At 60.8% G+C, this 218,279-nt stretch carries 216 protein-coding genes; 117 read left to right on the top strand and 99 right to left on the bottom strand.

Annotated elements, in window-relative coordinates:
• A partial coding sequence (locus tag AC8GFZ_RS13035; protein WP_506645332.1) for a hypothetical protein occupies positions 1–677 on the top strand: 677 nt, incomplete at its 5' end.
• Positions 678–872: 195 nt separating this feature from the next.
• Here AC8GFZ_RS13035 and AC8GFZ_RS13030 read toward each other — a convergent pair.
• Positions 873–3,827, bottom strand: a complete 2,955-nt coding sequence (locus AC8GFZ_RS13030) for a DNA topoisomerase III (protein WP_506645331.1) — start codon at positions 3,825–3,827, stop codon at positions 873–875.
• 130 nt (positions 3,828–3,957) lie between these two features.
• Between AC8GFZ_RS13030 and AC8GFZ_RS13025 the strand changes: the two genes are divergently transcribed.
• Genes AC8GFZ_RS13025 through AC8GFZ_RS13015 form a run of 3 tightly spaced genes read left to right on the top strand, consistent with a single transcriptional unit; the run spans position 3,958 to position 5,597 of the window.
• Positions 3,958–4,542 carry an SET domain-containing protein gene (locus AC8GFZ_RS13025; RefSeq protein ID WP_506645330.1) on the top strand — a complete coding sequence of 195 codons (585 nt, stop codon included), beginning with the start codon at positions 3,958–3,960 and terminating at the stop codon, positions 4,540–4,542.
• 4 nt (positions 4,543–4,546) lie between these two features.
• Positions 4,547–5,386, top strand: coding sequence for a biotin--[acetyl-CoA-carboxylase] ligase (locus AC8GFZ_RS13020; protein ID WP_506645329.1), 840 nt, complete (start codon positions 4,547–4,549; stop codon positions 5,384–5,386).
• A complete protein-coding gene (locus AC8GFZ_RS13015) occupies positions 5,379–5,597 on the top strand; it encodes a hypothetical protein (protein ID WP_506645328.1) in 219 nt (72 codons plus the stop codon). The genes AC8GFZ_RS13020 and AC8GFZ_RS13015 overlap by 8 nt, the downstream gene beginning before the upstream one ends.
• Before the next feature lie 29 nt (positions 5,598–5,626).
• Here the strand turns inward: AC8GFZ_RS13015 and AC8GFZ_RS13010 are convergent, their stop codons facing one another.
• Complete coding sequence (locus AC8GFZ_RS13010; protein WP_506645327.1) at positions 5,627–7,264, bottom strand: ABC transporter permease; 1,638 nt, start codon at positions 7,262–7,264, stop codon at positions 5,627–5,629.
• A 59-nt stretch (positions 7,265–7,323) separates the two neighbouring features.
• Here AC8GFZ_RS13010 and AC8GFZ_RS13005 point away from each other — a divergent pair, with 59 nt between their 5' ends.
• Both AC8GFZ_RS13005 and AC8GFZ_RS13000 read left to right on the top strand, forming a co-directional pair.
• Positions 7,324–8,484: an ABC transporter ATP-binding protein gene (locus tag AC8GFZ_RS13005; RefSeq protein ID WP_506645326.1), complete on the top strand. Its 1,161-nt coding sequence runs from the start codon at positions 7,324–7,326 to the stop codon at positions 8,482–8,484.
• Positions 8,481–9,131 (top strand): glutathione S-transferase family protein, encoded by a 651-nt coding sequence (locus AC8GFZ_RS13000; protein ID WP_506645325.1) that lies wholly within the window; start codon positions 8,481–8,483, stop codon positions 9,129–9,131. Before AC8GFZ_RS13005 ends, AC8GFZ_RS13000 begins: the two co-directional genes overlap by 4 nt.
• A gap of 37 nt (positions 9,132–9,168) precedes the next feature.
• Here AC8GFZ_RS13000 and AC8GFZ_RS12995 read toward each other — a convergent pair whose 3' ends face one another.
• The 3 genes from AC8GFZ_RS12995 to AC8GFZ_RS12985 all read right to left on the bottom strand — a co-directional run bounded on the left by AC8GFZ_RS12995 (position 9,169) and on the right by AC8GFZ_RS12985 (position 11,862).
• A complete protein-coding gene (locus AC8GFZ_RS12995; RefSeq protein ID WP_506645324.1) occupies positions 9,169–10,611 on the bottom strand; it encodes a sensor histidine kinase in 1,443 nt (480 codons plus the stop codon).
• A 17-nt stretch (positions 10,612–10,628) separates the two neighbouring features.
• A complete protein-coding gene (locus AC8GFZ_RS12990; protein WP_506645323.1) occupies positions 10,629–11,303 on the bottom strand; it encodes a response regulator in 675 nt (224 codons plus the stop codon).
• A gap of 79 nt (positions 11,304–11,382) precedes the next feature.
• Complete coding sequence (locus tag AC8GFZ_RS12985) at positions 11,383–11,862, bottom strand: MarR family winged helix-turn-helix transcriptional regulator (protein WP_506645322.1); 480 nt, start codon at positions 11,860–11,862, stop codon at positions 11,383–11,385.
• Between the two features lie 211 nt (positions 11,863–12,073).
• Here AC8GFZ_RS12985 and AC8GFZ_RS12980 point away from each other — a divergent pair, with 211 nt between their 5' ends.
• The 4 genes from AC8GFZ_RS12980 to AC8GFZ_RS12965 are packed head-to-tail and all read left to right on the top strand — an operon-like array spanning position 12,074 to position 16,766.
• Positions 12,074–13,384 carry an amidase gene (locus AC8GFZ_RS12980; protein ID WP_506645321.1) on the top strand — a complete coding sequence of 437 codons (1,311 nt, stop codon included), beginning with the start codon at positions 12,074–12,076 and terminating at the stop codon, positions 13,382–13,384.
• 48 nt (positions 13,385–13,432) lie between these two features.
• Positions 13,433–14,395, top strand: a complete 963-nt coding sequence (locus AC8GFZ_RS12975) for a Bug family tripartite tricarboxylate transporter substrate binding protein (RefSeq protein ID WP_506645320.1) — start codon at positions 13,433–13,435, stop codon at positions 14,393–14,395.
• Positions 14,396–14,444: 49 nt separating this feature from the next.
• Entirely contained in the window at positions 14,445–15,788 is a 1,344-nt protein-coding gene (locus tag AC8GFZ_RS12970; protein ID WP_506645319.1) for an MmgE/PrpD family protein, read from the top strand.
• Positions 15,789–15,806: 18 nt separating this feature from the next.
• Positions 15,807–16,766 (top strand): Bug family tripartite tricarboxylate transporter substrate binding protein, encoded by a 960-nt coding sequence (locus tag AC8GFZ_RS12965; protein WP_506645318.1) that lies wholly within the window; start codon positions 15,807–15,809, stop codon positions 16,764–16,766.
• Positions 16,767–16,856: 90 nt separating this feature from the next.
• Here AC8GFZ_RS12965 and AC8GFZ_RS12960 read toward each other — a convergent pair whose 3' ends face one another.
• Entirely contained in the window at positions 16,857–17,690 is an 834-nt protein-coding gene (locus tag AC8GFZ_RS12960) for an alpha/beta fold hydrolase (RefSeq protein WP_506645317.1), read from the bottom strand.
• Between the two features lie 45 nt (positions 17,691–17,735).
• Positions 17,736–18,701, bottom strand: coding sequence for a Bug family tripartite tricarboxylate transporter substrate binding protein (locus AC8GFZ_RS12955; RefSeq protein ID WP_506645316.1), 966 nt, complete (start codon positions 18,699–18,701; stop codon positions 17,736–17,738).
• 136 nt (positions 18,702–18,837) lie between these two features.
• On the opposite strand from AC8GFZ_RS12955, the gene AC8GFZ_RS12950 reads away from it, so the two are divergent.
• From AC8GFZ_RS12950 to AC8GFZ_RS12940, 3 genes are all read left to right on the top strand, one after another.
• Entirely contained in the window at positions 18,838–19,947 is a 1,110-nt protein-coding gene (locus AC8GFZ_RS12950; RefSeq protein ID WP_506645315.1) for an S-(hydroxymethyl)glutathione dehydrogenase/class III alcohol dehydrogenase, read from the top strand.
• Positions 19,948–19,961: 14 nt separating this feature from the next.
• Positions 19,962–20,807 carry an S-formylglutathione hydrolase gene (gene fghA, locus AC8GFZ_RS12945; protein ID WP_506645314.1) on the top strand — a complete coding sequence of 282 codons (846 nt, stop codon included), beginning with the start codon at positions 19,962–19,964 and terminating at the stop codon, positions 20,805–20,807.
• 97 nt (positions 20,808–20,904) lie between these two features.
• The gene (locus AC8GFZ_RS12940; RefSeq protein ID WP_506645313.1) at positions 20,905–21,285 is read left to right on the top strand and encodes a hypothetical protein; all 381 of its coding nucleotides are present in this window, start codon (positions 20,905–20,907) and stop codon (positions 21,283–21,285) included.
• A 59-nt stretch (positions 21,286–21,344) separates the two neighbouring features.
• Here AC8GFZ_RS12940 and AC8GFZ_RS12935 read toward each other — a convergent pair whose 3' ends face one another.
• From AC8GFZ_RS12935 to AC8GFZ_RS12925, 3 genes are read right to left on the bottom strand one after another with little or no spacing between them, the layout of a single operon-like run.
• Entirely contained in the window at positions 21,345–22,223 is an 879-nt protein-coding gene (locus AC8GFZ_RS12935; RefSeq protein WP_506645312.1) for an isocitrate lyase/PEP mutase family protein, read from the bottom strand.
• A complete protein-coding gene (locus AC8GFZ_RS12930; protein WP_506645311.1) occupies positions 22,220–22,738 on the bottom strand; it encodes a 3-isopropylmalate dehydratase small subunit in 519 nt (172 codons plus the stop codon). Before AC8GFZ_RS12930 ends, AC8GFZ_RS12935 begins: the two co-directional genes overlap by 4 nt.
• Positions 22,739–22,742: 4 nt before the next feature.
• Entirely contained in the window at positions 22,743–24,002 is a 1,260-nt protein-coding gene (locus AC8GFZ_RS12925; RefSeq protein ID WP_506645310.1) for a 3-isopropylmalate dehydratase large subunit, read from the bottom strand.
• 198 nt (positions 24,003–24,200) lie between these two features.
• On the opposite strand from AC8GFZ_RS12925, the gene AC8GFZ_RS12920 reads away from it, so the two are divergent.
• Entirely contained in the window at positions 24,201–25,190 is a 990-nt protein-coding gene (locus AC8GFZ_RS12920) for a Bug family tripartite tricarboxylate transporter substrate binding protein (RefSeq protein WP_506645309.1), read from the top strand.
• A gap of 63 nt (positions 25,191–25,253) precedes the next feature.
• Here the strand turns inward: AC8GFZ_RS12920 and AC8GFZ_RS12915 are convergent, their stop codons facing one another.
• Both AC8GFZ_RS12915 and AC8GFZ_RS12910 read right to left on the bottom strand, forming a co-directional pair.
• Positions 25,254–25,973 carry an isochorismatase family protein gene (locus tag AC8GFZ_RS12915; protein WP_506645308.1) on the bottom strand — a complete coding sequence of 240 codons (720 nt, stop codon included), beginning with the start codon at positions 25,971–25,973 and terminating at the stop codon, positions 25,254–25,256.
• A gap of 207 nt (positions 25,974–26,180) precedes the next feature.
• On the bottom strand, positions 26,181–27,107 hold the full coding sequence (locus tag AC8GFZ_RS12910; RefSeq protein WP_506645338.1) for a DMT family transporter: 927 nt from the start codon (positions 27,105–27,107) through the stop codon (positions 26,181–26,183).
• A gap of 269 nt (positions 27,108–27,376) precedes the next feature.
• Here AC8GFZ_RS12910 and AC8GFZ_RS12905 point away from each other — a divergent pair, with 269 nt between their 5' ends.
• The 3 genes from AC8GFZ_RS12905 (at position 27,377) to AC8GFZ_RS12895 (ending at position 29,781) form a co-directional block, all read left to right on the top strand.
• Positions 27,377–28,513 (top strand): Bug family tripartite tricarboxylate transporter substrate binding protein, encoded by a 1,137-nt coding sequence (locus AC8GFZ_RS12905; protein WP_506645307.1) that lies wholly within the window; start codon positions 27,377–27,379, stop codon positions 28,511–28,513.
• A gap of 53 nt (positions 28,514–28,566) precedes the next feature.
• On the top strand, positions 28,567–29,298 hold the full coding sequence (locus AC8GFZ_RS12900) for an iron-containing redox enzyme family protein (RefSeq protein WP_506645306.1): 732 nt from the start codon (positions 28,567–28,569) through the stop codon (positions 29,296–29,298).
• Between the two features lie 66 nt (positions 29,299–29,364).
• Complete coding sequence (locus AC8GFZ_RS12895) at positions 29,365–29,781, top strand: GFA family protein (RefSeq protein WP_506645305.1); 417 nt, start codon at positions 29,365–29,367, stop codon at positions 29,779–29,781.
• Positions 29,782–29,908: 127 nt separating this feature from the next.
• Here AC8GFZ_RS12895 and AC8GFZ_RS12890 read toward each other — a convergent pair whose 3' ends face one another.
• The 4 genes from AC8GFZ_RS12890 to AC8GFZ_RS12875 all read right to left on the bottom strand — a co-directional run bounded on the left by AC8GFZ_RS12890 (position 29,909) and on the right by AC8GFZ_RS12875 (position 33,917).
• The gene (locus AC8GFZ_RS12890) at positions 29,909–30,328 is read right to left on the bottom strand and encodes a DUF2076 family protein (RefSeq protein WP_506645304.1); all 420 of its coding nucleotides are present in this window, start codon (positions 30,326–30,328) and stop codon (positions 29,909–29,911) included.
• A gap of 24 nt (positions 30,329–30,352) precedes the next feature.
• Entirely contained in the window at positions 30,353–31,273 is a 921-nt protein-coding gene (locus AC8GFZ_RS12885) for an SPFH domain-containing protein (RefSeq protein ID WP_506645303.1), read from the bottom strand.
• Between the two features lie 34 nt (positions 31,274–31,307).
• Entirely contained in the window at positions 31,308–31,727 is a 420-nt protein-coding gene (locus tag AC8GFZ_RS12880) for an NfeD family protein (RefSeq protein WP_506645302.1), read from the bottom strand.
• 276 nt (positions 31,728–32,003) lie between these two features.
• A complete protein-coding gene (locus AC8GFZ_RS12875; RefSeq protein WP_506645301.1) occupies positions 32,004–33,917 on the bottom strand; it encodes a flavin-containing monooxygenase in 1,914 nt (637 codons plus the stop codon).
• A gap of 491 nt (positions 33,918–34,408) precedes the next feature.
• Here AC8GFZ_RS12875 and AC8GFZ_RS12870 point away from each other — a divergent pair, with 491 nt between their 5' ends.
• From AC8GFZ_RS12870 to recX, 10 genes are all read left to right on the top strand, one after another.
• Positions 34,409–35,029, top strand: a complete 621-nt coding sequence (locus AC8GFZ_RS12870; protein WP_506645300.1) for a CIA30 family protein — start codon at positions 34,409–34,411, stop codon at positions 35,027–35,029.
• Positions 35,030–35,240: 211 nt separating this feature from the next.
• Positions 35,241–36,182 carry a Bug family tripartite tricarboxylate transporter substrate binding protein gene (locus AC8GFZ_RS12865; RefSeq protein WP_506645299.1) on the top strand — a complete coding sequence of 314 codons (942 nt, stop codon included), beginning with the start codon at positions 35,241–35,243 and terminating at the stop codon, positions 36,180–36,182.
• Between the two features lie 13 nt (positions 36,183–36,195).
• Complete coding sequence (locus tag AC8GFZ_RS12860; protein ID WP_506645298.1) at positions 36,196–37,161, top strand: carbon-nitrogen hydrolase family protein; 966 nt, start codon at positions 36,196–36,198, stop codon at positions 37,159–37,161.
• 347 nt (positions 37,162–37,508) lie between these two features.
• Complete coding sequence (locus AC8GFZ_RS12855; RefSeq protein WP_506645297.1) at positions 37,509–37,640, top strand: hypothetical protein; 132 nt, start codon at positions 37,509–37,511, stop codon at positions 37,638–37,640.
• 78 nt (positions 37,641–37,718) lie between these two features.
• On the top strand, positions 37,719–37,940 hold the full coding sequence (locus AC8GFZ_RS12850; protein WP_506645296.1) for a DUF433 domain-containing protein: 222 nt from the start codon (positions 37,719–37,721) through the stop codon (positions 37,938–37,940).
• A gap of 2 nt (positions 37,941–37,942) precedes the next feature.
• Positions 37,943–38,263 (top strand): hypothetical protein, encoded by a 321-nt coding sequence (locus AC8GFZ_RS12845; protein WP_506645295.1) that lies wholly within the window; start codon positions 37,943–37,945, stop codon positions 38,261–38,263.
• A 286-nt stretch (positions 38,264–38,549) separates the two neighbouring features.
• Positions 38,550–39,494, top strand: coding sequence for a tripartite tricarboxylate transporter substrate binding protein (locus tag AC8GFZ_RS12840; protein ID WP_506645294.1), 945 nt, complete (start codon positions 38,550–38,552; stop codon positions 39,492–39,494).
• Positions 39,495–39,499: 5 nt separating this feature from the next.
• The gene (locus AC8GFZ_RS12835) at positions 39,500–40,177 is read left to right on the top strand and encodes a Sua5/YciO/YrdC/YwlC family protein (RefSeq protein ID WP_506645293.1); all 678 of its coding nucleotides are present in this window, start codon (positions 39,500–39,502) and stop codon (positions 40,175–40,177) included.
• A 269-nt stretch (positions 40,178–40,446) separates the two neighbouring features.
• Positions 40,447–41,511 (top strand): recombinase RecA, encoded by a 1,065-nt coding sequence (recA, locus tag AC8GFZ_RS12830; RefSeq protein WP_506645292.1) that lies wholly within the window; start codon positions 40,447–40,449, stop codon positions 41,509–41,511.
• Complete coding sequence (gene recX / locus AC8GFZ_RS12825) at positions 41,508–41,990, top strand: recombination regulator RecX (protein ID WP_506645291.1); 483 nt, start codon at positions 41,508–41,510, stop codon at positions 41,988–41,990. The genes recA and recX overlap by 4 nt, the downstream gene beginning before the upstream one ends.
• On the opposite strand, the gene argC is transcribed toward recX, so the two are convergent.
• Positions 41,987–42,913: an N-acetyl-gamma-glutamyl-phosphate reductase gene (argC, locus tag AC8GFZ_RS12820; protein WP_506645290.1), complete on the bottom strand. Its 927-nt coding sequence runs from the start codon at positions 42,911–42,913 to the stop codon at positions 41,987–41,989. The genes recX and argC overlap by 4 nt on opposite strands.
• 203 nt (positions 42,914–43,116) lie before the next feature.
• Between argC and sucC the strand changes: the two genes are divergently transcribed.
• From sucC to AC8GFZ_RS12800, 4 genes are all read left to right on the top strand, one after another.
• Entirely contained in the window at positions 43,117–44,280 is a 1,164-nt protein-coding gene (gene sucC, locus AC8GFZ_RS12815) for an ADP-forming succinate--CoA ligase subunit beta (protein ID WP_506645289.1), read from the top strand.
• A 3-nt stretch (positions 44,281–44,283) separates the two neighbouring features.
• Positions 44,284–45,177, top strand: coding sequence for a succinate--CoA ligase subunit alpha (gene sucD, locus AC8GFZ_RS12810; protein WP_506645288.1), 894 nt, complete (start codon positions 44,284–44,286; stop codon positions 45,175–45,177).
• A gap of 116 nt (positions 45,178–45,293) precedes the next feature.
• Entirely contained in the window at positions 45,294–45,983 is a 690-nt protein-coding gene (locus AC8GFZ_RS12805) for a TerC family protein (RefSeq protein ID WP_506645287.1), read from the top strand.
• Between the two features lie 79 nt (positions 45,984–46,062).
• Entirely contained in the window at positions 46,063–46,584 is a 522-nt protein-coding gene (locus AC8GFZ_RS12800; RefSeq protein WP_506645286.1) for a pilin, read from the top strand.
• A gap of 17 nt (positions 46,585–46,601) precedes the next feature.
• On the opposite strand, the gene AC8GFZ_RS12795 is transcribed toward AC8GFZ_RS12800, so the two are convergent.
• From AC8GFZ_RS12795 to AC8GFZ_RS12785, 3 genes are all read right to left on the bottom strand, one after another.
• Positions 46,602–47,510 (bottom strand): polysaccharide deacetylase family protein, encoded by a 909-nt coding sequence (locus tag AC8GFZ_RS12795; RefSeq protein ID WP_506645285.1) that lies wholly within the window; start codon positions 47,508–47,510, stop codon positions 46,602–46,604.
• Positions 47,507–48,199, bottom strand: a complete 693-nt coding sequence (locus tag AC8GFZ_RS12790) for an isochorismatase family protein (protein ID WP_506645284.1) — start codon at positions 48,197–48,199, stop codon at positions 47,507–47,509. Before AC8GFZ_RS12790 ends, AC8GFZ_RS12795 begins: the two co-directional genes overlap by 4 nt.
• 75 nt (positions 48,200–48,274) lie before the next feature.
• Positions 48,275–48,982 carry a PA4824 family protein gene (locus AC8GFZ_RS12785; protein ID WP_506645283.1) on the bottom strand — a complete coding sequence of 236 codons (708 nt, stop codon included), beginning with the start codon at positions 48,980–48,982 and terminating at the stop codon, positions 48,275–48,277.
• Between the two features lie 215 nt (positions 48,983–49,197).
• On the opposite strand from AC8GFZ_RS12785, the gene AC8GFZ_RS12780 reads away from it, so the two are divergent.
• The 4 genes from AC8GFZ_RS12780 to AC8GFZ_RS12765 all read left to right on the top strand — a co-directional run bounded on the left by AC8GFZ_RS12780 (position 49,198) and on the right by AC8GFZ_RS12765 (position 51,185).
• Positions 49,198–49,410: a hypothetical protein gene (locus tag AC8GFZ_RS12780; protein WP_506645282.1), complete on the top strand. Its 213-nt coding sequence runs from the start codon at positions 49,198–49,200 to the stop codon at positions 49,408–49,410.
• Positions 49,411–49,561: 151 nt separating this feature from the next.
• A complete protein-coding gene (locus tag AC8GFZ_RS12775; RefSeq protein WP_506645281.1) occupies positions 49,562–50,503 on the top strand; it encodes a dihydrodipicolinate synthase family protein in 942 nt (313 codons plus the stop codon).
• A 26-nt stretch (positions 50,504–50,529) separates the two neighbouring features.
• On the top strand, positions 50,530–50,748 hold the full coding sequence (locus AC8GFZ_RS12770) for a hypothetical protein (protein WP_506645279.1): 219 nt from the start codon (positions 50,530–50,532) through the stop codon (positions 50,746–50,748).
• A gap of 167 nt (positions 50,749–50,915) precedes the next feature.
• A complete protein-coding gene (locus tag AC8GFZ_RS12765; protein WP_506645278.1) occupies positions 50,916–51,185 on the top strand; it encodes a hypothetical protein in 270 nt (89 codons plus the stop codon).
• Between the two features lie 122 nt (positions 51,186–51,307).
• On the opposite strand, the gene moaC is transcribed toward AC8GFZ_RS12765, so the two are convergent.
• Positions 51,308–51,784: a cyclic pyranopterin monophosphate synthase MoaC gene (gene moaC, locus AC8GFZ_RS12760; protein ID WP_506645277.1), complete on the bottom strand. Its 477-nt coding sequence runs from the start codon at positions 51,782–51,784 to the stop codon at positions 51,308–51,310.
• 73 nt (positions 51,785–51,857) lie between these two features.
• Here moaC and AC8GFZ_RS12755 point away from each other — a divergent pair, with 73 nt between their 5' ends.
• On the top strand, positions 51,858–53,432 hold the full coding sequence (locus tag AC8GFZ_RS12755; protein ID WP_506645276.1) for a M48 family metalloprotease: 1,575 nt from the start codon (positions 51,858–51,860) through the stop codon (positions 53,430–53,432).
• Here the strand turns inward: AC8GFZ_RS12755 and AC8GFZ_RS12750 are convergent.
• The gene (locus tag AC8GFZ_RS12750; protein WP_506645275.1) at positions 53,400–53,753 is read right to left on the bottom strand and encodes a phage holin family protein; all 354 of its coding nucleotides are present in this window, start codon (positions 53,751–53,753) and stop codon (positions 53,400–53,402) included. The genes AC8GFZ_RS12755 and AC8GFZ_RS12750 overlap by 33 nt on opposite strands.
• 101 nt (positions 53,754–53,854) lie before the next feature.
• Between AC8GFZ_RS12750 and AC8GFZ_RS12745 the strand changes: the two genes are divergently transcribed.
• A complete protein-coding gene (locus AC8GFZ_RS12745; RefSeq protein ID WP_506645274.1) occupies positions 53,855–54,313 on the top strand; it encodes a DUF3717 domain-containing protein in 459 nt (152 codons plus the stop codon).
• Between the two features lie 17 nt (positions 54,314–54,330).
• On the opposite strand, the gene AC8GFZ_RS12740 is transcribed toward AC8GFZ_RS12745, so the two are convergent.
• On the bottom strand, positions 54,331–54,891 hold the full coding sequence (locus AC8GFZ_RS12740) for a YaeQ family protein (RefSeq protein ID WP_506645273.1): 561 nt from the start codon (positions 54,889–54,891) through the stop codon (positions 54,331–54,333).
• A 1-nt stretch (position 54,892) separates the two neighbouring features.
• The gene (purB, locus tag AC8GFZ_RS12735) at positions 54,893–56,314 is read right to left on the bottom strand and encodes an adenylosuccinate lyase (protein WP_506645272.1); all 1,422 of its coding nucleotides are present in this window, start codon (positions 56,312–56,314) and stop codon (positions 54,893–54,895) included.
• A gap of 103 nt (positions 56,315–56,417) precedes the next feature.
• Between purB and AC8GFZ_RS12730 the strand changes: the two genes are divergently transcribed.
• Complete coding sequence (locus AC8GFZ_RS12730) at positions 56,418–57,038, top strand: glutathione S-transferase N-terminal domain-containing protein (protein WP_506645271.1); 621 nt, start codon at positions 56,418–56,420, stop codon at positions 57,036–57,038.
• Here AC8GFZ_RS12730 and AC8GFZ_RS12725 read toward each other — a convergent pair whose 3' ends face one another.
• The 10 genes from AC8GFZ_RS12725 to AC8GFZ_RS12680 all read right to left on the bottom strand — a co-directional run bounded on the left by AC8GFZ_RS12725 (position 57,039) and on the right by AC8GFZ_RS12680 (position 64,999).
• Positions 57,039–57,518: a nuclear transport factor 2 family protein gene (locus AC8GFZ_RS12725; RefSeq protein ID WP_506645270.1), complete on the bottom strand. Its 480-nt coding sequence runs from the start codon at positions 57,516–57,518 to the stop codon at positions 57,039–57,041.
• On the bottom strand, positions 57,515–58,291 hold the full coding sequence (locus tag AC8GFZ_RS12720) for an SDR family NAD(P)-dependent oxidoreductase (protein WP_506645269.1): 777 nt from the start codon (positions 58,289–58,291) through the stop codon (positions 57,515–57,517). Before AC8GFZ_RS12720 ends, AC8GFZ_RS12725 begins: the two co-directional genes overlap by 4 nt.
• Entirely contained in the window at positions 58,282–58,431 is a 150-nt protein-coding gene (locus tag AC8GFZ_RS12715) for a hypothetical protein (RefSeq protein ID WP_506645268.1), read from the bottom strand. Before AC8GFZ_RS12715 ends, AC8GFZ_RS12720 begins: the two co-directional genes overlap by 10 nt.
• Positions 58,428–58,973 (bottom strand): DUF3833 domain-containing protein, encoded by a 546-nt coding sequence (locus AC8GFZ_RS12710; protein WP_506645267.1) that lies wholly within the window; start codon positions 58,971–58,973, stop codon positions 58,428–58,430. Before AC8GFZ_RS12710 ends, AC8GFZ_RS12715 begins: the two co-directional genes overlap by 4 nt.
• On the bottom strand, positions 58,970–60,313 hold the full coding sequence (locus AC8GFZ_RS12705) for an MFS transporter (RefSeq protein ID WP_506645266.1): 1,344 nt from the start codon (positions 60,311–60,313) through the stop codon (positions 58,970–58,972). Before AC8GFZ_RS12705 ends, AC8GFZ_RS12710 begins: the two co-directional genes overlap by 4 nt.
• Positions 60,310–60,945 (bottom strand): chalcone isomerase family protein, encoded by a 636-nt coding sequence (locus AC8GFZ_RS12700; protein WP_506645265.1) that lies wholly within the window; start codon positions 60,943–60,945, stop codon positions 60,310–60,312. Before AC8GFZ_RS12700 ends, AC8GFZ_RS12705 begins: the two co-directional genes overlap by 4 nt.
• On the bottom strand, positions 60,942–62,165 hold the full coding sequence (locus AC8GFZ_RS12695; protein ID WP_506645264.1) for a class I SAM-dependent methyltransferase: 1,224 nt from the start codon (positions 62,163–62,165) through the stop codon (positions 60,942–60,944). The genes AC8GFZ_RS12700 and AC8GFZ_RS12695 overlap by 4 nt, the downstream gene beginning before the upstream one ends.
• A gap of 14 nt (positions 62,166–62,179) precedes the next feature.
• On the bottom strand, positions 62,180–62,974 hold the full coding sequence (locus tag AC8GFZ_RS12690; RefSeq protein ID WP_506645263.1) for a DUF1365 domain-containing protein: 795 nt from the start codon (positions 62,972–62,974) through the stop codon (positions 62,180–62,182).
• The gene (locus tag AC8GFZ_RS12685; protein WP_506645262.1) at positions 62,971–64,269 is read right to left on the bottom strand and encodes an NAD(P)/FAD-dependent oxidoreductase; all 1,299 of its coding nucleotides are present in this window, start codon (positions 64,267–64,269) and stop codon (positions 62,971–62,973) included. The genes AC8GFZ_RS12690 and AC8GFZ_RS12685 overlap by 4 nt, the downstream gene beginning before the upstream one ends.
• 67 nt (positions 64,270–64,336) lie before the next feature.
• Positions 64,337–64,999, bottom strand: a complete 663-nt coding sequence (locus tag AC8GFZ_RS12680) for a glutathione peroxidase (RefSeq protein ID WP_506645261.1) — start codon at positions 64,997–64,999, stop codon at positions 64,337–64,339.
• 203 nt (positions 65,000–65,202) lie between these two features.
• Between AC8GFZ_RS12680 and AC8GFZ_RS12675 the strand changes: the two genes are divergently transcribed.
• Positions 65,203–66,168 carry a MerR family transcriptional regulator gene (locus tag AC8GFZ_RS12675; RefSeq protein WP_506645260.1) on the top strand — a complete coding sequence of 322 codons (966 nt, stop codon included), beginning with the start codon at positions 65,203–65,205 and terminating at the stop codon, positions 66,166–66,168.
• A 182-nt stretch (positions 66,169–66,350) separates the two neighbouring features.
• The gene (gene rfaE2 / locus AC8GFZ_RS12670) at positions 66,351–66,842 is read left to right on the top strand and encodes a D-glycero-beta-D-manno-heptose 1-phosphate adenylyltransferase (protein ID WP_506645259.1); all 492 of its coding nucleotides are present in this window, start codon (positions 66,351–66,353) and stop codon (positions 66,840–66,842) included.
• Between the two features lie 7 nt (positions 66,843–66,849).
• On the opposite strand, the gene glnE is transcribed toward rfaE2, so the two are convergent.
• Positions 66,850–69,612, bottom strand: a complete 2,763-nt coding sequence (gene glnE, locus AC8GFZ_RS12665) for a bifunctional [glutamate--ammonia ligase]-adenylyl-L-tyrosine phosphorylase/[glutamate--ammonia-ligase] adenylyltransferase (protein WP_506645258.1) — start codon at positions 69,610–69,612, stop codon at positions 66,850–66,852.
• Between the two features lie 33 nt (positions 69,613–69,645).
• Between glnE and AC8GFZ_RS12660 the strand changes: the two genes are divergently transcribed.
• From AC8GFZ_RS12660 to AC8GFZ_RS12645, 4 genes are read left to right on the top strand one after another with little or no spacing between them, the layout of a single operon-like run.
• On the top strand, positions 69,646–73,713 hold the full coding sequence (locus AC8GFZ_RS12660) for a YhdP family protein (RefSeq protein WP_506645257.1): 4,068 nt from the start codon (positions 69,646–69,648) through the stop codon (positions 73,711–73,713).
• On the top strand, positions 73,710–74,528 hold the full coding sequence (locus tag AC8GFZ_RS12655) for a carbon-nitrogen hydrolase family protein (RefSeq protein ID WP_506645256.1): 819 nt from the start codon (positions 73,710–73,712) through the stop codon (positions 74,526–74,528). The genes AC8GFZ_RS12660 and AC8GFZ_RS12655 overlap by 4 nt, the downstream gene beginning before the upstream one ends.
• Positions 74,525–76,570, top strand: coding sequence for a two-component system sensor histidine kinase NtrB (locus AC8GFZ_RS12650; protein ID WP_506645255.1), 2,046 nt, complete (start codon positions 74,525–74,527; stop codon positions 76,568–76,570). The genes AC8GFZ_RS12655 and AC8GFZ_RS12650 overlap by 4 nt, the downstream gene beginning before the upstream one ends.
• Positions 76,571–76,572: 2 nt before the next feature.
• The gene (locus AC8GFZ_RS12645; RefSeq protein ID WP_506645254.1) at positions 76,573–77,211 is read left to right on the top strand and encodes a response regulator transcription factor; all 639 of its coding nucleotides are present in this window, start codon (positions 76,573–76,575) and stop codon (positions 77,209–77,211) included.
• A gap of 7 nt (positions 77,212–77,218) precedes the next feature.
• Here AC8GFZ_RS12645 and AC8GFZ_RS12640 read toward each other — a convergent pair whose 3' ends face one another.
• Complete coding sequence (locus AC8GFZ_RS12640; protein WP_506645253.1) at positions 77,219–77,422, bottom strand: hypothetical protein; 204 nt, start codon at positions 77,420–77,422, stop codon at positions 77,219–77,221.
• Here AC8GFZ_RS12640 and mltA point away from each other — a divergent pair.
• From mltA to secF, 6 genes are all read left to right on the top strand, one after another.
• Positions 77,355–78,641, top strand: a complete 1,287-nt coding sequence (gene mltA / locus AC8GFZ_RS12635) for a murein transglycosylase A (protein WP_506645337.1) — start codon at positions 77,355–77,357, stop codon at positions 78,639–78,641. The two genes, AC8GFZ_RS12640 and mltA, sit on opposite strands and share 68 nt — an antisense overlap.
• A 55-nt stretch (positions 78,642–78,696) precedes the next feature.
• Positions 78,697–82,290 carry an indolepyruvate ferredoxin oxidoreductase family protein gene (locus AC8GFZ_RS12630; protein ID WP_506645252.1) on the top strand — a complete coding sequence of 1,198 codons (3,594 nt, stop codon included), beginning with the start codon at positions 78,697–78,699 and terminating at the stop codon, positions 82,288–82,290.
• Positions 82,291–82,394: 104 nt separating this feature from the next.
• Positions 82,395–82,916, top strand: a complete 522-nt coding sequence (locus AC8GFZ_RS12625; RefSeq protein WP_506645251.1) for an outer membrane beta-barrel protein — start codon at positions 82,395–82,397, stop codon at positions 82,914–82,916.
• Between the two features lie 185 nt (positions 82,917–83,101).
• Positions 83,102–83,434 (top strand): preprotein translocase subunit YajC, encoded by a 333-nt coding sequence (yajC, locus tag AC8GFZ_RS12620; RefSeq protein ID WP_506645250.1) that lies wholly within the window; start codon positions 83,102–83,104, stop codon positions 83,432–83,434.
• 66 nt (positions 83,435–83,500) lie between these two features.
• Complete coding sequence (gene secD / locus AC8GFZ_RS12615) at positions 83,501–85,381, top strand: protein translocase subunit SecD (protein WP_506645249.1); 1,881 nt, start codon at positions 83,501–83,503, stop codon at positions 85,379–85,381.
• 32 nt (positions 85,382–85,413) lie between these two features.
• Entirely contained in the window at positions 85,414–86,376 is a 963-nt protein-coding gene (gene secF / locus AC8GFZ_RS12610) for a protein translocase subunit SecF (protein WP_506645248.1), read from the top strand.
• A gap of 58 nt (positions 86,377–86,434) precedes the next feature.
• On the opposite strand, the gene AC8GFZ_RS12605 is transcribed toward secF, so the two are convergent.
• Together AC8GFZ_RS12605 and dprA are read right to left on the bottom strand one after the other, a co-directional pair.
• A complete protein-coding gene (locus AC8GFZ_RS12605) occupies positions 86,435–86,932 on the bottom strand; it encodes a Smg family protein (RefSeq protein ID WP_506645247.1) in 498 nt (165 codons plus the stop codon).
• Between the two features lie 27 nt (positions 86,933–86,959).
• Positions 86,960–88,174: a DNA-processing protein DprA gene (gene dprA, locus AC8GFZ_RS12600; RefSeq protein ID WP_506645246.1), complete on the bottom strand. Its 1,215-nt coding sequence runs from the start codon at positions 88,172–88,174 to the stop codon at positions 86,960–86,962.
• A 134-nt stretch (positions 88,175–88,308) separates the two neighbouring features.
• Here dprA and def point away from each other — a divergent pair, with 134 nt between their 5' ends.
• From def to AC8GFZ_RS12580, 4 genes are read left to right on the top strand one after another with little or no spacing between them, the layout of a single operon-like run.
• Complete coding sequence (gene def, locus AC8GFZ_RS12595) at positions 88,309–88,818, top strand: peptide deformylase (protein WP_506645245.1); 510 nt, start codon at positions 88,309–88,311, stop codon at positions 88,816–88,818.
• Positions 88,819–88,822: 4 nt separating this feature from the next.
• Complete coding sequence (gene fmt, locus AC8GFZ_RS12590; RefSeq protein WP_506645244.1) at positions 88,823–89,857, top strand: methionyl-tRNA formyltransferase; 1,035 nt, start codon at positions 88,823–88,825, stop codon at positions 89,855–89,857.
• Between the two features lie 24 nt (positions 89,858–89,881).
• Positions 89,882–90,613, top strand: a complete 732-nt coding sequence (locus AC8GFZ_RS12585; RefSeq protein WP_506645243.1) for an AzlC family ABC transporter permease — start codon at positions 89,882–89,884, stop codon at positions 90,611–90,613.
• Positions 90,613–90,951, top strand: coding sequence for an AzlD domain-containing protein (locus AC8GFZ_RS12580; protein ID WP_506645242.1), 339 nt, complete (start codon positions 90,613–90,615; stop codon positions 90,949–90,951). The genes AC8GFZ_RS12585 and AC8GFZ_RS12580 overlap by 1 nt, the downstream gene beginning before the upstream one ends.
• Positions 90,952–90,972: 21 nt before the next feature.
• Here AC8GFZ_RS12580 and AC8GFZ_RS12575 read toward each other — a convergent pair whose 3' ends face one another.
• A complete protein-coding gene (locus AC8GFZ_RS12575) occupies positions 90,973–92,145 on the bottom strand; it encodes an ATP-binding protein (protein WP_506645241.1) in 1,173 nt (390 codons plus the stop codon).
• Positions 92,142–92,291: a hypothetical protein gene (locus tag AC8GFZ_RS12570; RefSeq protein WP_506645240.1), complete on the bottom strand. Its 150-nt coding sequence runs from the start codon at positions 92,289–92,291 to the stop codon at positions 92,142–92,144. The genes AC8GFZ_RS12575 and AC8GFZ_RS12570 overlap by 4 nt, the downstream gene beginning before the upstream one ends.
• 61 nt (positions 92,292–92,352) lie before the next feature.
• Here AC8GFZ_RS12570 and AC8GFZ_RS12565 point away from each other — a divergent pair, with 61 nt between their 5' ends.
• Positions 92,353–93,567, top strand: coding sequence for a phosphoglycerate kinase (locus AC8GFZ_RS12565; RefSeq protein ID WP_506645239.1), 1,215 nt, complete (start codon positions 92,353–92,355; stop codon positions 93,565–93,567).
• A gap of 231 nt (positions 93,568–93,798) precedes the next feature.
• Positions 93,799–94,308 (top strand): hypothetical protein, encoded by a 510-nt coding sequence (locus AC8GFZ_RS12560; protein WP_506645238.1) that lies wholly within the window; start codon positions 93,799–93,801, stop codon positions 94,306–94,308.
• A gap of 48 nt (positions 94,309–94,356) precedes the next feature.
• Here the strand turns inward: AC8GFZ_RS12560 and istB (AC8GFZ_RS12555) are convergent, their stop codons facing one another.
• Positions 94,357–95,166, bottom strand: a complete 810-nt coding sequence (istB, locus tag AC8GFZ_RS12555) for an IS21-like element helper ATPase IstB (RefSeq protein WP_506645207.1) — start codon at positions 95,164–95,166, stop codon at positions 94,357–94,359.
• Positions 95,156–96,667, bottom strand: coding sequence for an IS21 family transposase (gene istA / locus AC8GFZ_RS12550; RefSeq protein WP_506645206.1), 1,512 nt, complete (start codon positions 96,665–96,667; stop codon positions 95,156–95,158). Before istA (AC8GFZ_RS12550) ends, istB (AC8GFZ_RS12555) begins: the two co-directional genes overlap by 11 nt.
• Positions 96,668–96,814: 147 nt before the next feature.
• Here istA (AC8GFZ_RS12550) and AC8GFZ_RS12545 point away from each other — a divergent pair, with 147 nt between their 5' ends.
• Together AC8GFZ_RS12545 and AC8GFZ_RS12540 are read left to right on the top strand one after the other, a co-directional pair.
• A complete protein-coding gene (locus AC8GFZ_RS12545; protein WP_506645237.1) occupies positions 96,815–98,587 on the top strand; it encodes an SPM autocatalytic domain-containing protein in 1,773 nt (590 codons plus the stop codon).
• Positions 98,588–98,690: 103 nt separating this feature from the next.
• Entirely contained in the window at positions 98,691–99,695 is a 1,005-nt protein-coding gene (locus tag AC8GFZ_RS12540) for a hypothetical protein (RefSeq protein WP_506645236.1), read from the top strand.
• 28 nt (positions 99,696–99,723) lie between these two features.
• On the opposite strand, the gene AC8GFZ_RS12535 is transcribed toward AC8GFZ_RS12540, so the two are convergent.
• Complete coding sequence (locus tag AC8GFZ_RS12535) at positions 99,724–100,587, bottom strand: hypothetical protein (protein WP_506645235.1); 864 nt, start codon at positions 100,585–100,587, stop codon at positions 99,724–99,726.
• A gap of 168 nt (positions 100,588–100,755) precedes the next feature.
• Between AC8GFZ_RS12535 and AC8GFZ_RS12530 the strand changes: the two genes are divergently transcribed.
• The 3 genes from AC8GFZ_RS12530 to AC8GFZ_RS12520 are packed head-to-tail and all read left to right on the top strand — an operon-like array spanning position 100,756 to position 103,691.
• On the top strand, positions 100,756–101,643 hold the full coding sequence (locus tag AC8GFZ_RS12530) for an NAD-dependent epimerase/dehydratase family protein (protein WP_506645234.1): 888 nt from the start codon (positions 100,756–100,758) through the stop codon (positions 101,641–101,643).
• Complete coding sequence (locus tag AC8GFZ_RS12525; protein ID WP_506645233.1) at positions 101,595–102,920, top strand: class I SAM-dependent methyltransferase; 1,326 nt, start codon at positions 101,595–101,597, stop codon at positions 102,918–102,920. Before AC8GFZ_RS12530 ends, AC8GFZ_RS12525 begins: the two co-directional genes overlap by 49 nt.
• Before the next feature lie 3 nt (positions 102,921–102,923).
• The gene (locus tag AC8GFZ_RS12520; RefSeq protein ID WP_506645232.1) at positions 102,924–103,691 is read left to right on the top strand and encodes a glycosyltransferase family 2 protein; all 768 of its coding nucleotides are present in this window, start codon (positions 102,924–102,926) and stop codon (positions 103,689–103,691) included.
• Positions 103,692–103,722: 31 nt separating this feature from the next.
• Here the strand turns inward: AC8GFZ_RS12520 and AC8GFZ_RS12515 are convergent, their stop codons facing one another.
• Entirely contained in the window at positions 103,723–104,613 is an 891-nt protein-coding gene (locus tag AC8GFZ_RS12515; RefSeq protein WP_506645231.1) for a LysR family transcriptional regulator, read from the bottom strand.
• 93 nt (positions 104,614–104,706) lie between these two features.
• Here AC8GFZ_RS12515 and AC8GFZ_RS12510 point away from each other — a divergent pair, with 93 nt between their 5' ends.
• Together AC8GFZ_RS12510 and AC8GFZ_RS12505 are read left to right on the top strand one after the other, a co-directional pair.
• Complete coding sequence (locus AC8GFZ_RS12510; protein ID WP_506645230.1) at positions 104,707–105,720, top strand: sodium-dependent bicarbonate transport family permease; 1,014 nt, start codon at positions 104,707–104,709, stop codon at positions 105,718–105,720.
• Positions 105,721–105,725: 5 nt separating this feature from the next.
• Complete coding sequence (locus AC8GFZ_RS12505) at positions 105,726–106,565, top strand: DUF6671 family protein (protein WP_506645229.1); 840 nt, start codon at positions 105,726–105,728, stop codon at positions 106,563–106,565.
• A 63-nt stretch (positions 106,566–106,628) separates the two neighbouring features.
• Here the strand turns inward: AC8GFZ_RS12505 and AC8GFZ_RS12500 are convergent, their stop codons facing one another.
• The 9 genes from AC8GFZ_RS12500 to AC8GFZ_RS12460 form a co-directional block, all read right to left on the bottom strand.
• Positions 106,629–107,567: a fumarylacetoacetate hydrolase family protein gene (locus AC8GFZ_RS12500; RefSeq protein WP_506645228.1), complete on the bottom strand. Its 939-nt coding sequence runs from the start codon at positions 107,565–107,567 to the stop codon at positions 106,629–106,631.
• Positions 107,568–107,583: 16 nt separating this feature from the next.
• Complete coding sequence (locus AC8GFZ_RS12495; protein WP_506645227.1) at positions 107,584–108,576, bottom strand: ABC transporter substrate-binding protein; 993 nt, start codon at positions 108,574–108,576, stop codon at positions 107,584–107,586.
• Positions 108,577–108,647: 71 nt separating this feature from the next.
• On the bottom strand, positions 108,648–109,862 hold the full coding sequence (locus tag AC8GFZ_RS12490; protein ID WP_506645226.1) for an amino acid ABC transporter substrate-binding protein: 1,215 nt from the start codon (positions 109,860–109,862) through the stop codon (positions 108,648–108,650).
• A 46-nt stretch (positions 109,863–109,908) separates the two neighbouring features.
• A complete protein-coding gene (locus AC8GFZ_RS12485) occupies positions 109,909–110,424 on the bottom strand; it encodes a VOC family protein (protein WP_506645225.1) in 516 nt (171 codons plus the stop codon).
• A gap of 98 nt (positions 110,425–110,522) precedes the next feature.
• A complete protein-coding gene (locus AC8GFZ_RS12480) occupies positions 110,523–111,563 on the bottom strand; it encodes a CDP-6-deoxy-delta-3,4-glucoseen reductase (protein ID WP_506645336.1) in 1,041 nt (346 codons plus the stop codon).
• A 114-nt stretch (positions 111,564–111,677) separates the two neighbouring features.
• On the bottom strand, positions 111,678–112,577 hold the full coding sequence (locus AC8GFZ_RS12475; RefSeq protein WP_506645224.1) for a uracil-DNA glycosylase: 900 nt from the start codon (positions 112,575–112,577) through the stop codon (positions 111,678–111,680).
• Positions 112,574–113,056, bottom strand: coding sequence for a ribosomal protein S18-alanine N-acetyltransferase (rimI, locus tag AC8GFZ_RS12470; RefSeq protein WP_506645223.1), 483 nt, complete (start codon positions 113,054–113,056; stop codon positions 112,574–112,576). The genes AC8GFZ_RS12475 and rimI overlap by 4 nt, the downstream gene beginning before the upstream one ends.
• A 39-nt stretch (positions 113,057–113,095) precedes the next feature.
• Positions 113,096–113,842, bottom strand: coding sequence for a tRNA (adenosine(37)-N6)-threonylcarbamoyltransferase complex dimerization subunit type 1 TsaB (gene tsaB, locus AC8GFZ_RS12465; protein WP_506645222.1), 747 nt, complete (start codon positions 113,840–113,842; stop codon positions 113,096–113,098).
• A complete protein-coding gene (locus AC8GFZ_RS12460; RefSeq protein ID WP_506645221.1) occupies positions 113,839–114,822 on the bottom strand; it encodes a DMT family transporter in 984 nt (327 codons plus the stop codon). The genes tsaB and AC8GFZ_RS12460 overlap by 4 nt, the downstream gene beginning before the upstream one ends.
• A gap of 129 nt (positions 114,823–114,951) precedes the next feature.
• Between AC8GFZ_RS12460 and dacB the strand changes: the two genes are divergently transcribed.
• Positions 114,952–116,439, top strand: a complete 1,488-nt coding sequence (gene dacB, locus AC8GFZ_RS12455) for a D-alanyl-D-alanine carboxypeptidase/D-alanyl-D-alanine endopeptidase (RefSeq protein ID WP_506645220.1) — start codon at positions 114,952–114,954, stop codon at positions 116,437–116,439.
• Positions 116,440–116,559: 120 nt separating this feature from the next.
• Here the strand turns inward: dacB and AC8GFZ_RS12450 are convergent, their stop codons facing one another.
• The 4 genes from AC8GFZ_RS12450 to purE are packed head-to-tail and all read right to left on the bottom strand — an operon-like array spanning position 116,560 to position 120,774.
• Positions 116,560–117,843, bottom strand: a complete 1,284-nt coding sequence (locus AC8GFZ_RS12450; RefSeq protein ID WP_506645219.1) for a hypothetical protein — start codon at positions 117,841–117,843, stop codon at positions 116,560–116,562.
• Between the two features lie 33 nt (positions 117,844–117,876).
• Complete coding sequence (locus tag AC8GFZ_RS12445; protein WP_506645218.1) at positions 117,877–119,001, bottom strand: L-threonylcarbamoyladenylate synthase; 1,125 nt, start codon at positions 118,999–119,001, stop codon at positions 117,877–117,879.
• A 7-nt stretch (positions 119,002–119,008) separates the two neighbouring features.
• Positions 119,009–120,241: a 5-(carboxyamino)imidazole ribonucleotide synthase gene (locus AC8GFZ_RS12440; RefSeq protein WP_506645335.1), complete on the bottom strand. Its 1,233-nt coding sequence runs from the start codon at positions 120,239–120,241 to the stop codon at positions 119,009–119,011.
• 38 nt (positions 120,242–120,279) lie between these two features.
• Positions 120,280–120,774 (bottom strand): 5-(carboxyamino)imidazole ribonucleotide mutase, encoded by a 495-nt coding sequence (gene purE, locus AC8GFZ_RS12435; protein WP_506645217.1) that lies wholly within the window; start codon positions 120,772–120,774, stop codon positions 120,280–120,282.
• A gap of 65 nt (positions 120,775–120,839) precedes the next feature.
• On the opposite strand from purE, the gene trxA reads away from it, so the two are divergent.
• Positions 120,840–121,796, top strand: a complete 957-nt coding sequence (gene trxA, locus AC8GFZ_RS12430; protein ID WP_506645216.1) for a thioredoxin — start codon at positions 120,840–120,842, stop codon at positions 121,794–121,796.
• A gap of 68 nt (positions 121,797–121,864) precedes the next feature.
• A complete protein-coding gene (locus AC8GFZ_RS12425) occupies positions 121,865–122,083 on the top strand; it encodes a DUF433 domain-containing protein (RefSeq protein ID WP_506645215.1) in 219 nt (72 codons plus the stop codon).
• 235 nt (positions 122,084–122,318) lie between these two features.
• On the opposite strand, the gene AC8GFZ_RS12420 is transcribed toward AC8GFZ_RS12425, so the two are convergent.
• The 6 genes from AC8GFZ_RS12420 to pyk form a co-directional block, all read right to left on the bottom strand.
• A complete protein-coding gene (locus tag AC8GFZ_RS12420) occupies positions 122,319–122,519 on the bottom strand; it encodes a type II toxin-antitoxin system VapB family antitoxin (RefSeq protein ID WP_506645214.1) in 201 nt (66 codons plus the stop codon).
• Positions 122,520–122,609: 90 nt separating this feature from the next.
• On the bottom strand, positions 122,610–123,506 hold the full coding sequence (locus AC8GFZ_RS12415) for a phosphoribosylaminoimidazolesuccinocarboxamide synthase (RefSeq protein ID WP_506645213.1): 897 nt from the start codon (positions 123,504–123,506) through the stop codon (positions 122,610–122,612).
• A 27-nt stretch (positions 123,507–123,533) separates the two neighbouring features.
• Positions 123,534–123,941 (bottom strand): type II toxin-antitoxin system VapC family toxin, encoded by a 408-nt coding sequence (gene vapC, locus AC8GFZ_RS12410; protein WP_506645212.1) that lies wholly within the window; start codon positions 123,939–123,941, stop codon positions 123,534–123,536.
• Complete coding sequence (locus AC8GFZ_RS12405; protein WP_506645211.1) at positions 123,938–124,204, bottom strand: type II toxin-antitoxin system VapB family antitoxin; 267 nt, start codon at positions 124,202–124,204, stop codon at positions 123,938–123,940. Before AC8GFZ_RS12405 ends, vapC begins: the two co-directional genes overlap by 4 nt.
• Before the next feature lie 68 nt (positions 124,205–124,272).
• Positions 124,273–125,337 (bottom strand): class II fructose-bisphosphate aldolase, encoded by a 1,065-nt coding sequence (gene fba, locus AC8GFZ_RS12400; RefSeq protein WP_506645210.1) that lies wholly within the window; start codon positions 125,335–125,337, stop codon positions 124,273–124,275.
• A gap of 131 nt (positions 125,338–125,468) precedes the next feature.
• Complete coding sequence (gene pyk, locus AC8GFZ_RS12395) at positions 125,469–126,902, bottom strand: pyruvate kinase (RefSeq protein ID WP_506645209.1); 1,434 nt, start codon at positions 126,900–126,902, stop codon at positions 125,469–125,471.
• Between the two features lie 203 nt (positions 126,903–127,105).
• On the opposite strand from pyk, the gene AC8GFZ_RS12390 reads away from it, so the two are divergent.
• Complete coding sequence (locus AC8GFZ_RS12390) at positions 127,106–128,191, top strand: fatty acid desaturase (RefSeq protein WP_506645208.1); 1,086 nt, start codon at positions 127,106–127,108, stop codon at positions 128,189–128,191.
• A gap of 486 nt (positions 128,192–128,677) precedes the next feature.
• On the opposite strand, the gene istB (AC8GFZ_RS12385) is transcribed toward AC8GFZ_RS12390, so the two are convergent.
• From istB (AC8GFZ_RS12385) to AC8GFZ_RS12375, 3 genes are all read right to left on the bottom strand, one after another.
• Positions 128,678–129,487, bottom strand: coding sequence for an IS21-like element helper ATPase IstB (gene istB, locus AC8GFZ_RS12385; protein ID WP_506645207.1), 810 nt, complete (start codon positions 129,485–129,487; stop codon positions 128,678–128,680).
• Positions 129,477–130,988, bottom strand: coding sequence for an IS21 family transposase (gene istA, locus AC8GFZ_RS12380; RefSeq protein ID WP_506645206.1), 1,512 nt, complete (start codon positions 130,986–130,988; stop codon positions 129,477–129,479). The genes istB (AC8GFZ_RS12385) and istA (AC8GFZ_RS12380) overlap by 11 nt, the downstream gene beginning before the upstream one ends.
• A 154-nt stretch (positions 130,989–131,142) precedes the next feature.
• Positions 131,143–131,367 carry a DUF433 domain-containing protein gene (locus AC8GFZ_RS12375; RefSeq protein ID WP_506645205.1) on the bottom strand — a complete coding sequence of 75 codons (225 nt, stop codon included), beginning with the start codon at positions 131,365–131,367 and terminating at the stop codon, positions 131,143–131,145.
• Positions 131,368–131,636: 269 nt separating this feature from the next.
• Here AC8GFZ_RS12375 and AC8GFZ_RS12370 point away from each other — a divergent pair, with 269 nt between their 5' ends.
• A complete protein-coding gene (locus tag AC8GFZ_RS12370; protein ID WP_506645204.1) occupies positions 131,637–131,834 on the top strand; it encodes a DUF2283 domain-containing protein in 198 nt (65 codons plus the stop codon).
• 226 nt (positions 131,835–132,060) lie between these two features.
• A complete protein-coding gene (locus AC8GFZ_RS12365; RefSeq protein WP_506645203.1) occupies positions 132,061–134,271 on the top strand; it encodes a tetratricopeptide repeat protein in 2,211 nt (736 codons plus the stop codon).
• Positions 134,272–134,289: 18 nt separating this feature from the next.
• Here AC8GFZ_RS12365 and AC8GFZ_RS12360 read toward each other — a convergent pair whose 3' ends face one another.
• Positions 134,290–135,162: a DMT family transporter gene (locus AC8GFZ_RS12360; RefSeq protein ID WP_506645202.1), complete on the bottom strand. Its 873-nt coding sequence runs from the start codon at positions 135,160–135,162 to the stop codon at positions 134,290–134,292.
• A gap of 84 nt (positions 135,163–135,246) precedes the next feature.
• On the opposite strand from AC8GFZ_RS12360, the gene AC8GFZ_RS12355 reads away from it, so the two are divergent.
• A complete protein-coding gene (locus AC8GFZ_RS12355) occupies positions 135,247–136,665 on the top strand; it encodes an amidase (protein WP_506645201.1) in 1,419 nt (472 codons plus the stop codon).
• Entirely contained in the window at positions 136,662–137,534 is an 873-nt protein-coding gene (locus AC8GFZ_RS12350) for a polysaccharide deacetylase family protein (RefSeq protein WP_506645200.1), read from the top strand. The genes AC8GFZ_RS12355 and AC8GFZ_RS12350 overlap by 4 nt, the downstream gene beginning before the upstream one ends.
• Here the strand turns inward: AC8GFZ_RS12350 and AC8GFZ_RS12345 are convergent.
• The gene (locus AC8GFZ_RS12345) at positions 137,517–138,158 is read right to left on the bottom strand and encodes a GAF domain-containing protein (protein ID WP_506645199.1); all 642 of its coding nucleotides are present in this window, start codon (positions 138,156–138,158) and stop codon (positions 137,517–137,519) included. The two genes, AC8GFZ_RS12350 and AC8GFZ_RS12345, sit on opposite strands and share 18 nt — an antisense overlap.
• A gap of 76 nt (positions 138,159–138,234) precedes the next feature.
• On the opposite strand from AC8GFZ_RS12345, the gene AC8GFZ_RS12340 reads away from it, so the two are divergent.
• The 8 genes from AC8GFZ_RS12340 to AC8GFZ_RS12305 all read left to right on the top strand — a co-directional run bounded on the left by AC8GFZ_RS12340 (position 138,235) and on the right by AC8GFZ_RS12305 (position 145,586).
• The gene (locus AC8GFZ_RS12340; protein ID WP_506645198.1) at positions 138,235–139,068 is read left to right on the top strand and encodes an enoyl-CoA hydratase/isomerase family protein; all 834 of its coding nucleotides are present in this window, start codon (positions 138,235–138,237) and stop codon (positions 139,066–139,068) included.
• A 139-nt stretch (positions 139,069–139,207) separates the two neighbouring features.
• Positions 139,208–139,996: a putative hydro-lyase gene (locus tag AC8GFZ_RS12335; RefSeq protein WP_506645197.1), complete on the top strand. Its 789-nt coding sequence runs from the start codon at positions 139,208–139,210 to the stop codon at positions 139,994–139,996.
• A gap of 22 nt (positions 139,997–140,018) precedes the next feature.
• Positions 140,019–141,080 (top strand): TRAP transporter substrate-binding protein, encoded by a 1,062-nt coding sequence (locus AC8GFZ_RS12330; RefSeq protein ID WP_506645196.1) that lies wholly within the window; start codon positions 140,019–140,021, stop codon positions 141,078–141,080.
• 1 nt (position 141,081) lies between these two features.
• Positions 141,082–141,678 (top strand): TRAP transporter small permease subunit, encoded by a 597-nt coding sequence (locus tag AC8GFZ_RS12325; protein ID WP_506645195.1) that lies wholly within the window; start codon positions 141,082–141,084, stop codon positions 141,676–141,678.
• A complete protein-coding gene (locus AC8GFZ_RS12320; RefSeq protein ID WP_506645194.1) occupies positions 141,675–143,066 on the top strand; it encodes a TRAP transporter large permease in 1,392 nt (463 codons plus the stop codon). Before AC8GFZ_RS12325 ends, AC8GFZ_RS12320 begins: the two co-directional genes overlap by 4 nt.
• Positions 143,067–143,081: 15 nt before the next feature.
• Positions 143,082–143,801, top strand: a complete 720-nt coding sequence (locus AC8GFZ_RS12315) for a DUF2848 domain-containing protein (protein WP_506645193.1) — start codon at positions 143,082–143,084, stop codon at positions 143,799–143,801.
• Between the two features lie 43 nt (positions 143,802–143,844).
• Positions 143,845–145,116, top strand: coding sequence for an acetyl-CoA hydrolase/transferase family protein (locus tag AC8GFZ_RS12310; protein WP_506645192.1), 1,272 nt, complete (start codon positions 143,845–143,847; stop codon positions 145,114–145,116).
• Between the two features lie 74 nt (positions 145,117–145,190).
• Complete coding sequence (locus AC8GFZ_RS12305) at positions 145,191–145,586, top strand: cupin domain-containing protein (protein ID WP_506645191.1); 396 nt, start codon at positions 145,191–145,193, stop codon at positions 145,584–145,586.
• A gap of 10 nt (positions 145,587–145,596) precedes the next feature.
• Here AC8GFZ_RS12305 and AC8GFZ_RS12300 read toward each other — a convergent pair whose 3' ends face one another.
• From AC8GFZ_RS12300 to AC8GFZ_RS12280, 5 genes are all read right to left on the bottom strand, one after another.
• Complete coding sequence (locus tag AC8GFZ_RS12300) at positions 145,597–146,994, bottom strand: MmgE/PrpD family protein (RefSeq protein ID WP_506645190.1); 1,398 nt, start codon at positions 146,992–146,994, stop codon at positions 145,597–145,599.
• A 21-nt stretch (positions 146,995–147,015) separates the two neighbouring features.
• Positions 147,016–147,945, bottom strand: coding sequence for a hypothetical protein (locus AC8GFZ_RS12295; RefSeq protein ID WP_506645189.1), 930 nt, complete (start codon positions 147,943–147,945; stop codon positions 147,016–147,018).
• Between the two features lie 61 nt (positions 147,946–148,006).
• Positions 148,007–149,302, bottom strand: a complete 1,296-nt coding sequence (locus tag AC8GFZ_RS12290; protein WP_506645188.1) for a TRAP transporter large permease — start codon at positions 149,300–149,302, stop codon at positions 148,007–148,009.
• Positions 149,299–149,838 (bottom strand): TRAP transporter small permease, encoded by a 540-nt coding sequence (locus tag AC8GFZ_RS12285; RefSeq protein WP_506645187.1) that lies wholly within the window; start codon positions 149,836–149,838, stop codon positions 149,299–149,301. Before AC8GFZ_RS12285 ends, AC8GFZ_RS12290 begins: the two co-directional genes overlap by 4 nt.
• Positions 149,839–149,904: 66 nt before the next feature.
• On the bottom strand, positions 149,905–150,891 hold the full coding sequence (locus tag AC8GFZ_RS12280) for a TRAP transporter substrate-binding protein (protein ID WP_506645186.1): 987 nt from the start codon (positions 150,889–150,891) through the stop codon (positions 149,905–149,907).
• Between the two features lie 307 nt (positions 150,892–151,198).
• On the opposite strand from AC8GFZ_RS12280, the gene AC8GFZ_RS12275 reads away from it, so the two are divergent.
• The 7 genes from AC8GFZ_RS12275 (at position 151,199) to AC8GFZ_RS12245 (ending at position 157,609) form a co-directional block, all read left to right on the top strand.
• Positions 151,199–152,332, top strand: a complete 1,134-nt coding sequence (locus tag AC8GFZ_RS12275) for a CaiB/BaiF CoA transferase family protein (protein ID WP_506645185.1) — start codon at positions 151,199–151,201, stop codon at positions 152,330–152,332.
• On the top strand, positions 152,329–153,669 hold the full coding sequence (locus AC8GFZ_RS12270) for an MmgE/PrpD family protein (protein WP_506645184.1): 1,341 nt from the start codon (positions 152,329–152,331) through the stop codon (positions 153,667–153,669). The genes AC8GFZ_RS12275 and AC8GFZ_RS12270 overlap by 4 nt, the downstream gene beginning before the upstream one ends.
• 41 nt (positions 153,670–153,710) lie before the next feature.
• Positions 153,711–155,099 carry a phenylacetate--CoA ligase family protein gene (locus AC8GFZ_RS12265; protein WP_506645183.1) on the top strand — a complete coding sequence of 463 codons (1,389 nt, stop codon included), beginning with the start codon at positions 153,711–153,713 and terminating at the stop codon, positions 155,097–155,099.
• A gap of 95 nt (positions 155,100–155,194) precedes the next feature.
• On the top strand, positions 155,195–156,040 hold the full coding sequence (pyrF, locus tag AC8GFZ_RS12260; RefSeq protein WP_506645182.1) for an orotidine-5'-phosphate decarboxylase: 846 nt from the start codon (positions 155,195–155,197) through the stop codon (positions 156,038–156,040).
• Positions 156,027–156,890 (top strand): hypothetical protein, encoded by an 864-nt coding sequence (locus AC8GFZ_RS12255; RefSeq protein ID WP_506645181.1) that lies wholly within the window; start codon positions 156,027–156,029, stop codon positions 156,888–156,890. The genes pyrF and AC8GFZ_RS12255 overlap by 14 nt, the downstream gene beginning before the upstream one ends.
• A gap of 99 nt (positions 156,891–156,989) precedes the next feature.
• Positions 156,990–157,292: a CopG family ribbon-helix-helix protein gene (locus AC8GFZ_RS12250; protein WP_506645180.1), complete on the top strand. Its 303-nt coding sequence runs from the start codon at positions 156,990–156,992 to the stop codon at positions 157,290–157,292.
• The gene (locus tag AC8GFZ_RS12245) at positions 157,280–157,609 is read left to right on the top strand and encodes a type II toxin-antitoxin system RelE/ParE family toxin (protein ID WP_506645179.1); all 330 of its coding nucleotides are present in this window, start codon (positions 157,280–157,282) and stop codon (positions 157,607–157,609) included. Before AC8GFZ_RS12250 ends, AC8GFZ_RS12245 begins: the two co-directional genes overlap by 13 nt.
• 34 nt (positions 157,610–157,643) lie before the next feature.
• On the opposite strand, the gene uvrA is transcribed toward AC8GFZ_RS12245, so the two are convergent.
• Positions 157,644–160,634: an excinuclease ABC subunit UvrA gene (uvrA, locus tag AC8GFZ_RS12240; RefSeq protein ID WP_506645178.1), complete on the bottom strand. Its 2,991-nt coding sequence runs from the start codon at positions 160,632–160,634 to the stop codon at positions 157,644–157,646.
• Positions 160,635–160,736: 102 nt separating this feature from the next.
• Here uvrA and AC8GFZ_RS12235 point away from each other — a divergent pair, with 102 nt between their 5' ends.
• The 3 genes from AC8GFZ_RS12235 to AC8GFZ_RS12225 all read left to right on the top strand — a co-directional run bounded on the left by AC8GFZ_RS12235 (position 160,737) and on the right by AC8GFZ_RS12225 (position 163,272).
• On the top strand, positions 160,737–161,945 hold the full coding sequence (locus tag AC8GFZ_RS12235) for an MFS transporter (RefSeq protein WP_506645334.1): 1,209 nt from the start codon (positions 160,737–160,739) through the stop codon (positions 161,943–161,945).
• Between the two features lie 25 nt (positions 161,946–161,970).
• A complete protein-coding gene (gene ssb / locus AC8GFZ_RS12230; protein ID WP_506645177.1) occupies positions 161,971–162,438 on the top strand; it encodes a single-stranded DNA-binding protein in 468 nt (155 codons plus the stop codon).
• Between the two features lie 210 nt (positions 162,439–162,648).
• Positions 162,649–163,272 carry a lytic transglycosylase domain-containing protein gene (locus AC8GFZ_RS12225; protein WP_506645176.1) on the top strand — a complete coding sequence of 208 codons (624 nt, stop codon included), beginning with the start codon at positions 162,649–162,651 and terminating at the stop codon, positions 163,270–163,272.
• Between the two features lie 216 nt (positions 163,273–163,488).
• Here the strand turns inward: AC8GFZ_RS12225 and AC8GFZ_RS12220 are convergent, their stop codons facing one another.
• The 5 genes from AC8GFZ_RS12220 to AC8GFZ_RS12200 all read right to left on the bottom strand — a co-directional run bounded on the left by AC8GFZ_RS12220 (position 163,489) and on the right by AC8GFZ_RS12200 (position 167,333).
• Positions 163,489–164,862, bottom strand: coding sequence for a PucC family protein (locus AC8GFZ_RS12220; RefSeq protein WP_506645175.1), 1,374 nt, complete (start codon positions 164,860–164,862; stop codon positions 163,489–163,491).
• A gap of 79 nt (positions 164,863–164,941) precedes the next feature.
• A complete protein-coding gene (locus tag AC8GFZ_RS12215) occupies positions 164,942–165,133 on the bottom strand; it encodes a light-harvesting protein (RefSeq protein WP_506645174.1) in 192 nt (63 codons plus the stop codon).
• A gap of 12 nt (positions 165,134–165,145) precedes the next feature.
• Positions 165,146–165,292, bottom strand: coding sequence for a light-harvesting antenna LH1, beta subunit (gene pufB, locus AC8GFZ_RS12210; protein WP_506645173.1), 147 nt, complete (start codon positions 165,290–165,292; stop codon positions 165,146–165,148).
• Between the two features lie 341 nt (positions 165,293–165,633).
• On the bottom strand, positions 165,634–166,815 hold the full coding sequence (mnmA, locus tag AC8GFZ_RS12205; RefSeq protein ID WP_506645172.1) for a tRNA 2-thiouridine(34) synthase MnmA: 1,182 nt from the start codon (positions 166,813–166,815) through the stop codon (positions 165,634–165,636).
• An 8-nt stretch (positions 166,816–166,823) separates the two neighbouring features.
• Positions 166,824–167,333, bottom strand: a complete 510-nt coding sequence (locus tag AC8GFZ_RS12200) for an NUDIX hydrolase (protein WP_506645171.1) — start codon at positions 167,331–167,333, stop codon at positions 166,824–166,826.
• Positions 167,334–167,495: 162 nt separating this feature from the next.
• Here AC8GFZ_RS12200 and AC8GFZ_RS12195 point away from each other — a divergent pair, with 162 nt between their 5' ends.
• The 17 genes from AC8GFZ_RS12195 (at position 167,496) to AC8GFZ_RS12115 (ending at position 182,009) form a co-directional block, all read left to right on the top strand.
• Positions 167,496–168,404, top strand: a complete 909-nt coding sequence (locus AC8GFZ_RS12195) for a polyprenyl synthetase family protein (protein WP_506645170.1) — start codon at positions 167,496–167,498, stop codon at positions 168,402–168,404.
• Positions 168,405–168,427: 23 nt separating this feature from the next.
• A complete protein-coding gene (locus AC8GFZ_RS12190; protein ID WP_506645169.1) occupies positions 168,428–169,609 on the top strand; it encodes a methyltransferase in 1,182 nt (393 codons plus the stop codon).
• Between the two features lie 62 nt (positions 169,610–169,671).
• Positions 169,672–170,625, top strand: coding sequence for a chlorophyll synthesis pathway protein BchC (gene bchC, locus AC8GFZ_RS12185; RefSeq protein WP_506645168.1), 954 nt, complete (start codon positions 169,672–169,674; stop codon positions 170,623–170,625).
• On the top strand, positions 170,622–171,635 hold the full coding sequence (locus AC8GFZ_RS12180; protein WP_506645167.1) for a chlorophyllide a reductase iron protein subunit X: 1,014 nt from the start codon (positions 170,622–170,624) through the stop codon (positions 171,633–171,635). The genes bchC and AC8GFZ_RS12180 overlap by 4 nt, the downstream gene beginning before the upstream one ends.
• Before the next feature lie 7 nt (positions 171,636–171,642).
• Positions 171,643–173,193 carry a chlorophyllide a reductase subunit Y gene (gene bchY / locus AC8GFZ_RS12175; RefSeq protein ID WP_506645166.1) on the top strand — a complete coding sequence of 517 codons (1,551 nt, stop codon included), beginning with the start codon at positions 171,643–171,645 and terminating at the stop codon, positions 173,191–173,193.
• Complete coding sequence (bchZ, locus tag AC8GFZ_RS12170; protein ID WP_506645165.1) at positions 173,193–174,782, top strand: chlorophyllide a reductase subunit Z; 1,590 nt, start codon at positions 173,193–173,195, stop codon at positions 174,780–174,782. The genes bchY and bchZ overlap by 1 nt, the downstream gene beginning before the upstream one ends.
• Positions 174,779–174,913 carry a hypothetical protein gene (locus AC8GFZ_RS12165; protein WP_506645164.1) on the top strand — a complete coding sequence of 45 codons (135 nt, stop codon included), beginning with the start codon at positions 174,779–174,781 and terminating at the stop codon, positions 174,911–174,913. Before bchZ ends, AC8GFZ_RS12165 begins: the two co-directional genes overlap by 4 nt.
• A gap of 11 nt (positions 174,914–174,924) precedes the next feature.
• Positions 174,925–175,068, top strand: coding sequence for a light-harvesting antenna LH1, beta subunit (pufB, locus tag AC8GFZ_RS12160; RefSeq protein WP_506645163.1), 144 nt, complete (start codon positions 174,925–174,927; stop codon positions 175,066–175,068).
• A gap of 31 nt (positions 175,069–175,099) precedes the next feature.
• Positions 175,100–175,324, top strand: a complete 225-nt coding sequence (locus AC8GFZ_RS12155) for a hypothetical protein (RefSeq protein ID WP_506645162.1) — start codon at positions 175,100–175,102, stop codon at positions 175,322–175,324.
• An 11-nt stretch (positions 175,325–175,335) separates the two neighbouring features.
• The gene (pufA, locus tag AC8GFZ_RS12150) at positions 175,336–175,536 is read left to right on the top strand and encodes a light-harvesting antenna LH1, alpha subunit (RefSeq protein ID WP_506645161.1); all 201 of its coding nucleotides are present in this window, start codon (positions 175,336–175,338) and stop codon (positions 175,534–175,536) included.
• A gap of 115 nt (positions 175,537–175,651) precedes the next feature.
• The gene (gene pufL / locus AC8GFZ_RS12145) at positions 175,652–176,476 is read left to right on the top strand and encodes a photosynthetic reaction center subunit L (RefSeq protein ID WP_506645160.1); all 825 of its coding nucleotides are present in this window, start codon (positions 175,652–175,654) and stop codon (positions 176,474–176,476) included.
• A 15-nt stretch (positions 176,477–176,491) separates the two neighbouring features.
• A complete protein-coding gene (gene pufM / locus AC8GFZ_RS12140; protein ID WP_506645159.1) occupies positions 176,492–177,469 on the top strand; it encodes a photosynthetic reaction center subunit M in 978 nt (325 codons plus the stop codon).
• Positions 177,466–178,500, top strand: a complete 1,035-nt coding sequence (gene pufC / locus AC8GFZ_RS12135; RefSeq protein ID WP_506645158.1) for a photosynthetic reaction center cytochrome PufC — start codon at positions 177,466–177,468, stop codon at positions 178,498–178,500. Before pufM ends, pufC begins: the two co-directional genes overlap by 4 nt.
• 40 nt (positions 178,501–178,540) lie before the next feature.
• Positions 178,541–179,332, top strand: a complete 792-nt coding sequence (locus AC8GFZ_RS12130; RefSeq protein WP_506645157.1) for a hypothetical protein — start codon at positions 178,541–178,543, stop codon at positions 179,330–179,332.
• Positions 179,325–180,860 (top strand): 1-hydroxycarotenoid 3,4-desaturase CrtD, encoded by a 1,536-nt coding sequence (gene crtD, locus AC8GFZ_RS12125; RefSeq protein WP_506645156.1) that lies wholly within the window; start codon positions 179,325–179,327, stop codon positions 180,858–180,860. Before AC8GFZ_RS12130 ends, crtD begins: the two co-directional genes overlap by 8 nt.
• Entirely contained in the window at positions 180,857–181,723 is an 867-nt protein-coding gene (locus AC8GFZ_RS12120; RefSeq protein ID WP_506645333.1) for a carotenoid 1,2-hydratase family protein, read from the top strand. Before crtD ends, AC8GFZ_RS12120 begins: the two co-directional genes overlap by 4 nt.
• 7 nt (positions 181,724–181,730) lie before the next feature.
• Entirely contained in the window at positions 181,731–182,009 is a 279-nt protein-coding gene (locus tag AC8GFZ_RS12115) for a hypothetical protein (RefSeq protein ID WP_506645155.1), read from the top strand.
• Between the two features lie 15 nt (positions 182,010–182,024).
• Here AC8GFZ_RS12115 and AC8GFZ_RS12110 read toward each other — a convergent pair whose 3' ends face one another.
• The 17 genes from AC8GFZ_RS12110 to bchF form a co-directional block, all read right to left on the bottom strand.
• Positions 182,025–183,530, bottom strand: a complete 1,506-nt coding sequence (locus AC8GFZ_RS12110) for an amidohydrolase family protein (RefSeq protein WP_506645154.1) — start codon at positions 183,528–183,530, stop codon at positions 182,025–182,027.
• 30 nt (positions 183,531–183,560) lie between these two features.
• Positions 183,561–184,178: a nitrile hydratase subunit beta gene (gene nthB, locus AC8GFZ_RS12105; protein ID WP_506645153.1), complete on the bottom strand. Its 618-nt coding sequence runs from the start codon at positions 184,176–184,178 to the stop codon at positions 183,561–183,563.
• Between the two features lie 4 nt (positions 184,179–184,182).
• Positions 184,183–184,770, bottom strand: coding sequence for a nitrile hydratase subunit alpha (locus AC8GFZ_RS12100; RefSeq protein ID WP_506645152.1), 588 nt, complete (start codon positions 184,768–184,770; stop codon positions 184,183–184,185).
• Positions 184,771–184,893: 123 nt separating this feature from the next.
• The gene (locus AC8GFZ_RS12095) at positions 184,894–185,979 is read right to left on the bottom strand and encodes a phytoene/squalene synthase family protein (protein ID WP_506645151.1); all 1,086 of its coding nucleotides are present in this window, start codon (positions 185,977–185,979) and stop codon (positions 184,894–184,896) included.
• A complete protein-coding gene (gene crtI, locus AC8GFZ_RS12090; protein WP_506645150.1) occupies positions 185,960–187,504 on the bottom strand; it encodes a phytoene desaturase family protein in 1,545 nt (514 codons plus the stop codon). The genes AC8GFZ_RS12095 and crtI overlap by 20 nt, the downstream gene beginning before the upstream one ends.
• On the bottom strand, positions 187,501–188,355 hold the full coding sequence (puhE, locus tag AC8GFZ_RS12085; RefSeq protein ID WP_506645149.1) for a putative photosynthetic complex assembly protein PuhE: 855 nt from the start codon (positions 188,353–188,355) through the stop codon (positions 187,501–187,503). Before puhE ends, crtI begins: the two co-directional genes overlap by 4 nt.
• A 31-nt stretch (positions 188,356–188,386) precedes the next feature.
• Entirely contained in the window at positions 188,387–189,502 is a 1,116-nt protein-coding gene (gene acsF, locus AC8GFZ_RS12080; protein ID WP_506645148.1) for a magnesium-protoporphyrin IX monomethyl ester (oxidative) cyclase, read from the bottom strand.
• A gap of 8 nt (positions 189,503–189,510) precedes the next feature.
• Positions 189,511–189,990 (bottom strand): photosynthetic complex assembly protein PuhC, encoded by a 480-nt coding sequence (gene puhC, locus AC8GFZ_RS12075; protein ID WP_506645147.1) that lies wholly within the window; start codon positions 189,988–189,990, stop codon positions 189,511–189,513.
• A 2-nt stretch (positions 189,991–189,992) separates the two neighbouring features.
• Positions 189,993–190,673, bottom strand: coding sequence for a photosynthetic complex putative assembly protein PuhB (gene puhB / locus AC8GFZ_RS12070; protein ID WP_506645146.1), 681 nt, complete (start codon positions 190,671–190,673; stop codon positions 189,993–189,995).
• Positions 190,670–191,431 carry a photosynthetic reaction center subunit H gene (gene puhA / locus AC8GFZ_RS12065; RefSeq protein ID WP_506645145.1) on the bottom strand — a complete coding sequence of 254 codons (762 nt, stop codon included), beginning with the start codon at positions 191,429–191,431 and terminating at the stop codon, positions 190,670–190,672. The genes puhB and puhA overlap by 4 nt, the downstream gene beginning before the upstream one ends.
• A 28-nt stretch (positions 191,432–191,459) precedes the next feature.
• A complete protein-coding gene (locus AC8GFZ_RS12060) occupies positions 191,460–192,896 on the bottom strand; it encodes a BCD family MFS transporter (RefSeq protein ID WP_506645144.1) in 1,437 nt (478 codons plus the stop codon).
• Complete coding sequence (gene bchM / locus AC8GFZ_RS12055) at positions 192,893–193,618, bottom strand: magnesium protoporphyrin IX methyltransferase (protein ID WP_506645143.1); 726 nt, start codon at positions 193,616–193,618, stop codon at positions 192,893–192,895. The genes AC8GFZ_RS12060 and bchM overlap by 4 nt, the downstream gene beginning before the upstream one ends.
• A 1-nt stretch (position 193,619) precedes the next feature.
• Positions 193,620–194,531, bottom strand: a complete 912-nt coding sequence (gene bchL, locus AC8GFZ_RS12050) for a ferredoxin:protochlorophyllide reductase (ATP-dependent) iron-sulfur ATP-binding protein (protein ID WP_506645142.1) — start codon at positions 194,529–194,531, stop codon at positions 193,620–193,622.
• Complete coding sequence (locus AC8GFZ_RS12045; protein ID WP_506645141.1) at positions 194,528–198,319, bottom strand: magnesium chelatase subunit H; 3,792 nt, start codon at positions 198,317–198,319, stop codon at positions 194,528–194,530. The genes bchL and AC8GFZ_RS12045 overlap by 4 nt, the downstream gene beginning before the upstream one ends.
• Positions 198,294–199,886 (bottom strand): ferredoxin:protochlorophyllide reductase (ATP-dependent) subunit B, encoded by a 1,593-nt coding sequence (gene bchB / locus AC8GFZ_RS12040; protein ID WP_506645140.1) that lies wholly within the window; start codon positions 199,884–199,886, stop codon positions 198,294–198,296. Before bchB ends, AC8GFZ_RS12045 begins: the two co-directional genes overlap by 26 nt.
• 11 nt (positions 199,887–199,897) lie before the next feature.
• Complete coding sequence (locus tag AC8GFZ_RS12035; RefSeq protein WP_506645139.1) at positions 199,898–201,181, bottom strand: ferredoxin:protochlorophyllide reductase (ATP-dependent) subunit N; 1,284 nt, start codon at positions 201,179–201,181, stop codon at positions 199,898–199,900.
• Positions 201,178–201,714, bottom strand: a complete 537-nt coding sequence (gene bchF, locus AC8GFZ_RS12030; protein ID WP_506645138.1) for a 2-vinyl bacteriochlorophyllide hydratase — start codon at positions 201,712–201,714, stop codon at positions 201,178–201,180. The genes AC8GFZ_RS12035 and bchF overlap by 4 nt, the downstream gene beginning before the upstream one ends.
• 263 nt (positions 201,715–201,977) lie before the next feature.
• Here bchF and AC8GFZ_RS12025 point away from each other — a divergent pair, with 263 nt between their 5' ends.
• The 7 genes from AC8GFZ_RS12025 to AC8GFZ_RS11995 all read left to right on the top strand — a co-directional run bounded on the left by AC8GFZ_RS12025 (position 201,978) and on the right by AC8GFZ_RS11995 (position 209,099).
• The gene (locus AC8GFZ_RS12025; RefSeq protein ID WP_506645137.1) at positions 201,978–202,784 is read left to right on the top strand and encodes a cobalamin B12-binding domain-containing protein; all 807 of its coding nucleotides are present in this window, start codon (positions 201,978–201,980) and stop codon (positions 202,782–202,784) included.
• A gap of 128 nt (positions 202,785–202,912) precedes the next feature.
• On the top strand, positions 202,913–204,298 hold the full coding sequence (ppsR, locus tag AC8GFZ_RS12020; protein WP_506645136.1) for a transcriptional regulator PpsR: 1,386 nt from the start codon (positions 202,913–202,915) through the stop codon (positions 204,296–204,298).
• Positions 204,299–204,543: 245 nt separating this feature from the next.
• Positions 204,544–205,431: a chlorophyll synthase ChlG gene (gene chlG / locus AC8GFZ_RS12015; RefSeq protein ID WP_506645135.1), complete on the top strand. Its 888-nt coding sequence runs from the start codon at positions 204,544–204,546 to the stop codon at positions 205,429–205,431.
• The gene (locus AC8GFZ_RS12010) at positions 205,428–206,843 is read left to right on the top strand and encodes a BCD family MFS transporter (RefSeq protein WP_506645134.1); all 1,416 of its coding nucleotides are present in this window, start codon (positions 205,428–205,430) and stop codon (positions 206,841–206,843) included. The genes chlG and AC8GFZ_RS12010 overlap by 4 nt, the downstream gene beginning before the upstream one ends.
• Positions 206,840–208,036, top strand: coding sequence for a geranylgeranyl diphosphate reductase (locus AC8GFZ_RS12005; protein WP_506645133.1), 1,197 nt, complete (start codon positions 206,840–206,842; stop codon positions 208,034–208,036). The genes AC8GFZ_RS12010 and AC8GFZ_RS12005 overlap by 4 nt, the downstream gene beginning before the upstream one ends.
• Positions 208,033–208,647 carry a TspO/MBR family protein gene (locus AC8GFZ_RS12000; protein WP_506645132.1) on the top strand — a complete coding sequence of 205 codons (615 nt, stop codon included), beginning with the start codon at positions 208,033–208,035 and terminating at the stop codon, positions 208,645–208,647. Before AC8GFZ_RS12005 ends, AC8GFZ_RS12000 begins: the two co-directional genes overlap by 4 nt.
• A gap of 146 nt (positions 208,648–208,793) precedes the next feature.
• A complete protein-coding gene (locus AC8GFZ_RS11995; protein WP_506645131.1) occupies positions 208,794–209,099 on the top strand; it encodes a high-potential iron-sulfur protein in 306 nt (101 codons plus the stop codon).
• Positions 209,100–209,258: 159 nt separating this feature from the next.
• On the opposite strand, the gene bchO is transcribed toward AC8GFZ_RS11995, so the two are convergent.
• The 3 genes from bchO to bchI are packed head-to-tail and all read right to left on the bottom strand — an operon-like array spanning position 209,259 to position 213,173.
• A complete protein-coding gene (gene bchO / locus AC8GFZ_RS11990) occupies positions 209,259–210,161 on the bottom strand; it encodes an alpha/beta fold hydrolase BchO (RefSeq protein ID WP_506645130.1) in 903 nt (300 codons plus the stop codon).
• A 16-nt stretch (positions 210,162–210,177) separates the two neighbouring features.
• Positions 210,178–212,151, bottom strand: a complete 1,974-nt coding sequence (locus AC8GFZ_RS11985; protein WP_506645129.1) for a magnesium chelatase subunit D — start codon at positions 212,149–212,151, stop codon at positions 210,178–210,180.
• Positions 212,148–213,173 carry a magnesium chelatase ATPase subunit I gene (gene bchI, locus AC8GFZ_RS11980; protein WP_506645128.1) on the bottom strand — a complete coding sequence of 342 codons (1,026 nt, stop codon included), beginning with the start codon at positions 213,171–213,173 and terminating at the stop codon, positions 212,148–212,150. The genes AC8GFZ_RS11985 and bchI overlap by 4 nt, the downstream gene beginning before the upstream one ends.
• Positions 213,174–213,408: 235 nt before the next feature.
• On the opposite strand from bchI, the gene AC8GFZ_RS11975 reads away from it, so the two are divergent.
• The 4 genes from AC8GFZ_RS11975 to AC8GFZ_RS11960 all read left to right on the top strand — a co-directional run bounded on the left by AC8GFZ_RS11975 (position 213,409) and on the right by AC8GFZ_RS11960 (position 218,049).
• Positions 213,409–214,539, top strand: a complete 1,131-nt coding sequence (locus AC8GFZ_RS11975; RefSeq protein WP_506645127.1) for a Re/Si-specific NAD(P)(+) transhydrogenase subunit alpha — start codon at positions 213,409–213,411, stop codon at positions 214,537–214,539.
• Positions 214,540–214,541: 2 nt separating this feature from the next.
• Positions 214,542–214,844 (top strand): NAD(P) transhydrogenase subunit alpha part 2, encoded by a 303-nt coding sequence (locus AC8GFZ_RS11970; RefSeq protein ID WP_506645126.1) that lies wholly within the window; start codon positions 214,542–214,544, stop codon positions 214,842–214,844.
• Positions 214,841–216,289 (top strand): NAD(P)(+) transhydrogenase (Re/Si-specific) subunit beta, encoded by a 1,449-nt coding sequence (locus AC8GFZ_RS11965; protein WP_506645125.1) that lies wholly within the window; start codon positions 214,841–214,843, stop codon positions 216,287–216,289. The genes AC8GFZ_RS11970 and AC8GFZ_RS11965 overlap by 4 nt, the downstream gene beginning before the upstream one ends.
• 947 nt (positions 216,290–217,236) lie before the next feature.
• Positions 217,237–218,049, top strand: coding sequence for an FkbM family methyltransferase (locus AC8GFZ_RS11960; RefSeq protein ID WP_506645124.1), 813 nt, complete (start codon positions 217,237–217,239; stop codon positions 218,047–218,049).
• Positions 218,050–218,279 lie beyond the last annotated feature (230 nt).

The raw sequence follows: 218,279 nt of genomic DNA, 5'->3' as shown, positions 1-218,279 counted from the left end.
CAAATACCTCGTCTAAATTTGCAAGAAATCTACATCCATTAACGCAACAACTTGCAAATTTGCCGACAGGATTTACACCATATCTTCAATTAATTCATATGCTTATGAATTGTTCAGGGCGGACTAAAGAGTCAAGTGAAATTAATGTGCCATTGCCCAAAGAATGTATAGAGGCAAAGAACCGGATTTTTGAACAACTTCAACGTGACCAATGTGTAGTTGGGTTTAGGCTGGGAGACTTTCCAGTCATACCAAGAGTGAATTTCCATTTGTATATAGAAAGGGTAGTAGATGAAAAGCCCATTTACCGCGGACAAACCAAAATAATTGTTTCAAGCCCTGACTGGCTTAAAAAAAGATCTTGGCGCGGAAGGATTGAAATAATTGACACACAAGAAAGATCATTTGACTTTGAACTGAGCCTTACCCGTAACTTTTGGCAAGGAGTTCAAGATAATCTATTTCCATTGCAAACTGCAGATGCTATGCAAGTTCAACTTATCGAATATCCCTCTCGGAAAATCAAGTACTCTGTCGCCAGAGTTTTAAGTTACAACAATATTGAAATTGATCAACCCATTCCAGAAGATCTAGTTAACAGTTTGTTTGTCGAGTCTGGCCCAATAAACTCTGCTGATTTACAAGCCCAAAAAAACTTATTTGATTTGGACCATTGAAAAATAAGCAGGCATCAACATCGAAAGAGATCGGTCTCTTACAATAAATGGCGCATGAGGCAGGTCGGCCGTAGCCGACGTTGTGCAAGCATGGAGGCGAGGCCGAGCCTGCTCAGGCGCCGTGGTGAGATTGCTTCGGGGCTAAAGCCCCTCGCAATGACGACAGATTGCTTCGCTGCGCTCGCAATGACGGCGTCAGCTCAAATGCGCCCCAATCAACCCCGCCAACTCAAACATCCCAACTGAGTCTTTGCCAAACACGGTTTTGAGTTTGGCGTCGCATTGGATGGTGCGCTTGTCTTTGGGGTCTTGCAAGCCGTTGGCCTTGATGTAGTCCCACAGCTTTTTCATCACCTCGGTGCGGGCCACGGCCTCGGGGCCAATCACCGCGGCTAAAGCTTCGCTGGGCGCTTTGCCCGCAGCGGTTTTGCGCGGGGCTTTGGGCTTGGCGTCTTTGGCCGTCTTTGCCGCAGCTTTCTTCGCCGCAGGGGTCTTTTTGCCGGGCATGGTTTTGCCCGCCGCTTTGACCAAGGCGCGGGTGGTGGGTGCACCACCTTTTTTCGGGTACTTGCTGGGCTCGAAGGCAAAGCTCACTTTGCCAGCCTCGGCGTCGTAAGTCAGATAGGCCTTGAACGCTCGTCGGGTGCGCATGGAGACAAACTTCTCCAGCAAATCGGTTTTGCCCTCGGAGAGCAGCTTTTTGATTTGGTCGTGTTCAATCACCTGTTGCAAAATGACGCGGCCGGTTTTGAAGTCGCAACTCGGCGTGGGCTGGGCGTTGGTGGGCACGGATTTGCTGCACACATAGTTAGAGCCATGCTCATGCACCGCAGAGCCGCACTTGGGGCAAGCGCCCAAATTCTCGGCCTCGCCAAACTCCACGATCTCGCCGCTCTCGGCGTTTTTGTCGTCGCCGAAGTCAAACTCCAGCTTCCAGTTTTTCTCTTCTTCGTTGAATTTGAGCGCAATTTCGGCGGTGAAAGGCCAACCCGCTTTGGAGCGGAAACCTTCCAAGGGGCCGATCTTTTTGTCGTGCAAAAACTGCTCCACCTCGGCGGGCTCAAAGGTGCGCCCAGCCGGTGTTTTGCCAAACGAGAAGCCGCAGCCTGGGCCCTCTATCTCGCCGTCGGCATTGGTGGTGGCCACCGCGCCTGGTTTGCCGATGCAGGTGTAGCGGCGGTAGTTTTCTTTCACCACGCCGCCGCAGGTGGGGCAAGGCGTGGTGAGGGTGGCGTAGTCGCCGGGGATGGTGTCGCGGTCGTATTCCTTGGCCTTTTTCACCATGCGACCGGTCATCTCGGCGATGTCTTTCATGAAGTCTTCGCGCGATAACTGGCCTTTTTCCATTTGCGACAGCTTGAACTCCCAGTCGCCGGTGAGGTCGGCGCGTGAGAGTTCCTCGACCCCCAAGCCACGCAAGAGCGTCATCAGCTGGAACGCTTTGGCGGTGGGAATGAGTTCTCGCCCTTCGCGCAGCATGTATTTTTCGTTCAGCAAACCCTCGATGATGGATGAGCGCGTGGCGGGTGTGCCCAAGCCTTTTTCTTGCATGGCTTCGCGCAGCTCGTCGTCTTCCACGGTTTTGCCCGCACCTTCCATCGCGCCCAACAAAGTGGCCTCGGTGTAGCGTGCGGGTGGGCGGGTTTTCAGGCCCTTGGGGTCGGCCTCGCTCACCTTGGGCTTTTCGCCCGCTGCGAGCTTGACCAAAATCTTGCCGGACTCTTTGTCTTCTTCCTCGTCCACTTCTTTGCCATATATGGCCTGCCAGCCCGGCTCGACCAGCACACGGCCAGTGGTTTTGAAGTGGTGGGTCTTGCCGGCAGCGGCCACTTGGCTGATGCGGGTGGTGTCCATGAACTGGGCGGCGGGGTAGAACACCGCGATGAAGCGGCGCACCACAAAGTCGTAGAGTTTTTGCTCGGCATCCGACAAGCCGCTGGGCGCTTCCAAGGTGGGGATGATGGCAAAGTGGTCGCTGACCTTCGCGTTGTCAAACACCTTTTTGCTGGGCTTGATGTAGCCCTGCGCGATGGCGGTTTTGGCAAACGGTGCGAGGTGGCCCATGCCGCTGTTGGCCAGCATTTGCATGGTGTCTTTGACCGTGGGCAGGTAGTCCTCGGGCAGGTGGCGCGAGTCGGTACGCGGGTAGGTCAGCGCCTTGTGGCGCTCGTACAGGCTTTGCGCCAGCGACAGCGTGGTTTTGGCCGAGAAGCCAAAGCGGCCATTGGCTTCGCGCTGCAAGGTGGTCAAGTCAAACAGGCCCGGGCTGCCCTTGCTGCTGGGCTTGCTTTCTTCAGTGACGGTGGCGGTTTGGTGTCGCACCGCGTCGGCAATGGCTTGCGCTTCGCTCAAGGACCACACACGGTCTTCTTTGATTTCCTTGTCGTCGGCGTTGGCCTTGTGCGTGGGGTTGAACCATTTGCCCGCATAAGCGCCGGCCGTGGCGGCAAAGCTGGCGTGAATTTCCCAGTAGTCGCGGCTGATGAATTTGCGGATCAGCTCTTCGCGCTCGACCACCACCGACAGCGTGGGCGTTTGCACCCGACCGACCGTGGTGAGGAAGAAGCCGCCATCGCGCGAGTTGAAGGCGGTGAAGGCGCGGGTGCCGTTGATGCCCACCAGCCAGTCGGCCTCGGAGCGGCTGCGGGCCGCGTCGGCCAAGCCTTGCATTTGCGCGGCGCTTCTCAAGCTGCCAAAGCCGTCGCGGATGGCTTGCGGCGTCATCGATTGCAGCCACAGGCGCTGAACCGGTTTGTCCAAAGGCTTTTTGCCGCCGGCGTATTGCTCGATCAAGCGGAAGATCAGTTCGCCCTCGCGCCCCGCGTCACAGGCGTTGATGATGGCGCTCACATCTTTGCGCTTGGCTTGTTTGACCACGGCGGCCAGGCGGGATTTGGTTTTATCGACGGGCTTTAAGTCGAAGTAAGGCGGGATGACCGGCAGGTGCGCAAAGCTCCACTTGCCGCGCTTGACGTCAAACTCTTCGGGCGCTTGGATTTCCACCAAATGGCCCACCGCGCTGGTGACCACAAAGGTGTCGTTCTCGAAATGATCGTCGTGTTTTTCAAACTTGCCCGCGCTCGGCGTCAAGGCGCGAACGATGTCTTGTGCCACAGAGGGCTTCTCGGCGATGACCAGTGTTTTGCTCATGAAAAATAACTTCCTTGTGTTGCCTTGTGTCTGGGGCTTTGCGGGTCATGGCATGACCCTACAATGCGCCTCTCGCACGCGCACGCGCGCGCACGCATGTGCATGTATATAAATTAACAGAGTTTTGACCTTGTCCAAAAACCCCTCCGTTTTGCCCCCATCGGGTCGTCGCATTCAAACCCGTCGTTCGGGCGTGCATGGCAAGGGCGTGTTCGCCGTTCAGCCCATCGCACAAGGCGAGAAGGTGATCGAATATGTGGGCGAGGTCATCACCTGGAAAGAGGCCGATCGGCGCCACCCGCACAACCCCAAAGACCCCAACCACACCTTTTACTTTCACCTCGACGACAAACATGTCCTCGACGCCCTGTATGGTGGCAACTCATCGCGCTGGATCAACCACGCCTGCGAGCCCAATTGCGAAGCCGATGTGGAAGACAAGCGGGTGTTCATCAAAGCGCTGCGCGACATCCAACCGGGTGAAGAACTCAATTACGACTATGGCTTGGTCATCGACAGCCCACTGACGCCTGAGCTCAAGGCCGAATACGCCTGCTGGTGCGGAGCCCCCAGTTGCCGCGGCACCATGCTGGCCAGCAGCGACGACGAGAAAAAATCCAAAAAGAAGTCCAAGAAAAAGGACAAAAAGCGCCAGAAGTCCAAAGACAAACGCCGCGAACAACGGCGCAAGGCTAAATCGGCTGATCGGGACTGACCCGATGTCGGTGTTGCCCCCTTGGAATGACCAGGCGGTGCAAGCCCTCACCAGCCACGTGCGACGGCTATGCCCGGATGCTGGCGTAGAGGTGGTGGCGCACATCGATTCCACCAACAGCGAGTTGATGCGTCGCGGCCACGGGCGCGACAACCCGCCCACCTTGTTGGTGGCCTTGTCGCAAACCGCAGGTCGGGGGCGCATGGGCCGGGCTTGGCAGTCCCAGCCGGGCGATGGATTGACTTTTTCTTGGGGCATGCACTTGGCACCTACCGATTGGTCGGGCTTGTCCTTGGCCGTGGGCCTGGCCTTGGTGGATGCCTTGGACCCAGATGGGCAATGGGGCTTGCAGCTGAAGTGGCCCAACGACCTGTGTTGGCAAAGCGCCGGCGCGGTGCGCAAGCTGGGTGGCATCTTGATCGAAACCCAAATGGCAGCCGCCAGCGCTGAAACACCGGCGCGGCGCTGGTGTGTGGTGGGTGTGGGCTTGAACTTGCAAACGCCCGCTATCGATGGGGCAGGTCTGGCGCCAGTGGGTTGGCGTGAGATCACCGGTGAGACAACGTCCCATGGCCCCGACATCTTGCAAGCCTGCATGACCACCTTGGTGCCCGCCATGCAAGCCTTTGAGCGGCACGGATTTGGGCCGTTGGCCGAGCGTTTTGCCCAGCGCGATGCCTTGCGCGGTCAAACGGTGGTTCTCAGTGATGGTCGCTCTGGCACCGCGCAGGGGGTGGATGCCCAAGGCGCGTTGCGGGTGCAAACGGCCCAAGGGCTGCAGTCGGTGCACAGCGCCGAGGTGAGCGTGCGCCCCATCGCTGCGCAGGGTGTGAGCCATGTTTGACCGCCGCGCTGTGGTGTTGCTGTTGTTGTGGGCCAACTTGATTTTTTGGGGTTGGTCCAATGGCTGGTTCAGCGCTGTGGGTTGGGCGCCTGCCACCGAATCGGAGCCGCAGCGGATCGACCAACAGGTCACGCCCTATAAGCTGCAATTGCTCAAAGACAAATCCCCCGTCGACACCACAACCCCAGGCCCCAACGACAGCAAATCCTGAGGGCTAGCGCTGGGGGCGCTAACGGTCGCTCACGATGGCTGTGGGCGTTGGCGCAAGCTGCGGCTGAGCAGCATCACCGGCACCAAGCCCACCAGCACCAGGGCCAGCGAGGGCAGGGCGGCTTCGGCCAAGCGTTCGTCGCGGGCCAATTGGTAGGCCATCACGGCCAAGGTGTCGGTGTCAAAAGGGCGCAGCATCAAGGTGGCGGGCAACTCCTTCATCACATCCACCAGCACGAGCAAGAAGGCGGCCACCAGTGAGCGTTGTAGCAAGGGCATGTGCACCTTTTGTACCAGGGTGCGCGCCGAGGTGCCCAGCATGCGTGCGCTTTCGTCCAGGCTGACAGGGATGCGGGCGTAGCCGCTTTGCACCGACTGCAAGGCCACCGCCACAAATCGCACCAAATATGCCCACACCAAGCCCAAAACAGTCGCGGTGATCCAGATGCCCGCTTGGCTGTTGGGCCAGGTTTGTTGCAACCAGCCCAAGGGCAGCAACAGCCCGACCACAATCACCACGCCGGGCACGGCATAACCCAGCCCCGCCCATTGCACCGCCCAGCGGCTGAGCCGGTGTTGACCCAGACGGGCTTGGTAAGCCAGAGCCAAGGCCAAGCCCACGGCCAATACCGCGGTCATCGCGCCCAGGCGCAGGCTGTTCCAGGTCCAGTCGACAAAACGCATCCACGGCAAACCGGTGTCGCCCGCTTGGGCCAGGGCCGTGAGCAGCAGCAGCACCGGCACACCAAACCCCAGCAGCACGGGCATGCTGCACAAGGCCCAGGCCAGTGCGGCTTGGGCGCCGTGCAAGCGCAGGGCTTGGGCCTCACTGCCGTGGGTGCCGCCGCTGGTGCTGGCAAAGCGCAAACGCGATTGGGCTGATTGCTCGAGCTTGAGCATCAAGGCCACCAGCAGCAGCAAGCTGGTGGCCAGTTGGGCTGCGGCCACCCGGTTGTCCATCACCAACCAAGCTTTGTAAATGCCAGCGGTGAAGGTTTGCACGCCAAAGTAACTCGCCACCCCAAAGTCGGCCAAGGTTTCCATCAGCGCCAGTGCGGTACCCGCTGCAATGGCCGGTCGGGCCAAGGGCAGGGCCAGTTGCCAAATGCGCCGCCACAAGGGCGCGCCCAGCAAACGGGCCGCCTCCATCAGCGGGGTGGCGCGCTCGGTCAAGGCGGTGCGTGCCAGCAAATACACATAGGGGTACAGGCTCAGGCTGAGCACCAAGGCGGCGCCCCACAGGCTGCGGATGTCGGGCCACAAGGCGCCTTGCAGCCCGCTGGCTTGGCGCAGCCACATTTGCAGGGGGCCGCTGTACTGCAAAAAGTCGGTATAGGCATAGGCCACCACATAGGCGGGCATGGCCAGGGGCAGTAGCAAAGCCCATTCCAGGGTTTTGCGGCCCGGAAAATCAAACAAGCTCACGGCCAAGGCCGTGCCACTGCCCAGCACCACCACGCCAACGCCCACCAGCAAGCACAGCAATACGCTCGTCAAGGCGTAATCGGGCAACACGGTGTGGACCATCTCGCGCAAGATGGCAGCGCTGCCGCTGCTCCATTGGAGCCAAGACGCCAACACCATGAGCACGGGCAAAAGCAGCAATGCCGTGAGCACAGCCAGGCTGGCGCTGGACAGTGGCAGCGAAGAAAGCGAGGGGCGACGCATGAGGGAGCCGATTGTAGGGACGCGCCTGGGCGCCAAAGGGCCTGCCTACAATGCCTTGCATGGCCGTTGACGTCACACAATTACAGGTGCATTACCCCGGGCGCGAGCAACCGGCGGTGGCGGGTGTGAACTTGCGCCTGGCCGCTGGCGAGATGGGCGTGCTGATTGGCCCCTCGGGCTGCGGCAAAACCACTTTGTTGCGCGCCATTGCCGGTTTGGAGCCGGTGAGTGAGGGCACCATCCGCATTGAACATGAGGTGGTCAGCAGCGCCACGGTGCAGATCGCGCCGGAAAAGCGTCGTGTGGGCATGGTGTTCCAAGACTATGCCCTGTTCCCCCACATGGACGTGGCCACCAATGTGGGCTTTGGCTTGCATGGCTGGGCCCGTGACAAACGCCAAGCCCGGGTGCAAGCCGTGTTGGACTTGGTCGGGCTGTCATCGTCGGCCCAGCGCTTGCCGCACCAGCTCAGCGGCGGCCAGCGGCAACGCGTGGCACTGGCGCGGGCGTTGGCGCCCCAACCCCAGTTGTTGTTGCTCGATGAGCCGTTTTCCAACCTCGATGTGGACTTGCGCGAACGCTTGGCCCAAGAGGTGCGCGCCATTCTTAAAGAGGCCCAGACCACGGCCTTGTTTGTTACCCATGACCAAATGGAGGCGTTTGCCCTGGGCGACGTGATTGGCGTGATGTCCGAAGGGCGCTTGCACCAGTGGGGCGATGCTTACAGCCTGTACCACCGCCCGGCCACCCGTTTTGTGGCCGAATTCATTGGCCACGGCGTGTTCACCCACGCCACGCTGCGCCAAGACGGCAACCAGGTGGTGGTGCAAACCCCCTTGGGCGAGCTCACCGATGTGGCCGAGTTGCCCCTGCCTTGTGCCCTGGCCAGTGGCGAGTGTGATGTGCTGCTGCGCGCCGATGACATCGTGCACGATGACGACGCACCGGTGAAGGCCGAGATCATGCGCAAGTCGTTTCGCGGCTCAGAGTTTTTGTACACCTTGCGTTTGCACACCGGCGAGACGGTGTTGGCCCATGTGCCCAGCCACCATGACCACAAAGTGGGCGAGTGGATTGGCATTCGCGCGCAGGTCGACCATGTGGTGACCTTCAACCGCGCTTGCCACATGGGCGGGCGCGAGCTGTGTCAGATGCCGTGCAATGTGCCCATGCCCCCATCCATACATGTACCCCTTCAAGCCCAGGAGCAAAAAACATGAGTATTCAGCTGTACTTTTCACCCGGCGCGTGTTCGTTTGTGCCCCACCTCATGCTGGAAAAAGCCGGAGTGCCCTTTGAGCCCATCATGGTCAAGCTGCACAAAGGCGAGCAACTCACACCGGAATTCAAAGCCATCAATCCCAATGGCCAGGTGCCGGTGTTGGTCGATGGTGGCGAGGTGCTGACGCAAATCTTGGCCATGGTGGGGTATTTGGACAAACGCTTTCCCCAGGCCCACCTCCTGCCAGATGCGCCCATGGCGCGGGCGCGGGCCATCGAAACCCTGTCTTGGCTCAACAACACGGTGCACCCGACCTTCACCCATGTGTTCATGCCGCACAAATACAGCGACCAACCTGCGGTGCAAGCCGAGATCCGCAACCATGCGCTGCCGCAGTACCGCGCGTTGATACACGCCTTGCAAGCGCGGGTGATGGCGCTGCCAGAGGGCGAATGGCTGGCTGGGGTGCACTTGGGCCCCGTGGACGCTTATGCCCTGACCGCCACCCGATGGGCCACCATGGCCGGCATTGCCCCGACCGAGATGCCCGATTTATGGGCGTATGTGCAGCGGGTGGCTGCCGATGACGTGGTGCAACGGGTGATCGAGCGAGAGCGCTTGAACCTCAATATGCACAAGCCCTGAGCCACTGGGCGCGATCAGCACATCGCTGCTGTGCAGTTCAGGGGCGGGCGCTGCTGAAGCAGACCGTGAACAAAGCCCCCGGTGAGGTCTGGTTGGGGTGGGCGTATTCAATCGTCACCTTTGCGCCGTGTTTGGCGGCGATTTCCATCACGATGGGCAGGCCCAGCCCAGAGCCGTCTGCTTCATTGCCCAAGGCGCGGTAAAACGGTTGGAACACCAATTCGCGCTCACCCGGTGCGATGCCAGGGCCAGAGTCTTCTACTTGCAGCCACACCGATTGACCGTCGGCTTGGGGCAACACCCGGGCCGTGACCACGCCCGGCTTGGCGGTGCTTGACGGGGTGTAGTTGATGGCGTTGTCCACCAAGTTGCGGATCAACTCTTTGAGCAAGGTGGGGTGGCCAATGGTCCAAGCCGAGCGGGTGTCCACATCCGGCCCTTCGTAACCCAGGTCGATGGCGCGGTCCATGGCGCGCGGCAGCGAGTCTTGCACCACCTCCAAGGTTAACGCCACCAAGTCACACGCCTGGGTGGGGATGACGGCACCGGTGCTCTCGGCACGCGCCAGTGACAGCAGTTGGTTGACGGTGTGGGTGGCGCGCATGCTCGAGCGGCCAATTTGCACCAGTGACTTCTTGAGTTCTTCGGCGCTGGCGCCGGCGCGCTGCGCCAAGTCGGCTTGCATGCGCAAGCCTGCCAGGGGGGTTTTGAGCTGGTGCGCCGCATCGGCCAAAAAGCGCTTTTGGGTGGCGATCGAATCTTTCAGCCGGGTCAGCAAGTCATTGATGGACGACACCAGCGGCGCCACCTCCAGGGGCACCACCCGGTCGTCCAGAGGGCTTAAGTCGTCGGGCTTGCGCAACCGGATGCGCTCTTCGAGTTGGCTCAGCGGCTTGATGCCCCGCGCCAAGGCCAGCCACACCAGCAGCACGGCCAAGGGCAAGATGACAAACTGCGGCAGCATCACGCCCTTAATGATTTCTGTGGCCAACACCGAGCGTTTGCCCAAGGTCTCGCCCACTTGCACCAGGGCCGCCGGGCTGTCCATGCTTTGGGGGTAGACCCACATATAAGCCACCCGAATGGCGACCCCGCGCATGGCATCGTCGCGAAACTGTGTCACCCCTTCGCCCGCCCCAGGTGGGATGTCGGGTGGGGGGAAGTCGCGGTCACCACTGAGCAGTTCGCCATCGGGGCCGAGCACTTGAAAGTACACCTCGTCCACCTCATCGGCGCGCAAAATGTCACGCGCTGCGCCGGGCAAATTGAATTGGGTTTTGCGTTGCGGATCGGTGCGCACCAATTGCGCCAAGGCCTGTGCGTTGTATTCCAGGCCGCGGTCAAAAGGCTGACTGGCAATGCCTTGGGCCACCAGCCACGTCAGCGCCAAGCTGACGGGCCACAGCAGCAGCAGCGGGGTGAGCATCCAATCCAGAATTTCGCCAAACAGCGAGCGCTGTTCGCGTTGAAAAATCTTCATGGCATGGGGTCAGGCCCTCAGGCCGGTATTTTTTCCAGGCAATAGCCCAAGCCGCGCACGGTGGCAATGCGAATCGGGCCTTTTTCAATCTTTTTGCGCAAGCGGTGGATGTACACCTCAATGGCGTTGTTGCTCACCTCTTCGCCCCATTCGCACAGGTGCTCCACCAGTTGGTCTTTGCTGACCAAGCGGCCCGAGCGTTGCAGCAGCACTTCCAGCAAGCCCAATTCGCGCGCCGACAGCTCGACCATCTTGCCGTCGATGGTGGCCACCCGACCCGTCTGGTCATACACCAGTGGTCCGTGCTTGATGGTGGAGGTGGCCCCACCCATGCCGCGCCGGGTCAGGGCGCGCACCCGCGCTTCCAGCTCTTGCAGAGAAAACGGTTTGGCCATGTAGTCGTCAGCCCCATAGTCCAAGCCCTTGACACGTTCCTCGACGCTGTCGGCTGCAGTGAGGATGAGCACCGGCATCGAAGAGCCGCGTGAGCGCATGCGTTTGAGCACTTCCAGGCCATGCATTTTGGGCAAGCCCAGGTCCAGGATGAGCAAATCAAACTCGTCGGTCGTCATCAAGGCGGCATCGGCTTCGCTGCCGCTGGCCACATGGTCCACGGCTGCGCCAGAAGCGCGCAGCGTGCGCAACAAACCGTCGGCCAATACCTGATCGTCTTCGGCGATGAGTATGCGCATGGTCTATCTCCTCGTTGTAGCCCTTGTTTGGTTCATTCTAGGGGGCAGCAGCGCGCGCCAAATGGGTATTAGCCATAGGTCAGCGCCATCCCTGGGCATAGGCCTCCAGGCCCAAGGCCACCACCGTGGCCACCTCAGGCCCCACTTCTCGGCGGAACTCGGTTTGGGCCTGCGCCACGGCTTGTTTGAACGCTTCCAGCCAAGCCAAGCCATCGGGCGTGAAGGTGATCCGCTTGGCCCGGGCGTCGGTGCCGTCGGGTAAGCGCTGCACCAAGCCCCAGGCCTCGCATTGATCCACCAGGGTACCCATGGCCTGCTTGCTCATGCCCGCCAAATCGGCCAATTCGCTCAGGCGCGAGCCCTCCAGCGCCAAGTGGCGCGTGATGTGGATGTGGGCCGCGCTGATTTGGTCGCGCGCGGCCAAGTTGGACAAGGCCAGCGGCACATCTACGTTGTGCGCCATCAGGTACAAGACCCGCGCGTCAAAGCGGCGCATGGCGTGGCCCAGCAAGCGGCCCAGGTGTAGCTGGCGCCAGTCAGGCTGTAAATGCTTGCTCAACGTAGCGCCTCTTGGCGGCCCGAAATCTTCACTTCTAAGGGCCTGGGTGTGTATTGGGACATGTCACTTCTTGCTGGAGGGTCAATGAAGCAGGCATTTTCGAGCTTTTGCGGCGCTCGCCGTGTTTCATGAGCGGGGCGGATGTCAGACTCGGCGCATACCTGTAAAGTCGATGGTGCCATCATTGGCACAGATGCAAGAAAAGAATTGAATGAACAAGCCCCCATGGGTAGAGCAGCCAGCCGTTGTGGTGGCCCAAGCTCTGCAAAGCAGAACCTTATCGGCGCAAACCTATGTCCAAGCCTGTTTGGATCAAATAGAGGAACATGAACCTCAGGTTCATGCCTTTGCCCACATCGCCCGCGAGTCCGCCTTGAAACAAGCCCATTGGTTGGATGGCCAAGCCATCCAAGGGTCCATGCACGGCTTGACGGTGGGCATCAAAGACGTGTTTGATACCCACGACATGCCCACACAAGGGGGCTCTCAAGTTTTTGCAGGGCATCAGCCGGTGCAAGATGCGGCCTGTATTGCCACCTTGCGCAAATCGGGTGGCGTGATGCTGGGCAAAACCATCACCACTGAATTGGCCACATTCCCCACCAATGGCACGCGCAACCCGCGCAAGCTTGACCACACCCCTGGTGGGTCGTCCTCCGGTTCGGCGGCGGCCATCGCCGCCAACATGGTCAGCTTTGCGACCGGCACACAAACCATGGGCTCGACCATTCGCCCCTGCGGCTACTGTGGGGTGACGGGCTACAAACCCACCTACAACCTGGTACCCAAGCGCGGGGTCTGGCCCAATGCCGATTCCTGTGACACGGTTGGCTTGGTGGCCCGAAATGTCCGCGACGTGGCTTTCTTTGGCGCCGAAATGGCGCGCTATCCGGAACTGCTGATCCCAGACGAATCCATTGCCATGGATCAGCGACCCACGGTGGGCCTGTGCAAAACCTTTGAGTGGGATTTGGCAGACCCGCACATCCAAAAAGCGTTTCATGAATCCGCCCAAGCTTTGGAAAAAGCGGGGGCCAAGGTTATTGAAATTCAGCTGCCGCCAGCCTTTTCTCAAATGCTCAAGGCGCACACCACGGTGGTTCATTTTGAAATGAGCGGCGGCTTCATGGACATTTTGAGCCGCCACTCCGAAAAAATGCGCCCCGCCTTGCTCAAGCGCAGCCTAGAGGGCTTGTCGGTAACCGCGCGCGAATACCAAGCTGCGCAAGCATTGGCACACCAATGCCGAGCGATGTTTGATCAGGTGTTGGGCGCTTGCGATGTGTTGTTTGTGCCTGCTGCCACCGGCGAGGCGCCAATGGGGCAGGAATACTCTGGGGACACGCGGATGAACCAAGTGTGGACCTTGATGCATGGCCCCTGTGTTTCCGTCACCGGTGGTTATGGGCCGCATGGGTTGCCGCTGGCCATGCAAGTGGTTGGGCGCATCCATGACGACCAGCGCACTTTATTGGCGGCGCATTGGATCCACACCCAACTCGCCAATGCGCGCGACGCCTGATACATTCATTTTTCATTCCATCAACGTGGTCATTTCGAAAGGGTACTCATGAAACTTCACAAGGCACTGGGCTTATTGGCTTTCCTTTTTGGCGCACTCAGTGCGGGCGCGCAAACCTATCCCAGTCAGCCTATAAAGCTGATCATGCCTTTCGCACCTGGAACAGCATCTGAAAATGCCATGCGCCTGGTGCTGGACAAGCTCAGCGAAAACTTGAAGCAGCCGGTGGTTTTGGAAAACCGCCCGGGTGCGGGGTCCACCCTGGGCACCGACCAAGCGGCCAAGGCCGTACCCGATGGACACACCTTGCTGGCCTCCTACAACAGCGCTATTGCACCGGGTGCCTTGCTCTACAACAAACTGGGTTATGACCCGCTCAAGGACTTCAAGCACATTGCCTTGATCGGTGTGTTTCCCCAGTTCATGGTGGTCAGAAGCGACCACCCCGCCAAAACCGTGCAAGACTTTTTGGCCATGGTCAGGGCCAAGCCTGGGGCGGTCAACTACTCCTCAGCGGGGGTCGGCACCTCGGGGTTCTTGGCAGCTGAAATGCTCAAGCAAGCGCTGAAGTTGGACATGACCCATGTGCCCTACAAAGGGCCTGCACCAGCGATGGCCGACTTGTTGGGGGGACGCTTGGACATGGTGTTCACCTCCAGCGCGGCATCCTTGGTGGCTTCAGGCAAGCTGCGCATACTGGCTGTGACCAGCGAAAAACGACTTTCCTTGTACCCAGATGTGCCCGCTTTGAACGAGGTTTCACCCAAAGTACAAGCCGTGTCGTGGGTTGGCATTTCTGCCCCAGCGCAAACCCCTTTGGCCATCACGCAGCGCCTAGAGAAAGAAATATTGGGCATTTTGCAAGCCCCTGAAATGCGTCAGCGCTTGAGCGACCCGGTGTTTGGCATGACGCTCACGCCCCTGGGGTCTGAGCGGTTCGTGGAATTCATTCAGTCCGAATTGAACACCTGGTCCCCGGTGATCAAGGCGGCCAATATCGTGATGAATTGATCCCCGCCTCAACCTCACCCAATACCTGCGTGCCTGATGTGATTCAAAGATGGACTATCTAGAGCGTCTGTGTCGTTTTGTCGCCAATACCCAATGGGAAGACATTCCCCAGGCGGTTCGGGATCGCACCTGCGCCATCGTGTTGGATACATTGCCGGTCATGGCCTGGGGCATGAGAACGCCTCAATTGCAAGCGCTCGCCGCACAGCAAATGGCCTTTGGCAGCCCAGGCCCTTGTTGGGTGGTGGGCCTAGAAAAAACCACCAATCGCATCGATGCCGCCATGCTCAATGGCATTGCCGGGGCTTGGTTGGATTTTGATGAAGGCAATTTTTTGGCCAATGGCCACCCAGGAATCCAAGTGATCCCTGCGGCCCTGGCGGTGGCCCAAGAGCGGGGCTTGAGTGGGCGCGAATTTCTCACGGCGGTCGCTCTGAGCTATGAGGTGGTGGCGCGCATCGGCATGGCCACCCAAATCAAACTCATCATCAACCCGCACGGCACTTTTGGTGTGGTGGGTGCGGCATTGGCCACGGCCCGGTTGATGGGCGTGGCAGCCAGCGAATACCGCAATTTGGCCAGCTTGGCCGCGTCCAGTTGCGTGGCCACCAACCGGCACACCATGCTCGATGGTGCAACGGTGCGCAATTGGTATGCCGGGCACAGCGGGTATATGGGCCAAATGGCGGTGCGTTTGGTTCAGTCTGGCTTCACTGGCCCCAGCGACGGTGTCAACACCACGTTCAGCCTGGTGTTGGGTGATGGGTTTCAAGGCGAGGTTGCGGTTCAAGACCTGGGCCAACGGTGGCTGCTGACCGAGGGCTACCTCAAGCTGTACCCAACGGCCCGCTATGTGCACTCAGCCATTGATGCGCTGCATGACCTGCAAGCCAAAGCCCCACGCACCATTGCCATCGATGAGGTCGCCGACATGGAAGTGCGTGCCTACCGCTTGGCGGCCTATTTGTCCACACAGCGCCCCAAGGACTGGTTTGGCGCACGCTTTTCCATCCCCTTCGCCCTGGCCACGTTGATGGTGGGCGAAAGGTCGGGCTTAGACGCCTTTGGTGATGAGGCCGTGAATGACCCACGCATTGTGAACTTGGCCAGCAAAATTCGGGTGATCGAAGAGCCGAGTTTTTCTGCTGTTTACCCGGCACAACAAAGGGTCGATCTCAGCCTCACCACCGTGGGCGGTGCGCGTTTTCTCGGCCAGTGCACCACCACCAGCGGTGAGCCGGACCGACCCCACAGCGACGAAGCGTTGCTGCGCAAATTCAATGACCTGGCCATACCCTTGTGGGGCGAATCAGCGGCCAGCGAATTGAGAACCGCCGTGTTGAACATGCATGCTTGCCCTGACGTCTCCAAGCTGCTCCACTTCCTTCCCTGACCTGTTTGAAAGCAACCCATGAAGTACTTTTTGACCCTGTTGTTGTGCATCACCTCCAGCTTGGCCACAGCGCAAACCGCCCCTTGGCCCAGTCAGTCGGTCAGGTTGATCGTGTCGCAGTCGGCCGGCGGCAGCATTGATATCGCCGCACGCTTGATTGGCCAAAAACTCTCCGACGCCCTGGGCAAGCCGGTGGTCATTGACAACCGAGCTGGTGCCAACGGCATGATTGCGGCCGAAGCGGTCATGCGCGCCACCGATGGGCATACTTTTTTGATGACCTCGCCCAGCGCCTTGACCATCAACCAGCACGTCTACAAAAAGGTTCCCTACGAGACCCTGAAAGATTTTGTGCCGGTGACACAAACCACATCGATTGCCTTTTTACTGGTGGTGCCAGCCAACGCGCCGCACAAAACCGCCGCTGAATTGGTGGCCGCGGCCAAGGCCAACCCTGGCGCCATCAAGTTTGCATCGGCAGGCATTGGCAACCAGTCGCAATTGGCAGCTGAATTGCTGGCCGGTGCGGGTGGCGTCAACATGTTGCATGTGCCCTACAAGGGTGAGGCACCGGCCTTGACAGACTTGATTGGCGGACAGGTGGACTTTATTTTCGGCACCATGCCCGCGCTGTTGCCGCAGATCAAGGCCGGCAAATTGAAAGCTTTGATGGTGGGCCAACCCCGGCGCTCCCCCGCCGTATCGGATGTGCCAACCGCCAATGAGGCCGGGTACCCCAGTGTGCATGTGAGCGGTTGGACGGGCATCGTCGCCCCTGCCAACACCTCACCTGCAGTGGTCAAGCGGCTGAGTGAAGAAATTCAGAAAATCTTGGCCATGCCAGATATCCGCGAAACACTTTCCGCTGCGGGGGCCGAGCCGGTTGGCAGCACGCCTGAACAGTTTGGCGAATTCATTCGCGCAGAGATCGTGAAGTGGGGCCTGGCGGTCAAGCGCGCGGGCATCACACCCGATTGATGATGGCGGCTTGAAGGTCACTACGCGCACCCTCAGCCTCCCCTGGCACAAGCGAAAAACGGCGCAGCCAACAAACAGCGCGCCCTTTAATCACACCACCCTGGTTTGTGTGGTGCACAAGGGCAAAAAACCATCCAGCAGTTGGGCAAATCCAATCGGGTTGTCCTGACACAGTCGGTGATTGGCATGGGCCAGGGTGTCTGACGTCGACTGGGGCAAATGGCGCGCCACACGCGCAAACATCTCTACCGGCAGAACCGTTGATTGGGCACCGCCAAACACCAGCGCTGGGCCCGCATAGTGAACACTTGGCAAGATGTCGCGCATCAACTGGGCCTCGGTTTCGCACACGCCTTCAGCGTGAAAGTTCCATTGCCACCCGCCCTGGGGATGCGGGCGCAGGATGTGGTCGAGGTAATGCTCGGTCACCTGATCGCTCCAGCGTTCACAAAATGGCAGGGCCATGCGCGCCTGATCGCGGTTTTCAAATTGGGGCGTGGCCCGCACTTGTTGCTGCACCAGATCGTTGACATGGCTGCCAATGGCGACCGCAGGCTGAGCCAGCACCAGGGCCAGAACCCTTTTTTGCAGTTGCGTGGCCAGCATCAAGGCCAAGGCGGCCCCAGTGGCTTGGCCAACAATGACCATCTCCTCCCAGCCTTGAGCTTCAATCAGCGCGAGCAAGTCGTCACGGTGGTCCTCCAGCGTGTAACCGGCCTGGGGCCAATCTGATTGCGCGTGCCCGCGCAGGGCTGGCGCAAAAAACGGCATAGGGCATTGAAGCGCCGCGAGCATGAAGTCCCAAACCCGATGGCTGGTGCGGTTGGGGTGTATCAGCAAAACGGGCGTGCCCTGGCCATGCCAAACAGCCATGTCGTGGCGCATCCGCGAGGTTTGGATGCTTGTCAATTCAGGTGAGCGCACAGATTCACCTCTTCAAAACATGGGTTGGACTTGGCAAGTGGTTTTTCAGTCCACCTTGGCGCCAGAAACTTTGATGATCTTTGCCCACTTGCTGATTTCTGCTTGGGTGAAACGGGAAAATTCCTCCGGCGTATCGCCAACAGGCTCAGCACCTTGGGCCAGGAGCTGCTCGCGCACGCTTTGCTGCTTGAGAATCTTGACCACTTCCGCATTCAGGCGGTTGATGATGTCCGCGGGTGTTCCTGCAGGGGCGTAAAGCCCAGACCATGCAGAAGTCTCAAAACCTTTGACACCAGCTTGGTCAACGGTCGGCACATCCGGCAGTTGTGAAATCCGCTTGATGCTGCTCACCGCCAAAATTTTGGCCTTGCCCGAGCGCACATGCGTGATGCCAGTGGGCATGTTGATGAACATCATGTTCACCTGCCCGCTGATCAAGTCGGCAATCGCTGGTGGGCCGCCTTTGTAGGGCACGTGCAGCATGTCCACATTGGCCATCAGCTTGAAAAGTTCAGACGACAAATGGGTGGATGTGCCTTGGCCCGTGGAAGCAAAAGAAATCTTCCCCGGCGTTTTTTTCGCCAAGGCGATCAACTCATTGACCGAGTTGACCGGCAAACCCGGATGAACAATCAAAATGTTCGGAACCGTGCCCACCAAGGTGATGGGCGCCAAGTCTTTGACGGGGTCATAGCCCAGTTTGCTGTACAAGGACGTGTTGATGGCGATGATTTCCGATCCCATCAACAGCGTATAGCCATCTGGCGTGGCCTTTGCCACGGCTTCAGCTGCAATGTTGCCGCCTGCGCCCGCACGGTTTTCAACCAGCACCGATTGACCCAAGGCGTCCGACAGCTTGGTGCTGATGACGCGCGCAAAAAAATCAACCGTTCCACCCGCTGGAAACGGAACGATGATCTTGATGGGCTTCACGGGAAAGGTTTGTGCGTGCGTCGCGGCAGCGAACACCAGCGCGAATGTGGTCAGGGTGTGTTTGAGGAAATTTTTCATGGCTTGATCCTAACGTGCCGTGGTCACACTGCAGGCCTGATGGGTCTTGTGGCCGTACACTGATCCACGTGTGTGTTTTTTATCACGCCGCCGTGGCCTGACCCAGCGGTTGTTCTGCGTTTTGAGGAGTTTTCCCATGAAATCCCGTGCCGCCGTGGCCTTCGAAGCTGGCAAGCCCTTGCAGATGGTCGAGATCGATGTCGCTCCCCCCCAAAAAGGTGAGGTGCTGGTCAAGATCACCCACACCGGCGTCTGCCATACCGATGCCTTCACCCTGTCGGGCGATGACCCGGAGGGCATCTTTCCTGCGGTGCTCGGCCATGAGGGCGCAGGCATCGTGGTCGAAGTGGGCGAAGGCGTCACCAGCGTCAAGCCCGGGGACCATGTGATTCCCCTCTACACCGCCGAGTGCGGCGAATGCCTCTTTTGCAAGTCGGGCAAGACCAACCTGTGCGTGGCGGTGCGCGCCACCCAGGGCAAGGGCGTGATGCCCGATGGCACGACGCGGTTTTCCTACCAAGGTCAGCCGGTCTATCACTACATGGGTTGCTCAACCTTCAGCGAATACACCGTGGTGGCCGAGGTCTCACTGGCCAAAATCCGACCCGACGCCAACCCTGAGCAGGTGTGCCTGCTCGGCTGTGGTGTGACCACTGGCCTGGGCGCTGTCAAGAACACCGCCAAGGTGCAGCCGGGTGACACCGTGGCCGTCTTCGGTTTGGGGGGCATCGGTCTGGCCGTGGCTCAAGGCGCCCAATTGGCCAAGGCCAGTCGCATCATCGCCATTGACACCAACCCGTCCAAGTTCGATCTGGCGCGCACCTTTGGCGCCACCGATTGCGTCAACCCGAAAGACCACGACAAACCCATCCAACAGGTGATTGTGGAAATGACGGGCTGGGGCGTGGACCACAGCTTCGAGTGCATCGGCAACACCCAGGTCATGCGCGCTGCACTGGAGTGCGCTCACCGCGGTTGGGGTCAGTCGGTCATCATTGGCGTGGCTGGCGCGGGGCAAGAAATTTCAACCCGCCCTTTCCAGTTGGTCACCGGCCGGCGCTGGCTGGGCACGGCTTTTGGTGGCGTCAAGGGGCGCAGCGAATTGCCCGGCATGGTGGACGACGCGATGGCCGGTCGCATTCAGCTCGCGCCATTCGTCACCCACACCATGCCGCTGACGGACATCAACCATGCGTTTGACCTGATGCACGAAGGAAAGTCCATCCGCTCGGTGGTTCATTATTGAAAACGGAGCCCCGCATGGAACGCATCGAGCAACACGCCAGCTTTGGCGGCCGCCAAGAAGTGTGGAAGCACGCGTCAACAAAGCTCGGTTGCGAGATGAAGCTGGCGGTGTATTTGCCCGAACCCGCAACGCGCGGCCAAGCATGCCCGGTGCTTTACTGGCTGTCCGGGCTGACCTGCTCCGAGCAAAACTTCATCACCAAGGCCGGCGCTCAGGCGCATGCGGCGCGCCATGGTGTCATCGTGGTTGCACCGGACACCAGCCCACGCGGCGATGCGGTGGCCAACGACCCGGCCTACGACCTGGGCCAGGGTGCAGGTTTTTATGTCAACGCCACGCAGGCCCCCTGGGCCGCGCACTACCGCATGCAAGACTATGTGGCCCTGGAGCTGCCCGCGCTGGTCGAGCAGCACTTTGCGGCCAACCCCCTGCGCGGCATCTTTGGCCACTCCATGGGCGGCCATGGCGCTTTGGTCACGGCCCTGCGCCATCCCGGGCGCTACCAAAGCGTTTCTGCGTTTTCGCCCATCGTGGCGCCATCGCAAGTGCCTTGGGGCCAAAAGGCATTGGGCGCGTATTTGGGCGCCGACCGCGAAGCCTGGAAGGCCTGGGATACCGTTGAACTGATCAAGATGGCCCGTCAGGAGCGCTTGCCTTTGCTGGTGGATCAAGGCGAAGCGGACGAATTTTTAGCCCCCCAACTGCAGCCTGAACGCCTGCAGGCCGCGTGCGAGGCCGCCGGACACCCTCTAACCTTGCGCATGCAGGCCGGGCACGACCACAGCTACTACTTCATCGCCACCTTTCTGGGGGATCACTTCGACCACCACGGTGCCGCTTTGGCAGCTGGCCCCAACTAGCCCGGCGCACCAGCGAGGGGGGCTCCAGGCCGTTGCACAAGGGCCAACACCCCCCAAACCAGCCCAAAAACCGGAGATTTTTGAATCGCTAAAGAAAATGCCATTCCGAGCCGATTCTGTTGGTATGAACGCTGAACAATTTATTGAATTTGCCAACGACTTCGCAAAGGCCAGTGCCAAGACGTCCAGTCTGGAAATACAGCAGGCCTATGAGGACAACTTAGATTTCCTGGCTCGCCCAGGGGACCGGGTGCTTGTGATCCAAAGGCCTTGGCCCGTTGGTCGCTGGGGCACGGTCATTGCCTTTCGTGAATTCAGCCCCTGCTATTTCCGGGTGGAAGTAGAGCTGGAGGGCAAACAAATGCAAATCCCCGCGCATGCTCTGGCGCGTCGCTTGGGTGCGCCCAACTGTGAAAAGGCAGAACTTCAATACATTTACTTGCTGATGAAGATCAATGGCCTGACCGTTGCGCAGTGATCAAGGCCGGCCCGACCCGCGGCATCAAGCGTCGGGGCGAGGGCAAAACGGATGGCTGATTATTTTTTCGGCAAGTTGCCCAGCAAAAACATGGACTGCAAGGCTTCGACTTCACTGAAGCCAATCATTTTCTTGAAGTCGGCCATGTTGGTCATGGGTTGCGGCAAGCCATGTACCGATTTGGATTTCCACAACTGGGCATAGTTTTGCTTCAATGTTTCCGTCACGGTGAACAAACCCACCAATGGGTAAACAGCCAAGCCAGCCACCTCTTGAATTTGTTCGGTGGTCAAGTCGTTTTCAAGCCAGCCCAGCAGTTGCAGTGACAAGGGCACACCACAAGCCTGGCGCAATCGACGCAGCCCGTCAATGGATGTGAAGCAACGGCTGATGGGCTGAATCAAATCTGCGCCGGCCTCCACATAAATCTTTGCGCGCTCGATGGCATCGGCTTCGGTCAGGGCATCGGTGCGTGCCACGATGATGAGGTTGGGGTCTTGTCGTGCACGAACCGCCGCACGAATTTTCGCAGCGCTCTCCATCACGGGCAATATTTCAATCACCGCTGCCGCTGCTGGGCAGCGCTTGGGCACTTCTTGGTCTTCAAAAATCAATGCATTGAGCCCGGCTTGCTCAAACTCACGCACCGTGCGCATCACATTGATGGCATTCCCGTAACCCGTGTCGGTGTCGGCCACCACGGGGATGTTGACGGCATTGGAGACATTGCGGGCGACAGACAGGTTTTCGGTCATGGTGTAGACCTCCACGTCGGGCTGCCCCAGCAAACTCGCTGATACTGCAAAGCCCGAAGTCATCAAAGCAGGAAATCCAGCCGCCTCAGCCAATTTGGCAGAGAGCGCGTCATAAACACCGGCGGCCCACACCGTTTTCCCCTGGCGCAACGAATGCGCAAATTCAGCTCTGTTTTTGTTCATGTGGATTCCTCTTGTCTGATGTGTTTCAAATACCCCAGTACGCCGCCTGACTCGATCATCAGCCGGTCGCTTTCAGACCAGACTTCAAAGTCAATGCGGTCTTTGCGTGTGTGGTTGATGACTTGGTGCGCCGTCCAATCCACCTCAATCTCGTCCCAACGGCTCACAAAATTCAAAATGCCCAGGCATGCAATTTGGGGAAAGCCCATGGCCACCTCACCGCGCCAATAGCCGGGCGAAAAACTCTCGGCGATGACCGCGCTGATGCCCAGATGGCGCATGCCAATCATGGGCGGGTAATGCGGATGGCCGTAGCCAAAATTCATGGCCCCCACCAACACATCGCCCTTTTTCACCTGCGTTGCAAATGCTGGGTCATAAGACTGCATGGCAACAGCGGCCAACTCTGCGGGGTCTCTCAGCTTGATGTTTTTCACACCAATGATCTGGTCCACATCAAAGTCGATTTCTTCAAATACAAAGGCCACCCGGCCATGGATCACCGGTAAGCTCATGGCGTCACCTCAGGTAGGGGCGAGGGTCGGCAATTTGACCTTCGATGGCAGCGGCCGCGACGGCAGCAGCGTTGACAATGAAAATTTCTGAGTCCGTGCTGCCCATGCGTCCGCGCACATTGAGCGTGCCTGTGGACACGGCCCGCTGGCCCGCACTCATCACCCCCAAGCGCCCAAAACAGTAATCGCAAGAAGGCGAAGAAATAAACGCGCCTGCGGCAATCAAGTCGGTGAGCAGACCTTCTTGGGCCGCTTGTCGCATGATCTCTTGGCTGGTTGGCACGACATGCAGCTGAAACCCAGGCTTGACATGGCGCCCACGCAGAACATGTGCAGCGGCGCGCAAATCTTCCAAGCGACCCGAAGCACAAGATCCCAAATAGCCCACCTGCACCGGCAAACCCAAATGGTCCACCAAGTTTCGTGTGTTGGCCGGGCTTGGCGGGATGACCACAACAGGCTCTAGTTTCGATATGTCAATCGTGTGGCGAGCGGCGTAAGTGGCATCGCGGTCAGAATACAGCGGCTCGATGGTCAGCCGAGCGCGCTCTTGCGCATAGGGCAGTGTGACTTGATCGGGGTTGATGATGGCGGTGACCGCACCCGTGAACATGGCCAAACAGGTCAGCGTTTGGCGTGCATCGATGCCCATGTCTGCAATGGCTTCGCCGCCAAACTCCAGCACCTGAAACCGACAACTGGCCGGGCCCAACACACGCACCACATGGTGAAAAACGTCTCGCGCCATCACACCAGCTTGCAGCTGCCCCACCAAGTCGACCCGTGTCGTGGCGGGCACAGCCATGCGAATTTTTTCATTCACAAACGACTCAATCAAATGCCTGCGCACGCCCATGGCCAGGGTGCCAAATGTCCCCAGCTGCGATATGTGACCGTCAAAGTGAACCACGAATGCCCCAGGGGTTGCATACCCAAGCTCAGAGGCCACTTGATGGCCAATGCCTTTTCGCTCATACACAGGAACGTGATTGAGTGCGCCCCAATCGCGCGTGTTTTGATGCAGCTCTTCTTCTTGCGGCGTCACCGCCGGGACCATGTGGTCAATGAACAAAGCGTACCGGCTCGGGTCTTTCACGCCTGTGAGCCCAAACTCATCTTTCATTTGCTTGAAGATGACATCGGTGTAGCCGGGAAAGTCGTAGGCCACCACAAAATCGGGCTTGGCCTGTATGTTGTCGCCCGCATTGACGCGGACTTGGCCACTGGCACGGGCCAATATTTTTTCTGCGATGGTCGAACCCAAAATAACGCCCTTCAAGCAATGGCCACCGATGCTAGTGCGCGAGGCGCCAGGCCATTTAAGTGTTTACCCCAGTCTTCGCATGGCGTGGAACGGCTTTGGTTGGTGCAACACGGTCCGGTTTTGCAATGAAATCAGATAGACTCAAAACTCGCACTGAGATTGAACCACCACAAACAGCACTTCCATAGGAGATCTTCCATGCGCATCAATCGCCGAGTTGCCAGTTCCGTCCTGTTCGGATCTTCGCTCTTTGCTGCTTGGCCTGCTTTGGCTCAACCCGCTTTTCCCAATAAACCAATCCGCATCATTGTTCCCTACCCGGCGGGTGGGGCAACCGACGTGTCTGCCCGCTTGGTGGGCCAACGGCTGCAAGAGGAACTCAAGCAAACGGTGATTGTTGATAACCGGCCTGGTGCCAGCGGCAATTTGGGCATGGCTGCCCTGCTGCAAAGCCCGGCCGATGGCCACACCCTGGCGATGAGTCTGACAGGCATGCTGTCCATCAACCCTGCGACCTACTCCAAGGCAGGCTTCACAGCATCTGATGTGGCGCCCATTGCACGCGTCATGCTCGCCCCGTTGGTATTGGTGGTTCCGCTGAACTCGCCGTGGCGATCGATTCAAGACCTGATCGCCGCCGGTAAAACGGCTGGCAAGGACGGCTTGCCTTACGGCTCCACAGGTGCTGGTGGCATCTCTCACGTGGCCTCTGAGTTGGTGAACGCTGCCGCCGATGGCAACTACACCCACGTGCCCTATAAAGGCGGCGCGCCATTGGTGCAGGCCCTCCTCACCAGCGAAGTTCGTTGGGGCCTTTTGGGGACAGCGGATGCCCGCGCTCAAATCCAAGGCGGCAAACTCAAAGCTTTGGGCCAGTTGCGCTCCACCCGCTCTGAGTTGTGGCCTGATTTGCCGACACTGACAGAGCAAGGCCTGCGTGGCGGCGTTGACTTCGACATGTGGTTTGGTCTGGTGGCACCCGCCAAAACCCCAACCGCTGTCACTGCCATGTTGAATCAAAAAATATCGCAAATCGTGGCAGAGCCAGAGTTTCGCCGACGCCTCAGCGAGCTTGGCGGCGTGTCACCCACCACGGGCAACACCATCGAAGCCTTTAATGAGGTGATCCAGAAAGAGCTGGCCGTTCTGCCGAAAAAAGCACTGGAGTTGGGCCTCAAGCTGGACTGATGGTGGCGCTCATTCGCCATCGGCGTTGAATGGAATGGCTGGCGAATGCACTGAGGCTCTTTGTTAGGCTGGACCCAATGGCAAGCTTGGGCCCAGTCGTTCGACCACATCTTTCCATGACATGACGTCGCCAAACTGTTGGATAAAAGTTTCCAGCGTTGCAAGGTGTTCATCGTCTGATAGCGCGGCACAGCAGTCAGACACCATCACGACCTTGAAGTCCAACATCATGGCGTCTCGGCCAGTTGACTCGCAACAGACGTTGGTCTTGGTGCCGGCAATCAGAATCGTATCGATGCCATAGTTGCGCAGCATGGGCTCCAGCGACGAAGAGCCCGAAATGAATGCGCTGTAGCGATTCTTCAACAAGACCACATCTTTTGGGCTGGTCACAAGCCCCGACCACACGCTTTGCTTTCCGGGCAGCAAGCTCTCCATGGTTCGGCTGCGGACATCGTCAGCCACCACGTTGTTGAAGAACATCTCCCAGTCACTGCGCTCGCCGAGGTGGGTATTGGCATGCAGCACCCAAAAAATGGGAACACCCGCTGCGCGAAGCCGTGCACTTAGTGCATTGATGTTGGGAACAATGCTGCGAGCGGTCGGCACCTCCGCAGGTGCCCCCGCCTCGCAGAAAGTGCTTTGCATGTCGATGACCACCAGCGCCGTGCGCTGGCTATCAAATGATTCAAACCAATGTGATTTGCCTCTGCGAGCGGTCACACGCTCGATGATATGAGGCCGAATATGGACACTGTGCATCGCTGGCATTTCCTTTTTCATTCATGACAGACAGCTCTGAGAAAACGCTCAGGTGCCGTCAAACGTTAAAACGGTCTTGGCCTGTGAATCATCTCATTAATACAAGCTCACGCTTCATTCAAGCTGCGTTGTCTGGCGATGTGGTCAAACGCATCAGTTAAAACGGTCTCGCCAATCTGTGACCAGCACTCGATCTGTTTTTGAAGCGGTCGGCCCCCAAACGCAGCGCTAAGCAGGTTTGACAAACACCCGCGTGCCCACCACCACACCGGCCACCAACAAGGCCATGCCAGCCCAGTCCCAAGGTTGGGGCCAGGCGGCGCGGTGCATGAATCCATAGGCCATGGCGGCCAAGGTCTCAAACACAATGAGCTGACCGGCCAGCGAGGTCGGCAGCAGGCTGCTGGCGCGGTTCCAACACAAAGTACCCAACCACGAGGACAGCAAGCCAATGGCCAGCATCAGGCCCGCATAGGTCCAGGGTCGCGGACCCCAAGGCGCATCGCTGGCCCAGTTGCCGGTCATCAGCATGTAGGCCGTCATGCCCACCAGCGCCATTGGCAAGGTGGCCAGGCCCTGGGCGGTGGCCCAGGTGCCCGAGCCCACCTGCGGGTTGGCCTGCACCCAGGCGGCGTTACGGATGGGATACCAGGTCCAGCAAACCAGAGCCGCCGTGGCCAGCGCCATGCCCCAACCCAGACCGCTGGTGCTCGGCGCGCCAGCACCCAGACGTTGCCACTCCGAGCCATGCACACAGGCAATTCCGGTGGCCATCAGCAGCAGGGGCAAGGCCAGGCGCCGCCAAGCCACATCGTGCCGCGACAGGTTGGCACACACCGCGATGACCACTGGCAGGGTGCCGATGATCATGGTTGGCAGCGGCACCCCGGCCAGTTGTATGGCCCAGGACAGCGCCAGGTAATACAGCACATTGCCGACAGCGGCCAGCTTCAGCGCTTCAATCCAGTCGGCCCTGCTCAGGCGCGACAGTGCCCGGCGATCGCGCCAGGCCAGCGGCAGGGCAACCATGCCAAATGCAAGATAGCGCCCAAATGTGAGCATGGCTGGCGAATAGTCGGGCAGCAAGACGGGCGTGACAAACACCAGTCCCCAGGCCAAACCGGCAGCCAAGGCAAAGGCGATACCTGTGGCCAGGCGAAGTTCAGCAACTTTGTCACTCATGGGTGCATGCGTCAGTCTGGGGGGGTGAAACTATTGTGGATTGTGGCCGCCCATCTGCGTCAATACCGCGCCGTCCGTGCCTACCGTGGTCGGCCCCATTGGGGTGTGCGTCACCCCCGTGTTGTTGACGCACGTTTCACCGCTGACGCGTTGAATGGTTTCACCATCATTTGAAATGGCCAGTCGGCAGGCCGGCATTCAATCTGGGAGACCTCACCGCCAGGCAAGACATTCAGCGACGTGTGACGGCTTGTCAACAAACCCTCTTCCCAACGGTGGGATACCAGTGGTCGAACGGCTTTATCGACTTTTCCAACTTTTTCGCAAGCCAGTTCAGCTCCTATATCATGGTGATTGGGTTTTTCAGGTCCGGTACTTATGGGCTTTCGTTGCACAAAGGGGACAACATGTCACTGATAACAAAAGTCATTGCCGTATTGATGGTGCTTGTGGGAGCTCCGTCCGTTTTGGGAGATCCTGCTTTTCCGGCCAAGCAGATGACGATCGTTGTGCCATTCCCGCCTGGGGGATCCACGGACCGGGTCACCCGGCTGATTGCGCAGAAGCTGTCTGACAACACGGGTCAGCCCACCATCGTGCAGAACCGCCCTGGAGCGGCCGGAGCGGTTGCCGCGCAGGCCGTTCTTTCGCAACCTGCTGACGGCTACACAGTTTTCGTCGGGCATGTGGGTACCCATGCCATCGATCCGCACTTGAACGTTCAAGTTGGATTTGATGCGAATCGCGACTTTCGGCCTGTCACATCGTTTTTCTCATTCCACAGCATTTTGGTGGTGCCGGCATCGCTGCCTGCAAACAACATCAAGGAGTTGGTTGCGCTTGCTAAGTCGCGGCCTGGCGGACTCAACTTCGCTTCGCAGGGCACGGGAACAGCAGGACATTTTCTAGGAGAAATGTTCCAGCAGGTTACCGGTGCCCCCATGGTGCATTTGCCAATGAAAGGCGCCGCGCAGGCAGTCACCGAAACTGTTGCCGGTCGGATTGACGTACTGTTTTCATCTTATCTGTCTGCGCAGGCTTTTCTCAAGGAAGGCCGCCTGAAGGCGCTTGCTTATGCCGGGCCAAAGCGCTCTGCCATGCTGCCAGATGTGCCAACTCTGGCGGAACTCGGCATTCTTGGCGTTGAATACGACCAGTGGTTCGGTTTCTTCGTTCCAGCGAAAGTATCGGACGGTGTTGTGGCGCGGCTCAATGCAGAGTTGGTGCGGGCTGCGCGTTCCCCTGAGGTGACCGGATCTGTGGGCGGCCAGGACGCGAACATTGTCACCTCTACGCCAGATGAGATAGCAAGGCAAATTGCCACTGAATATCGTCGGTATGGTGAGGTGGTGAAGCGTTTAGGTAGTCAGGTTCGCTAAACCCTGCGAACGCTTCGCCACTCGAACAAAGCGTCAACCAAAGAAGGCTGCAAATGGAAAAATTGATGACACGACAAGCGTTTTCAAAGGCACTCCTTGCGGCCCGCACGCAGCGGCATTCGGGGGCGCATCCGTTTTCGCTCGCTTGGGCCGATGGCAAGCTGACTCGCGCTCAACTCGGTTTCTGGGCGGTTCAGCACTACTACTACATCGAACAAATTCCTCAGCAGTTTGGCCATCTCTTTTGCCGGCTGCCCGATCTAGACGCAAGGCGCCACATGCTTGAAAATCTGATCGGTGAAGAGGTGCCCGATAAGCAAGGCAAGCGGCATCCGGATCTGCTGCTTAAGTTTGCTCAGGCCTGCGGCGTCTCGCCTCGCAGGGTGAGTGAGGCCGCAGATCGCGGCGACATACTTCCCGGTACGCGCGCCATGCGCAGCTGGATCTATGAGCTGGTTGCGTTTCGCGAACTCGCGGAGGCCGCAGCCGGCATCATGGTGGCGCTGGAAGGGCAGACTCCCACGCTTTATCCGAAATATGTGGAGGCGTGCAGAGCGATGGGCATGAACGACGATGATCTCGAGTTCTTCCATGTGCACATCGAAAACGATAGCCATCACGAGGGTGAGGGTCTCCAGATCACCTATCGCTACGCTCACACACCAGCGTTGCAGTTGAAGGCGGTGGCAGCAGTCGCTGCATCGGCCCGACAACGGCTTGCCATGCTTGATGGCATTTGGAGCGCGATCGAAACGGGCGACTGGAAGCTCCGTCAGAAGGCCTGAGGCACGTAGACCTCACTGGGGCACGACTCTGGACGGTTGTGTGACATATGAGAAATTTTTTAACAAATGGGGGCTGTGATGAAATTAACGGGTGGTTGTTACTGTGAAGGGATTAGATACTCTTATGAGGGTGAAATTAAGGCGGCTTTGCAATGCCATTGCAGGGAGTGTCAATATATAACGGGCGGGCACCCAAACGCCATTGTCATCTTGGACTTAGACGGGTTCAAATATGAAAAAGGCACGCCCGCGTCCTTCAAACGCAGCAACTTAGAAAAGCCTGTCACTCGTTTCTTCTGTCCAACTTGTGGAACCGGTATTGGTACTCAAACACCAACCAGACCAGGTTCCATGGTGATTAAGGTTGGCACTTTAGATGACCCCTCAATCTACAAGCCCAAACTTGCAATCTTCACAGTGGATAAACAAGCCTTTCATCACATACCCGATGACTTGCAAACATTTGAGCGTCGGCCTGGGTAGGTTCGATAAAAGATGGAAAGTGATGTTGTCCTTGTCAGCACAAACACCGTTACTAGCGATGGCTGCCATAACCCTCAATTCGCAACGAAGCGTGCTTTTGCCGTCAGTGCATGACATGGGTCTCAACTCAGAGGTCATCACCGAATAGGTCTTCGGCCACATTGAGCAGCAGACCACCGGTGACCACACCCACCGTCGCGCCCAGCGCCGCAGCGGAACCGATCAAACTCGCCTGAGCCAGCAGGCCGCGGCCCCACGCGCCGCTGCGATCGTCGGTCCCCGCGCGCGCAAGGGTCGTATCGCGCGTTGCGTCCTGCGTCACCGTATGTGCGGCGAGGGCGCCTTGTTGCTCGGCAATGCGTGCTTGCGCCGCCTCGAGAGCCGACTCAAGTGTCATGGCGCGTTGCACCAGCAAGTACAGCGCGTCGGGCTGGCGAGCACACTGCTCCAGGATGAGTATCTCGGCGGCGAAGTCCTTATCGGTGACACGTGTGCGCAGCAGCGGCTGGAGGAACTGCAGCAAGTCATCTCTTTCGCGTTGGTTCATGCTGGTACTTTCCTTCTTGCGCGTTCAGCTGTTCGCGTGTTTGCCCGTGTTCACCATCTGCATCGCCGAAGCGATCAGACCCGACACCTCGGTCATGTTGCCCGGTACGATCAGCGTGGTCTTGGCATCTTGCGCCACTTTTCCATACGCCTGCACGGCTTGTTCGGCCACCTTCAGTTGCACCGCTTGCTCGCCCCCGGGCTGGCGAATGGCTAAGGCGATGCGCTCTATCGCCTGGGCCGTGGCGTTGGCCATTTCGGTGATGGCCGCGGCATCGCCTTGCGCCTTGTTGATGGCCGCTTGCTTCTCACCCTCGGAGCGCGCAATGGAGGCCTCGCGCTCGCCGGTGGCGATATTGATCTGTTCCTGGCGGCGACCTTCCGAGGCCGCGATCAGGGCACGCTTTTCGCGCTCGGCCGTGATCTGGGACTGCATGGCCAGCAGGATTTCCTTGGGCGGGGTCAGGTCCTTGATTTCGTAGCGCAGCACCTTCACGCCCCAGTTCAATGCGGCTTCGTCAATAGCCGCCACCACTTGCGCATTGATGATGTCACGCTCTTCAAAAGTCTTGTCCAGCTCTAGCTTGCCGATCACACTGCGCAAACTGGTTTGTGCCAACTGTGTCACCGCCACGATGTAGTTGGACGAGCCGTAGCTGGCCAGTTTGGGGTCTGTCACCTGGAAGTACAGGATGCCGTCGACTTGCAGTTGTGTGTTGTCGCGCGTGATGCAGACCTGGCTGGGCACGTCCAGCGGGATTTCCTTCAGGCTGTGTTTCTGGATGACCTGATCAACAAAAGGAATCACAAAATTCAGGCCCGGCGCCAGGCTGGCATGGAATTTCCCCAATCTTTCAACCACCCAGGCCTCCTGCTGCGGCACGACCTTGACGGTCTTGACGATGAACAGGACGGCGATGACCACGAGGACGACAGCGATTTCCATGAGTTTTCCCTTTCCAATGGCTTGAGCGGTGTGCTCAAATTCTTTCCAGTAGCAGGCGGTTCCCTACCATGGCCTGAATGCGGTGCGCTCCCGGCGCGGGAGCCTGGTGCGTGACGTGCACAGCGCCCCAAACGGCCCCTCGGTGCTTGACCTGCGTTGTGCCTTGCGCATCCCAAGCCTCGACCATTACCGTGGCACCTAAGTCCAGATTCTGGTCTTGTGTGTCTTGTGGCGTTATGGCTTGGCGTTTGCGCCATTGGCCCAGAAGCACGACGCCCAGGCCGCCGACAGCAGCGGCCACCACCAGTTGCACGCTCAAGCCATGACCTGCCATGGCAGTCAGTGCTGCGGCCAAAGCACCCAGGCCCAGCATCAACAGGTAAAAACTGCCGGTCATCAACTCCAGCGCCACCAAGACACCGGCGAGAACAAACCACATCGTTGTATCACTCATGACACCTCCTTCTCAGATTGGCAAGCTCATCACTGTATACACATTTGGCATTAACATTCATATCGAAAAGATGTTGTCGTTCTCAACGCAAACGCCATGTGTCAAGCCTTATGCTGGCTTAACTCCTTCGTGAGCCGTAAAGACACAAGCGCCTTCTGGCCCAAGTTGTGTTGTTGTGCCAACCTGCTCCTGTCACTGCTTGCGATCAGCGGTGCTTCTCAACTGCTGGACTTGCTCTGCGACCTTCGCTGTGGTGGCCTATGGCCAGAGCTCAACTCAGGGCCAGAACAAGAAGTCTTCTGACTTGACCGTCTGCATCTGACGCCAGAAGTCCACCGTGCTGAAGGGCCAATTCTGTGTCACCCTGCCGGTGGCTGACTTGTACCAGTTGCTCACCCCGTCGACCCCGTAGGCCATTTGGTGCGTCTGCGCATCTATACGCTCGCAGTAGCGCTGGGTGGCCGCTCCACTGGCCTCCATGGCGTGCGCGCCGCGTTGACCCAGGCTGGCCAGACAGCGCAGGATGTATTCAATCTCAATCTCCGAAAAAAGCACCAGGCTGCCGTTGGTGATCAAGTTGGTATTGGGCCCGTAGAGCATGAACAGGTTAGGGAAATTTGGCACGCACACGCCCTGATAAGCCTGCGCGTCCACGCCCCACTGCGCATGCAGATCGATGCCGCCGCGACCGGTGACCTGCAGTGAATTGAGAAACTGCGAAGCATGAAAGCCGGTCCCGTAAATGATCACATCGAGCTCGTGTGCGCTGCCGTCTCGGCCGATCACCGCGTTTTCAGAGATACGTGCTATCGGCTCGCTAACCACCGAGACGTTGCTGCGCTTGAGGGCGCAAGACCAGGCGCCGTCGTCACGCAGCATCCGTTTGCCATAGGGTGGGTAGCCGGGCGTCATCAGGGCGCGCAGATCTGGCCGATCGGCGTAGGACTGGTCCAGCTCGGCCTCGAGCATCTCTCGCAGTTGCTGGTTGAGCGCCGACACCGAGCCCGGCTGTCGCCAGTCGGGCTCGACCACCGAATAACGCCTACGGCCCTCGACCGCCACCCAGAACTGCTCGAAACGGTACCAGGCGTTGTAGCCGGGCAGCGACGACAGCAGCCAATGCAAGCCGGCCGGCAGCTCTTGTTTGTAGGCTGGGGTTTTGAGTACCCAGGGCGGGGTGCGTTGAAACACAGTGAGCGACTGCACCTGATCGGCAATATGCGGGATAACCTGAAACGCGCTGGCCCCAGTCCCGATCACACCGACCCGCAAACCCTTGAGCGACACATCATGACGCCAACGCGCGGTATGCCAAGCATGCCCAGCAAAACTTTGACGCCCTTCGATATCGGGCAGGCGCGGCTTGTTGAGTTGACCGACAGCGCTGATCACGGCATTGGCCCGCACGCTGCGCCGCTGCCCGCCCTGCACGATGTCCAGTTGCCACAGGCACTCGGCCTCGTCGTAGCGCATGGCCAACACTTCGGTGCCCAGTTGCACATGCTTTAGCAGCCCCCGACTGGAGGCCATGTCCTTGAAATAGCGCTGTACCTCATCGCGCGGTGAGAAAAAATGTCGCCAACCGGCCTCTTGCGCGAAGGAGTAGCTGTAACAGAAATTGCTGGTATCGAGTCTGGCGCCTGGATAGTGGTTCTCCACCCAGACGCCGCCAATCTCAGCCTGCCGCTCCATCACTGTGTGTGAAATGCCCAGGCGCGCCAGATGCCACGACGAGACCAGTCCCGACATGCCCGCACCAATGACCACGACCTGAAAATCAGGCGCCAAGCCCAGCCGATCAGGCCCGCCTTCACCCACCGGCGCTGCCATGCCCAACTCGTGCAAGAGCAGATCTGCCACTGAAGGATCTACCGCACCGGTCACAAAACCCATGATCTGCTCAAGCACCTGCAGAGGCAGTTTGGGCGCAATAGGGCAACCCCGAGCTTGCCAATTGTTGATCAACAACTCGGCCCGCGCGCGCGCACGTTGCTGGGCCTGGGCCGACAAGCCACCCTGCGGCTGGGGACGCTGGGCCTGATCGGCCAGATTGGGCTGCCAGGCCGGATCGAGCGCAGACAGATCGCCGGTCAGGCAGGCGAGGGCTGGCATGAGAGCAGGCAGGTGCGCCTGCTCCAGCGCTTGCATCAAACCTTCGCCCGAAAAAGAAAACGCGGTGTTGTTGCTCAATGAGGGCCTGACAAGAATGAATCCAGATCCCGACAAGCTAACAGGGCAGGCCAGGCGGAAGTGTTTATCGGTGGACTGCAAAATGAAGTCCCCCACCGCTAAACGCTGTGCGTTGTAGATGTGGTTTCCTGGTTCAAATATCTGTGGCCGGCGGTGATTGCACTGCAGCGACTTACCTAGACTTTCCCAGGCATTGGCTCCATTGCTGGAACCGTTTCAGAGCTTACCCCATCTACCTTGTTTTCGGAAACCCCACACTTTTTCTTCTTCTTTATGAAGCCGACATGGACCAGAGTGGCACCATGGGGCTGACCGATGCGATGGGAGCTCTCAAGATGTGGGGCAGTTTGAGTGAACCGACACCGACTTGGGGTTTTACCGCAACACCAAGTTGGCATAACCATCCCCTATCAAGGAATATTTCTGGGCCTATCGAAGTTAAACTTTCTATGTCAGGAAAATAATTTTTAGCCATGCAATAGCCGGCTCCAATGACCCAAAAACAGCCAGAAATTTTTTTGATGCACGTTTGGATATTTAAAAAACACCATCGGATAACAATGGACATTGCTCGCAGAAAAAGTCTCCGCTTCATACCCGCATATGCGATCGGATGGCCAGGGCTATCCTGGGCAAAGGAAAACACGATGGACTTCAGGAACGCGGAGACATTTCGATCTGGGCGGGTCGTCAATGATGGTGTGATGGGTGGTGTATCTCAGTCGCGTTTGCGAGCTGATCCAGAGGGCATGTTCTTTGAAGGTGTTGTGTCGCTAGCAAACAATGGTGGATTTGCATCTATGCGATTTCCTGCCAGTTTTCCCCAGCTAACCAATTTGTTGGAACTTGTTGTTCGAGGCGAAAGCAAGCGATATAAATTCATATTGCGCACCGAAAAAGCCCCCCAGGTTGTCTACGAGTCTGATTTCTTGGCAGAAGCCAGCTGGCACTCTTACCGTTTCAAATTAGACGAATTCAAGTCAACCTTCCGAGGTAGGCTTGTACAAGCTCCAACCTTGTCTTTTTCTGACGTCACCGAGCTTGGAATACTGATCGCTGATAAACAAGATGGAGATTTCCGTCTTCAGATCCGTACGCTGACAGCGCTGTAGTCATTGGTGTCATCTGTTTCTAATTTGAGGGCCCAAAGTCATCCAGAAGCCCTCAGCGCGATAACTTGTGGGGTCTAAAAGGAAAAAAGCAACGCTTTAGACGATACTTTGTTGGGTGGCTACTCGCCCTGGGCTCGAACCAGGGGACTGCGGATTTATAAAATAACTGACGGAGAAAAAGATGTTTATCCGATGGATGGTTTGGTTATCAATGGGTTTGTCATGGACCACTTTCACAGTGGCGCAGGATGTTCCATTTCCCCGGCGCGCCATCCATGTGGTGGTGCCATTTCCGCCTGGCGGATCAACGGACCGGGTTGTGCGCTTGATTGCCCAAAAATTATCTGATCAAGTGGGGCAGAATGTGGTGGTGGAAAACAAGCCTGGCGCCGGCGGCACTGTGGCGGCACAAGCGGTTTTGGCCGCACCCCAAGATGGCCATACGCTATTTGTTGGGCATGTGGGAACCCATTCGATCGACCCGCACTTGGGGCAAGTGACCGGCTTCAATGCCAACAAAGACTTCAGGCCGATCACGGCCTTTCTCTCCTTTTATAGTATTTTGGTGGTCCCGTCTTCTTTGCCTGTCAAGAACATGCAAGAGCTGATCGCGTTGGCAAAAACGAAGCCGGGTGGTTTGAGTTTTGCATCCATGGGTGTTGGGACAACCAGCCATTTGTTGGGCGAAATGTTCAAAAGCGTGACGGGCGCACCCATGGTTCATGTGCCCATGAAGGGTTCTGCCCAAGCGGTCACTGAGACTGCGGCCGCACGCATTGATGTGTTGTTTTCCTCTTACCTTTCAGGGCAAGGATTCTTGAAAGATGGCCGATTCAAGGCGCTGGGCTATGCAGGGCCTCAACGCTCTGCCTTGCTCCCAGACGTACCCACCTTGGCAGAAATGGGCCTGGCCAACCTGGAATACGACCAGTGGTTTGGTTTCTTTGCTCCAGCCAAAGTGCCCGAGGCTGTGGTGCGAAAACTGAATGCAGAGTTGATCAAAGCAACTCAAAACCCTGAAATGATGTCGGTGATTGCCGCACAAGACGCCAGCATCATCACCACCAGCCCAGAAGGGCTTGAGCGCAAAATTTCACAAGAATCGAATCGGTATGGGGACGTGATCAAGCAGCTCGGCGGAAAACTCAACTGATCAATCTTTCATCATGAAGACCACTACCCAAGAACCTGAATCGGGCGACACATTACCGCGCATCAAACTGGCTGCTGTGCAAGCGGCGTCAGTGCACCTGGACCGTGAAGCCAGCGTCGCAAAAGCTTGCACCCTGATTGCGCAGGCAGGTGCTGCTGGCGCTCAGGTCATTGCTTTTCCTGAGGGGTTCATACCCGCGCATCCCTGTTGGTTCTCCGTGCGCCCGCCCACGGACAAAGTCAGCCTGGGCCTGTCTCAAAAACTGTTTCAAAACGCGGTGGTCATACCCAGCGAAGCCACCCATCTCCTGGGCGAAGCTTGTCGACTGGCCAACGTCACGGCGGTCATCGGCGTGTGTGAAAAGCGCCCCGATACAACGGGGACGATGTACAACACCCAGATTTTCATCGGCCCCGATGGACAACTTCTGGGAAAACATCAAAAGCTTCTGCCCACCTTGGCTGAAAAAATCGTTCATACCGGGGGGCATGGCGATACCTTGAACAGTTTTCAAGCCCCCTTTGGCCGCATCAGCGGGTTGATTTGTGGTGAGAACGGAAACCCATTGGCGGTCTATCACTTGTTGTCGCAATACCCGGTGGTGCATGTGGCTTCATGGCCAGCTTTTGTATCGCCAGTGGTCAACCTGGGCGAGACCATTTTGACGATCACGCGTGGCGTCGCCTACAGCATGGGCTGTTTCGTTTTGAATGCCACCGGTGTGTTGACCCAAGAGGTCATCGATGTGTACCAAGCGACTGCCGAGCCCAGTGCATTTCTAGATCGCTTGTTGAACCAAGGGTATGCATCCATCATCGCGCCGTCAGGACAAGTCATCAGCCAACCCATCCAGGGCGAGGGAATCGTTTATGCGGATGTGGATTTGAATGACATCATCACCCGAAAAATCGCCCTAGATTACGCCGGCCACTACAGCCGACCGGATGTATTTGACTTCAAGGTCAAGGTCCGTGAATGAGGGAGAGTTGATCAACCTTGCTGAGTCATTCACATGGCTTGGAAAGGGCTTGAAGTTGCCGCATGATTTGTGCCTGCTGCAATGGGGGAGATAGGCCAACGGCCGCCAAAAAAATCGGCAATTTGTCAACGAGGTGTTGCCTGCAATGCAGCATTTTGTGAGCGCTGTTGGCGCAGAAACCGATTTGATCATGTGTGCTGAAAATTGATGGCCAATCCTTAGGCTGGAAATGCAGTTACCTATGCGTGATTTAAGCTACCCCCCCTGTTCATTCAAAGTCGGCACGGGCGGTCAATACGGCGTTGGCGTCAACACGCAAGAGCGACCCCCGCAACCGAGAGGAGGCCATGCACCTGTTGACCAAAGCGGAGTCTTTGGGTGACGAAAAAGCGCAACAATGGATCGACACCAATTGCCCCGACAAACCCGATTGGCTCAAGGCCCTGCGGCAAAGTCCTGAAAATGACGCGCAGAAATAACCTTCGTTGGGGACACCGTACCCCATTCCCCTGAGCTTAAAGGTTGCTTTTAATCCTTCGAGGTATTAACATTCAAAAATGATTGATTGGAACTCTTGCCCCTCTGTAGAGCTTAGCCCTGATAGGGTAAGTGGAGCTTGGGTGTTTCGCGGCACTCGCGTTCCAGTTGTTGCCTTGTTCGAAAATCTTGAAGATGGCGTCACGATCAACGAGTTTATTGAGCTATTTCCAGGTGTCGACTTGGCTCATGCACGCAGTGTTCTAGTACATGCCGCAAAAAGTGCAATGGCTGTGCATTAACCTTGAGAATATTGTTTGATCAGGGAACACCTGTTCCATTAAGAATGCACCTCGTCTTGCACCATGTATCAACAGCTTATGAGCTGGGATGGTCAACATTAAGAAATGGTGACTTACTTACCGCTGCAGAAAGCAAGGGGTTTGAGGTTTTTGTTACGACGGATACAAATCTTGAATACCAACAGAACCTATCAAACAGAAAAATTGCGATCATTGTTCTGAGTACGACCAGTTGGCCTCGTATTCAAAAAAGCATAGCTGTCATCGTTGCTGCAATCGATGAAGCTATGCCTAGCTCATATAAAAATGTTTCAATCAATTAATCGCCCTTTGGTGAAGATCGGTTTGCTGAGGCGATATCGCGCTCTCGGGTTTGATGCAATGGCAAGTCTTCTGGCGAGGGCGTTTTAACAGCTCCCAAAGACGTTCTCCGCCGATCAATTGCGCCAATTGCCATTTATTTAACCAGTTCAAATACGGTGTTGGCACTAGTGGTTTGCTTCATCTGCCCGTAGTTATTGTGACGCGTCTATGGATGACATACTATGCGTCTCTTGCACAATACCCAAAGGATTACGTATGTCACCAAGAAGGTTTGAGTTTGCTTTCATGATTTTGGTGGGCTTTCTGAGCATACTGCCCTCTGGTGGATACGCACAGAAATATCCAGATAAGCCTATGCGTTTGGTTGTGCCATATGCGGCCGGCGGTGGTACAGACATTTTGGCCCGCTCGTTATCGGCCAAAGTAAGCGATGTCTTGGGACAAACCATCGTTGTGGACAACAAAGCCGGAGCTGGTGGCAACATTGGTGCTGACATTGTTGCCAAAGCCAGTCCAGATGGCTATACCCTATTGATGGCAGCCAATACCATTCCCATCAATGCAGCCTTACAAAAACTGCCATTTGATCCTGTGCAAGATTTTGTCCCGGTGGCAATGTTGGCATCAGCCCCCATGGTCTTGGTGGTTCATCCATCGGTCAAAGCCAACAATGTGCGTGAACTCATCGCTTTGGCAAAGGCCACGCCTGGCAAGCTCAACTACTCCAATGCGGGCAACGGAACACCGCAGCACTTGGCCGCTGCTTTGTTTTCTCTGATGACGGGGACTGACATCGTTCATATCGTATACAAGGGTGCTGGTCCCGCCATTGCTGATTTGGTGGCGGGCCAAACCCAAGTGGCTTTCATGACCATGGGGGCGGTAAAGCAACACATTGAAGCTGGAAAGCTGAGGGCATTGGCAGTGGCCCCCGCCATAAGATCAAAAACCATGCCTAACTTGCCCACTGTGGCAGAGGCTGGCGTCCCCACCTATCAGGTGGATCTGTGGTTTGGTGTCATGGCACCTGTAAAAACGCCAAACGACATTGTTCTTAAGCTAAACACCGAGATCAACAGGACAATTCAAGCACCAGAGTTGAGCGAGCGCTTGGCAGCCTTGGGCTACGAACCCTGGACTGGCGCCCCCGATTTGCTTGGCGAGCAAATGAAGCGTGATTTAGCGAAGTATGCGGATATCGTTAAAAAAAGTAATATCAAACCTGAATAACCACCATGCAATTTCGAGACATTACGGGCGATGCGCAGCGCTCATTTGACATCTTGCGGCAGGGTGGCATTGGCATATTGCCCATGGATGTGGGTTACTCCATTCTTGGCGGATCTGGGGAGTCACTGAGAAAAATTTTCAACACCAAGCGACGAGCATCGAGCAAACTAAATGCGATGGTCGCAAATCACGATATAGCGACCTCTGTTTATCGCTTATCAGCGCAAGGCCGTGATGTGATTGAATGCATCACTTGCGAATACGATCTCCCATTGGGCGCCGTGGCTCCATGCAACATGGACCATCCTATGTTGACCTGTTTAGACCCGGAAACTCTCAACGCCAGCACCAAGAACGAGACCTTGGTCATGTTACTCAATGCGGGCAAATTCCATGAGAAGTTGACTCAGCTTTCATGGCAAAACAAATTTCCCTTATTCGGCTCATCGGCAAATTTGTCGATGACAGGAACCAAATTTGATGGCGACGACATTGAACCTGAAATCAAGGCTATTGCAGATATTTTCATCCATTACGGCTTGATGAAATACCACCCTTGGAAGCAGTCCTCTACCTTGTTGAATGTTGAGACTTTTGAAGTCGTGCGCTTTGGCTCTTGCTATGAGAATATTTCAGATATCTTAAAAAGGCATTTCAAAATTGACTTGCCGCCCAAAAGTTAACGCGACACACGCATAGCGGTCGTTGCATGGGGCTTACCCAAATAAAAACGCCCAACCAAGAACGGTAAGGCGTCGATTCACAACAGATTTACAGCAGCACCGGAGTCCTTTCGAACACTAACGCGCACAAATATTAGTCTGGCAAACTGACTAAAAATGGGGTTTACTTCCTGGCATCCCGTGCGTTAAAGTACTGTTCAAGCATCCAGCCTGTGTTTCAAGCCAGGTGCGAACGAAACCACAACCCGTTGATCCTCAAGGAGATTGCCATGGAAGCCGCACTGAAAAACCAACCCGCCAACACCGAAAAAGCCAAAGCCCTGCAAGCCGCGCTGGCCCAAATTGAAAAGCAATTTGGCAAGGGCACCATCATGCGCCTGGGTGAGGGCGAGGCGATCGAGGACATCCAAGTCGTCTCCACCGGCTCGCTGGGCCTGGACATCGCGCTGGGCGTGGGCGGCCTGCCACGCGGTCGGGTCATCGAAATTTACGGCCCGGAGTCGTCCGGCAAAACCACCCTCACTTTGCAAGTCATTGCCGAAATGCAAAAGCAAGCCGGCACCTGCGCTTTTGTCGACGCCGAGCACGCCTTGGACGTGCAGTACGCGCAAAAGCTGGGCGTCAATCTGCAAGAGCTGCTCATCAGCCAGCCCGACACCGGCGAACAAGCGCTGGAAATTGTCGACAGCCTGGTGCGCTCTGGCGCGGTCGACCTGATCGTCATCGACTCGGTGGCGGCCCTCACGCCCAAGGCCGAATTGGAAGGCGAAATGGGCGACTCCCTGCCCGGCCTGCAAGCCCGCCTCATGAGCCAAGCCCTGCGCAAACTCACCGCGCACATCAAGAAAACCAATTGCACCGTCATCTTCATCAACCAAATCCGCATGAAGATCGGCGTCATGTTCGGCTCGCCCGAAACCACCACCGGCGGCAACGCCCTGAAGTTTTACGCCTCTGTGCGCTTGGACATTCGCCGCACCGGCACCATCAAAAAGGGCGAGGACGCGATTGGCAACGAGACCAAGGTCAAAGTGGTCAAAAACAAAGTGGCCCCCCCGTTCAAAACCGCCGAGTTCGACATCTTGTTTGGCGAGGGCATCAGCCGCCATGGCGAGATCATCGACATGGGCGTGGAAGCGCGCATCATCGAAAAATCGGGCGCTTGGTATGCCTACCAGGGCGAAAAGATCGGCCAAGGCCGCGACAACGCCCGTGAGTTTTTGCGCGAAAACCCCGATCTGTCCTACGAGATCGAAAACAAAGTGCGCGAGTCGCTGGGCATTCCCTTGTTGGCGGGTGAGGTTGAGCCGGCCAAATTGCAAGCGGTCAAGTGAGCGCGCCCTTTCAGCTCATCCAAGGTGGGGCGCCAGACAAAGCCCCATCGGTCAAAGCCCGCGCGGTCAGCTTGCTGGCGCAGCGCGAGTACTCGCGCCAAGAGTTGACCGACAAACTCACGGCAGCACAGGCCAGCCCCGAAGAAGTTGAGCAAGCCTTGGCGCAACTGGAGGCCAAGGGCTTGGTCAACGATGCCAGGGTGGTCGAAACCTTGGTCAACCGGCGCTCGGGCAAGCTGGGTGCCAGCCGGCTGCGCCAAGAGTTGCAAGCCAAAGGCGTGTCCCCAGAATTGGTGGCCGAAACCATGGCCAGTCTGAAAGGCTCCGAGCTGGCACGGGCCCAGGCGGTGTGGCAAAAAAAGTTTGGCCAACTCGCAGCGACCAGTGCCGAGCGCAACAAGCAGGCGAGGTTTTTGGCCAGCCGGGGTTTTTCGGGTGATGTGGTGCGCCAAGTGGTGGCGGGTTTGTCGGACGACTAAACGGCCAACATCAAGCGCAGGTTTTGCACCGCAGCGCCGCTGGCGCCTTTGCCCAGGTTGTCCAGGCGCGCCATCAGCACCACATGGCCGTGGGCTTCGTTGGCAAACACCCGCAATTCCATGCGGTTGCTGTCGTTCAAAGCGGTGGCGTCCAACTTCAAATCGTCAGTGGGGGGGAGCACGGCCACGCTCGGGTCGGTGGGGTTGTTGGTTTGGGCGTAATGGGCGGCCAGTGCGTCGTGCAAATCGGCGGCGCTCACCCGTTGGGGCAAGCTGGCCAAGTGCAAGGGCAGCTGCACGATCATGCCTTGGCGAAAGTTGCCCACACTGGGCACAAACAGCGGGCGGCAGCTCAGGCCCGTGCAATGCATGATTTCGGGCACGTGTTTGTGCGACAAGCCCAGGGCATAGGCCTCAAACAGGGGGGCTTGGCCGGCTTCGAAGGCCTCGATCATGCTGCGCCCGCCGCCCGAATAGCCGCTGACGCTGGGCAAGCAAAGCGGCATGTCGCGTGGCAACAAGCCAGCGTCAATGAGAGGCCGAATCAGCGCAATCGCGCCAGTGGCGTAGCACCCGGGGTTGGCCACGCGGCTGGCTTGGCGCACCCGATCGGCCTGGCCCGGGGTCAGCTCGGGAAAGCCATACACCCAGTCTGGCTGGGTGCGGTGCGCGGTCGAGGCGTCGATGATGCGCGGTTGATGGCCGGACATGGCGTCGATCATGGCCACCGATTCACGCGCTGCGTCGTCGTGCAAACACAGAATGACCGCATCCACACCCGCCATCAGGGCGCGTTTGGCCGCGGGGTCTTTGCGCTGGGCCGGGTCAATGCTGACCAATTTGACATTGGATAGCGATGCCAAGCGCTCGCGGATGAGCAGCCCGGTGGTTCCGGCTTCGCCGTCAATGAATACTGTCTTCATGAATGGTCAGGGTCAAAGCCACTTAAATCAATGAGAGGGTGAGAACCGTGTTCAAAAGCCTTTGGGCCCATTGTGTAAGCCAGCCAAAAGCTTGAGGTGGAGGTGCATGATACATTTCTGGGCGTTGAAAGATCCGTGCGCTGCGCCCAGGAGCCCCATCTTTTGCGCTGCCCTCATACCTTGCAAGTCCCCAGAGAGATCCCATGAAGATTCACGAATACCAAGGCAAAGAAATTCTGCGCCAGTTTGGCGTGCCCGTGCCCCGCGGGCATGCGGCTTTCACGGTCCAAGAAGCGGTCGAAGCCGCGCAAAAACTCGGCGGCCCCGTGTGGGTGGTGAAAGCCCAAATACACGCCGGTGGTCGCGGCAAGGGCGGCGGCGTGAAAGTGGCCAAAAGCATTGACGACGTCAAGCGCTTGGCCAGCGAGATTTTGGGCATGCAGCTCAAAACCCACCAAACCGGCCCCGAGGGTCAAAAAGTGCGCCGCCTCTATATTGAAGACGGCGCTGACATTCAAAAAGAATATTACGTGTCGGTGGTCACCGACCGCGCCACGCAAAAGATCGCGTTCATCGCGTCCAGCGAAGGCGGCATGGACATCGAGGAAGTGGCACACAGCACGCCCGAGAAAATCATCACCGAGTTCATTGATCCGCTCACCGGTTTGGGTGAAGCACAAGCCACAAAAATCGCCAACGCGATTGGCCTGCCCGCCGACTCCACCGCCCAAGCTGTGGATGTGTTCCAAAAGCTCTACCAGTGCTACATGGACACCGACGCCTCCTTGGTGGAAATCAACCCACTGAACCGCGACAGCAAAGGCGGCATCATCGCTTTGGACGCCAAGTTCAACTTTGACGCCAACGCCTTGTTCCGCCACCCCGAGATCGTCGCCTACCGCGACTTGGACGAAGAAGACCCCGCTGAAGTCGAAGCCTCCAAGTTCGACCTGGCCTACATCTCCTTGGACGGCAACATCGGTTGCTTGGTCAACGGTGCCGGTTTGGCCATGGCGACCATGGACACCATCAAGCTGTTTGGCGCAGAGCCCGCCAACTTCCTCGATGTGGGCGGCGGCGCCACCCCCGAGAAGGTGACCGAAGCTTTCAAGATCATGCTCAAGAACCCCAAGGTCAAGGCGATTTTGGTCAACATCTTTGGCGGCATCATGAAGTGCGACACCATCGCCCACGGCGTGATCACCGCCTGCAAAGCGGTCAACCTGTCCGTGCCACTGGTGGTGCGCATGAAGGGCACCAACGAAGACCTGGGCAAGAAGATGCTGGCCGAGTCGGGCCTTCCCATCATCAGCGCCGACACCATGGCCGAGGCCGCGCAAAAAGTCGTTGCCGCATTGAAAGCTTGAATCATGTCCATCTACATCAATAAAGACACCAAGGTCATCACCCAAGGCATCACCGGCAAAACCGGTCAATTCCACACCGAAAAGTGCCAGGAATACGCCAACGGCAAAAACTGTTTCGTCGCGGGTGTGAACCCCAAGAAGGCGGGCGAGTCCATCTTCAACATCCCCATTTATGCTTCCGTCAAAGAGGCCGCCAAGCAAACCGGCGCAACGGTTTCCGTGATTTATGTGCCGCCCGCCGGTGCAGCCGAAGCGATTTGGGAAGCGGTGGAAGCCGACCTCGATTTGGCGATTTGCATCACCGAAGGCATCCCTGTGCGCGACATGCTGATGGTGCGCAACAAAATGAAGGCCAAAGAAGCGGCGGGTGGTAAACGCACTTTGCTGCTGGGCCCCAACTGCCCGGGCCTCATCACCCCCGATGAAATCAAGATCGGCATCATGCCCGGCCACATCCACCGCAAGGGCCGCATTGGCGTGGTGTCTCGCTCTGGCACGCTGACCTATGAAGCGGTGGCGCAACTCACCGAAATCGGTTTGGGCCAGTCCAGCGCGGTGGGCATTGGTGGCGACCCGATCAACGGTTTGAAGCACATCGACGTGATGCGTGCTTTCAACGACGACCCCGATACCGACGCCGTCATCATGATTGGCGAAATCGGCGGACCCGACGAAGCCGAAGCGGCTCGCTGGTGCAAAGCCAACATGAAAAAACCCATCGTCGGTTTCATCGCCGGTGTGACCGCACCTGCAGGCAAGCGCATGGGCCACGCCGGTGCCTTGATCAGCGGCGGCGCTGACACGGCCGAAGCCAAGCTGGCGGTGATGGAAGAGTGCGGATTCAAAATCACCCGCAACCCGTCTGAAATGGGTAAATTGCTCAAGGCCATGATTTAAGCCTCTCGCATCCGCAAAAGCACCAACGGCCTTGCACCTGCAAGGCCGTTACACTTTGCGCACCTGATGGGCGGCCACTGGCGGCCCCATAAAAAACACACTACACAGGAATTGCCATGGAAATGCTGCAAACGGCCGAGTTTTGGATCGGCCTTCTCAAGATCATTTGGATCAACATCATCTTGTCGGGCGACAACGCCGTGGTCATTGCCCTGGCCGCCCGAAGTCTTCCCCCCCACCAGCAAAAGCAAGCCATCATGTTTGGCTCAGGTGCCGCCGTGGTGCTGCGCATCATTTTGACGGTGGTGGCGGCATGGTTGCTCGAGCTCAAAGGCCTGCAAATCATTGGCGGCTTGTTGCTGCTGTGGATTGGCGCGCAACTGTTGGGTGAGCAAGAAGAAGACGAGGGTGAGGCCAAAGAGTACGGCAGCCTCATGGCGGCTGTGCGCACCATTTTGATCGCCGACTTGGTGATGAGCTTGGACAACGTGATCGCCGTGGCCGCCGCTGCCAAGGGCTCCACAACCTTGTTGATTTTGGGCTTGGCGATCAGCATCCCCATGGTGATTTTTGGCAGCACCTTGATGATCAAGATGATGGAGCGCTTTCCCGTCATCGTCGTGTTTGGCGCGTGTTTGATCGGCTGGGTGGGTGGTGAAACCATCGTCAGCGATGTGCTGCTGCGCGACACCGTGCAAGCTGCCCCGTGGCTGCATTACGCCGCCGCGGTGGTCGGTGCCCTGGCCGTTTACGCAATTGGCAAGTACATGCAGAAAAAATCTGCCGCCGCGCACCACTCCGAATAAAGGCAGCGCCGCTCGGCGCTTGCCTTTTTGAGACGCCTGCCTAGAATCGTTTTTCTTACAACGAAACCAGGGAGGCGATATGAAACCCACATCGGCCCAAAAGGGCTTCACATTGATCGAGCTGATGGTGGTGATCGCCATCATTGGCATCTTGGCCGCATTTGCTTTGCCCGCTTACCTCGATTACGCGGTGCGCGCCCGGGTGGGTGAGGGCTTGTCCCTGGCGGCATCGGCCAAAAACACGGTGGTTGAGCACCTCAATGGTGGCAACCCCAACGCCAGTGCCACGGGCTATGCCAGCGGCTTCAGCGCACCGGCTGCCACGGCCAATGTGGCCAGTCTGTCGGTGGACGCCAAAACCGGGGTGATCACGGTCAAAACCACCGCCGCAGCAGGCAATGGCGCGTTCCATTTGCTGCCCTATTTGGGCACCTGGGCTGCGCCCACTGCTTTGCCAGATGGCACCACTTCGTTTGCCCCGCCCAGCCAGGGCGTGGTGGCGTGGCGCTGTGTGGGGGAAGGCGTGGCCTTGCCCGCCACCTTGAGCGTTCCTGCGGGCACCTTGTTGCCGGCCAAACAACTGCCCGGCGAATGCCGTTGATGCTTATGCGGGCCCTTTCAGGGTATGGCCACCGTGCCCGCAGGCAAGGCAGACACATGGTCGGCAATTTCGCCCGGAGTGGTGAACCACACGCGTGAGCGCTGTGCCGCCATGTGCTCCAAAATCAGTTTCAGCTGGTGGGCGCGATGCGGTTGGCCCATCAAGAAGGTGTGCAGCGACACGCCACACACCAGCGGCCAGCCGTTGCGCTCGCCGTCGGCGAGTTGTTGGTTGAAGCCATCGGTGATCATGGTGGTGAACTCGCCATCGCTGGCGCCCCGGTTGATGAAGGCCGGGATGTCGTTGAGCTCCATGGACGGATACGGCACGCTCATGATCGGGCCGCGATCGGTGCGGAACCACTGGGGTTGTTCGTCAAAAAACCAGTCCATTTGGTAGGTGTAGCCGGTCTCGAGCAGCAGCTCGGGCGTTTTGGCGCTTTGCGAAATGAAGGGGCCCAACCAGCCCTTGGGGGCCTTGCCTTCTTCTTGAATGAAGCGATCGCGCACCTCTTGCAGCATGGCGCGCTCGGTGGCTTCGTCCATGTCGATTTGGCGCTCGGAGTTGGTGCGGCCATGGCCGACAAACTCGTCGCCGCGCTCGCGGAAAGGCACCAGCACCTCGGGGCAAATGTCGTACACGCTGGTGTTGGTCAGGATGGCCAGCGGAATTTGGTAGCGGTTGAACAGCTCCAAAATGCGCCAAATGCCCACACGATTGCCATAGTCGCGGTAGGCAAAGCCACGGTGAAACGGTGCTGCCGGCAGCGAGGTGAAGTCGGGGCCGGGGTTGCGGCCAAATTCAAAAGCCTCGACGTTCAGCGCAAAGTACACCGCCAGCTTGGCGCCATTGGGCCAGCTGTAGGTGGGGCGCTTGGGCAGTTGTGAAAACGGATAGCGGTCGAACTTGTTGTCAAATTTTTTCATGATGAAGCCTTGGGCAAAGAACGGATGTATTGCATCACCTCGGCCACGGGTTTGACCTCGGCATATTTGGCCGCCATGTCAAACAAGTTGACGGCATGGCTGGTGGCACTGCGATCGTAAACGCACTCGATGGGCACGGTGCATTTGAAGTTGTAGGCAAAGGCATCGACCACGCTGCCACGCACGCAGCCGCTGGTGGTGCAACCGGTGACCACCAAGCTGTCGACTTGCAGGTCGATCAAATAGCTGGCCAAGGGCGTGCCAAAAAAAGCACTCGGGTGTTTCTTGGGCAGCAGCACATCATGCGGCAACGGTGCGACCTCGGGCACAAACTGGTAGCCGTGCGCGGCCACGCCCATCAAGGCGGGCACTTTTTCGGCCAAGCGGCCCACATCGAAATTTTCTTTCGGTGCCACATAGGGGTAGAGCACCGGCAGGTTTTTTTCGCGGAACAAGGCCAGCAGCGGTGCGATGTGGTCCACCGCATTCCAACCCACCACGCCGCAAGAGGTTTTGAACTCTTTGATCGACTCCCAAAACGGCTGGCGTTGTGTACCCACGGTGCGGTACTGCACATCGATGATGAGCAAGGCCGGGCGTTTGCCCTGGGCCTGTGGGCGACCAAAACCAGCGGCTTCGTAGGCGGCGATTTCATCGGCAGAAACAATCCCTTCCCAGGGCATGGCCATCGTTCACTCCTCAAAAAAACATGATTCACCATAGCGGCGCGACAGGGACTGGAGCTTATCACCCAGGAAGGGGGCTCAGGGCAGAAACGCCGGTGTCAACAAGCGCAGGCCAATGCTGATCCACTGCTGATCGCTGGCGCTGCCGACCACATTGCCGTAGGTGGTGTCAATTTGCACCCGCTGGGGTTTGACCCAAAAGCGCAAACCCACTTGGTATTGGCTGGGCGTGGTGGACTCGGCATACACCTCGGAGATGGCGACCAAGCTTGGGCTCAAAGGCCACTCACCCCCTAGACCCCAGGTGGGGCGTGAAGTGCCATCGCGGCTGTGCGCCACCCACCCCAGGTTGAGGTGCACAAAGCGGTCTTGGCCCAAAGCGCGGGTGATGGGGGCGTTGAAGAAGATATCGCGTTGGGTCGCGTTGAAGTCGCTGGTGGGCTGGGTATTGATGAAGCCCAGCGTGGTGGAGACACCCCAATCGCCATCACTCAGGCGCAGCCAACGTTTCTTGGCCTGACCCAGCAGCAGCCCTGAAGTCCAAGGCGTGTCATCGCTGCGTTGTTGCCCGCCGAGAGACCACTCCACATCGCCCCAAAAGTTGCAACCGGGGACGGCCCATTGCTCGGTGCTGCTGCGCGTGCGTCGCACCCAGGTCTCCAGCTGACACCCTTTGGGGTCGACCACATTGGCGTCGTCGGTGTTCATGGGCCGGGCCGCTTGAACCGCCATGGGCTGGGCCGCGCACATCACCAAAGAGATGGCTGCACACCAGTGACGCCACAAGGGGGCAGGTAAACGAAGCAAAGGCATAAAAACAGTGCGACCCAGGCCGCCTAATAAACGGTGGCTTTCATCATAGGCTCGGAAGGTGAAGCGTTTGTGTCAGGCATTTTCAGCTCGCCCCTCTTGAGCTGGGTTGCCGGTACGCTTGTCCTTGACCATGATCACTGCCCCCACAAAAGGCCTACAGTAGCGCCATTGCGTTTGAAAGCCTCACCATGCCCCGCATAGAAGCCTCAGCCCCACCCATCCCACGTGCCATCAAGACCGCGCCCCGCAAAGAGGTGAAGGCTGAACCGCCGCGCCCTGAGGTGGCAGCGCGTGAAAAAGCCACAAACAAACCCGAGCCCAAACCTGAGCCCAGACCCGAGCCCAAGCCCGAGCCGAAGCTGGAGTTGTATGCGCCCGCACGTGGCGCACGGCGCGGCTGACCGCCAATTCCCTGGTTGTTGCAAGGGTGCAAGCGGGTGGTGCTGCGCGCTGTGATTGGTCGCATAATGCACCGGTTCTAATGCCCTCTTGCGCCCTGCACTTGCATGGGGTCGCACAGGAGAAATGATTTGGGCCTACCAAGGAGCGCGCATGGCAACCTCTGGCACCGGACTTCAGGGTTTATGGGTCGAACTGTTGACCCCCTTGACCGAAGACCTGTTCATCCACCATTCGAAGCTATCTACCCACGTGCAAACCTTGGCTGCCAAAGGCATACAAGGGGTGGTCATGTTCAGCCACGTGGGCGAGGGTGACTCGTTCAACGCCGCCGAGCGCTTGGATGCGGTCAAACAATTGATGTCACATGGGGTGGCTGGCAACGATATTTTGTTGCATGTTGCTTTTGCCAACCTCACCGACACCGTCAAGCTGATTCGCGACGCCCACGAATTGGGCTTGCATGGCTACATCCTGACACCACCGCCCGCTGGGCCAGAGGCCACCGATCAAGGCTTGTTTAATTTTTTCGACCACATTGTTCAAAAAGTGGGTCCCATGGGTGTCAAGCTGTATTTGGCTTCGCAAGTCAACGCTGGCCCCGCAGACCTCAACCCGCGCGTGCTCAGCGAGTTGTTGGACAAGCATGCCGGCGTCTTCCAAGGCTTGATTGACCAAAGCCACAACGCCAGCCACACCATGGATTGGGTGCGCTCTTTCCTGCCCAAAATTCCGGTCATTTCCAACCAAGACATGAACACCCATGTGCTGGCCAATTTGGGCATACACGCCAGCTTGTCCAGCTACGCCAACTTGCTGCCTGCGCTCATGGCGCGGATGGTTTTGTCCAACGCCGCCCAAAAAGTCTCGGTAGCGGGGAACAAAATTGGTACCGACGATCAGCGCTTAGAGGAGTTTGATCACATGATCCAAGGCCTGCCAGCGGTCCCCGCACTCAAATACCTGACGGCCACCCACTATCGCGATGCGGATTGGCTGCGTGTGCGCCCACCCTTGGCGGCGCTGAATGCGCAAACGCAAGAAAAGCTGAACAAAGACTTTAAAAAATACATTCAGTCGGGTGAAGCCCGTTGACCTTTGTCCGAATTTAAGAGGTGCCCATGGAAATCAAAAGTGGTTGGTATTTGATTGAACAAGACCAGTTGCATCATGTCCTCGCCCATGATGACTTTGTCAAACTCGAGCCGGATTCGTATGTTTTGCATCAAGTCTTTGAAACCCACCGTGAAGCCTTGCACGAGATGAGCCGCTTGATCAGATTGGCCATTGATGACCTCAAAGACGAGGTCAACAAAATGGCACCGCCGCACCAACCCTGAGACCATCTCTTTCAACGGGGTGGGGCTGCAGGGCGGTCAACGCCCTGAGCCGGGCCCACAAAACGTGTGTTTTTGTGAGTATTGGCAATTATTTTGTTTTGATCTGGTCTTTGTTAATATTTGCCTGCGCAATTTTCTGCGTTAACTGTTTATTTCAAGGATTAAACATGAAAACTATCAAGACTTTGGTCGCTGCTGCATTTTTGACAACCAGCTTGGCTGCTATCAGCCAGGCACCTGCTGGCGGAGCACCTGCAGCTGGCGGAGCACCTGCAGCTGGCGGCGCACCCAAAGCCGGTGGCACCGGTGGCGCACCCGCAGCTGGTGGCGCTCCTAAAGCCGGTGGCAGCACTGGTGGTGGCGCTCCCGCAGCTGGTGGCGCACCTGCAGCAGGCAGCACTGGTGGTGGTGGTGGCGCCCCCAAAACTGGCAAGTAAGACCGCTTAGGTTTTATCCAAGCCCGCCATGGCCTACCCGGGCCATTGCGGGCTTTGTTATGCCTGAAGCGGCCAAGGTCACATACGCTCCGTTGACCATCGAGCGCAGGCAGATCAAATGACTACTGCGCCACAAAACTCCCGCTCTTGCCCCCGTGCTTTTCCATCAGCTTCACATCGTTGATGGTCATGCCCCTGTCCACGGCTTTGCACATGTCGTAAATGGTCAGTAAAGCCACTTGCACGGCGGTGAGGGCTTCCATTTCGACGCCGGTTGGGCCCATGGTTTCGGCGCTGGCTTTGCACCACACGCTGTGCGTTTCGTGATCCAGCTCAAAACTGACCGTCACCCGGGTTAGGGCCAAGGGGTGGCATAAGGGGATGAGGTCGCTGGTTTTTTTGGCGGCCATGATGCCGGCCAAGCGGGCCACGCCCAGCACATCGCCTTTTTTGGCGTTGCCGTGGGCGATCAGGTCCAGGGTGCGGGGCTGCATGTGGATGCGGCCTTGGGCCACGGCCACGCGGTGGGTGTGGGCCTTTTGTGCCACATCAACCATGTGGGCTTGGCCATGGGCATCAAAGTGGGTGAGTTCAGACATGGTGGGTTTGCCAATCGGGTTGCTGGGGTGCGCTCCGTGGCGGGCGCAGGGGTAACATGGCCATCATACGGTCATGAACACCTTCTTTGCCCTCACCCGCTGGATCCGCCGCTGCTGCTGTGTGCCCCCTGCGGCCGCGCTGTGTGCGGGCCTGCTCGCGTTGCCCCTGCCCTTGTCACAGGCCCAAGGCGTGTCCCCATCCCGCTTGCCCAGTTTGGGCGATGCGGGCGATATTTCATTGGTCTCGGAGCGGCGCATCGGCGACAGCATCATGCGCGAAATTTACAAAGACCCCGACTACCTGGACGACCCCTTGCTGGGAGAGCAGGTGCAACAAATTTGGACGCGTTTGATGGCGGCCGCGCGCGCGCGCGGCGAAATGTCAGCCGAGTTGCAACAGCGTTTTGCCTGGGAGGTGAGCCTGATCCGCGACCCGAGCGTCAATGCCTTTGCCCTGCCCGGCGGCTATTTGGGGGTGCATTTGGGGCTGATGGCCACGGTGGCCAATCGCCACGAATTGGCCTCGGTGTTGGCGCATGAGCTCACCCACGTGACCCAGCGCCACATCGCGCGTTTGATGTCGCGCCAAAGCCAGCAGTCGCCGCTGTTGATGGGGGCCATGCTGCTGGCCATTTTGGCGGCCAGCAAAAGCCCCACGGCGGGCACCGCCATGATCTCGGGCGGGCAAGCCTTGGCCATCCAAACCCAGTTGAATTTTTCGCGCGACATGGAGCGCGAGGCCGACCGCGTGGGCTTTGGGGTGATGGCCGACGCGGGGTTTGACACCCAAGGTTTTGTCGGCATGTTTGAAAAGCTACAAATCGCTGCGCGCTTGAATGACCGTGGCAACTACCCTTATTTGCGCAGCCACCCGTTGACCACCGAGCGCATTGCCGACATGCAATTGCGCCAACCGGGTTTGGCCCAGGGCAAGCCTGCGCAGGCCGATTGGGACGATGCGCTGACCGGCGCGCGCGCGCGTGCTTTGGTGCAAACCAGCGTGGAGGGCATGCGCCGGTTGTCTGAGGCAGCGCAAGACAGCGATTTGGACACTTATGCGCCTCAGCGCCAGGCTGCCGTGCTCTATGCCGCGGTGCTGTCCGATCTGCGTTTGAAACAAGCGCTGCCAGCGCAGCAAAAGTTGGAGCGACTCGGGCCCTTGCTGGCGTCTTCTGCGCCGGTGTGGTGGCGTGGTGTGCGCGCCGAGGTGGCGTTGCACACGGGACAAGCGCAAGCGGCGGTGGACGTTTTGCAAGGCCAGTTGTCGCGCCAAAGCCGCTCGGAGGTGCTGTGGCTGGCTCAAGCTCGCTTGGCATTGGGCCAAACCCCGCAGTGCGCCACGGCCTCGCAAGAGCTGGAAGCGTGGATGCTGGACAGAGCCCGCGACACCCTGGCCTGGTCACTGTTGTCACAGGCTTTGCAGTGCCAGGGCAAAACCTTGCGCGCCATCCGCGCCCAGGCCCAGGTGCATTGGTTGCAACACGATGTGACTGGTGCCCAAGACCGTTTGCGTGCCGCCCAGGCCTTGGTTCAGCAAAAAACCCGCGACGGGCAAATGGAACGCGGCGATCACATCGAGGCGTCAATCATTGACGCCAATTTGCGCGAACTCGACTCACTTCGGCGGGAACAATTGCTTCAGCGCTGAGTCGATCAGCATGCCCAGGGCCGAATAAATCAGCGAGCCCACCAAGGCGTCACCAAAGCTGTTGACGCGAAAGTCGGTGAGCAATTCGGCCGCTATCCAAAATAAGAATGCATTGATCACAAATACAAACAGCCCCAAGCTGACCAAAGTCACCGGCAGGGTCAGCAGCACCAGCAAGGGGCGCAGCAGCAGGTTGAGCAAACCAATCACCAGCGCCGCCGACAGCGCCACGGCAAAGTGGGCGACCTCAATGCCGGGGTGCAGCTCTGACAAAGCCATCAAAGCCGTGGCGCTGAGCAACCACTTGAGCAAGAGCTTCATGCCCAGCCCCGGCGCACACCACAGGGCATGCCACAGGGCGTGCTGGCGTGCATGCGATGGCTCATGGTGTGCTGGGGTGATGCTCTATCATGCACCCCCCCATGGATGCCATTCACATCACCGACATCGAAGCCGCCATTAATTTTTGGCGCGAGCGCAAGCCCTCGCCCGACGGCATCACCTTGGCCCCTGAAATCCGCGCCTTGGCCGAGGTGTATGCCTTGATGGTCTACCACCACGAGGATGAAGTGGCCGAAAAGGGGTTTCCGAGCAAGGCCATGGCTGCTTGGCGCACCTGGTACGACACCACCCCCGACACACCGTGCATTGCCATTTGCTCGACCAGCCAAGGCGACGCCTGGTGCAAAGGGTGCGGGCGCAGTTTTGACGAGGTGCAGCGCTGGACCGAGATGGGCCCGGGCGCCAAACGCGCCACGTGGCGGCGCATCACCTTGAGTGCGGATTCCTGGCGCTTCAACCGCTACGCCGAGCGCGCCACCGAAAAAGGCCAGACGGCTGACTTGACCGCAACGCCCACGGCGAACACCCCTGGCGCTTGAACCCCGCAGGCGGTGACTCACCGCCAACGCTCGCATTCCACATTCACCGTGCCACGGGCATTGCCCAGCATCAGCACACCTTCTTGCACCGTGGCTTGCAAAGACATGCTGCGCTCGGCCAGGCCGACCAGCGCTTGAGCGGTGTCGGCGGGGATGCGCCAGACTTGCAAGTTGCGCGGTTTGATCAAAGCATTTTGGATGCCGCGCCACCACACATCCGCCGCGTGGTGAAAAGCGTAGACGCACACCTGGTCGGCCAAGCCACAGGCTTTGAGCAAGGGCTTGTCTTGCGGTTGCCCCACCTCTATCCACCAGCGGGGGCGCCCGGTGAAGTCGCGCAGCAAGACATCGGGTTCGTTGGGGTCGGACAGGCCCGCGCCAAACAGCAAATGGCCGTCGCCATGGCAGGTGTCTTGCAACTCATGCGCATGCAGCGCCATGGCCACCAAGCGCACCATCATGCGTTCGTCGGTTTCGCTGGGGTGGCGCGCCAGGGTGAAGGCGTGATCGGCGTAATAGCTGTGATCGATGTCGGCGATCTGCAGCTGCGCCTTGAAGATGGTGGATTTGATGGCCATCTCAAGCCTGGCGTTGGGCCAGGCTCGCCGCCATGCCCACATAGGTGGCGGGCGTGAGGGCCAGCAAGCGCGCTTTGGCATCAGCGGGGATGGCCAAGCGCTCAATCAGCGCATGCAGGTCTTGTGGCCGCACCTGTTTGCCGCGGGTGACCTCTTTGAGTTGTTCGTAAGCGCCAGCCACACCGTAGCGGCGCATCACGGTTTGGATCGGCTCGGCCAACACCTCCCAGGCGTTGTCCAAATCGGCTTGCAAGGCTTCGGCATTGAGCTCGAGCTTGTCCAGCCCCACACTCAGCGACTGGTAGGCCAGCACCGCATGCCCCAGGGCCACGCCCATGTTGCGCAGCACCGTGCTGTCGCTCAGGTCGCGCTGCCAACGGCTGATGGGCAGCTTTTCACTCATGTGGCGCAACAGCGCATTGGCCAGCCCCAAGTTGCCCTCGGCGTTTTCAAAATCAATCGGGTTGACTTTGTGTGGCATGGTCGACGAGCCAATCTCACCAGCTTTCAAGCGTTGCTTGAAGTAGCCCAGCGACACATAGCCCCAAACGTCGCGCGCCAGGTCGATCAAGATGGTGTTGGCCCGCGCCACCGCATCGAACAACTCGGCCATGTGGTCGTGCGGCTCAATTTGCGTGCTGTAGGCCTGAAAGTGCAAGCCCAGGCCAAAGGGGGCAGCGGCATCGGGGTGGTCGGGGGTTTCGACCACACGGCGGGCAAAGGCCTCCCAATTCATCTCGGGCCAAGCGCTCAGGTGGGCGTTGTAGTTGCCCACCGCACCATTCATCTTGGCCATCAAGCGCACCGCCGCGATGGCGTCGTGCGCATGCTGCAAGCGTACGGCCACATTGGCGAACTCTTTGCCCACGGTGGTCGGCGTGGCGGTTTGGCCATGGGTGCGGCTGAGCATGGGCACGCTGGCGTGGGTGCTGGCCATGGCGCGCAACTGGCCCAGCACGCGTTGCAGCGCTGGCAGCAACACTTGGGCGCGTGCGGCTTGCAGTTGCAAGGCATGGCTGGTGTTGTTGATGTCTTCGCTGGTGCAGGCAAAGTGGATGAACTCCACCACGGGGGCCAGCTCTTGGCGCACCGCATCGGTCAAATCAGTGCGTTGGCATTGCGCTTTGATCCAATATTCCACCGCTTTGACATCGTGGTTGGTGGTTTTCTCAATGTCTTTGATGGCCGCGGCATCGCTGGTGCCAAAGCCTGAAACCAGGGTGCGCAAATGGCTGCGCGCGGCGGCACTGAGTGGGGGGAATTCGGCCCAACCCGCCTCACTCAAGGCGACCAACCAAGCCACTTCAACTTGCACACGCCGGTGCATATAGCCTTGTTCGCTCATCAAAGCGCGCAACGCGGTGAGTTTGTTGGCGTAGCGGCCGTCCAGCGGCGACAAAGCAGTGATGGCAGAGTGATTCATCGGTTGATTTTAGGCCAGGGACTGTTGTCAACAGGGGAATGTCTTGGGAATCCGGGTCGCGGTGACCGATAGAATGAAGGCCACTTCGTTTTGACCGCTCAGCATGAAACTCATTGGTGCCATCACCAGCCCTTACGTTCGCAAAGTGCGCATCGTGATGGCCGAAAAAAAACTCGACTATCAATTGGTTCTAGAAGACGTGTGGTCGGCGCAGACCGCGATCAGCCTGTCCAACCCTTTGGGCAAAGTGCCTTGCTTGATCATGGAAGGTGGCGAGGCCTTGTTTGACTCGCGGGTCATCGTCGAATACCTGGACACCTTGTCGCCGGTGGGCAAGCTCATCGCCACCTCTGGGCGCGAGCGCGCAGAAATCAAAACCTGGGAGGCTTTGGCCGATGGCTTGCTCGATGCGGCCATCTTGGCCCGTTTGGAAAACACCTGGCCTGGGCGCGAAGAAGGCCAACGCAGCCCCGCCTGGGTGGCGCGGCAAATGGACAAAATCCATTTGTCCTTGAGTGCCATGGCCCGCGGCTTGGGCGAGCGCAGTTTTTGCTCGGGCACGCATTTCAGCCTGGCCGATATTGCCGTGGGTTGTGCCCTGGGCTACTTGGACTTTCGCTTTGCCCACATCGATTGGCGCAGCGATCACCCGTCCTTGGATAAGCTGCTCGAGCGCTTGAGCCAGCGCAGCAGCTTCAGCGACACCGCACCCGCCCCCACTTGATCAGCGTGCCGGTGCGTTCACGCGCCGCTTGAGCCAGCGCATCAAGCCGCCCAACAGCGGCAGTTTTTCATACAACTCTTCGGCCACGTCCCAGTAGTCGCGGTGGCGCTGGATGCGCCAGCGCCCATCGGTGCCGGGCGCGAGCCACAAATGCGAGGCACCGCGCACCGTGATCTCGCTGCTTTGGCCGCGGATGCCAAACACAAAGTCCCAGGTCAAAAAGCATTGGTGGCCTTGCACCACCCGGGCGGTCACGATGAAGCGTGGCTGGTTCAAGCTGTCGTACATGTGCTGAAAAATACCGCGCACCGCGTCCACGCCTTGGACCTCGTTGAACGGGTCTTTGAACCACGCATCAACGCTGTACACATCGCCCATGCGGGTCAAGTGCGCGGGTGTCATCTCAGCAAAAAAGCGCTCAATGTCTGCCAGGTCCGTGGCCGGCACGTCATCTGCCATTGGGGTGGTGGGCGTGCTCATGGGCGAGGGCGGGTCATGCGGGCCACCAGCGGGAAGTACCACGCATACGGCAAGATGCGCATCAGCTTCATCCAGCGGGTGAAGCGCTTGGGAAAGTGGATTTCAAAGTCGCCGCTCTGCCAGCCTTGCAACATGCATTGGGCGGCGTCGGCGGGTTGCATCAGGGCCGGCATGTGGAAGTCGTTTTGCGCCGTCAGCGGGGTTTGCACAAAGCCGGGGTTGACCACGCTGACCCCCAAGCCCGCCGGGTGCAGGTCGAAGTACAAGGCCTCGGCCAAATGGGTGAGGGCGGCTTTGGTCGGCCCATAGGCCAGGCTTTTGGGCAGGCCCCTGTAGCCGGCCACGCTCGACACCAGGCTCACATGCCCGTGCCCTTGCGCCAACAAGCGCGGCAGTAAAACGTCGAGCACGCGCAGCGCGCCGGTGTAGTTCACATCTTGGTGGCGCAGCATGTCGGGCAGATCAAAGGCGGTGGCCTCGTGGGCTTGGTAGTGGCCGGCGCAATACACCACCCAATCCAGGCCTTTTTCACCCCAGGCGGCGCTGGCGGCTTGGGCCACGCTATCGGCATCGGTCACATCCATCGCCAGGGCGCGCGCGCCGGGGTGTTGGGCCACAAACCCGTCCAGGGCCGCGGCTTTGCGCGCCGACACACACACGCTGGCCCCAGCCTGGTGCAAGGCCTGGGCACAGGCCAGGCCTATGCCGCTGGAGGCGCCAATCAACCACACCCGTTGACCGCGCCAAGATGCCAACGTGGGGTTCAAAGCCATGTGCGCTCCATGGCGATGTCCATGCCGCAAAGCTTGATGCAGTTGTCGATACCGCTACCGCACACATGGGTGCTGATGCGGCCCATGCCGAAGGGGCAGGCGCCAGCCACTGCATCTATGCGACGTGGGGCAGGCGTCATGCCCCGCCTCGTTTGGTGAACGACAGGGTGACATCGCCCAGGTGAACGCCCCATTTGCTCATGCGCGCTTTGTTCAGCATCACGCGCTCGTCCATCAGGTACATCCAATCGTCGAACTGCACCTCCCACACCCGGCCATCGACCGGCAAGGCCAGGGTGTAGCCCCATTGAAACGCATTGCCTTGGGTTTGGCCCTGGGCTTCGCCGATCACGTCGTCGGCGCGACCGCTGTAGCGCCCCTGGCCCAAATGGCGCAAGCGCCAGACGCGCCTTTGGCGGGTGCCGTCGCTGTAAATGAATTGCTCGTCGAGCACGCCTTCCTCGCCACTCCAGCGGCAGTCCATCACCACCGTGAAGCGCTTGACCACTTTGCCGTTGCGATCGGTGAAGATGCCCCAGGCATCGACCATGCCGTTGAAATACTGGCGCAGGTCCAGGCGCGGCAACTCTTGGGCCAGCTCTTCGATGCGCGGGCCCGCACAACCGGCCAAAGTGGCAACAGCGGCAACCGGGGCAGCCAGCAACAGGGAGCGACGCTTCATGGGGGGGTCTCCAAGGGGGGTGGTGGGGTCAATGCGTGCCGGTGCAGCCACAGGCACAGCGCGGCTGCGGCTTTGAGCAGGCAAGGAATTAGGCCATAAGCGCAGCTGAGCGTCCAGAGCCCGGTGGCATCGTGTTGCCCTGGTGTGTAGCCCCACCACTGCAAGGCGGGCAAGGTGAGTCCGGCGGCCAAGGCCAGGTTGAGTTTGGTGGCGACCTGCCACCAGCCCCAGTAAAGGCCTTGGTGAGTTTGCGCCTGACCCAAACGCTGCACCACGCCGGTGAGCAAAGCGCCGGGGGCGATCACATCTGCACCCAAGGCCAAGCCCGACAACACACACACCCAGCCAAAGGCCAGGGTGTCGCCAGCCCCCAAGGCCAAGGTCCAGATGAACACCGCCATGGCCAGCCCCATGCCCAGCAGCCAGCACCGCACCAAGCCCAGGTGCTGCACAGCGCGCAACCAAAGTGGCATGGACACGGCGGCGGCGCAAAAGTACAAGGCCAAAAAAATGCCCTCTTGCCCGGGTGCCGCTTGCAAACGGTCTTGCACAAAAAACAGCACCAAGGTGGCGGGGATGGCGCTGGCAATGCCATTGAGCACAAACACCGCCAGCAAACCGCGAAACAGCGCATGCTGCAAAGGTGCACCCATGCCGCCTTGGTCCCCCGTGCGCGGTGCGAGCGCGGATGCACTGGCATTTGCAGTGAAAACTGCGTGAGCGTGTGTTGTTGGTGTTGGTGCATGGTGCCAAGCCCACAGCGCCATTGCCAAGGCCAGCACAAACACCACCACCATGGCCCCCACGCCAGCCGTGGCACTCAACACGCTGGCGCAGATCACCCCCCACAGGCCCAGGCCTTCGCGCCAGCCCACCAAGCGGCTGCGTTGCGCTTCATTGCCACCGAGCCGCGCCCCCCAGGATTGGTGGGCCAAACTCAAGGTGCTCAGGCCCAGGCAGCAAGCCACCAAAGCCAGGCTGGCCACACCCATCAAGCCCCCCGGCGAAGCGGGCACGGGCAAGACCCCGTGCGGAAAAAACAGCAGCACCAAGCCCACGCTCAACAACACGCTGCACGCGCGTGCCCAGGCCAACACCCGGGTGCTGGCTTGGGCAAACCAGCCGTCGGTACAGCGCCCCAACCAGGGGTCGATGAAGGCGTCGCCCAAGCGCGCGGCCAGCAGCAAAGCGCCGATCCACGACAGCGGCAGGGCGTAGGTGTTGGCATAGTGGTGTGGCAGTACCACGTACAAAGGCAGGGCGACAAAGGCCAGGGGGAAACCCATCGCGCCCAAGCGCGCCAGATCGGCGTGGCCCAATGGCCAAGGCGCGGTCGTCACGGTTTGGCCAGGCCCAGCAATTGCTGGCGCATTTCGGGCGCAGAGGTTGACGGGTCGAGCCAAATGCCCATGAAAACCCGGGCCAACAAGGTGTCTGAAGAGCTGCCCAGTGCGCGCAATTCGGCACCTTCATGCCACATTTGCAGGCCTTTGGCGGGGTCGTAGACGCCGACCAGTCGCTCGCCTTCGCGCACATCGGTCAGCAGGGTTTGCAACTGCGCCAGCCAGGTCGCTGCAGCAGCTTCGGGCATCGACGGGTGGCGGCGCATCTCCTCGATGCTGCGCTGGGCAATCGCTGGCCCTGGCAGGGCGCGTTGGTAGCGCAGCGACAGCACCACCGGTTGCTGCGCCCACGCTTGCGCGGGGTCGCCCTTGCCTGGTGCCACCCACAGCTGGGCCTGGTACACCGAAAAACCAAAGTAGCGAAAGTTCGCTTGGCCCAGCAACTGGGGTGTGCCCAACCAGCGCGTCAGCCCTGCGGACAAAGCCGCACTGGGGGTCAGCCCGCTGTCTGCACTGGTGACGGAGGGGCGTGGTCCTGATGGGCTGGGCGGGCCCGCTTGCACGGGTGCAAGTGCACACCCAGCGGCGCACAGGGCGGTCAAGGCCAAGGCTCGGCGCCGCCCGTTCATGGCTTGAGCAAGGTGTACTGCACCACGTCGGTGTTGGCTTCCATGAAGGCGGCTTCGCAATACGCCAAATAAAACTGCCAAATGCGCACAAAGCGCTCGTCAAAGCCCAAAGCCAGCACCTGCGGCTTGACCTGCATGAAGCGCTCACGCCACAGGCGCAAGGTGTGGGCATAGTCCACACCAAACGCAAACTCGTCGACCACGCGCAGTCCCGCAGCTTGGGCCTGTTGGCGAAACGCGCTGGGCGACGGCAAGCAGCCACCAGGAAAGATGTACTGCTGGATGAAGTCGGTGCCGCGCACATAGCGATCAAAGTAGGTGTCGGCGATCACAATGCTTTGGATGCAAGCGCGGCCGCCGGGTTTGAGCAAACGCGCCACGGTCTCAAAATAAGTGGGCCAGTAGGCTTGGCCCACCGCCTCGATCATCTCGATCGAGCAAATGGCATCGAAGGGGGCATCGCTGATGTCGCGGTAGTCTTGCAAGCGAAACTGCGCCTGCGCCCCCAAGCCCTGATCGTTCAAGCGCTTTTGGGCATGTGCGAGTTGCTGATCGCTCAGCGTCACGCCAGTGAAGTCCACGCCCCATTCGCGGGTGGACATTTCAGCCAGTGCCCCCCAGCCGCAGCCAATTTCGAGCAGGCGCTGGTTGTGTCCCGGCGTGAGGTTGACCATGCGCAGCGCCCGGCGCACTTTGGCGTCTTGCGCTTGGGCCATGGGCAGCATCGGGTTGCCATCGAACCAGGCCGACGAGTAGTTCATGGTCTCGTCCAACCACAGGCTGTAGAAGGCATTGCCCAGGTCGTAATGGGCATGGATGTTTTTGCGGCTGTTGGTGCGTGTGTTGCGGTTGAGCCAATGGCGCAAGCGGTGCGCCAACTGGCCCCACCAGCGGCCGTAAATCACGGCCTCCAGCGCGTTGCGGTTGGCAATGAACACGCGCAACAGGGCGCACAAATCGGGGGTTTCCCATTCGCCCGCGATGAACGACTCGGCAAAGCCAATGTCGCCGCTGCGCATGGCGGCGGCAAACACGCCCCAGTCGTGTACCACCAGGCTGGCGCTGGGGTGTTCGCTGTGGCCGTACACCGACTCGCTGCCATCGGGCAGGCGCAGGTGCAAGCGGCCATGTTGGAGTTTTTGCAGTAAGGGCAACACCCGGCGTGCAGCCAAGGGCATGTCGGTGGGCAGGCGGTGCTGCGGCGCGGTGGAGGTGTTCATCGTTTCAGCTCAGCTCAACGGGTGACAAATTCAGAGGGGCGATGCGGTTTGGGCACATACGGGATGCGCTGCCACCACAGTTTCAAGGCCTGCCAGTGGATGCGGGTGATCACGCCCCAGGTCATCAAGGGGTAGCGCCACACGGCGCGCCGAAGGCTGTGCGCGCTCACCGGCACCAAGTCCCCGCTGACGCTGGTTTGCAGCAGCGGGCCTAAAGCGTCGTCGTGGTCGATGCGCACCACCGTGCGTTCGCCCTCATCGCGCTGGGTGCGCATGAAGCGAAAACGGTAAACGCCTTCGATGTGGCAAAACGGCGACACATGGAACACCTTGGACGCGGTTTGCTCCACCCCCCAAAGGGGCGTGGGCAACAAATAACAATGGCGCTCGCCAAAGGTGTTGTTCACCTCCACCACGATGGCGCGCAGGCTGTGGTCTTGGCGGTGGCAATACCAAAAACTCACAGGTTTGAAGGCATAGCCCAGAACCCGGGGGTAGCAGTGCAGCCAGACCTCGCCATCGGCGTCGTCGATGCCTTCGCGCGCCAGCAATTCGAGCACCCAGGCCAAAGACCCGCCTTCAGCGGCGCTGCGGCCGTCGCCGTGGTCGGCGTCGTGAAAGCTCAGCGCGGCGCGCCGGTTCAGCGCCAAAGCCCCGCCGCCATGGGCTTGCAGATGGCGCATGGGCAGCATCAAAAAATAAGTGGGGTAGGCAAAGGCATGGGCTTGGGGCTTCAAGCGCGCATGGCGCACCTGGCCAAACCCCAGCAAGGGCCCGATCGGCGCGCGGGGCATCCAGGCGTGGCTCATGAACGGGGCCCGGCCATGCCCGCGCTCAAGATGCCGCGCGCGGCGGCTTGACCGGCGCGCAAGCCATCTTCGTGAAAGCCATAACCCAGCCATGCACCGGCATACCAGGTGCGTTGTTGGCCTTGCAAGGCCGCCATGTGGCGCTGCGCCGCGATGGCGGCCAGGTCGAACACGGGGTGGTCGTATGCGTAGCGGCCCAGCACGCAGGCCGGGTCGATCTCGCGCAAGGGGTTGAGCGAGACGATCACCGCTTGGTCAAACGGCAAGGGCTGCAATTGGTTGATCCAGTAGTGCAAGCACACCTGTTGCTGTTCGCGCGCGGTCTCGGTGCTGCGCTCATAGTTCCAGGCCGCCCAGGCCAATTTGCGCTGGGGCATCACCGAGGCATCGGTGTGCAACACCGCTTCATTGGGCTGGCTGCGAATGGCCGCCAAGGTGCTGGCTTCTTCCAAGCTGGGTTGGGCCAGCAAGGCCAGGGCTTGGTCGGCATGGCAGGCCAGCACCACATGGTCAAAGGCTTCGGGGCCAGCGTCGGTGAACACCCTCACGCCTGCCGCAGTGCGCTCGATGCGCCGCACCGGTGTGCGCAAGCGTTTGTCGTCGATGCGCTCGGTGATGCGCGACACATACTGGCGCGCCCCGCCGCGCACGGTGTGCCAGCGCGGTCGGTTGTTGACCTGGATCAGGCCATGGTTGTGGCAAAAGCGGATCAAGGTGGCCACCGGAAAGCGCAGCATTTGATCGGTGGGGCAGCTCCAAATGCTGCCCAACATCGGAAGCAAATACCAGTCGCGAAACACCGGGCCAAACTGGTGCGCGGCCAAAAAATCTTCCAAGGGCTGTTGCAACTCGGCATCTTTGCCTTGCTCGGCCAGGCCGCTGGCCAGGGTGTTGAAGCGCAGCACATCGCGCAACATGGCCCAAAAGCGCGGGCGCAGCAAGTTGCTGCGCTGGGCAAACACGGTGTTGAGGGTGGCCCCGTTCCATTCCAAGCCGGGCGACCCATCGGGGCGCGGCACTTGCACCGAAAACGACATGTCCGACGCTGCGCTGGGCACGCCCAAATCGGCCAGCAAGGCGATCAGCCCCGGGTAGGTGCGCTCGTTGAACACCAAAAACCCGGTGTCCACGCCGTGGGTGGTCGGCTGGCCGCCGCTGGGCAAGGTCACGTCCACGGTGTGGGTGTGGCCGCCAAAGTAGTCTCCCGCCTCAAACAGGCTGATCTGGGCATGGCCATGCAAGGCGTGGGCAGCACCCAGGCCGGCAATGCCAGAACCAACAATGGCAATTTTCATTCGGTGTTCAAAAAGAAGGGTCAATGGGGCACATGGGCCCGCAGTGTATGTATTTTGGCGAAAAGTGTCAGGGCAGCTTGACGCTCAGCTGCTTTTCCACTTCGGCGACAAAGCTTTTGTCTTGGGGGCCGGTCATGCTGCTGAAGGCGACCGCATGGGTGCCATCGCGGGCAATCACATATTTATAAAAGTTCCAGCGCGGGCGGGTGCCGGTCAGCTCGGCGAGTTGCTTGAACAAAGGCACGGCTTGGTTGCCGGTGACGCTGGTTTTGCTGAACATGGGGAACTTGACCCCAAAGGTGTTTTCGCAAAAGTCGGCGATTTTTTGGTTCGAGTCCGGTTCTTGGGAAAAGTCGTTGGAGGGAAAGCCCAGCACCACCAAGCCGCGCCCTTTGTAGCGGGCGTACAAATCTTCCAAGCCCTTGTACTGCGGGGTGAAGCCGCAAAAACTGGCGGTGTTGACCACCACCACCACCTGGCCGGTGTATTGGCACAGGGATTGGGGTTTTTCGTCTTGCAGCCGATCGTGGGTGTGGCGCAGCAGGCGTGGGCAGGCGGCGCCTGCGGGTCCGCTGGCGCTGGCTTGGGTCGGGGCCGCGACGCTGGCTGGGCCCGTGGTTTGGGCCACCGCCGCCCCCAGTCCAGTCCAAAAGCCTGCCGCGCACAGCCACAGGGCCAAGCCGACCTGGGCCAGGGTGGGGTGCGTGGGGCAGCTTGGGTGCAGTTTCATGGGTCGGTCCAATGCGGTGGGTGGCGCTTGCGGGGGTGGCGGGTCTGTCGAGCGGATTCAGGGCCATCGCCCTGAAACGGCATCCTGATTCAGGCGTATCCCTGGGCTTGATTTTTGGCCTCAGATGGGCGATGATCGCCCAAACAGGCCAAATTGTCTAGGACAGTTTGGCTAATCCAAGGCCCCCACAAGGACATTGCTGCATGAATTTTCGCGCCCAACATGAGCCCTTGACCATGTCCATTGCCGGTGTGGAGCGTGACACGGGGCTGGCCAAGGACACCTTGCGCGTGTGGGAGCGCCGGTATGGTTTTCCGCAACCGGGGCGCGATGCCTTTGGCGAGCGTGCCTATACCTTGTCAGATGTAGAAAAACTGCGCGTCATCAAAAGACTGCTCGACCAAGGCCACCGCCCCGGGCGCATCGTGGCTTTGCCGATTGAAGAGTTGCAGCGCTTGAGCCAGGGCATGTCGGGCGAGCGCGTGCACTGGGTGGCTCAAACGGACGAGGGCGAGGCCGAGGTCGATTTGCGCGACTTCATGCAAATGATCAAAGAACACCGGGCCGAGGACTTGCGCCGGGCCTTCAGCCAAGCCGCCATCACCTTGGGACTGACGCGGTTTGTCACCGAAGTGGTGGCCCCGCTGAATGTGATGGTGGGGGAAGCCTGGTTGCGCGGTGCGCTCGAGGTGTTTGAGGAGCACCTCTACACCGAGTCGGTCACCACCGTCATTCGCCATGCCATTGGCAGCGTGCCCGAGCAAGGCCTGCACAGCACCCCCAAGGTGTTGCTCACCACCTTTCCCCAAGAGTCCCATGCCGTGGGCTTGTTGATGGCCCAAAGCATCATGGCCATCGAGGGCTGCCGCTGCGTGTCTTTGGGCATTCAAACGCCGCTGCGCGACATTGTCTTGGCGGCGCAAGCGCACCAAGTGGATGTGGTGGCGTTGAGTTGCAGCATCAACATGAACCCCAACCAAGTGGTCGACGGCTTGCAAGAGTTGCGCAGCATGTTGCCAGCCCATGTGACGATTTGGGCGGGCGGCAGTTCACCCGCTTTGCGCCGGCGCGAAATACCCGGCATGGTGCCCTTGACCCAGCTTGGCGACATCGCGCAAGAGGTGCGCAAATGGCGCGCCGCCCATGCGCCCAAAGCCCCGCAGCGCTGAACCCCGTTGCGCCCGTCTTCCCCGGGCCAGCGTTGGCCGCTCGCCAGCACTAGGCGCTCTCTAGCCCTGTGGCATCTCCGCTGTGACACCACGGGGCGTTTAGGCAGCCAAGCGCCCGCTGCCTAACAATGCTTTCGCCGCGATGGGTGCCACATGGGCAACGCATCCCTAGAATCAGCGCCATGGATGAACCCGATTTTTTGGCCAAATGCGTGGCCCCAGCCCAGGCCTCTTTGGCGGTTGAAGCCTTGCGCGTGCGCGGGCCGGTGGTGTTCACCAATGGGGTGTTTGATGTGCTGCACCGAGGCCATGTGACGTACTTGGCCCAGGCGCGCCGCTTGGGGGGCAGCTTGGTGGTGGCGCTCAACACCGATGCCTCGGCCCGGCGCTTGGGCAAGGGTGATGATCGCCCCTTGAACCGCGAGGCCGACCGGATTTGTTTGATCGCCGCGCTGGCCTCGGTGGACCTCGTCACTTGGTTCGACGAAGACACACCGCTGCAACTGATTGAAGGCCTGCGCCCGGATGTGCTGGTCAAAGGGGGCGATTACGACATGGCCACTTTGCCCGAGACCCAGGCCATGGCCCGCTGGGGCGGCACGGCCTTGGCCATCCCTTTTGTGTCGGGTTTTTCGACCACGGCGTTGGTGCAGAAAATTCGCCAAAACCGCTGATGCCGATTCAGGGCGAAGCCGCGGGCTGGGTCCCCAAAGTGCATTCCCACAGACGCGCAATGGCCAGGCTTTCGGTGGCCACGGTCTCGGGTGGAACCTGGGTCGGGGCTTCGTCCAAGCGGGCGCGGTGTTGTAAGCGGCGCAAGCTGCGGTAAGCGCGGGCCGCGGTTTGGCCCACGCCAGTGGGCAGCAAGCCCACCGCTTCGGCGAGTTGCAGCAAGGCGATGTTGCCCACATTGGCGCGCAAGCCGGGGTGGGCTTGGCCATGGCCCAGCACCAAAAACTGCACCGCAAACTCCGCGTCCACCATGCCACCGGGGCCATGCTTGACGTCAAACAGCCCCGCCTGTGGCGGCCTGGCCTGGCGCAGCTTCTCGCGCATGGCACCAATCTCTTGGGCCAAGGCGGCGAGGTCGCGCGGGGCGCAAATGACTTGCTCGCGCACCGCATCAAAGCGCGCTTGAAAGTCGGCCTGACCGACGCAAAAACGCGCCCGTGTCATCGCCTGGTGCTCCCAGGTCCAAGCGGTGTTGCTGCCACGCTGGGCTTGGTAGTTGGCAAACGACTCGAAGTCGCTCACCAACAGGCCGGAGTTGCCGTTGGGTCGCAGCGCGGTGTCAATTTCATACAAATCGCCTTCGGCGGTTTTGACGGTCAGCCAGTGGATGATTTTGCGCACGTACTGGGCATAGATTTCACCGGCCTGCTCATGCGCGTCGTCGTACACAAACACAATGTCCAAATCGCTGCCATAGCCCAGCTCTTTGCCGCCCAACTTGCCGTAGGCCAAGATGGCAAACGCGGGCGCTTCGCGGTGGCGTTGTTTCAGGCGCTGCCATACCCATTGCGCGGTCACCCGCAAGATCACATCGGCCAACGCGCTCAAGTCGTCGGCGACTTGCTCCACCCCCAAGCGGCCCTCCACGTCGCGCGCCAGGATGCGAAAGGTCTCAGCATGGTGGGCGCGGCGCAGCAAGTTGAGCAGGCTTTCCTCGTCGTCTTGACCCACGCCGGCCAAAGCCTGCTGGCGCTCGTTGAGGTTGCGCTGCATCTCGGCGGGGTCAAAGCGCTCCATCAGCAAGGCCGGGCTGGCCAACTCGTCAATCACCCCGGGGTGTTGCAGCAAATAGCGCGCGGTCCAACGCGCGGCACCCAGCAAGCGCAGCAGTTGTTGGTGCACTTGGGGGCGTTCAAGCAGCAGCGCCAAATAGCTTTCGCGGCGCAGCAAGGGCTCGATCCAATCGCACCAGCGCAGCGCAGCGGTTTCGCTGATGCTGCCCTCTTGGGTCCACTGGTGGGTGCGTTTGATCAGCTTGACCAAACGCTGGCGCCCGTCCTCGCGCAAGGCCCGCACCCGCGGGTGGTCGGGCCATTCGCGCACCCGCTCAGCCAAGGCGGGCGGCAGCAAGGGGGCCAAGGCCTCCAGGTCCAGCGCTTGGTCCATGTCGCTGGCCGCGCGGGTGGCCGCATCGCTGCTCTTGGCCACCGGCGTTGCGGGGGCGCCGTCTTGCCCGAGCAGGCGCTCAAATTCGCCCGCCACCACCGCGCGGTGGCGCGACAACGCGGCTTGCAGTGCGGCCACATCGGCCAGATCCAAGCTGTGCGCCAGCCACAGCAGGTCGGCCGCATCGGTGGGCAGCACATGGGTTTGTTGGTCGTCCAGGTATTGGATGCGGTGCTCCACCCGGCGCAAAAACACATAGGCCTGGGCCAGCGCTTGGGCGGTGGGCTCGGGCATCAGTTGGGCGCGGGCCAGGCGCTGCAAGGCGTTCAGGGTGGGCCGGGTGCGCAGCTCCGGGAATTGCCCGCCACGCACAACTTGTAACAGCTGCACCGTGAACTCAATTTCGCGGATGCCGCCGCGCCCGAGCTTGACGTCGTTGGCCCGCTCCGGGCGGCCCGCGCTGTGGCGCGCCGCTTGGTCGCGGATTTGCCGGTGCAAGCCGCGCAGGGCTTCAAACACGCTGTAGTCCAAGTAGCGCCGATACACAAAGGGCTGCACCGTGTCGCGCAGGGCATGTGCTTGTTGCATGTGGCAGCGCGGCGCCACCACCCGGCTTTTGAGCCAGGCAAAGCGCTCCCACTCGCGGCCTTGGACCAAAAAATACTCTTCCAGCGCCAACAGCGAGATCACCGCCGGCCCCGACATGCCGTTGGGGCGCAGGGCCAAGTCCATGCGAAACACAAATCCATGGGCTTGGGTGTCGCCGATCAAGGTGTAGATCAGCTTGACCGCCTTGCTGAAGTAGCCCTGGTGGTCGATCTGGCCGCGCCCATCGTCACGCCCGGTGGTTTCACCGTCTTCTTCGTACACATAAATCAAGTCGATGTCGCTGGAGACGTTGAGCTCGCGCGCGCCCAACTTACCCATGCCGACGATCCAAAACGGGCAGCGCGTGCCGTCGGCTTTGAGCGGCGCGCCATGCAATTCATCCAGTTGTTGAAACGCCATTTGGCAGGCCACGTCCAGGGTGAATTCGGCCAACTCGGTCATGGCCCGCGTGACCACGGACAAGTCGGCGCCTTGTTCGGTGTCGAGCACCACCAGCCGCTCGAGCACACATTGGCGCAGGCAGCGCAGGGCATCGGGCACGTCCAGGCCAGCCTGCTCGCGCAGCCGTGCATAGGCCACGGCCATGCTGTCCGCCACCGGCGCGCCGGGGGGCAGGTGCGCCAGCCAATCGCCATAGCGGCGGCGCAAGCGTTGCACCAATCGGCTGTGCGCAGCCAGCGCTTTCAAGGGGGTTGCAGGGGGCAAGGGCTCGCTCATGGTGGGGCTGGGGTGGTGGCAGGGGATAATTAGATGGACTTACACGTGCCCATGACCCAGACCTCGCCTGCCACCCCACTTTCCCATCCTGGGCTGCGCATGCTGGCACGCTTGGCGCGGGGACTGGTTTGGACGCTGGTGTGGGCCGGCGTGGCCTTGTTGCTGGTGTGGGGTTGCATCCATGCGGTCATTGTGCCCCGCATTGGTGATTTTCGGCCTTGGATCGAGCGCCAGGTGGTGCAAAAAATGGGCGTCAACCTGCGCATGGGCGAGCTCAGCGCCCATTCCGAGGGCTGGATACCGACTTTTGAAATCCAAGACCTGCAGGTCTTGGACAGCGCCAACCCACAAGACCCGCCCAGCTTGCGCGTGGCCCGTTTGGTCATGCGTTTATCGCTGCGCTCGCTCACCAGCTTGTCGTTTGACCAAGTGCACCTGGAGGGCTTGGAGGTGGAGGTGGGGCGCGATGCCCAAGGCCAGTGGCTTTTGGCTGGGCAAACGCTGGGCGGCGCTGACAACAGCGATGCCCTGGATTGGTTTTTTTCGCAGTCCGAATTTCTCGTCAGCCAAGGCCGGGTGCGTTGGCGCGACGACACCCGCCCTGGCCCCGAGCCGGTTTGGTTGGAAAACGTCACCGCCGTGGTGCGCAACCACCTGAACCAACACGATCTGCGTCTCGACGCCACGCCACCGGCGGGCTGGGGCGAGCGGCTCAGCCTGCGCGGGCAGTTTCGCCAACCCTTGCTCAGCTTGCACAACGGGCGCTGGCAAGAGTGGTCGGGGCAAATCTATGTGAAAGCCCCGCGCTTGGACGCCGCGTGGTTGCGCACCCCCTCTCAGCTGGGCGCCGACGCCGACCCCTGGCTCAAAGGGGCGGGCGCGGTCGAGGCCTGGGTGGACGTGGTGGCGCCCCTGCAAATCAGCGGCATCACCGCCGACCTGGCCTTTGACCGTGCTGAATTCCAGTGGGGTGCTGGCTTGACCCCCTTGGACTTGCGTGACTTGCGCGGCCGCGTCGGCTATGAGCGCACAGCCAACGGCCATGCGGTGTTCAGCGACGACCTGCAATTTGCCACCGCCGAGGGCGAGCCATGGCCCGGCGGCGCCGTGCGCTTGGGCTGGCGTGGCGAACAACCCGGGGACGGACCGATGGAGGTCAGTGCCGACCGCTTGGACCTGAGTGCCCTCACCCGCATCGGTCAACGCCTGCCCCTGCCGGCGGCCTTGCGCGAGGCCTTGAGCGCGCACCAGCCGCAGGGCCGACTCGAGGGCCTCAAGGCCCAATGGCAAGACCATGTGGGCGGCGCCCGCTACAGCGCCAAAGGGCAGTGGCGCCAAGCCCAGATCAAGCCGGCCTTGCTTGCTGGCGCGTGGTCGCTGCCGGGTTTGCAAGGGGCGGACCTGGACTTTGACTTCGACCAAACCAAGGGCCGCATCCAATTGGCCATGAAGTCGGGCGCGATCGAAGGGGCCTTGGGCCTGAGCGAGCCCCGCCTGGTGGTGGACAAGGCACAGGCCGATGTGGAGTGGCAGCGCAATGGTGACGCCTTGAGCGTGAAATTCAAAGATGCCCAGCTGAGCAATGCCGATGCTGCGGTCGAGGCCAGTGGCAGCTGGAGCAGCGCCAAAGGCGATCAGCCTGGGCCAGGGGTGCTCGACCTCAAGGGAAAAATTGTCCGCATCGAGGCACGCCAACTGCACCGTTATTTGCCCACGGCCATCGATGCCGGTGTGCGCGATTACCTGCGCAATGCTTTGCTGCGCGGCCAAGGCCTGCAAGCTGCGGTGCGCATCAAGGGTGACTTGCGCCAGTTCCCGTTTCGCCAACCGCAACAAGGCGAGTTCTCCATCCAAGGCCAGCTCAAAGACGTGGGCTTTGCCTATGTGCCCTCACCCGTGCCCAACCCCAGCGCCGCGCGGGCAAGCCCAGCGCCTGTGGAGTGGCCCGCGTTGAGCGTGACCTCGGGCGAGTTGGTGCTGAACCGCACCAGTTTCCAGATCAAAAACGCCAAGGCCCGCATGCCCTCGGTGCCCAATTTGGCGTGGCAAAACATCCAAGCCCAGATCCCTGACATGGGCGCGGCCCCGCAGGTCGAGCTCAGTGCCGATGGCCGCGCCCCTTTGGGCGAATGGCTGCAAGTGGTGACCCGCACACCGCTGGGTGCCTTGACCGGGCAGGTTTTTGACAGCGCCCAAGGCAGCGGCCTGGCCGACCTGCGCTTGGCCTTCACCCTGCCTTTGGCCGCGCCCGAGCGGGTGCGGGTGCAAGGGCGCATGGTGCTGCCCGGCAACGACTTGCAGTGGTCGAGTTGGACCCCGGCCATGTCGCGCTTGCGCGCAACGCTGCAATTCACCGAAACCAGCCTGAGCGTGACCGACGCCCAAGCCCGTGTGTGGGGCGGCGACACACGCTTGGACCTGCGCTACAACACCCGCGCAGCGGTGGACGATTCGCCCTTGAGCTTGCAGGTGCAAGGGGCCATTACCGCCGAGGGCATGCGCGCGGCGCGCGACTTGCCTGGCTTGGCGCGCCTGGCCCCCTTCTTACGCGGGCGCAGCAACTACAGCTTCAACCTGGGTTTGCGCCAAGGCCAACCCGAGTGGCAACTCACCAGCAGTTTGCAAGGCCTGGAGATCGCATTGCCCGCGCCCTTGGCCAAAAGCGCCGAGGCCACCTGGCCCTTGCGGGTGGAGCAACGGGTGACGCGCGATGGCCGGCGCGACAGCCTGCAAGCCAGTTTGGGCAGCGCTTTGAATGTGCGCTATGAGCGCGACACCACGGCCGCCACGCCACGCGTGCTGCGCGGGGCCATCGCCCTGGGGCAAGGGGCCAGCGAGGCCTTGCCCTGGCCTGACCAAGGGGTGCTGGTCAAACTGAGTTGGCCCAACATCGACCTGGACCGTTGGCAAGCGGTGATGGAAAGCGACGCCCTGGGCGGTTTGGGCAGCCCCAGCGCGGCCGATGGCATGGACGCGTACCTGCCCAACGCTGCGGTGGTGCAGGCCCAAAAGGTCACCTGGGATCGGCGCGAATTGAACCAACTGCACATCGGCGGCACGCGCCAAGGCCCGTTGTGGCGGGCCAACTTGCACGCCCAAGAGCTCGAGGGCTACTTGGAATACCGCCCAGTGGTGGCCAACACACCGGCGCGCTTGTATGTGCGCTTGGCGCGATTGGATGTGCCACCCAGCGCCGTCAGCGACATTGAAAACCTGATGTTCGAGCAACCCAAAAGCCTGCCGGCCTTGGACATCGTGGTCAACGAGTTGCAACTGCGTGGCAAAAAATTGGGCCGCGCCGAGGTCGAGGCGGTCAATGTCCCCACCGGTCCACGCGCGATTGGCGAGTGGCGGCTCAACCGGCTCAACCTCACGGTGCCTGAAGCGCAGCTGAGCGCGACCGGCAATTGGCTGGCTTTACCGGGCCAAACCCGCCGCCGCACCCAGCTGAAATTCACCTTGGACATTGGCGACGCGGGTGAGTTTTTGGCCCGCATGGGCACACCCGGCGCGGTGCGCGGTGGCAAGGGCCGCATGGAAGGCCAGGTGGGTTGGCAGGGCTCGCCCTTGACCATCGACTACCCCAGCATGGTGGGTCAGTTCAATGTCAACATCGAGCGCGGTCAATTCCTCAAGTCCGACCCTGGTGCGGCGCGCTTGCTCGGCGTGCTCAGCTTGCAATCGCTGCCGCGGCGCTTGACGCTGGACTTCCGCGACCTGTTCAGCGAAGGCTTTGCCTTTGACTTCTTTCGCGGCGATGTGCAAATTGAACAAGGCGTGGCCACCACCAACAACTTGCAAATGAAGGGCGTGGCCGCTGCGGTCCTCATGGAAGGTCGCGCCGACATCCAACACGAAACCCAGGACATCAAGGTGGTGGTGGTGCCCGAGATCAATGCCGGTACCGCCTCCTTGGTCTATGGGGTGATCAACCCCTTGGCCGGTTTGACCAGCTTTCTCGCCCAATTGCTGTTGCGCCAGCCCTTGATCGATGTCAACACCCGAACCTTCCGCGTGGACGGCAGCTGGGCCGATCCGCGCGTGACCCCCTTCACCGCCACAGACAGCGATGCCAAAACCCCCAGGACGGGCAAGCCATGAAGGTGGCGGCGATCCAAATGGTTTCGGGCACCGAGCGCGATGCCAATTTGGCCCACGCCCGCCAGGCGCTGGCCCAGGCCGCCGAGCAAGGGGCCGAGCTGGCCGTGTTGCCCGAGTATTTTTGCCTGCTGGGCCAGCGCGACACCGACAAGCTGGCCATCCAAGAGGCCTATGGCCACGGCCCGATTCAAAGCATGCTGGCCCAAGCGGCGCGCGAGCTGGGTTTGTGGGTGGTGGGCGGCACCCTGCCCCTGTCGGTCAGCGGCCAGCCTGAGCGGGTGCGCAACAGTTGCCTGGTGTTCAACCCGTCGGGCGCATGTGTGGCGCGCTACGACAAGATGCATTTGTTTGGCTTTGACAATGGCCAAGAACGCTACGACGAATCGCGTGTGCTCCAAGCTGGCGACACCCCCACCTGGTTTGACCTGAGCGCACGCGACGGCCAAGTTTGGCGCGTGGGCTTGAGCGTGTGCTATGACCTGCGCTTTCCGGAGTTGTACCGCCAATTGAGCCAGGCCGGGGCCCATGTGCTGCTGGTGCCCAGTGCCTTCACCCACACCACCGGACAGGCCCACTGGGAGGTGTTGCTGCGCGCCCGGGCCGTGGAAAACCTGTGCTGGGTGGTGGCCAGTGCCCAAGGCGGCGAGCATGCCAATGGCCGCCGCACCTGGGGCCACAGCCTGTGCGTCAACCCCTGGGGCGAGGTGGTGGCGCACCAAGCCACCGACGCCGGTGTGGTGCTGGCCGATCTCGACATGGCCACCCTCGAGCGTTGGCGCAGCCAATTGCCCGCCTTGGGCCACCGTTTGTTGTGAACCGCTGGCGCTGGCTTGCTGCCGTCGAAGCACGCCGCTGGGTGCTGTGGGGTGTGTTGCTGTTGCTCGTGGTGGTGTTGCTGACCGCCTTGGCCTGGTTGGCGCTGCGCTACGAAAAAGCCCAAATGCAAGATCAACTCGAGCGCGACACGGTGGACGCCGTGGGCGACGTGCGTGCCGCAATGCAGCGCAATGTGCAAACCCTGCAAGCCCTGCAACCCGAGGCGCAAAGCCCAGCGGTCTGGGTGGCACCGGCCGAAGAGGTACTGCGCAACCACCGCGAGTGGGTGCGTTTGGAATGGCGCGGCCCGGCCTTGCAACTGCGGGTGGGGGTGGACAGCGTCTACCGCACCCCGGTGTTTGCCCGCTTGGGGCGCGACAACGCGCTGGCCGACGTTGAGCAAGCCTGCGCTTTGGCCCGGCGCACCAGCGCGGCTGCGTATGCACCCAGCACCTTTGTGTCGGTGCAAGACGGCCAAGGTTTGGAGGTGATGGAGCTGTGCTTGCCAGTGTACGAAGGCGGTCGCTTGAGCGGTTTTTTGGTGGCCAGCTACGCCCTGGTGGAGATGCTCGAGGCCATGGTCCGGCGCGAGCACACCCGCGCCCAAGAGGTGTCGTTTGTTGAACTTGACGGCACCCGTTTGGCCTTGCGCGGGGGCATACATCGGGGCCCGCGCTTGTTCAGCGCCCAGCAAACCATTGACTTGCCGGGCTATGTCTTGGTGCTGCGTTTGGACAGCTGGCGCGCCTCGCCCAATTGGTTGCCCAATTTGCTCACCGCCTTGGTGCTGGGCTTGTCACTGGCTTTGGTGACGGTGTTGGCCTTGTTGGCGCGCGACATGCGCCGGCGCCAACGCGCCGAGCGCGACCTGGCCGACGCTTTGGCCTTTCGCAAAGCCATGGAGGACTCGCTGGTCACAGGTTTGCGCGCGCGTGACCTGCAAGGGCGCATCACCTATGTCAACCCAGCGTTTTGTGAGATGGTGGGCTTTGAGGCCGAGGAGTTGCTCGGCCAAGGCATTCCCGCACCCTATTGGCCGCCCGAGAAGGTGGATGAATACGGAAAACGCCAGGCCTGGCGCTTGGCCGGCAACACGCCGCCGCGCGAAGGCACGGAGTCGGAATTTCAGCGCAAAAACGGCGAGCGTTTCCCGGTGCTGATTTTTGAGGCCCCGCTGATCAATGCCAGCGGCAGCCAAACCGGTTGGATGAGTGCGGTGCTCGACATCAGCGCCCAACGCGCCAGTGAAGAGTTGAGCCGCGCCACCCTGGACCGCTTGCAGGCCACCGCCCGTTTGGCCACCGTGGGCGAAATGGCTTCGCTGCTGAGCCACGAGCTGAACCAACCCTTGGCCGCCATCGCCAGCTATGCCAGCGGCAGCCAAAACCTGTTGCAAGCCGATGCGTCCATGACCGCCACCATGGGCCAGCAGCTCGGCCAGGCTTTGGAGCACATCGCCGACCAAGCGCGCCGCGCGGGTTTGGTCATCAAAAGCGTGCACAACTTTGTGCGCCGCCGCGACCATGCGCGCGAGGCGGTGGCCGCCCACAGCTTGGTGGACAGCATCTTGCCTTTGGTCACGCTGCAAGCGCGCAAAACCGGTGTGCGCTTGCACGTCGACTGCCCCAGCGACTTGCCCGCTGTGTGGTGCGACCGCACCATGGTCGAGCAGGTCTTGCTCAATTTGGCGCGCAACGGCATGCAAGCCATGCAAGACCTGCCCACCGGGCGGGTGCGCGATTTGCGCATCGTGGTGTGCCCCAGCACCGACCCCGGCGAGGGCTTGGTGTTCTCCATCGCCGACGGTGGTTTGGGCATCAGCGCCGAGGTGTCATCCCAGTTGTTCACCCCGTTTTTCACCACCAAGGCCGAGGGCATGGGCTTGGGCCTGAGCCTGTGCCGCACCGTGGTGGAGCAACACGGTGCCCGCTTGCAACACCGCGCCTTGGCCAGCGGTGGCACCGAGTTTTATTTCAGCCTGGCCCTGGCGCCCCAAGACCCGGCACACAGCCCGGCCGTGCCCGCCCTGCCACAATCTTGACCATGCAACCGGTTCAAGAAGCCCTGGTCTATGTGGTCGACGACGATGAAAGCGTGCGCCAGGCGCTGGCTTGGCTGCTGCGCTCGCGCGGTTTGCAAACCCAGTGCTTTGACAGTGCCGAGGGCCTGATCGAGCACCTGGGGCTGGACCATGTGCCCCAGTTGCCGCGCCAAGCTTGCTGTCTGTTGCTCGATGTGCGCATGCCCGGCATCAGTGGCTTGGCCCTGTTTGATCGCCTGATCGACAAAGGCTGCTTGCCCGCTTTGCCGGTGATTTTTTTGACCGGTCATGCCGATGTGCCCACGGCGGTCGATGCCGTCAAGCGCGGTGCGTTCGACTTTTGCGAAAAACCCTTTTCGGACAACTCGCTGGTGGACCGGGTTGAGCAAGCCTTGCAGCGCTCGGCGCAACAGCTGCACAGCCAGCAGCGCCAGCAAAGCCTGACCCAGCTGATCGAGGGTTTGACCGAGCGCGAGCGCGAGGTCATGCAGTGCGTGGTCGAGGGCCTGCCCAACAAACTCATCGCCGACCAGTTGCACATCAGTGTGCGCACGGTCGAGGTGCACCGCGCCCGGGTGTTCGAAAAAATGGCCGTGCGCTCGGCTGTCGAACTCTCCAACCGAGTGCGCGCTGCGCCGTGAAGACCCCTCAGTCCGCTTTTTGGGTGGGTGGCGCGACGCCTGGGGCTGCGGCGGTTGGTGCGCCTTCGCTGGGGGCCGCTGGCGCATCAGGCGCATCGGGCTCAGCCGGCTCGATCGGAGGGGTGGGTGGGCGGCCTGAGAACATCGTCCACCAAACAATGAACACCAACAGCAAGCCCGCGCCCAAGGCTTCAAGAAAGATCAGCCACATTCAGCAGGCCAAGGCAAGTTGGATCATGGCTGCGATTGTAGGAAGCCTGGTCGCTTGCAGTGCACCGCCTCGCGTCATGGCCCCGCAACCCGAACGGCCAGCGCAGGGCGCCGCCCCTACGCCCTCCACGCCCAGCCCCAGCCCCGAGCTTGTCGCACCCCCAAGCGCGCCCAGTTCCCGTGCGGGTTTGGCGGGTTTGCCGGGCACCCCTTCGCCCGAGCTGGCGCTGAAAAGCCGTTGGACGCCGGTGTCGTGGGACGATCTCCCAGGTTGGCAAGACGACAGCCTGCACGAGGCCTGGAACGCGTGGCTGAAAAACTGCGAGCGCCCCGGCCCCGTGTTTGGCCCTTTGTGCGCCGACGTGCGCCGCCTGAGCATTGCCGACGCCAGTGAGCAGCGCTTGTGGATGGTCACCCGCTTGCAGCCCTATCGCGTCGAGCCTTTGCAAGGCGCAACTGAGGGCCTGCTCACCAGCTACTACGAGCCGCAAATGAATGCCGCACGCCAGGCCGGGCCGGGCTTTGGTGTGCCCTTGTACGCCTTTCCGGCCGCCGCCCAGCAAGCCCAGCGCCAGGGACGGCCGTGGTTCACCCGCCAGCAACTCGACACCTTGCCCGAGGCCCGCGCGGCCTTGGCCGGGCAAGAGATCGCCTGGCTGGCCGACCCGATCGATGCGCTGGTGTTGCACATCCAAGGCTCGGGCCAGGTGCGGGTGCAAGAGCCCGATGGCCGCAACCGCTGGGTGCGCTTGGCCTTTGCCGGGACCAATGGACAACCCTATCAAAGCGTGGGCCGCTGGCTGCTTGACCAAGGCCTGGTGCGCGACGCCAGTTGGGATGGCATCAAGGCCTGGGTGTTGCGCAACCCGCAGCGGGCGCAAGAAATGCTGTGGGCGAATCCGCGCTATGTGTTTTTCCGCGAAGAGGCTTTGGGCGAAGGCGCTGAAGATGCCGGCCCGCGCGGCGCCCAAGGCGTGCCGCTGACCGCAGGCCGCTCGATCGCGGTGGACCGCGAGTCCATCCCCTATGCCACGCCGGTGTGGATGGCCAGCAACGGGCCGGCGCTGCGGGTGCAGCGCCTGGTGTTTGCGCAAGACACCGGCAGCGCCATCGTGGGCCCGGTGCGGGCCGACTATTACGCCGGTGCAGGCGCTGCCGCCGGTGAGCTGGCCGGGCGGGTGAAACAAAACCTGCGCCTGTGGGTGTTGTGGCCGCGCTGACAAGCCCCCGGCCTGCGCCTACACTGTCAGCCAGCCCCGTGCCAGGAGACAAGCCATGAACGCCCCGCTGCCCGAACACATCCGCCAAGCCCTGGAGACAGTGAGCTTGGACGACAAATATGCCCTCGACCAGGGCCGCGCTTTCATGAGCGGTGTGCAAGCCCTGGTCAAGCTGCCCATGTTGCAGCGCCAGCGCGATGCCTTGCTCGGCAAAAACACCGCTGGTTTCATCAGTGGTTACCGGGGTTCGCCTTTGGGCGGTTACGACCAAGCTTTGTGGAAGGCCAAGTCGTACCTGCAAGCGCAAAACATCGTGTTCCAACCCGGCGTCAACGAAGAGCTGGCCGCCACTGCTTTGTGGGGCACCCAGCAACTGGGCTTTGCGCCCCCGGCCAGCCGCCGCTTTGATGGGGTGTTTGGCATTTGGTACGGCAAGGGCCCGGGGGTGGACCGTTGCTCGGACGTTTTCAAGCACGCCACCATGGCTGGCACCACGCCGTGGGGCGGGGTGATGGCGGTGGCCGGTGACGACCACGTGGCCAAAAGCAGCACCGCGGCGCACCAAAGCGACCACATCTTCAAAGCCTGTGGCATGCCGGTGTTCTTCCCGGCATCGGTGCAAGACATTTTGGACATGGGCGTGCATGCGCTGGCGCTGAGCCGCTTTGCCGGCGTCTGGTCGGGCATGAAGACCATCCAAGAGGTGGTCGAGTCCAGCGCCACCGCCACCATTGACGCCGAGCGGGTGAACATCGTGCTGCCGGCGTTTGACATGCCCGTTGGCGGCGTGCACATCCGCTGGCCCGATGACGCTTTGTCCCAAGAGCAGCGCTTGTTCACTTACAAGTGGTACGCCGCCTTGGCCTACATCCGCGCCAACCGGCTCAACCACAACACCACCCAAGGCCCCAACGATCGTTTGGGCTTGATGGCCAGCGGCAAGGCCTACAACGACACCTGTCAGGCCTTGCTCGACTTGGGCCTGGACCAAGCCGCCTGCCACCGCTTGGGCATTCGGGTGCACAAGGTGGGTGTGGTGTGGCCGCTCGAGCCGCACAGCACGCGCGACTTTGCGCGCGGTTTGCAAGAAATTTTGGTGGTCGAAGAAAAGCGCCAAATGATCGAATATCAGGTCAAAGAGTGCTTGTACAACTGGCCCGATGGCCAGCGCCCCCGGGTGGTGGGCAAGTTCAATGAGTCAGCGGGCAACACCGACGGCGGCGAGTGGTCGCAAGACAACCCCAGCGCCAACACCTTGTTGCGCGCCCATGCCGACCTGACCCCATCGATGGTGGCGCGGGCCATTGCCCAGCGTTTGCTCGCCTTGGGGGTGGACGCCGATACCCGCGCCCACATCGAAGCGCACATCGCCGTGCTCGACGCCAAAGAGCGCGCCATGCAAGTGCTGGAGATCAAGGCCGAGCGCCAGCCCTGGTTTTGCTCGGGCTGTCCGCACAACACCAGCACCCGCGTGCCCGAGGGCTCGCGCGCCATGGCTGGCATTGGCTGCCACTTCATGGCGCTGTGGATGGACCGCAGCACCGCTGGTTTTACCCAAATGGGCGGCGAGGGTGTGCCCTGGGTGGGCCAGCAGCCCTTCAGCCACGACACCCACATGTTTGCCAACATTGGCGACGGCACTTACTTTCACAGCGGCATGTTGGCGGTGCGCCAAAGCATCGCTGCCGGGGTCAACATCACCTACAAAATTTTGTACAACGATGCGGTGGCCATGACCGGCGGCCAGCGCGTGGGCGAAACCCCCGAGGGCCACTCGGTGATCCAAATCGCCCACAGCATGCGCGCCGAAGGGGCGCGGCGCATCGTTATCGTCACCGACGAGCCCGACAAATACGACGGCGTGGGCACCAACGGCGCCCCCGGCACCACCTTGGGGCTGCCCGAGGGCATTGCCATTGAGCACCGCGATGCGCTCGATCGGGTGCAGCGCGAGCTGCGCGAGGTCAAGGGCTGCACCGTCATCATTTACGACCAAACCTGCGCCACCGAAAAGCGCCGCCGCCGCAAGCGCGGCACCCTGGTCGACCCGGCCAAGCGGGTGTTCATCAACGAGTTGGTGTGCGAGGGCTGTGGCGACTGCAGCACGCAAAGCAATTGCGTCAGCGTCGAGCCCTTGGAGACCGAGTTCGGCCGCAAGCGCACCATCAACCAAAGCACCTGCAACAAAGACATCAGCTGCGTCAAAGGCTTTTGCCCCAGCTTTGTCACCGTCGAAGGCGGCCAGATGCGCAGCACCAAGCGCCAAGACGCGGCCAGCCCCGCGCTGCCCGATGTGCCCGAACCCACCCTGCCCAGCTTGGCCTCGGGCCAGCACTTGGGTGGCTACGGCATCGTGGTCGCGGGGGTGGGCGGCACCGGCGTCATCACCATTGGCCAGTTGCTCGGCATGGCCGGTCACCTGGAAGGCCTGGGCGTGGTCACCCAAGACTCGGCCGGCTTGGCGCAAAAAGGCGGCGCCACTTGGAGCCATGTGTTGTTGGCCGAATCTGCCGATGACATCCGCACCACCCGCGTGGGCGTGGCCGATTTGGTCATTGGCTGCGACCCCATCGTCAGCGCCGGCAAAGAAACGGTGCAGCGCATGCGCGCCGGGCGCACCCGCGTGGCCATCAACGACCACGGCACACCCACCGCCGCGTTTGTGAAAAACGGCGCTTGGGGCAACCCCAGCGAGGGCTGCGTGGCCGACGTGCTGCAAGCCATTGGCGGCGCCGATGCCGCAGCCCATTTGGGCGCGTTTGACGCCAACACCATCGCCACCCGCTTGATGGGCGACAGCATCTACATCAACCCGATGATCTTGGGCTACGCCTGGCAAAAAGGTTGGGTGCCCCTGCGCCGGGCATCGCTGCACCGCGCCATTGAGCTCAACGACGTGGCCGTGGCCAACAACTTGGCCGCGTTCGAATGGGGCCGCCGCTGCGCCCACGATTTGCCTGCCGTGTTGGCATCCATGCAGCCGGCGCAGGTGGTGCAGTTCAAAAAACGCACGCCCTTGGAAGACGTGATCGCCCAGCGCGAAGCCTTTTTGACCGACTACCAAAATGCCGCCTATGCCGCCCACTACCGTGCTTTTGTGGACCGCGTGCTGGTGCAAAGCACCCCCGCGCTGGCCGAGGCGGTGGCGCGCAATTTGTTCAAGCTCATGGCCTACAAGGACGAATACGAGGTCGCCCGCTTGCACACCGACACCGGGTTTTTGCAGCGCATTGCCCAGCAGTTTGAGGGCGACTACCAGGTGGTCTACCACCTGGCGCCTCCCTTGCTGGCCCAGCGCAACGACAAAGGCGAGCTGCAAAAGCGCCGCTATGGCTCGGCCATGCGCTGGGGCTTTCAAGCGCTGGCCCGCATGAAGGGCTTGCGCGGCACGGCCTTGGATGTGTTTGGTTACACCGATGAACGGCGCACCGAGCGCGCCCTGATCGGCCAATACCGCGCCAGCATCGAGCAGGTGCTGGCCCAGTTCAGCCCCGAGCGCCAAACCCTGGCCCTGGAGATCGCCCGCATCCCCGAGCAAATCAAGGGCTTTGGCCACGTCAAAGAACGCCACCTGCATACTGCACGCCAGCAATGGGACGCCTTGATGACCCGCTGGGCCCAACCGCCAGCCGAGCAGCGCCAGGCATGAATGGCGTGGTGTGAGGTGTCAAGGAAGGCTCGAACCCGATAAATTTAGATCTAAATAGCTACTTTGCGGTATATTCAAGCCCCATCAACATCCAAAGGTCAAGCATGAAAACACAACTTTCTCGCCTTGCTGTGGCGGTGCTGCTGGGCACATCCGTGGCAGCCCATGCCCAAGGCATCTCTGCGGTTCAGGGTTTGCGCTTTGATGTCGGCTACAGCCTGATCAAGTTGGCCACCCCGCCCACCTCTTACGACCCGGTGGGCATTCGGGTGGGCATCAGCAAAGCCCTGTATCCGGGCATCGATGTCGAAGGCGTGTTGGGCACCGGCGTGCAGTCGGGCAAAAACAGTGTCACCCCATCGGTGACCCGGGACGTGGGCCCGTTTTGGGGCGCATACATCAAGCCCAGCATGCCGATCACCCCGGACATTGGCTTTTTTGCCCGCCTGGGCTTTGCCAGCACCCAAATCAAAAACGGCGACACCCACAATGGGTTTTCCTCGGGACTGGGCTTGAACTACGCGCTGGACCGCAATATGCGCGCCTATGTCGACTACACCTTTTACAAAACCAGCGACACCTTTGGCATCTCTGCGCTCACTTTGGGTGTCAATTACGGGTTTTAAGCCCCATCGCGAATGGGTGGGGTGAGTGGCGAAGGGTTATTTGTCGCTGATTTCTGCCACAGCCATGCACGCATACAATCCGCGTTTGCCTGCGCCAGGCCAGGCCTCCTCTGGGGGGCTGGGCCGCCGTCACCGCCCAACGCGGCGTGTTTTGCGCATCACACCCCCCAACTCAGGAGTTGCTTGTGTTCATTTCTTCCGCATTTGCCCAAACCGCACCGGCCGCCGCTGGTGGCAGCGACATTGGCTCGTCATTGATGAGCATGCTGCCCTTGTTGCTGATGTTTGTGGTCTTGTACTTTGTCATGATCCGCCCCCAAATGAAACGCCAAAAAGAGCACAAGGCCATGATCGACGCCTTGGCCAAGGGTGATGAAGTGGCCACCGTCGGTGGTTTGCTGGGCAAAATTTCCCGCATCGGCGACACCACCTTGGGCCTGGAGCTGGCCACGGGTGTTGAAGTCCACTTGCAGCGCTCCGCTGTGGTGCAGGTGCTGCCCAAGGGCACCATCAAGTAATTCTTTTCATCACCCAAGGGGCAGCGGGAGCCATGCGCACCCCACGGCCCCGCGCCTGAGGCGATCATGAACCGTTACCCGCTGTGGAAGTACGCGATCATTGTGGTCGCTTTGTTGATGGGTGGGCTCTATACCCTGCCCAATTTTTTTGGCGAAGCCCCGGCCGTGCAGGTGTCTGCGGCCAAGGCCATTTACAAAGTCGATGCGGCCTTGCAAACCAAGGTGGTGCAAGCGCTCAAAGATGCGGCCATCGAGCCCACGGGCCTGAGCCTGGAGAACAACTCGCTCAAGGTGCGCTTGGCTGACACGGACAGCCAGCTCAAGGCCAAGGACGTGATCCAAAAAGCCCTGGTGCCCGACCCCGAGGTGGCCCCGTATGTGGTGGCCCTGAACCTGATCTCGCGCTCCCCCCAATGGCTCACATCGCTCAACGCCGCCCCCATGTACCTGGGCCTGGACTTGCGCGGTGGCGTGCACTTCATGCTGCAAGTGGACATGGCCGCTGCGCTGAGCAAAAAAATCGACTCCACGGCGGGCGATCTGCGCTCGGTGCTGCGTGAGAAAAACATCCGCCACAGCGGCATTTCCCGCAATGGCGACACCATTGAATTGCGCTTGCGAGACGCCGCCACCTTGGAAGCCGCGCGCAACCTGATCAAAGAGCAATTTGCCGATGTGGCCTTCACCGACGCACCCGACGCCGGCGAGTTCAAGTTGAGCGCCAGCTTGAAGCCCGAAGCCGCGCGGCGCGTGCAAGAGCAGGCGTTGAAGCAAAACATCACCACCTTGCACAACCGCATCAACGAGCTGGGCGTGGCCGAGCCGGTCATTCAGCAACAGGGCCTGGACCGCATCGTGGTGCAGCTGCCTGGGGTGCAAGACACCGCCAAGGCCAAAGACATTTTGGGCCGCACCGCCACCCTCGAGATGCGCCTCGTCGACGACAGCCCCGAGGGCACTGCGGCTGCGGTCGGTGGTGGGGCCGTGCCCTATGGCACCGAAAAATACCGCGAGCGCAATGGCCAAGTGGTGATTGTCAAAAAACAAGTCATCCTGAGCGGCGACAGCTTGACCGATGCGCAACCCGGGTTTGACTCGCAAACCCAGCAACCCAAGGTCGATCTGACGGTGGACGCCAAGGGTGGCCGCATCATGCGCGAGACCAGCCGTGAAAACCTGAAAAAGCGCATGGCCATCTTGCTGTTTGAAAAGGGCCGTGGCGAGGTGCTTACTGCGCCCGTCATCCAAGGCGAGCTGGGCAACCGATTTCAAATATCGGGCTCGATGAGCGTCACCGAAGCCGCCGACTTGGCGCTGTTGTTGCGCGCGGGCTCGCTGGCCGCGCCCATGGAGATCATCGAAGAGCGCACCATTGGCCCGAGCTTGGGCGCAGAAAACATCGCCAAAGGCTTTGACAGCGTGCGCTGGGGCTTTGCCGCGGTGGCGCTGTTCATGTGTGTTTATTACATGCTGTTTGGCATCATCTCCAGCGTGGCATTGGGGGTGAATTTGTTGTTGTTGGTGGCGATGCTGTCCATGCTGCAAGCCACCCTCACTTTGCCCGGCATGGCGGCCATGGCCTTGGTGCTGGGCATGGCGATCGATGCCAACGTGCTCATCAACGAGCGCGTTCGCGAGGAGCTGCGCAATGGCGTCTCGCCGCAAGCGGCCATCCACGCCGGGTACGACCGCGCCTGGGCCACCATCTTGGACTCCAACGTCACCACCTTGATCGCTGGCTTGGCCCTGCTGACCTTTGGCTCCGGCCCGGTGCGCGGCTTTGCAGTGGTGCATTGCCTGGGCATCTTGACCAGCATGTTCTCGGCGGTGTTTTTCTCTCGCGGCCTGGTCAACCTCTGGTACGGCCGGCAAAAGAAATTGCAAGCCGTCTCGATTGGCACCGTTTGGCGCCCCGACAGCGGCAAGGCCGTGGCCCCGCGCGACTGACACCCACCTCCACACAGCAGGACCTATCGGCCATGGAATTTTTCAAAATCCAAAAAGACATCCCGTTCATGAAGAACGCGCTGGTGTTCAACCTGGTGTCGTTCATCACCTTTGTCGCGGCGGTGTTCTTCTTGTTCAGCCGGGGCTTGCATTTATCGGTCGAGTTCACCGGTGGCACCTTGATGGAGGTGGCCTACAGCCAGCCCGTTGACGTCAACCAGGTGCGCGACACCATTGGCAAGCTGGGCTTGAACGATGTGCAGGTGCAAAACTTTGGCTCCACCCGCGACGTGCTCATCCGCATGCCGGCCCTGCGCGGCCAAACCTCGGCCCAGCAAAGCGAACAAGTGCTCACTGCCTTGAAGGCGGCAGACCCGGCGGTCGAGTTGCGCCGCACCGAGTTTGTTGGCCCCCAGGTGGGCGACGAGCTGGCCGTCGATGGCTTGAAGGCGCTGGGCTTTGTGGTGCTGGGCATCATGGTGTACTTGGCCTTTCGCTTTGAGTGGAAGTTCGCCGTTGCGGCCATCATTGCCAACTTGCACGACGTGATCATCATCTTGGGCTTTTTTGCCTATTTCCAGTGGGAGTTTTCGCTCCCGGTGCTGGCGGCGGTGCTGGCGGTGCTGGGCTACTCGGTCAACGAATCGGTGGTGATCTTTGACCGCATCCGCGAAAACTTTCGCCGCTACCGCAAGATGAACACCCGCGAGATCATCGACAACGCCATCACCGCCACCATCAGCCGCACCATCATCACCCACGGCAGCACCCAGCTCATGGTGTTGGCGATGTTGTTCTTTGGTGGCCCCACGCTGCACTACTTTGCACTGGCGCTGACGATTGGCATTTTGTTTGGTATTTATTCATCGGTGTTTGTCGCCGCCGCCATCGCCATGTGGCTGGGCATCCAGCGCGAAGACCTGATCAAACCCATCGCCAAAGACGGCGTGGTGGATGAGGACCCCAACGATCCCAACTCGGGCGCGCGGATTTAGCCGCCTGGATGGCAAAAAGCCCCTCGCGAGGCTTTTTTTCTGGGGCAAATGGTTGGCGTCAATGCGCGATGCGTGAGTGGTTGTCGTCGCACAGCTCGTCGAGCACCAAGGCGTCGGGCTCGATGCCGGCGCTCCAGTAGACCATCAGCACAATGATCTTCAAGTCGTCAATGTCGATGGGGCGTTGCGGCACGGCCATGGCGCGGTCGATGACGATTTCTCGCATGTGCGCGGGCAGCACACCGGCCGACTCCAAAAAGCTCAAAAACCCCAGGCCAGTGGCGCCCAGTTGGTCTTGCTCAGGGGTGGCGTAAATGCGCATGCTGTCCGCTGAGGCGGGGCGCATCACATCGGCGGGTTCGTGGTCAGTGGGGGTGATGTCAATCGGGTTGGCGCTGCGCGAGGCGCTGTTGAGACCCGCCAGCCATTGCAAGGCTTGGTCGATCTCATCGCTGTCAAAGCCAGCGGCGCTCAATTTGCGACCCAATTGGTCCAATTCGGGGCAAGCATCGCCTCGCCAGTAGTTTTCGTAGACGAATACAAGCACTTCAAACATGGACCCAATATACCTTGTTTTGTGCCCTCAGCCGGCGCGCAGGCGCTGAAAGCGGGCGCCGCTCAGGCGGCTCACCTGGCCGTCGAGTTCGAGTTGCAGCAAATGCGCTTGCAGCGCCGCCGTGTCCCAGCCGCAGCGCGCTTGCAGTTGGTCCAGGCCACATGGCTCCCAGCCCAGGGCTTGCAGCACGGCGTCGGTGCTGGTGGTAGTTGGCGGTGGCGAGTGACCCACACCGTTATTGCCACCACCACTGCCACTACTGCCATCACCATCACCATCACCATCACCCGCCATGGTTGGGTTCGCAGCATCGCGCCCCCACAAGCCGGGTGCGCGCAGTTCTTCCCACACATCTTGGGCCGACTCAACCAACTTGGCCCCTTGGCGGATCAAGGCATGGCAGCCGCGCGACTGCGGCGAGTGGATGGAGCCGGGGATGGCAAACACCTCGCGCCCCAACTCCAAGGCCTGGTGAGCGGTGATCAGCGAGCCCGATGACAACGCCGCTTCCACCACCAAGCAGCCTTGGCCGAGCGCGGCGATCAAGCGGTTGCGCTGCGGAAAGTGCGCCGGCAGCGGTGGCGTGCCCAGCGGGTATTCGCTGATCAGGCAGCCGCGCAGCGCCACTTCTTGGGCCAGCGCTTGGTTGCCCTTGGGGTAGACGCGGTCCAGCCCAGTGCCCACCACTGCCACCGTGGCCAAGGGCAGTGTGGTGCCCCCGCGCAAAGCCCCTTCGTGGGCGGCGGCGTCAATGCCCAGCGCCAGGCCTGACACCACGCACAGGCCACTGGCGGCCAGGTCGCGGGCAAAGGCCTGTGCATTGTCGCGGCCTTGTGGTGTGGGGTTGCGGCTGCCCACCACCGCCAGGGCGGTTCGGTCCAATGGCGCGGCTTGGCCTTGCAGGTACAGCATCAACGGCGGGTCACTCAGCTGCAAAAAAGCCTGGGGGTAGGCGGCGTCGCCCAAGGTCAAAATTTGGTGGACACAACCCGCTGGCGGGTGGGCCAGCCAGTGCTCGGTGCGGGCGCGGCGCAGTGGTGCGTCTGCGGGTGGGCGGCTCAAAGCGGCCGCCGCAACCGCGCCCACCCAGTGCGCCCGATCGGCCTCGCTGGCGGCCAGCACCTGGGCTGGCCCGCCAAATGCACTGAGCAATTGACGAAGTTGGCGCGTGCTCACGCCAAGTGTGGTGACCAGCCGCAGCCAGTCGGGCCAGTCATCGCTGGCGCATGTGGTGGTTGTCATCTCAGCCTCCCTGGGGCATTTTTTTGGTGATCATCATCGGCCCACCGATGGGCTTTGGCAATAGGTGGGCCCCTGCATGGGGGCTTGGCAGCCCCGTTGGGGTCGGTGCGCAAAAGCGCGGACAATATGCCCCCATGGCTTTGCTCACCATCCTCACCTACCCCGATCCGCGCTTGCACACCGTGGCCAAACCTGTGGCCGTGGTGGACGAGCGCATCCGCCAACTCATCGCCGACATGACCGAAACCATGTACGACTCCAAGGGCATCGGCCTGGCCGCCACCCAGGTGGATGTGCACGAGCGCGTCATCGTCATCGACGTGTCCGAAGAACACAACCAACCCCGCGCCCTGATCAACCCGGTCATCGAGTGGGCCAGCAGCGATCGCATCAAAGGCGAAGAAGGCTGTCTGTCGGTGCCCGGTATTTACGACGGCGTCGAGCGCGCCCACCAAGTGCGCGTCAGTGCCCTCGACCCAGACGGCCAGCCCATCACCATCGAGGCCGAAGGCTTGGAGTCGATTTGCTTGCAGCACGAGATCGACCACCTGCAAGGCAAGGTGTTTGTCGAGCACCTGTCGTTTTTAAAGCGCACCCGCATCCGCAGCAAAATCCTCAAGGCCCAACGCGAGTCGCAACGCTGAGCCCATGCGCCTGATCTTTGCGGGCACGCCCGAATTTGCCCAGCAAGCCTTGGTCGCTTTGCATGCGGCGGGGCACGAGATCGCCTTGGTGCTGACCCAACCCGACCGGCCCGCTGGCCGGGGCCTGCAACTGCACGCCTCACCGGTCAAACAATTTGCCCTGGCCCATCAACTGTCCCTGGCCCAACCGCGCACCCTGCGCTTGGACGGCAAATACCCCGACGACGCCCGTGCCGCGCAACAAGCCATCGCCCAGGCCCAGGCCGATGCCATGGTCGTCGCCGCCTATGGCCTGATCCTGCCCGCCTGGGCCTTGGCCGCGCCGCCCCTGGGCTGCCTGAACATCCACGCCTCGCTGCTGCCACGCTGGCGCGGTGCCGCCCCCATCCACCGCGCCATTGAAGCGGGCGACGCGCAAACCGGCGTGTGCATCATGCAAATGGACGTGGGGCTGGACACCGGCGCCGTGCTCTTGCGCCGCGCCATCGACATCCACCCAGACGACACCACCGCCAGCTTGCACGACCGCTTGGCCGCTCTGGGCGCGCAGGCCATGCTCGACGTGCTGGCCCAAGCCCAGCCCTGGGCCGCGCAGCCCCAAGTGGAGGAGGGCATCACCTATGCCGCCAAAATCGACAAGTACGAAGCCCTGATCGACTGGTCACTGCCCGCCACCGTGCTGGCGCGGCGCATCCGCGCTTTTGACCCCTTCCCCGGCGCCCACACCCTGTGGCAAGGCCAGCCCTTGAAAATTTGGGCGGCACAGGCCTTGTCAGCACAACCACACGCCACGGCCAGCGTTGGCGCAACTGCCACCACCACTTCAGCCCCTTTCACCGCTGACCATCCCCATGCCGCCCCCCTCAGCCCTCCCACACCGGGCCGGGTGTTGCAAGCCAACGCCCACGGCTTGGACGTTGCCACCGGCGACGGCGTGCTGCGCTTGTTGCAACTGCAAAAGCCCGGTGGCAAACGCCTGGCCGTGGCCGATTTTTTGCGTGGCACGCCCGATGGGCTTGGGCAAACCCTGGGCGCATGAGCCGCCCAGCCCGCGCACGCCGCCATGTTTTTTGACCCTGCCAATTACCGCCACCCGGCCTTTCGCGCGGGCATGCTCGACACCCTCAAAGTCTCGCCCGGCATTTGGGCCTGGGGCCTGATGACCGGTGTGGCCATGGTGCAAGCGGGCTTGGGCACCGAGGTGTCCATCTGGATGACCTTGCTGGTCTACGGCGGCAGCGCCCAACTCGCTGCCACCCCGTTGCTCGCCGCCGGTGCGCCGGTGTGGGTGGTGCTGGCCACCGCCTTTTGCGTCAACCTGCGCTTTGCCGTGTTCAGCCTGCACATGCGGGGCTACTTGATGGCTTGGCCGCGCTGGCAACGCATGTCCATCGGCTACCTGGTGGCCGATTTGAACTACGTGCAATTTGTCCAGCGCCACCCCGAGCCCGCCCGCGACGCCGCAGGCCAACGCAACGAAATGGCCTACCTCTGCGGCAACTGCTTTCTGTCTTGGTTGGGCTGGCAAGTGGCCAGCTTGGCCGGCATCTTTTTGGCCAGCCAGGTGCCCATGCAATGGGGTCTGGGTTTTGCGGGTGTGTTGGCCTTGGTGGGCATCTTGTGCTCGCTCACCCAAACCCGTTTGCGCGCCGTGTCCTTGGTGGTCTCCGGCGCGGCGGCAGTGGCGGCTTTTGCCCTGCCCCTGCGCTTGAACATATTGGTGGCCATCGCCGCCGCGGTGGCGGTGTGCTTGCTGGTGGAGCAAACCCCGTGGGGCAAAAAGGCCAAAGCGTGATGGACAGCGTGCTCACCTTCACCTTGTTGGGCCTGGGCGCGGTCACCTTGCTCACGCGCTGCTTTTTCTTCATCCTCGACCGCGAGCTGCCCTTTCCCGCCTGGGCCCAGCGCGGCTTGCAATATGCACCCATCGCCGCGCTGGCCGCCGTGGTCGTGCCCGAGGTGCTGGTCAGCCACGGTGCCTTCATCACCACCTGGCAAGACGCCCGCTTGTATGGCGCTGCGGCCGGCGTCGCGTTCTACCTGGCCCGGCGTGGCCAAGGCCAAGCGGTGCTGGGCACCATCGTGGTGGGCATGTCAGTGTATTTGCCGCTGCACATGGGCTGGGGTTGGTAAGGCCGCCGCTGCAAAGGGTGATCAGCGGGCAGGGGTGTGTTGCAGTTGGTGCCAGGCATGCACCGGCCAATCGCTGCGGCTTTGACCGTCTGCACCGCCGAACACCACGCAGCCGCTGGCAAACACCGCTGGCTGGTGGGCGGCAAATGTTTTGAGGCCTTTGAAATAGTCTGGGTTGATGGTGGCTCCGGCCTTGATCTCGATGGCGTGCATCTTCGTGCCCACGGGAATCAGTAAGTCCACCTCATTGCCCTCCGAGTCCCGGTAAAAGTACATCTCGGCCGTGGCGCCGGCGTTGAGCCGGTCTTTCATCGCTTCCATGATGACGAAATTTTCAAACAAACGGCCCCACAGCGGGTCGCGGGCCACTTGCGCTGCACTGCGCAGACCCAACAGCCAACAGGCCAAGCCCACATCATGAAAATAAAGCTTTGATGCTTTGACCAAGCGCTTGCCGGTGTTGGCAAACCAAGGTGGGAGCAAGTGCACGATGTAGCTCGACTGCAGCAGGTCGATCCAAGCGCGGGCGGTGGAGTGCGTCACACCCGCATCGTTGCCCAAGCTGCTCAGGTTGAGCAATTGCCCGGTGCGCCCGGCACACAAGCGGACAAAACGCTCGAATCGCTGCAAGTCTTGTACCGCAGCGAGCTGGCGCAAGTCGCGCTGCACATACGTCGCAAAGTAGTCGGCCAGCGCCTGAGAAGGGTCCAGGCTTTGGTCATGTATGCGCGGATAAAACCCTGTCAGCAGCGTTTGTGCCAAATCTGGTGACGCCATGCCGCCGCGAAGGCGGTGCACCTCGGCCAGCGTGAAAGGCAGCAGGCGCAGCACAGCTGTTCGCCCGGCCAGCGACTGCGAAACTTGACTCATCAGCTCAAACTGGTGGCTGCCGGTCAGCACAAACCGGCCAGGCTTCGGGTCGGCATCGACCATCCCCTGCAAATAGGAGGTGAGTTCGGGCGCGTGCTGAATTTCATCCAAGATGGCGCCCTGCGCGAACTGCATCAAAAACCCTCGGGGGTCCTCCGTGGCGAAGCGACGCGTGTCTGGGTCTTCCAGCGTCACATAGGGCTTGTCAGAAAACAAGCGCCGGGTCAAAGTGGTCTTGCCACTTTGGCGCGGCCCGGTGAGGGTGATCACCGGGTATTGAGTGGCCAGCTGTAAGAGCACGGGCGCTATGTTTCGCTCGATCATGGCGCAATGGTAACAAACGTTTCCTGCAAATTGAAGAACGTTTCTTCAATTTGCAGGTTTTTGCGGGGTCGGTTGCGCGCTGCAAGTGCGCCTGTGCTGGGTGGGTAAGCCCTGTCGTGGCTTGGCCTCAGGCCGATGCGGTTCATGTCAGTCCAGTGACAGGCCATCGCCGCCACCTAAAATCAAAAAAACCAATATTTCTGCACCATGAACATCCTCCGCTTCGCCGACCTGTGCGCCCAAGGAAAAGCCCAAGGCCAACGTGTCTTCATCCGCGCCGACCTGAACGTGCCGTTTGACGACCACGGCCACATCAGCGAAGACACCCGCATCCGCGCGTCCGTGCCTTGCATCCAGATGGCGCTGGCTGCCGGCGCGGCGGTCATGGTCACCTCGCATTTGGGCCGCCCCACTGAAGGTGAATTCAAGCCCGAAGACTCGTTGGCACCGGTCGCCAAACGCTTGGGCGAACTGCTGGGCCGCGAGGTGCCGGTGCTGGCCAACTGGGTGGGCGGCGTGCAAGTCGCCCCCGGCAAAGTGGTGATGCTGGAGAACTGCCGGGTCAACAAAGGCGAGAAGAAAAACAGCGAAGACTTGGCCCGCCAAATGGCAGCTCTTTGCGACATCTATGTCAACGACGCCTTTGGCACCGCCCACCGCGCCGAGGGCACCACCTACGGCATCGCGCAATTCGCGCCCATCGCTTGTGCTGGGCCCCTGCTCTCGGCCGAAATCGACGCCATCACCAAGGCCTTGGCCAACCCCAAGCGCCCACTGGCCGCCATCGTGGCGGGCAGCAAGGTCAGCACCAAGCTGACCATCTTGCAAGCGCTGGCCAAGAACGTGGACCAACTGATCGTCGGCGGCGGCATTGCCAACACCTTCATGCTGGCAGCGGGTTTGAAGATTGGCAAGTCCTTGGCCGAGCCCGATTTGGTGGGTGAAGCCAAAGCGGTGATCGAAGCCATGAAAGCCCGCGGCGAGAAATTAGGCGACGCCAGCATCGCGGTCCCCATCCCCACCGACGTGGTGTGCGCCAAAAGCTTCGGCGCGGATGCACCGGCCACGGTGAAACAAGCCCACGAGGTGGCCGATGACGACCTGATTTTGGACATCGGCCCCGACACCGCTGCCCGCTTGGCCGCGCAGCTCAAGTCCGCCGGCACCATCGTGTGGAACGGCCCCATGGGCGTGTTCGAGTTCGCCGCTTTCGAGAACGGCACCAAGGTGGTGGCCCAAGCGATTGCCGACTCTGCCGCCTTCAGCATCGCCGGTGGCGGCGACACCTTGGCCGCCATTGCCAAATACGGCATTGAGTCGAAGATCGGCTACATCTCTACGGGCGGCGGGGCATTCTTGGAAGTGCTGGAAGGCAAAACCCTGCCTGCGTTTGAGATCTTGATGAAGCGCGCCAGCGCCTGACTGCTCGGCCTTCGGCCTCACCACGACAAAAACCGCACCGCCACGGTCAGTGGCTGGGCGATATTGGGCTGCGCCATCCGCCAACCGATGCCAAAAAACAACAAAAACAACAATACCAAAGGATTAATACTTAATTGAGCCTAAAAGTTCCAATAAATTCTCGAAATTAACATAAATAAGGTTATTTAAATATCATAATTGCACCCATTGGTACTAACTAATGGGGTTGTGATGTCTACTTTTCAATTGATCCAAACCGACGCTGCAACGGTTGTCGGCTCCCGTGCGACAACCAAGGCTGTGGTCCTGGGCAGCATCGACAAAACGCTCAACGCACCGTTTGCCGTGGTGGTCCAGGCCCTGCCCCACAAGGTGTACCGCCTGGTCGAAGCGCAAACCCAGCAGCTGGTCAAGGGCCAGCGCCTGGTGCGCAAAGGTAAGAATTTGTTGGTCGAGGTTGACGGCACCGTCATGGCCAATTTGACGGGGTTTTTCAGCAACGACGCCGCCCCAGGGTCCGCCCAACCCGGCGCCACCCCCGAGCAAACCAAGCTCGCCCCTGGCGCTCAAACATCATCCGGCGCGCAGTATGTGTTCGATGCCGAACTGGCTGACGGCAGCTATGGCCTGATCAGCCACACCAGCCAAGGCACCGCCATTGCGGACGGCAGCGCGCTGATGTGGGCATCCGGTCAGACGCCGGCAGCGGTGGTCAACCTGTTGATGCATCTATCAAACTGAGCCAAGTTTCACATCAAATATTGAGCCACTTGGTTAATGGTTTTTCTCTTACTCAGTTGTGGATAAGTCTAATGGTATTGAGGGTTCGGTTGTTCCTTTCTTGGGTTTGGCTTTGGGTGTTTTGACTTGAGCACTTGAATTTCTGAATCTCCAGCTCTGATTGCCCGTTTCCACAATGTGACAGTGATGGGTAAGTCTATCGAGCAGCGCTGTTGTCATCTTTGCGTCTCCAAACACGCTGGCCCACTCCGAGAAGTTCAGGTTTGTCGTGATGACCACGCTGGTGCGCTCATACAGCTTGGAGAGCAAGTGAAACAGCAGTGCCCCTCCTGACTGGGTAAAGGGTAAGTAGCCCATCTCATCCAGGATCACCATATCAACGTACATCAGCTTACTGGCTAGATTACCCCCCTTGCCCTGCGATTTCTCCAGTTCAAGCATGTTGACTAACTCTACTGTTGAGAAGAAGCGAACCCGTTTGCTGTGCACTCGAATGGCCTCTATGCCAATACTTGTTGCCAGATGTGTCTTCCCAGTGCCAGGGCCCCCAACAAAGATGACGTTTTGGGCTGACTCTATGAATTTCATACTGTGCAACTCCCGCACCAGCGTCTCATCGACCTGCGCCTCATCGAACGTAAAGCCAGTCAAATCTCGGTGCGCCGGGAATCTGGCAGCTCTCATTTGATAAGCTGTTGACCTCATATCCCGATACCCACTTTCTGCCTTGAGCAGCTGGTTCATCAATGTCTCATGGTCGAGAGACTTCAGGCGTGCAGTTCCAAGCACTTCTGGCCACGCACTAGCCATGCCATGCAAACTCATCCCCTTCAAGGCGGCAACAACATCATTCGACATGGTCGCCTCCCTTGTTCGGTCGCAAGGCGTCATAACGATGGACATTGGCTTGAGATGGATCAACCAGTTCAATGCCTACCGCAAGCTCCTGAACTTGCTTCGATGGCTCTTGTAGGCGTGACAAGATATTGAGAATGTGCTCTGCGCTAACCCGCCCAGCTTGTAATGCCAACTCAACGGCTACGAGAACGGGCTCTATGCCATGCAAAGTGACAGCGCTGAGTACTTTAGCCATCACCCGATCACCCCCTGGGTGCTTCAGAAGCTGACGCTGTAACTCCAGCAAAGGTTCAGGCATTGTTTTGAAGGGGGCTCCATTGCGTAATGCACCAGGCTTTCTCTCAACCAGGCTGATGTAGTGCGTCCAGTCGTAGATCGTTTGATCCCGCTCAAAGCTCCTTTTGAGAGTGACACACTCCCCATCAGCAGCCACAACCAGCAAATGGGCCGGGTAGATCCGTAGACTCACGGTACTGTTGAGCCACTCGCAAGGCACGCTGTAGCGATTGCGTTGGTAGTGAATCAAAGATGTCGGTGAGACCAGTACAGGTTGTTCGATGTAGCCGTTAAACGGTGTCGGGCATGGCATCAAGCGAACCTGTTCGTCTTGCCAGATATCTGCCACCGTCAATTCAGGCCATTCAGGGTGTTTCATCTCCTGCCATGTCGTCAGGCAAGCCTCACGAACCCAAGCATTCAACTCATCCAAACTGACCCATCGTCGCTCGCCAACCTCACGCCAGATACCTCTTCGGCGATCCTGAACGTTCTTCTCAACAATGCCTTTCTCCCAGCCTGCCGCTCGGTTGCAGAATTCAGGCTCGAAGAGATAGTGCCCTGTCATTGACTCAAAGCGAGCATTGATGCTGCGCTGCTTGCCAGCCCCAACCTTGTCTACCGCGGTCTTCATATTGTCGTAAATGCCACGCTTTGGAATCCCTCCAAATATCTCAAAGGCTCGCGCGTGAGCATCGAACAGCATCTCGTGAGACTGGGCGTAATACGCCACCATCACAAATGCTCGACTTGCTGCCAGCTTGACGTGCGCCACCTCCAACCGTCTGCGTAGCCCCTCGATAACGGCGTACTCGCAGCTCCAGTCAAATTGAAACGCCTCCCCAAGCTCATAGCTCATCGGGACGAATCCAGCATTCCTTGGCTTGTGAATTTGTGCTTCACGCCAGTACTTGCAGAACTCATACACCGGCCCCCGCGAGCCGCTATAGCCCAAAGCACGAATTGCCTCAAATAACGCTTTGGTAGTTCGACGCTCCCGTTTGCCTCTGTGGGCATCGGTCTTGAGCCAGTTAATCAACTGCTCTTTATAGGCGTCAAGAATGGACTCTGAAGTTGCCCGCTTAGGGTACTTGGGCTCAGCCATCTCATTCATAGCCAGCCAACGAGTCGCAGTGTTACGGGCAATTCCAAGCTTCTTGGATGCCTCGCGTACCGATAGCCCATCTCGATGGACCATGCGGCGCAATTTACTCAGTGTTCCCACGTTAATCACTCCAGTGCACTCCCGCCTAAAAAATAAGCAGAACATGCGGTTAACGTGGCTCAAATTTCGACGTGAATTCGCCTCAGAATGGCTCAGTTTTCAAAATGAATCAACACCCAGGTCACCGCGCTCGATGGCGGTGGCTATGTGCTGACTTGGCGCACCACCGATCAGGGTGTGGTTATTTTTGTGCAGGCCTTCGACGCCATTGGCAACGCGAGCGGTGACATAAATCGCCTGCAAAGCCCAACCGGTCTCGATGAAGGCATCCCAGCGGTCACGGCGCTCAGCGATGGCGGCTATGTGGTCAGCTGGTCGGGCGTCACGCCAAGCATCAGTCAAGAGATTTTTGTGCAGCGCTACAACGCGCAGTCGCAGGCTGTGGGCAGCGTGGCGCAACTCTCCGGTGTGGTGGGTGAGACCGACAACATCTTGCCCACCAGCTGCGCCTTGGCCGATGGCGGCTACGCGCTGGCCTGGGCCGGCTCGACCTCAGACGGTCAAGGCTTCGACGTGTTTGTTCAGCGTTTCAGCAGTACCAACGCGGCCGAGGGTAGCGTGCAGCGCTTGCAGGGGCTGCCCGGGGCACTCAACGTTCTCAAGACCAAACTGACGTCCCTGAGCGATGGTGGATTTGTGCTCAGCTGGACCGAGCAAATCGACAACAGCTATGACTATGACGTATTTACCCAGCGCTTTGACGCGCAGGGTTCAAAGGCAAGCTACACGCAGCACCAACTGTCGGGGGTGGCCGGTGCGTGGGATGACCCATGGAATGTGTTGGCCCTGCCGTCAGGCCGGTATGTGGTGGCTTGGAACGATTGGACCCTCGGGTCTGGCTCACCGGGCAAGAACATTTGCCTGCAAATGTATGACGACCAAGACCAAGCGATCGGTGGCGTCGCCCGTTTGCAAGGCACCGAGGGCCTCTTTGCTGATTTCGGCTTACCCCAGCTCGCCGCCCTGGCCGATGGCGGCTATGTGGTGTCGTTTGTTGGCTACATGATCAACGATTACGCTTTGGATGTCTTTGCCCAGCGCTTTGATGCCAATGGCTTGCCCGTGGTGGACAGTCAGGCACCGGTGGTGATCGACCTCAACCGCGACGGCGTGCTCAGCTACAGCCAAGCGGTGATCGACGTCAATCGCGACGGCCAGCTTGATCACAGCGCCTGGGTGGCCCCGCAAGATGGCTTGTTGGTGTGGGACAAGTTCCACGACGGCCGCGTGCACGACGCCAGCCAATATGTGTTTTCACAGGGCGAGGGCCAAACCGACTTGCAAGGCCTGGCCGCGCAGTTTGACACCCACCGTGATGGCGTGTTCAACGCCAAAGACGCTTTGTTCAATGAGTTTTCGGTGTGGCAAGACAGCAACCAAAACGGCGTGAGCGACGCGGGCGAGATGCGCAGCTTGGCCGACGTGGGCCTGACCGCCATCAAGCTGCAAAGCGACGGCGTGACCCGCCAAAGCGCCCCCGGTGTGCACGAGGCTGGCCGCAGCAGCGCCACGGCCAGCGACGGCAGCAGCGTGGTGGTGGGCGACGTGGGCTTTGCCTTCACCAGCCTCACCAGCGTGGCCGCCAGCAGCGCCAGCCAAGGCCAAATCAACCTGGCCAGCGACACCAGCGCCAACCTGCTGCAACTGCGTTTACAAGACCTGCTGGCCCTGCCCGAGCAAAACGGGTTTAACACCAGCAACACCCAAGCCATCAGCGGCACACCGCTGGCGGCCGGGGCACGCCAACTGATGATCACTGGCGACAAAACCGACGTGGTCAAGCTCGATGCCAACACCTGGAGCGCCAGCAACACCGTCATCGCCCATGCCGGCCACCAATATCAGGTCTACACCGCCAACAACAGCCACGCCCAGTTGCTGATCGACCAAACCATCATCAACGCGGGGCATGTGTTGTGAGGGCTGGTAAAACACCCGCAGCCGATCCGCACGTCAAAGCCTAAAGCCACTGGGCTTGACGTGCATCAAGCCGCGACCGCTCTCCAGCACCTAAGCTGGCGACATGTATTTGTTTACCATTCCCCGGTTGAGGCCAACCATACGGCACGCCCTGGGGCGAAACTTGGCGCTGGCCTTGATCAGCTGGGGCGCCATCGGCATGCCCGCTATGGCGATTGAAAAAATCACCTTGTGGCCGACCATTTTGTTTTTGCGCGGCCAAGACCTGTGCCAGTTTCAAGATGCCTACGGCAAAAGCCGCAATGAGCTGGCCATGCAGGCCACGGGGCAACTCAAAGAGTTGCTCTACACCGGCGTGGCCTCGCGCGATGCGCTCGAGGTTTTGGTGGTGATCGATGGCTTGATCGATAAAAACCGCGCCCAAGCCACCCAAGGGCAGGGCATGGACATCACCTTGGAAGCCACACTCAAAGCGGGGATTGACGCGGTCTCGCGCGGCGTCAACCCCGAAAACACGCGCCTGGAGTTTGCCAACAACACGCCGGTGATTGACCTGATCAACGCCTTGAAACAAGGCAAACGGTTTGACACGCCAGACTTGCAGCAAATGTCCCGGGTCAAGGGCTTTGCTTGGGGCACCTACAGCTTTGCACCCAGCTGCCGGGGCGATTTGCTGGTCACCCTGCATGTGGTTTTGCCACGCGGCGAAACGGTGAACTTTCAGGCCCAGGGCCGGCCCGAGCAGGTGATGTCGGCCATCGCACTGCAAATGGTGCGGCACTTTCAGCGCACCAGTTTCCCGACCTTGATCAGCATGGGCGACAAATTCATTGTCTTGGTCGGCGCACCGGGCACCTCGATCAACACCGCACCCACAGCCAAGGTGGCCGAGCAAGCCTGCAAAGCCATCAAAGCGCGCTTGCCCACCGAAAGTGAATACGACTTTTTGTCGATATTGGGCGACTGGAACGGCGGCGTCTCGCTGGGCCAGCAAATGTGGGCCTTGGCTAACAACCACATCATGTCGCCCAACACCCGCAACCCATCGCCGGTGCGCCACCCCGAAGAGATCAACGCCACGGAATTGTCTTTTTACTGCGTGCGCTGAGCCCCGGTCTGGCCTTCAGCGCGCGCCATCAACCTCCGGTGTCGACCTCGTCAAAGTTGGCATATTCCTCATAGGCCAGTGAGGCCACAAAGGTCAAGCCTTGGCCAACCTTGGACGCGCGATCGCGCCAGATCGTCATATTGGGGTTGTACTTCGCCGTTTCCTTGACGCAGCACCATTGGGTGCAGCCCGCATGAAACGGCAGCACTTCTTCGCTCTGGAATGCACTGGTCCACAAGTGGGTTTTCATGGCCAGCTCTTTGGCCACCCCTTTCTTTAGGCCAATCAAGCCATTGCTGGGTTGCATGCCATCGGTCGGGTTTTTGAGGCCAGTCTCCACCTGGTTGAGCCACTCCTTGACCAGCGCCGTGGCCGCATTCAACTCCTCGAGCTTGCCTTTGAGTTTGTCCACGCGCCGATTGGTTTGCTCGATTTGGTAGGCCATGGCGTAGTAGTGGTCACACATGCGCTCGGCATAGGGCACGGCATTGAAGGCCTGCGTGGCTTTTTCCAGCGTTTTGTATTCTTCGTCCACCTTCCAACGGAATCTATCGAGCTCGTCGATGCTCAAGTCTTTGAGCGTGAATTTGGCTTTGTCAGCCAGCGTGCCATTTTTGATTTTTTCTTGACGCCGATCGCCCCGAAGTTTGCCGTCGATCTTGTCCACAATGGCGCTGGCCAGGTTGCCCACGATCGGCACTGGCACCAGGCTCAAGGCGGCTTGGCCGACCGACTTCAACACCGACAGGCCTTTGCTGGCTGCCGACCCCTTGCTGCTGGTGGCGCTTCTGAATGCGTGCAAGGACCCCGAGTGCCAAATCCGGGACCCGATGCCTTTATCGTTCACCTCGTCGCTGGCTTGTTTGAAAATATCGGCATTGAAGTTGCTCATTGACCCGTCCTTCGTGGTTCCGTCGCCCAACACATGGGCCCTATCGTAATCGCAATTTTTTCAATATTGGTGTTTTGTGCGGTTCGCAAGCCTGGGCGCAACCGGGCAGTTGGGCATAATTCTTCAACCTCGTATCAGCCCAGTGGGTGATGCGCACCCCAGTACCGCATGACCCCCCAACCTTCCAGCCCCCGTGTGTTGCTCATTGGCGCAGGCTATATCGGTGCCTATTTGGCGCAGCGCCTGCGCCAAAATGGCGTGGCCTTGCAGGTCTGCGATCGCCAGGATTTGCCCGGTGTGGACCTGGCCTTGGATTACGACTTCCTGAGCGCGGCCCAATTGGCCCCCTTCAGCCATGTGCTGTGGTTTGCAGGGCATGCCAGCGTGGCCCAGTCGGTGGCCGATCCGCTGGCGGCCGCGCGCAACAACTGCACCCACCTGTTTGAGTTGACCCAGCGCTTGGCGGCGCACACCCATTTCATTTACGCCAGCACTGCCAGCCTGTACTCCAGCGACGCGATGGCACCCCGGCCCGCCTTGGCGTCGGACCTGATCCACCCCGGCAGCAATGCCTATGACACTTCCAAGTTTGCGTTTGACTATTTGGCCAAAGGCTTTTTGCGCGGCTTCACCGGCCTGCGCATGGGCACGCTGTGCGGGTTTTCGCCCCGGCTGCGGCCCGAGTTGATCTTCAACCAAATGAACATCACTGCCTTGCGCGACAAGGTGGTGCGGGTGGCCAACCCAGAGCGCCACCGCAGCATTTTGTTTTTGAGTGACCTGTACCAAGTGGTGCGCGCCTGCTTGGCCTTGCCCCAAGCGGTGAACGGCTTTTTAAACCTGGCCAGCCTGAACCTGAGCATTGGTGAGATCGCCCAGCGCATCGCCCACCACCACCGCGTGCCTGTTCAAATCATGCCGGACAGCCCCACTTACTCGTTCAACATGGACACGCTGCACGCACAACAGGTGTTGCAGTGGCGCTTCGACACCGACCTGTCGGCCCAATGCGCCGCCTTCACCCAAGCCTGGCAAAGCCCAGCGCCGGCACCATGACCGATGCGCCACCTGCGCCCGCGCTGACCGACTGCCAGCCCGTGTGGCGCTGCTTGGCTTGCGACCATGCTGGCTTGTCCTTGGTGCTGGACCTGGGCTCGCAAACCCTGGCCAACGACTACCTGCCCCAGGCCAGCGATTCAGCGCCGCGCTACCCCTTGGCGTTGAACCATTGCCCAGCCTGCGGCCACGGACAGTTGAGCCACTTTGTGTCGCCTGAGCGTTTGTTTGGTCACTACCTGTATGCCAGCGGCACCAGCCAAACTTTGTTGCGCTACTTTGACTGGTTTGCCCAGGCCTGCCTCAGCGTGGTCCCTGCGGGGGCGCGCGTGTTGGACATTGCCTCCAACGACGGCAGTTTGCTCCAAGCCCTGAAGGCCGCTGGCTTTGATGTGCTGGGCATCGACCCGGCGCGCAATTTGGCACACGCTGCGCAACAACGCGGGCTGCCCACGCTGTGTGACTTTTGGCCCAGCGAACAGCTCGCCCCAGAAGCGCGGTTTGAGCTGATCATGGGCCAAAATGTGCTGGCCCACACGCCCACGCCGCACGCGTTTTTGCAAGCCGTGCAACGCCACTTGCGCCCCACGGGCCTGTGCCTGATCCAAACCTCGCAGGCCCAGATGCTCGATCACGGCGAGTTCGACACCATCTACCACGAGCACCATTCCTTCTTCACCCCCCGCTCCATGGCGGTGTTGGCCCAGCGCAGCGGCTTGGCCCTGCGCGCGGTGCACCGGGTGGCGATCCATGGCAACAGTTGGCTGTTTGTGCTGAGCCACCCGGGTGCCAGCGGGGTCGCGACCGGGGCTTGGGATGCGCCCCCGTTTGGCATGGGTGCCTTGTCCGCGCCAGAGCTGCAAGCGTTGCAAGCCCCTGCACCCGATGCAAACACATTGGCCCAAACCTATGCCCGCTTTCGCGATCAGGCCCTGGCGCGCATCCAAGCGGTGCAGGACCACATCGCCCAGCACAAGGCCCAGGGCCTGCGCATTTGTTTTGTCGGTGCGGCGGCCAAAGCGGTGGTGTTCATGCAGGCGGCAGGCATCGTGCCCGAGGCCATCTTGGACGAAGCGCCCCTGAAAATTGGCCAATTCATCCCCGGCCTGCCCACGCCTGTGCAGGCCTTCACCGATGTGGTGGACATGCAAGGTGCGTGTTTGTTTGTGATCGCGGCGTGGAATTTTCGCGCTGAAATCGAAGCCAAAATCCGCCGCTTGCGCCCCAGCGGTGGCGACGTGTTTTTGTGCTACTTTCCCCAGGTGGAGATCAGCTGACCCATGCGCACCGTCATCACCCACTTCTACAACGAAGCCTATATGCTGCCCTGGTGGCTGCAACACCATGCACCGATGTTTGACCACGGGGTGTTGATCAACCACGGCTCCAGCGACGACTCGGTGGCCATTTGCAAAGCCTTGGTGCCGCATTGGGAGGTGGTGGACACATTCAACCCCAGCTTTGACGCCCTGATGGTGGACTTTGAGGTCATGCACCATGAACGCTTGCACCCGGGCTGGAAAATCGCTTTGAATGTGTCGGAGTTTTTGGTCTGCGCCGACCTGCCCGCTTTGGAGCGTGATGTGGCCAAGGCCGGTTTTCAGGGCGTGCGGCTGCATGGTGCGGTGATGGTCGATGTCGAGCCCGATCGCGTGCCCGACCCGGCGCTGCCGCTCTACGCCCAAAAGCACCACGGTTTTTTAGAGCGCCAGTTCGACCATGCCCGCGTGGGCCTGCCCTGGTACACCCGGGCCATGCGCAGCCGTCTCTACCACTGCGCCACCATTGGGGCTTATTCGGTGGGGCGACACCAGACGCAACTGCCTTTGGTGGGTGAAATCCAAGACGGGGCCTATGTGCTGTGGTATGGGTTTTCGCCGTGGAACGAGCGCTTTATCCAGCGCAAACTCGCCTTCGCCCCCAAGGTCTCGGCCACCGACCGGCAAGTGGGTTTTGGCTGGCAGCATTTGATCGGCGCCGAGCAAATGGCCCAGCAACACCATGAGATGCTGCCCCACGCGAAAGACCTGCGCAGCGTGCTGATCTGAAAGTCGCCTGCGTGGCCTTCAAGGCCGGGTCTTAAGCAGATGCGTCTTGCATCAAATGCGCTTGAAATGCCAAGGCCACCGGTGACAGACGCTTGGCCTTGGGGCACACCAAATGCCATTGCGAATGCAGGGGAAACCCCCGCACATTCAACACCACCAAACCCTGGCTTTGCGGCTTGGCGCCCAAGGCGTGGCTGGAGATGACCGACAAACCCAAGCCGCCGGCCACCGCCTCTTTGATCGCCTCGTTGCTGCCCAAGGCCATGCGCACCATCGGCTCGAATCGGTTTTTTTTGAAATGCCGATCCACCGCCATGCGCGTCCCCGAGCCCTTTTCACGCAGAATGAATTTTTCTGTTTTGAGCGATGACAAGCTCAAGGTCGTCAAATGCCGCCAGGGGTGGGATTTGGCGGCAATCACGACCAATGGATTCGGTCGAAACACCTGGTCTTGCAAGGCCATGTCGGCCGGTGGCATGGACATGATGTACAAGTCGTCCATGTTGTCGCGCAAACGCGCCACCACCCCATCGCGGTTCAGCACTTCCAGTGACACTTCAACATCTGGATAAAGCGCACAAAAACTGCCCACCTGGCGCGGCACGAAATACTTGGCCGTGCTGACCATGGACAAGCGCAGGCGACCGGTTTGATGCCCCTTGAGCGCAGACATGTGTTGCTCAAACGACTCCCACTCGGCCGAGATGGCACGCGCTGTTTGGGCCAAGGCTTCCCCCGCTTGCGTCAGGTGCACTTGGCGTGAAATCACCTCATACAAAGGCACGCCCACGGCTTGGGTGATTTCTTTCAATTGCATCGACGCCGTGGGCTGGGTGACATGGGTCGCTGCGGCGGCCGCGCCCACGCTGCCGGTATCGGCCAAGGCGCGCCACAAACGCAATTGCTTGAAGCTGATATTCATAAGATAAATATGATGTGAAAGTGTATAAAAATCAATTTTACTAATGCAGCACCAGCGCCTAGCATGAGCGGGTTTTCACCTTGAACGCTCTTCATGCACAGCCTGCTCGACCCCGCCATCATGTTTTTTTTGCTCGGCATCTTGGCCGGCAGCGTCAAATCCAACTTGGAGATTCCTCCGCCGATTGCCAAATTTTTGGCCTTGTACCTGTTGATGGCGGTGGGGCTCAAAGGCGGTTTCGCGCTCGACAAATCTGGCTTAGATGCATCGGTGGTGGTGCCCCTGCTGGCTTGTGTGGCCATGGCTTTTGTGGTGCCCATGATGGGCTATGCGGTGTTGCGCCGCATCACCGACCCGCTCAATGCCGCTGCCGTGGCGGCGGCCTATGGCTCGGTCAGCGCAGTCACCTTTGTCACCGCCACCCAATACCTGGATGCCCAAGGCATGGCATTTGGCGGGCACATGGCGGCGGCGATGGTGCTGATGGAAACGCCGGCCATTTTGTTGGCCCTGATTTGGGCGCGGCGCATCGCGCACCAACCAGCCACGCAGGCGCAGGCGCAGGCCACGCCGCACTCCAGCCCCGCCCTGGCAACACCCCAGGGCTTGGGCACGCAAGGCTGGGGGCACTGGCTGCGTGAATGTTTCACCGAAGGCGCGCAAATGCTGCTGCTGGGTGCTTTGTTGATTGGCTTTGTCAGCGGCGAAACCGGCCAAGCGATCATGCAGCCCTTCAGCGGTGATTTGTTCAAAGGCATGTTGGCGTTTTTTCTGCTCGACATGGGCGTGCAGGTGGCCAAAAACTTCAGCCATGCGCGCCAAGCGCCTGTGCTGTTGTGGGCTTATGCTTTGGTGGGTCCATTAATGCATGCAGGCATCGCACTGGCCTTGGCCGCTGCGTTGGATGTGCCGGTGCCCGATGCGGTGCTGCTGATGGTGCTCTCGGCCAGTGCCTCTTACATTGTGGTGCCTGCGGTGCTGCGCCATGCCATGCCGCAGGCCAACCCGGCGATTTACCTGGGCCTGTCCTTGGGCCTGACCTTCCCGTTCAACATCTTGTTGGGGATTCCTTTGTATGTCGAGTGGGCCCACTGGGCTTTGGGTTGATGACCATGCGCTATCAACAACAAACGGTGAGCTTTTTGACCATGCACGGCAAAGAGCGGGTGATTGCGCCGGTGTTGGCGCAGGCCTTGGGCTGCCAGGTGTGTCGGGTCGACGGTTTTGATACCGACAGCCTGGGCAGCTTCAGCCGCGAGATACCCCGCTTGACCAGTGCCTTGGACACCTGTCGGCGCAAGGCCGAGGTGGGCATGGGCTTGGCCCGCACATCATTGGGTTTGGCCAGCGAAGGTACGTTCAATACCGATCCATGGTCAGGCTTGTTGCCGTGGAATGTCGAAATCCTGGTGTTCATCGACCACACCCATGGCTGGGAAGTGGTGGGCACGGCGCAAGGCCCAGCGCACAACCACCAGATCACGGCCAACGATTGGCCCAGCTTGCTTTCATTTGCGCACCAACATGGTTTTCCGGCGCACCAGTTGTGCCTGCGGCCCGACAACGCCCACGATCAACGGGTGATCAAAGGCGTGGACAGTTGGGAGGCTTTGGCGCACGCATTTCATCTTTGCCACGGCCTGTCGGCGCAGCGGCAAGTGCATGCCGAAAGTGAGTTGCGCGCATTTGGCAACCCCACCCGCATGGCTATGATTGAACGCGCCGCGCAAGATCTGGTGCAAAAAATCAGCCAAGACTGTCCCCAATGCCACAGCCCGGGCTATCAAGTGGTGTCACACCGCTCGGGCTTGCCTTGTGCGGCGTGTGGGCGGCCCACGCGCATGGCCACCCATGCGGTGTGGCGTTGCGCGCACTGCCAGCATTGCCAAGAGGTGGTTTTGGCCCAGGCCCGCAGCACCGACCCATCGCGGTGTGACCGATGCAACCCTTGAGTCAAAGCCCACCTGGCGCGCGGGTTGCGCACCAAGCGCTGGCCAGTGCCCAGGGCGCACCGTTTAAACCATGCTGTGGCTCAACTCACCAATGTCCTCAATCCACATCTTGATTTGGTCGCCGGGCTTCAAGAACAAGCGCCGGCCCATGCCCACGCCGGCGGGGGTGCCAGTGAGGATGAGGTCGCCAGGGTGCAAGGTGACGCGCGATGACAAGCCCGCGATTTGCTCGGCCACATCAAAGATCAGTTGGCTGGTGTGCGAGTCTTGCATCAGCTCGCCGTTGAGCCACAGCTTGAGCGCGAGTTGGTGCGGGTTTTTGATTTGCTCGCTGGGCACGATCCACGGACCCAGCGGGCAGGCACCATCAAAACACTTTTGCCCAATCCAGTCGATGTGAAACGGCATGGACTGGGGGATTTTGTCGCGCTTCATGAAGTCGCGCGCCGACAAGTCGTCGGCAATGGTGTAGCCCGCCACATAAGACAAGGCTTTGTTCACGGGAACGTTTTTGGCGGTCTTGCCGATCACGGCGACCAACTCGATCTCCCAATCGACCATCTTGGAACCGGCCGGCATCTTCACCTTGGCACCCGGCCCCACCACCGATGACGCACCGGTTTTGATGAAGTGCCAGGGCAGCTCGCCCATCTCTTTCATCGATGGGCCTTGGGGCTGGTTGAGCACCCGCGCCATCTCTTGCATGTGGTCGGTGTAGTTGGCCCCTGCGCAATAAATTTGCCCTGGGTAGAGCACTGGCGCGAGCAATTTGGTTTTTTTCAGCGGTGTGCCTTGGATGCGGGTTTTGCCCACATGCACCTTGGCTTCAAAAGCGGCCAAGGCTTTCTTGGCGGCAGCCCAATCGGCCAACAGCCCCAGCATATTGGCGTGGGCGGCCACGCCAGTGGCTTTTTGGGCGTCGTACACGGTGTCGCCCACCAACACACCCGCGCGGGGCAGTTTGTTGGCGCTGTAGCTCAGCAATTTATAGGTGGTTTTCATGCGAATGGCGCTGGTTTTAACGGGCGCGTTTCATGGCTTCGGTGTGAAAACTTGCGTCGTAATAGGGCGTGGGGTCGGTCAACACCTTTTTGGGCAGGCCATATTTGGAGCGCAGCAGCAGCGCAGTGCGGACCCCTTCCATGTCGATTTGGGCTTTTTTCTGAAACCCTTCTTTGGGTGACAGCAACACACCATAAGAGGTCTCTGCCGCTTGGCGTGTGGAATTGTTTTGATTTTTCAGAAAAATGCCAATCGCTTCTTCCTTGTTGGCGGGGTCATAGAGCCAATCCACAGCTTGTGAAAACGCGGCAATGTAGGCCACCACACTGTCGCGGTTGGCTTCGGCCCACGACTTGCGCGCGCCGCCCACCAGGCCCTGGTACTTGCCCAACACGTCGATGCCGCTGCCCAACACATTGAAACCACGCGCTTGAGCGGTGACTTCAAAAGGCGAAATCAACAAAGTGCCCGCGTGCTTTTTGTCCATCAATGACTGATAACGCTGCAACACACCGCCGGCGGCAGGGGTGGTGTAGTCGCGGTCTTTGACCAAGCCATTGCGCTCCAACATGTCGAGCAACACAAAGGCATAGCCGGTGGTCAAGGCATCCACCGACACCTCTTTGCCGCGCAAATCCGCATAGGTCTTGACCTCGGGGACGGTGACCAAGCGCAAAAAGCCGGTGTCGCCGCCCATGAAGGCAAACAAATCTGGGCCCAAGGCGGCGCCTTGGCCTTCGCGGTAGGCTATCAGGTTGTCAATGGCGGTCATGGCAATGTCAAACTTGCCTTCGATCAAACCGGTGAGCTGAAAGGTGGAGTTGGGCGTGGGCGTGACCTTCACATCCAAGCCTTGGCGGGTGAACAAACCCTTGTCTTGTGCGACCCAAACGGGCCAATTGAAGCCGCCAGGGAAGACGATGAGGTTGACGGGCTTGAGGTTTTGCGCAAGGCTCAGGCCACTGATGCAAAACAGCAGCGCGGCCAGAATGGGGCGAAAGAATTTCATCATGGATTTCTCGATTTAAATTGAAGTGAAGAAATGGTGTTGGGGGACCCCACCCATCGGGTGGGCAAGCCTCAAGGCGAAATCAGTTTGGCGCCCGGTGCGGCCGAGTCGCGCGGCCACACCACCACCCACTTGCCGTTTTGCACCTGCTTGACGCGGTACAAATCGGAGCCCTTCATGAAGTTGTTGGTGCCGTCCCAGCGCACCTTGCCGATGATGGTGTCGACCTGGTTCTTTTTCAGCCAAGCGGCCAAGGTTTTGTCGTCCAGGCTTTTGGTGGCGGTGACCGCCGCATCCAGCACCTGCCAAGTGGCATAGGCCACAGACGAGAACAACTCCACCGAGGTGTCGGGCAAGTTGGCCTTGGCTGCGCGCTCGTTGAACTGTTTCACAAACTCGGCAGCGACAGGGTTGGTGGTGAAGGGCGGGTGCTCTTCAAACACGGTGAGCGCCAGCACGCCCTTGCCATCGGGCGACTTGAGCATGGGGCCAGATGCCGGGAAGGCAATGAAGAACTGCGGCGGCACATAGTCGATTTTTTTCATCGCGTCGAGCAACAAGTTGCCGTCCAGGCCCACGCCGCCGACCCACACCATATCGGCCTTGGCTTCTTTCACCCGGGCTGCAATGGCACCGAAGTCGCGGTTGCCGAACTCCCACTCCAGGTAGACGGCCTCGGTCAAGCCCCGCTTTTTCATGGCCTCACGCGCGCCCTGGGTGACAAAGTTCACCGAGGCAAATTTGCTGGTCAGCACGGCCACGGTTTTGGGCGCTTTGGCGCCAGAGGCTACGGCATCGAACACCAAATTGGGCCAGGTGCTCTCGATCTCGTAGGCTTGGCCGCCCACCGAAAACAACATGTCGTATTTGGCCAAGGCGGGCAGGCCAAAGGTGTTGTGCAACAGCAATTTGCTGTAGCGCTGGGCAATGCCCATGGCCGACAAAATATTGGGCGTGGCGTAAGGGCCCATCAGCAAGTCGACCTTGTCCACGGTGACCAACTGCTCGTACAAGGTGCGCGCCACATCGGGCTTGGACTGGTCGTCTTTGAGCACCCACTCCACCGGGCGGCCCATCCAACCACCGCGCTTGTTGAGTTGTTCCAGGTAAATCTCGCCAGCGATTTTTTGCATCACCGCCGAGGCACTCAAGGGGCCCGTGAGCGCCAGTGAGCCACCCACTTTGATGGGTGTGGTTTGGGCCATGGCCGGCGCGGCCCACATGGCAGCGCACAAGCTGGCAGCGCCAGCCAAGGCGGCGCCCCAGCGTTGAAAAGGTTTGAACATGTTGATCTCCGTAAGAATGGTTGGAATGAATCGACCGATGACTGAATCAGTTTTTGAGCTCTTCCAGGTTGGCGGCGTCACCCTCTTCTTCCATGGTGAAGCGGTCGCCAAAGTCAAAGAAGTCGTCATGCTGAAAGCCGTTGGCGTAGTGTTGGACTTCCCACCAGTTGTGGTCCAGGTCTTCGAGGTAGAAGCTGTAGACGCCGTGCATCTCTTGCACCGGCAAGACCTGGCGGATTTTGTATTTGTCTTTGTGGGCCAAGGCCTTGGCATGGGCTTCGTCAACTTCGGCGCGGGTGGCCACGTCCACGCCCCAGTGGTTGAGCAAGCTGCAGGGGTGGATTTGGTCACCCACCTCGACACACACCACATGGAAGCGCATGCCTAAGCGAATGACCATGGCGGGCTTGCCATGGCGCACGCATTCCAGGCCCAAAAATTCTTCGTAAAAACGCCGCGAGGCTTTGAGGCTGTAGACCTCCAAGGTGCCGTGGCTCATGCAATAAGGCTTGATGACGGATTGGCGTTCTTGGGGCACAACGGTGCAGTTGTCGGGCAGCATGGGCAAGTCTCCTATGGGCAGTTAAATCAAACGAGGGCAGGGTTGAACAGGGCCGCTTGCGCAGCCAGGCCTGGGCCTGGGGTCTAGGGTGGGGGCTTTCATGGGGCGTTGCTCGCTTGGTCAGCGGCGCTCAAAAACGAGTCGGCATAAAACTGAGCTTCGCTCAAATGGGCTTGGGCCACAAAATCGCGCCGCGCTGCCTCGACCATCACGGGGGCCCCACAGGCATACACCTGCATGGCGCTCAAGTCGGGGTGGTCTTGCAGCACCGCTTGGTGCACCAAGCCGGTTCGCCCAGACCAAGCGTCGGCGTCGGTGGCATCGCTCAGTACCGGTGTGAAGCGGATGTGCGCATGCGCTTCGGCCCAGGCCTGGGCCTGCTCGGCACGGTACAGGTCTGCGCGGCGGCGACCGCCCCAATACAAGTGGATGGGCCGGGTGATGCCGCGCGCCACACTGTCGGCGACCATGGCTTGGATGGGCGCAAAACCGGTGCCCGAGCACAGCATGACCATGGGCGCCGTGCTGTCTTCGCGCAAATAAAACGAGCCCAAGGGCATTTCGATTTGCCAAATTTCGCGCAGCTTCATGGCACCAAACACATGGTCGGTGAACACGCCACCGGGCATGTGGCGGATGTGCAGCTCGAGCTGGCGCACCCCAGCGGCCTCGGGCATGGTGGCGATGGAGTAGCTGCGCCGCGTGCCATCGGGGCGCAACACATCGATGAATTGGCCGGCGCGAAACTGCACTGGCTCGTTGGCCGGCAAGCCCACAGTGACGATGCGCACATCGGGTGTGGGTGTGTCAAACGACAGCACCCGTGCGGGCATGCGCTGCGGGCTGAGGTGCCGATCGGGGTCGATCTCTTCCACCTCGACCACCAGGTCGCTCAAGGGCGTGGCGCAGCACAACAAGGCATGGCCTTGGGCGCGCTCGGCCTCCGAGAGGTATTTCACATGGGCGTCACCAAAGTCCACCTGACCTGACACCACCCGGCCCTTGCAGGTGCGGCACATGCCCGAGCGGCAACTGAAGGGCAAGCGCAGGCCTGCGGCCAAGCCGGCTTTCAAAATGGCTTGGCCCGGCGCACAGTCAAAGCTGCTGGCGCTGGGGTGAAGGGTCACGCGGTGGGTCATGGCAAACAAAAAATCATGGCAGGGGCTGCGCATGAAGACCGTGCGTGTCGCACCGCCCTCTTGCAAAACAGAGGGCAAGTGTTGTCGAAAAACCCCCGCTGCCCGCCTAGGGATTTACCCGGCATGCCCCAGGGCCAAGGTGCGCGCCATGCACCAGTCGGCCCAGGCCTTGGCTTTGTCGGCAGGGGTGCGCATCAAATACGCGCTGGGGTAGGTCACCACGACGGGTATGCCCTGGTGCTGCCACACCTGTTGGCGCAAACGCCCCAGCGGCAAACCAGCGATGCGCTCGGCATCTGGGCGCAACACGCTTTGCGCCGCCACCAGGCCCATGGCCACGATCACCTTGGGTCGCAACAAGGCGATTTGCCGCGCCAGGTGCGGCTCGCACATGGCCAACTCGGCGGCTTGCGGGTTGCGTTCTTGGGGTGGCGCGCATTTGAGGGCAGAAGTGATGAAAACGCTATGGCCCAAGGGGCCCAAGCCCTCGCGCTGCAAGCCCACGGCGCGCAAGATGTTGTCGAGCAATCGGCCCGGATCACCCACCATCGGCAATCCCTGGGCCTGGTCTTCGGCAGTGGGCGCGGCCACCACCACCAACCAATCGGCCTGCGCCACGCCAAGGTCCGCTGGGGCCATCGCCCCATCACCCGCACTTTGATCAGGTTCGGGTGTGCCTTGGCCCCAGACCACTTGGCTGCGGGTGCTGCCCAGGGCGCAGGCCTGGCATTCACCCACCGCCACCTTCAAGGCACCCCAGCCCAAATCGGCCACCCGATCGCGCTGGGCCTGCAAGGTCGTGCCATCGGCCCCCTCGGGTGAATCGCTTGTCGCCTTGGCCGTCGTTGCGCTGGGTCTTGGGGCCCCAACGGACTTCACTGCGTGCGGGGGAGATGGCGCGTCCGGTGGTCGTGCTCCACCCTGGGACATCGTGTCGGCGCTGTGTGATGGCCACACGCGGATGTGCATCTCCGCGAGCATGGCGCGTTGGCGCTCGTCCAGGTGCAGGCTCACAGCGTCAACCCCATGACCACCGCATCTTCGCGTTGTCCGCGCCCGGCCGGGTAGTAGTTTTTGCGCTCGCCCACCGTTTCAAAGCCCCAGTGGGTGTAGATGTCGCGTGCGGCAGCATTGCTGCGGCGCACCTCCAGCCACATGCGTTCGGCCCCCAGCTGGGCTGCCCAAGCGCACAGGTGTTGCCACAGGTGGTGCCCGTGGCCTTGGCCTTGAAGGTGTCGCGCCACGGTGATGTTGAGCAGGTGCGCTTCTTGCACACCCGCCATGGCCACCACATAGGCGCACAGATCGCCGCCATGGTGCAAACACTGCGCGTGGTAACCGGCGACCAAGGCGTCGGCAAAGTTGCCCCGCGTCCAGGGGTGGGGGTAGACCTGTTGCTCGAGCAAGACCACCGCGTCCAGATCGGACGCCAGCATGGGCCGCAGGGCCAATGCGGGAGGCGCGTGCATCAAGGTGTGGGCGAGGGCAGACATGGCGCCATTGTCCGACATGGGCCTGGGCCCGGTCTGGTGTCAGGTGGACGCGCTGTGGGCTTTGGCTTGGGCGCGCTCAGCGCTGGTCTGGGCGACCTTGTCGCGCAAATACAGCGGCAAGGCCAAGGCGGGCGGCACCTCAGCGCCTTCGGCCTGGGCTTGGTCGGCCAAGCGCAGCAAGGCACTGGCCGTGGGGTGGGCTGGCAACCAGGTCAGTGCAGCACCGCCCAGGTCGGGCAACAAGCCCTGCGCCATGCCCACCGCCCACACGGGCTGCCCCGACCAGGCCAGGGGCAGCGCGCAGTCGGCGGGGTTTTGCACCGCCGGTGCTTGCAATGTGTGCCAACGGCCAGCGCGGTGTTCGTAAGCCGCGGTGTAGAGCTGGCCCATGCGGGCGTCGATCACCGCATAAAACCGCACGGTGCCCGCCACTTCAGACCCAGGCTTGGCCTCGGACCCGCCCGCCGCGCAGATGTCGCGCCCCTCTTCGGCCAGCGCCAGCAAGGTGTCGATGGGCAAGATGCCCACGCCCAAGCCAAACGCCAGGCCTTGCGACACCGAACACGCGGTGCGCAAGCCCGTGAACGAACCCGGCCCACGGCCCATGGCGATCACACCGATATCGTTCAGTGCCAAGTCCGCTTGCGCCAGCACCTGGTGCACGGCGGCCAGCAAACCGGTCGAGGCCTGGGCCCCACCCGGGCCTTGGTGCGACCACACCTGACCGCGTGCCGACACGGCCACCGACAGTTGTTCGGTGCTGGTCTCTATGGCCAAGCGCTTCATGCGGCTTTGGCCGGTGCCGGCTTGGCGGCCCACACGCCGGCCAAAATGCCCAAGGTGACGCACACCAAGCCGCCCACCAAGTGCGCGTTCAGGGGCTCGCCCAAAATCAGCACCGCGCACATGGCCGAGGTGGACGGCACCACCGAGGTGATCATGCTGGTGCGCACCGGGCCGTAGTGGCGCACCATCTGGCTGAAAGAAATGCCTGACACCACGACCGAAATGGCCCCTTGGAAAAATGCCTGAAAACCCATCTCTGACCACGAGGCTTGGGGCAGGGCCGAGGTGATCCATCCCAAGGCCCAAGCCAGCGCATAGGCGGGCACCAAAATGACCAAGGCCACCACCGTGGTGGCGATGGTGGCGCGCACTGGGTCGACCTGGTGGCGCTTGAGCATCACGCTGTAGCAAGCCCAACTGAAAGCGGTGGCCATGAAACACAGGTCCCCGCGCCACACGCCGCTGCCATCAAAGGCTTGGCGCAGGCTGTTCCAGCCCACCACTGCGTCGCCCACCAAGATCAGCAACAAACCCAGCGCCCGCCGGGCCCCAATTTGCTCATGCAACCAAATCCAGGCCACCAGGGTCGACCACAGCGGCAAACTGCCGGTCAAAAACACCGAGGCATGGCCGGCCGGGGCCAAGAAAAAAGCCGAAAACGAAAACAAACCAAACAGCACCCCGCCAGTGAGGCCCAGCCCCAAGCTCAGGCCCAAGGGCAAGGGCGAAAAACCGCCAAAGCTCGACGCCATGCCGGGTTGGCCACGTTGGCGCGCCACCAACCACAGCCCCCACGGCAGCAACACCACGCCCGCACCCAGGTAGCGCAACAAGGCCAAGTCGAACGGCTGCAAGGTGTGCGCGGCAGAGGCGCGCGAGATGATGATGAACGATGTCCACACCACGATGGTGGTGAGCGCGGCCGCAGCGCCTTTTTGGGCAGGGCTCAAACGGCCCAGGCCGAAGGGTGTTGGTGTCATGCGGTGATTATCCGGGTGAAGCCGCCAACGCCCATCGGGCAGAAATTTTCGTCAAACCTCTTCTCTGCCGTCGCTGTCACCGGCGCAGATAATCTGCGCATGCTCAATCATTCTGGCCCTGTTTGGAAAATGCTTTTTTCTGCATTTTGTGTGGCGACTTGGGGTGTGCACACCTGTGCTGGAGCGCAAACCACCACACGGGTGGCCCCACCTCCCCCCACTGAAACCGGAACCCCTGCGCCACGACAGGGGCACACCGCGTGGCCGACCGAATTGGCTCAAGCCCTGGAGCGCCTCAAAATCCCCGCCGACGCCGTGAGCGTGGTCATCCTCGACCCGCAACGGCCCGAATCCGCGATCTGGCAGCACCGACCCGAGGTCAGCGTCAACCCGGCTTCGCTGATGAAGTTGGTCACCACCACTGCCGCGCTGGATTTGCTGGGGCCGGCTTTCACTTGGAACACGCCGGTGTATGTTGATGGCCCGATCAAAGACGGTGTGTTGCAAGGCAACGTTTACCTGCGCGGTCAAGGCGATCCGCGCTTGGTGGTTGAGCGGCTTTGGCTGCTGCTGCGCCGTTTGCAAGCGCAGGGTGTGGCGCGCATCCAAGGCGACATCGTGCTCGACCGCAGTGCCTTTGCGCTGGCCCCGCGCGACCCGGCCAGCTTTGACGGCGAGCCGCTGCGGCCTTACAACGCCGCGCCGGATGCGCTGCTGATCAACTTCAAATCCATCGTGCTGGGCTTTGTGCCCGATGCCGCGGCCAAAGTGGCCCATGTCCAACTCGAACCCCCACTGGCCGGTGTCAGCCACACCACCAGCGTGCCCTTGGCGAGCGGGCCCTGCACCGACTACCGCGCCAGCTTGCGCGCCGACTTTCAAGATGCCGAACGCATTCGATTGCTCGGCAACTACCCGGCCAGTTGCGGCGAGCGCGCTTGGCCCCTGGCCTATGCCGACCCCGCCAGCCACAGCCGCCGCGCCGTGGCCGCGATGTGGCAATTGGTCGCGGGCCCCCAAGGCTTGAGCGGCACGGTGCGCGACGGCACGGTACCGCCGGATTTGCGCCCCTTGTTCCAGTTTGAATCGGCCCCACTGGGCGAGTTGATCCGCGACATCAACAAGTTCAGCAACAACGTGATGGCGCAGCAGTTGTTTTTAACGCTGGGCTTGCAACAGCGTGGCGTGGGCAGTTTGGAGGCCTCGCGCGAAGTGGTGCTGCGCTGGTGGCGCGAGCGTTTGGGCGAGCCCTTGCCGGTGCTGGACAACGGCTCGGGCCTGAGCCGTGAAGAACGCAGCTCTGCACAGGGATTGGCGCGCTTGCTGCTGTGGGTGCACCGCAGCCCCTTTCAGGCCGAGTTGGTGGCCTCGCTGCCCCTGAGCGGCCAAGACGGCACCTTGCGCCGCAGCCGCGCCCAAGCCAGCGCCCACCTCAAAACCGGCAGCTTGCGCGATGTGTCGGGGGTGGCTGGTTTTGTGCACAGCCCCGGTGGCAAAACCTGGGTGCTCGTGGCCCTGGTCAACAGCCCGCACGTCACTGGCGCCAATGCCCGGGCCTTGTTTGATGTGTTGGTGGACTGGAGCGCCAAGCAGGCCGATCGCCCAGTCAAGCCGTGAAACGCGATGGTCTTAAGCCTGCTCGCGTGGGCCTAAAAATCCAGGGTCAGGCGTTGAAGGTGGGGATAGCGGCGAGCCCACCGCCACACGTGGCATGGCTGGTGAGAAGTTTGACAAAGCTCAGTTGATCCAAGCGGCCAAGCGCATGCGCGCCAAAGCCTGGCTGTAAAACTGGCCTTGCATGGAAGGTGTGAAGTTCACGCCGTCGGCGTAGACATAGGTCGATGTGTTTACGCCGCCAACAGTAGCGGTGGTGCACAAGGCTGCTGACAAACGACCCGCAGGCACAGTTCCCACAGCGGCAGCGGGTTTGAGGCCGGTGCCATTGCTTTTGGCGATCACGGTGGTGGCGGTGTTGGTGGTCGCCGCACACACCGCACTGGATCGGTTGGCAAAAGTGGTGTTGGTGCCATCGGTCAAGGTGTTGACCAGACCACTGATCTCTACAAACAGCACCGGGTTGTTGGTCTTGTTGCCAAACGTGGCTTGGATGCGCGCCAAGCCCTCAGAGCCCATGGAGGTCACGCCCGAGCCTGTGTTGTAGCTCAGGTTTTGCAGCAATGTGGCACTTCCGGTCTCGGCCGCCCAGGGGCTGCGACCCACATTGGGCGGACCCACGATGAGCACGTATTTGGCGCCGGCATCGGTCAGGCGCTTGACCTGCGCGGCCAAGGCGTCCGCAGCGGTTTGCATGCGGGCATTGATTTGCGTTGCGGTCAAGGTACCGCCCAGCAAGGTTCGCAAGTCATCAAAGCCGTCGTACGGGGTGGTGGTTGTGCCTTGGATGCCCGTGGCCATGATGTCCCCGGTGCCGATCGAGATGACAAACAAGTCATTGGAACTGGGGGTGCCTTGGGCCAAAAACAAATCAATTTGGGCTTGCAGGTTGTATGCGCAATACGCATTGGCGGCGGCTCCAGCCGTGCGAGTGGCTTTGCTGGCCGCCACTTTTTGACAACCCCGGGCATCGGAAGCTTGCAAGGTGCCGTCAGTCGGTTCTGATGTGCCCGCACCAAAGGCGGCCGCACCTGACACCAAAGCCCCAAACTCGCCATAACTATAGGCACCGCTACTGGGTAAACGGCCAGCGGTCAAATTATCCAAGGCATAAGAGACAGACCCGAAGCCAAAATTACTGGCGATTGCTTCAATGAATGTGGTCCCAACATTAAAAGCCGTGGCCGTTTCAACTTGGTTTACAGTGAATCGGTATTTGGTGCCAGCGTTGTTCGCATCCACCCGCCCCGTTTGCCCCACGTCCACCAGCGCATCGCCAAACGCCACGATGCGCGTCGGGGTGATGGGGTCGTAAGTGCTGGCCGAGCCGCAGCCCCACAGGCTGAGCGTGCCGGCGATCAAGCCGACGCAGGCCAAATAGCGTGCGAAGCGGTGGGTCTGTTTCATGGTGGCAATCGGTGCTGAAAGCAAAGCCAGAGTTTAACGATATTGGGGGAGGTCGCTGTCCCCCGCCTGGGCGGCAGCGGCAGCGCGTTGCAAGCGGTCGCGCACACCGTCCCAATCCGGTCCTGACGGTGGGTTTTCAACCCATATTTCGGCCACGCCCGCGTCGTCGCATTGGCGCATCCAGGCAAACAACATCTGGGCGGCTTGGGCCGCTCTTTCGGGCATGGGGTGGTGCTGCACGCCGGGCCCGTGCACCGGTTGGTGCGACCAAATCGCCACGCCCGAACCCCGTGGCAAGTTGCCCGCATCCAACCGGGCTTGCATGTGCGCGATGCTGAGCAAGCGCACCGTGGCGCGCGGTGCATAGTGCGCGGCCAAGGTGCCCGAGGCCTTGGGGGCAGGGGCGGCCAGACCTTTGCCCGCCACCGCCTGGGGCGCATCGGCGGCGAAAGCTGGCTGCGCAGGGTGAGCGCCCGCTGCGTCAAAAGAAACCTGAACACCTGAGTTATCCGAGCCGCCCTGGGGCCACACGGTTTGCCCGGCGGCCGCGCTGAGCGCGTCCAGCGCCAGCATGCCAGGGCGCAGCAAAACCGGTGCACCTCGGCTGCAGTCGATGATGGTGGACTCAATGCCCACCGCACAAGCGCCGCCATCGAGCACCAGCAGATCGCTGCCCAACTCTTGCACCACATGGGCGGCGGTGGTGGGGCTGACGCGGCCAAAGCGGTTGGCACTGGGTCCGGCCACGCCTGTCACGCCCAAGGTGAGTGCCTGCTTCAAAACCGCCCGCGCCACCGGGTGCGAAGGGCAGCGCAAGCCGACCGTGGCCTGCCCGCCCGCAGCGTGCTCGGCCACGCCAGCGCGGCGCGGCAAGATCAGGGTCAGCGGCCCGGGCCAAAAGGCGTCCATCAATCGGCGGGCAAAGTCGGGCACCTCGGCGGCAAACACAGCCACTTGGTCGATGGACAACACATGCACGATCAGCGGGTGGTCGCTGGGCCGGCCTTTGGCGGCAAACACCTGGGCCACGGCAGCGGGGTTGTTGGCGTCGGCCCCCAAGCCGTAGACCGTCTCGGTGGGCAGGCCGATCAATCCCCCGTCGCGCAAGCGCTGGGCGGCCAAGGCCACGGCCTGGTCATCGGTGCCGAGGTAAATCATGCGCGGCTCACCACGGCGCCAGCCCCAGGCACTGCGCCGCTTGCCGCGCCACATCGCGGGCTTGACCCAAGGTGGCGGCGGTGCAAGTGAGGTGGCCCATCTTGCGCCCCCGGCGCGGCTGGGTTTTGCCATACAGGTGCAGGTGCACGCCGGGCAAGGCCAGCACAGCGGCCCAATCGGGCTCTCGGGCTGATTCGGTGGCTGGGTGCGTTTTCTTGTCCTGTTGGTCAGGCACACCAGCGGGCTCAGCCCCAGGCCACCACAGGTCACCCAAGAGGTTGAGCATCACGGCCGCGCTGTGGGCGCGTGGCGGCACTAAGGGCAAGCCCGCCATGCAGCGAACCTGCAAGTCAAACTGCGACACGTCGCAGCTGTCGATGCTGTGGTGCCCGCTGTTGTGCGGGCGCGGCGCGATTTCGTTGACCACCAAGCTGGCCTTGCCGCCGGGTGCGTCGGGGCGCAGCACAAAAAACTCCACACACAACACACCCACGTAATCCAGGCCTTGGGCCACATCGCGGGCGGCGGCCAAGGCTTGGTCTGCCAGTGCGGTATCGAGCGCGCCGTCGCCCACCTCGGTCACCGCCAAGATGCCATCGCGGTGCAGGTTGGCTTGCACCGGCAAGTGCACCACCTGGCCGTCGTGTCCGCGCGCCAAAACCACCGAGCATTCGGCGGCCAGGGGCAGCATTTTTTCCAGCACACACACGGTGGCGCTTGGTGTGGCATGGCCTGGGTCACCGCTTTGCATGGCCTGCCAAGCTGCCAACAATTCTGCGCGGTTGGCGACCCGGGCTTGGCCTTTGCCGTCGTAGCCCAAGCGGGCGGTTTTGAGGATGCCGGGCAGCAAAGCCTCGCTCACCGCAGCCACATCGGCGGCATGGGTCAGCACCGCATGCGGTGCCACCGGCACGCCGCAGCGGGTGAAATGGGCCTTTTCTTGCGCCCGGTCTTGGGCCACCGCCACCGATGCCGCGCTGGGGGACACGGGTCGGGTCTGGGCCAACTGCGCCAGGGCCTGGGCGGGCACGTTTTCAAATTCGGTGGTGATGGCCGCGCACTGCTGGGCCATTTGCGCCAGGGCCTGCGGGTCCAGGTAATCGGCGCACAGGTGCAGGTGGCTCACCCAACCGGCGGGGCTGTGCGGGTCCGGGTCGAGCACCGCAGTTTGGTAGCCCAGGGTCTGCGCGGCATGCGCCCACATGCGGCCCAACTGACCGCCGCCGAGCACCCCCAGCATGGCCCCGGGTGGCACAGGGGTGCGCAAGGGTGGTGGGCTCACGCCAGCGGGGGCAGCGTCATCTGCCGGGCTGCGTCGGTTTGGCGTTGGCGAAATGCTTGCAAGGCCTGGGTCAAAGCGGGGTTGCCGTGCGCCAACATGGCCACCGCAAACAAGGCCGCATTTGCCGCACCGGCCTGGCCAATGGCAAAGGTGGCCACCGGAATGCCCTTGGGCATTTGCACAATGCTGTGCAGCGAATCCACGCCTTGCAAATGCTTGCTCGGCACCGGCACGCCCAGCACCGGCAGCGTGGTTTTGGCCGCCAACATCCCCGGCAAATGCGCTGCGCCACCGGCACCCGCGATGATGGCGCGCAGGCCCCGGCCGTGTGCGGCCTCGGCGTAGGCAAACATGTCATCGGGCATGCGGTGGGCCGAAACCACCCGGGTTTCGAAGGCGACGCCAAATTCCTGGAGAATCAGGGCTGCGTGTTGCATGGTGTCCCAGTCTGAACTGGAGCCCATGACAACGCCCACGTGCGGTTGAGTCATGTTGTAGGGCAGGCAAGCTGCGTGTGGTCAATGTTGAATTTTAAGGTTTCACCCCGGACACCCCCATGATTGATGTGACTGTAGAAAATTTCGAAGCCGAGGTGCTGCAAGCCTCGTCCCAAATCCCTGTGTTGGTCGACTTTTGGGCGCCCTGGTGCGGCCCGTGCAAATCGCTCGGCCCCGTGCTGGAAAAGCTTGAGGCCGATTACGGCGGCCGCTTCAAACTCGTCAAGATCAATTCAGATGACGAGCAGCAAATCTCTCAGGCTTTTGGCATCCGCTCCATCCCAACCTGCGTCTTGCTCAAAGATGGCAAACCCGCCGACGGCTTCATGGGCGCGCTGCCCGAGGGCAAGGTGCGCGAGTTTTTGGACAAGCATTTGCCCAGCGCCGACGAGTTGATCGCCGAAGAAGACCTGAGCGAGGCCGAGCAACTGCTGGCCCAGGGCGACACCTCATCCGCCCTGGCCAAGCTACAAGAGGCCTTGGCCGTCAACCCCGCCAACGACGAAGCCCGCTTTGACTATGTGAAGCTGCTCATCGCCATGGGCGAATTGGAAACAGCCCAAGCCGCTCTGGCCCCGGCGCTGGCGCAAATCCCTTTGCAATTGCGCTTTGACGCGCTGCACCACTGGCTGCAAGCCATGGTGTTTGCCACCACCGACGAGCGCGGCCAGTGGGAATTGGCGCAGTTTGACGCCGTGATCGAGAAAAACAAACGCGACTTCGACACCCGCTTGGCCAAAGCCCGTTTGCTCATGGCCGCCGGCCAATGGACCCAGGCCATGGACGAGTTGCTCGAGATCATCATGCGCGACAAAGCCTGGTCCGACCAAGCCGCGCGCAAACACTTTGTCGCCATCTTGGAGTTGCTCACCCCGCCCAAGGCCAAAGGCGATGCGCCCGTGCCCGGCAAATCGGCCGGTGGCATCGAACTCACCGGCAAAGCCGCCGCCATCGAAGACCCGCATGCCGAAATGCTCTCGCGCTACCGGCGCAAGCTGAGCATGGCGCTCAACTGAGGTTGTTGCGCTTCGGATGCGCAACGTTTCAAGCCCTGAAGACTAAACTTCAAGCTCCGGAGGTAACCATGGACGCATCACTCACCAAGAGAGACCCAGAGATCATGCACGGAGCGCTCTGCTTCACGGGCACCCGAGTCCCTGTGAAGAACCTGTTCGACTACCTTGAAGGTTCGTCTTCATTGGAGGCTTTCCTCGAAGACTTCCCATCGGTGTCTCGCCAGCGCGCGGTGGCTGTGCTCGAAGCGGCCCGAGAGAGCCTGGCTAGCGATGCGCCTGCTGCTTGACGAGTGCGTGCCCGCGCGCTTGCGGCCACGGGGTTCGATGCCTTCATAACAGTCGATAAGAATCTTTCGTATCAACAAAACACCTCTAACTTGCCGGTTGCCGTGTTGGTGCTGGACGCGGTTTCAAACGAGTTGCCATACTTGCTGAAGCTCATTCCCGCCTTGGAGGCTGCGCTGGCCAACCTCAAGCCAGCCAGTTACGTTCTATTGAAGGCTGATGTCTAGCAGAGGAACGTCATGACCGGGAACGCTCCGCCTTGTAATCGTAAGTGACATCCCATTCCAACTTGCCAAACAAGTCAGCCACGCCTTTTTGCTCACGCCGGGCAATGAATTCTTTGAGCGCCAAAGTGACGGCGGCCTTTTTGGTGGGCTCGCCGCTGACGGCAACCGCTTTGTCCAAAAGTGCGGGGTCCAATGCAAGATTTGTGGCCACGTGGGTCTCCTTGTGTAAGAGTTTACACATCCTGACGGCTTCTAAGACCCTTTAGATTGCTTCAGGGTTACGCCCTTCGCAATGAAGAAATCAGTCGCGCAACCTCGTCCAAGCCTCTTGGTATTTGTCCGCCGTGAGCGAAATCACCTCTTGGGGCAGCACCGGCGCTGGCGCGGTTTTGTTCCACGCCGCGCCGTTCATCTGCGCGGTTTCCAGCCAGTCGCGCAAATACTGTTTGTCAAAGCTCGGTGGGTTGGCGCCTTCGCGGTAAGCGTCTGCCGGCCAGTAGCGGGATGAATCGGGGGTCAGCACCTCGTCCATCAGCACCAGCGTGCCCTCGGGGCTCAGGCCAAACTCAAACTTGGTGTCGGCAATGATGATGCCTTTGGCCGCTGCGATGTCATACGCGGTTTCGTACAGCGCGATGCTGATGCTGCGGATGCGCTCGGCCAAATCTGCGCCAATCATGGCCACGGTTTGCTCGAAAGAAATGTTCTCGTCGTGCTCACCCACCTCGGCCTTGGCGGCGGGGGTGAAGATGGGCTCGGGCAAGCGGGATGCGTTTTTCAAGCCCGCAGGCAGGGGCACGCCGCACACCGATTGGCTCTCTTGGTATTCCTTCCAACCGCTTCCTGCCAAATAACCGCGCACCACGGCTTCCACGGGGATGGGTTTCAAGCGCCGCACCAACATCGAGCGCTGGGTCACATATGGTTTTTCGGCGTCGCTCACCACGCTCTCAGGCGCGTCGCCCGTGAGGTGGTTGGGGCAAATATGCCCCAGCTTGTCAAACCAAAACAGCGCCATTTGCGTGAGCAACGCGCCTTTGCCGGGGATGGGCTCGCCCATCACCACATCAAACGCACTGATGCGGTCGGAGGCCACCATCAAGATGCGGTCTTCGCCGACCGCGTAGTTGTCGCGCACCTTGCCCCGCGCCAGCAGGGGGAGGGAGCCAAGGGTGTGGGTGTGCAAGGTGGGGTTCATGGGGAAATATTGAGTTTGTAGAAACAGTCATACCAATTGCAGTAGCGGCGCCACGCGTTGCAAGTGCACAAAGTCAGCGTCACGCGCCAGCAGGGGCAATTCTGCTTCCAAGGCACATGCGGCGACCACGCAGTCGATGGGGTTGTGCACCGGCAGGCCTTGCCAGCGGCAGCGGGCGTACAGCAAGCCCGCTTGGGCGTGCAGGTGGCCCCAGTCTTGGGGTTCGAACAGGTCCACGGTTTCCAAGGCGCTTTGCAGGGCCATGTAATGGTGCGGCGATCGCGCACCTTGCAGCAACTCTTGCAACACCACCGCAGGCATGAGCACGCCGTCCTCAGACTGCAAAGCGCGGCCCAGTGCGATGTCTTGCGCCGACCCGGTGGCACGCAAGTACTCCACCCAGGCCGAGGTGTCGACCAATACAGGTGAACTCACGCTTTGGCAACTTTGCGTTTGGCAGGGGCTGGCTCGGCCACGCGCTGTACCGGCATGGGCGTTTGGGAAAAGGCCTCGTTGGCGTCGTAGGTGTCGGCCAGCACACCGGTGCCGCGTAAGGCCATGATGGCGCTGTAATCGGGCTTGCGGATATAGGCTTTGAGGGCGGCCTCGATGGCGGCTTTTTTGGTTTTCACGCCAGCGCGCGCCATGACTTGGTTGACCAAGGCGTCATCCAAAACGATGTTGGTGCGGGTTTCCATGCGGGCTCCTGGGGAAAGGAGCCCTTATTTTATACACATTTTTTGTGTATAGACCGCCCCAAAGCGGCTCAATTCACCATTTGCGCCAACAAGCCTTGGCTGTATTTGGCGGCGATCATGGGCATGGGCGTGGCTTTGAATTTGCTGGCTTGGCCCTGGCACCCAAACTGGATGTAGCGCTCTTTGCAAATTTGCTTGGCCGCCTCGCGTGCCGGCTTGAGCCATTCGCGGGCGTCAAATTTTTCCGGGTTTTCGTGCAAAAACTGGCGCACGGCGGCGGTCATGGCCAAGCGGATGTCGGTGTCGATGTTGATCTTGCGCACGCCAAATTTGATGGCCTTTTGGATCTCTTCCACCGGCACGCCGTAGGTTTCTTTCATGTCGCCGCCAAACTGGCGAATCTTGGCCAGCAGGTCTTGCGGCACGCTGGACGAGCCGTGCATGACCAAATGGGTGTTGGGGATGCGCTTGTGGATGGCCTGGATGCGGTCGATCGCCAAAATGTCGCCCGTGGGCTTGCGCGAAAACTTGTACGCGCCGTGGCTGGTGCCAATGGCGATGGCCAAGGCATCGAGCTGGGTTTTCTTGACAAAGTCTGCCGCTTGTTCGGGGTCGGTGAGCAACTGCTCGCGCGTCATGGTGGCGTCCGTGCCGTGGCCGTCCTCTTTGTCGCCCTTCATGGTCTCCAGCGAACCCAGGCACCCGAGTTCACCCTCGACGGTGATGCCCAGCTTGTGCGCCATCGCCACCACCTCTTGGGTCACGCGCAAGTTGTATTCGTAACTGGCAATGGTTTTGCCATCGGCCTCTAAGCTGCCGTCCATCATCACCGAGCTAAAGCCCAGCTTGATCGCGCCTTCGCACACCGACGGGTTTTGCCCGTGGTCTTGGTGCATCACCAGCGGGATGTGCGGATAGGCCTCAATCGCCGCTTGGATCAGGTGCTTGATGAAGGGCTCGCCCGCATATTTGCGTGCACCGGCGCTGGCTTGCAAGATCACCGGTGCGCCGGTTTCGTCGGCCGCTGCCATCACCGCTTGGACTTGTTCGAGGTTGTTGACATTGAAGGCGGGGATGCCATAGCCGTGCGTGGCGGCATGGTCCAACAGTTCGCGCATGGAAACTAAAGCCACGGATATTCCTTTGGGGGGTTGATGGGGGGACAGTTGCTCGGGCTGGATTTTAGGTCAGGGCCAAGTGCGGGCTGGGGCCACGCTGGTGGACAGCGCACCGGCAAGGGGGCCCGCACCACGGTGGGTTGCGCTCAGGCCACCTTGCAAATCTTCAACATATTGGTGCCGCCGGGCGAGCCCATGGGCTCACCGCAGGTGATGGCGTACACATCGCCGGCTTGCATGATGCCGCGCGACTTCAGGTGCGCCTCGGCCTGGGCCAAGGCGGTGTCGCGGTCGGCGCTGGTGTCCATCAGCAAGGGGCGCACATTGCGGTACAGCGCCATCTTGCGCTGCGTGCTTTGTTGGGTGGTCAACGCGTAAATGGGGATGTGGATGCGGTGGCGGCTCATCCACAGCACGGTCGAGCCCGACTCGGTCAGCGCCACGATGGCCTTGGCCCCCAGGTGGTGGGCGGTGAACAAGGCCCCCATGGCAATGGTTTGATCAATGCGCGAAAAGGTTTTGCCGGTGAAATCGGCGTCCAGCTCCACCGACTCTGCCGACTCGGCGGCCAAGCAAATTTGCGCCATCTCGATCACCGTCTCCAGCGGGTACTTGCCGGCCGCCGTTTCGGCGCTCAGCATCACCGCGTCGGTGCCGTCCAGCACCGCATTGGCCACGTCGCTCACCTCGGCACGGGTCGGCACCGGGTTGGTGATCATGCTCTCCATCATTTGGGTCGCGGTGATCACCACCTTGTCCATCTCGCGGGCCATTTTGATCATGCGCTTTTGCAAGGCCGGCACGGTGGCGTTGCCCACCTCCACCGCCAAGTCGCCACGCGCCACCATGATGCCGTCCGAGGCGCGCAAAATTTCTTCCAAGCGCGGAATCGCCTCGGCGCGTTCAATTTTGGCGATCAGCCCCGGCTTGTGTTTGTATTGGGCCGCCGCCACATTGGCCAGCTGGCGCGCCATTTCCATGTCGGTGGCGTTTTTGGGGAAACTCACTGCCAAATAATCGGCCTGGAACGACATGGCGGTTTTGATGTCGTCCATGTCTTTGCCCGTCAAGGCCGGCGCGGTCAAGCCACCGCCCTTTTTATTGATGCCCTTGTTGTTGGACAACTCGCCGCCCATCTTCACCGTGGTGTGCACCTGCTCGCCCACCACTTTGTCCACCGTCAACACAATCAGGCCGTCGTTGAGCAGCAGCACATCCCCAGCCACCACATCGCGCGGCAGCTCTTTGTAGTCCAGGCCCACGCCGTGGATGTCGCCCATTTCGGTGCGCGAAGCGTCCAACACAAACGGCTGCCCGGACTCCAGCATCACCTTGCCCTGGGCAAACTTGCCCACCCGAATCTTCGGCCCTTGCAAATCGGCCATGATGGCCACCTCGCGCCCAGCGCGCTTGGCGGCCTCGCGCACCATGAGGGCGCGGTCAATGTGGTCTTGGGCGGTGCCGTGGCTGAAATTGAGCCGCACCACATTGACCCCGGCGCGGATCATCTCTTCCAAAATTTGGGGGGTGTTGGACGCCGGCCCGAGGGTGGCAACGATCTTGGTCGAACGGTATGGCATTCAAAGTCCTGGTTGGTATGGCTATCATTTTGACACGCAGCCATGACCGTGGCGTGAACCCGGCACCGGCCTGTCGCCCGGGCAAAGACCCTCTGACCACACCGCCAAGCGGGTTTTGTAGAATCGCCCGCACCCTGGCCCTGACCCTGAAACACAGATCAGGCCTATGTTGAGATGTTTTACCGCGTCCCCACGCCACCCAAATGACCCCCACCGAACAGCCCATCGCGCCCCACGAGCCCATGCCCCACCGCAAAGTCATCCGCGAATGGCTGGTGCCGCTGTCTGAACAAACCACCGTCAAGGCCTTGGTCTTGTTGGTCATCGACCTGTGCATCTGGGCAGCCCTCATGTTCGGAACCGTTGCCTTGACCGATTGGTGGGCCAAATTGCTCTGTGCCGTGGCGGCGGGCTTCATGATCGGGCGCTTGTTCATCATCGGCCACGACGCATGCCACCAAAGCCTGACCCCGCACCGGGGCCTGAACAAATGGGTCGGCCGCATTGCCTTCTTGCCCTCGCTCACCACCTACAGCCTGTGGGACATTGGCCACAACGTGGTGCACCACGGCTACACCAACCTCAAGGGTTTTGACTTTGTCTGGGCCCCCCTCACCCAAGAAGAATTTGCCCAACTCAGCCCCATGGGTCGTTTGCTCGACCGCATCTACCGCAGCGGCTGGGCCCCGGGTCTTTATTACATGATCGAAATCTGGTGGAAAAAAATGATTTTCCCCACCGCCAAAGAAATGCCCACCCGCCGCCCCATCTTCGTCAAAGACAGCTGGCTGGTCAGCGCCTTTGCCCTGGTCTGGTTGGGCGGCTTGGTCGGCGGGGCCGTGGCCTTTGACCAATCCATCCCCCTGGTGCTGCTCATGGGTGGCGTGGTGCCGTTTTTGTTCTGGTGCGCCATGATCGGTTTTGTGGTGTATGTGCACCACACCCACGTCAAAGTGTCCTGGCACGACGACCGCAGCGCCTGGTCCAAGGCCCAGCCCTTTGTCTCCACCACCGTGCACCTGACCTTTCCCTTCCAGTTTGGCGCCTTGATGCACCACATCATGGAGCACACCGCCCACCATGTGGACATGAGCATCCCCTTGTACAAGCTCAAGCAAGCCCAGGCCAAACTGGAAAACCTGTTGCCCGGGCGCATCATCGTGCAGCGTTTTTCATGGCGCTGGTACTTCCAAACCGCGCGCGATTGCAAGCTGTACGACTTCACCCGCCAGTGCTGGACCGACTACAAAGGTCGCGCCACCAGCATGCCCAACCCCCAAGCCGCTTAACCAGGCCGCTTAAACCAAGCGGCGCCATTCAAGCCGCGCAAATCAAGCGGCGAGACCCCCGTCGCTTCACGCCTGCGACGCCAACCCCGGCCGATGCACGGGCCGCCTGTCGGTTGAACCGTCCCCGGCCACCCCGGCGCACCACCCAGCCACCTGCGCTGTGCCCCAGGCGTCCTACGCGCGCCCTTGAAATTTCGCCCGCGGCAAGCTGTGACTGACGCGCCCATGGGTGCCAACTGGCCATGCCATGGGTCATTGGGCATGCGCATGGGGCATCAAAACCGACTTATATGTAATCAATTGTTTCAAACAATTCACAAATACTGTAATCTTGTGTTGGAATTGATATTTATGTGAGTATTGGTGAATAATCAAGGCCTTGCGTTAATTGCGTGTCGACCGTGCAAGCCTTGGGTGTTGATGCATCTATCAAACTGAGCCAAGTTTCACATCAAATATTGAGCCACTTGGTTAATGGTTTTTCTCTTACTCAGTTGTGGATAAGTCTAATGGTATTGAGGGTTCGGTTGTTCCTTTCTTGGGTTTGGCTTTGGGTGTTTTGACTTGAGCACTTGAATTTCTGAATCTCCAGCTCTGATTGCCCGTTTCCACAATGTGACAGTGATGGGTAAGTCTATCGAGCAGCGCTGTTGTCATCTTTGCGTCTCCAAACACGCTGGCCCACTCCGAGAAGTTCAGGTTTGTCGTGATGACCACGCTGGTGCGCTCATACAGCTTGGAGAGCAAGTGAAACAGCAGTGCCCCTCCTGACTGGGTAAAGGGTAAGTAGCCCATCTCATCCAGGATCACCATATCAACGTACATCAGCTTACTGGCTAGATTACCCCCCTTGCCCTGCGATTTCTCCAGTTCAAGCATGTTGACTAACTCTACTGTTGAGAAGAAGCGAACCCGTTTGCTGTGCACTCGAATGGCCTCTATGCCAATACTTGTTGCCAGATGTGTCTTCCCAGTGCCAGGGCCCCCAACAAAGATGACGTTTTGGGCTGACTCTATGAATTTCATACTGTGCAACTCCCGCACCAGCGTCTCATCGACCTGCGCCTCATCGAACGTAAAGCCAGTCAAATCTCGGTGCGCCGGGAATCTGGCAGCTCTCATTTGATAAGCTGTTGACCTCATATCCCGATACCCACTTTCTGCCTTGAGCAGCTGGTTCATCAATGTCTCATGGTCGAGAGACTTCAGGCGTGCAGTTCCAAGCACTTCTGGCCACGCACTAGCCATGCCATGCAAACTCATCCCCTTCAAGGCGGCAACAACATCATTCGACATGGTCGCCTCCCTTGTTCGGTCGCAAGGCGTCATAACGATGGACATTGGCTTGAGATGGATCAACCAGTTCAATGCCTACCGCAAGCTCCTGAACTTGCTTCGATGGCTCTTGTAGGCGTGACAAGATATTGAGAATGTGCTCTGCGCTAACCCGCCCAGCTTGTAATGCCAACTCAACGGCTACGAGAACGGGCTCTATGCCATGCAAAGTGACAGCGCTGAGTACTTTAGCCATCACCCGATCACCCCCTGGGTGCTTCAGAAGCTGACGCTGTAACTCCAGCAAAGGTTCAGGCATTGTTTTGAAGGGGGCTCCATTGCGTAATGCACCAGGCTTTCTCTCAACCAGGCTGATGTAGTGCGTCCAGTCGTAGATCGTTTGATCCCGCTCAAAGCTCCTTTTGAGAGTGACACACTCCCCATCAGCAGCCACAACCAGCAAATGGGCCGGGTAGATCCGTAGACTCACGGTACTGTTGAGCCACTCGCAAGGCACGCTGTAGCGATTGCGTTGGTAGTGAATCAAAGATGTCGGTGAGACCAGTACAGGTTGTTCGATGTAGCCGTTAAACGGTGTCGGGCATGGCATCAAGCGAACCTGTTCGTCTTGCCAGATATCTGCCACCGTCAATTCAGGCCATTCAGGGTGTTTCATCTCCTGCCATGTCGTCAGGCAAGCCTCACGAACCCAAGCATTCAACTCATCCAAACTGACCCATCGTCGCTCGCCAACCTCACGCCAGATACCTCTTCGGCGATCCTGAACGTTCTTCTCAACAATGCCTTTCTCCCAGCCTGCCGCTCGGTTGCAGAATTCAGGCTCGAAGAGATAGTGCCCTGTCATTGACTCAAAGCGAGCATTGATGCTGCGCTGCTTGCCAGCCCCAACCTTGTCTACCGCGGTCTTCATATTGTCGTAAATGCCACGCTTTGGAATCCCTCCAAATATCTCAAAGGCTCGCGCGTGAGCATCGAACAGCATCTCGTGAGACTGGGCGTAATACGCCACCATCACAAATGCTCGACTTGCTGCCAGCTTGACGTGCGCCACCTCCAACCGTCTGCGTAGCCCCTCGATAACGGCGTACTCGCAGCTCCAGTCAAATTGAAACGCCTCCCCAAGCTCATAGCTCATCGGGACGAATCCAGCATTCCTTGGCTTGTGAATTTGTGCTTCACGCCAGTACTTGCAGAACTCATACACCGGCCCCCGCGAGCCGCTATAGCCCAAAGCACGAATTGCCTCAAATAACGCTTTGGTAGTTCGACGCTCCCGTTTGCCTCTGTGGGCATCGGTCTTGAGCCAGTTAATCAACTGCTCTTTATAGGCGTCAAGAATGGACTCTGAAGTTGCCCGCTTAGGGTACTTGGGCTCAGCCATCTCATTCATAGCCAGCCAACGAGTCGCAGTGTTACGGGCAATTCCAAGCTTCTTGGATGCCTCGCGTACCGATAGCCCATCTCGATGGACCATGCGGCGCAATTTACTCAGTGTTCCCACGTTAATCACTCCAGTGCACTCCCGCCTAAAAAATAAGCAGAACATGCGGTTAACGTGGCTCAAATTTCGACGTGAATTCGCCTCAGAATGGCTCAGTTTTCAAAATGAATCAACACGCAAACCCTTCTTGGCAATTGGGCGTCTACCAAAAACCTCATGCAGCAAGTTGGTCAATGCGGTTGATATGCGCCAACCGCGCCGCGTAGGACAGGACAGCCAAGATGTCCTCACGGTTCAAGTCTTCATAGTCAGACAAAATGTCGTCAACGGTCATGCCGCTGGCCAACCATTCCAAAACACTTTCGACCGGATAGCGCAAGCCACGAATACATGGCTTGCCATGACAGATGTCGGGGTTGATGGTGATGAGGGGGTTCATCGGTGAAAGGCCTTTCATCAAGAACTGCTGCTAGCAAGCTAAACCAATTATGTACCGATTGAACCTCGGGTATCGTTGTGGTGAAGTGATTGATGCTTTCAGGCAGCCATGATGCTGATCGATCAAAACATCGCGAATGGGGGGCGGGTGTTGTGAAAGGGGCTTTAGGTCAAAAGCTGGAGGATTGACACGTCACGGCAACGCGGTTTAGAGTGATTGCATGTGTCGTTAAAACCGTGATGTATCACTTTGACCTGGAGTATTAAGCCATGCGAACCACCTACCATGAAGCGGACGATATTTTGATCGTGCATCTTTCAGACAAGCCGATCGTTCGCGAGGTTTCGCAAGACTGGAACACACACATCAGCTATGCGGCAGACAACACAGCGGTTGAGTTGGTGATTTTGGATGCGCGCGCCAAAGGTGCTTTTCCTTTAGAGATGTTGCACGGCCAAGCCGCGTAGGACAGGACAGCCAAGATGTCCTCACGGTTCAAGTCTTCGCAGTCAGACAAAATGTCGTCAACGGTCATGCCGCTGGCCAACCATTCCAAAACACTTTCGACTGGACCCGCTCATCACCGTGAGCGATAGCAACTGCTGATCGACGAAAACATCGTCTGCGTCAGCCACGTGCTTGAGGCCGGGGTCTGCCAGATAATGGACACATCATCTGACCCGCCCGTGTCCTGTGTCCTCCCGCCCCACCCCCTCCAGCGCCGCTGCTGATCAGCTGTTTCAGCAACAGCATTTCGTGCCTGCCGAAGCGGCCTATGCCGCGCTGCTGCAAGCCGAGCCTTCGCATGAATGGGCAGCCTTGCAGTGGGCGCGTTGCGCGGTCAGCATGGGTCAAGGCCGTGCGGCGCGCGAGCGTTTTGCGGCGCTGCTCAAAGCCCACCCCGACAACTTCAGCGGCTGGTTAGAGGCCGGCCACCTGTGCCGCCAGCAAAGCGCTTTGGAGCAAGCCTTGGCCAGTTACCAGCGCGCCATGGGGGTGGCACCCACGCGCTACGAGGCCCCTTTGAGCGCGGCGCGCTTGCTCGAGGAGTTGGGCCGCAGTGAAGAGGGTGCGGCGCTCTACCACCGTGCCAGCACCTTGGTGCCGCCAGACAGGCGCCACTTCATGCACCAGCGCATGGCCAAGTTTCGCCAAGAGCGTGGCGATGTGCCCGCAGCACTGGACAGCCTGCGCCAAGCCCTGTTGGCCGCCGAGGCGTTGCAGCCGCCGCTGCCCTTGGACGAGCGCTGCGAAATGCTGATCGACTTGGGTGAATTGTTGTTGCGCATCAATGCCCGTGATGAAGCCATGCAGGTGCTCACCCAGGCCTCGCAAGCCACGGCCGAAGCCACCTTGACGCGCTTGGCCCAAACCGCGTTTCGCTTCAATTTGTGGCAAGAGTCGCAAGCGGTGTTGCAACGCAATGTCGATCTGCACCCCCAAAGCGCCTCAGCCCTGTGGAACCTGGCCCACGGCTACGCCGAAACCTGGGAGATGGATTTGGCCTTGGTCACCCTGGCGCGTGCAGAGGCCATCGCACCGCAAGCGGGGGCACGGTCCATGCGCGCCTCTGTGGCCGGTCGCTTGGGCGATGTGGACCAGGCTCTGGCCATCTACACCGAGCTGGCCGAGCAAGAGGGCCCTTTGTCCAAAATGCGCTCCAGCACCGCCATGGCCTCGCTGTACAGCGACAAGCTCAGCCCCCAGGCCGTGGCCACTTTGCACCGCGACTTGTTTGCGCCGCAGGGCAAGGGCGCACGCACCCCCGAGAGCTTTGCCAATGCACGCGACCCGCACAAGCGATTGCGTTTGGGGCTGGTGACGGCGGATTTCCACCACCAGCACCCGGTCAACATCTTCATGCAGCCGGTGTTGGCCCGCTGGAACCCGCAAGACATTGAGATCACGGTGTATTTCACCGGTGTGAGTTACGACCAGCAAACCTTGCTGGCCAAGCGGCGCGTGAGCCATTGGGTTGAAGTCACCACCCTGAACGATGTGCAACTGGCGCGGCGCATTGAAGAAGATGGCATCGACGTGCTGCTGGACTTGGCCGGCCACACCGGCATGCAGCGCATGGCCATGTTCGCCCAGCGCGCCGCGCCGGTGCAAGCCACGTTTTTGGGTTACCCCGGCTCGACGGGTGTGCCCCACATCGACTGGATATTGGCCGATGGCGTGGTCGCGCCTGCGGGCAGCGAGGCTTTGTTTTCCGAACAAGTCCTGCGCTTGCCGCACACCGTGTTTTGCTTTTCGCCCGAGGCCGACTATCCCTTCCCCGCCTTCACCGCCGCAACGGCCCAGCGGCCTTTGACGTTGGCGTCGTTCAACAACGTGTCCAAACTCACGCCGCGCACGCTGTCGCTGTGGGCGCAGGTGCTCAAAGCCATTCCCGAGGCACGCCTGTTGCTCAAAGCGCCCAGCTTCAAAGACTCGGCGGCCCAGCGGGTGTTTGGACAGCGTCTGCACGACTTGGGCGTGTCTTTGGAGCGCATCGAGTTTCGCGGCCCTACCGGCTTGGCCGACATGATGGCCGAGTACGCCGAGGTGGACATCGCTTTGGACCCGGCGCCTTACAACGGCGGCACCACCAGCTTGCAAGCGATGTGGATGGGCGTGCCGGTGCTGACCATCGCGGGCGGGCATTTTGTCTCGCGCATGGGCGCGAGCTTCATGCAGGCGGCGGGCTTGCCCGAGTGGGTGGCCAGCGACGACGCCGACTTCGTGCGCCGTGCTGTGGCTTTGTCGCAAGACCGCCAGGCCTTGCTCAAACTAAAAATCGGCATGCGCGACCGCTTGCTGGCTTTGCCCGCCTGGGACATCGACGCCTATGCCCGCGATGTACAAGCCGCAGTAGTGCGGCACATGTGGGCGGCAAGGGTGGCTGAGCTGCACGCTGATTGATGCGCTTGCGGGCTTGCCTCAGCGCGGCCACAGCACCGAGGCGATGGCACCCACGATCAGGCTCACTGCCACCAGGTCTTGCCAATGCAGCACCTCGCCCAAGGCCAGGGCACCGACCAACACGCCGAGCACCGGGATCATCATCACGCTCAAGGTGGAGGCCAGTGGGGGCAGGTTGCGCGCCATCACCAACCAAGCGACTTGGGCAAAGGCAAACACGCCCAGGCCGTTGTAGACGATGGCCACCATCGCCGGGCGGGTCACCGGATGCCAAGCAAAGCCCTCCAGCAACCAAGACAGCAAGGTCAGCACCACGCCGGTCATGGCGGTCATCCAAAAGGCAATGGTCAGGGTGTGCGCTTGCATGGTGGTGCGGCGCATGCGCTGTGTGCCATAGGCCCAGGCCGAGGCTGCGACCAGCAGCATCAGGGCCGAACCCGGGTGGCCCGACATGGCAGTGATTTCGTGCCACACCAACAACAGCGCGCCCAAGGCAGCGGCGGCCACGCCCAGCCATGCACGCCAACCCATGGCGGCACCAAACCACACATAACCAAACACCGCCGAAAAAATCGGCATGGTGTAGCCCAAGATGGCCGCGCGCCCGCTGTTGAGGTTGGGCAAGGCCAGCATCATCAGGCCGTACCAAAGAAACATATTGGGGATGGACAGGTGCAGCAACTCGCCCCACTCGGCACGCGCCACCCGAAACGGGATGCGCCAGCGCCACAGCACCAAGCCCAGCACCGGCAAGCCAATGCCAATGCTCAGCACGCGAAACATCAGCGCGGGGTAGTCGGCAATGCCCCACTTCATGAGCGGCCAATTGCAACCCCAGACCAGCGTCATCAACGCGAGAACGAGAATTTGTCGGGGTTGCCAATGGACCATGGCCCCATGGTACGCGCCCAGGTCGGGCAGCGCTTGCCTAGAATGTGCACGGTTGTGCGCCTTGCGCGCAGCCCCCGCCCAGACATGCCCACTTCCGTGACCCATCCCACCAACCCCCTCCACAGCCCGGTTTGCGCCTGGATGCAAGGCTTCGCGCAGGGCACCGCTGACCCCGTGGCCGCTTGCGAACATTACTTGGCGCGCATCGCCCAACACAACCCCGCACTCAACGCCTACCTGTGGGTGGACGCACCGCGCAGTTTGGCCATGGCGCGTGACAGCCAGCAACGCTGGGCCCAGGGCCGGCCCCTGAGCCCCTGGGATGGTTTGCCCATCGCCATCAAAGACAACGTGGACGTGCAAGGCTGGCCGTGCAGTGCGGGCACACAAGCTGACCGCGAGCGCCGCCCCAGTTCTGATGCGGCGGTGGTGCAGCATTTGCGCAGCTTGGGGCTGGTGGTGCTGGGCAAGCTCAACATGCACGAAGGTGCCCTGGGCGCGACCAATGCCAACCCGACTTACGGCGACTGCCAAAACCCTTGGCGCGCGGGCTTCACGCCGGGCGGCTCGAGTGGCGGCAGCGCAGCGGCGGTGCGTGCGCAGTTGTGCGCTGCGGCCATTGGCACCGACACCATGGGTTCGGTGCGGGTGCCCGCGTCATACTGCGGTGTCACCGCGTACAAGCCCAGTGCGGGCCGCGTGTCCAACCAAGGCGTGGTGCCGCTGTGCCACATGCTCGACACCGTGGGCTGGTTGACCGCCTCGGTGGCGGACGCGCAGGCCTTGGCCGCCAGCCTGTGGCCCAGCGCGCAGGATTCGCCCACTGACTTTGAAGCTTCACCTTCACCTTCAATGGCCACCGTTACCGCAGCTGCAACCGCAACTGCATCTGCGCGGCCTTTGCGCGTCGGTCGCTTGGTGCAAGCCGACCAAGTGGCCTTGGACCCGGTGGTGGCGCAGGCCTATGCGCAACTGTGTGAGCAACTCACCCAGGCCGGTGTGCAGTGGGTGGATGTGGATGTGCCCCTGTGGCAGCCCACCGCGCTGCGCCAAGCGGGCTTGTTGCTCAGCGAGCGCGATGGTGCCGCCTATTGGACAGATCGGCTGGGCACGGACTTGCCCGGCTTGAGCGAAGGCTTTGCCCGCATGCTGCGCTACCCCGAGCGCGCAGGGGCGGCCAAGCTGGCCCAGGCCCAAGCCTTGCTCGACACGGTGCGCGCCGATGCCGCCCGGGTGTTTGCCACGGTGGATTTGTTGCTGATGCCCACCACGCCCCAAACCGCGTTTCACCACAACGACCCCGTGCCAGTGAACCAAGCCGACTTCACCGCCTTGGCCAACGTGTGGGGCGCACCGGCGCTGGCTTTTCCCTTGCGCACGGGTGACTTGCCCGCATCGGCGCAATTACTGGCCGCGCCCGGCCAAGACGAGACTTTGTGGGCCCAGGTCAGTGGTTTGAACCTGGACCGATTTGCACCCCCACCTGATGAGGACTTTCCATGACAACTGCTTTTTCTTGGCCCGGCCAAGCCCGTTTGGCCATGTCGTTTGTGGTCAATGTCGAAGAAGGCTCGGAGCAAAGCATTGCCCGGGGCGACAAACTGCCCGAGCCGGTGGATGAGTTGGGCGTGGCGCTGAAAATCCCGATTCGCAACTACGGCAACGAGAGCAATTACGCCTACGGCTTGCGCGCCGGTGCGCCGCGCATCACCGCGTTGTTTCGCGAATTTGGCTTTCACTGCACGGTCACTGCCGCTGCCACGGCTTTGGCCCAAAGCCCGCACCTGATTGAATGGGTGCAGCAAGACGGCCATGAGGTGTGCTGCCACGGTTACCGCTGGGTGCACCAGTTTTCCTACAAGGAAGACAAGGAGCGCCAGTTCATCCAAGACGCGGTGCGCACCATCACCGAATCCACCGGACAACGCCCACGCGGCTGGCTGTCGCGTTATTTGCTGACCGACAACACACGCCGCTTGCTCGCCGAGGAGGGCTTCACCTATCACATGGACGACTACAGCGACGATGTGCCGCGCTGGGACAGCGTGGCCACTGCCCATGGCCCCAAGCCCATGGTCATCGTGCCCTATGCGCTGGACACCAACGACATGAAGTTTTGGTTGGACCCCAGCTTCACGCCCGCGATGTGGACGGACTATGCCGTGGCCACCTTTGACCAATTGCACAGCGAAGGCGCGTCACAACCCAAGATGATGTCGCTGGGCCTGCACCTGCGCATCATTGGCCGCCCGGGGCGCATTGGCGCGCTGCGAAAATTCATGGCCTATGTGAAGCAGCAACCCGATGTGTGGGTCGCCACGCGGGGCCAAATTGCCGACCACTTTGCCCGCGTCTCACCCTTTCAAGCCTGAGGGTTTGGCGCTGTCAGCCAAACCACCTGCGTCGACCCAAAAGCCGTTCTCTGGCGGGTGGTGAGCGGCCAACCAAGCCGGGCCGCCATGGGCATGCCACAGCGCCACCGCCAGGTGGGCCACCAGTTTCAACACCGATAAGTCGCATTCGCGCAAAGTGTGTTTGGCCTGCGCGGCCATCACAAACATGCCAATGAATTGCTGCTGCCACAGCATGGGGCAGTACATGGCCGAGCCCATGCGCGAGGTTTTCAGGTATTGCTTGAAGGCGGTGGTGCTCTGAGCAGTGTCGCCCAGCAACAAGGCTTGTCGGTGGGCATACACCCAGCCCGGGTGCCCGCCGTCGATCGGGATCATCAAGCGCGCTTGCTCAGCGGGAAAGCCGACATTGCCCACCAGCATGTGGTGCTGCGTGTCGGGTGTGACCACAAAGCAGCCCGAAATTTGGTATTGCGTTTGGCCCTCGGCCATGGCCCCGGGCACGGTGTGGGCCTGGGCGTCGCCCAAGTGCGCCACGCAAAACTGGGCCAGTTCGCGCCAAGCGGATTCCAGGTCGGTGCACGACAGGGCCCGTGCATGGGCTTGGGTGAGTGCGTCCAAGGTGTGGTGGTGTAGGCTTGTCATGGCAGCAGGGCCCAGTGGTCAACAGAGATGGGCATTATGAGAGCATCTGCCAACCCCTTTGAGAAAGTCAATTCTGATGAAAACGCCTGATTCGCCTTGGCAAGCCTGGTACGGCAGCCAAGCCTTGCCCACACCCGATGCCCCTTTGTGCCTGGCCTTTGACGGGCCGCTGGCACGCTTGCTGATTAACCGCCCTGAAGTGCGCAATGCGATGAGCGAGGTCATGTGGGATTTGTTGCTTCAACATGTGCAGACCATTGCTGCGGCCCCCCAGATCAAGGCGGTGTTGGTCGAGGCCGCCGGCACCAAGGCGTTTTGTGCCGGTGCTGACATGTCTGAATTTGCCCAGGTCTATGCCACCCCCGAGCGCACCCGTGTCTATAACGCCAAGGTGCAGCAAGCGCAAATCGCGCTGGAGCGTTTGGCCAAACCCACTTTGGCCATGGTGCAGGGGGCGTGTGTGGGGGGCGGTTGTGGCATTGCCCTGGCTTGTGATGTGCGGGTGGTGGCGCAGGATGCCCGCTTGGGCATCACCCCGAGCAAAATTGGCGCGGCCTACAGCCTGAGCGACACCCGCCGCTTGGTGGCCTTGGTGGGGCCGGCGCGTGCCAAAGACATGTTGTTCAGTGGCCGCTTGCTCGACAGCGAAGAGGCTTTGCGCATCGGCTTGGTCGACCGGCGCTGTGACAACGCGCAGTTGGCCGAGGTGGCGCGCGCGTGCATCGAGCCCTGGTTGAACAACTCCAGCCATTCCATCGCCCACACCAAGCGCAGCATCCTCTCGATTGCCGGCATTGCCCCGCAGGCCGATGCCGATTTGCAAGCCGGGTTTGAAAACTGCTTTGCCGGACCGGACTTTGCCGAGGGCTATGCGGCGTTTTTGGCCAAGCGCCCACCGCGCTTTGAATGACCCTGTTTGGCATGGCACAGGCAGTGAACCATGGCGCCCAAACCCAGGGTAACAAGGGAGGGAAAAGGCGCGGGGCGTGTGCTAAATTCCGGCGAGATGATGGCCTAGACACACACGCTCTACAAATAATGCCCACCCCATGACCGCTGCCCGCCCCCATGCCAAGTCCATTCGCCAGCAAGCGCGCATGGGCGTGTTGCGTGGCCACACCTCGGGCTTGGCGGGCGACCATGTGCAGGGCAATTTGGTCATCTTGCCCAAAGCCCACGCGGACGACTTTGCCCGCTTTTGCGAACTCAACCCCAAGCCCTGTCCGGTGTTGGGCATGGCCGCACCGGGTGACTTTGCTTTTCCGGATTTGGGCGAAGACATCGACATCCGATCTGACTTGCCCATGTACCGGGTGTGGCGCAACGGCGTGTTGAGCGAAGAGGTGGCCGACATCCGCCACCTGTGGCAGGACGATTGGGTCAGCTTTGTGATTGGCTGCTCTTTCTCTTTTGAGAGCGCCTTGATGGATGCGGGCATCCCCTTGCGGCATGTGCAGCAAGGCAAAAACGTCCCCATGTTCAAAACCCATGTGCCCACCCAAGCGGTGGGCGTGTTCCAAGGCCCTTTGGTGGTTTCCATGCGCCCCATGAAGCCTGCGGCTGCCATTGAGGCGGTGCAGATCACGGCACGCTTGCCCCGGGTGCATGGCGCGCCGGTGCACATCGGGCTTCCCCATAATTTGGGCATTGCGGACTTGATGCGCCCAGACTATGGCGACGCCACCGAGGTCTTGCCCGAAGAGTTGCCGGTTTTTTGGGCTTGTGGGGTGACACCCCAGGCCGTGGTTCAACAAGCCCAATTGCCCATGGTGATCACCCATGCGCCGGGTGCCATGTTGGTCACTGATTTGTTGAATCACCAACTCATGTCCCATTGATTTCTTCATCACAGGAGTTCCCATGAAAGCTTCCCCTGCTTTGCTCAGTGCCTTGGTGGCCTTGACCTTTGCCTCCCAAGCGGCGGCACAAGGCGCAAAAATCACCGTCCAAGCCATCACCCAAGCCTCGCCCAATATTCCCCAGTACACCCGGGTGGACCAGCCCATGCTGCGCGATGGCATTGCCAAGGCCACCAATGGCCGTGTCGAGATGGTGCTGGCCTCTTGGCCCGAGCGCAACGTGAGCGGGCCTGAAGTGCTGCGTTTGGTGCGTTCTGGCCAAGTCGACATCGCGGCCGCCCCGTTGACCACGGTGTCGGGCGATGTGCCCATTTTGGATGGCGTTGATTTGGCCGGCATGAATGCCGACGTCAAACAGGCCCGCCGCGTGGCCGACGCCATGATGCCGGTGGCCAACAAAGAACTCGAGCGCATGGGCATCAAGCTGATCGCCACCTATCCTTTTTCGGGACAGATGCTGTTTTGCCGCAAAGCCATTGCGTCATTGGCAGACCTCAAGGGCTTGAAGGTGCGCACCAACGGCCCCTCGGCCGGTGATTTGATCAAGGGCCTGGGTGGCCAGCCGGTGTCCATCGCCTTTGGCGAGGTGTACACCGCTTTGGAGCGTGGCACGGTGGATTGCGGCATCACCGGTGCGGGCTCGGGCAACGGCGCCAAGTGGACCGAAGTCACCACCCACCTGTACAACTTCCCCTTGTCTTGGTCCACCTCGGGCTACTTTGTGAACCTGGCTTGGTGGAACAAACTCGAACCCGCCATCCGTGCTGAATTTGAAAAGACCTTCAACGCGGTGCAAGAAGCGCAGTGGAACATGGGCACCGAGTCCACCGAAGATGGCATTGCCTGCAACCTGGGCCGTGCCAACCAGTGCAAATTGCACACCTTGCTCAAGCGGCCCATGATTGAAATCAAGGCGCCCGCCAACATCGTGGCCACCCTGCAAAAAGAGCTGTCGGAAGATGTGTTGCCCGGTTGGTTCAAGCGTTGCGGTGACCGTTGTGCCAATGTGTACAAAGAGGTGATTGAGCCCATCACCGGCGTCAAGCCAGTGCTTGGCCGCTGAAGTGTTTGACCTGATAGCCAGGCTCAATCGCCACGCCATGTCGATGGCGGGCCTGTGCTATTTGGCCATCACCGCGTTGATTTGTTTTGACATTGTGGCGCGGCGCTTGCTGGGTTTTTCCAGCGGCGCCACCACCGAAATGTCGGGCTACCTGATGGCCGTGGGCATGAGTTGGGGCATGGCGGGTGCCTTGTACGAACGTGCCCATGTGCGCATCGATGTGTTGATCCAAAAATTCCCTCTGCGCTGGCGCACCTGGTTGCACCTGTTTTCCTTGAGTTGCTTGCTGGTGGCGGTGGCGTTTTTTGTGTGGGGGTCGTTTTCCATTGCCTTGGATTCGTGGACCTTTGGCTCCACCGACTTGTCCAGCATGCGCGTGCCCTTGATCATTCCCCAGGGCTTGTGGGCTTTGGGCTTTGGTTTGTTTTTGATCGCCACAGTGGCCATCATGTGCCGCAGCTTGGTGCTGTGGTGGGGCAATGAACCCGAAAAGATGGACCAAATGCTGAATGCGCGCAACTATGAAGAGGAAGCCGCAGAAACCTTGCGGGCGGTAGGCGACAAACGGACCCCATCCATGGCGTCAGGCCGGCCATGATCGCCGCCGTTTTTGTGCTGGTGTTGGCGCTGGTCATTGGGGTTTCGTCCTTGATGGGTGGCGGTGCGGCTGTGCAGGTGTCGCAATCGGTGCCATGGTGGGCGCTGGTGTGTGTGGTGCTGGCTTTCGTGGCCTTTTTCGCCGGGGGCGTGTACATCGGCGCCGCCTTGGCAGTGTTGGCTTTGCTGGCGGGTTTTGGTTTGTCCGATCGGCCGTTTTGGAACTTCATTGGCGAAATGCTGTGGGCACCGTCCACCAACTTTGTGTTGGTCTCGGTGCCTTTGTTTTTGCTGATGGGCGAAATCATGTTGCGCGCCGGCTTGTCGGACCGCTTGTACCGCGCCTTGAATGTGTGGGTGGGCCGTTTGCCGGGCGGCTTGTTGCACACCAACATCATGTCTTGCGGCGTGTTTTCGGCGATCGCCGGGTCCAGCGTGGCCACCGCCGCGACCATGGGCTCGGTGGCTTTGCCGTATTTTGAGAAAAGCCATTACCCGCCCAAATTGGTCTTGGGCTCTTTGGCTGCCGGTGGGGCCTTGGGCAACCTCATACCGCCGGGCATCACCTTCATCATCTATGGGCTGATCACCGAGACTTCTGTGGGCGCCTTGTATTTGGCCGCCATTGGCCCCAGCGTGTTGGTGGTGGTGTTGTTTTTGGCGGTGATTTTTTACTACAGCATCAAGCTCAAAATTTCCGCCGAAAACAATGCGTCTTTGACGTTGTCGGCCAAGCTGCTGAGCTTGATTGACCTGTTCCCCACGTTGTTGCTCATTGGCTTGGTCTTGGGCACCATTTATGCTGGCTGGGCCACGCCCACCGAGTCGGCGGCCTTGGGTGTGGCGGGCAGCATCGTGCTGGCCCTGGTCGATCGCAAGCTCAATTGGCAGATGTTGCGCGAGTCCATGGATTCGACAGCGCGCACCACCTCGATGATTGCTTTGATTTTGTTTGGCGCGTATTTGCTGAACTACATTTTGTCGTCGTTGGGCATTCCGCAAATGCTGGCCAAGTTCATGACTGGGTTGCCATTGCCGGGTTGGGCCATCATGTTGGTGATCATTGGCTTTTACCTGGCCTTGGGCACCTTCATGGAGGGCATCTCCATGGTCATCACCACCATTCCCTTGTTGTTCCCGGTGGTTGTGGCGCTCGGTTATGACCCGATTTGGTTCGGCGTGGTCATCACCATGTTGGTGGAAATTGCCATGATCAGCCCACCCGACGGCACGGTGTTGTACGTGCTGCAAGGCATGCGACGACAACCCGGGCCCATCACCGATGTGTTTGTGGGCGTCATGCCCTTCTTGCTGGTTTATATGTTCGCCATTTTGGTGTTGATGGTGTTTCCGGCCATTGCCCTGTGGTTGCCCGCTCAATTGATGTAACAGGTCCGATTGCCCATGAACCCTGCTTTGCACTTCACCATCGCCCCTGCGGGAAACGCTGCCTCATCGGCGCCCGCCACCTTGACCGTGGTGCCGACCCAATTCGTCATTGCCGGTTGGACGGGGCGCAATGCCGAGGCGATTGAGCACCACATCCAAGAGTTGGCAGCGCTGGGCATTGCCCGCCCCAGCCAAGTGCCGCTTTACTACCGCGCCAGTGCGGCGCTGCTGACCACCGCCCCCAGCATTGAAACCCTGGGTCTGGGCGCCAGTGGTGAAGCCGAGCCCATGCTGCTCATGGCCCAAGGCCAATGGTGGCTGGGCCTGGGGTCGGACCATACCGACCGCGAGGTGGAGAGTTATTCGGTGGCCGTGTCCAAACAAATGTGTGCCAAGCCCGTGGCGCCCACCGTGTGGCGTTGGTCAGAGGTGCAAAACCACCAAGACCAATTGCAATTGCAGTCTGAGATTTGGGAAGGCGGCCAATGGGTCACTTACCAGAAGGGCTTGCTCAGCGCCATTCGCCCGCTGCAAAGCCTGCGCGATGGTTTTTGGCCTGCGGGCCAGGCCGCTGAAGGCAGTGTGATGTTGTGTGGCACCTTGGGTGCCATCCCGAATGCACAGGGAAAGGGCATCCGCTGGGCTGAAAAAATGCGGCTCACCTTGCATGACCCGGTGCTGAACCGCAGCATCAGCCACACCTATGCCCAGCAAGCCTTGGACCTGGTGAGCTGAGCGTGCGGCCTGTGGCTGCCTGACCTTCAGCAGGGATTCGCCCGTGCAAGAACTTCGCTCCATGGCCCCCTTGATCGATGCGCTGTCTGGGGGCGGCCGTGTCGTCTTGCACTCGGGACATGCCGAGCCACCCCTGTTGGCGCAGATGCTGGCTGAGCATGCCCCTGCGCTGCATGGGGTGCGGGTTTTGGCCACCATGCCCATGGGGGAGGCGCCGTACGCCAGCGAAGATTCTCTCGCCCATTTGCAAGTGGACAGCTTGATGCCCGGATTGGCGCTGCGCCCAGCGGCCTTGGCCGATAGACTGAACTTGCTGCGCCACACCGTGGCGGCGTGGCCTGCCTTGTTCACCTCTGGTGCCTTGCGTGCAGATGTGTTGATGCTCCAAGTCTCTTCGGTGGATGCCGATGGCATGGTCTCACTGGGTGTGAGCGTTGATCACATGCATGCCGCCTTGCAGAACGCGCGGTGTGTGGTGGCGGAGATCAACCCCCACATGCCCGACACCTGTGGTCACAGCCGGTTTCCAGCCGAGCGCATCGATTGGTTTGTGCCCGCCAACCACGCCGTTCAAACCGCCAAGTTGTTGGCGCCGGATGCGGTGGATCAGCGCATCGCAGACCATGTGGCCGGCTTGGTGCGCGATGGGGCGGTGATTCAAATTGGCATGGGCTCTTTGCCCGAGGGGGTGTTGGCCCGGCTTGGCCATTTGCGCCACTTGGGTTTACACACCGGCATCTTCACCGATGGCATGCGCGCATTGATCGATGCGGGCGTGGTGGACAACAGCACCAAGCGCTTCAAGCCCGGCGTGAGCGTGTCCACCATGGCCGGAGGTTCCGCCGACTTGTATCGCTACATGCACCGCAACCCGGCGGTGGAAATGCACCCCTGTGATGTCACCCATGGGCCACAGGTGTTGGCGCAGATGGATGGGTTTTGCGCCATCAACAGCGCCTTGCAGGTTGACTTGATGGGCCGCGTCAATGCCGAATGGGTGGGCCCACGGCGCATGTCCTTGCCCGGGGGCTTGCCCAATTTTGCCCAGGGGGCGATGCAGGCCCCAAAAGGCTTGGCCGTGATCGCCATGCGCTCCGTGTATGGCCCCGCGCAGCGCAGCAGCATCGTGTTTGAATTGGATGCGCATGGCCCGCCCACTTTGATGGGGAAGGACTACCACTGCTTGGTCACCGAGCATGGCGTGGCCCATGTGCATGGCCTGCGCCCGCGCGAGCGCGCCCAGGCCATTGCCCGTGTGGCGCATCCGATGTGGCGTGAAGCTTTGATGGCGCAGGCCCACCACATGGACGCGTGATGACCATCTCTTTCAAGCCGACTGTTTTTTAACCCGGTGGCACCCACCTTGCCACCCCCACAGGAGAACCCGCCATGACAGATCCCTCCCGTTTGATGGCTTTGAGCCAAGGCTTTTTTTCGGTGCGAGACCAAATTCCCCCGGAGCGTTTGGCTTCGGTGGAGGGTGCGAAACCGCAAGGCCATATTGAAGTGCGCCGCATGATGGTGGGCAACGAAATTTTGATGCTGCACGTGTTTCGCGAAAAGGGCTTGATCGACCCGGTGCACAAGCACATGGACCACGAAACCGTGGCATACCTCATCCGTGGCCGCTTGCGCTTGGTGATTGGCGGTGAGGAATTCATCGCCGAAGCCGGCACGTCTTGGATCCACCCCCCTGGGGTCGACCACTTCAGCGAAGCCTTGGAGGATTGCGAGCAGTTGGAGGTCAAGTCCCCGCCGCGCAAAACCTGGCAAACCTTGCCCTGAGGGGAACGCCTCAAGCGGCGTGCACCAAGCAACGGGTGAGGGCGCTCACATCGTCCACCGACTCCAAGCGTTGGATCAAATCCAGCAGTGCATCGCCCTGGGCTTGCGGCATGCCAGCGATGTCCCAGCATTGTTGAAACTTGGTTTGGCAAGCGGCATCGCTCAGGGGGTTTTCGGGGTGGCCAATGGGGGTGAGGATTTCTTTCTCCCACACCCGTCCGTCGTGGAGTTCGATGCGGATTTGCTGCGGCCACAGGGCATTCACGTCGGGGTTGGTGTTCAAGCTGACCTGCACCTTGCTGGCCAAGGAATGCAAAGCGGGGTCAGACAAATGCTGTGGGGCAAATGACGCAGGGGTGCAGGTACCGTGCGACAAGGTGGCGGCCACCACATAAGGGATGCACAAACGCGCATAGTTGGGCTTGGGGTTGGGGATGTCGGGGCGCCCCACCAAGCGGTAAGTCAGGGGCGGCGCGCCCACGTGCATGGCCTTGAGATCGTTCGGGCCAAAGTTCAGGGCGGCCACGGCTTGTTGTACGGCGTCAACCGCCGCATGGGTCAGGCGACCACTGGGAAAGGGCTTGTGCGACAACTCGGTGATGTGCCACTGCTGGCCCAACTGCGGCCACCAGTGGGCGATGTCGTGCTCGGTTTCAAACAAGGTGTAGTAGCCATAAGGGCCAGTGAGGATGTCTTGGGGCCCAGTCATGCCGGCCATGGCCAAGTCCACCGAGGTCAAACCCGCGCGACCGTTGAAGCCCACTTGCAAGCCCAGCAGCATGGAGCCTTCCACATGCGCTTGCATGGTGCCCGAGGTTTGACCGTACTGGATGCCAAAGGCATTCATCACCGTGGCTTCGTCCAAGCCGGCCAGCACGCCCAATCCCGCCACCACACCAAAACCGCCGCAGGTGGCGGGGCGGAAAAACCGCATCACCGATTTGGACGCCGCACCCAAGGTGGCCGCGATCTCCACACCCATGCTCATGGCCAGCAAAAACTGTTTGCCGCTGACAGGTCGACCGGCGGCGGCGCTGCGCTCTGAAAAAGCAAACAAGGCGGGCAACAAAGCAGCCATCGGGTGAACCACGGCCGGTTCGTGCACACAGTCCCATTCCAGGGCGTGGATGCGGTAGCCATTGATCACCGCCGCTTGCGCCGCAGGTGCACGCAGGTGCGAGCCCCACACCACGGCTTCGTCACCCTGGCCCCATTGCTGGGCGGCGAGCGCCAATTCGTGGGCATGGGGGCCGGTGCGACCGGCCACACCGCAGGCCAGGGTGTCCATCAAAAACACCTTGGCTTTGGCCACGGCCAGTGGGCTGAGGTTTTCAAAGCGCGAGCGGCACACCAATTGCGCCCAAGCGGTCAAGGGGTTGTCGGTCGGGGGGGTGGCGTGTGGGTTCATGGCAGGCTCCAGTAAATGGGTTCAGGGGGTGGGCGTCAAGCCCATGCGCAGGTAAAAAAACTTCATCACCGATGGCAGCACAAACAACTGAATTTGGGCCATCACCAGCATCAACTGCAAATCGGGGGTCACATGGCCCAGCACCAGGCCGAGCAACACGGCCACGTTGCGAAAGCCGCTGATCAGGCTCACACTCATGGCCGCTTGCACGGTCAGGCGTTTGAACACCAGCCAGCCAGCCCACTGCCAAGCCAAGTTGAACAGCGCGGTCAAGGCCAACAGTTGCAGCACCTGGGCCGGGTCTTGAGTGATTTGTGCCGTCAAGCCATGGGTAACGCCCAAGGCGATGAACACCATCAACAACACCATGCACAAGGTCCAGGCCGAGGCGTTTTGCTCGATGCGCGCGGGCGTGGCCCACATCCGCAGGGCAAAGCCGCCACCCAGGGAGATGCCCACCACCCACAACAAATTCATCAACATGCCGCCAGGGCTCAGGCCGGCCACCCCGCTGAGGGCGGCAAACAGGGGCAAGGTGACGATGGAGATCACGGTGGCGGGCAATACCACAGTCAACAGCATCTCGGCATCGGTTCCCAGCAAGGCGCAGTAAGGGCCGACCGAAATGATCGGCGGGGTGGCCGCCAACAGCAGCAAACCCACGCCCATGTAAACGGGAAGGTTCAGCCAGGGCAAGGCCAGCCACACCACGGCGGGGACGATCAGCAAGGTCCACACCCACACCGCCGCCATCAATCGGGTGCGCTGCGCCCAGGCCTTGAGTTGGCGCGGGTCGATGCGCAAGGCCGACAAGAACATGGCCCCCATCGACAGGTACAGCACAAAGGGCGAGACCATGGCGGCCAAGGGTTGGGCCAGCAAGCCGGTGGCGACGCCCAACAACATCAAGGCGGTGGCGTGGCGGGCCAAAAACTGGGACAGCGCTTGCATGTTCAGGGCCGCGGACTCACCCGCAAGCGTGCTTGGCTGGTTGCGGCCCGCGCATGCGCGTTCAAGCCTTGAGCAGCTGAGGCAACCACGTGATCAGACCGGGCCACACCGTCATCACCACAATCAACACCAGCATCAAGCTGCAGTAGGGCAGCGATGATTTGGCCACCCGGGTTTGGCTCTCACCGGTCATTTGTTGGATGATGAATAAATTAAAACCAACCGGGGGTGAGACATTGGACAACTCGATGGTGATGATCAAAAAGATGCCAAACCACACCGGGTCAAAACCCGAGGCCAACACCAACGGAAAGACCACCGGCAAGGTCATCACCATGGCCGACAAACCATCCAAGGCCGTGCCCAAGATCAAATACACCACCAACAAGGTGAAGATGAGCATGTAGGGCGACAACTCCAGCGACTTGACCCATGCGCCGGTTTCACCCGGGATGCCCAACATGGTCATGACTTTGGCCAAAAACAAAGCGCCCAGCAAAATCAGCCCGATCATGGAGCAGGTGCGCACGGTGGACAGCAAGGCGCGACCGAGGTTGCGCCAACTCATCAAGCCCTGTGCCACGGAGATGGCCAAGGCCCCCGCCACGCCCACGGCTGCGGCCTCGGTCACACTGGCCAGGCCGCTGTACATCGAGCCAATGACCGACAAGATCAGCAAGCTCACCGGCAGCAAGTCTTTGAGCGACTCCACTTTTTGGGCCCAGGTGTACACCTCTGGATCGGCGGGTTGCACGCTGGGCCGCCACCAGGCTTGCAGCATGATCCAACCAATGAACATGACCGCAATGATCAAACCCGGCACCACACCGGCGATGAACAAATCCAAAATGGACACATCGGCGAGCACGCCATACACAATCATGGGAATGGACGGCGGAATCATCAGGCCAATGGTGCCCGCCCCGGCCAAGGACCCCATGGCCATGTCTTTGTCGTAACCGCGCTTGAGCAATTCGCGCAAGGTCATGCGGCCCACGGTGGCAGTGGTGGCGGCTGACGAACCCGACACCGCCGCAAAGATCGTGCAGCCAATCACATTGACATGCAACAAACCGCCAGGCAAGCGCTGCACCCACGGCGCAATGCCGCGAAACAATGACTCCGACAATTTGCTGAAAAACAAAATGTCACCCATCAGCACAAACAAGGGCAGGGTGACCAACTCGTCGGCGTTCAGGCGCGACCACACATCCTGGGCCAGGATGCGCTGTATGGGCACATCGCGAAACCACTCCAACGACAACAAGCCGGTGCCCAACAGCGCAAAGCCAATCCACATGCTCGAGCACAGCAGCACGACCATGACCAACAACACAAAAACCGAAGCGATCATCATTCGGCCACACCTTGACCGATTTCGCGGTCATCGGCCAAATCGGGGGCGTCTCCGATCACCAAGCGCAACAAGCGCGCCAACAAGGCCAGGGAGAGCATGAGGGCCCCCAGCGCCACAAAAGCTTGGGGAATCCACATGGGCGTTTGCATCACAAAGTAAGACACCGTGTGGCGCACATGGCTGCGCCAGGCTTGCTCGATCAAGCCGACAGTGAGCAGGCCACTGATGTACAGCGCACACAGGGTGCACAACACATCCAGGGCCCGCGCCAAACGAAACGGCAAATGGTTCAGCACCATCGCCACGCGGATGTGCGCGCCATAACGCAGCGCATAGCCCGAGCCGCTGAGCAACACAAAGGCACACAAATAAGAGGCGTACTCCACTGCCCACGGTTGCGACCACGCCAGGAACGATGCGGCCACCACCTCGACGAGCAACAGCACGCTCAGCAACGCACAGGCACCCGCGGCCAGACACGCACCCAAAAAATTGAAACGATCAATCCATTCGCAACTGGAGCGAATCATGTTCATGGCACGTGCTGGGGTGTGGCCACCGGCCCTCTTGCCGCCCAAAGCGGCAAGCAGCAGCCGGGGTGGTTATTTTTTGTTGGTTTTGGCCATGAAGGCCTCAATGATCTTGGCCGACTCGGGCACGGCTTTTTTGTAGTCATCCCACATGGGGCGGGTGACTTGGCGCATGCGGGCGGCCATTTCTTTGGTGGGGGGCTCGACCGTCATGCCGTTTTTGCGCAATTCGTCCATGCGCTTTTCATGTTCGGCCATGCTGACCTTCCAAAACTCGGGCTCCATCTCTTTGGCCAGGTTTTCGATGGCGTTGCGGTTCTCGGCCGACAACTTGTTCCACACCCCCATGTTGATGACCATGAAGTTGGACGCCCACAGGTGGTTGGTGGTGTAGGTGTGCTTGAGAAACTCCCAGTACTTTTGCGCCACAGCGGTGGTGCCAGAGGTCATCACCGCGTCCAAGCGGCCCGAGGCCAGGGCGGGCACGATGTCGGGGTTGTTCATTTGTTGGGGCACCATGCCCAGTTTGCTGACCATGTCGGCGGTCAAGCGGTCATAGGTGCGCATGCGCACGCCCTTGAGGTCTTCAAAGCCTTTGGCGGGCTTTTTCAAATAGAAGTTTTGGCTGGGCCAAGGCACCACGTACAGCACCTTGTTGCCGCGCTTGGCCAAGTCTTCGACCCACTTGGGTCGCACAAAGCTGTGCATCACCTTCAGTTGCTCATAGTCGTCAACCAAAAAGGGAATGCTCTCAAGGCCCAACAAGGGCAAATCGCCCACGTTTTGAAAGCCAGCAAATTCGGCCATGGTGGCCGCACCGTCTTCGATGGCGCGCACAGTTTCATTGGCCTTGATGCCCAAGGCGCCACCGGGGTGCACCGTCATGAGCACTTGGCCTTTGGTCACCTCGGCCACGCGCTTGGCGAAATTTTGGGCGTTCACCGTGTGAAATTCGGTGGGCCCCCAGGGCATGGAAATATCCAATTTGGTTTGGGCAGCCAACCAAGGGGCGGCAGTGAAACCGATTGACAAAATCAGCAGGCGACGAATCCATTGCATCTTGAGCTCTCCAGCGTGGTGTTGATCTGGTTCAGCCTAACAGATGCCCCACCGATATGTCAATTGTCCGGACAGTTGCTGCGCCCTTTCATGTGCACCTGGCTGGTGCAAACCCAGGGGTGTGGTTCAACTGGACAGATGTTGTCGGGTAAACCCTGTGGACGCTGCGCGCCAGCAGATGATGGTGATGCCTTGTGCGCTGGTCGGATGCGGGCGCTGGTGGTAACCTCTTGGCTCCCTCTTGTTTTTGTCCGGACAAAATCCAAATGCACCGCTTGACCTCGCCCCGTTTGGGGGCCGCACCCGCATGAAACTCACCGGCATTCGGGTGTTGGACCTGTCGCTTTTTTTGCCGGGCCCCCACCTGACCACCATGATGGCCGACCATGGCGCCGAGGTGCTCAAGATCGAGCCCCCTGGTGAGGGCGAACCGGTGCGCCACATCGGCTATCGATCGGGTGGTGAAAGCGTCTGGTTTCGCAACACCCACCGGGGCAAAAAAAGCCTGGTGCTGGATTTGAAAAAACCGCAAGATCATGCGCGCTTTTTGGATTTGGCTTGCACCTGTGACGTGATCGTCGAGGCGTTTCGCCCCGGCGTGGTCAAGCGCTTGGGCATTGATTACGACCGCATCGCGGCGATGCACCCGCGCATTGTGTATGCCTCGATTGCTGCCTTTGGCCAAACCGGCCCCGACAGCCACTTGGCCACCCATGATTTGGGCATGGAGGCCTTGGCCGGCGTGCTGAGCCTGAACCTGGGCCAAGATGGTCAACCCACCCACCCGCACATGCCGGTGTCGGACATCACCGGCTCGATGATGGCGTTGTCGGGCATTTTGATGGCCTTGTACCGGCGCGAGCAAAGTGGCCGCGGCGACTACATCGACATTTCCATGCACGACAGCACGCTGTCGTGGCTGCCCAATGCCACCGGCGCGGTGTTTGCCCAAGGCCGTGCACCCAACGTGCAGCAAGAGCGGTCCTGGGGTGGCAACTCGTTCTACAACATCTACCGAACCGCCGATGACAAGCACCTGGTGCTGGGTGCGGTTGAGCCCAAATTCATCCGCAACTTGCTCACCGCTTTGGGCGTCCCTGAATGGATCGACACCGCCACCCAACCCCCAGGGCCGGTGCACGAGCCGGTGAAAGCTTTTTTGCGCGCCACGTTTGTGCAAAAAACCCGCGATGAATGGATGCAGTGGTTCCAAGGCAAAGACGTGGCCATCGCCCCGGTGCTGGACTTGAAAGAGGCCTTCGATAGGCCTCAACTCCAGGCCCGCGAGATGCTGCTGAAAGATGCCCAAGGGCAGTTGCACATTGGCAACCCCATCAAGTTTCGCCACGAGCCCGCCCAGATTGACACCCGCTTGCCCGGCTTGGGTGAGCACACCGCGTCGGTATTGGCGCAAACCCCTGTGCGCAAGGACACCACATGAGCACACCCTCGCCCAGCACCGCCGATTGGGTGCGCTGGATGGCCCGGCCGGTGGGCCGCGCCGAACGCGAACGCGCCGCCTTGCATGTGCTGGACTGGATGGCTTGTGCCAGTGCCGGCTCGCGCACCGAACCCGGGTTGGCCATGGGGCGTTATGCCCGCACCTTGGCCCCAGGGCCATGCGCCACCTTTGCTGGCCCTGGTCTGTCCGAAGGCGATGCCGCTTTGGTGAATGGGTCGCTGGGCAATGTGTTGGAGATGGACGATTTTTATCGCACCGCCATCGTTCACCCTGGACCGGTGTTGGTGCCTGCGGCTTTGGCCATGGCCCAAGCCAGCGGTGCCACGGGGCCGCAAATGCTCGATGCACTGGTCAAGGGCTTTGACATCATGATCCGCTTGGGCCGCTCGGTGGGGCCTGCGCATTACCGGTACTTTCACAACACCGCCACCTGTGGTGTGTTTGGCGCGGCGGCCATTGGCGCGGCTTTGCTCGAACTCCAAGCCTCGGCCATGCGCGACGCGTTTGGCAATGCGGGCACCCAGGCCAGTGGCCTGTGGCAGTGCCGCTTGGAAGACACCATGAGCAAGCAGTTGCACAACGGGCGTGCCGCGCAATCGGGCTTGTTGGCGGCGCGTTTGGCGCAGCATGGTTTCACCGGGGCCCATGCCATCTTGGAGGGCGAGCTGGGGTTTTTCCGCGCCCTGTGCCCAGACGCACAACCCGATCGCATGGCCGGTGGCGATGAGGACCGGTGGCTGATCCATGACACCAGCTTCAAGCCCTGGCCAGCCTGTCGCCATGCCCATGCGGTGATTGATTTGGCGCTGGCCTTGCGCGACGCCGTGGCGGGTGCCGAAATTCTTTCCATCGACGTGCACAGCTACCGCGATGCGGTGCGCATTTGTGACAAGCCCGAGCCGCGCACACCGGTGGAGGCCAAGTTCAGCTTGCAGCATGCGGCGGCGGTGTGTTTGCTGCGCGGCCAGCCAAGCTTGGATGACTTTGATGTGCCCGCCACGCAAGACAACAGCGTGGCGCCATTGCGCGCCAAAGTGCGTTTGCACGAAGACGCCGCTTTGACGGCCGTGTACCCAGCGCACTTTGGTGCGGCCATGCGCATTGCTTTGCGCAATGGGCGCGTGTTGCAAGCCCAGGTGAGCGACGCCCTGGGCGACCCCGAAATTCCCTTGAGCCTGGCGCAGTTGCACGGCAAGGCCCACATGCTGCTCGGCGCCACCGCGCACACCCGCGAACACATCGAGACCCTCATCGCCGACTGCGCGGCCTTGGTGGACGCCCCCAGCGTGGGCGCTGTGGCGCGCTGGATGCGTTGAGCGGCGCACAGCGGCCCCCCTTTGGTACGAATGGAGACCCCATGAGCGATTTGAATTACTTTGACGCCGCCGATGTGGCGTCGATTCGCCGCGACTATCCCTTGGGGGCGGCATTTTTAAAGCGCTTCCAAGGCATGAGCACCGACGAGTTGCGCCACTTGCAAAACCAGCGCTTCATGCGGCTCATGTCTTTCGCCTGGCAGGTGCCGTTTTACCAACGCCATTGGGGCGCTGCGGGCTTGCAGCCGGGGGACGTGAAAAGTTTGGACGACATCGCCCGCATCCCCATGTATTCCAAATCCGACCTGATGGCCTCGGTAGAGGCGCACCCGCCGCTGGGTGACTTTCATGGGCAAGACGTTCACCCGGTGGGGCAACGACCGCCCATCATTTTGCAAACCACCAGTGGCACCACCGGCATGCCCCAACCCCTGTTGTTTGGCCCGCGCAGCCGCGAAACCCAAAACGCATTGCTGGCGCGCGTGTATTTGCTGCAAGGCATGAGCGCGCAAGACGTGGTGCATTCGGTGTATGGCTTTGGCATGGTCAATGGCGGCCATTACATCCGCGAGACGTTGCTGCACTGGGTGGGCGCGCAAATGCTGAGCGCCGGCACGGGCGTGGAGACGCGCTCGCAGCAGCAGGTGATGTTGATGCGCGACTTCAAGGCCACGGTCTTGGTCGGCTTTGGCGACTTTGTGAAACGCTTGTCGGAGGTGGCCAAGGAAAACGGCATCGAGCCGGGGCGCGACATCCGCTTGCGCATGATCACCGGGCACTTGGGGCCAGAAGGGCGCGAGCCCATGAGCCAAGCCTGGGGCGGCTGCGATGTGTACGACTGGTACGGTGTGGGCGACACCGGGCTGATTGCCGGCGAAAGCCAGGACCAAAGCGGCATGTACATCATGGAAGACGCCCAGTTTTTGGAGATCACCCACACCGAAACTGGCGCAGCCGTGGTGCCCGGCGAGCCGGGCAACATGGTCAACACCTGTTTGTTCAAGGACGATATTTTTCCCATCATCCGCTTCAACACCAATGATGTGACCCACGAGGTGATGGGCAGCTCGCCCATGGGCTTACCGTTTCGCCGCATCATTGGCTTCAAGGGCCGCAGCGACAACATGATCAAGCTGCGCGGCATCAATGTCTACCCCACCAGCGTGGGGGTGATCTTGACCCAGGAGGTGCCGGCCTTCAATGGCGAGTTTGTGTGCATCGTCACCCGCGAGGCCGGGCGCGACCAAATGACGGTGCACGCTGAAATGCGCACCGGCGCACCGGCGGGCTTGCAAGAGACGTGTCAAAACCTGCTGCGCGCGCGCTTGGGCGTGGAGTTGGCGGTGGTGCTGGCCCAGCCCGGCGAGATCAAAGACCTCACCGGCATCGAAAGCCGTCAAAAGCCTTTGCGTTTGGTGGACCGGCGCTGAGCGGCGGCACGCGGTTCTGTTGAGGCGCGGCATGGCTGGCGCGGCCCAGGCCGCCGCGCCCAGGTTTGGCACAGCCCCGCTCGTAGAATGGGTGCATGAATTTCATTGACAAACTGCACGCGGCCGAGCGGGCCCACCAATCGCTGTTGTGCGTGGGGCTGGACCCGGACCCGGCCAAGTTGCCCGGCGCTTGGCGCGGTCAGCCAGATCGTATTTTTGACTTTTGCGCCCGCATCGTCGACGCCACCGCCGACCTGGTGATCGCCTTCAAACCCCAAATTGCCTACTTCGCTGCCCACCGCGCCGAGGCGCAACTCGAGCGCTTGATGGACCACATGCGCGCCAACGCCCCGGCGGTGCCGATCATTTTGGACGCCAAGCGCGGTGACATTGGCAGCACCGCCGAGCAATACGCCATCGAGGCCTTTGAGCGTTATGGAGCCGATGCGGTCACGCTCTCGCCCTTCATGGGTTTTGATTCGGTGCAGCCCTACTTGGCGCACGCGGGCAAAGGCGCTTTTTTGCTGTGCCGCACCTCCAACCCCGGCGGCGACGATTTGCAAAGCCAGCGCCTGGCCAGTGTGCCCGGCCAGCCCCTGTTGTACGAGCATGTGGCGCAGCTGGCGCAAGGCCCGTGGAACGTGAACGGCCAACTGGGTTTGGTGGTGGGCGCCACCTACCCGGCGGAGATTGAGCGGGTGCGCCAACTTGCGCCCACTTTGCCTCTGTTGATTCCTGGTGTGGGCGCGCAGGGCGGCGACGCGCTGGCCACGGTGCGCGCGGGTTATCGCCAACACAACGGGGGCACCAGTGGCCCCATCATCGTCAATTCTTCCAGGGCCATTTTGTATGCAAGCAGCAGCGACGACTTCGATCAAGCGGCCCGCCGCGAAGCCCTCAAAACCCGCGAAGTCCTTGAGGCCGCCCGTGCGCAGCACTGAGCGTCCCGCGCTGTTCTCACGCTGGCGTCTGCCGGCGGCCAGTGCCATCGCCATGCTGCTTGGCGTGGGCGCGGCCTGGGCACAAAGCAGCACCACCGCAACCACCTCCGTCAGCGCCGCGCCCGACACAACTGTCGCCAGCGGACTGCGCTGGCACTGGGCGACCAGCGCGGGGCTCAACAGTTATACCGAGCCGGGCCTGATGCGTTTGCAAGGTCCAGAGATGGGCTTGCACCTGCGTCTGAACGATGCCTATGGAAGTAGGCATTGGGGGCTGGAGGCCGATGTGCTTTATGGGCGGCAAGATTACGAGAGTACTGACACGGGGCGTAAAACCGATATTCCCAACATCGAGACCCGCAGCCGCATCATGTATTCCCATACTGCCCAGCGCAAAGAAGGCCCGGCGATGGGTTTGAGCTATGGTTTGGCCTTTCACACTTTGTGGAACAACCTACAAGGGCCGTCGACAACTGGCCACGGTGGCTATTTGCGCAAGGCATTTCAGCTTTGGGCACCTGTTCGCTGGCGCGAGGGTTTGGCCCCGGGGGCTTGGGCCACAGCTTGGATCGCTGAGGGCGGTGTTTTGCTCGCTGGGCAGCACATCTCGATGGTGTCGCAAGTGAGTTCAGACTTCGTAGATATGACTAACCGCCAAGACAAGGGGGTATATCTGCAATTCAGCAGCGAGCATCGCCAAGGCCTGCGCGCCGGGGCTTGGTCCCCATATGTGCGCTTTACATGGCTGGGGGACTCGGACACAGTGCCCTACAGCCGCATCGACCAAAGAGAAGGCATTGAACCCTTGAGCCGACGCTGGCAGGTCGGTGCGCAGTGGTTGTTGCCTTGACGCCGAATCATTGACGGTGCGGTCGGGGCAAGAGCCCTCAATTGACAAGCTTGCTTGACCTCATAGAATCAAAGCACTGTTTATGTCACAGGTGGCACCATGTCCAGCACCGTTGAAAAGCCCCACGCAAGCGCCGAGTCCCTCAAGTTGGATATGTCCCAGCGTGAGCGCCTGACATCACTGGCCTCCAGCAAAAATTGCACGCCTGACTTTTTGGTTCAAGAGGCCATTGAACGCTATCTTCGGGCAGAAGAGGCACAGCAAACCCTGATGAAAAGCGTGGATGACAGCGTTGCTCACTTTGAAGCCACGGGCCTTCACATCACGCTCGACGAATTCATGGCATGGACGAAGGCGGTTCAATCCAATCGTGATGCCACACCACCGGCATGTCACGTGTAAAACTTTCCACCCAAGCGATTGGGGACGCGAAAAGACTTTACGATTTTTTAAGCCAGTATGACTTGACCGTTGCTGACAACAGCTCACGGGTGCTGGTCAAAGCACTCCAAGCACTTGAACAGCAGCCTCACATGGGCGCGCCCTTGCCGGACAGGCCGGGTATTCGAAAAATGGTGGTGGATTTTGGCGCCAGTGGCTATTTGATTTTTCACAAGCGCTATGAATCAACCGACGTGAATGTGGTGGTCAGAATCATTCATCAAAAAGAATGGTACGACGCTACCACCCTTGGCCTGGCTGATGACGGCTCGGCTTGATCGACTGGCGTTGTCGGTTGCAAAAACCCAAGTTTTACAGCTCCAAGCACCGCGCTAAATACCGCCCTGTGTGGCTGTTCGGGTTGGCCGCCACGTCTTCGGGCGTGCCTTGGGCCACCACTTGTCCACCGCCATCGCCGCCTTCGGGGCCCATGTCGATGAGCCAGTCGGCGGTTTTGATCACATCCAGGTTGTGCTCGATGATGATGATGGTGTTGCCCGCGTCGCGCAGTTGGTGCAGCACCTTGAGCAGCAGGGCGATGTCGGCAAAGTGCAGGCCGGTGGTGGGCTCGTCCAAGATGTACAGGGTGCGCCCGGTGTCGCGGCGTGACAACTCGAGCGCAAGTTTGACCCGCTGCGCCTCGCCGCCGGAGAGGGTGGTGGCCGATTGGCCCAGCTTCAGGTAGGACAAGCCCACGTCCATCAGGGTTTGCAGTTTGCGGGTGAGGTTGGGCACCGCACTGAAGAACGCCAAGGCGTCTTCCACGGTGAGGCCCAGGATGTGGGCGATGTTTTTGCCCTTGTACTGAACTTGCAGGGTTTCGCGGTTATAGCGCTCACCGTGGCACACATCGCAGGGCACATACACATCGGGCAAAAAGTGCATTTCCACCTTGACCACGCCGTCGCCTTGGCAGGCTTCGCAGCGGCCCCCGCCTTGGGCGGCGGCGACGTTGAAGGAAAACCGGCCCGGTCCGTAGCCGCGCTCGCGCGCCATCGGCACCTCGGCCATCAGTTCGCGAATGGGGGTGAACAAGCCGGTGTAGGTGGCGGGGTTGGAGCGCGGTGTGCGGCCAATTGGGGACTGGTCCACATTGATGACCTTGTCGAACAAATCCAAGCCCGTGATGTCGTCGTGGGCCGCGGCCTCGGCGTGGGCGCGGTGGATGCTGCGTGCCGCAGCGGTGTACAAGGTGTCGTTGATCAGGGTGGACTTGCCCGAACCCGACACACCGGTGACGCAAGTGAGCAAGCCCACCGGGATGTCCACCGACACCTGTTGCAAGTTGTTGGCACGCGCTCCGTGCACGCCCAGCACCGGTGTCGGCTCGGGGGCGGGTGCGTCGATGCGGCCACTGAAGGCGTTGGGGGCCCGCTGTTCGCGCACAAACGCTCGGCGTTGGCGGGGGACTTCGATGCGCAGGCTGCGTGACAGGTAGCGCCCGGTGAGCGAGTGCGGGTTGGCCTCGATTTGCGCGGGTGTGCCCTGGGCGGTGACGCGCCCGCCGTGCACGCCGGCGCCGGGACCCATGTCGATGCAATGGTCGGCGGCGCGGATCATGTCCTCGTCGTGCTCGACCACCAGCACGCTGTTGCCCAGGTCGCGCAGGTGTTTCAAGGTGGCGATCAGGCGGTCGTTGTCGCGCTGGTGCAGGCCGATGCTGGGCTCGTCGAGCACATACATCACGCCGGTCAGGCCCGAGCCGATTTGCGAGGCCAAGCGGATGCGTTGCGATTCGCCACCCGACAAGGTGTCGGCGCTGCGCGACAGGCTCAGGTAGGTCAGGCCCACGTCGTTGAGAAAGCGCAAGCGCGAGCTGATTTCGTTGACCACCTTGGCGGCGATGTCGGCTTTGTTGCCTTGCAGGTGCAGGCCTTCAAAGTAGCGCAGGCTTTCGCGCAAGGTCATGTGCCCCAAGGCGTGGATGCTTTGCGCGCCCGGGCCCGTGCCCATCAACACATGGCGCGCTTCGCGGCGCAAGCGCGTGCCAGCGCAGTCGGTGCAGGGCTGGGTGGCGCGAAAGCGCGACAACTCTTCGCGCACCACCACCGAGTCGGTTTCGCGGTAACGCCGCACCATGTTCGGGATGATGCCCTCAAACGGATGCCGCTTACTCACCTTGCGCGCCGCGCCGCTGGCGCTGTCCACCGTATGGGTGAACTTGATGACCTCTTCGCCCGAGCCCCACAACAGCGCTTGGCGCACCGCCTCGGGCAGCGACTCAAAGGGCGCCTCAACATCAAAGCCATAGTGCTTGGCCAGGCTTTGCAAAAGGGAAAAGCAGTGGTTGTTGCGCCGGTCCCAGCCTTTGATGGCGCCGCTGGCCAGGCTCAGGGTGGGGAAGGCCACCACCCGGTTCGGGTCGAAGTGTTCTTGCGTGCCCAGGCCGTCGCAACTGGGGCAGGCGCCTTGGGGCGAGTTGAACGAGAACAAACGCGGCTCCAACTCACCCAGCGCAAACTCGCACTGGGGGCAGGCAAAGCTGGCGTTGAAGTGGTGCAACTGCGCGCTGTCCATCTCCAGTGCGATGGCGCGGCCCTGGGCCAAACGCAGGGCGGCTTCAAAGCTCTCGGCCAAGCGTTGGCGGGCGTCTTCGCGCACCCGCAAGCGGTCGATCACCACGTCGATGTCGTGCTTTTCGTTTTTCACCAGGGTGGGCAAGTCGTTGTATTCGTACACCGTGGCACCGATGCGAAAGCGCACATAGCCGCGCGCTTGCATGTCGGCAAACAGCTCAGTGAATTCGCCTTTGCGCTCGCGCGCCACCGGGGCCAGGATCATCACCCGGGTTTCGGCGGGCAGGCCCATCACCGTGTCGACCATTTGGGCCACGCTTTGGGCTTGCAGCGGTTGGCCGTGGTCGGGGCAGTGCGGCGTGCCGGCGCGGGCGAACAGCAGGCGCAGGTAGTCGTGGATTTCGGTCACCGTGCCCACGGTGGAGCGCGGGTTGTGGCTGGTGGCTTTTTGCTCAATGGCGATGGCGGGCGACAAGCCCTCGATCACGTCCACATCAGGTTTGTCCATCAGTTGCAAAAACTGCCGCGCATAGGCCGACAGGCTTTCCACATAGCGGCGCTGGCCCTCGGCATACAAGGTGTCAAAGGCCAGGCTGGACTTGCCCGAGCCCGACAAACCGGTGATCACCACCAATTGATTGCGCGGGATATCGAGGTCGATGTTTTTCAGGTTGTGCGTGCGTGCCCCTCGGATGCTCAGCCGCTGCGCGCTCAAAACCTGGGCTAAATTCGGACCATCGGAAGGTGCGTTCACTGGGGGGCTCTCAAAAGGACAACCCTCGATCATAGTCAAGCCCATCTGGGGGCGGGCATGGGACACAATAGGCACCCTTTCTGCCCAAGCCCCACCGTGACCGACTCCACCCCCCCACCCGACACCGCGTCCCGCATGACAGCGTTGGAGCGGCGCGCCAGTTTTTCCCTGGCCACGGTCTACGCCATGCGCATGTTGGGTCTGTTCATGGTGCTGCCGGTGTTTGCGCTGGAGGCGCGGCGCTACCCGGGCGGTGAGGACGCCGCCGCCATGGGGCTGGCCCTGGGCGTATATGGCCTGGTGCAAGCGGTGTTGCAAATCCCCTTTGGCCTGGCCGCCGACCGTTGGGGCCGCAAGCGGGTGATGCTGTTTGGCTTGGCTTTGTTTGCCGTGGGCAGCCTGATCGCGGCGGGCGCAACCGACTTGCACACCCTGGCCTGGGGCCGCGCCATGCAAGGCTGTGGCGCCATATCGGCCGCGGTCAGTGCCTTGCTCGCTGACCAAACCCGTGACGTGGTGCGCACCAAGGCCTTGGCGCTGTTGGGCGGCAGCATCGGTTTGATGTTTGCCCTGTCGCTGGTGGTCGGCCCCTGGTTGTCGCAATGGGCCGGCTTGCCGGGCTTGTTCAACTTGACAGCGGTGATGGCGGTGGCCGGCATGGCCATGGTGGTGTGGTGGACGCCACCCGAGCCCGCCATGCCAGTGGGTGGCGCGCCTCGGGTGCGTTGGTCGCTGTTGTTCACCCCTGACCTGTTGCGCTTATACGTGGGCGTGTTTGTGCTGTATGCGGTGCAATTTGCCACCTGGGTGTCGATGCCCGCTTTGCTGGTTCAAGCCGGTGTGCTGCAAGCCGACCACGGCTGGGTCTATTTGCCCACGGTGCTGTTGTCGTTTGTGTTCATGGGCATGACGCTGTTTCCCATGGAGCGGCGTGGGCAGTTGCGGCCCTTGTTTTTGGCCTGCATCGCGGGTGTCATGCTGGTGCAGTTGGCGCTGCTGTGGGTGTCTTTGGGCACGGTGCAGCTGTGGGTGCTGGCGGTGCTGTTGTTTTTCTTTTTCTGCGGCTTCAATGTGCTCGAAGCCAGCCAGCCCAGCCTGGCCTCGCGCTTTGCCCCGCCAGGCGGGCGCGGCTCGGCATTGGGCGTGTACAACACTTTGCAATCGCTGGGCATTTTTGCCGGCGGCGCGTTTGGCGGTTGGTTGGCCAAGGGCGGTGGCACCCCGGGTTTGTTCTTATGCTGCGCGCTGTTGATGGGCGTTTGGATGGCAGTGGCCTGGGCCATGGTGGTGCCACCTCCCCATGCCAGCCCAGCCGCCACCCCCGAGCCGGCCCAGGCCGCATAATCTCCCCTCTATTTGGAGCAAGACCATGGCATCAGTCAACAAAGTCATCCTCGTCGGCAACTGTGGCCGCGACCCCGAAATCCGCTACCTGCCCTCGGGCCAGGCGGTGGCCAATGTCAGCGTGGCCACCAGCTCGCGCCGCAAAGACCGCACCAGCGGCGAGATGATCGAAGACACCCAGTGGCACCGCGTCACTTTTTATGACCGATTGGCCGAAATCGCCGGTGAATACGTCAAAAAAGGGCGCCCCATTTATGTCGAAGGGCGTTTGAAATACGGCTCCTACACCGACAAAGCCACGGGCGTGGAGAAAAACACCGTGGACATCATTGCCACCGAGCTGCAATTGCTCGGCGGGCGTGAAGGCATGGGCGCCCCCGCCGGCGAGGGCGGTGGCGCTCCCCAACGCTCAGCCGCACCCGCTGCCGCACCGCAGCGCGGCGCACCGGCCAAGTCGGGTTTTGATGACATGGACGACGACATTCCGTTCTGACGCCATGCCTGGGGTGCCACCTGCGCGCCCCGCCTTGCCAAGGCCGCTGCTCTGGCCTTTTGAACCTGAACTGTGGGCGATTTACAACCTCTTGGTTAAAAAACCACAAAATTGATACTAAATAATTCATAATGTCGCTGAATTTCGACTTTATGGATGTTTATGGTTTCAAAAATATCTATCCGTTGGTTTCTTTTTCTGGCCGGCGCCATGGCTGCACCGTGGGCCCCGGTCCACGCCCAGATCAACCCCAGCATTGCGCCGCCCCAGGCGGTGCAGTCCCCCGAGCGTTGCATCCCGGCGGCGGCGCAGCACCACCGCATTGACCCGCGCTTGCTGCGCGCGGTGTTGAAGGTGGAGTCCGATTTGCGGCCCTGGGCCTTTGGTCGCAACACCAATGGCACAGTGGACATGGGGATGGCGCAAATCAACAGCATCCATTTGCCCGAATTGGCGCGCCATGGCATTCAAAGCCAGCATTTGTTTGACCCGTGTGTGGCCAGTTATGTGGCGGCTTGGCTGCTGCGCAGAAACATCGATCGCCATGGCCTGACCTGGTTTGGGGTGGCGGCCTACCACTCCCTCACGCCCGAGCACAACCAGCGCTACCAGGGTTTGCTGATGAAGGTCTTGTACCCCGATGTGGCGGCCAGCAGACGGGCTGCGGCTGCCGCGAAAAGCGCTACGGGCAACACCCACTCGGTGGCCAATACCGGTGCAAGCACCTTCACAGGCTCCAACGCCAACTCAAACGGGAATGCGAACATGGGCGCAGCGCCCAGCCTTGCGCGCCAGACCGATGCAGGGCCGACCTTGCTGGCCGAAAGCCATTGATTCAGGGCGCGCTGCGCGCAGGCATTACTTTTTGTTTTTGCGGTTGAATTGGTTGAGCAACCAAACCCCGACAACGGCAAACCAAATGACGAAAAGGATGTGATGAGTTTGCATGGTGTTCTCCTCAAAATAAGTCAGGCATCATAAACACAAAGCGCCCCATGCCGCCGACCAAGGTCGACCAACGGGGCAAAGGGGCGAGCACGCTGTGAGACTTCATGCGCTCAAGGGGGGCGGGTTGCGGCGAAGCAAAGGGACCATGGCCACGATGGTGGCGATCAGCAGCACCACCTCCAGCGCGTAGACGGCGGTGTAGCCCATCACTGGGGTGCTCATGCTGGCGACCACATCGCGCAGCATGCCACCCAAGGCGATGGCCAAGCCGGCTGCGGTCGCTTGCACCGCGCCCCAGGTGCCCAAGGCCAAACCGGTTTGGTTCGGTGGGGCCGCCTGCATGGTGGCGGTCAAAGTGCCGTGGCCAAACAAGCCGCTGCCCAAGCCAATCAAGCCCGTTCCGAGGGCAAACAACAGGGTCGATTGCATGGAGGCCGAAGCAATCACCGCCAAAAACGCCGGAATGCCCACCCAGGCCCCAATGCTGGCCATGCGAAACGGGTCATAGCCGCGCCCCAGCACCACGGAGGCCAGGGCAAAGCCGCTCAGCGCACCCGTGGCCAAGGTGGCGGTCAGGGTGGTGGTGCTGCCCACACTGAGTTGCAAAATTTCACCGCCAAAGGGTTCGAGCAACACCTCCTCCATGTTGAAGGCCATGGTGCCAAAGCCCACCGCCACCAAACGGCGCACGGCGTGTCCCGAGTGGCTGAGGGTGGCCCAGGCGGATTGGAAGGTGATGGGCGTATCTGCCCGCTTGCGGTGGCGATCGCGCGCCTCTTGCTTCCACAAGGCGGTCACATTGAGCACCAGGGTCAACACCGCACAGGCTTGGATCACCTGCACCAAGCGCCCCGGCGAATAATCGGCCAGCGCAGCGCCAAACACCAAGGCGCTGACGATGGTGCCCAGCAACAGCATCACGCACATCAGGCCCACCACTTTGGGTTGGTCTTCGACCGGGGCCAAATCGGTGGCCAAGGCCAGGCCCACGGTTTGGGTGGTGTGCAAGCCAGCACCCACCAGCAAAAACGCCACGGCCGCACCCATTTGGCCGACCCAGGCCGGTGCTTGGCTGGCTTGGCCCGAGCCCGACAGCACCAACAGGGCAAACGGCATCACCGCCAGGCCGCCAAATTGCAGCAAGGTGCCCATCCAGATGTAGGGCACCCGGCGCCAGCCCAACTCGGAGCGGTGGTTGTCAGAGCGAAAGCCGATCAGCGCCCGAAATGGCGCAAACAGCAAAGGAATGGAGATCATCACCGAGACCAAGGTGGCACTGACATGCAGCTCCACGATCATCACCCGGTTGAGCGTGCCCACCAGCAGCACCAAGGCCATGCCGACGGAGACTTGAAACAAAGACAGGCGCAACAGGCGCGAGAGCGGCAAATCCGGCGAAGCGGCATCGGCAAAAGGCAAAAACTTGGGGCTCATGTGGGCCCATGCCTTGAGCATTTTGAGGCTGATGCTGTTCATGCGTGTACCGGGTGGCGGCGCTTTGAAGAAAAAAGAACCGAGATCAAAGACCTCGGTTCTTTGGTAGAAACAGATGAATCTATTTCTTGGCTTCTGCTGGCGCAGCAGCCACTGCCGCAACAGGTGCTTTGCCGTTCAGGAAGCCCTTCACCCAGGTGGTGTTCAGGGTGATGGCCAGGTGCACCGAAAACGATGCAACGGCCACAGCGATCAAAAAGATCGGTACGCCCACTTGGGGACGCACCACGGTCCACATTTTTCCGTAGATCATGTTGTTGCCCCTTTACTTGAGCCAGGGTGAGTAGATGTACGCAAGCAAATGGGCGAATGCAGCAATCATCCCAAAAATTTGCGTCCCTTGGATGAGGTGCCTGTGCAGCTCCTCAGATTCGGCCTCGGTCAAACCGGTAGGCCCTACTTTGTCGGACATGAGTGTCTCCTTGCAAGAAGTCTCCGAACCGTGCTGAACCCGCACGAGGGTTATTCGTGACCCCCATGGCCACAAATGCTTTCAAACACAGGTGACGTACTGTCAATTTGACAGTACAAAACCAAATGTCAAGCCCAATTTACATTCGGATGGGCGGTTTTGTCAATCACGCAAATGCCTCGGCGGCGCATTTATGCCTCAATAAAGCGCAAAAATCTTATTAAGTGATTGATTTAAATGGACTAATTTATTTTTGCCACAGCGGTGCGGTGTGGCGTGGTTGCCCCAGGTGGGCGGCTCTGGGGCGTTGTCGCGGGCCCCATGGGCCGGACCAACTGCCCTCAGGCTCGGTGTTGCTGGCGTGTGCGCCTGCGAGGGCGGGGTACCGGCTCTGCCAGGGGCAGCACACGTTCGAGCGCACTGGCTTGGTGGATGACGCCCCCACCCAGGCACACCTCGCCGTCGTAGAGCACCGCCGATTGGCCTGGCGTCACCGCCCACTGTGCCGGGTCAAACCGCAGGCTCAGCAGGTCGGGGCCAATGGCGGTGACGTGACACGGCGCATCGGTTTGGCGGTATCGGGTTTTGGCGGCCAAGGCACTGGCGCTGGGGGCTTGGCCCGATACCCAACTGAGGTCTTGCGCATGCAACTGTTCAGACAACAACCACGGGTGATCGTGGCCTTGCACCACCCACAAGGTGTTGTGTTCCAGGTCTTTGCGCGCGACAAACCAAGGTGCGTGATCGCCTGCACCGCGCGCGGCACCGCTGGCTTTGACGCCACCAATGCCCAGCCCTTGGCGCTGGCCCAGGGTGTAAAAACTCAGGCCCATGTGTTCGCCCACACAGCGACCCCGCTCGTCGCGCACCGGCCCCGGTGTGCTGGCGATGTAGCGGTTTAAAAAGGCCCTGAACGGGCGCTCGCCAATGAAACAAATGCCGGTGGAGTCGCGCTTTTGGGCGTTGGGCAAACCGATCTCGGTGGCCAAGCGGCGCACTTCACTTTTGTGCAACTCGCCCACCGGAAACAGCGTTTGGCGCAATTGGTCTTGGCGCAAGCGGTGTAGAAAATAACTTTGGTCTTTGCCGGGGTCCAGGCCTTTGAGCAACTGCACGCTGTCGCCTTGTTCGCGCACACGGGCGTAGTGGCCGGTGGCGATTTTGTCGGCGCCGCGCGCCATGGCGTGGTCCAAAAAAGCTTTGAATTTGATCTCTGCATTGCACAAGATGTCGGGGTTGGGCGTGCGCCCGGCTTGATACTCTTGCAAGAACTGGGCGAACACCCGGTCTTTGTATTCGGTGGCGAAGTTGATGTGCTCGATCTCGATGCCAATCACGTCGGCCACCGCAGCAGCGTCCACAAAGTCGACGTTCGATGCGCAGTATTCGCTGTCATCGTCATCGTCCCAGTTTTTCATGAAAATGCCCAGCACCTCATGGCCTTGTTGCTTGAGCAGCCAAGCGCTGACCGCCGAGTCCACCCCGCCGCTCAAACCCACCACCACTTTGTGTTTTTTGGACATGCGCTGAATTATCCGCGTGGCCCAGGGTGCAGCGCGCTCACCGATGCATCGGTGTGCAGCGCCGACAGAGGCAAACGCACACCCGCTTGGTGGTCGCGCACACACTGCCACACCAAGGGGCTGCGGTGCTGCGCCACACTGGCTTGCACCTCAGCGGGGCTCATCCACAGGGTGCGCAAAATGCCGTGGTCCAAGCTGCGCTCGGTCAGGTGTTCGCCCAAGCTGCCACCAAATGCAAAGCGCAGGTAGGTGATGTCCTCGGCCGCTGCGTCACCCCTCGCCGGGCGCTGAAAGCGCGCCATGTACACGCCCACCAAGGCCTCCACGCTGAAGCGGTGGGCGGTTTCTTCCAAGGCCTCGCGTTCACAAGCGTGCACCAGTGATTCGCCCGGGTCGAGGTGACCGGCCGGGTTGTTCAGGCGCAAGCCCTCTGGCGTGTGTTCCTCGATCAAAAGGTAGCGGCCTTGCCGCTCGATCACCGCCGCGACGGTGACGCTGGGTTTCCATCGCATGTCCATGCCGCCATTGTCGGGCCTTAGCAAAGGCTGGCACATCCCAGCGCACCTTCGGCCAGGGCCAGAAGGCCTGTGACGAAGGCAAACCCGGTTGACAAGCCTCGTTTATGAGATATATTGACAACCTAATCTGTCAATTCAGATTGACATATTCAAGGAGTTGCCATGGGAAACACCGTCATCGCCCGCATTGAACAAGCGCTGGTCCAGCATTTGGCCTTATCCGGCGGGCCGTCTGCACCGCCGCGCCTGATGGCCGCCATGGGCCATGCGGTGTTTCCGGGTGGAGCCCGCATCCGCCCTCAGTTGTGCGTGGCCGTGGCGCGTGCGTGTGGGCAAGACGCCCCCGAGCTGACCGATGCCGCCGCCGTGGCTTTGGAGTTCATGCACTGCGCCTCTCTGGTGCACGACGACATGCCGTGTTTTGACGATGCCGACACCCGCCGGGGCTTGCCCACTGTGCACAAACAGTTTGGCGAACCCTTGGCGCTGCTCACGGGCGACGCATTGATCGTGGCCGCTTACCAAACCCTGGTGCGCGCCGGAGCCGCCCACCCCCAGCGCTTGGTCGGCTTGCTCGAGTTGCTCGGTGAAGGCGTGGGCGCGCCTTCAGGCATCGTCGCGGGCCAGGCTTGGGAGTGCGAAACCCGTGCCGATTTGGGCCAATACCAGCGCGCCAAAACCGGTGCTTTGTTTGTCGCCGCCACCTGTTCGGGCGCTTTGTCTGCGGGGGCCGACCCGCAACCCTGGCGCGCCTTGGGCGAGTGCTTGGGCGAGGCTTACCAAGTGGCCGACGACATCCGCGATGTGATTGGCCAAGCCGAAGCCTTGGGCAAACCTGTGGGCCAAGACCTGCAACACAGCCGCCCCAGCGCCGCCACCGACCTGGGTTTGGGCGGCGCGATCGCGCATTTCGAGTCGCTGGTGCAAGCCACGGTCGACGCCGTGCCCGAGTGCGCCGCCGCCAGCGCTTTGCGCCAGTTGGTGCGCCAAGAGTCCGAGCGCTTGGTGCCCCGCGAAGCCTGCGAGAAATACCGCCAAAGCCCTGCGACGGCTGGCCGCCAAGCCGCCTAAGCCCCCAGTTCCACGACACCGCCATGAAAACACTGGACCTCTCCCATGACGTGGGTGCCCTGACCCAACGACCCGCTTGGCGCGACGCCATCGACCGCTGGTGGGATGCTTGGCTCACCTCCAGCGCCATGTACCGCTGGAGCGTGGCCAACCCCTTCACCCGCTGGGTCACCCAGCGCCGCGCGCGCCAGGTATTTGACCTGATGGCTGGTTTTGTCTATTCGCAGGTCTTGCTGGCTTGCGTGCGCCTTCAAATTTTGGAAAAAGTGGCCCAGTCCCCGCGCAGCCTGCAAGAGTTGGCGTTGATGTGCCAAGTCTCGCCCCATGCCTTGCAACGCTTGTTGCAATCGGCGGTGGCCTTGCGGTTGCTCGAGTGGCGCGGCCCCGATCGCTACGGCCTGGGTGCCTTGGGTGCGCCAGTGGCCGGTCACCCAGGCTTGCGCGCCATGATCGAGCACCACGCAGCCCTGTACCACGACATGCACGACCCCGTGGCCCTGCTGCGCGACCAAATGCCGCAAAGCGAAATGGCCGCTTACTGGCCTTACGCGCAAGACGCCCACCAAGATGGCACCCGCTCTTGGCAAGACGACAAAGTGGCGCGCTACTCTGAGTTGATGGCGGCTTCCCAGCCGTTTGTGATTGACGAGGTGCTGGCCGCATACAACTTTGACGCCCACCAACAAGTGCTCGACGTGGGCGGGGGCAAAGGTGGTTTTGTGCGCCGCTTGGCCCAGCATGCCAGACACCTGCGCCTGAACTTGTTCGACCTGCCGCAAGTCGCTGCCATAGCCCAACAGCAAATCGATCAAAACGGCATGGGCCAGCGCATCCAAACCCATGGCGGGGACTTTTTGCGCGACCCGCTGCCCAGCGGCGCCGACTTGGTGACCTTGATCCGCATTGCCCACGACCACCCCGATGCCGATGTCCTCACCTTGCTCAAAGCCATCCACCAAGCCTTGCCAGTGGGCGGCACCCTGCTGTTGGCCGAACCCATGGCCCAAGCGCCGGGTCAGCAGCCCTTGGGCGACGCCTACTTTCACTTTTACCTGTTGGCCATGGGCAGCGGGCGCCTGCGCACCCCGCACGAACTCGGCCACATGATGGCCCAAGCCGGTTTCACCCACATTGAAGAGGTTCCCAACGCCGTGCCCTTGCAAACCCAGATCCTGTTGGGCCGCAAATCTCGGTGTTTTCCCTAGGATCGGCATGAAAGCGTCATCTTTACTTGACACATTTCAACGTCAACCCTAAATTACAAGTTATGCAAGCTCACGCCATTGTCTTCCAAAGCCCCCAGCACCTGTCGGTGCGCGGTTTGGATTTGCCCGCACCCGGTGTGGGCGAGGTAGAGGTTGAAGTCGAATTCAGCGGCATCAGTACCGGCACCGAGCGTTTGTTGTGGGACGGCAGCATGCCCGCCTTTCCCGGCTTGGGTTACCCCTTGGTGCCTGGAGACGAAACCGTGGCCCGGGTGATTCGCACCGGCCCTGGTTGCCAACTCGACATCGGCCAGCGGGTGTTTGTGCCTGGCTCCAGTTGTTTTCAAGGGGTCAAAAGCCTGTTTGGCGGCGCAGCCTCACGCTTGGTGGTGGCGCAAAACCGCGTCGCGGTGGTGCAAGACCATTTGCAAGAGCGCGCCGTGCTGTTGGCCTTGGCGGCCACCGCATACCACGCGGTCGCATTGGGCGGAAAGCGCCAAGACATTGCACCCCCCGAATTGATCATTGGCCATGGTGTGATGGGCCGTTTGCTGGCGCGGCTGACCGTGGCTTCAGGCGCACCCGCCCCCACCGTTTGGGAAACCCAAGCCGAGCGCATGGCGGGTGCCCAGGGTTATGCGGTGTGCCGGCCACAAGACGACGATCGCCGCGATTACCAAGCCATTTACGACGTCAGCGGCCAGGCCGATGACTTGGGCCAGTGGATGCAGCGCCTGGCCCCCGGCGGCGAAATTGTCTTGGCTGGCAACTACCGCCAAGCTTTGCGCTTCGAGCATGCCCAGGCCTATGCCCGCGAGGCCACGGTGCGCACCGCTGCGCAGTGGCAGCGGGCCGACTTGATGGCTGTCACCGAATTGGCCAACAGCGGGCGTTTGTCGCTCGACGGTTTGATCACCCACCACCAAGTGCCAGCGCAAGCCCATGCGGCTTACGCAACGGCCTTTGGCGATGACCTGTGTTTGAAGATGATTTTGGACTGGAGAAACTTCGCATGAGCAACCACCAATTGGGCGCGACACCGCAGCCCGTGAAGTTTGTCGATCGCCTGCGCCAAGAGGCGGCACACGAACCCGAACCCGTGCACACGGGCGAAGTCAAAAAAGAAACCCAAATCATTGCCATTTACGGCAAGGGCGGCATTGGCAAAAGCTTCACCTTGGCCAACTTGAGCTACATGATGGCCCAGCAGGGCAAAAAGGTCTTGCTGATTGGTTGCGACCCCAAGAGCGACACCACCAGCTTGTTGTTCGGTGGCAAGGCCTGCCCAACCATCATCGAAACCTCCTCCAAGAAGAAACTCGCCGGTGAAGCGGTGCAAATTGGCGATGTGTGCTTCAAGCGCGATGGCGTTTACGCCATGGAGTTGGGTGGCCCCGAGGTGGGGCGCGGCTGCGGCGGGCGCGGCATCATCCACGGTTTTGAAACCCTGGAAAAACTCGGCTTCCACGACTGGGGTTTTGACTTTGTGTTGCTCGACTTTTTGGGCGACGTGGTCTGCGGCGGCTTTGGCTTGCCGATCGCCCGCGACATGTGCCAAAAGGTCATCGTCGTCGCGTCCAACGACTTGCAGTCGCTGTATGTGGCCAACAACGTGTGCAGCGCGGTCGAGTACTTCCGCAAGTTGGGTGGCAATGTCGGCGTGGCCGGCATGGTCATCAACAAAGACGACGGCACCGGCGAAGCCCAGGCTTTTGCGGGAAAAGCCGGCATCCCGGTGTTGGCCGCCATTCCGGCCAATGAGGACATTCGCCGCAAAAGCGCCAGCTACGAAATCATTGGTACGCCAGACAGCATGTGGGGCCCCTTGTTTGCTGAGTTGGCGCAAAACGTGGCCGACGCGCCGCCGGTGCGACCCAAGCCACAAACCCAAGACGAGCTGCTTGGCCTGTTCAGCGCCGACATCACCGGCCGCAATGTGGTGCTCGAGCCCGCCACCACCTTTGACATGATGGGTCGCCACGATCTGGTCAAGCCCACCTTGGAAGTCGTTTACGACGAGGCTTGAGCGCACCATGGCCAAAACCATTCCGATCCAAGCCGTACCCGTCCTGGCCAACCCAGCGGGCGCTCAAGCCGATGGGCTGGGCTGCCACTCGGGTGCCGAGACCATGCTGGCTGCCGCCCAAGCGGCTGGCAAGTCAGATATCTTGGCCCAATACGCCCAAGACTATCCCCGCAAAGCCGACGCCGGCCCGCACGACCAGCCACAAAGCATGTGCCCCGCTTTTGGCTCTTTGCGTGTGGGCTTGCGCATGCGCCGCACCACCACCATCTTGAGCGGCTCGGCATGTTGCGTGTATGGCCTGACCTTCACCTCGCATTTCTACGGTGCGCGCCGCACCGTCGGCTATGTGCCTTTCAACTCCGAGACCTTGGTCACTGGCAAACTGTTTGAGGACATCCGCGACGCGGTCCATGCCCAAGCCGACCCAGCCAAGCTTGACGCCATCGTCATCATCAATTTGTGTGTGCCCACCGCCAGTGGCGTGCCCTTGCAATTGCTGCCCAAAGAGATCAATGGCGTGCGCGTGATCGGCATCGATGTGCCGGGCTTTGGGGTGCCCACCCATGCCGAGGCCAAAGATGTGCTGGCTGGAGCCATGCTGCGCTATGCCCGCGAAGAGATCATGAGTGGCCCGGTGCAAGCACCCAAAGGGGGGCGCCAAAGCAAGCCCACGGTGGCCTTGCTCGGTGAAATGTTCCCCGCCGACCCGGTGATCATTGCCCAAATGTTGGCGCCCATGGATATTTTGGCCGGCCCCGTGGTGCCCACCCGCGAGTGGCGCGAGTTGTATGCCGCGCTCGACTGCAGCAGTGTGGCGGCCATTCACCCGTTCTACACCGCCAGCATTCGCGAGTTCCAAGCCGCAGGCCGCCCCATCGTGGGCTCGGCACCGGTAGGTGTTGAGGGCACCCACGATTGGCTGCAAGCCATTGGTGACAGCATGGGTGTGGCCCAAGCCAAAATCGATCTCGCCCGCAACCAAACCCTGGGCCCCATGCGCGCCATGCTCGCGGCCAAGCCGATCAAAGGCCGCATCACCTTGAGTGGTTATGAGGGTTCAGAGCTGTTGGTGGCGCGCTTGCTCATCGAATGCGGTGCCGACGTGCGCTATGTGGGCTCGGCCTGCCCGGCCACCCCGTGGAACCAACACGATGCTGAGTGGCTCAAAGCCAAAGGCGTACAAGTGCAGTTCCGGGCTTCGCTCGAGCAAGACCTGGCCGCCATGCATGAATACAAGCCGCACCTGGCCATTGGCACCACCCCCGTGGTGCAAAAAGCCAAAGAAGCCTGCATCCCTTCGCTGTATTTCACCAACCTGATTTCTGCGCGCCCCTTGATGGGCGTGGCCGGAGCCGGCTCCTTGGTGCAGGTGGTGCAAGCGGCGATCGGCAACCAAGCCCGCTTTGATGCCATGAAAGCCTTTTTTGGCGACACCGGAATGGGTCACGCCACGGGTGTGTGGGAGGGCGTGCCCAAAGACCGGCCCGAATTCAAGGCCGAGACCAAGCGCCAAATGGAGCGCGCCGCCAAGAAGCGCAAAGCCGAGGAGATGGGCTGATGTCACACCCCACCGCCCCCACCCATGCTGGACCGCACGCGAGTGCTGGCGGCCCACCGACCACGGGTGCACCAGCTGTGAAAATTGACGCCGCGCCCAAGGCCCAGCTCAACTATGTGCTCGACCACGACCGCGCCGGCGGTTACTGGGGTGCGGTGTATGTGTTCACCGCCATCAAAGGCCTGCAAGTGGTGATCGACGGCCCGGTGGGCTGCGAAAACCTGCCCGTCACATCGGTGCTGCATTACACCGACGCCTTGCCCCCGCACGAGTTGCCGATTGTGGTTACCGGCTTGGCCGAAGAACAGTTGGGCCGCGAGGGCACCGAGGGCGCGATGAAGCGCGCCCACGCCACCCTCGACCCGGACCTGCCCGCTGTGGTGGTCACCGGCTCGATCGCTGAAATGATCGGTGGCGGCGTCACCCCCGAGGGCACCAACATCGCCCGTTTTTTGCCACGCACCATTGACGAAGACCAGTGGCAGTGCGCCAACCGGGCCATGTTCTGGCTGTGGAGCGAGTACGGCATGAAAAAAGTGCCGGCCCGCAAACCCTTTGATCAGCGCCCGGCTGGCGAAAAACCCCGCGTCAACATCATTGGCCCGTGCTACGGCACCTTCAATTCACCCAGCGATTTGGCCGAAATCCGCCGCCTGGTGCAAGGCATCGGCGCCGAAGTCAACATGGTGTTTCCGCTGACCAGCCACCTGGCCGATGTGTCGCGCTTGGTCGAGGCCGATGTCAACATTTGCATGTACCGCGAATTTGGCCGCATGCTGTGCGAGGCGCTCGAGCGTCCGTATTTGCAAGCACCCATTGGCCTGCACAGCACCACGGCGTTTTTGCGCAAGCTCGGCGAGATGCTGCACATCGACCCCGAGCCCTTCATTGAGCGCGAGCGCCACACCACGCTCAAGCCACTGTGGGACTTGTGGCGCTCGGTGACCCAAGACTTTTTTGCCACAGCCAGTTTTGCCGTGGTCGCAGGGGAAACCTATGCGCGTGGCCTGCGTCATTTCTTGGAAGACGAAATGGGCCTGCCCTGCCGCTTCAGCGTGTCGCGCACCGCAGGCACCAAAACCGACAACGCCGCCGTGCGCGAGTTGGTCCACAAACAAACCCCGCTCATCATGTTTGGCAGTTACAACGAGCGCATGTACCTGAGCGAGATGGGCAGTTCCGGCCCGATGCGCGCGACCTACATCCCAGCATCCTTCCCCGGCGCAGTCATTCGCCGCCACACCGGCACCCCTTTCATGGGTTACAGCGGGGCCACCTATGTGGTGCAAGAGGTGTGCAACGCCTTGTTTGATGCGCTGTTTCACATCTTGCCCTTGGGCACTGACATGGACCGCGTGGAAGCCACCCCGGCCCGTGGCGTCAGTGGTGACAACGCGCGTTGGGACGATGCGGCCCAAACGTGGTTGCGCCGAGTCATTGAGCAGCAACCTGTGCTGATCCAAATTTCAGTGGCCAAGCGGCTGCGCGACCAGGCCGAGCAGCGTGCGCGGGAAGCTGGCGACGAGGTGGTGACCGAGCAGCACGTCAAGCGTGCGGGCTTGGAGCTGGGTTTTGGAGAGCCGGCATGAGCGGCTTCCAAGTTCGGCAGAGCCCCGTGTTGACCGTGGGACAGACCCACACCAAGATGTCGTGGCATTTCGCCGCGGATGCCCATGATGCGCGGGCTGTGCGCATGATCGGCCGCAAGGTCATTTTGTGAAGGAGCAGGCTATGTCGAATCACAAGTCCATCTCAGGACTGACTGACGAAGAGGCTCAGGAGTTCCACACTTTCTGGATTCAGGGAACAGTGGCATTCACGGCGGTTGCCGTGGTGGCGCATTTCTTGGTCTGGGCGTGGCGCCCCTGGTTCTAAGGCAATCATCCATTACATGGAGCATCTCACCATGCAAAACTTTTCTGATGTGAAGTCCAAGCACCTCTTACCAGGTGACTCACGGACGTTTTTTGTGATCTTTGCCATTGGCTTTGCCTTGCTGTTTGCCGTTGCCTTGCTCGGTCAAGTGCTGGGCTTGCATTGGCGCAGTTGGTTGCCGGGTGCGGAGAACATGAAGAGCATCACAGCAGGGGTCGAGTCGGGTGTGTACACCTTCATGTCCCACATACTTTAGGAGAAATCACCATGTGGCGAATTTGGCGACTTTACGATCCATTGCGTGCAATGGTCGTTCAAGGCATCTTTTTGTTCAGCCTGGCAGCGATGATTCACCTCATCTTGTTGAGCACGAACAAATTCAATTGGTTGGATGGCCCCAAAAAGGCCCAAGGCACGGCGTCACAAAACGCGCCTCTGCCCTCACCCGTTCCTGCAGCGAAATCCTGAAGGGGTTGACAGCAGTTGGCAGGCGTTGCGGGCGTCCTTTGGGAAACCCACACCGCCTGCCCTTTTAAAGATTCATGGGCCACGGTGCAGTCGTGGCTTCTAGGAGGGCCCGATCATGGCCATGCTGAGTTTTGAAAAGAAGTACCGCGTGCGAGGCGGTACCTTGGTGAGCGGTGACTTGCTCGATTTTTGGATCGGCCCGTTTTACGTGGGCTTTTTTGGCGTCACCACCCTCTTTTTCTCCTTCATCGGCACCGCCTTGATTTTGTGGGGCGCGTCACAAGGGCCCACATGGAACCTGTGGCAAATCAGCATTGCGCCGCCCGACCTGTCGTATGGCTTGGGCATGGCCCCCTTGATGGAAGGGGGTCTGTGGCAGCTCATCACCATTTGTGCCATTGGGGCTTTTGGCTCCTGGGCCATGCGCGAGGTTGAAATATGCCGAAAGCTCGGCATGGGCTACCACGTGCCAGTGGCCTTCAGCATGGCCATCTTCGCCTACGTCACCCTGGTCGTGATTCGCCCGGTCTTGCTGGGTGCATGGGGGCATGGGTTCCCGTATGGCATCTTTAGCCACCTGGATTGGGTCTCCAACGTGGGCTACCAATACCTGCACTTTCACTACAACCCCGCGCACATGATCGCGGTGAGCTTTTTCTTTGCCACCACCTTTGCCCTGTCACTGCACGGCGGCTTGGTGCTCTCGGCCACCAACCCAGGGCGCGGCCAAGTGGTCAAAACACCTGAACATGAAGACACTTTTTTCCGCGACACCATCGGTTACTCGGTGGGCACCTTGGGCATTCACCGCGTGGGATTGTTCTTGGCTTTGGCAGCGGTCTGGTTCAGTGCCTTGTGCATTGTGATCAGTGGCCCGTTTTGGAGCCGTGGCTGGCCTGAATGGTGGGGCTGGTGGTTGAACATGCCCATTTGGCACTGAATCGGGGAGATAAACATGCCGCAATACCAAAACCTATTCACCGCTGTCCAAGCCACCGGACCCACCCAAAGTGGCGTGCCGATTGAAAACGGCGAGCACGAGCGCGCGCTCAAGCCCTTTTTCCTGCACTTGCTGGGTCGCATTGGCAATGCACAAATCGGCCCCATCTACCTGGGCGGTTTGGGCCTGGCCTCGCTCATCCTGGGCACCTTGGCTTTCAACATCATTGGCTTCAACATGTTGGCTTCGGTCAACTGGGACCCGATCCAATTTGTGCGCCAGCTGTTTTGGCTGGCCCTGGAACCACCAGCGCCGGTGTATGGCCTGAGTTTTCCGCCGATGAATGAAGGCGGCTGGTGGTTGCTCACTGGTTTGTTCCTCACCGCCTCGTTGTTTTTTTGGTGGGCGCGCATGTACCGCCGCGCCAAGGCCTTGGGCCTGGGCATGCACATCCCTTGGGCCTTTGCCGCTGCGCTGTGGTTGTACCTCGTGCTTGGCTTTTTCCGCCCCATTTTGATGGGCTCATGGAGCGAGGCCGTGCCCTTTGGCATCTTCCCGCACCTGGACTGGACAGCCGCGTTTTCGCTGCGCTACGGCAACCTGTTCTACAACCCCTTCCATGCCTTGTCGATTGTCTTTTTGTATGGTTCGGTGCTGTTGTTTGCCATGCACGGGGCGACCATCTTGGCCGTGACCCGCTATGGCGGCGAGCGCGAGATCGAGCAAATCGTTGACCGTGGCACGGCGTCTGAGCGCGCAGCCTTGTTCTGGCGTTGGACCATGGGCTTCAACGCCACCATGGAATCCATTCACCGCTGGGCCTGGTGGTTTGCGGTGCTGTGCCCCATCACCGGTGGCATCGGTATCTTGCTCACCGGCACTGTTGTCGATAACTGGTATTTGTGGGCGGTCAAGCACGGCGTGGCACCCCCGTACCCTGTGGTGTTTCCAGTCGTGGTCGACCCGGCCACTGTGATGGGGGTCAAGCCATGATCAAAGCCCTGTTTCTCAAAGGTCTGGCCTTGGCCAGTGTGGTCTTGCTCAGCGCGTGTGAGCGCCCTGTCATGGACTCTGTGCAGCGCGGTTACCGTGGCACGGGCATGGTGCAGGTGTACAACCCGCGCATCATCGAACAAAACGAAGAGTTGCACGCCGCTCCCGTGGCCTTGCCACCGGCATCGGCCGATGGTCCCAAGGCGGGCAAGGTCTATCAAAACGTCAAGGTACTGGGCGACTTGAGTGTGGCCCAGTTCACCCAACTCATGGTCTCCATGACCAATTGGGTGGCGCCCACCGAGGGCTGTGCCTACTGCCACAACCCCGCCAACTTTGCCGAAGAAGGGAAGTACACCAAGGTGGTGGCGCGGCGCATGATCGAGATGACGCAGCACATCAACAGCGGTTGGAAAAACCACGTTGCTGAAACTGGCGTCACTTGCTACACCTGTCACCGCGGTCAACCGGTGCCGTCGCAAATTTGGTTCAAAGAGCCGCCCCAAGCCAATGGCGCTGACTTCATCGGTGGGCGCGCTGGGCAAAACTTGGCAGCGAAAAGTGTGGGTCTGAGCTCCTTGCCCAGTGATCCATTCACCCCGTTCTTGCTTGACAGCTTGGACATCCGGGTCAATGGCGACACCGCCTTGCCCAGTGGCAACCGCCACTCCATCAAGCAAGCCGAATGGACCTATGGTTTGATGACCCACATGTCCACTGCCTTGGGGGTCAACTGCACCTATTGCCACAACTCGCGTTCGTTCTCCAGCTGGGAGGGCAACCCACCCCAGCGGGCCACGGCATGGCACGGTATCCGCATGGCGCGCGAGCTCAACCTCAACTACCTCGAGCCCCTCACAGCCACCTTCCCAAGCCAGCGCAAGGGTGAGATGGGCGACGTGGCCAAGCTCAATTGCGCCACCTGCCACCAAGGTGCGTACAAACCGCTCAACGGCGCACCAATGATCAAAAACCACCCCGAGTTGGTGGGCAAGCCGGCCCCTGCCCAAGTGGCTGCGGTCAAGCGCTGATCGGTCTCTTGGCCAAGCCGGGCACCCTGGGCTTGCGGCCATGAGTGATGTGGATCCACCCACTGCTACCCTCTCGGGCGTGGTGGTGGTTTTGTTGGTGGACTTTTTGCGCCAGCACCGAGCCTGGGGCTGGATGCGAATGGTCCAAGGCCCCTCGGCCTTGAAAAACACCCCCGGCCTGTTGTTCGCCAAAGTGATGGGCAGTGGCCATGACGGTGGCTTTGGCTTGCGCCCCAGTGCCAGCCACCAAGGCTGGGTATGCCTGTTTGACACCCATGCCCATGCGCGTGCTTTTTTGGCGGGCCCGCATGTGATGGCCTACCGTGAGCGCGCCCGTGAATACTGGACCGGCTTGATGGCCGTGGGTAGCAGCCGTGGCCAATGGGACGGACAGGCCTGGGAGGCCAGCCCCGCCTGGGAGGTTCAAGCCGCAGACGCGTCTGCCGCGCCAAGCCCCACACGCCAAGCGCCCGTGTTGGCCACCCTCACCCGGGCCAGCATCCGTGCGGCCAGCGCCATGTCGTTTTGGCGCCATGCCCCGGCTGCGCAAGACAGCCTGGCCCAAGCGCAAGGTTGCATGTTGGCCATGGGCTTGGGTGAAGCGCCGCTGGTGCGCCAGTGCACCTTCAGTTTGTGGCGCGACGAAAAAAGCATGCACGACTACGCCCGCCAAGGGGCGCACCAACAAGCCATTCAAGCGGCGTACAAACACAACTTTTTCACCGAATCGATGTTTGTGCGCATGCGCGTGCTGGACATGCAAGGCGTGTGGTTGGGGCGTGCCTATGGCAACCCCGCTGCCTATCCAAGCCCAGAAAGCGCCCATGTCTGAACCGGGTGTGGTGGTGGTGGGCGCAGGCATGGCGGGCTTGGTCAGCGCCTTGCTTCTGGCCCAGCGCGGGGTGCGCGTCACAGTGGTGGATTCAGCCGACAACCCTGGCGGAAAAATGCGCCAATTGCAGGTGGATGGCGCAGCCATCGACAGTGGGCCCACGGTGTTCACCATGCGCTGGGTGTTTGACCGCATCTTTGATGCCGCTGGCACCAGTCTGGCCCGCGAGCTGAGCATCTCACCCTTGTCGGTGCTGGCGCGCCACGCGTGGGCCGATGGCTCGCGCCTGGACTTGCATGCCGACCCGCTGCAATCCATCCAGGCGGTGGCCGAATTTGCCGGGCCCGACGAGGCCCAGCGCTTTGAGCGCTTTTGCCAGCAAGCCCGATTGGTGCACGACACCTTGGAGGGGCCATTCATCCGCTCGCCCTCGCCCACGCTGTTGCAAATGGCGCGCGCCTTGGGTCCATCGGGTTTGCGCGTGTTGCTGGGCATGGGCGTGATGCCCAGTTTGTGGCGCAGCCTGGGCCAGCATTTCCGCGACCCACGTTTGCAGCAGTTGTTTGGGCGTTATGCCACCTACTGCGGCTCGTCACCTTGGCAAGCCCCAGCCACCTTGATGCTCATTGCCCAAGTGGAGATGGACGGCGTGTGGTCGGTGCATGGCGGCATGCATGCGCTGGCCCAGTGCCTGGCCCGTTTGGGGGCGCAGCGCGGTGTGCAGTTTCGCTACGGTCAATCGGTGCGCCGCATTCGCCTGTCGCAAGGCCGCGCTTGCGGGGTGCAACTGGCCAGCGGCGAGGCATTGGATGCCCAAGCGGTGGTGTTCAACGGCGATGTGGCGGCGTTGCGTGACGGTTTGTTGGGTGAGGGCGATCTGTCCCGGGCCGTCAAGGGCCAGGCCCCAGAACGTTCTCTGTCGGCCATCACCTGGTCGATCAATGCGCCCACCAGCGGCTTTGCCCTGGAGCGCCACAATGTGTTTTTCCAAGACGACTACGCCAGCGAATTCACCGACATCTTTGACCGCGCGCGGCTGCCCCACAAGCCCACGGTGTATGTGTGTGCCCAAGACCGGGGACTCGCCGACACCCCCACAGGGCCCGAGCGGCTGCTGTGCCTGGTCAATGCCCCCGCGCTGGGCGACAGCGACACCATCACCCCGGAGGCGATCGACCAATGCGAGCAAGCCAGTTTCCAATGGCTCCAGCGTTGTGGCCTGCAAGTGAGCTTGCAATCCCACAACCACGTGCGCACCACGCCAGCGCAATTCCACCAGCTGTTTCCGGCGACCGGCGGGGCCTTGTATGGCCAGGCGACCCACGGTTGGATGTCGGCCTTTGCACGCTCCAACTCGGCCAGCCGCATCCCGGGCCTGTTTTTGGCGGGGGGCAGCGTGCACCCGGGGCCGGGGGTGCCGATGGCAGCGCTGTCGGGCCAACTGGCGGCCGAGGCCGTGATGGCGCACCGCGCTTTGACCAAGCGGTATCACCCGGTGCTTACCTCTGGTGGTATGTCGACGCCCTGAGCGATGACGGCCAATGGGGCCTGAGCATCATCGCCTTTGTCGGCAGCGTGTTCTCGCCTTATTACGCCTGGGCGCGGCGCAATGGCGGACAACCCGTCCCAGACAACCATTGCGCCCTCAATGTGGCCTTGTACAGCCGGGGCGCCAAGCGCTGGACCATGACCGAGCGCGGCCAGCGCCACAACGCCCGCAGTGCCGAGCGCTTTGTCATTGGGCCGAGCCAATTGCATTGGGACGGCGCGGCTTTGCACATCGACATCGACGAGGTGGGCGTGCCCATCCCACACCGCGTGCGCGGGCGCGTGACTGTGCACCCGCAGCAGTTGTTTGACTTCAGCACGCCCTTGGACAAGCTGGGGCGTCACCGCTGGGGCCCGCTGGCACCGCACGCCCGGGTGGAGGTGGCGTTGCAACACCCGGCCCAGCGCTGGAGCGGCCACGCCTATTTGGATTCGAACGAAGGCGACGAACCGATTGACACACCCTTCACCGAATGGGACTGGTCACGCAGCCCGATGAAAGACGGCAGCACGGCGGTGCTCTACGACGTGCAGGCCAAGGACGGCTCCGACACCTTGCTGGCCCTGCGCTTCACACCGCAAGGGCGCATCGAGCCCTTTGACGCGCCGCCACGCCAAGCACTGCCGCGCACCGCCTGGGGTTTGGCGCGGCGCATGCGCAGCCCACAAGCGGTGCGCATCGCGCAGCAACTGGAAGACACCCCGTTTTACCAACGCGCCGTGTTGCAAAGCGAATTGCTGGGCGAGACGGTGCACAGCTTTCACGAAACCTTGAACGTGCCGCGCTTGGTCGCTCCCATCGTGCAAGCCATGCTGCCCTGGCGCATGCCCCGGCGAAGTTGAGGCACCCATGAACATGCCTGCCAGCTTGGTGGACGCGGTGATCGCTTTCACCGTCATGGAGTTTGTGATTTTGGTTTGGCGCCACCAGCGCACCGGTCGCGGCTTGGGCGCGGTGGAGCTGGCCACCGGCCTGGCCCCGGGGCTGTGCCTGATGATCGCCCTGCGCCTGGCCGATGTGCCCGAGTTGCCCCTGCCTGCCGTTCTCGCCCTGGCGGGCGCCGGCCTGGCCCATGCCTGGGACTTTCGGCGGCGGTTTGCGCAGGCGGATGCAGGGCGACAGGGCTGAGGGCTGTCTAAGCCCTCACGCCCGTTGCATATACCCATACCGCAAGTTGGTGCGGCCTACGCCGTGCAAGTCGTATTCAGCGCGGGCCAGGGCCACGGGGTCGCCGTCCAGCGCGGCGCGTTGTTGCGCGGTGTAGCCATACAAGCGCGCTGAGTTACCGCCGAAGATGGCGTTTTTCACCGGGCCGTCGGCTGCGCCCAGGGGGGCAAAGCCGTACTTTTCTTGCATCTGCGCTGGGATTTCCAAGCGCCGCAGGCCTTCGATTTGCCACTGTGGCGCGCCGGTCCACACCGCGTCCGAGCCCCACACGATGTGGTCGGCGCCCAAGCCTTTGACCAGTTGGCCCATCATGGCTGCACACAAGCGCGGTTCGGCCAAGGTGCTTTGGGCAAATATTTGGCCCAGGTCGCCGTACACGTTTTGCACGCCGTACTTTTGCGGGATGTCGGCCAGGTCGGTGACCCAGTCGATGCGCCCGGTTTGCTCAAACTGATCCCAGCCCGTTTTTTGGGCACCACCAGTGAAGCGAAACCCCGAGTGGTAAATGATGAAGTTCAGCTCAGGGAAGTCTTTGGCCGCTTTGCCCACGTCGCGCACGTCCGCGTAATGCAGCAAGTGCGGAAATTGCTGGGTGGTGGAGGGCGGGAACAGACCTTTGTGCACACACACATTGGCCAGGCTGGGCTTGGCTTTGCTCCACTTGACCAACTTTTCATAAAACGGGTAGAGCAGTTTTTCGTCGTCCAAATGCCAGGGGTGGCGCGACAAATGTTTGTTGGTGTTGTCGCCAATGGTGTAGCCCTTGAACGAGTCGGGCTTCAAGGTTTCGTGGTCTTGCTCGACTTTTTCCAGCCAGCCCGGCATGCCGGGCATGAAGATGGCGTGCGAGAACATGCGCTGGCTGCCCGCTTGTTGGTTGACATGGCTGCGCGCTTGCGCCTTCATCTCGTTGGTCAAAAACCAGTCACGCAGATCTTCTGAGCCCGAGCCGGATATGAGCGCCACCTTGGTGTCGCTGTCGAGGTAAATTTCTTTGAAGTAGTTGGCAAACTTCAAGTCGTCCAGGGTTTGCGGTTTGTTCACCAGGGTGGGGTTCCAGCCCGCTCTGCCCACCGCTTCGCGCGACCGCACAAAGCCTTCGAGCCGGGTGTCGTCGCGCAAAAAGTGGGTGTGCATGTCCATGATGAACTGGCCCTTGAGCGCGTTGGCTCGGGCATTGGCCATTTCGGGGGTTTGTGCTTCGGCGCGGCTGACCATATACAGCGGGCCGTAGGTTTCGTTCATGGCCAAATAAGCGGCGGCCATGCCAGCAGCGCCTTGGAAAAACCGGCGCCGGGAAATGCCTTGTTTTTTGGCCAGTTCGCTGCCCAGCCGTTTGATGCGGGCTTCAAACTCGCGCTGCCGGGGCGTTTGGGCGGCGGGGAAAAACTCGTCGCTGGAGACCGACTGGGTGGGTATGGGTGAGCGAAATTTGGCGCGCTCGGCTGGAATGAGCTTTGCGATCTCGTCGGGTGTCAGCATCGGGGTCTCCTGCTGGGTGTGGGGCCCGCCTCAGGGCGCTGGGATCAGATAACTTTGGAACAGGCCCACATGCACAAACGCGTTGTCGGCCGCGTCGGGCCACAGCTCGGCGCTGTGGAAACGCACGTCATAGGTGGGCTCGTCGTGAGATGGCACGCCGTGGGCGTGCGCGTCGGGGAAGGGATAGGCCGGCGAGATGTGCACCACCACGCCGGTTTTGCCCCGGATATAGCCGGGTGCACGCACATGGCCGCCCACATGCTCAAGCCGCACTTGCACCTGGTCGCCTATGCGGAATGTGTGCGCATCGGCGGCATTGCTGCGCCCGGCACCCAAAGGCAGGGCCAGCGGAAAGCGGCCACCAGCGCGTTGCTCCAAATCGCTCAAACTGAGCACGCCCTTTTCCACGCACAGGGTGGCCAGGCTGGTCAGGGTGCGCTCGTAATAGCCCGCGCTCATGTAATGGCGCGGCTCCATGCGCTCAATGGCGTGGCGGTATTCGTCCATGTTGAAGATGCCGGCACGCACCGCCACACCGTAGAGGGCATTGATGCGTTTTTCCCATTCCTCATGGAACACCGCTGCATCGGTGCTGTGCACCACGGGCCCAAAGCCTTGCCGGCCACCGAGGTCGTGCACGCCGTCCATGCGCTTACAACCGGGTCACGCCAATCATGGCGTCTTTGCTGACGATGGCGGCCAATTGCGCCTCGCTCCAACCCTGGGTATGGGCTGGTCGGTGGGGCAACACCATGTAGCGGGTGTCGGCGGTGGTGTCCCACACCCGCAGTTCCATGGTGTCGGGCAGGTCCAGGCCCATTTCACGCAGCACGCTGCGCGATTCGCGCACGATTCGGGCGCGGTAGTTCAGGTCTTTGTACCAATCCGGTGGCAGGCCAATGACGGTGAAGGCGGTGCACGAGCACAAAGTACAGCAAATCACGTTGTGCACCGATGCCGTGTTTTCCAGCACCACCAAATGGCGGTGGTGGGGCGGCAAGTCGATGCCCAATTCGGCCACAGCAGCTTTGCCGTTGGCCAACAGCCGCTGGCGAAAAGCGTCGTCGACCCAGGCCTTGGCCACCACGCGCGCGCCGCGCTCGGGCAGCCACAGGTCTTCGGCGTTGTGCACCCCTAGCTCAATGCCGGCTTTGGCGTCCAGGCCATGGGCTTGCAGGGCCGCTTCAATGGCGGCGGCGCGTTGCGGCAGGGAGGCGATGGCGGGTGCGTGGGTTGTCATCGGGGGGACGCTCAGTGGGGTGCGGTGTGCCAGTATATGGCGACCTGCCGGATTCACGGCACACGGCACACCCGGGTGTGTGCCCAGTGGGTGTGGCCATTGGACACGGCGCTGCTGCGCGGATCAGCTGTGGCGCGCCAGTGTGGTGGGTGGTGTGGCCTGGCGTTCGCGCTCCAGGCGCTCGAACAAGGACAGCATCCATTCGATGCGGTCGACCAAGTTGCGGTTGGGGTAGCCATCGGGCAGCGACTCGCTCAGCGGTTGGGCCGCCTCGCAAGCTTGCACCAAATAAGCGATCGCGGGGAGGGGTGGCACATTGGGTGTGCGATGGCTCAGGGCAGCGGGCCAGGTGGCCATGCACTGGGCTTGTCCCAACAAAGCCAGCTTGCGGGTGCTGCCCACCACAGCACGGTGGGCCACGGGGTTGAGGCCGTCACGGCGCAGTTGGTGGCCGATTTCGGCATAAATCAAACGCGCAGCCCAAATCGCGGCCCGGCAATCGCGCGGCAAATAGCCGATGCCTTGGCTGGACAGGTTGTACAAACGGTCGGCTTCGTCTAAGACGCGCGTGATCACACTTTGCAAAGCGGGGGTGCACACCGGCTCGGCCAAGAAGGCAGAGGGGTCAATGCCAGCCTCGCGCAGCCAAGCGCGGGGCAGGTACAGGCGGCCATTGCGCGCGTCTTCGCCGACATCGCGGCAAATGTTGGTGAGTTGCATGGCCACACCCAGTTCGCAGGCGCGGGCCAAGGCTTGCGGGTGTCGCACCCCCATGATCCAGCACATCATGGCGCCCACGGCGCCCGCCACCCGGGCGCCATAGGCGTGGGTGTCGGCAATGGTTTCGTAATGGCGGCCTTGTGCGTCCCAAGCAAAACCATCGAGCAAAGCGTCGAGCAAGGCACGGGGCAGTTGATGCTGGTGCACCACCAAGGCCAAGGCTTGGTCTTCCAAGTTGGCCAGGGGTTGGCCTTGGTAAATTTTGTTCAGCCGGTGTTGCAACTCTTGCAGGCCCAGTTCGGGAGACTCGCCGTCGTCCACCACATCGTCGGCCACACGGCAAAAGGCATACAGGGCCACGGATGCCGAGCGCATGCGCTGGGGCAACAAGCGGCTGGCGGCAAAAAACGACTTGGAGCCACCGCGCATCAGCGCCACGCAGGCGTCGAGGTCGTAGGGCGGGGCAGTTTCAGTGGAACGCATCAACATGGGGGACCACCTCTTGCAGCATCTTGGCCGACATCAACACACTGGGGACACCCGCGCCGGGCTGGCTGCTGGCACCGACCATGAACAAATTTTTCACATCTTCGCTGCGGTTGTGTGGCCGAAACCAGGCACTTTGCAGCAAGATGGGCTCGAGCCCAAAGCCCGCACCCTTGTACGACCACAAGCGGTCTTGAAAGTCTTGTGGCGTGCTCACTTTGGAGCTGACCACATGCTGCTTCAAGTCGGGCAGCACACTGTCTTGCAGCACGCTGGCAATGGCGTCGCGGTATTGATCGCTGATGGTCGGCCAGTCGGTGCCGCTGCTCAGATTGGGCACCACCGACAAAGCGTAAAACGTGTCGCAACCGGCAGGGGCCAAAGATGGGTCGGTCGCCGTGGGGCGGTACAGGTACAGGCTGAAGTCTTTGGACAGCTTGTGGTTTTTAAAGATGTCTTGCAACAAACCTTTGTAGCGCGGTCCCAACACCATCATGTGGTGCGGCACATCGGTGTATTGGCGGTTGGTGCCAAAGTACCAGACAAACAAACCCGATGAATAGTTACCTTTGGCAATGCGCTGGTCGCTCCAATGGCGCCGGTGCTGTGGCTCTATCAGGTGTTGGTACGTCCAGGCGGCGTCGCCATTGCTGACCACGATGTCGGCGGGTACAACCTCGCCGCCGTCCAAGACCACGCCGGTGGCGGTGCCGTTGTCCACTTGAATGCGAGTGACAGCGGTGTTGTAGCGGATGGGAATGTGGCGCTCTTGCAGCAAGTTCACCAAGGCTTGCACGATGGCACCCGTGCCGCCCATGGCCGAGTGCACGCCCCAGCGCCGTTCCAAGATGTGGATCAGCGAGTAAATGCAGGTGACTGAAAACGGGTTGCCACCGATGAGCAAGGGGTGAAAGCTCATGACGATGCGCAGCTTGGGGTGCTGAATGTGCTGGGCCACCAGGCTGTGGATGGAGCGCCAGGCTTGCATGCGCGCCAAGTTGGGCAAGGCCTTGATGACATCGGTGATGGACTCAAAGGCGACCATGCCCAACTCTTGAAAGCCCAACTCAAAGCAGCGCTCGGAGGCCTTCATCAGATTTTGAAAGCCTTGCACATCGGCCGGGTTGAGGGCGGCGATTTGCGCCAACATGGCTGCGTCGTCGTTGCTGTAATCAAAGTGCGTGCCGTCGTCAAAGCGGATGCGGTAGAAGGGGGCCATCAAGCGCAAGTCGACATGGTCTTTCATGTCTTTGCCGCACAGGGTGAACAACTCTTCGATCAAGTGCGGCAAGGTGATGATGGTCGGGCCCGCGTCGAAGGTGAAGCCGTCTTGCTTGTGCACATAAGCGCGGCCGCCCGCCATGTCGAGCTTTTCAAACATCTTGACTTGGTAGCCCTTGACGCTGAGCCGGATGGCAGCGGCCAAGCCACCAAAGCCCGTGCCAATGATGATGGCGCGGGGCCGCCGATCGACACTCTCGGCCACCGGTGTGGCTTGTAACCACTGTGGGGGGGTCGGCGCATTCATGGTTTGTCTCCTTGCGGCAGCAAGGCCGCAGGGGCCAGGGTGGCGCTGGGTGCGATGCGGTGCAAGGGCTGCACAAAGCCTGCATCATGGCGGTGCGACATGGCCCAACCCCACAACTTTTGCAGCGGCACGGGGAACATCATCAACACATGTTCCAAGATGGCCAAACCCAACAGGGAAGCCAGCAACACCCAGCCGGCGGTGAGCGCCACCACCCCTTGTTGGGCCTGCCACACCAGCCACAACCAAGCACCGCTGGAGACGGCGACCGTGGCGTAAAAAAACAGGCTCACCCGGCCTTGCTTGAAGTAGCTGCCCAGGTAGGTCAAGTGGCTGGGCAGGTATTGCAATCCCACTTCAGGCACACCAAAAAACAAATTCAGCTTGGCGCTCACCCGCATGCACCACAGCAGCGCAAAGGTGCACAGCGCCACATGGTTGGGCTGGTCGATTTGCATCCACCACAACAACCCAAAATTGAGCAACAGGGCCAGTTCGTGGTGCAACACCACTTGCACCGATTGCTGCAAGCGCTGCCAGCCGGTTGCCGATGCGTCCAGTGGCACCCGCCGAGAACCGGTGAGGCGGCCCGATAAAAAGGCCATCTCATGCCAGGCCCACATCACAATCACGCTGCCAAAACCCAAGTAGGCATTGGCCACGCTTTGGGATTGCATGCTGACCCAACTGCCCCACAGGCCCAGTATCAGCAACACACCCAAAAACCCCAAACTGGCGCCAAAGGTGTGTGCCGGTCTGCGCACCAGCCACAAGATCACGCCCGTTCCCAGCCACCAGCACAGCAGCGCAAAAACGGCGGCAAAAATCAGCGATTGGGACAGGTCGTGCATGGTGTGGACAAGGTGTCGGTTGTGCCGGGCATCACCAAGCGGGAACCATGCGCACTTGGGCTGGCAAGGTGTTTTCTTTGACGGGCAAGAAGAACAAACGGGCAAAGGTCAGGCCAGCGGAGAGGACCGCCGTAGCTTGACCCCAGAGGCCCAGCAAGCCACCGCGCTCTTTGGCCCGGGCTTGTGCCACGGCACACACGAGCAAGCGCTCCATGCAGGCGCGAAAGCGCGGGTCGTCGCTGTCGACTTCAATCGGAAACACCTGGCGGCAAATTTCTGAGGTGATGCGAAACACCTCGTAGTCGTACTCGGTGGAGTGCAAGCCCATGGCTTCGTGCAACAAGGGGCGCATGTGGTCGCGCACATACATGGTGGCGTACACCGCCAAGATGAAAAAGCGGATCCACCAGCGGTTGACGCCTTGCAGCAACTTGGGGTCGGCGCGCATGATCAGGGCAAACGATTCGCCGTGGCGGAACTCGTCGTTGCACCAACGCTCAAACCAGCGAAAGATGGGGTGAAAGCGCTTGTCGGGATTTTTCTCGAGCTGGCGAAAAATGGTGATGTAGCGGGCGTAGCCAATTTTTTCGGACAAATAAGTCGCGTAAAAAATGTATTTCGGCTTGAAGAAGGTGTATTTTTTCGAGCGCTTGAGTTGGCCCAAATCGATGCCGAGGTTGAAGTCCTTGAGCGACTGGTTGATGAAGCCGGCATGGCGCGACTCGTCACGCGCCATATAGGTCATCAGTTGTTTGATGTCGGGGTTGCTGACTTGTTTGCGGATTTCGTTGTACAAAATGCAACCCGAAAACTCAGAGGTCAGTGAACTGATCAAAAAGTCCAAAAATTCTTGCCGCATCTCGGGCGAGAGCTGGGGCATGAGGGTGCGCACCTCTTCGGCAAATGCGGCATCGCGTTGAAAGTGGTCGTGGTTGTTGTCGCCCTCGTACTCTTTCATCATGGCGTCCCACTCGGCCCGCACCGAGCTGATGTCGAGCCGGTCAAAGGCGGGAAAGTCGGTGGTGTAAAAGCGCGGGCTCAGCACCGTGTTGTTGACCGCTTTGCGGTTGGCGTCTTCAGCGCTTTCGACAGAGCCAATCAGGCCTTCGAGGTGGTCGTAGTCAACCGAGGTGTTGGACAAGCTCATGGGGGGTCCTATCGCGAAATGGTGTTTGGTGTGAGCGGGTCTTGCAGCAACTGGGCAAACAAGCCCGCGTTGGTGGGGCCAAATGACTCCAGGTCCAAACGCATTTGCGTGGCCGGGTCGATCAGTGTCAAGCGCCCATCGGTGCGCGCATGTAATTCAAATGGCTGCTGAGGTCCAATATCGCGGCGCTTGCGCTCGCGGGCCATGGCGCGCAAAGCACCACGCACAAAGCCTTGCTCGCCACTGAAGCGCGCCAACTCGCTGCCATCTTGGGCATTGACCACACCGATATCGCCGTTGTCCAAATCGGAGAAATGTAGCAATCGCACTTGTTGGCTGGGTGAGTCTGCGTAACGGATGTCAACGCCGCTGTAACGCACCACGGCCACCAGGGTCAGGGTGACGAGCATCACCAGGCCCAGCACCAAGGCGATGTGCTTGGGCAGAATCTGTCGCGGCATGGGCGGGTTGGGGGAGGTGGTGTCCATGTTCAAGCCCACTGGGTTTGCACGCCCTGGGGTGTGCTGTTGGCGGGAGCGAGCGTTGCTGCTGGTGCGGCCATCGGGCTGTTGCGCAAGACCGACCAAGCTTGGGCCAATACGCGGCCTGCTTCAGAGGCGTTGGCCACACAGCGCAAGCTTGGCTGCGGGTGCTTCATGTGCCAGGGACGGTTGTGGGGCCACAAATGCACCCAACCAATGCGGTCACTGCGGTTGAGTTGCAGCGAAATGTCGCCCACCCCTTGGTCGTTCCACAAACGCACATCGGCTGCGTCGATGCGTGCATAGGGCAGGTTGTAGGTCAGGGTCAGGGCAATGCCGTAGCGCATGACCACCCGCCGATCGGTGATGGTGTAGAGCGCATTGCGTGCCGACATCCAGGCGCTGCCCAGCAGCAGACCCAAGCCCATCACGGCCAGCGAAGCGCTGATGGACAAGGACTGCACCATGGCCGAGGCGTCGCCGCCTTGCTCCCACAAGTAGGCGGCTTGCCACAACCACATGGCGGCAAAGTACAGCGCCACTTTGCGCACATGAAACACATGCCAGGCCATGGCACGCCACTGCGGTGCGCCTTGCCACAGGATTTTTTCCCGCGCTGGCAGCGGCTCGGGCAAGCCTGGGCTGGCCTCGAAGTCGTATTCGTGCTCGTGACCGTGCGAATGGTTCACAGCGGTGGCTCCAAGCGGCTGGGCTCGGCATACAGCAAACCAGCACCAAAGTAGCCCATGATTTTTTCTTCTTCCAGCAAGGTGATTTCTTGTGCCGATTTCGTTGCGGGCACATTGGCAAATTGGTGCGCCATCAAGGCATACACAAACAGGCCGTGGGCCTTGATGCGGGCGAAGTTGATCGGCATGAGCACGCGGCGCCCGCCGTTGGGCAGATCGATTTCGACATAGCGAAACATCATCTCGGCGGTGTCTATCCACAGGTCGCTCACGGTGCCAGCCACCTCGCCATCGGCACCATACACGGGCAGGCCGCGCGGGTCGGTGTCTTGGTGCGCCACGCCGTGGTCTGCAACGGTGCGCAGCGGCAAGATCAAGGGGTTGCCGTGCAGGTCGCGGTCCGGGTGGTCGGCTCGCTGCGCCCAAGCCCCGGGGCCCACGCCTGCGAGCAAGGGATCGCCCACGGGTTCAATCGGGGAGCCACCCCAGAGTTGGGTGTTTTGGCTCTTGTATTGGCCGTCAGGGCGGTTGAAGTCGGGGGCTTGCACTTCATGGCCGTTGGACAGCTTGTAGGTTTTGGGATCGGGAATCGGCCAGCCGGTGACCACCGGGCCGTCTTCGCGGCCGGTGTCCATGGGGTAGCCCTCGCGGTGGTTCTCGCGCACGAGGTAATAAATCAGGCCCGCAAAAAATGCCCAAAAGGCGTACAACACGAGTTGGGCCACATCGATGTACTGGGTAATAGCGCCTGTTTCCATGGTCTTCTCCTCAAAAAATAGGTTGTGATCAGCCGGGCAGCTCAACCAGGCCGAAGTGGGATGGGGGTGTGCTGCGGCGGGCCACTTGGTTGCGCACCAAGGGTCCCAGGGCCACCAGCACCACAAACAGCAAGTAAATTTCGACGTGGTACACAAAGCTGTACCCCGTGGCGGGCATGTTCAGGCTGTGGCCCAGCCAATCGTGGATGGCCAATTGGTTGACCAGGTCGCGCAGCACGCCACCGGCGGCCATGGCCAAGCCCGCGGCGGTGGCTTGCACCGCGCCCCAGGCACCGAGCACCAAGCCGGCTTGATCCCCTTGGGCCATGTTCATGGCGCACACCAACATGCCCACTGAAAAGAACCCGCCGCCCAAGCCTACCAACAGGGCGCCGGTTTGGAACAACAGGGGCGCTTGCAGCGGTGCTGAAAAAATCACACAGGCAAAAGCGGGCAGCCCGATCAAGGCACCCATTCCAGCCAAGCGGCAGGGGTCGATGCCACGCGCCAGCCCGCGGGCCGACAGGGCAAAGGCCAGCAATGAGCCGCCGGCACTCAAGGCGGTCAGGCTGCTGGTCATGCCCACGTTGAGGCCCAAAATTTCGCCGCCATAGGGCTCGAGGATGATGTCTTGCATGCCAAAAGCGGCGGTGCCCAGGCCCAGCGCCCACAGGTAGCGGTTCATGTGCGGCATGGCCATCAGGCGTTGCCATGACATGGAAAAACCGTTTTGAGCGCGCTGACCGCGCTTGGCCCCGCGCGCCTCTTGCTTCCACAGCGACAACAGGTTCAAAACCGCCACCGCCACGGCCGAGCCTTGCACCACTTGGATCAGGCGCACGCTGCCAAAGTCAGCCAACAAGGCACCAAAGGCCGCACTGCTGACCACCATGCCCAGCAGCAGCATGCTGTAGAGCAAGGCCACCACGCGGGGGCGTTTGTCAACGCTGGACAAATCGGTGGCCAAGGCCATGCCCGCGGTTTGCGTGACTTGCATGCCTGCGCCCACCAACACAAATGACAAAGCCGCGCCCATGCGGCCCAGCCATAGGTTGTCGGGCGTGGCCTCAGACAGCAGCAACAAAGCAAACGGCATGATGGCCAAGCCACCAAACAGCAGCAAGGTGCCAATCCATAAATAGGGGATGCGGCGCAGGCCCAGCGCTGATGGGTGGGTGTCGCTGCGGTAGCCGATCAGGGCGCGCAGGGGCGCAAACACGAGGGGCATGGCCACGGCCACCGCCACCCACCAAGCGGGCACTTGCAGCTCAACAATCATCACCCGGTTCAAGGTGCCGACCAACAACGCGGTGGTCAGGCCAATGGCAAACTGAAACAAAGACAGACGCAGCAAACGTCCCAGGGGCAACTCGGGCGAGGCCGCATCGGCAAACGGCATGAAGCGCGTGCCAAAGGCCGACACCCAGGCCGGTGGCCGAAACAGTTGGCGCCAAGAACCGATCATGTGCGCTTCCACTCCCACGCTTGCGAGGTGTAGAACCCGCTGGAGACACGCTGCATGTGGCCGGGCCGCCAGCCGTGCTCACGCACCGCGCGCTCGATGTACACATGTAAGGTGGTTTTGCGAATTGGGGCCAATTGTGGCGAGCGGTCGCTGCGCGGGAACAAGCGCCCCATGGCATGGGCCACAGCCAACAGCGGCGAGTGCGGTGCAAAGGTGAACAGCACCGAATGGCGGGTGCGCTTGGTCAAGGACTCCACTGCGTTGGCAATGGTTTGGGTGTCGTAGTGGATGAGTGAATCCATGCACACCACATGGTCGAAGTCGCCGTGCTCTGCCGAGAGCATGTCACCGGCCAAAAACGTGATGCTGCCGCCTTTGGCGCTGAGCGTGGGGTCGGTGAGCAGGTCTTGCGCATGGCGATCGCGGGCCAAGTTGACCAAGGTGGGCGAGAGGTCAATCGCCAGCACCTCGGCGCCGCGGCGCATGGCCTCTTGCGCCAAGGCACCGGTGCCGCAACCGGCATCGAGCAAGCGCAGACCGCGCATGTCCTCGGGCAGCCACGACAACAAGGTGTGGCGCATCTGGTCGCGGCCCTTGCGCACGGTGGCGCGGATGCGCCCCACGGGTGCGTTGGAGGTCAACACCTCCCAAGCTTTGGCAGCGGTGCGATCGAAATAGTGTTCGATCTCACCGCGCCGTGCGACGTAGCTGGCTTGGTTCATGTCAGTCAAATCCCAACAAATCAAAAATATCGCGGTCTTTCATGGGGATGGAAGGCAGCGGGTCGGAGCCAGCCCACAAGGCCGCAGCCAAGCGCATGTACTCGTCTTGCACGGCCTTGATGGCCGGCGTGGCTTCCAACTCAAACATGGTGCATTTCTGCAAGCGGCTTTTGCGGATTTCGTCGAGCATGGGGAAATGCGCCATGTTTTTCAAACCGGTGACGGCGTTGTACTTGTCGACTTGGTCGGTGTCGTCGCTGCGGTTGACGATCACGCCGCCCAAACGCACGTTGTAGTTTTTCGACTTGGCACCGATGGCTTGCACGATGCGGTTCATGGCGAAGATGGAGTCAAAGTCGTTGGCAGTGACGATCAAGGCGCGGTCGGCGTGTTGCAGGGGGGCTGCAAAACCACCGCACACCACATCGCCCAGCACATCAAAGATGACCACGTCGGTGTCTTCCAGCAAATGGTGCTCTTTCAAGAGCTTGACGGTTTGCCCCACCACATAGCCGCCGCAGCCGGTGCCAGCGGGTGGGCCACCGGCCTCGACGCACATCACACCGTTGTAGCCTTGAAACACAAAGTCTTCTACGCGCAGCTCTTCGGCATGGAAGTCCACGGTTTCGAGCACATCAATCACCGTGGGCAACATTTTTTTGGTGAGCGTGAAGGTGCTGTCGTGCTTGGGGTCGCAACCAATTTGCAGCACCCGCTTGCCCAGTCTGGAAAAGGCGGCCGACAGGTTAGAAGATGTGGTGCTCTTGCCAATGCCGCCTTTGCCGTAAATGGCAAACACCTTGGCATTGCCGATCTTCACACTGGGGTCGAGCTGCACTTGCACGCTGCCCTCGCCATCGGGGCGGCCGCCGCGTTTGATTTGGCTGACGGGGATGGTGGCGGTTTCGGTCATGCGGGGGCTCCTTCTTGTATGCCTTCCAGGCGGTCTTCCAGCTCTTCGCCAGCACGGCGCAGGGCTTGGAGTGTTTCGGCATCGGGTTGCCAGTAATTGCGTTCAAAGGCTTCGATCAGGCGGTTCGCCACCCGCGCCGAAGCCGTGGGGTTGAGCTTGGCCAAACGCTCGCGCATTTGCGGATCGAGCATGAAGGTTTCGGTCAGTTGTTTGTAGACCCAGGGCTGGACTTGCCCGGTGGTGGCCGACCAGCCCATGGCATTGGTGACATGGACTTCAATTTGGCGCACGCCTTCGTAGCCCGACTCCAACATGCCCTCATACCACTTGGGGTTGAGCATGCGGGTGCGGGTTTCCAGCGCCACTTGTTCGCGCAAGGAACGCACGGTGCCGTCGCCCTTGGTTTGGTCACCGATGTAGACCGGAGGAATTTTGCCGCCCTTGGCCACTTTGACCGCTTGGGTGATGCCGCCCAGGGTGTCGAAGTAGTTGTCAACGGTGGTCACGCCCAGCTCCAGCGACTCCAGGTTTTGGTAGGTCAGTTCCACATGGCTGAGCACGCTTTGCATCAAGGCGGTGCGCGCTTCGGCGCGGCCATCGCGGCCATAGGCAAAGCCCTTGCGGCGGGTATAGGTGTCGGCCAGTTCGCCCTCGTCGGTCCACTGGCTGCTTTCAACCAAGTTGTTGACGTTGGAGCCATAAGCCCCTTCGGCATTGCCGTACACGCGCAAGGCAGCGATCTCCAAAGTGCAGCCGTGCTCTTGCTGGTAGGCCAGGGCATGGCGGCGGATGGGGTTCATGGCCAGCGGCTCGTCTTCGGCGGCTGCGGCCAAATAGGCGGCTTCGGCGAGCAGGCGAATTTGCAGGGGCATCAGGTCGCGGAAGATGCCCGACAAGGTGATCACCACATCAACGCGCGGACGGCCCAGCTCGCTCAAGGGGATGAGGGTGGCACCGGCGATGCGGCCGTAGCTGTCAAAGCGCGGCAAAGCGCCCATCAGCGCCAGGGCTTGGCCTATCGGTGCGCCTTCGCTTTTGAGGTTGTCGCTGCCCCACAACACCATGGCGATGGAGGCGGGCAGGGCGTTGCCATCTTCGATGTAACGATCCAATAAGCGCTGCGCTTGCTTGGCCCCGTCTTTGACGGCAAAGGCGCTCGGGATGCGAAACGGGTCAAAGCCATGCAGGTTGCGCCCAGTGGGCAAGACCTCAGGGGTGCGCAGCACATCGCCACCCGGAGCGGGGCGCACAAAGCGGCCATCCAAGGCATGCAAGATGGCGCTGACTTCGGTTTCGCTGGCCATCAGGTGGTTGGCTTCGATCAGCTTTTTCACCATGGCCAGGTGGCCTTCTTCGCGCGGCAGTTGCGACAGTTGCAACACCTTTTCCGCGCTGTGGCCTTGGACCAAGGCTTGAGCGGATTCGCGGCTCAGGGTTTGGCCGTGACCGGCGTCGGCCATCGACACCAGCAAGTCCATGCGCTCGGCCTCAGAGGGCGCGCGCCCGGTCACATGCAGGCCGTGGGGAATGAGGGTGTATTCCAACTCCAGCAATTGCTCGGCCAGCACCGCCACGCGGGCGTCGATGGCTGTGGGCGTGTCGTGGTTCCACAGGGGTTCGGTGTCGGCCAAATCCAGCTCAGCGGCTTGAGACTGCAGCATCAGCGCCAATTCGGGGCGCTCAGAAGCGCCGGGCTCCAGACCCCGCCAGCGGTCGATGGAAGATTTGAGTTCGGTCAATCCTTTGTACAAACCCGCTTGTGACACCGGTGGGGTGAGGTAGGAGATCAAGGTGGCGCCACTGCGGCGCTTGGCAATCGCCCCTTCGGAGGGGTTGTTCGATGCATACAGGTAGATGTTGGGCAGGTCGTGGATCAAGCGGTCGGGCCAGCAACTGCCCGACATGCCGGTTTGTTTGCCGGGCATGAACTCGAGCGCGCCGTGGGTGCCAAAGTGCAGCACGGCGTGGGCTTGAAAGTCTTCGCGCAGATAACGGTAAAAGGCCGAGAAAGCGTGCGTGGGGGCCAAGCCCTTTTGGAACAACAAGCGCATCGGGTCGCCTTCGTAGCCAAACGAGGGCTGCACACACACCAGCACATGGCCCCATTGCTTGCCCAGCACAAAAATCGATTGACCGTTGCTGAGTTGACGGCCTGGTGCGGGGCCCCACTGGGCTTCGATCTCTGACAGCCAAGGCTCGCGCCGCACATGGTCTTCGGCGGCGATCAGGTGGTGCACATTGGCGTCGGCACCGTATTGGGCGGCATTGCCGTGCAGCAAGCTGTTGCGCAAGTCATCGACGTTGGCGGGCATGTCCACGGTGTAGCCTTGCGCTTTCATGGCGGCCAAGGTGTGGAAGATGGACTCGAACACGCTCAAATAAGCGGCGCTGCCGATGTTGCCCGCGTTGGGCGGGAAGTTGAACACCACCAGCGCCAGCTTGCGCTGGGCGCGCTCGCTGCGGCGCAAGGCCACCATTTTGCTCACCCGCGCGGCCAGCATGGTGGCGCGTTCGGGGCAGGAGGCCATGTCTTGGCTGCGGTCTTGGTCGGTGAAGGTGCAGGCATGGTGGCAGCCTGAACAGGTCACGCCGGCACTGCCTGGCCGGCCGCCAAATACCATGGGGGCGACCGAGCCGTCGAGCTCGGGGATGGCCACCATGATGGTGCTCTCCACCGGCAGCAGGCCGCGCTCGGAGCTGCCCCATTCGGTGAGGGTTTGGAATTCGACGGGCTGCGCCGCGATGTAGGGCACGTCGAGTTTGGCCAGCACTTCTTCTGCGGCTTTGGAATCGTTGTAGGCGGGACCGCCCACCAGAGAAAAACCAGTGAGCGAAATCAGCGCGTCAATCGTGGGGCGGTCATTTTTAAAGAAGTATTCGTCGATGGCGGGTCGGCTGTCCAGGCCCGATGCAAAGCAGGGGATGACGCGCAATCCGCGCGCTTCGAGGGCTGCGATCACGCCGTCGTAGTGACCGGCGTTGTTGGACAACAGGTACGAGCGCAACACCAACAAACCCACCGTGCCATGGACGGGTCCTTGGGCGGGCGCGGGCAGGGCGCTGGCGTCTTCGCTGAAGCGGCCTTTCATGCGCGGGTGGTAGACGCCCATTTCCGGGTATTCAATCGGCGCCTGGGGTTTGAGCATGCCGCGCAAGTGTTTGCGCTCGCCGCTGGCGCCGCGATCGACCACATGGCGGATCAGGTTGAGCACGTTGGCATCGGAGCCGCCCAGCCAGTATTGCAAGGTCATGAAATAGGCACGCACATCTTGCGCTGTGCCGGGGATGAAGCGCAGCATTTGCGGAATGCGGCGCAGCATCTTGAGTTGGGCGGCACCACCGGTGCTGTTCTTTTCTTTTTTGCCACGCAGTTTTTTCAGCAAGGCCATGGGGCCGCTGGCCGGCTTGCCCATGTCAAAGTTGCCCAGGCGCGTCAGCTGCACCACCTCGGTGGCCGAGGCCATGCAAATCATCGCGTCGCAGCCATCGCGGCGCTCGCGCAGGGCGGGCAAGATGGGCAAAAAGTGGTCTTCCAAAAACAGCATGCCCGCCACGATGATGTGGGCTTGGGCAATGTCGGCTTTGCAGCGCTCGATGGCGGCTTCGTTGTTGGCAAATTCGGATGCGGCGTGCAAGGACAGGTGCAGGCCGGGCATTTCGCGCGCCAGGCTGTGGCGCGCACGCTCGGTGGCGCTGGCCAAATGCGTGTCCATGGTGACGATGGTCACCCGCACCGGTGTGTGGCCACCCTGGGTCACGGCGTCAGCGGCTGAAGTGGGCTTTGGCATCGTAGAGGGTCTCCACTGTGATCGTCGCCAGGCCTTGCTCGCGGGCAAAGCGTTCGGTGTTGCGGCGGGCTTTGCCGCGCACAAAAAAGGGAATCTTGTTGAGCTCTTTTTCAGCGTCCAAGGTCCAGCCGCCTGGGTTGCTGGCGGGACTGGTCGTGGCCGTGGCGGGTGCGCTGGGCGTCTCGATGGTGATGGGCTCGGCGCTGGCGGCGGTGGCTTGCAGCGTGGGGCTGGGGCGGGTCGAGCCCAGGTGCGAAGGCGCAGCGCCTTCTTTGAATTCGAAGTCTTCGCGGAACATGCCCAAAAGGTGTTCTTCCAGGCCCATCATCAGCGGGTGCACCCAGGTGTCAAACAACACATTGGCACCTTCAAAGCCCATTTGCGGCGCATAGCGGGCGGGAAAATCTTGCACATGGATGGGCGCGGAGATGACGGCGCAGGGGATGCCATGGCGCTTGGCAATGTGGCGCTCCATTTGCGTGCCCAAAATCAACTCGGGCTGGAGCTCGGTGATTTGCGTCTCGACTGCCAAGTAGTCGTCGCTGATCAGCGCTTCCACCCCGTAGAGCTTGGCCGCATCGCGCACCTCGCGGGCAAATTCGCGGCTGTAGGTACCCAGGCCCACCACTTCAAAGCCCATTTCTTGGCTGGCCACACGCGCTGCGGCGATGGCGTGGGATGCGTCGCCAAACACATACACGCGCTTGCCGGTGAGGTAAGTGGAGTCGACCGAGCGGGCGTACCACCGGGCATGGGCGCGCTCGGGTGTGGACACATCGACGGTCAAACCCGCCAAGCCCTGCACTTCGGCAATGAAATCACGCGTGGCCCCCATGCCAATCGGCACGGTGCGGGTGAAGGGTTGTTGGTGTTGGCGCTGCAACCACTGGGCGGTGGTGTTGGCGACTTCGGGGTAGAGCACCACGTTGAAGTCGGCCTCGCCCAAGCGGGCGATGTCGGCCACGCAGGCGTTGAGGGGCGCGACCACATGCACCTGCACGCCCAGGCTTTCAATCAAGCGGGTGATTTCGATCACATCGTCGCGGTGGCGAAAGCCCATGGCGGTGGGGCCCAAGATGTTGCAGCGTGCGGGCCGGCTGCCGTCCAACGGTGTGCGCGCGGTGGTGGCGGTGGCCAAGCGGCGGGTGAGGTGATAAAAGGTTTCGGACGCGCCAAAATTTTCTTTGCGCTGGTAGGCGGGCAACTCCAAGGGCACCACCGGCACCGGCAGGTTCAGCGCCAGGGCCAAGCCACCGGGGTCGTCTTGGATCAGCTCGGCGGTGCACGAGGACCCCACCAGCATGGCTTTGGGGGCAAAGCGCTCAAAGGCGTCACGGGCAGCGGTTTTGAACAGCTCGGCGGTGTCGCCGCCGAGATCGCGTGCTTGGAAGGTGGTGTAGGTCACCGGTGGGCGGCGCGGTAAGCGCTCGATCATGGTGAACAACAAATCGGCATAGGTGTCGCCCTGGGGCGCGTGCAGCACATAGTGCACATCGCGCATGGCGGTGGCGATGCGCATGGCCCCAATGTGGGGCGGGCCTTCGTATGTCCAGAGGGTGAGTTGCATGGTGGCGTGCCTCAGGCGACCAGCTTCAGGCGGCGGGTCAGCGGGCGGCTGAACAAGCCGGCCAAGTCGCCCGCTTGTTCGTAGCCCTGGATGGGGGTGAAGACCAATTCAATGGCCCATTTGGTGGTCAGGCCTTTGGCCTCCAAGGGGTTGGCCAGGCCCAAACCACACACCACCATGTCGGGTTGGTCGGCCAGGCAGCGGTCGAGTTGTTTCTCCACGTCTTGGCCTTCGCTCAAGCGGGTGCCCGCCGGCAACCAAGCCAGCTCAGCGGCCATGTGGTTGCGGTGCAAGTAAGGGGTGCCAACTTCAACCAACTCCATGCCCAGCTCGCGGTGCAGAAAGCGCGCCAAGGGGATTTCGAGTTGTGAGTCGGGGAAGAAAAATATGCGCTTGCCTTGCAGCAGCGTGCGTTGGCGCGACAGGGCTTGCTCGGCGCGTTGGCGCGGGGCGCGGGTGACTTGTTCGAATAACGCGGGTTCCACGCCAAAAGCCGTGGCCGCGGCTTGCAACCAGGCCGTCGTGCCTTCTGCGCCGAGGGGAAAGGGTGCACCCAGGTGCTGCGCGCCCATGGACTCCAGGGCGCGGGCGGTATCGGCCAAAAAGGGTTGGGCCAGCAAAAAACGGGTGCCTGGGCCGACGGCGGGCAATTGGGTGCTGCGCCGGGGCGGGAAAAAGTCCACCGCCACGCCCATGGCCTTGAGCAGTTGGCCGAGTTGGTCTTCGACCACATCGGCCAAGGTGCCCACCACCAATAAGCGCGCTGCGCCGTCGTTGCGCTGGGGCAGGGTGGGCGCGAGCGAGGCCAAGCAAGCGTCTTCGCCTTGGGTGAAGGTGGTTTCAATGCCGCTGCCCGAATAGTTGAGCACCCGCACCGATGGCAAGTATTGGCGGGTCAAGCGCTCGGCGGCGCGCGACAAATCGAGCTTGATGACCTCAGAAGGGCATGAGCCGACCAAGAACAGCAGTTTGATGTCGGGGCGGCGTTGCAGCAACTGGCTGACCACCTTGTCGAGCTCGTCGTTGCAGTCGGCCAAGCCGGCCAGGTCGCGCTCGTCGATGATGGCGGTGCCAAAGCGCGGCTCGGCAAAAATCATCACGCCCGCAGCAGACTGAATCAGGTGGGCACAGGTGCGCGATCCCACCACCAAAAAGAAGGCATCTTGGATTTTGCGGTGCAGCCAAATGATGCCGGTCAGGCCGCAAAACACCTCGCGCTGGCCGCGCTCGATCAGCACCGGCGCATCTTGGCAGCCGGTGGCGTTGTCGCTGCGGATGGGGATCACGCTGCTCATGCGACTGCTCCTGCGCCGACCATGCCAGCGCCACTGAAGTTTTGTTTTTCACGCGCTTGTTGCAAGCGTGCAGCGCGCAGCTTCCAGATGAACTGCCCGGCGTTGATGCAGTAGGTGAAGTAAGCCAGCAAGGCCACGCTCAGTTGCTGTTGCAGGCTCATGTTTTGGTTCCACCAACCAAACAAATACAAGGTGTGCAGCGCCAGCACCAGCATGCTGAAGATGTCTTCCCACAGAAAGGCTGGGGCAAACAGGTATTGGCCAAACACCACTTTTTCCCAGATGCAGCCGGTGACCATGATGGTGTATAGCGTGAGGGTTTTGATCACCACCGACCACAGCGCCCATTGCTCACCTTCGCCCGTGGCCATGCAGCGCAGCACCAATACCAGGCTGACCAAGAACACCAAAAACTGAATCGGTGCCAACACCCCTTGCACCAGCGTCCAGGCCGTGGCATCGCGTCGGGCGCGTTGCTCGGGCGTGTAAAGGGCGGGTGGTATGGCCTTGGCGGCTGACCCAGGGTGTGACATGTTTGATTGACCTTGTGTCGAATGCGTAGGAGGCCACTTTAGGCAATGAATGCGCATCTGTCAATCAGAGTTGACGGTATATTTAGTTGACACTTATAGGGTTTTCACTATGTATATGTCATGGCAAAAATACAGACACTCAGAGGCCAAAGTTGGGATTTGTCCATGTCAATGGACGCCGATGGGGGTTTGGCCCCTCGGCATGGGCGTCTACCAAAGACAAAGGCTTGGTATTGCCGGGCGATGATTGCGGGGTATGTAGCGTGAAAGATGATTCATCGGAGGCCATTGTTCCCACCATCACCGAATGGGTGGTGGACAGGTTGATGCAGGAGCACCAACAATTTGTTCGGGCGCAAGACGAGGCCTTGCGCGGCCACGCCATGCAGTTGGCCCTGGCCAGTTTGGGCGGGCGCCAGCAAACGCGGGCGTGTTTCCAGGCTTGGCTGGCCCAGGGGATGGCCTTGGACACCTTGTATTTGCAAGTGCTGGCCCCAGCAGCCAATTTGGTCGGGCAATGGTGGCAAGATGACAGCGTGGATTTTGCCCACAGCACCCTGGGTTTCAACCATTTGCAAGACCTATTGGTCGAGTTCAGCCCGCAGTTTTTAGCCCAGTCCAGTGGCTACGCGGCTCCAGCGAGCCACCGAGCTTTGATGATGGGCCAGCCCCATGCGCAACATGCCTTGGGGTTGATGATGTTGGCGGAATTTTTCCGCCGCGACGGCTGGAGCGTGACCAGCGCCTCCAAGATGGGCCGTTTTGAGGCCTTGTCCACGGTGGGCAATGAGGCCTTTGACCTGATTGCGGTCTCGGTGAGCACCACTCGGGAGTTTTCCTCACTGAAAAAGCTCATCGCCCAATTGCGCGAGCGCTCACTGAACCCGCGGGTGGTGATCATGGTCGGGGGGCCTGTGTTGGCGCTGATGCCCGATTTGGCCGAGCAGTTGGGTGCTGATTTCTCCAGCACCTCGGCCGACCAGGCTTTGCGCGATGCGGCTCAACAAGTGCGTTTGCGCCAAAAATGCCACGCTCCCCAGCCATTGGCGCAGGGCCATTCACATGGGTAAGCCTTCGCGCACCGGGTTTTTGCCTAAGACGAGCGTTAGACGATGGTACATTTCTTCCGTCAATGCCCAATGGACGCTGAGCACTGACAAGCCAAGCTGACGCCTGTGCCGAACTACTTTTAAGGTTTATGCAAATTCCTCCACTGTCCCCCCTCGCTTTGGCGCAATTGATCGGCGTCAGCGCCGACATTGCCTTGTTGCTGGATGAGGCGGGTGTGGTTCAAGAGGTGTCGTTGTCGCGCAGCGACTGGGCGGCCTTGGACTGTCGGCGTTGGGTGGGGCGGCCTTGGGCGGAAACCATGGCCGAGGACAGCCAACCCAAATGGGCCGAAATGATGGCCGTCAAAGCCGATGATGAGTTGCGTTGGCGCCACATCAACCACCGCTCTCAGGTAGCGGGCGGCACTGACGTGCCATTGCAGTACGTGGCTTTGCCGGTGGCCCAGGCCCGCTTGATCCTGGTGTTGGGCCGCGACATGTCGATCGTGGCCGGATTGCAGCAGCGTTTGATGGATGCTCAGCAATCCATGGAGCGCGACTACATGCGCTTGCGCCACATGGAAGCGCGCTACCGCATTTTGTTTGAAACCTCCAGCGAACCGGTGTTGGTGGCCGATGTGGTCACTCACCGGGTGATGGAGGCCAATCCAGCGGCCCAGGCCTGGGTCAAGGACGCGGGCAAGCGTTTGGTTGGGCGCGAAATCAACGAGTGTTTCGAGAGCCAATACCGCGATTCGGTCCAGGCCTTGCTGCGCATGGCCCAGGCGACGGGCCGGGCAGAAATTGGCCGGGCGCGGTTCATGGGCACCTCACAAGATTGCACGCTGTCGGTGTCGGTGTTTCGGCAAGAAGGCGGCGCGCAGTTTTTGATTCGCTTGCTTTCAGGCGCGGGGGCTTTGGCCGATGCCCAGCCCGATGCGCAAGCTTGGTTCAGCGAGGCCATGGAGCGCTCGCCCATGGGTTTGCTGATCACGGACCGGCATGGAGCGGTGGTGGCGGCCAATGCCGAGCTGGTCTCGCTGGTGGGGGCGACCTCGTTGGTCCAATTGCAAGGCCAGCCGGTCGAGCGCTGGTTGAGCCGTGGCAGCGTCGATTGGGGCGTGCTGCAAACCAATATCCGCCAAACCGGCAGTGTGCGTGGCTTTGCCACCGAGCTGCGGACCATGGCGGGCACCCAGGTGGCGGTGGAGATTTCGGCCCTGACCCTGACCGGACCGCAGGCTTTGTATGGATTTTTTGTCCGCGACGTGGGCCGCCAACGCATGCCTGACGCCCCGATTGAGTCGGGCATGGCCGGCTCGGTGGCCCAATTGGCCCAGCTGGTGGGCCGCATGCCGATGAAAGACATCGTTGGCGAGACCAGCGACATGATCGAGCGCATGTGCATCCAAGCCGCCCTGCAACTGACCCACAACAACCGCGCTTCGGCGGCGGAGATGCTGGGTTTGTCGCGCCAAAGCCTGTATGTGAAGTTGCGTCGCTACGAAATGGCGGGCACCAGCGAGGCCGAGTAAGCCCGTTTCGCAGCAGCGGGTGCGCACAAGGCCCCCAAACCGTGCGGCCCAGCGGCTGAGTACCGTAGCCAGATGCAGGCACAACGCCCCTGGTCGCGCGCGAGCCCACCCCCTTGTGCACCAAAACGGTGTGCTGCTGGTCGCGCGCCAGCCCAAAGGGGCGGCTGGCGAAAGTGTCAGATATTTCAGACAAAATAATCGTAAACCTCAGTTGACAGTTGGGGTGGTCGAGCCAAAAATGCACCATGGCCCGCCCCTCCCTGTCCACCGTCGCTGAGCTGCTCAAGCCCATCACCTGGTTTCCGCCCATGTGGGCCTTCGCCTGCGGTGTGGTGTCTTCGGGCGAGGCGTTCGCCGGCCATTGGGGTTTGATCGTTTGGGGCGTGTTGTTGGCGGGGCCTTTGGTGTGTGCCAGCAGCCAAGCGGTGAATGACTGGTTTGAACGGCATGTGGATGCCATCAATGAGCCGCAGCGGCCCATCCCCTCAGGGCGCATGCCCGGGCGCTGGGGCTTATACATTGCCTGGTTGTGGACGGGCTTGTCGGTGGTTTGGGCCATCCCCTTGGGCACATGGGGCTTTGGGGCTGCGGTCTTGGGTTTGGCCCTGGCCTGGGCCTACAGCGCGCCACCCCTGCGCCTGAAGGAAAACGGCTGGTGGGGCAATGCCGCTTGTGCGCTCAGCTACGAAGGCTTGGCCTGGGTCACCGGCGCGGCCGTGATGTTGGGTGAGCGCGTGCCGCCCACGCCGGTGTTGTGCTTGGCCTTGCTCTACAGCTTGGGGGCCCACGGCATCATGACCTTGAATGACTTCAAAGCGGTCGAGGGCGACCGCCAAATGGGTGTGCGGTCTTTGCCGGTACAGCTGGGCGTGGTTGGTGCCGCCCGGGTGGCATGCTGGGCCATGGTGCTGCCTCAAGCGGTGGTCGTGGGCTTGCTGATGCATTGGGGCCAAGTGGGCCATGCCTTGGCGGTGCTGGGGTTGATCTTGGCGCAACTGCCGCTGATGGGCGTGTTTGTGCGCCAACCGGTGGCCAAGGCCTTGATGCTCAGTGGCTTTGGCGTGCCCTTGTTTGTGGTCGGCATGATGGTCAGCGCATGGGCGGTGCGATGGCTGCCAGGGGGCGGGTCATGAGCGGGCTCCCCTCTTTTGGTTGGTGGCAGGTGCTGCGTTTGGCCTTGGTGCAAGCGTGTTTGGGCTCGGTGGTGGTCATCACCACGTCGACGCTCAATCGCATCATGGTGGTCGAATTGATGATGCCCGCCTTGCTGCCGGGCCTGTTGGTGGGCTTGCACTATGCCGTGCAAATGGTGCGCCCGCGCATGGGTTTTGGGGCCGATCAAGGAAGACGCTGCACCCCCTGGATGGTGGGGGGCATGGCGGTGTTGTCCTTGGGCGGCTGTTTGGCCGCGCAAGCCACCGTGACCATGGGCAGCGATCGGGGGCTGGGCGTGGCCTTGGCGGCGCTGGCATTCGCCCTGATTGGCGTGGGCGTGAGCGCCTGTGGCACTTCGTTGCTGGTGCTGCTGGCCAAGCGCGTGCCCGATGAGCGGCGCGCCCCTGCCGCCACCTTGGTGTGGGTGATGATGATTGTGGGCTTTGCCTTGACCGCTGTGGTGGTGGGCAAGCACTTGGATCCCTACACCCCTGAGCGCATGCTCAACGTGGTGTGCACCGCTGCAGCCTTGGCATGGTTGATCGCTTGTGTTTGCCTATGGGGGTTGGAGGGGCCTGCCCAATGGGCAGCGCAGCATGGTGCGGCGCCGGGCGTTGACACGGCGCTCACCCACCCAACTGCACCAGGGACCGGCGAACCGATGGGCCCAGCCCAGGGTGCGGCGTCGGTGCGCTTTCGCCAGGCTTTGGCCGCTGTTTGGGACGAGCCCGCAGCGCGCAGGTTCACCGTCTTTGTGTTTCTGTCCATGCTGGCGTACAGCTCACAAGACTTGATCTTGGAGCCGTTTGCGGGTGCCGTTTTTGACATGACGCCGGGGCAGACCACCCAGTTGTCGGGCTTGCAACATGGCGGCGTTTTGCTGGGCATGTTGTGTGTCGCGCTGGTCGGCAGCGGCTGGGCGCGTGGGCGCTGGGGCTCGGTGCAAGCGTGGATGGTGGGCGGCTGCTTGGCCTCGGCTTTGGCCATGGTCGGATTGTCGGTGGCGGCAGGGCTGGGCGGATCATGGCCCTTGTTGGCCAATGTGTTTTTGTTGGGGGTGGCGAATGGGGCGTTTTCGATCGCCGCCATCACCACCATGATGCGCTTGGCCGCAGCCGCCAAAGACGGCCGCGAGGGCACGCGCATGGGGTTGTGGGGGGCGGCGCAGGCCATCGCATTTGGGCTGGGCGGTTTGCTCGGCACAGGCGCGAGTGATCTGGCGCGCTGGTGGGTGTCACAGCCCGCGCTCGCCTACAGCTGGGTTTTTGGAATGGAAGCGCTGATGTTTGCTGGATCCGCTTGGTGGGCGGTTCAGGTAGGACGCGGCGAAGCAGTGCAAACGCGTAAAACGCAAACCGCCCCTTGGGCAATGGAAGGACAACAACCATGACACAAATGAGCTATGACGCCGTGGTGATTGGGGGTGGACCAGCCGGGGCCACCGCCGCCGATGATTTGGCCCAAAAGGGGTGGCGCGTGTTGCTGCTCGACCGGCAAGGCCGCATCAAGCCCTGTGGGGGCGCCATTCCCCCGCGCTTGATCAAGGACTTTGACATCCCCGACGAGTTGCTGGTGGCCAAAGCGCGTTCGGCACGCATGATCTCGCCCAGCGACAACAAGGTCGATATACCGATCGAAAACGGCTTTGTCGGCATGGTCGATCGCGACCAGTTTGACGAGTGGCTGCGCGAACGCGCTGCCAGCCACGGTGCGGTGCGCCAGCGCGGCGTGTTTGACAAATTCAGCCGCGACTTGGACGGCGTCATGCGGGTGCACTTCACCGCCAAAGGCCTCAAGGGCGAAGAGCACCAAGCCAGCGTGCGGGCACGCACCGTCATTGGCGCCGATGGTGCGCGGTCCGAGGTGGCGCGCCAGTCCATCGATGGGGCGGAAAAAACCAAATATGTGTTCGCCTATCACGAGATCATCCAGGCGCCGCAGAACGCTCCCGACCACGACCCTTCGCGCTGCGATGTGTATTACCGGGGCAGCTTGTCACCTGACTTTTACGGCTGGGTGTTTCCGCACGGCAACACGGTCAGCGTGGGCACCGGCAGTGCCGACAAAGGCTTTTCGCTGCGCAGCGCCGTGGGCCGCTTGCGCGAGACCGCTGGCTTGGGCGAGGCCGCCACCTTGCGCCGCGAGGGTGCACCCTTGCCCATGAAGCCCTTGCCGCGCTGGGACAACGGGCGCGACGTGGTGCTGGTGGGCGACGCTGCGGGCGTGGTGGCGCCCTCGTCTGGCGAAGGCATTTACTACGCCATGGCCTGCGCGCGCATGGCGGCCGACCATGTGAATGTGTTTTTGCAAGAGGGCAACCCGTCGGTGCTCAAGCAGGTGCGTAAACAGTTCATGCGCGAGCATGGCAAGGTGTTTTGGGTGCTGGGCATCATGCAGTACTTTTGGTACAGCAGCGACAAGCGGCGCGAGAAGTTCGTCAAAATCTGCGAAGATAAAGACGTGCAACAACTCACCTTCGAGTCCTATATGAACAAAGTGCTGGTGCGCAAAAAGCCCATGGCCCATGTGCGCATCTTCTTCAAAGACCTGGCGCACTTGTTTGGCATGGCCAAAACCGGATGACCCCACGCACCTGGCCCAGCCTGTACCTGGCGATTGCCATCAGCTTTGCGGTGGCTGGCCTGGGTGGATCCCTGACCGATTTGGGCCCCTGGTACGAACAACTGAAAAAACCCGACTGGAAGCCGCCCGATGCGGCCTTTGGGGTCATTTGGTCGACCATCTTCACCCTGTGCGCTTTCAGCGCTTGGTGGGCTTGGCATGCCAGCAGCGGCCCGCGCCAACGCGGAACCCTGCTGGCCTTGTTTGCCGCAAACGCCGCACTCAACGTTTTTTGGAGCCTGATTTACTTCCAGTGGCACCAACTCGGTTGGGCCTTGGTGGAGTTGGTTTTTTTGTGGCTGTCGATCGCTGCGCTCATGTGGCACCTGCGCGGCCATGCGCGCGCCTCGGCCTGGCTGCTGCTGCCTTACTTGGTCTGGGTCAGCGCCGCCGGTGTGCTCAACTGGGACACCTGGCGCCTGAACCCGCAAGCCCATGCATGGCAGCCTCAAAGCGTCCCAAGCGCCCCAAGCTCTGTTGACAGCCCGTCCGCGCCCAGCCCCACGCTGCCCGTTCCACCCATGCCCGGCACCCCCGATACCCCGCCTGCACCGAGCGCCGCCCCCCGCTAACCCCCGGCCAGAGCCCGCGCAAAACCCGACACGGGCAAACCCCTAGGCGCTTGAGCGACAATACCGCCCAATGGCGCTGGAGGCCCCCTTGTCAACCCGATGGGTGGCCCCAAGCGTTATCAAGTTTCACAACTCTGGAGAAAACCATGACCAACCGCCGCGAATTCATCGTTCAACTCAGCCTGGGCACCGGTGCCTTGGCCGCCACCCAAGCCATGGCCGCTGGCCCCATGCTGGCCGAAAGCGACGCGCAAGCCACCGCTTTGGGCTACAAAGCCGACGCCACCAAGGTCGATGTCAAAAAATTCCCCAAATTTGCAGCTGGTCAAGCTTGCAAAAACTGCCAGCTGTACCAAGGCAAGCCCACCGATGCCGCTGGCGGTTGCCCTTTGTTTGCTGGCAAACAAGTGGCTGGCCCCGGTTGGTGCAGTGCCTACGCCAAAAAGGCCTGATCAAGACCTGCGCAAGTCCTCAAGGCCTGCAAAACGCTGTCAGCGCCTTGGCGACTCAGCAAAAAAGCCCCTCTGGGGCTTTTTTTTCGACCGGCCCTGCCCCTGGCTTGCCCCAGCTCCAGCGGCAATGGCGTTCAGGCCCCGAATCTGGGCTGGGACTCAAGGTGTGTCGCAGGCCATCCAGGGCAACAGGTGGCGTGCCACTTCGGCTGGGTTTTCTTCATGCGCCAAGTGGCCCAGGCCCGCTGCAGCCACGCTGGTGCTGCCAGGGATGCGCCGCAAAGCCACTTCGGCCATGGACGGCGGAATGGTTTGGTCGGCCTGACCAATGTGCAGGTGCACTGGGGCCGGCAGATCGGGCAGGCGTTTGGCCAAGGGCTCCAGGTTCCAAGCGGCCATCATGGCCAGCACCCCGCGCACATGGCGGGCGTTGCGCAACAACACACCGTAGTGCGCTGCCGCCTCGGGGCTCAAGCGTGAGCCGGTGCTGTCGAGCAAGCGCTGCAACACCCCGTCGCGGCCGCCTTGCTGGGCCATCAACCAGCCCGACAAGGGGTTGAGGGCCATCAATTTGGCGCTGGGCGAAAACAGCACCCCAGCCCAGCCGGGCAAGGGCAACCAAGCCGGGTTCAGACCCACCAGCACCGCTCGCTCATGCGCCAAGGGCAGGCGCTCTTGCAGCAGCATTTGGGCCGCCACCGCAGCGCCGGCTGAATGGCCCACCAAGCCGTGCAAGGGCAGGCCCAAGGTTTGAACCAAGGCGGCCACGCCAGCGGCCATGCCCGGCAGCGACATGCCGGGCCCCGACGCTTGTTCGGTGAAGGCATGGCCCGGCAGGTCGGGGCAGATCAAGGTGTGGTGCGGCATCAGCCAGGGGGCCAGGGCGTGCCAAGTGTGGGTCGAGGCGCCGGTGCCATGCAGCATCAGCAGGGCAGGGCCTTGGCCCATCACTTGCACATGCCAGCGCAGGCCGCCGGCTTGGACAAAGCGGCTGTGGGCGCTGTGGGGCCACTGGGCTTGCAGGGCCTGCCAATCCAGTGCGGGGTACAGGCGGTCCAGCATCGCGGCGGGGTGTGCCTCAGGCGGTGGCCGGGGCCACCAAAGATTGCATGACAGCGGCCATGCGTTGGGCTTGGGCATGCGGCATGGGCAAGTAGCGTGCGCCCATGGCCTGGGCCAATTGCTGGGCTTTGGCGTCGGGTTGGGTGGAGGTGTCCAGCCACACCGCCGCGCAAGACAAACTGCGCCAGGCTTGGGCCCAGGCCAGGGCGTCGGCCATCGCCGATTCGCGCCCGCCCATGCCTTGCAAGTTCACATTGGCGCGGCCATCGCACAGCACCACCAGCAAGGGCGTGACGCCCAAACGCATTTGGGCTTGGGCTTGTTCTTGACAAAGCTTCAAGGCCGTGGCCAAGGGCGTGCCACCACCACCGGGCAGACCGCCCAGGGCCCGTTTGGCCCGCACCAGCGAGCGGGTGGGCGGCAGCAACACCTCGGCTTTTTGCCCCCGAAAGGCAACCACGCAAACCTGGTCGCGCCGGGCGTAGGACTGCTGCAACATCAACTCGACAGCGCCTTTGGCTTCGGCCAAGCGCGCCAATGCCGCCGAGCCCGAGGCGTCGACCGCAAAGATCAGGCAGCTGGATTGTTTTTGTTGAAAGCGGTGGATGTGAAAGTCTTCGCTGCGCACCGCAATGCGCCCACCGCCGGGCGGGGGCGGGCGCAGTTTTTGACGCGGCGCGGCGGCGCGCAAGGTGGCCAACACATGCAAGCGCGCACCTTGGCCGGGGGTGCCCGGGCGCGGCGCCAGCGGCCTGCCGCGTTGGCGTGAGCGTTGTGCCGCGCCGCTGCCGCCGGCGCTGCGCGCACCTTTGGGTGCGCTGGCGCCCAGCACCATGCGATCGAGCAGGTTGGGTGGGATGCTGGCCAAGGCCGCGGCCAACACCAGTTCTTGCAGCTCTTGGGCGCTGGGTGGAGCGGGCGTGTCCTCGGGGGCGTCGTCGCTGTGGTCCTCGGGTGGCGGCTCAGGGGGCGGCACATCGTCCGGTGGCGGGGCGTCGGCTTCACTCGGCGGCGGTGGCTCGGCCTCGGCCTGTGGATCTGGCGGAGGCGCCGGCAATTGGGTGGCACGCGGGGCCAAGACCATGCGTGCGGCCCAGGCCACGTCTTCATCGGTCGGCTCGGCATGGCCATGCCAAGCGGCCGAGGCGCAGGCCAGCCGGCAAGCCGCCAGTGAGGCGCGCAAAGAACCCACGCCCAGTGCCAAAGCGGTGTGGCACAAGGCCTGGGTGTGGTCCTCGCTCAGGTGGATGTGGGCCAGGCGCTCACGGGCCCGTTGCAAGTCCCTGGGCACGGCGTGGGCAACCGACGCGCCGGTTGGCTGCCGATCGCTGGGCTTGGCTTTGCCTGCTGCTGAGGCTGCAGTTGCAGTTGCAGTTGAGTTGTCGTTGTCGTTGTCGTTGTCGTTGTCGTTGTCGTCGGCCCAAGGCGAAGTGCCCAGGGCGCGATGGCCCACATCAGCCCATGACACATCGCGCAGGTCCAGCCACAGCGACAAACGGTCGCACAAGGCGCTGGGCAACGGGGGGTCGTCATCGAGCGACTCATCCAGCGCCACCACGCCAAAGGCGCAGGCCTGGGCGGCTTGGTTGCCCACGTGCAGGGCGTGCACCTCGCCGCGGTCTTGCGCTTGGACCAGGCGCGCCAAGGTGTCGGCGCGCATGCGCTCGGCCATGGGCAGCACCACCCAATGGCCGTGGGCGCGTTGCAGCAAGCCGGATTGGGCCACGGTGCTGCCACTGCGCAGGCTGGCCGACAGGTCCAAGCCGCCCAGCAGCCGCTCGTCGTCCACATGGGTGGGGATGCGCACACCGGGGCCGCCCAGCGCGGCCATTTCGGCCAGCCAGCGGTCGCGCACCGGGCCGTGCGGCGCGCGCAGCCACACGCCGCCCAGCAGCACCGGGTCGAGGGCAAACGCCCACAGGGCTTTGACCGCGTCGTACCAACGCAGAGCCCTCGGCGGGGCCGCTGGCGCCGCCTGAGCTGGGTTCATGCCCCGAGCACCTCGGCCAAGGCCTTTTGCACCCGGGCACCCGAGCCGGTGTCGTCCAAGGGGTTGCGCCGCAGGCGATGGCGCAGGGCCAAGGGGGCCACGGCGCGCAGGTGTTCGGGCTTGACGGTGGTTTGCTTGTTCAAGGCCGCATAGGCGCGGCTGGCGCGCAACAGGGTCAATTCGGCGCGCAAGCCGTCGGTGCCCAGTTGTTGGCACAGTTGGGCGCACAAGCGCAGCATGGCGTCGCTGACTTTGCTGCGTCCCAGCAGTTCGCGGGCGCGCAAGATGCGCTCGCGCAGCGCGGCATTGGCGGCTTCCCATTGGTCGCGAAAGGCTTGCGGGTCGCGCTCAAAGGCATCGCGCCGTTTGACCACCAGCACCCGCAAGTCCAGGTCTTGCGGGGTGCGCACCTCGACCGACAGGCCAAAGCGGTCCAGCAACTGCGGGCGCAATTCGCCCTCTTCGGGGTTGCCGCTGCCGACCAACACAAAGCGCGCGGGGTGCCGCACGCTCAGGCCTTCGCGTTCGACCAGGTTTTCTCCAGATGCGGCCACATCGATGAGCAAATCCACCAAATGGTCTTCGAGCAGGTTGACCTCGTCGATGTACAAAAAGCCCCGGTGCGCCTGAGCCAGCAGTCCCGGCGAAAACGATTTGATGCCCTGCGACAAGGCCTTCTCCAAATCGAGCGCACCGACCACCCGGTCTTCGGTCGCGCCCAGGGGCAGGTCGACCACCGGCACTGGGCGGGTGATGGCTTTGATTTTTTTGCCCCCTTTGAGGCTGGCGCAGGCTTCGCAGCGGGCCGACTTGTCTTTGGGGTCGCAACCGTAAGCGCAGCCCTCGACCACTTGGATGGGGGGCAGCAAATCGGCCAAAGCGCGCACGGCGGTGGACTTGCCGGTGCCGCGGTCGCCCAGGGCCAACACGCCGCCCACACTCGGGTCGACAGCGACGATTTGGATCGCCAAGGTCATCTCTTCTTGACCGACGATGGCTGAAAAAGGAAAGGGAAGGGCCATGGTGGTTGCGCCGCTGGGGCAAACAGTGGGGGTCGACACCGGCCATGACAGCCTTGCAAGATGTCAACCCAAGTGGACAGTTTAATGGCTGATGGCCCCCACGTCAGCCCTGAAAACCCCCAATGCCGCGCCCGCGTCAGCCCGGCCCTTTGGTCAGGGCAAACTCGGGTAAGCTTATGCACCCTTATTTCATGTCTGGGGCTCGCGTTTATGGGCCCGTCCAAAGGAGATCTTCATGCTGATTGGCGTGCCTGCAGAAACCCTGCCAGGCGAAACCCGCGTGGCTGTGACGCCAGAGACGGTGAAAAAACTCAAGGCCGCTGGTCACACCCTGCGCATCCAATCGGGTGCCGGCGTGGCCGCCAGTGCCACCGACGATGCCTTGGCTGCCGCTGGCGCCGAAATCACCGATGCCGCCCAAGCTTGGGCCTGCCCCTTGGTGCTCAAAGTGCGCCCGCCCAGCCCCGCGGAATTGGCGCTGGCCCAGACGGGTGCCACCTTGGTCGGCATGCTGAATCCGTTTGATGCCGAAGGCTTGCAGCGCCTGGCCGCCGCGGGCCTGACCAGCTTTGCGCTGGAAGCCGCACCGCGCACCACCCGTGCGCAAAGCATGGACGTGCTGTCCTCGCAAGCCAACATCGCAGGCTACAAGGCGGTGATGGAAGCGTCCAACCAATACCAGCGTTTTTTCCCCATGCTGATGACGGCAGCCGGTACGGTCAAGGCCGCTCGTGTGGTCATTTTGGGCGTGGGCGTGGCCGGTTTGCAAGCCATTGCCACCGCCAAGCGTTTGGGCGCGGTGATCGAAGCCTCTGACGTGCGGCCCAGTGTGAAAGAACAGGTCGAGTCGCTCGGTGCCAAGTTCATTGACGTGCCCTATGAGACCGCCGAAGAAAAAGAAGCCGCCGAAGGCGTGGGCGGCTATGCCCGTCCCATGCCGCAGAGCTGGCTGGACCGGCAAAAAGCCGAGGTGGCCAAGCGTGTCGCATTGGCCGATGTGGTCATCTCTACCGCCTTGATCCCTGGCCGCGCGGCGCCGGTGTTGATCACTGAAGAGATGGTCAAGAGCATGAAGCCCGGATCGGTCATCGTTGACTTGGCCGCGGGCAAAGGCGCCAATGGCGTGGGCGGCAACTGCCCGCTCACCGAGACCGACCAAACTGTGGTCAAACACGGCGTGACCCTGGTGGGCGACACCAATTTGCCCGCGCGCGTGGCCGCAGACGCCTCCGCTTTGTACGCGCGCAATGTGCTGGACTTTTTAAAGCTCGTTGTGAACAAAGAGGGTGCATTGCACATCGACATGGAAGACGACATCGTGGCCGCGTGTTTGATGACACAAGGCGGCGAGGTCAAAAGGAAATAAGCATGGACCACACCGTCACCAACCTCATTATTTTTGTGCTGGCCATTTATGTGGGTTACCACGTGGTCTGGAACGTCACCCCCGCTTTGCACACGCCGCTGATGGCGGTGACCAACGCGGTCTCGGCCATCATCATCGTCGGCGCCATGTTGGCCGCAGCCCTCACTGTCACCCCCTTGGGCAAAACCATGGGCGTCCTGGCTGTGGCGCTCGCTGCGGTGAATGTGTTTGGTGGCTTTTTGGTCACGCGGCGGATGCTGGAGATGTTCAAGAAAAAAGCCCCCAAAGCAGGAGCTGACAAATGAGCATGAACCTCGTCGTCCTTTTGTATTTGGTGGCCAGCATCTGTTTCATTCAGGCGCTCAAAGGGCTGTCACACCCCACCACCTCGATTCGCGGTAACTTGTTTGGCATGAGCGGCATGGCGATTGCCGTGGTCACCACTGCGGCATTGATTTTTGAGCAAGCCAAACTGTTTGGACAGGTTGACCCTGTACAAGGCTTGGGCTGGGTGCTGCTCGGCTTGGTCATTGGCGGCGGCGCGGGTGCCATCATGGCGCAGCGCGTCGAGATGACCAAGATGCCTGAACTCGTGGCCTTCATGCACAGCATGATCGGCTTGGCGGCGGTGTTCATCGCCATTGCCGCAGTGGTCGAACCCGCTGCCTTTGGCATCGTGGCGCAAGGCATGGGCACGCTGGACATTCCCAATGGCAACCGCTTGGAGTTGTTCTTGGGTGCGGCCATCGGCGCCATCACCTTCAGTGGTTCGGTCATTGCCTTTGGCAAGCTGTCGGGCAAATACAAATTCCGTTTGTTCCAAGGCGCGCCGGTGGTGTTTGCCGGCCAGCACATGCTGAATTTGGTGATGGGTGTGGCCACGGTCGCTCTGGGCGTGTACTTCATGTTCACCGGCAACTGGGACGCCTTCCTCATCATGCTGGCGCTGTCCTTTGTGCTGGGTGTGCTCATCATCATCCCCATCGGCGGCGCGGACATGCCGGTGGTGGTGTCCATGCTCAACAGCTACTCGGGCTGGGCGGCGGCAGGCATTGGGTTTAGCTTGAACAACAGCATGTTGATCATTGCCGGTTCGTTGGTCGGGTCATCCGGTGCGATCCTCTCCTACATCATGTGCAAGGCCATGAACCGCTCGTTCTTCAATGTCATCTTGGGTGGCTTTGGCGGTGAGGCGGGCACCGCAGCGACTGGCAGCACCGAGCAGCGCCCTGTGAAAAGCGGCAGCGCGGACGACGCGGCGTTCATTTTGGGCAACGCCGAAACCGTGGTCATCGTGCCCGGCTACGGCTTGGCCGTGGCCCGTGCCCAGCACGCGGTGAAAGAGTTGGCCGAAAAACTCACCCACAAAGGCATCACGGTGAAATATGCCATCCACCCGGTGGCGGGTCGCATGCCCGGCCACATGAACGTGCTGTTGGCCGAGGCCGAAGTGCCTTACGACCAGGTGTTTGAGATGGAAGACATCAACGGCGAGTTTGGTCAAGTGGACGTGGCCATCATTTTGGGCGCCAACGACGTGGTGAATCCTGCGGCCATGATCAAAGGCTCAGCCATTTACGGCATGCCGATTTTGGAGGCCTATAAAGCCAAAACCATCATCGTCAACAAACGCTCCATGGCCGCTGGTTATGCCGGTTTGGACAATGAGTTGTTCTACATGGACAAAACCATGATGGTGTTTGGCGACGCCAAGAAGGTGGTGGAAGACATGGTCAAGGCGGTGGAGTAAGCTATTTAGAACATCGACCCAAGAAGCACCCCTCTACTTTGAGTTGAGTTCTGGGATGCCACCCCTTTCTAATGCGCAGAGTGCCAGATTTGTCGAACCAGATGGAAAATTGGATGTTTTTAAAAATACGCAAGCCGTTAATTGAGAAACTCCCCAATATTTCTGCGACATATCGACATCTTATGTATTTTTAAAAGTTAAATAAGTAGCCAAAATGACACCTTTGGATTTTATTCAATAGCAATAAAGCGATGGAAAACGCCCTATTCGAAACCTTTGAGACTGAAATTGTTAAGATAATTCTTCCAAGGGTTGACGTCGTTGTCAATGTTGGGACAAATATTGAATTTTATGTTTGCCTTGCCCTTAAAAGTAACAAAAATGCAATTGCATTTAGCCGATATACTTGAAATTGAGATGTTTTCTGAGAAACATCAAGGCCAATGAGTGGCAGACTAAATGCGAATCTTTTCCAATGGCACTAGGTAATGAGGTTGGAGTTGTCGAGATCTATGGCGGAGGTACTGATGCTTTGTTATTGAAGGGGTGAACTGGAACACCAGAAACATATTCGAATTTAGTGCCTTGCTCGACGATGAATATAATTTTGGGAGGCAGGTTTGCAGGGGAAATTTTTTTTGTTATTATGGACATCGAGGGGGCAGAAAATTTGGAATTAGATGGTGCATATGAATATTAGGGATGATCTGCATAAGTCCAATTTTTGGACCAACGACATGCGTAAGTGCTTGATTTAAAAATCTGTTTTTGCCAAAAATGAGTTATGCAGAACATCCTTAGGTACTTGTAATTTTATTTTTCACGAAGCCGATCTTTCGTATTTTCATGGCATTTTCCAAGATCGACTTTTTAATGACGTAAACTAAATATATAGATCTGCTTTTTCATTTCACGTATGATGCAATTTATTCAACCTTGGATCATTTATGATTTTATCAATTAAACGTCGAATCAAGGCTTTTTTGCTGAACTGTGGAGTTTACATAAATGCAACCACAAGCAAAGAGCAAGTCACAGAATTCCTGGAGTCTTTAAAACCTGTTGCTACAAACCACGATTTAATAAGAGTAGGGGGATATGCTGACGGTGGCTATCTAATTCCCAATGATATTGAGGGCATCCATACTTGTTTTTCTCCCGGCGTTTGCGAAGCATCAAATTTTGAAAACGATTTAACTAAGAGAGGTGTGAAATGCTTCTTGGCTGACTATTCTGTTGATGCTCCACCAATTAATAATTCGTTATTTGACTTCGAAAAGAAATACCTTGGTTCGAAAAATAACGAAATGTTCATGACGTTAGAGTATTGGGTCCAAACGAAAGCGCCGGAAATAGAAAATTCCATCCTTCAGATGGATATTGAGGGAGCAGAATACTCTGTCATTTTAGATTCGACCTCTCATACCTTGCGTAAATTCAGAATATTAGTTATTGAGTTCCATAACCTAGACTTGATCTTTAGTAAAATGGGATTTGAGTTAATAAACTTGGCATTCGGCAAGTTGCTTAGAGACTTCGAGGTTGTTCATATTCATCCAAACAACTCTAACCCGCCATTTATACGCAACGGACTCTCTGTACCACCGGTTATGGAGTTCACATTTTTGAGGAAAGATAGAGTTATCGAAAAAAGTCAATGTACTCACTTTCCGCATGTGCTCGATAGAGCAAGCGACACCAGAAAGCTTGATTATGATTTGCCAAAATGTTGGTACTCGGCCCGCCCTGACAGTTCATAAGCATTTGAATTTATTGAAGATATCTCATAAATTGCGCCGCCGAATTTGCAAGTATCGCGTTATTGGATGTAGATCTCTTGCAAATTTAGACAAGATATTTAATGAGTCCGCCCTGAACAATTGAATTTCTCAAACTACAACGCCATAGTTTGTCCGCTGAGATGGCGAAATGGCTTGCAGCACCGTCTGCAAATTAAGCCCAAACTTGGCACAAAGAAGCCGCAGCTTCC

Origin of the sequence: Limnohabitans rimovensis (SeqCode), from assembly GCF_965234775.1 — a bacterium.
Taxonomy (GTDB): domain Bacteria; phylum Pseudomonadota; class Gammaproteobacteria; order Burkholderiales; family Burkholderiaceae_C; genus Limnohabitans; species Limnohabitans rimovensis.
The sequence above is the reverse complement of the archived record's forward strand: the minus strand, read 5'-3'. Positions and strand labels throughout refer to the sequence as shown.

Coding starts and splice junctions, on each gene's coding strand:
- AC8GFZ_RS13030 (WP_506645331.1), bottom strand. CDS start 3,827: ATGAGCAAAACACTGGTCATCGCCGAGAAGCCCTCTGTGGCACAAGAC.
- AC8GFZ_RS11965 (WP_506645125.1), top strand. CDS start 214,841: ATGAGCATGAACCTCGTCGTCCTTTTGTATTTGGTGGCCAGCATCTGT.
- pufC (WP_506645158.1), top strand. CDS start 177,466: ATGATCAAAGCCCTGTTTCTCAAAGGTCTGGCCTTGGCCAGTGTGGTC.
- AC8GFZ_RS12770 (WP_506645279.1), top strand. CDS start 50,530: ATGGAAATCAAAAGTGGTTGGTATTTGATTGAACAAGACCAGTTGCAT.
- AC8GFZ_RS12405 (WP_506645211.1), bottom strand. CDS start 124,204: ATGGAAACCCGCACCAACATCGTTTTGGATGACGCCTTGGTCAACCAA.
- AC8GFZ_RS12095 (WP_506645151.1), bottom strand. CDS start 185,979: ATGTTGATGCGTTCCACTGAAACTGCCCCGCCCTACGACCTCGACGCC.
- AC8GFZ_RS12645 (WP_506645254.1), top strand. CDS start 76,573: ATGCAACCGGTTCAAGAAGCCCTGGTCTATGTGGTCGACGACGATGAA.
- AC8GFZ_RS12920 (WP_506645309.1), top strand. CDS start 24,201: ATGCGCATCAATCGCCGAGTTGCCAGTTCCGTCCTGTTCGGATCTTCG.
- AC8GFZ_RS12485 (WP_506645225.1), bottom strand. CDS start 110,424: ATGCTGCCCGACAACTGCACCGTTGTGCCCCAAGAACGCCAATCCGTC.
- rimI (WP_506645223.1), bottom strand. CDS start 113,056: ATGTCTGCCCTCGCCCACACCTTGATGCACGCGCCTCCCGCATTGGCC.
- puhC (WP_506645147.1), bottom strand. CDS start 189,990: ATGGACACCACCTCCCCCAACCCGCCCATGCCGCGACAGATTCTGCCC.
- AC8GFZ_RS12010 (WP_506645134.1), top strand. CDS start 205,428: ATGAGCGGGCTCCCCTCTTTTGGTTGGTGGCAGGTGCTGCGTTTGGCC.
- AC8GFZ_RS12685 (WP_506645262.1), bottom strand. CDS start 64,269: ATGAAAATTGCCATTGTTGGTTCTGGCATTGCCGGCCTGGGTGCTGCC.
- pufB (WP_506645163.1), top strand. CDS start 174,925: ATGTCGAATCACAAGTCCATCTCAGGACTGACTGACGAAGAGGCTCAG.
- AC8GFZ_RS12330 (WP_506645196.1), top strand. CDS start 140,019: ATGAAAGCTTCCCCTGCTTTGCTCAGTGCCTTGGTGGCCTTGACCTTT.
- AC8GFZ_RS12390 (WP_506645208.1), top strand. CDS start 127,106: ATGACCCCCACCGAACAGCCCATCGCGCCCCACGAGCCCATGCCCCAC.
- AC8GFZ_RS12305 (WP_506645191.1), top strand. CDS start 145,191: ATGACAGATCCCTCCCGTTTGATGGCTTTGAGCCAAGGCTTTTTTTCG.
- AC8GFZ_RS12965 (WP_506645318.1), top strand. CDS start 15,807: ATGAAGTACTTTTTGACCCTGTTGTTGTGCATCACCTCCAGCTTGGCC.
- bchO (WP_506645130.1), bottom strand. CDS start 210,161: ATGCTGGACCGCCTGTACCCCGCACTGGATTGGCAGGCCCTGCAAGCC.
- AC8GFZ_RS12935 (WP_506645312.1), bottom strand. CDS start 22,223: ATGAACAAAAACAGAGCTGAATTTGCGCATTCGTTGCGCCAGGGGAAA.
- AC8GFZ_RS12570 (WP_506645240.1), bottom strand. CDS start 92,291: ATGAACCGCATCGGCCTGAGGCCAAGCCACGACAGGGCTTACCCACCC.
- chlG (WP_506645135.1), top strand. CDS start 204,544: ATGGCCCGCCCCTCCCTGTCCACCGTCGCTGAGCTGCTCAAGCCCATC.
- glnE (WP_506645258.1), bottom strand. CDS start 69,612: ATGAGCGAGCCCTTGCCCCCTGCAACCCCCTTGAAAGCGCTGGCTGCG.
- purE (WP_506645217.1), bottom strand. CDS start 120,774: ATGACTCAACCGCACGTGGGCGTTGTCATGGGCTCCAGTTCAGACTGG.
- AC8GFZ_RS12970 (WP_506645319.1), top strand. CDS start 14,445: ATGGACTATCTAGAGCGTCTGTGTCGTTTTGTCGCCAATACCCAATGG.
- AC8GFZ_RS12215 (WP_506645174.1), bottom strand. CDS start 165,133: ATGATCTACGGAAAAATGTGGACCGTGGTGCGTCCCCAAGTGGGCGTA.
- AC8GFZ_RS12990 (WP_506645323.1), bottom strand. CDS start 11,303: ATGCGCATACTCATCGCCGAAGACGATCAGGTATTGGCCGACGGTTTG.
- AC8GFZ_RS12005 (WP_506645133.1), top strand. CDS start 206,840: ATGACACAAATGAGCTATGACGCCGTGGTGATTGGGGGTGGACCAGCC.
- AC8GFZ_RS12375 (WP_506645205.1), bottom strand. CDS start 131,367: ATGAACCCCCTCATCACCATCAACCCCGACATCTGTCATGGCAAGCCA.
- AC8GFZ_RS12575 (WP_506645241.1), bottom strand. CDS start 92,145: ATGATCGAGCGAAACATAGCGCCCGTGCTCTTACAGCTGGCCACTCAA.
- AC8GFZ_RS12225 (WP_506645176.1), top strand. CDS start 162,649: ATGGCTGCACCGTGGGCCCCGGTCCACGCCCAGATCAACCCCAGCATT.
- AC8GFZ_RS12930 (WP_506645311.1), bottom strand. CDS start 22,738: ATGAGCTTACCGGTGATCCATGGCCGGGTGGCCTTTGTATTTGAAGAA.
- crtI (WP_506645150.1), bottom strand. CDS start 187,504: ATGAATGCGCCGACCCCCCCACAGTGGTTACAAGCCACACCGGTGGCC.
- AC8GFZ_RS12740 (WP_506645273.1), bottom strand. CDS start 54,891: ATGGCCATCAAATCCACCATCTTCAAGGCGCAGCTGCAGATCGCCGAC.
- AC8GFZ_RS12525 (WP_506645233.1), top strand. CDS start 101,595: ATGCGCCGCCTTCACCCAAGCCTGGCAAAGCCCAGCGCCGGCACCATG.
- AC8GFZ_RS12505 (WP_506645229.1), top strand. CDS start 105,726: ATGCGCTATCAACAACAAACGGTGAGCTTTTTGACCATGCACGGCAAA.
- AC8GFZ_RS12640 (WP_506645253.1), bottom strand. CDS start 77,422: ATGTGGCTGATCTTTCTTGAAGCCTTGGGCGCGGGCTTGCTGTTGGTG.
- AC8GFZ_RS12630 (WP_506645252.1), top strand. CDS start 78,697: ATGAACGCCCCGCTGCCCGAACACATCCGCCAAGCCCTGGAGACAGTG.
- uvrA (WP_506645178.1), bottom strand. CDS start 160,634: ATGATCGAGGGTTGTCCTTTTGAGAGCCCCCCAGTGAACGCACCTTCC.
- AC8GFZ_RS12520 (WP_506645232.1), top strand. CDS start 102,924: ATGCGCACCGTCATCACCCACTTCTACAACGAAGCCTATATGCTGCCC.
- AC8GFZ_RS12355 (WP_506645201.1), top strand. CDS start 135,247: ATGCCCACTTCCGTGACCCATCCCACCAACCCCCTCCACAGCCCGGTT.
- AC8GFZ_RS12450 (WP_506645219.1), bottom strand. CDS start 117,843: ATGAAACAGACCCACCGCTTCGCACGCTATTTGGCCTGCGTCGGCTTG.
- AC8GFZ_RS12660 (WP_506645257.1), top strand. CDS start 69,646: ATGGACTTACACGTGCCCATGACCCAGACCTCGCCTGCCACCCCACTT.
- AC8GFZ_RS12265 (WP_506645183.1), top strand. CDS start 153,711: ATGAGCGATTTGAATTACTTTGACGCCGCCGATGTGGCGTCGATTCGC.
- AC8GFZ_RS12220 (WP_506645175.1), bottom strand. CDS start 164,862: ATGAACAGCATCAGCCTCAAAATGCTCAAGGCATGGGCCCACATGAGC.
- AC8GFZ_RS12840 (WP_506645294.1), top strand. CDS start 38,550: ATGATTTTGGTGGGCTTTCTGAGCATACTGCCCTCTGGTGGATACGCA.
- sucD (WP_506645288.1), top strand. CDS start 44,284: ATGTCCATCTACATCAATAAAGACACCAAGGTCATCACCCAAGGCATC.
- AC8GFZ_RS12245 (WP_506645179.1), top strand. CDS start 157,280: ATGTCACGTGTAAAACTTTCCACCCAAGCGATTGGGGACGCGAAAAGA.
- fghA (WP_506645314.1), top strand. CDS start 19,962: ATGGAACGCATCGAGCAACACGCCAGCTTTGGCGGCCGCCAAGAAGTG.
- AC8GFZ_RS12885 (WP_506645303.1), bottom strand. CDS start 31,273: ATGGAAATCGCTGTCGTCCTCGTGGTCATCGCCGTCCTGTTCATCGTC.
- AC8GFZ_RS12180 (WP_506645167.1), top strand. CDS start 170,622: ATGAGCAACCACCAATTGGGCGCGACACCGCAGCCCGTGAAGTTTGTC.
- tsaB (WP_506645222.1), bottom strand. CDS start 113,842: ATGAAGCGCTTGGCCATAGAGACCAGCACCGAACAACTGTCGGTGGCC.
- AC8GFZ_RS13020 (WP_506645329.1), top strand. CDS start 4,547: ATGTCGGTGTTGCCCCCTTGGAATGACCAGGCGGTGCAAGCCCTCACC.
- bchF (WP_506645138.1), bottom strand. CDS start 201,714: ATGTCACACCCTGGGTCAGCCGCCAAGGCCATACCACCCGCCCTTTAC.
- AC8GFZ_RS12320 (WP_506645194.1), top strand. CDS start 141,675: ATGATCGCCGCCGTTTTTGTGCTGGTGTTGGCGCTGGTCATTGGGGTT.
- AC8GFZ_RS12290 (WP_506645188.1), bottom strand. CDS start 149,302: ATGATGATCGCTTCGGTTTTTGTGTTGTTGGTCATGGTCGTGCTGCTG.
- AC8GFZ_RS12890 (WP_506645304.1), bottom strand. CDS start 30,328: ATGAACCAACGCGAAAGAGATGACTTGCTGCAGTTCCTCCAGCCGCTG.
- AC8GFZ_RS12790 (WP_506645284.1), bottom strand. CDS start 48,199: ATGGCCATGCCCTGGGAAGGGATTGTTTCTGCCGATGAAATCGCCGCC.
- istB (WP_506645207.1), bottom strand. CDS start 129,487: ATGTCGAATGATGTTGTTGCCGCCTTGAAGGGGATGAGTTTGCATGGC.
- AC8GFZ_RS11970 (WP_506645126.1), top strand. CDS start 214,542: ATGGACCACACCGTCACCAACCTCATTATTTTTGTGCTGGCCATTTAT.
- AC8GFZ_RS12800 (WP_506645286.1), top strand. CDS start 46,063: ATGAAACCCACATCGGCCCAAAAGGGCTTCACATTGATCGAGCTGATG.
- AC8GFZ_RS12370 (WP_506645204.1), top strand. CDS start 131,637: ATGCGAACCACCTACCATGAAGCGGACGATATTTTGATCGTGCATCTT.
- AC8GFZ_RS12655 (WP_506645256.1), top strand. CDS start 73,710: ATGAAGGTGGCGGCGATCCAAATGGTTTCGGGCACCGAGCGCGATGCC.
- AC8GFZ_RS12975 (WP_506645320.1), top strand. CDS start 13,433: ATGAAACTTCACAAGGCACTGGGCTTATTGGCTTTCCTTTTTGGCGCA.
- AC8GFZ_RS12315 (WP_506645193.1), top strand. CDS start 143,082: ATGAACCCTGCTTTGCACTTCACCATCGCCCCTGCGGGAAACGCTGCC.
- AC8GFZ_RS11960 (WP_506645124.1), top strand. CDS start 217,237: ATGATTTTATCAATTAAACGTCGAATCAAGGCTTTTTTGCTGAACTGT.
- fmt (WP_506645244.1), top strand. CDS start 88,823: ATGCGCCTGATCTTTGCGGGCACGCCCGAATTTGCCCAGCAAGCCTTG.
- istB (WP_506645207.1), bottom strand. CDS start 95,166: ATGTCGAATGATGTTGTTGCCGCCTTGAAGGGGATGAGTTTGCATGGC.
- AC8GFZ_RS11995 (WP_506645131.1), top strand. CDS start 208,794: ATGACCAACCGCCGCGAATTCATCGTTCAACTCAGCCTGGGCACCGGT.
- bchZ (WP_506645165.1), top strand. CDS start 173,193: ATGTCACACCCCACCGCCCCCACCCATGCTGGACCGCACGCGAGTGCT.
- dacB (WP_506645220.1), top strand. CDS start 114,952: ATGCTTTTTTCTGCATTTTGTGTGGCGACTTGGGGTGTGCACACCTGT.
- pufM (WP_506645159.1), top strand. CDS start 176,492: ATGCCGCAATACCAAAACCTATTCACCGCTGTCCAAGCCACCGGACCC.
- AC8GFZ_RS12780 (WP_506645282.1), top strand. CDS start 49,198: ATGCCCCGCATAGAAGCCTCAGCCCCACCCATCCCACGTGCCATCAAG.
- nthB (WP_506645153.1), bottom strand. CDS start 184,178: ATGGACGGCGTGCACGACCTCGGTGGCCGGCAAGGCTTTGGGCCCGTG.
- AC8GFZ_RS12500 (WP_506645228.1), bottom strand. CDS start 107,567: ATGAAAACCACCTATAAATTGCTGAGCTACAGCGCCAACAAACTGCCC.
- AC8GFZ_RS12060 (WP_506645144.1), bottom strand. CDS start 192,896: ATGATCGGTTCTTGGCGCCAACTGTTTCGGCCACCGGCCTGGGTGTCG.
- AC8GFZ_RS12460 (WP_506645221.1), bottom strand. CDS start 114,822: ATGACACCAACACCCTTCGGCCTGGGCCGTTTGAGCCCTGCCCAAAAA.
- AC8GFZ_RS12795 (WP_506645285.1), bottom strand. CDS start 47,510: ATGAAAAAATTTGACAACAAGTTCGACCGCTATCCGTTTTCACAACTG.
- AC8GFZ_RS12045 (WP_506645141.1), bottom strand. CDS start 198,319: ATGCCAAAGCCCACTTCAGCCGCTGACGCCGTGACCCAGGGTGGCCAC.
- AC8GFZ_RS12130 (WP_506645157.1), top strand. CDS start 178,541: ATGAGTGATGTGGATCCACCCACTGCTACCCTCTCGGGCGTGGTGGTG.
- AC8GFZ_RS12280 (WP_506645186.1), bottom strand. CDS start 150,891: ATGCAATGGATTCGTCGCCTGCTGATTTTGTCAATCGGTTTCACTGCC.
- trxA (WP_506645216.1), top strand. CDS start 120,840: ATGATTGATGTGACTGTAGAAAATTTCGAAGCCGAGGTGCTGCAAGCC.
- AC8GFZ_RS12000 (WP_506645132.1), top strand. CDS start 208,033: ATGACCCCACGCACCTGGCCCAGCCTGTACCTGGCGATTGCCATCAGC.
- purB (WP_506645272.1), bottom strand. CDS start 56,314: ATGAATCACTCTGCCATCACTGCTTTGTCGCCGCTGGACGGCCGCTAC.
- acsF (WP_506645148.1), bottom strand. CDS start 189,502: ATGAGCTTGTCCAACACCTCGGTTGACTACGACCACCTCGAAGGCCTG.
- AC8GFZ_RS12565 (WP_506645239.1), top strand. CDS start 92,353: ATGAACATCCTCCGCTTCGCCGACCTGTGCGCCCAAGGAAAAGCCCAA.
- AC8GFZ_RS12360 (WP_506645202.1), bottom strand. CDS start 135,162: ATGGTCCATTGGCAACCCCGACAAATTCTCGTTCTCGCGTTGATGACG.
- AC8GFZ_RS12680 (WP_506645261.1), bottom strand. CDS start 64,999: ATGAAACTGCACCCAAGCTGCCCCACGCACCCCACCCTGGCCCAGGTC.
- AC8GFZ_RS11975 (WP_506645127.1), top strand. CDS start 213,409: ATGCTGATTGGCGTGCCTGCAGAAACCCTGCCAGGCGAAACCCGCGTG.
- def (WP_506645245.1), top strand. CDS start 88,309: ATGGCTTTGCTCACCATCCTCACCTACCCCGATCCGCGCTTGCACACC.
- AC8GFZ_RS12335 (WP_506645197.1), top strand. CDS start 139,208: ATGACCGCTGCCCGCCCCCATGCCAAGTCCATTCGCCAGCAAGCGCGC.
- AC8GFZ_RS12700 (WP_506645265.1), bottom strand. CDS start 60,945: ATGAACGGGCGGCGCCGAGCCTTGGCCTTGACCGCCCTGTGCGCCGCT.
- AC8GFZ_RS12035 (WP_506645139.1), bottom strand. CDS start 201,181: ATGAGCAGCGTGATCCCCATCCGCAGCGACAACGCCACCGGCTGCCAA.
- AC8GFZ_RS12625 (WP_506645251.1), top strand. CDS start 82,395: ATGAAAACACAACTTTCTCGCCTTGCTGTGGCGGTGCTGCTGGGCACA.
- AC8GFZ_RS12285 (WP_506645187.1), bottom strand. CDS start 149,838: ATGAACATGATTCGCTCCAGTTGCGAATGGATTGATCGTTTCAATTTT.
- AC8GFZ_RS12115 (WP_506645155.1), top strand. CDS start 181,731: ATGAACATGCCTGCCAGCTTGGTGGACGCGGTGATCGCTTTCACCGTC.
- AC8GFZ_RS12675 (WP_506645260.1), top strand. CDS start 65,203: ATGAATTTTCGCGCCCAACATGAGCCCTTGACCATGTCCATTGCCGGT.
- pufB (WP_506645173.1), bottom strand. CDS start 165,292: ATGTCCGACAAAGTAGGGCCTACCGGTTTGACCGAGGCCGAATCTGAG.
- AC8GFZ_RS12345 (WP_506645199.1), bottom strand. CDS start 138,158: ATGACAAGCCTACACCACCACACCTTGGACGCACTCACCCAAGCCCAT.
- AC8GFZ_RS12300 (WP_506645190.1), bottom strand. CDS start 146,994: ATGAACCCACACGCCACCCCCCCGACCGACAACCCCTTGACCGCTTGG.
- AC8GFZ_RS12350 (WP_506645200.1), top strand. CDS start 136,662: ATGACAACTGCTTTTTCTTGGCCCGGCCAAGCCCGTTTGGCCATGTCG.
- AC8GFZ_RS12865 (WP_506645299.1), top strand. CDS start 35,241: ATGGGTTTGTCATGGACCACTTTCACAGTGGCGCAGGATGTTCCATTT.
- AC8GFZ_RS12510 (WP_506645230.1), top strand. CDS start 104,707: ATGCACAGCCTGCTCGACCCCGCCATCATGTTTTTTTTGCTCGGCATC.
- AC8GFZ_RS12425 (WP_506645215.1), top strand. CDS start 121,865: ATGGACGCATCACTCACCAAGAGAGACCCAGAGATCATGCACGGAGCG.
- pyrF (WP_506645182.1), top strand. CDS start 155,195: ATGAATTTCATTGACAAACTGCACGCGGCCGAGCGGGCCCACCAATCG.
- AC8GFZ_RS12835 (WP_506645293.1), top strand. CDS start 39,500: ATGCAATTTCGAGACATTACGGGCGATGCGCAGCGCTCATTTGACATC.
- AC8GFZ_RS12585 (WP_506645243.1), top strand. CDS start 89,882: ATGTTTTTTGACCCTGCCAATTACCGCCACCCGGCCTTTCGCGCGGGC.
- AC8GFZ_RS12750 (WP_506645275.1), bottom strand. CDS start 53,753: ATGAAGCTCTTGCTCAAGTGGTTGCTCAGCGCCACGGCTTTGATGGCT.
- AC8GFZ_RS12540 (WP_506645236.1), top strand. CDS start 98,691: ATGTATTTGTTTACCATTCCCCGGTTGAGGCCAACCATACGGCACGCC.
- AC8GFZ_RS12530 (WP_506645234.1), top strand. CDS start 100,756: ATGACCCCCCAACCTTCCAGCCCCCGTGTGTTGCTCATTGGCGCAGGC.
- AC8GFZ_RS12805 (WP_506645287.1), top strand. CDS start 45,294: ATGGAAATGCTGCAAACGGCCGAGTTTTGGATCGGCCTTCTCAAGATC.
- AC8GFZ_RS13000 (WP_506645325.1), top strand. CDS start 8,481: ATGAGTATTCAGCTGTACTTTTCACCCGGCGCGTGTTCGTTTGTGCCC.
- AC8GFZ_RS12515 (WP_506645231.1), bottom strand. CDS start 104,613: ATGAATATCAGCTTCAAGCAATTGCGTTTGTGGCGCGCCTTGGCCGAT.
- sucC (WP_506645289.1), top strand. CDS start 43,117: ATGAAGATTCACGAATACCAAGGCAAAGAAATTCTGCGCCAGTTTGGC.
- AC8GFZ_RS12440 (WP_506645335.1), bottom strand. CDS start 120,241: ATGCTGGGGGTGCTCGGCGGCGGTCAGTTGGGCCGCATGTGGGCGCAT.
- AC8GFZ_RS12695 (WP_506645264.1), bottom strand. CDS start 62,165: ATGAACACCTCCACCGCGCCGCAGCACCGCCTGCCCACCGACATGCCC.
- AC8GFZ_RS12155 (WP_506645162.1), top strand. CDS start 175,100: ATGCAAAACTTTTCTGATGTGAAGTCCAAGCACCTCTTACCAGGTGAC.
- AC8GFZ_RS12915 (WP_506645308.1), bottom strand. CDS start 25,973: ATGAAAAAGGAAATGCCAGCGATGCACAGTGTCCATATTCGGCCTCAT.
- AC8GFZ_RS13015 (WP_506645328.1), top strand. CDS start 5,379: ATGTTTGACCGCCGCGCTGTGGTGTTGCTGTTGTTGTGGGCCAACTTG.
- AC8GFZ_RS12110 (WP_506645154.1), bottom strand. CDS start 183,530: ATGCTGACACCCGACGAGATCGCAAAGCTCATTCCAGCCGAGCGCGCC.
- AC8GFZ_RS12755 (WP_506645276.1), top strand. CDS start 51,858: ATGAACACCTTCTTTGCCCTCACCCGCTGGATCCGCCGCTGCTGCTGT.
- AC8GFZ_RS12580 (WP_506645242.1), top strand. CDS start 90,613: ATGGACAGCGTGCTCACCTTCACCTTGTTGGGCCTGGGCGCGGTCACC.
- recA (WP_506645292.1), top strand. CDS start 40,447: ATGGAAGCCGCACTGAAAAACCAACCCGCCAACACCGAAAAAGCCAAA.
- dprA (WP_506645246.1), bottom strand. CDS start 88,174: ATGACAACCACCACATGCGCCAGCGATGACTGGCCCGACTGGCTGCGG.
- AC8GFZ_RS12860 (WP_506645298.1), top strand. CDS start 36,196: ATGAAGACCACTACCCAAGAACCTGAATCGGGCGACACATTACCGCGC.
- AC8GFZ_RS12340 (WP_506645198.1), top strand. CDS start 138,235: ATGAAAACGCCTGATTCGCCTTGGCAAGCCTGGTACGGCAGCCAAGCC.
- AC8GFZ_RS12725 (WP_506645270.1), bottom strand. CDS start 57,518: ATGAGCACGCCCACCACCCCAATGGCAGATGACGTGCCGGCCACGGAC.
- ssb (WP_506645177.1), top strand. CDS start 161,971: ATGGCATCAGTCAACAAAGTCATCCTCGTCGGCAACTGTGGCCGCGAC.
- AC8GFZ_RS12690 (WP_506645263.1), bottom strand. CDS start 62,974: ATGAGCCACGCCTGGATGCCCCGCGCGCCGATCGGGCCCTTGCTGGGG.
- AC8GFZ_RS12200 (WP_506645171.1), bottom strand. CDS start 167,333: ATGGACATGCGATGGAAACCCAGCGTCACCGTCGCGGCGGTGATCGAG.
- bchB (WP_506645140.1), bottom strand. CDS start 199,886: ATGCAACTCACCCTCTGGACATACGAAGGCCCGCCCCACATTGGGGCC.
- AC8GFZ_RS12880 (WP_506645302.1), bottom strand. CDS start 31,727: ATGAGTGATACAACGATGTGGTTTGTTCTCGCCGGTGTCTTGGTGGCG.
- AC8GFZ_RS12295 (WP_506645189.1), bottom strand. CDS start 147,945: ATGCAAGCGCTGTCCCAGTTTTTGGCCCGCCACGCCACCGCCTTGATG.
- AC8GFZ_RS12445 (WP_506645218.1), bottom strand. CDS start 119,001: ATGATTTACCTCGGCACCGATGACCAGGCCGTGGCCTTGGCCGCCCAG.
- puhE (WP_506645149.1), bottom strand. CDS start 188,355: ATGCACGACCTGTCCCAATCGCTGATTTTTGCCGCCGTTTTTGCGCTG.
- AC8GFZ_RS12190 (WP_506645169.1), top strand. CDS start 168,428: ATGAAAACACTGGACCTCTCCCATGACGTGGGTGCCCTGACCCAACGA.
- AC8GFZ_RS12535 (WP_506645235.1), bottom strand. CDS start 100,587: ATGAGCAACTTCAATGCCGATATTTTCAAACAAGCCAGCGACGAGGTG.
- AC8GFZ_RS12870 (WP_506645300.1), top strand. CDS start 34,409: ATGACCCAAAAACAGCCAGAAATTTTTTTGATGCACGTTTGGATATTT.
- bchM (WP_506645143.1), bottom strand. CDS start 193,618: ATGAACCAAGCCAGCTACGTCGCACGGCGCGGTGAGATCGAACACTAT.
- AC8GFZ_RS12730 (WP_506645271.1), top strand. CDS start 56,418: ATGAAACTCATTGGTGCCATCACCAGCCCTTACGTTCGCAAAGTGCGC.
- bchY (WP_506645166.1), top strand. CDS start 171,643: ATGGCCAAAACCATTCCGATCCAAGCCGTACCCGTCCTGGCCAACCCA.
- AC8GFZ_RS12480 (WP_506645336.1), bottom strand. CDS start 111,563: ATGACCCACCGCGTGACCCTTCACCCCAGCGCCAGCAGCTTTGACTGT.
- bchL (WP_506645142.1), bottom strand. CDS start 194,531: ATGACCGAAACCGCCACCATCCCCGTCAGCCAAATCAAACGCGGCGGC.
- puhA (WP_506645145.1), bottom strand. CDS start 191,431: ATGGAAACAGGCGCTATTACCCAGTACATCGATGTGGCCCAACTCGTG.
- AC8GFZ_RS12275 (WP_506645185.1), top strand. CDS start 151,199: ATGAAACTCACCGGCATTCGGGTGTTGGACCTGTCGCTTTTTTTGCCG.
- AC8GFZ_RS13005 (WP_506645326.1), top strand. CDS start 7,324: ATGGCCGTTGACGTCACACAATTACAGGTGCATTACCCCGGGCGCGAG.
- AC8GFZ_RS12165 (WP_506645164.1), top strand. CDS start 174,779: ATGAGCGGCTTCCAAGTTCGGCAGAGCCCCGTGTTGACCGTGGGACAG.
- AC8GFZ_RS12995 (WP_506645324.1), bottom strand. CDS start 10,611: ATGAAGATTTTTCAACGCGAACAGCGCTCGCTGTTTGGCGAAATTCTG.
- AC8GFZ_RS12560 (WP_506645238.1), top strand. CDS start 93,799: ATGTCTACTTTTCAATTGATCCAAACCGACGCTGCAACGGTTGTCGGC.
- AC8GFZ_RS12605 (WP_506645247.1), bottom strand. CDS start 86,932: ATGTTTGAAGTGCTTGTATTCGTCTACGAAAACTACTGGCGAGGCGAT.
- AC8GFZ_RS12720 (WP_506645269.1), bottom strand. CDS start 58,291: ATGGCTTTGAACCCCACGTTGGCATCTTGGCGCGGTCAACGGGTGTGG.
- AC8GFZ_RS12715 (WP_506645268.1), bottom strand. CDS start 58,431: ATGACGCCTGCCCCACGTCGCATAGATGCAGTGGCTGGCGCCTGCCCC.
- moaC (WP_506645277.1), bottom strand. CDS start 51,784: ATGTCTGAACTCACCCACTTTGATGCCCATGGCCAAGCCCACATGGTT.
- AC8GFZ_RS12415 (WP_506645213.1), bottom strand. CDS start 123,506: ATGAACCCCACCTTGCACACCCACACCCTTGGCTCCCTCCCCCTGCTG.
- AC8GFZ_RS12955 (WP_506645316.1), bottom strand. CDS start 18,701: ATGAAAAATTTCCTCAAACACACCCTGACCACATTCGCGCTGGTGTTC.
- AC8GFZ_RS12100 (WP_506645152.1), bottom strand. CDS start 184,770: ATGACAACCCACGCACCCGCCATCGCCTCCCTGCCGCAACGCGCCGCC.
- pyk (WP_506645209.1), bottom strand. CDS start 126,902: ATGCCATACCGTTCGACCAAGATCGTTGCCACCCTCGGGCCGGCGTCC.
- mnmA (WP_506645172.1), bottom strand. CDS start 166,815: ATGTCCAAAAAACACAAAGTGGTGGTGGGTTTGAGCGGCGGGGTGGAC.
- AC8GFZ_RS12895 (WP_506645305.1), top strand. CDS start 29,365: ATGGGGGCTGTGATGAAATTAACGGGTGGTTGTTACTGTGAAGGGATT.
- AC8GFZ_RS12855 (WP_506645297.1), top strand. CDS start 37,509: ATGCACCTGTTGACCAAAGCGGAGTCTTTGGGTGACGAAAAAGCGCAA.
- AC8GFZ_RS12490 (WP_506645226.1), bottom strand. CDS start 109,862: ATGTTCAAACCTTTTCAACGCTGGGGCGCCGCCTTGGCTGGCGCTGCC.
- AC8GFZ_RS12235 (WP_506645334.1), top strand. CDS start 160,737: ATGACAGCGTTGGAGCGGCGCGCCAGTTTTTCCCTGGCCACGGTCTAC.
- AC8GFZ_RS12850 (WP_506645296.1), top strand. CDS start 37,719: ATGATTGATTGGAACTCTTGCCCCTCTGTAGAGCTTAGCCCTGATAGG.
- AC8GFZ_RS12940 (WP_506645313.1), top strand. CDS start 20,905: ATGCCATTCCGAGCCGATTCTGTTGGTATGAACGCTGAACAATTTATT.
- AC8GFZ_RS12495 (WP_506645227.1), bottom strand. CDS start 108,576: ATGAAATTCTTTCGCCCCATTCTGGCCGCGCTGCTGTTTTGCATCAGT.
- AC8GFZ_RS12745 (WP_506645274.1), top strand. CDS start 53,855: ATGGATGCCATTCACATCACCGACATCGAAGCCGCCATTAATTTTTGG.
- AC8GFZ_RS13010 (WP_506645327.1), bottom strand. CDS start 7,264: ATGCGTCGCCCCTCGCTTTCTTCGCTGCCACTGTCCAGCGCCAGCCTG.
- AC8GFZ_RS12765 (WP_506645278.1), top strand. CDS start 50,916: ATGAAAACTATCAAGACTTTGGTCGCTGCTGCATTTTTGACAACCAGC.
- pufL (WP_506645160.1), top strand. CDS start 175,652: ATGGCCATGCTGAGTTTTGAAAAGAAGTACCGCGTGCGAGGCGGTACC.
- bchC (WP_506645168.1), top strand. CDS start 169,672: ATGCAAGCTCACGCCATTGTCTTCCAAAGCCCCCAGCACCTGTCGGTG.
- rfaE2 (WP_506645259.1), top strand. CDS start 66,351: ATGGATGAACCCGATTTTTTGGCCAAATGCGTGGCCCCAGCCCAGGCC.
- pufA (WP_506645161.1), top strand. CDS start 175,336: ATGTGGCGAATTTGGCGACTTTACGATCCATTGCGTGCAATGGTCGTT.
- AC8GFZ_RS12250 (WP_506645180.1), top strand. CDS start 156,990: ATGTCCAGCACCGTTGAAAAGCCCCACGCAAGCGCCGAGTCCCTCAAG.
- AC8GFZ_RS11985 (WP_506645129.1), bottom strand. CDS start 212,151: ATGAACCCAGCTCAGGCGGCGCCAGCGGCCCCGCCGAGGGCTCTGCGT.
- secD (WP_506645249.1), top strand. CDS start 83,501: ATGAACCGTTACCCGCTGTGGAAGTACGCGATCATTGTGGTCGCTTTG.
- bchI (WP_506645128.1), bottom strand. CDS start 213,173: ATGGCCCTTCCCTTTCCTTTTTCAGCCATCGTCGGTCAAGAAGAGATG.
- AC8GFZ_RS12710 (WP_506645267.1), bottom strand. CDS start 58,973: ATGAAGCGTCGCTCCCTGTTGCTGGCTGCCCCGGTTGCCGCTGTTGCC.
- AC8GFZ_RS12195 (WP_506645170.1), top strand. CDS start 167,496: ATGGGAAACACCGTCATCGCCCGCATTGAACAAGCGCTGGTCCAGCAT.
- AC8GFZ_RS12775 (WP_506645281.1), top strand. CDS start 49,562: ATGGCAACCTCTGGCACCGGACTTCAGGGTTTATGGGTCGAACTGTTG.
- AC8GFZ_RS12980 (WP_506645321.1), top strand. CDS start 12,074: ATGAACAAGCCCCCATGGGTAGAGCAGCCAGCCGTTGTGGTGGCCCAA.
- secF (WP_506645248.1), top strand. CDS start 85,414: ATGGAATTTTTCAAAATCCAAAAAGACATCCCGTTCATGAAGAACGCG.
- argC (WP_506645290.1), bottom strand. CDS start 42,913: ATGAAGACAGTATTCATTGACGGCGAAGCCGGAACCACCGGGCTGCTC.
- crtD (WP_506645156.1), top strand. CDS start 179,325: ATGTCTGAACCGGGTGTGGTGGTGGTGGGCGCAGGCATGGCGGGCTTG.
- ppsR (WP_506645136.1), top strand. CDS start 202,913: ATGCAAATTCCTCCACTGTCCCCCCTCGCTTTGGCGCAATTGATCGGC.
- AC8GFZ_RS12950 (WP_506645315.1), top strand. CDS start 18,838: ATGAAATCCCGTGCCGCCGTGGCCTTCGAAGCTGGCAAGCCCTTGCAG.
- AC8GFZ_RS12900 (WP_506645306.1), top strand. CDS start 28,567: ATGGAAAAATTGATGACACGACAAGCGTTTTCAAAGGCACTCCTTGCG.
- AC8GFZ_RS12270 (WP_506645184.1), top strand. CDS start 152,329: ATGAGCACACCCTCGCCCAGCACCGCCGATTGGGTGCGCTGGATGGCC.